Below are 223,702 nucleotides of genomic sequence, written 5' to 3'. Positions count from 1 at the left end.
CCCGGCTGCGGGTCGAGGTCGATGCGCAGTTCGACGGGATCGTCGGGGTCGGTGGCGAGCGATGCCCACGGGTGGAACACGATCGTGTTCATCTGGACCGCCCAGACGATCGCGCTGGCGCGGTTCAGGACGATCTGCGGGTGTCGACGCCCGCTGTTGTAGGTGACCGTCACGGCATCGACGAAATCCGGCGTCCCCTTGGGCGGGTTCTTCGAGAAGAAGCCCTCCGCTCTGGCCCCTCCGGAGGGGCCGATACCGTCACGGAACCGTTCCAGCGACACCGGGCGGTTGCCGTTGGCGGCCAGGAAAGGGCCGGCGACCAGCTGCACGTACTCGGCCAGTTCCGCCTTGGTGATGCCGAGGTCGGGCCACACCACGCGATTCGGGCTGGAGAGCGCGACCTCGCGCTCTCCGTCGAGGTCGGCGACGGTCAGGGTCACGCGTTCTGAGGCCATGTTCCGACCCTAGGGTGCAGCCAGGACGGACGGAACCCCGCTCGCTCCGCAGCGCGCGGGGGCCGGATCAGGTCAGCAGATCTGGGTCAGTCGCCGAGGTCGACGGCGAGGACCAGGACCGGCGTGAGCGCATCCCGTTCGACGACGATGGAGGGACCGGCCGAGTCGACGATCACCCCGGCGATGTCGGCGTGACTGGTGAGCACCTTCGCGAGCTGCTCGGGTGCGAACGGGAGCGGTCGGTCGCCGCGGCCGAGGGCGATGACCTCGAGCGGGTGCGAGAAGAGCTGCAGGAATCGGCGTCCGTCCGTCGTCTGGGCTTCGGCGATGCCGACGGGGCCGCCGCCGGAACCGTCGTTGACGGCGACCCACATCCGCGTGGTCGCGAGTGCCTCCCCGACCTTGACGGCCGAGTCCTGCTCGCGAGGGGCTGCGAGGATGCTCTTCACCGCCATGTCGACGTCGGCCTGCTCGAGAGTCTTCTGCAGGAGCTCGGTCGGGAAGACCACGCGGTGCGGAGCCGAGGCGTTGTCGACGATGAGGCCGGCGAAGTCACCGGACACGACCTGCTGCAGCACCGAGGTGACCGGCTGAGCGACCGCCGAGGTCGACGAGGGATCGGCCTCGAGCTGCACGGAATCACGCACGGCGCCCGCCGAGCTGAACGCGAGCATGTACTGGCGGTCCTCGCTGTCTCGGACGACCGCGACCGAAAGGGCCTTGCCCTCGCTGATCTGTGCACGCGCGTCGCCGTTCACGCGGATGTACAGGTGCCCCTGGAGCGCCTGACGCATGACCCCGAGCAGCTGATCGTTGGTCGCGCCGGCTTCGATCTCGGTGAGCGCTTCACGCAGCAGGACGTTGTCCTTCATGCCGGGGACCGTCTCGGTCTGCTCCGGCGGCAGCGCGGACGCGAGGGGCAGGCGCCGCTCCTCGGGCGCCTCGGGCTGGGTGGCAGGACGCGGCGGCGTCCGCGGCGCGGCCGGAGCTGCGGGCGGCGTCTGCGGGTTCGACGGCGCGTCGGAGGACGGCAGCTCGACCTCAGGACCCGCTGCCGCACCGACGCCTCGGAACGCCTGCACCGAGATCCCGATCGACGGCGCCGCAGCGGGCTGCTCGTCGACGGTGCTGTCCGACGTCACGCTGTTCGACGTCACACTGTCGGACGTCACGCTGTCGGACGTCGCGCTCTCTGACGCCGTGCCTTCGGAGAGCGCAATCTCGGCGGGATGGTCATCCCCCTGCGCTGTGCGGGGCTCGACGGCCTCGGCGGTGGGGGCGACGGCATCGTCACCGGACTTCTTGCGGCGGGAGAAGAGGGCCATATGAGCCAGCCTAACCGGCAATCCGCACGGCGCTCCCTCCCGATGCTCCGCCGACGCGGGCGCACCGGGACGGGGTCAGATCTTCTCGATCGGCGCGACCTTGATGAGGAGCTTCTTCTGTCCCGCCGAGTCGAACCGCACGTGAGCGATGCGCTTCGCGCCCTCGCCGGTCACCGCGTCCACCCGTCCTTCACCGAAGTCGACGTGACGGATGCGGTCGCCCGCGGCGAGTTCGAGGTCGCCGTTGTCGCGCATCTTGGCCGTGACCCTGTTGGGGAACTTGTCCATGGCGGTCGACAGCGGCTTCAAGGAGTCTCGCCCCGGCAACGACTTCACCGCGAAGCGATCTCCGGAGCCCGATCCGCCGAAACCGCCCTGACGACGGGCGTTCAGCGCACGCGACTGCATCCCGCCGCGCGAGTTGACGTCGCCCGGAGACTGCCGCCAGTCGATCAGGTTCGCGGGGATCTCCTGCAGGAAGCGGCTGGGCATCGCGACCGTGACCTCGCCGAACTGCGCGCGGGTCATCGCCAAGGACAGGTGCAGGCGCTTGCGGGCGCGGGTGATCCCCACGTAGAACAGTCGACGCTCCTCCTGCGGCCCTCCGGGCTCTCCCGCCGAGATGCGGTGCGGGATGAGGTCTTCCTCCACGCCGGTGACGAACACCGCGTCGTACTCCAGGCCCTTGGCGGTGTGCATCGTCATGAGCGATACGGAGCCGGATTCGTCGTCGAGATCGTCGGCGTCGGACACCAGGGCGACCTCGGTCAGGAAGTCGGTGATGGTGCCCTCGGGGTTGTTCCGGGCGAAGTCGCGCGTGACGGCGACGAATTCGTCGAGGTTCTCGACGCGTGCCTCGTCCTGCGGGTCGCGGCTGGCTCGCAGCGCGTCGAGGTAGCCGCTCTTCGACAGCAGCAGGCTGAGCCCATCGGCCACCGAGGTGGGTGGCGGCACTTCGCCCGTCGCCGGCAGCATGATCGCCGTCGCTTCGGCGAGCACCGCGTCGAGCTGCGCGATCGCGGCCTGGATCTTCGGGCCGACGCCGAGCTGGCCAGGAAGCGACAGGGCGTCTCGGAACGAGATCCCGTGTTCCTCTGCGAAGCGGGCGATCGCCGTCTCCGTGACATCGCCGATGCCGCGCCGCGGCTTGTTGAGGATGCGGCGGACGGACATCTCGTCGGCGGGGTTGGCGACAGCGACGAGATAGGCGAGCGCGTCCTTGATCTCGGCACGCTCGTAGAACTTCGTGCCGCCCATGATCTTGTACGGCACAGCGGAGCGGATGAAGATCTCCTCCAGCGCGCGGGACTGCGAGTTCGTGCGATAGAAGACGGCCATCTCCGAGTACGGCATCCCCTTGCGGTGGAGTGCCTCGACCTCGTCGGCGACGAACTGCGCCTCGTCGTGCTGGGAGTACCCGGTGAAGCCGATGATGGCGTCACCGTCGCCCTTGTCGCTCCAGAGCTTCTTGTCCTTGCGGTCGAAGTTGTTGCCGATCACGGCGTTCGCGGCGGACAGGATGTTCTGGGTGGAACGGTAGTTCTGCTCGAGCAGCACCACCTTCGCTCCGGGGAAGTCGCGTTCGAACTCGCTGATGTTGCGGATGTCGGCACCACGGAAGGCGTAGATCGACTGGTCCGAGTCACCGACGACCGTGAGCGACGCCCCGGCCTCACCGGCGCCCGGTGCTGGCTCGGGGTCGGGCTCGAAGATCATCATGCCGTTCGAGGCATATGGCTCCGATGCCGCACCCGCGCCCGATACCGGCCGGGTGAGCTCGTGGATGAGCGCGTACTGGGCGTGGTTGGTGTCCTGGTACTCGTCGACCAGGATGTGCCGGAACCGACGGCGATAGGTGTCCGCCACCTGGGGGAAGGCGCGGAACAGGTAGACGGTCTGGCCGATCAGATCATCGAAGTCGAAGGCGTTGGCCTTCTGCAGCTGCCGCTGGTAGTCGGCGAACACCTCGACGAATACGCGCTCGGCGGGATCCGACATGTTGGCCTGACGCGCATAGCCCTCGGCATCGGACAGCTCGTTCTTCAGCTTGGAGATGCGACCCTGCACCGCGGCGGGGGTGAGCCCGTAGGCATCGGCCTCGTGCTCCTTCACGAGTCGCTTGATGAGCGCGCGCGAGTCGCCGGAGTCGTAGATGGTGAAGTTCTTGGTGAATCCGAACTGCTGGGCCTCGCGACGCAGGATGCGCACGCATGCGGAGTGGAAGGTCGAGATCCACATGCCGCGCGCAGCGTCGCCGATGAGCCCTTCGACACGCTCGCGCATCTCGCCGGCGGCCTTGTTCGTGAAGGTGATCGCGAGGATCTGGCTCGGCCACGCCTCCCGGCTGCGCAGCAGCGAGGCGATGCGGCGGGTGAGCACGCTGGTCTTGCCCGATCCGGCGCCGGCGACGATCAGCAGCGCCGGGCCGCGATAGGTGACGGCCTCGAGCTGCTGAGGGTTGAGGCCGGCGAGGAGATCGTCCTGCCCCGGGGTTCCCGACGAGCGAGGACCAGCTGTGGAGGGGACGATGAGAGGAGCTTCGGTCATGGCCCTACGAGTCTAGGCGTCGGCACCGACACCACGGCACGGAACCTCGCCTCCCCGGAGGCGTGCAGCGACTGCGCGTGCAGGGGACGCTACCGGGTCTCCAGCGCAAGGCGTCCGGCCAGGAGCACGTAGGTCGCGGCGAAGGAGCGGCGCAGCCAGGTCACGACCCTCGGCCGCCCCAGCACCTGGGTGCGCATCGTGGCGGCGAAGATGCCGTACAGCGCGAAGACCACGAAGGTGAGAGCCATGAACACGAGGCTGAGTCCTGCCATCTGCCAGGCGGCGTCCGGCGCCTGCGACGGCACGAACTGAGGGAGGAAGGCGAGGAAGAAGATCGTGAGCTTCGGGTTGAGCACGTTGATGAGCACGGCCGTGCCGATCACGCGCCACGACGAGCGCGGAGCAGGATCCTCTTCGGCCTGGATCAGCGACTTGTCGCGCAGCGTCTGCCAGGCGAGGAAGAGCAGATAGGCGATGCCGATCCACTTGATCGTCTCGAATGCCACGGCGGAGGCGTTCAGGATCGCGGCCAGCCCGGTGATCGCCGCGATCATGTGGGGGATGACGCCGAGCGTGCAGCCGAATGCGGCGATGATGCCCGCTCTGCGCCCACGGGAGATGCCCTCGGCGATGGAGTAGACGGCGCCGGTGCCGGGCGTCGCGACGATCACCAGCGTGGTCAGCAGGAATGCGATGCTCATCGACGTCCTCTCATGCGGTTCCCCGCGCTCACACCCTGTCTAGTCGGTCGGGCGTCGTGCGCGCACCCCCTGGAGGAAGATGGCGCGGGTGCGCGGGGGCACGAGCAGATCGCACCCCCGCTCACGACTCAGGCCCCGCGCCGCCGACGTCCCATCGTCGCCGCGCCGGCGGTGAGCAGCAGCAGCGCCAGGACTGCACCCGCGAGGGGAAGCTCGGATCCGGTGGCCGCGAGCCCACCTGCGCCGGCTCCTGCACCGGCCCCTGCTCCCGCTCCTGCGCCCGCTTCCGCAGAGATCCGGATGTCGGCCCAGCCGAGGAGAGCGCCGCTCGCATCGAACACCGCGATCCGATGTGCCCCGAGCGGTGCATCCGCCGGGATCCTCACCGCGATGGTGCCGCCCTCCGCGAGCGCGCCCGTCGCGATACGCGTCGGATCGGAGTACATCCATACCGCGACGTCCGTGCCAGCGCCCTTCGCGTCGACGGTGATCGTGACCGTCTGGCCTCGCGTCGCGACCGCGGGATCGACGGTGAGACCACCGCGGTTGCCGTCGACGAGCTCCGTGCCGGGAAGCGGCGGGATCTCTCCTCCAGGAGTGCCGCCACCACCGGGGAGCGTCCCGGTGCGCAGCGCCTCCGAGGCGAAACCGTCGGCGAACCACCAGACCGGCCGCTGCGCGTCGACCGAAAGCGAGGCCGGCGCCGTGGCGAAGCCCTCGTTGTTGATGTCGGGCATTCCAGCCGGGCGGGCGTAGTGCGCGATGCCCGGCTGTGCGGTGCCGTTCAGCGTGATCTCGGCCGAGCGCCCCTGACACCCGTCGTCGCACACCGCCCAGAGGCTGTCGCGTACGCTGTCGTAGTCGAGCGCCATCACTCCGGCGAGGCCGGGAGCGATCTCCGAGACCAGCGTCGCCGAGCCGTCGGAGCCGAGCGCGAAGGCGTACACATGACCGTTGTCCTCGACCGCGACGAGGAACAGCCCGCCCCCGTGTCCCGCGTAGTCCTTCGGGTCGTATGCTGCGCTCTTCCGGTCGTCGAAGAGCTTTCCGGCGAGCGCGGAGTCCGGAACCCACTGCACGGCCTCCATGCCGAGGTTCGCCCCGACCGCAGGCAGCAGCGAGGTCAGGTCCCACTCCTGCTGGGCGACGAGGTCGCCGGGCGAGGCATCGGGGTCGACCTTCAGCACCACGTTCTGGTTCACGCCCTTGGCGCTGTTGTCTCGCTCGGATGCGACGTAGACGAAGCCGTCTCCGTCGACCGTGATGCCTTCGGTGTCTGGACCTGCGGCTCCCGGGTTCGCTGCATCCTTCTGGAAGCGCACCCGCTTGCCCGCATCCCAGCCGTCGACCTTCTCGATGGAGCCGTCGGCGTGCGCTTCGAGCTTCCAGATGCGCCCCTCGCCGTTGTCGACCGCCCAGAGGAACGCCCCGTCGGCCGTCTCCTGCACGTCGAGACCAGAGCTGTCCTCGAGGAACGTCGGGATGCTGTCCACCACGCGCACCTCAGCGGAGCCTGGCCACGTTCCCACGGCGACCTCGCCGGCACAGACGTTCGCGACGCCCTTCGTGGAAGCAGCGGTGACGGCGAACGCGCCGGTGGTGTCGGGGCAGCGGCCCCAGGTGGTCGCGGCGTGGCCATCGCCCCACGAGGTCGAGTCCACGAGCAGATCGCCGTCGAACACCCGCACCGCATCGCCCGCGCCGAGTCCGAAGCCGAGCTGAGCCCGCTCGATCACGAGGTACTCCCCCGCTCCGATCGTGGTGCCGTCCGGAATCGCGTAGGCGTGCGCGTCATCGTCGTCCTTCACCACGATGCCCGACACATCGAGCGCGGTGTCCGTCGGGTTCACGAGCTCCACCCAATCGTCGGGTGAGCCGCCGTCGGACTCGACCTCGTTGATGCGCACCGGGTTGCCGCACGCGTTGCGCAGCCCCTTGGTCGAGACCGCGATGTCGACGAAGTCCCCGATGCCGTCGGCACAGCGGGCGAGAACGCCGGCCGCGTGCGCGGTGTAGACGTGCTCATCGACCGTGTTGCCGTTCGCGTCGCGGATCGTCACGGTGTCGCCATTGCCGAGACCGAAGACGAAGTTCGACGGCTGGTCGAAGACGAAGTAGCCGCCCGGCTGCAGGATCGTCCCGGACGGGAGCGGCGTGGTCTCGGCGGCGTGCCCCGTCGGGTCGCTGTCCATCACGGTCCAGCCGGAGAGGTCGACCGCTGTGGCCCCGGTGTTGACGACCTCGACCCAGTCGGTGGTGTCGCCGTTCGACTCGATCTCGTTGATCACGACGTCGGGCATGACGCACGAGTTCGTCGCACCGGAAGTCGGGTGGGCGAGCACGAACGCCCCGATGCCGTCGGGGCAGCGAGCCAGGGTCGCCGCGGCGAAGTCGCCGTCGATCGCCGCGTGGCCCTGCCAGGGCAGCGTGTCGTCGACCATCGCGCCCGAGGCGTCGTAGAGCCGGATACGGTCGGCGCTGCCGATGCCGATCGGCTCGCGGAAGGCCACCTCGACGCCTCCGGAGAGGCCGATCGTCCCCTCCTCGACCACGAGGAACTGTCCTGCTCCGATCTGCGTTCCCGGAAGGAACTGCCAGCGGTGATCGTCGGAGTTGTCGCGGATCTCGTAGCCCGAGATATCGAGCGCTGCGGTGCCGGGGTTGAAGAACTCCACCCAGTCGGCCGGCTGCGAGTCGACCTCGTTGACGACGATGGAGCCGGCGACGGGAGCGACCGCGCAGTCGTTCGGCGCGCCCGGCGTGACCGTCGTCGCAGGTGCCCACGGCCCCGTCCCGTCGGGACAGCGTGCCCACACCGACAACGGCGCGGTGTTCTCGTACGCATAGGAGTCCGCTTCGGCGCCGCTCGGATCGAACAGCACGACCTCGTCGCCCTTGCCGAGTCCGAAGGCGAAGTCGACGTCTTTCACGAGCACCAGGAACTCCCCCGGTGCGAGAGATACGCCATCCGGCGCCTTGCCGAAGCTGTCGCGCTTCTCATCGGCGATCGTCCAGCCGGTGAGGTCGATCGTCTCAGCGCCGGCGTTGTAGATCTCGACCTGATCGGCGAGGCCGGTCGCCGCGTCGTCGTAGACGATCTCGTTCAGCACGAGGCTCGGAGCAGCCGAGATCGCTTCGGTCGGACGGATGCCGGGATCGGCGCCGATCGCGACGGCGGGAGTGGCGAGCAGAGCGGCGGCGCTCAACGCGCACACCGCCGTGACCGCCGCAGCACGATGCATGCGGGGCATGGAGGACTCCTGGGTGGCTGGGCCGGCAGCCTCCGCGGGACGCGAGGACGGTCCGGACGGGACTCAGTCGGGTACCAGCCCAGACCAGCGACCCCGGATGGCCGCCGAGGATCCCTCGGGTGCACACCAGGTGAACAGGAGGTGGCGATTCCCGTCAGGCGATTCGCGTGCCAGGGGGCAGACGCCGGGCGGGGGTGCGGGTGCGCGCCCATGCCCCCGCGAACAGCGAGCCGGCGATGACGACCTGCACTCCGAGTCCGACGAACCAGCTCGGCACCGTCGATTCGATGACCTCTTGCGGTGTGCGGTATCCGCCATCGGGGTCACAGGCGTCCCAGCGCTGTTCGAGCGGCGACTGCTGGGCGCTGCGCAGGCCGTACTTGATCTGACCGAACAGGTCGACGGGGTAGCCACCGGTCGCATACTCGGTCGGGGTGGCATCGGCGAGCACGACGAAGGGGTTCGCCGACAGGGTCCACCAGACCAGATCGAATCGCGGCACCTCCTGCATGCTGTTCACCTCCCAGCGATCGCATTCGGGGTTGCCGTTCGCGTCGTACGGGCGGGAGTAGACGGTGGCCTCGCCGCGCACCGCCATGCCGCCGAGTCCGAACGCGATCAGCGTTCCGAACACGAGGGCGGCGACCACGAGATACGTCGTCGCCACCGAGAACAGCGGGCGCGCGATGAGACCGCTCAGGCCCACGCCGATCGCGGCGACGATGATGATCTCGGCCGCGAGCACGAGCAGGGAGACGAGCAGCACGACGGGGTTGGTACCTCCGCCGAGCAGGGAGAGCCCGAGGAACGGAACCGCCACGACCAGGAAGGCACCGCCGGTGGCGACCGCAGCGACGAGCTTGCCCAGCATGATGTCACCGGTCGATGCGGCGGTCACCTGCACCGCGGCGAGGGTGGCGGCATCCCGATCGCCGTTGATCGCGTTGCCGCTGAGCGTCGGCGAGACGAGCACGACCAGCAGCAGGACGATGTTGACCACGATCGAGTACACGCCGGCGCCGATCGCGTCGCCCCACGAGTACACGGCGAAAGACAGAGCCGTGACGCCGAGCAGTACCAGAGCGAAGACGCCGAGCAGCACGTACCACCCGACGCTGCGCAGCCGCTGGGTCAGTTCCAGTCGGGCGATGATGCCGATGTTCGCGAGGCTCATGCGCCCGCCTCCGTTCCGGTGGGTGCTGGGGGCGGTGACGCCTGTTGCAGGTTCAGGAAGGTGTGCTCGAGCTGGCTCTGCGCCGGCGCGAACTCGACGACCGGGAGTCCCGCCTCGACGAGGTGCCGCAGTGCCTGCGCCGCAGCCCCCTCCCCTTCCAGCCGGACGAGCACGGCACCGCGATCCTGTCCGAGCGATTCGGGCGCAATGCCGAGGGTCGATGCCACCTGCCATGCGTCGGCCTTCGTCCGCTCCTCCGTCGCGCCGGCGAGACGCACCCGCCAGGCCCGCATCACGCGCTGTGCCGGCGCAGCGTCGACGACGGAGCCGGCGACGAGGAACACCGCGTCGTCGACGACCTCGTCCAGCTCGGAGAGGATGTGGCTGGAGATCAGCACGGTGCGCCCCTCGGCGGCGAGGCCGCGCAGCAGCACGCGCAACTGCACCCGCGCTTCGGGGTCGAGGCCGGAGGCCGGCTCATCGAGGAGAAGGACCTGCGGATCGTGCACGAGGGCACGCGCGAGTCCGAGCTTCTGCTTCTGGCCACGGGAGAGCACCTTGGCCGGGGAGTCAGCGAGGTCGGCCAGACCGACGAGGGCGAGCAGCTGCTGGGCGCGGACCTCGGCATCGGGCTTCTCGATCCCGTACAGACGGGAGGTCGTGACGATGGTCTCGCGAGCTGTGAGCGACGGCCAGGCGCCGAGCGCGTCCGGCATCCAGCCGAGCAGACGTCGCGCGGCGAGCGGGTCGACTGACGGGTCGACACCGCCGATGCTGATCGTCCCCGCGTCGGGAGCGAGCAGGGAGGCGAGCATCAGGAGCAGCGTCGTCTTGCCCGCACCGTTCGGACCAACGAGGCCGGTCACGCGCCCCGGCTCCGCACGAAGAGTGGCCCCCTTCACCGCCTGCACCGTCCCGAATGCTCTGCTGACGTCTTGCACAACGATTCCGGTCATGCGGTCAGTCTGGCATCCGCACACGGTCTCGGCCGGGACCTCCGGGCGGATGCTCAGTCCCGGCGGGGCGGTGGTGACACAATCGGCTCATGCGCACGATCCTCAACATCATCTGGGTCATCCTGGCCGGATGGGCCCTGTTCCTCGGGTACGTCCTGGCGGGCATCCTGCTGTGCATCCCGATCATCACGATCCCGTGGGCGATCGCCTCGTTCCGCATCGCCGCCTACGCGATCTGGCCCTTCGGACGAGAGGTCATCAGCAAGCCGACCGCCGGGGTCGGATCGTTCCTCGGCAACGTGCTCTGGGTGATCCTCGCCGGCTGGTGGCTCGCGATCGGCCACATCGTCTCGGGCATCCTGCTGTGCATCACGATCATCGGCATCCCGATGGGCATCGCCGACTTCAAGATGGTCCCCGTCTCCCTCATGCCGCTGGGCAAGGAGATCGTCTCCACGCGGCGCGGTGCCTTCGACCGCACACTCTGAACGGGATGCCTCCTGCACTGAACCGATCTACACTGGCGCGATGGATGCCGCCCGCCTGATCGCCTGGGATCAGGAACTCCGGTCGGCGCATTCCCGTCTGCGCGCTGCCCTCGCCGCCACGCGCGACGCGCTCGGCCGGGGTGCGGACGTGCCGGATGCGACGTCGGAGCTCGTGCTCTACTGCATCGGCTTCTGCGCCGCCCTCGACGGTCACCACGGCGCCGAGGACCGGCAGCTCTTCCCCTCCCTGCGCGCCGAGCATCCCGAGCTCGGCGGAGTCATCGACAAGCTCATGCAGGATCACTCGATGCTCGCCCACCTGCTCGCCTCGCTGCGCAGTGCGGCCGAGCGCGGGGATGACTCGGCGACGATCGGCGCGCACCTCGACGGGATCGCGGCGATCATGGAATCGCACTTCCGGTTCGAGGAACGGGAGATCCTCGAACCGCTGCGCACGCTGACGCTCGACGACGACGTGAAGAGCGTGCTCGGCCCGCTCTGACGCGGTCGGGGACGGCTCAGCCGCGGAAGAAGGCGACGCCCAGATCCGGGTGGTCCACGAACACCCCGTCGATGCCCTGACGGGCGAGGACGCCCCACTCCGCCTCATAGTCGCCGAACTCCCCGCGGCCGCCCGGTCCTCGGAACTCCGCGGCGAGGAAGGCGTTCTCCGGTCGGCATGTCCACGTGAAGACCTGAAGTCCGCGCGCGTGCGCATCCGCGACGATCGTGTTGCCGCGGTCGAGCAGCATCTTCTTGCTCACGCTGATGCCGTCGACCCGGCCGACCAGAGCGTCGAGCCCCTTCGGCGCGACCGTCTCCTTGTAGGTGAGAGCACGCTTGCCCTCCGCCACCAGCAGGTCGTAGGGACGCCCCGACGCCTCGATCAGATAGATGTACGAGGCCGAGATCCCGCGCTCTCGCAGCTGCCCGAGCACGGTCGATTCGAAGCACTCGATCACCAGGGGCAGCTCGCCCTCGGCCCATCCGGCGTCGCGCAGCTCGAGGTCGATGAGCGGGGCGAGCTCGAGGCCGATGCTCGCGAAGTACGTGGCGTGCTTGACCTCGAGCACCACGCCGATCTCGCGTCCGTGCTCCACCGAACCCTCACGCACGATGTCGAGCACGTCGCGCAGTCGCAGGATCTGCTGAGCGCCGTCGAAACTCGCACTCGAGGCCCGCACCTCCGGCAGACGCTCCCGGATACGCAGGGTGGACAGCTCCGCCCAGGTGAAGTCCTCGGTGAACCAGCCGGTCAGCGCGTTTCCGTCGACGCGCTTGGTCGTCTTGCGGTCGGCGAACTCCGGATGGTCCGCCACATCGGTCGTGCCCGAGATCTCGTTCTCGTGACGCACGATGAGCACACCGTCCTTCGTCGCCACGACGTCGGGTTCGACCGCATCCACCCCCATGGCGAGGGCGAGCTCGTAGGAGGAGCGGCTGTGCTCCGGACGGTAGCCGGGCGCACCGCGGTGCCCGATGACGAGGGGCGAATTCCTGGGCACGCTCTCAGCGTAGAACACCCCGGCGGCGCCCCCTGCCGAGTATCGTGGAGGAAAGAGACCTACTACCCCCCTTTGGAGTGAGGCCCACCAATGAGCAACTTCGCTTTCAACAACCCTGCTTTCCAGCAGCAGGACCCGCGCAACGTCGCGACGTACCCGGGCGGACCTCAGGCTGCCCAGGGCGCGCAGAGCACCTCGCTCCAGCACGGGGCGATGGACGCTGCGGCCAACGCACAGCTCGAGGGCATGTACGCGGCACCGCCCGCCGGCGCCATCGAGACCGACCGCATGTCGGTCGAGGACACCGTCTGGAAGACCGCCGGCCTGTTCGGAATCCTGCTCGTCACCGCCGCGATCGGCTGGGTGCTGACGCTCGGCGGACTCGACGTCCCCCGCTACAACCCGTACAACCCCGCTGCCGTCAACGTGCTGCCGTGGGCCATCGGAGCCCTCGGCGGCTTCGTGCTCGCCATGGTCATCACGTTCACGTCGCGCAAGAAGGTGCGCCCCGCGCTCATCTTCGCCTACGCGGCCTTCGAGGGTCTCTTCATCGGCGGCATCTCGGCGTTCTTCGAGGTGCAGTGGCCCGGCATCGTGTTCCAGGCGACGCTCGCGACCGTCTCGGTCGTCGGTGTGACCCTCGCGCTCTTCGCGAGCGGCAAGATCCGCGCCTCGAAGAAGGCCACCAAGATCTTCATGATCGCGATGATCGGCTACCTGGTCTTCTCGCTCCTGAACCTCGTCCTCATGTGGACGGGCGTGAACACCAACGCGTTCGGTCTGTTCAGCCAGGAGATCTTCGGCATCCCGCTCGGCCTCATCATCGGCGTCCTCGTCGTGATCATGGCCGCGTACTCGCTGGTGCTCGACTTCGACCAGATCCAGCAGGGCGTCCGCAACGGCGCTCCCCGCAAGTACGGCTGGCTCGGCGCCTTCGGCATCATGGTCACTGTCGTGTGGCTCTACGTCGAGATCCTGCGCATCATCGCGATCGCCCGCGGCAACAACTGACGCGACCGCGTCGCCACAGTCGCAGAGGCCCGTCTCCCACGAGGGAGTCGGGCCTCTTGGCATATCCGGGGGTGCGCGCGCAAGGGGTTGGCACTCGGATCCGGATTTCGGCAGGCTTGTGGACAAGAAGCCCCGGCACCCCGGGGCTCCCGATCACAGGAGCTGACCATGAGTTTTCTCGGCTTTCTTCTTCTCGGCCTCATCGCCGGTGCCATCGCCAAGCTGATCCTTCCCGGCAAGCAGGGCGGCGGCTGGTTCATCACGCTGCTTCTCGGCGTCGTCGGCGCGCTGCTCGGCGGCTGGCTCGGCAGCCTGATCCTCAACCGTCCGCTGACCGAGTTCTGGGACCTGGGCACGTGGCTCCTCGCCATCGGCGGCTCGATCATCGTCCTGCTGATCTACGGCCTGATCGCCGGCCGTGGCCAGAAGGTCAACGACTGACGATCCCCCGGATCCAGACGCCCGCCCCCTTCGGCAGCATCACGCTACCGAAGGGGGCGAGTCATTTCTGTGCGCCCTGCGCCTTGCGCTCCAGCAGTGCGCGCTCCCGATCGTTGCCGGCGAGCGCCGCCGCGGTGGCGAACTCGCTGCGAGCCTCCTCCTCGCGACCGAGTCGACGCAGCAGCTCTCCCCGAGTGGCCGGCAGCAGATGGTAGCCGCGCAGCGCCCCGGAACTCGCCAGCTCGTCGATGATGCGCAGCGCGGAGGCAGGGCCGGTTGCCATCGCGACGGCCGCCGCTCGATTGAGCTCCACCACCGGTGACGGGGAGATGCGGCCCAGCGCCTCGTACAGCAGGACGATCCGATCCCAGTCCGTCTCGTCGACCGACGCCGCCACGGCATGACACTCCGCGATCGCCGCCTGCAGGCAGTACGTCCCCCGGCCGCGGCCGAGCGCATCGGCGGTGGCGAGAGAAGCCCGACCCCGCGCGATACGACCCCGGTCCCAGCGCCTGCGATCCTGATCGGCCAGCAGCACGGGGTCTCCATGTCTGTCCACCCGCGCGGCGAACCGGGCCGCCGTGAGCTCCATCAGGGACAGCAGACCGTGCGCCTCGGGTTCCTGCGGCATGAGAGCGGCGAGCACCCGGCCGAGGCGGATGGCCTCGTCGCTCAGCTCAGGACGCATCCATTCAGGCCCACTGCTCGCGGCGTGCGCCTCGTTGAAGATCAGATACAGCACCCCGAGGATCGCACCGATGCGCTGAGCCCGCTCCTCACGGGGCGGCACTTCGAACGGAGCGTTCGCGGCGGCGAGCGTCTTCTTCGCGCGGACGATGCGCTGCTGCACGGTCGCCGTCGGCACCAGGAACGCACGGGCGATCTCCTCACTCGACAGCCCGCCGACGACACGCAGCGTCAGAGCGACCTGAGCCTCCTTGGCGAGCACCGGGTGGCAGGAGATGAAGATCAGTCGCAGCACGTCGTCATCCACGGCATCCGGATCCCACAGCAGGTCGCCGCCCTCCGCCTGTTCCCGCTCCAGGTCATGCGCGAGCAGGGCCACCCTGTCGTCGAGTCGTTCCTGGCGGCGCCACCGGTCGATGGCCTTGCGCTTCGCGACCGCCGTCAGCCACGCCCCGGCGTTACGCGGAACACCCTCGACCGGCCACTGCTGCAACGCATCGATCAACGCTTCCTGGGCCAGGTCCTCCGCGAGCCCGAAGTCACCCACCATCCGGGTGAGCGCGCCGACGATACGCGCCGACTCGATGCGCCACACCGCGGCGACGGCGCGCTCCGCCGACCCGGGATCGGGTGCCGAGCGCGCCGTCTCGCTGTGCACGGGAGGCGTCATCGCTGCTCGTCCGTCACTGCTGCGCGCGCTGCTCTGCGTCCTCGCGCCAGCCCGCTTCCTTCTGGATCCACTCGTTGTCGGCGGGGAAGTCCTCGACGCCGGTCACGCGACGCACCTCGAGGTACGACCCTCGTCCGAGAGGAGCACGGCTCGCCCACTCCGCTGCCTCTTCGCGCGTGGGGACCTCGATGATCCAGAAGCCGTTGAAGAGCTCTTTGGTCTCGCCGTAGGGGCCGTCGGTGATCAGCGGCTTCTCGGCGCTGAAGTCGACGACGAAGCCCTCGGCTGCGTCGGTCAGTCCCTCACCGGCCACGAGCACACCGGCCTTGATCATGGATTCGTTGTACTTGCCCATGGCCTCGATGACCTGGTCGAAGGGCATCTCCTTGTACGCCTCCACGGCCTCGTCGGTCGCGCGCATGATGAGCATGAACTTCATGGTGTTCTCCTTGTTCGATGGGCCGTCTCTCGACCCTCTCATCTAGGACGTCGAACGGGAACGCCGCGGATCGACATCGTTCCGGAATTCTCTCCGAGAAATTCTGTCCGAGCGACGGAGAAGCTCTGGTCTCGGGAAGTCAGGCGCGACGGGACGGGCGCGTGGCGGCTTCGGCGATCACTGCCGTGAGGGCGTCGAGCGAGCGCTGCGGGCTCCACGCGGCCGCGACCGACGGCGCTTCGGCGCTCAGAGCCGCAAGTCGATCGGGGTCTGTGAGCAGTGCGCGGATCGCCTGTCCCAGCGCCTCGACGTCACCGCTCGGCACCAGAACGCCACCGCCCAGTTCCAGGACATCGCGGATACCGTACCGGGCGTCGTAGGACACCACCGGGGCACCGTGCAGGAGCGCCTCGACGATCGACAGCGGCTGTCCCTCGAAGGCGGTCGCGGTGACGATCATCGCGGCTCGATCGAGAACGGTTCCCGGTGAATCCGTGTAACCGGCGAGGAGCACACGATCTCCCGCATCGAGCTCCGCGATCAACGCGCGCAGCCGCTCCTCCTCCGGGCCGCCGCCCCAGATCTCCATGCGGGTACCAGGCACGTCGGCCGCGAGGAAGGCGCGGATCGCGTGATCGACGCGCTTTCCGGGGGCGAGGCGCCCCAGCACGACCACGAGGCCCTCCTCGCGCAGGTCGTCGCTACGGTCAACCGGAGCGATGGGGTTCGGCACCAGGACGTGTCGAGCCGATGCACCGAAGCGCGACACGACGTCATCTCGCTGCGTGGCGGTCGGCCAGATCACGGCGTCGAACCGGTCGGCCAGCCGGAACCACCGTGTCCAGAGCGTGTTCATCGGGGCATCAGGCGTGTACGGCGCCTCCACGTGCATGGTGTGGATCGTGTGCAGGATGCGCACGCGCGGGTCGGACCAGTCCGCGAAGAGCTCGCCGAGCTGCCTGGACTCGCAGATCACGATGATCCGACGGTCGCCGAAGGCCGCGGTCACGTGGTCGAGCCAGGCCCGATAGAGGCCGCGGAAGCCGTGCAGCGCTCCCGTCACCTGGCCCGCGGCGTCGTAGACGAGCACGGGCTCCTCGCTCAGATGCCAGTCCGGGTTGCCCGGGATCACCGGCAGCGCCGCGAACGATCGCCCCTCGGCATCCGTGAGCACCCGGTACTCCACATCGGGATCGGCGCTCACCGCGGGATCGGCGGCTGTCCGCAGCCAATCGGCCGCTCCCCCGCCGGAAGCCGTGGCCTCGTCGAACAGGTTGCGCATCCGCGAGGAGTCGACGAGCGCACCCTGCTCCACGAACGTCTGCCGGTGCGCGGCATGGTCGGCCGCGGTTCCCGGGTCGAACGTGAGCAGCTGCGGGCCCGATCCGTCGGCCACACCGGCGCTCGCGAGCTGGCGGGCACGGGCCAGCGTCGCGATCGTGTATCCGCCGTCCATACCGGGGATGAGCCGACTGGACAGCACCAGATACTCGGCGTCGGGAAGTGCCGGCGCCGCGTCGGGGAGCATCGTGCTCCCTACTCCCACTCGATCGTCCCCGGCGGCTTCGACGTGACGTCGAGCACGACGCGGTTGACGTCGCGGACGCCGTTCGTGATGCGGTTGGAGATCTTCGACAGCACGTCGTACGGCAGGCGCGTCCAGTCGGCCGTCATGGCGTCTTCACTCGACACCGGGCGCAGCACGATCGGGTGACCGTAGGTGCGACCGTCACCCTGCACGCCCACCGAGCGCACGTCGGCCAGGAGCACGACCGGGCACTGCCAGATCTCCTGGTCGAGGCCGGCCTTGGTCAGCTCCTCGCGGGCGATGGCGTCGGCCTCACGCAGAATCTCGAGACGGTCAGCGGTGACCTCACCGATGATCCGGATGCCGAGACCGGGCCCCGGAAACGGCTGGCGTCCGACGATCGCCTCGGGGATGCCCAGCTCGCGGCCGATCGCACGCACCTCGTCCTTGAACAGGGCGCGCAGCGGCTCGATCAGCTCGAAGTCGAGGTCGTCGGGAAGACCGCCCACGTTGTGGTGCGACTTGATGTTCGCGGTGCCCGCACCGCCGCCGGACTCGACGACGTCGGGGTAGAGCGTGCCCTGCACGAGGAACTTCACCGGAGCACCGCCCGAGGCCTTGGCTTCGGCCACCAGGTCGAGCTGCACCTTCTCGAACGCGCGGATGAACTCGCGGCCGATGATCTTGCGCTTCTCCTCGGGGTCGGTCACACCCTGGAGGTGACCGAGGAACGTGTCGGCTGCATCGACCGTGATGAGGCGCACACCGGTGGATTCGACGTAGTCCTTCTCGACCTGCTCGCGCTCGCCCTTGCGGAGAAGCCCGTGGTCGACGAAGACGGCCGTGAGCTGGTCGCCGATGGCCTTGTGCACAAGAGCGGTCGAGACCGCGGAATCGACGCCACCGGAGAGCGCGGAGATGACGCGGGCGTCACCCACCTGCTCCCGGATGCGCTCGATCTGCTCGGCGATCACGTTGCCGCTGTTCCAGTCCGAGGCGAGTCCGGCACCCTTGTGGAGGAAGTTCTCCAGCACACGCTGGCCATGGTCGGAGTGCTTGACCTCGGGGTGCCACTGCACACCGTAGAAACCGCGCTCGGGGTTCGCGAATGCGGCGACCTTGGTCGCTTCCGTCGTCGCGAGCACCTCGAAGCCGTCGGGGGCCTTGGCCACCTGGTCGCCGTGGCTCATCCAGACGTTCTGCTGCACCGGCTGGCCGCCGAGCAGCGTGCCGCCGTCGCCCGTGATGACGGCGTCCGTCGCGCCGTACTCGCGCAGACCGGTGTTCGCGACCTCGCCGCCCAGTGTCTGGGCCATGTACTGGAAGCCGTAGCAGATGCCGAGAGTCGGGACACCGAGATCGAAGACCGCGGGGTCGAGCTTGGGGGCACCCTCCTCGTACACCGACGACGGTCCGCCGGAGAGGATGATCGCGACCGGGTTCTTCGCTGCGATCTCCTCTGCCGTGGCGGTGTGCGGCACGATCTCGCTGTACACACCCGCCTCACGGACGCGACGGGCGATCAGCTGCGCGTACTGCGCGCCGAAGTCGACGACGAGCGCAGGACGCTGCTGGGTCTCGGACTGTTCGGTCAACGGACACCTTCCGGGGCGGGGGCGGAGGCCTCGGCGGCCTCCCTGGTGGCGAGATAGGTCTTGACTTCACGGGCGACGACCGCCTCCATGAAGAACGACAGCAGCGGCACGACGCCGCCGAGCGCGAGGAGGATGAAGCGCGGGAAGCGCCAGCGCATCAGGCTCCACATGCGGAAGCACGCGAAGAGGTACACGACATAGAACCAGCCGTGCGCCACGAGGATGAACAGCGACAGGTTGAAGCCGTCACCCAGAGACGTCATCTCGCAGGAGTTCGTCATGGGGGCGAACAGCGACCACCACTGGCAGTCGGGACCGGCGAGCACGCCGGCGAACCAGAGCGGACCTCCGGAGCCGCCCATGAAGAGCTCGAGGTGGATCGGCGTGTACTTCAGCACCATCTCGGTCAACAGCAGGAGCAGCATGACACCTGTGATGATCGACGCGATCTGGTAGAACTTCAGCGCACCGCGGATCGCCGGAAAGCTGGCGACTTTCGGTTCGGGCATGCGTCCAGTCTAGCCGCCGGGAAATCGTGACGAATCCGGCAGCGGCGTCCGGGAGAGGGCGATGCATCGGTCAGGAATCGAGAAGCGGCCGGAAGGTCACGGTCGTAGCGTCTTCGACATGAACACGACCATCGATTCCCTCACCCTCGACGTCCCGGATGTGGACGCCGCCCGCTCCTTCTACGCGGAGGCGTTCGACCTGGGCGACCGCCTGCGGTTCCGCGCCGCGGATGCCCCCTCCTCCGGCTTCCGCGGCTACACGCTGTCGCTCGTCGTCTCGCAGCCCGCGAACGTGCACGCGCTCGTCGATGCGGCCGTCGCCGCGGGGGCCACCGTGATCAAGCCCGTATCGAAGTCGCTCTGGGGCGTCGGCGGCACGATTCAGGCACCCGACGGTGCCATCTGGAAGGTCGCCACCTCGGCGAAGAAGGACACCGCTCCCCCGAGCCGCACGGTCGACGAGATCATCCTCCTGCTCGGCGCAGGCGATGTGGTCGCCTCGAAGACCTTCTACGTGGAGCGCGGCATCCCGGTCGACAAGAGCTTCGGTCGCAGCTACGTGCAGTTCGACACCGGATCCGGCTCGATCGGCCTCGGCCTGTACCGGCACGCGTCACTCGCCAAGGATGCGGGCGTTCCGGCAGATGGCTCCGGCTCGCACCGGATCACGGTCAACGGCGTGCTCGGTGCGGCCGTCGATCCCGACGGCTTCGTCTGGGCTCCCGTCGCGGTGAGCGCCTAGGCGACGCGTTCACCACCCGTGATGGCGAGCGCGCTCCTCGACGGCCTCTACGAGCCGATCGGCGTAGTCCAGTCCGTCGTCGTCCGCTAGGAGGTCGGCGCGCGCGGCCACGAAGGCGGCGGAGACCCCGCCGCGGATTCGCTCGACGGCATCCCGTGCCGCCTGCGCCTCGACTCCGAGCATTTTGGCCGCTTTCAACCAGTGCGTCATCCCAATGCGTGCCATCACGCGCTCGCCTCCGATGGACACCGCAGAGGGCATCGGCTGATCCCCTCGGTAGAGCGCGTTGCTTCCGAGGTCGTAGAGAGGCGCCAACCTCATCTGCGTCCCCGAATGGATGACGGAGTAATTCTTGGCATGTGCATCGGTGTTCGCCGCGGCGCAGGTGAAGACGAGCGCTTCGAACAGCTCGTTCGCCGCGCGCCGCTGCTCGGACGGGGCGAACGCCCGCACCACCCGAGCGAACTTCTCCAGCCCGGGGCCACCGTCGGATTGGTACTTGAGCGCGGGGTCGACGCTCAGTGCCTGCGCGAAATCCTCCTGATGGAGCCGGTGGAGCCGATCACCGGCTTGGACACGGTCATAGCGCTTCGCGACGAAGACGAAGTCGCCGCGGTCCGTGACCATGAGCCCGTGGTCGGCGACCCGCAACCCCAGACGACGCCCAGCTCTCATGGTCAGAAACTCGTTGACGTCGTGACGGCCACCACGCGCTGCGGGCTTCAGGATGTGGGTGGTCGGCGTCGAATCCCGCGGAACACCCCATTGGCCGTCGTCTGAACGGTACAGCGCAAGCTTCGGCTGCGCACCGGCGAGGCTCCAACGGAACTCGTCGTACCTCTCGGACCAATTCCCTGCGGAATCGACCACGGAGGCGACGAGTTCGCCGAGGTCGTCGATGTAATGCACGTCACCCGTGCGCGCCGCAGCGTCGTCGGACGCTTCGCCCGGAGGCAACAGCTGGAGCGCACCGGCCGTATCACGTCCGACATGGCGGAGGAGACCCATCGGGTTCCGGGGACTCGTGTGATGCGCAGCAGCGATGGCCTCCAGAGTTGCGGGGTTGTCGCTCAGCAACCCCTGCAGGAACGGTCGTGCCACCCGGTTGCCGTACTCCGCACCGGCCACGAGTGGCATCGAGATCGAGAGTGGCGTCGCCACGGGCGACAGATCGTCGTCATACGCGAAGCTGATCGCGCCATGCGCATTCTGAGTGAACAGGCCGGTGCGCTGACCATCGACGAACGCGACCAGATCGCCCTGCGCAGAGGATGCGGCGTTCATCTCCCGCCCTCCTCCTCGCTCCACAAGGCACTGAGATCGAACGAGGAATCGCCTTTTGCGTGCTCCTGGACGTTCAGCTGCAGTCCGAGAGACTCCACCACATGCAGAACCCGGCGAAGCGTCGGGTTGTCGAGGCGCCCAGTCTCCAGCTTCACCAACCAAGGCCTATCGACGTCCGCCCGCTCAGCAAGCTCCGTCTGACTCCAGCCTCGACGCAGACGCGCGCTTCTCAGAACGGCCCCGAGCTGTCGCGCTGAGTGGAATGGTTGACTCTCCATGACACCTCCATGCTGTGTGTTTAAAAACACTATCGCCTATGTGTCGTAAAAGTAACACTTGGCTTAGTGCGTTTGAACACACTTCTCGGCCTGTGGTCTGGAACACACAATCGGGCGAGGAGACGACGAAGGCCGCCGGGATCACTCCCGACGGCCTTCGCCTGTGTCATCCGGTCAGAACCACCGGGTCAGCAGCTCCCAGAGCCAGTCGAGGATCGCACCGATGATCCCGCCTGCCCGGTTGACGGTGACCGTCGCGGTCGCCGCGTCCCCGTCCGCCTGCGATGCGGCGACGGTGTACTTGCCGGACGGAGCGCTCTTCGGCACGGTGACCGACGTGCTGAAGGTGCCGTCTGCGCCGACCTGGACGGTGCCGACCTGCACCGGCTTGCCCTTCTTCGGACGCAGTTCGATGCTCACGGTCTCGCCGGGCACGTAGCCGGCGCCGGTGACCTTGAGGTTCTTGCCCGCGGTCACCTTGGACGAGCCGAGGGCGATCGTGCCGGCGAACGCCTCTTCGCCCGCGATCGTGAACGGCACCTGCACCGTGGTTCCGGTACCGGCGACGGCCACCGTGAGCACCTGCTCACCGAAGACACCGGACGGGACCGTGAAGGTCAGGCTGGCGCGCCCGCCCTCGTCGGTGGTGTCGACGACCGCGGGGTCGACCGCACCGGCTGCGAGCTGCGTGCCACCGAGCGACAGCGTCACCTCGCCCGGAGCCGGCTCACCGGCGCTGAACGCCAGCGAGGAGAGCGACACGGTCACCTGGTCGCCGGCGCTGTAGCCGTCGGCATCCGCCGGGCTGACCGCCACGCCGACCGCGCGCTGGGCGTAGTCGGGGCTCGCGGTCTTGTTCGCGTCGAACCAGTCGACCATGGACTGCAGGTCGACCTTGCCGGTGTCGCGCTTACCCGTGCCCTCCTTGAAGGTGAAGAAGTTGTCTCCACCAGCCGCGAGGAACGAGTTGGCTGCGACCGTGTAGTTCGCAGCCGGGTCGAGCGCCGCACCGTTGAGCGTGATCGAGGTGATCCGCGAACCCTGCGCCGCGGCGGGGTCGTAGGTGTAGACCAGCCCCTTCGAGACGCCGAGCTTCAGGAACGGACGAGCCGAACCGGCCGGCTGCCACTGCTCCTCGAGAACACCCTTCAGCTGCGCACCCGTGAGCGTAAGCGTCACCAGCGTGTTGGCGAACGGCTGGACCGTCGCCGCCTCGCGGTAGGTGACATTGCCCGCCGGATCGTTCGCGCCCGCCGAGGCGTACGTGAGGTTGGCGCGGATGCCGCCGGGGTTCATGATCGCGACATCGGCACCTGTGGACCACTTCTGCACGTCGGCCACGAAGTTGCCGATGGTGGACTCGCCACCGCGGTTCTCCGACCCGTTCGTCTGACGTGCGCGGTTGAAGTCGGCGGTGATGTCTCCGACCTTGATCGCACCCAGCACATCGGCCTCGGCCTTCGCCTGGTCGACGATCGCCTGCACCTCGGGCACGGCCGGGTACAGCGGCTTGCCCGCAGCGGTGAGGGGCTTGATCTCGTTGGTGATCGAGATCAGGTCCTTCGTCTTCGGGTCGACCTTGATGTTCATCAGGCCCAGGTTCTCGCCGTACTGCCCCGCGGAGACGACCGGGCGGCCGTCGATCACGTGGTTGTAGGCCAGGTGGGTGTGCGCCGACACGATCGCGTCCACATCGTCATCGACCCCGTAGACGATCTCGCCGAGAGGCGAGTCCGGGGTGATGCTGGACACGGCGGTGCTGGATGCGCCCTCGTGCACGAGCAGGATGACGACATCCGCCTCACCGTTGGACTCGTCGCCGTCGCGCAGGTCGTCGGCCACCGCGTTCACGGAGTCGACGATGCTGCGGACCTCGAGGTCCTTGATGCCCTCGGGCGAGACGAGCGAATCGAGGTCTTCGGTGACCGCCCCGACGAAACCGACTCGCACCCCGTCAAGCTCCTTCACCCATGCCGGTGCGAGCGCGGGCTCGCCGGTCTCGGTGACGAACACGTTCGAGGAGATGTACTCCCAGTCCGCGCGGTCCTGCACACGGTCGCGGAGGTCGGCCCAGCCCTGATCGAACTCGTGGTTGCCCGCCGCGCTGACGTCGAGGCCGGCCGCGTTGAGCGCGTCGATCGTGGGGTTGTCGTCGTTGATGAACGAGGTGAACGTCGATGCGCCGATCAGGTCACCGGCACCGGCGAAGATCGTGTTCGGGTTCGCCTCACGGAACTGCTTGACAGCCCCGGCCAGGACCGCTGCGCCGGCAGCGGCGCCGTCGGCCTCGATCCGACCGTGGAAGTCGTTCACGGTGACGACGTCGATGCTCACCGGCGGGATCTCCGAGGAGACGCCGACGATGATCGGGTCGTGGTCGCTGGAGCGGTAGGGCGTGCCCTGCTCGGTCGCGCCAAAGGCGTAGCCGCGGTCGCTCCACTCGGGCGAGTTGATGCCCCACACCCCGGCGCCGGTGATCGACGAGGCGAGTGACGGGGACGCGATCACGTGGTCGAGCGAGCCGAGCTCGCCGTCGAACGAGTACGTGTACTGGCCGGAGGCCTTGTCGGCGACGAGGTCGCTCCACCCGTTCGAGGTGAACACGTCGATCGGGTCTTCCTTGCCGTAGGCGTTGAAGTCGCCGATCAGCAGCATGTCGCCACTGCCGGTGGTCTCCTCGAGCTGAGCGGTGAAGGCGAGGATCGCGTTCGCCTGCTTCACGCGGTCGGCGTTGAAGAAGCCCTGGCCGTCGGCCGGCTCGGCGCCTGCGCCCTCGGGCGGCGACTTCGACTTCAGGTGGTTCGCGACGACCGTGACGACACGGCCGTCGATGTCGAACGCCTGCGCGATCGGCTCACGGGCGTTGCCCCACACGGTCTCATCGGTGACCGTGATGCTGTCGCCGACCCGCTTGACCGCGTCCTTCTTGTAGATGATCGCGTTGGTGATGAAGTCGGTCGTCGCCGCGTTGTTCAGGGCTGCGGGCGTGGGTACGTAGCCCCACACGTCGCTCCCGGCGTCGGCGTTGAGCCCGGCGACCAGGTCTTTGAGGGCCGTGTCGATGGGCTTGCCCAGCTTCACCGAGTTCTCGATCTCCATGAGCGAGACGATCTCGGCGTCGAGCCCGTTGATCGCCGCGACGATCTTGGACTTCTGGATCGCGAACTGCGCCGCGTTCGCCGCGCCTCGGGCGCTGGAGTTCTCGCTCTTCAACGTCGTGAAGTAGTTGTAGACGTTGAAGGACGCGACCTGGACGTCGCCGCCCACGGTCGGTGCACTCTCGGTGCGCGGGTTCGTCGCCTCGAAACCGACCTTGAGGTCGGCGGACGAGGAGTCGTCGATCGGGACGACCGGCTGCAGGCGCCAGTCGTTGAAGCCCCACTGCAGCACGTAGCCGTTGTCGCCGAAGTCGACGGTGTCGCCGTTGCGGACCACCGTGTCCTTCGTGAAGTACGGCTGCTGTCCCGGGTGACCGCTGTTGGTGACCTGGATCGACCAGCCGTCATCCAGCAGGATGCGGTTCGCGCGGTTCGCTGCGGCGATCGCGGCGGCCTGATCACCGGGTCGCGTGGTCTCGGTGCTCTTCACCGCGAGCGCGTCGCCGGCGTTGAGCCAGAGCGCTCCGAAGTTGAACAGCTGGTGGCTCGAAGCCAGGCGATAGGTGCCTTCCGGGGCCACGTACATGTTCTCGTACTGCTCACGGTCGGTGCCCTGCACCGTGGCGGGCAGCGGGGTGACGGCGGGAACTCCGACGCCGGCGGTGACGACCGAGACGTCGGCGGCTGCCGCCGGGTTGATCTGCGTCTGGCCGAAGTACTCGCTCACCGAACCCGTCACCGAGACGAGGTCGCCGATCGCGAGGGTCGGGGTCAGCGCGTTCAAGAAGACGAACACACCGTCGGACGCACCGGGAGTCGCATCGGTCGTGCCGCCGGACCCCTGTGTCTGGATCACGATGCCCTTGTACCCGCCGGTGCGGTAGTCGGCCGTGACGACGCCCTCGACCTGCACGGTCTGGCCGTTCAGCGGCGAGACGTCGGTGGTGCCCTGAACCTCGGCGATCGTCGCCTTCTTCGGATCGGTGCCGGGTCCGGGGCCGGGGTCGACGCCGCCCGAGTTCTGCGGCGTGATGGCGGCGGAGAGCGTGAAGTCGGCACTGTTGACGTCGGTGTCGACACCGCCGGTGCGGTTGAGCGACTTGACGTCGGTGTTGCCGGCGGGTGCGGTCGCCGCCGCACCCTCGAACGTGTTGGACGTGCCGTAGCCGAGCAGGTCGACGACGCCGTCGACGCCCACGACCGAGCCGGGAGTGAGACTCACCGCCGCCGTACCCTCGACGAGCGCGAGCGTGCCGTTGGTGCCGCTCGGGGTCAGAGCGCTGACGGCATCAGGGGTCGGAAGCTCCGCACCGTTCGCGCCGTTGCTGTTGCCCTGCACCAGGTAGTAACCGCCGGCGGGGATCACACCGGTGAGCGGAGCGACGCCGTTGAAGGCGGCCGACCCGGTGGCGGACCGGTACTGCAGCGACATCCCGTCGAGCGTGACCGGAGCCGAGGTGGGGTTGTAGAGCTCGACGAACTTGTGCTTGAAGGCCGCGCCCGCGCTGCCGCCGGAGAGGTAGGCCTCGTTGATCACCACCCCCGTGCCCGTGGTGTCGGCTGTGGCGGGAACCGCAGCCAGCGAGCCGAGGCTCAATGCGGCGACGCAGGTCACGGCGAGAGCGCCGATGCGCCCCCGACTTCTACGGTGCGAGACGGGAGCCACGCGGTTCTCGTCATCTGGAGCGGACATCATCGGTGCTGTCTCCTCGGTCGGGTTCGACACTTCTCAGGGCTGTCACGGCACACAGGGGAAACTCCCAGCGTGCTCACATGGTGCGAGCATACGGAGCGGTCCGGACATCCTCAACGGAGTTTTCCGATTCGTCATCGAGCGCTCACCGGATGGCCGGAAGCACCCCTGACGAAGGTCACTACCGACGCACGCGAGCACGCAATTGCGCACCGCTGGGCGCGCGGATGCGCGTCCGATCAGACGACTGCGCCTTCTCCGGCCCGGTCTTCGAACTCCTCGACCTCGCGCTCCCAGGCATCCTTCGCCAGTCGGTACCAGAGGTAGAACGCGAAACCGGCGAAGATGGCCCACTCGACGGCATAGAACACGTTGAGCCAGTTGACGGGAGAAAGCTCATCGGGCGCGGGGGACGAGATGTCGACCAGCCCGGCCGTCGCGGTCGTCGAGGCGAGGTACGGACGGTAGACGTCGAGCTCCTCGATGTCGTGCCAGCGGCTGAGGAGCGCGGCGGGTGACATGCGGTCCAGTCGCTGCGGGTCGGCGTGCGGAGGCACCCTGGGGCCCTCGTCCGAGATGATGCGCCCGGTGATCTCGACCTCGGAGCCGTCAGCGGCAGCCTCGAGCTCTTCGACAGCCGCCTCGGCCGACTCCGGATCCGGTGCCCAGCCGACCGCGACGGCGATCGAGGTCCGGTCGGCCACCCGCAGCTGGCCGGTGACCCAATACCCCTCGACATCGTCGTTGAAACGGCTCGCCACGACGATGAAGTCGCCGGGAACCCAGGTGCCCGCGGTCTGGACCCGCTGGCCCACGAGCGGTTCCGGCAGATACTCCCCCGGCTGGAGCACATCCTCGAGCTGCTGCACCTGCTCGGTGGCGCCAGGGGCCGGCGGATCGGTCTCGATCGCACGTTCCAGCTGCCACTGACCGAGCCAGGCGAACACCCCGGCCACCAGGAGGCAGAGCAGGAGCATGCCGATCCAGCGTCCCCTGAGCATGACCTCGCGGAGAGTCGGGGGGAAGAGTGCAGGAGTGGTCACGGTGACGCGCAGGACCCTCAGGCCTCGTAGGGCGCCAGCACGACCTCGACCCGCTGGAACTCCTTGAGGTCGGAGTACCCGGTGGTCGCCATCGACTTGCGCAGCGCGCCGATGAGGTTGGCGGTGCCGTCGGCGACGGGCGCCGGTCCGTACAGGATCTCCTCGAGCGTGCCGATGCCACCCACCTCGACGCGGTGCCCGCGCGGGAGCTTCGGGTGATGCGCTTCAGGTCCCCAGTGGAACCCGCGTCCCGGCGCATCGGTCGCACGAGCGAGCGCGACGCCGAGCATGACGGCGTCTGCGCCCATCGCGAGAGCCTTGACGATGTCGCCGGACGTGCCGACGCCACCGTCGGCGATCACGTGCACGTAGCGCCCACCGGACTCGTCGAGGTAGTCGCGGCGCGCAGCGGCGACGTCGGAGACCGCTGTCGCCATCGGGGCGTGGATGCCGAGGGTGGCCCGCGTCGTCGAGGCCGCTCCCCCGCCGAAGCCGACGAGCACGCCCGCAGCCCCCGTGCGCATCAGGTGGAGGGCTGCCGTGTAGGTCGCAGCTCCTCCCACGATGACCGGCACATCGAGGTCGTAGATGAACTTCTTGAGGTTCAGGGGCTCGGCAACGCTCGACACGTGCTCGGCAGAGACCGTGGTCCCCCGGATCACGAACAGGTCGACACCTGCGGCGGCGACGGTGTCGTAGAACTCCTGCGTGCGCTGCGGCGTGAGGGAGCCGGCCACGGTGACGCCGGCCTCGCGGACCTCGGCGAGGCGACGGGTGATGAGCTCGGGCTTGATCGGCTCCGAGTAGAGCTCCTGCATGCGGACCGTCGCCTTGGTGTCGTCGAGACCTGCGATCTCCGCCAGCAGCGGCACGGGGTTCTCGTAGCGTGTCCAGAGCCCCTCGAGGTCGAGCACTCCGAGGCCGCCGAGCTGGCCGAGCATGATCGCCGTCTGAGGGCTCACGACCGAGTCCATCGGCGCGCCCAGCACCGGGATCTCGAACCCGAAGGCGTCGATCGTCCAGGCGGTCGACACGTCCTCCGGGTTGCGCGTGCGCCGCGAGGGCACCACCGCGATGTCATCGAACGTGTACGCGCGACGTGCACGCTTTCCTCGGCCGAGCTCGATCTCCATGGTCACCCCTCCAGCCTACCCGGCAGGCGGAGCCGCCCGTGCTGGGAGACTGGAGGCGAGACCGGGAGGCACCATGAGGATCGAGCATGTCGACGTGGTCGTGGTGGGCGGCGGGGTCATGGGGTTGGCGACGGCCTGGGCCCTCGTACGTCGAGGACTCAGACCGGTCGTGCTGGAGAGATTCGCCCGCGGTCACCGTGAGGGCGCATCGCACGGTGCGACCCGCAACTTCAACAACGCCTACGACGAGGAGCACTACCTCGACCTGCTCATGCGCGCCCGTCAAGGGTGGGACGCCCTCGGGTCGGTCGGCGGCGAGTCTCTCCTTCGTCTGCACGGCCTCGTGACCCACGGCGACATCGACATCGCCGCCGTGCGGTCGGGCCTGGAGGGCCGCGGCATCCCGAGTGCCGTCCTCTCGCCCGCCGAGGCGGGTGCCCGGTGGCCGGGAATGCGCTTCGGCGGCGACGTGCTGTGGTCGTCCGACGCCGGGGTCGTGCGCGCCGCCGAGGCACTGCGGGAGCTGGAGCGTCGCGTCGTCATCGGCGGCGGAGAAGTGCGCTGGAGCACCCCGGTCGAGCGCATCGAGGAGGACTCGGACGGCGTGGGGGTCAGCGTCGCCGAGGACGTCCACCTGCGTGCCGAGACCGTCGTGGTGACGGCGGGAGCCTGGACGCGGACTCTGCTTCCGCACTTCGGCCTGCCGCGCCTCACCGTGACCGAGGAGACGCCGGCACACTTCCGGCCGCTCACGGACGCGCCGTGGCCCTCGTTCAACCACTACGTGCAGCCGGGGACCTACCCCGCGACCGTGTACGGCATGCCGACGCCAGGAGAGGGCGTGAAAGTCGGGTTCCACCGTGTCGGCGACGAGGTCGATCCCGATGCCCGCCCGCACCTGCCGACGCATCAGCGTGCGCTCTCGGACTACGTGCGGGAGTGGATGCCCGGCCTCGACCCGGCGGCGCCGGAACCGATCAGCTGCACGTACACCTCGACCGGCGACGGCGCCTTCGTGCTCGATCGCCTCGGCCGGATCGTGGTGGGCGCCGGGTTCTCCGGCCACGGCTTCAAGTTCGCTCCCGGCGTCGGCGGGGTCCTCGCCGACCTCGCGATCGACCCCGCCGCGCGCGCTGCCGCACCCTTCCGACTGCCCTGAGCGACCCGACTGTCCTGAGCGACACGGGAGCACGGCCCGTGTCCGCGAACGAACGTCAGCGCGAGCGCGCCACGCGCTTCTCGTCCCACACGGGCTCGTCGGACTCGTAGACCTCGCCGTCCGACCCGAACACCAGGAACCGGTCGAACGAACGGGCGAACCAGCGGTCGTGCGTGACCGCCAGTACCGTTCCCTCGAAGCGCGCGAGGGCCTGCTCCAGCGCCTCGGCCGATTCCAGGTCGAGGTTGTCGGTCGGCTCGTCGAGCAGCAGCAGCGTCGCCCCGGAGAGCTCCAGAAGGAGCACCTGGAACCGCGCCTGCTGTCCTCCCGACAGCGAGTCGAAGCTCTGCTGCGCCTGACGCACGAGACCGTAGCGGTCGAGTGCCGAACTCGCGGCGTCGCGTGGCATACCCGCTCGGCGATCGTCCCCCCGATGCAGGATCTCTAGCAGCGTGCGGCCGACGAACTCGGGGTGCGCGTGCGTCTGCGCGAACAGGCCCGGCACCACCCTCGCTCCGAGCACGGCCGAGCCGGTGTGTTCGACAGCACTGAGCTGCTCACCCGTCGACGTCACGTGACCGAGCGTGGCGTCGGGGTCGGATCCACCGCGAGCGAGCAGGCGCAGGAAGTGCGACTTGCCCGACCCGTTCGACCCGAGCACGGCCACCCGGTCGCCGTACCAGACCTCCGCGTCGAAGGGCCGCATGAGACCCGTCAGCTCCAGGCGCTGCGCGACCACCGCCCGTTTGCCCGTGCGCGCGCCGCGCAGGCGCATGTCGAAGTCCTGGGCCGGCGGACGCTCCTCCGGGGGACCCGCTTCCTCGAACTTGCGCAGGCGTGTCTGCGCCGCCTGGTAGCGCGAGGCGAAGCCGTCGTTCGCCGAGGCCTTGACCTTGAGGTTGGCCACCAGGGTCCGCAGCTTCTCGTGCTGCTCGTCCCACCGTCTGCGCAGCTCGTCGAGCCGGTCCATCCGGTCGGTGCGAGCCTGATGGTAGGTGCCGAAGCCGCCGCCGTGCACCCAGGCCGTGGCCCCGGCGCCTCCGGGTTCGAGCGTGATGAGGCGGTCGGCCGCTCGAGCGAGCAGCTCACGGTCGTGCGACACGAGCAGCACGGTCTTGGGCGTCTGGCGCAGCTGATCCTCGAGCCAGCGCTTCGTCGGCACGTCGAGATAGTTGTCCGGCTCGTCGAGCAGCAGCACCTCGTCGGGTCCGCGCAACAGGGCCTCGAGCGCCAGGCGCTTCTGCTCGCCGCCGGAGAGCGTGGTGAGCTCGCGGTATCTTGCGCGCTCGAACGGGACGCCGAGCGCGGCGACCGTGCACTGGTCCCAGATCGTCTCGTGCTCGTATCCGCCGGCGTCCGCGTACTCGGCGATCGCCGATGCATAGGCCATCTGCGTATCGTGCTCGTCGCGTTCGATCAGCGCGTTCTCCGCGGTCTCGAGCGCCTCCGCAGCGACGCGGATACGTGTGGGAGCGACACGCACCAACAGCTGGTGCACGGTCTCGCCCGCTTCGCCGTGGCCGACGAACTGGTCCATGACGCCGAGTCCGCCGTCGATCGTCACGACGCCGTCATCAGCCGTCTGATCGCCGCGGATGATGCGCAGCATCGTCGTCTTGCCGGCGCCGTTCGGGCCGATCAGAGCGCTCGTCGAGCCCGCGCCGACCCGGAAGCTCGCCTCGTCGAGAAGCGGTCTGCCGTCTGGAAGCGTCAGGGAGACGCTGGATACATCGATGAAGCCCACGGTGCGTGGCCGTCCTTCCGCCCCGCACATGCCGAGCCGACCAGGATATCAGCAGGAGCGGTCACGGACCCAACGGGCCAGGTCACGGACGGAACGGGCCAGGTCGCAGACGACACCGGGCCGAAGACGCTGCGGACCGCTCAGACGAGAGCGCTCGACGTCGGTACGGGAGCGGCGAAGAGGTCGAGCACCGGGCAATGCGCATCGACGACGGCGCGCAGGTTCTCATACTCCTCCACGCTGTTCGGACCGGTGATGTCGACAGCCACGCGCACATCGTGGAATCCGGCGCGCCCCGACTCGTCGATGCCGAAGAGCTTGCGCACGTCGAGGTCGCCCTCGACCGTGATCTCGATCGCGTCGATCGTGAGGCCGAGGGCCTGGGCGTAGAGCCGGTACACGACCACCTGGCACGAGACGAGCGCACCCAGCGCGTACTCGACCGGACTGGCCGCGACGTCGTCCCCGGCGAGCGCACCCGGCTCGTCGACGAGGAAGCGGTGCGCGCCGGCCCGGATCTCGGTCGCGACCGAGCCGATTCCGCGTCCGCTGACGCGGTACGTCAATCGCGCGTTCGCTTCGTCCGCGGCGATCCGCTCGTTCCACGCCGATCCCGCGTCGGTGAGTCGCTGCGCGCGCTCGGCCGGGGTGACGTCCGCGACACCGGCGAGCTGGTCCTGGAGAAGAGTCATGGCCCGACGGTAGCGATCGTCCGGTTCCCCGCGCCCGCCGCCCGTCATCGGGCTTCACACCGCGAAACGCAGCGTCACGACGCCGAGACCACGCCGGTGGTGTCAGCGCCGCAGCTGCTCGATGCGCTCGGACTCTCCCCACGCCCGGTCCGCCGTGAGAACAGGAAGATCGAGCCGTCGCGCAAGTGCGAGACACAGGCGGTCCCCCAGCGACAGCCCGCTTCCGCGCCCCCACGATTCCGCGGCGGCTTCCGCGTCGCGCTGGGAAACCGGCTCGACCTTCAGCCGGTAGCTGAGCAACAAGCCGGAGGCGATGCCCCAGTCCGCGCCGGACGCGCGCACCTTCTGCGCGACCTCCGACCAGTTCGCGGCTCCGATCACGGAGTCGTCGAGGATCTCCTCGACGCGATCGGCGCCAGGCTCGCCCTGCAGGAAAGCGAGGAGAGCTGACGCGTCGACCACCATCACGCCGCTGCATCCTCGGAGTCCGCGGACCTCCGGCGCTCCGCGAGCAGCGATTCGAGAGCGCGCTTCCCCTCCAGCTGCGACCTGACGAGGGCCTTGGCCTGCTCCCTGGTGAGCAGGATCACGCCTCCTGACGTCTCGATCATGAGCAGCGGCACGCCCTGGTCCCAATGCTGACGGTCGCGGAGTTCGGCAGGGACCACGAGGCGACCACGATCACCCATCGGTGCAACGAAGGTGGTATCCATCCTTCGACGATACCACCACCCCTCACGGCGGGGGCTTCACTCGGCGCGACTCAGACTCGTCAGCACCTCGGTGCGCGGAGCGGCAGGCAGGAAGAAGCGGAACTCCGTGCCGACACCCTCCTTGCTCGTCACGTCCATCGTCCCTCCGTGCGCGAGGACGATGGCACGGGTGATCGTGAGACCGAGACCCACGCCGGGCACCGCGTTGCGCGTCGCGGTCGACGCACGGAAGAAGCGGGTGAACAGCATCCCCTGTTCGTCCTCCGGTATCCCGACCCCGGTATCGGCGATCGAGAACTCCACGCCGCCGTCGACCGCGCGCACTCGCGCGGTGACCTTCCCGCCGCGAGAGGTGAACTTGATGGCATTGGAGAGCAGGTTGTCGATGGCCTGCCCCACTCTTCCGGCATCGACGAAGACGGGCATCGCCGCAGGACCGACCTCCGCGACGAGTTCGATCCCTTCCCGCTGCGCATGCGGACCGGCCGACACCACCGCGGATCGCACCAGCGCGGCCGCATCGGCCTCATCGCGCTCGAGGGGGAATCGCCCGGACTCGACCTGGGCGGTGAACAACAGGTCGCCGACGAGATTGAGCAGACGCTGCGCGTTGCGCTCGATGATGCCGACGAACTCCTGCTGGTCCTCCGTGAGAGGCTGCCCTGGATCGTTCTGCAGCAGGTCCAGGAAGCCGATGATGGCGCTGAGGGGCGTCCGGAGCTCATGGGAGATCATCCCGACGAACTCGTCCTTCATCCTCGCGACCTCGACGGCCCTGGTCTCGTCTGTCAGCACGAACAGATATCCCTGCTGCGCGCCCGCACCGTCCTTGTGGGGAGTGACCGTCACGCGTGCGGGAACCGTCGTCCCGCCTGCGGTCACGACCTCGATGTCCCCGTCGACAGGGACGCCGGCGTCCGCCTGTCCGAACAGAGCCTTGATCCCCGGGTCGAGTTCGGCGTAGCCGGCGGGCATGTCGCCGGACGGCGCGGAGTGCTCCGCCGTGTCAGCCGCCAGCATCGAGAGCACGGCGGTCGAGAAGAAGCGATCGATGCGCACGGCGTCGAGAGCCTCGTCGACGGGAAGTCCGAGCAGGCGCACCGCTCCCGGGTTCCAGGCCGTCACGATACCGCTGCAGTCCGTGGCCACCACGGCCTGCGCCGTTATCGACGACCACAGGCTCTCGAACGAGTCCAGCAGCTCCCGGTACTGGTGCTCCTTCTCGCGCAGCTGCACGATCATGGCCACGTTCTCGGACAGCGCTCTGGTTCGTTCGGCGACGAGCTCCTCCGCCTGTTCCACGCGCATCCGCTGCTGCCGCGCGAGCTGGTTGATCACGGCCGCCACCGCCGAGAACACGAGCGGGCCCACCACGCCCCGCAGCCACTCGACCGAGGTCGCGGGTGGCGCGGTGACGTACGGCATCAGCAACGCGATCGACGTGAGCCCGCCGACCACGAACACCCAGCGGATGCCCGGGGCGGCGGCCAGCCAGACCACCGGGAGGAGCACGAGTGATGAGAAGAGCGATGTCGCTCCCCCGGTACCCGTGCGGAAGAGTCCGAGGCCGATGATGTCGACGATGGGGATGAGCAGGAGCGCCCATCCCTCGTGCACCCCGCGGGCCGTCAGCACCGCGGCGAAGGCCGTGGCCGCGAGCACCAGGATGATCCCCGCCACGGCCGGTGCGACGTGCGTCATGGGAAGGTCGGGAACCCACCAGGTGAGGAGCGCCGCGATCACCGTCGCGGTGACCGTCGGCGCCTGCTTGAGCAGCGGGCTCGGGTTGTCGAAGACCTGATACCAGCGGTTCTCCGCGCGATCGAGCGGCGTGGCCCTCATCGCCGCACGCCCTCGACGATCGCGTGCAGCTCGGAACCCGTGATCGGCTTGGGGAGCGCGGCGTCCGCCGGCGGATAGTCGGTGGCATCGAGCACCGAGCTGATCACCAGGAAGCAGTCGGGGAAACGGGCCCGGACCAGCCGCGCGCACTCCTGTCCCGAGATACCGGGCAGCAGCAGGTCGAGCACGGCCACCACGGGATCGATCTCGGAGAACGCGGCGATCGCCGACTCGGCGTCACGGGCCACGAACACGTCGAACCCCTCGCGGTCGAGATAGCGGCGCAGTAGCGCGGCCTGATCGGGCGCGTCCTCGACGACGAGGGCCAACGGCCTCCCGCTCATCGGAGCAGCAGCTCTCTCACCACGACGATGACGACCACCACGGCGAGGGCGAGCAGAGCCTGAGGGATCAGACGTCGCTCACGTCGGGCATCCGCGGCGATCTCCTCCACCTCGGCATCGTTCGACGGGGTTGCGGTCATGAGTCGACACGTCCGATCTTCTCGGTCTTGATCCAGGAGGCATCGGCGCGACGCCACTCCTTGATGTAGGAATCCACGGTGATGGCGCACAGCAGTGAGCCGTACCCGCAGACGTAGAGCAGCAGCCCCGCGAAGAAGCGTCCGCCAGGGAGCGGCTCCACCGCCCGGGCGAGCCAGATCCCCAGCATCGAGATCGGTCCCCACAGGTAGAAGATCACCGCCCACATGATGCGGGCCTCGTGCGTCACGGGCAGCCCGAGCGCGAGCAACGCGGACTCGAACAGCTGCGGGAAGATCGCGATGGCCATCAGGATCAGGGCACCGAGCCCTGGGAACATGATCGCCTCGCGCCAGGACTGTCTGCCGATGCGGGGATCCAGCTGCACCGAGTAGAGCATCGAGTAGATGTAGATGCAGGCCGCCGCGATCCACATGAAGCGGAACACGAACTCCGCGATGTCGCTGTGCAGTAGGAGGAGCGCGAGCAGGCCGGCCGCCGCGAGCAGCATGAACGCAGGGAGCAGGAGGATCGTGAACCAGGCGAGCCCGAAGCCGAAACTGCCCAGGTTGTGGTCCCGGCTCGGGCGGAACCACAGCTTTCGGTAGATCGAGGTGAGCTGCACGTTGCCGCGCGCCCAGCGCAGACGCTGCTTCCACAGGCTGTCGATCGTCCGCGGCTCCTCGGCCAGCACCACGGCATGCGGCTCGAACACCATCCGGCGTCCCTTGAGCTGGCCCTCGAACGTCGTCATGGTGTCCTCGGCGAGGGTTCCCGTGGGGATGCGTCCGCCGATGGCTTCGAGGTTCGCGCGCGAGTGCAGCTGGGCGCCGCCCGCGAGGCAGGCGATGGCGCCGCCGACGTTCTGCACCCGACGTGCGGAGAGCTGACCGATCACGTACTCGATGGCGATGAAACGCGTGAGGTAGTTGCGGTCGCGGCTGCCCTCGGCGATGTAGGCCGTCACGGCACCGACCTTCTCGTCGGCCAGGTGACGGGTGAGCTTGCGCAGCGAATCACGGGCGAAGATCACATCCGCATCCATGATGAGCACGGCCTCGGCCCACGTGTCGGCGAGGATCACGTCGAGACCGTGGTTGAGCGTGTGCGCCTTGCCCTCTCCCCCCTTCTCGCGCCGCAGGTGCACGACGCGGCCGGGGTGGGCCGCTGACGTGGCGGCGACGACCTCGGGGGTGTCGTCGGTCGATGCGTCGTCGACGACGAAGACCCGCAGGCGTTCAGCCGGATACTCCAGCTGCAGCAGCCGTTCGATCGCGGGGCCGATCACCGCACCCTCGTTCCAGGCGGGGATGACGACGGCGACGTTCGGGTGGTACGGCGCCGCCTTGCCGTAATGGTTGCGGAACGCATGCAGCGGAAGGATGAGGAACTGCAGGCCGGTGTTGACCACCGGCAGCGTGCCGACGAGGATGCAGAGCAGCAGGAGGATGACCAGCACGGTCTCCAGCCAGGTGAGATCGGCCATCAGGAGACCGCCACCGCGTCGAGCAGCGGGAGGATCCTCGAGTACCGGCCCACCTCGGCGGCGTCGTGGCTGTCGGTCGAGGCGACCACCGTGCCGCCGGCGCGGCGCAGCGCGGCCAGCGCATCGACCCCAGGGCAGCCCCACTTCTCGTTCACTTCGACGAGGGTGTCGGTGTCGGCGGCGGTGCGTGCCCAGGCATCCGCGCGCTGCGCACCCAGGTCGGCCTCGGACAGACCGATCTTCGGCAGGATCGAGAAGCAGTGCGCGAGCTGGTTCCCCGGGTAGCGCCGCATCGTGGCGATGAGCGCCTCGACGAACTGATCGAGAACGTCGTCAGCGGCCCATCCCGCGGCCATCCGCTCCCGCACCGCGGTGGGTCCGAGCGGACCGTCCGCCCCCGGGAACTGGTGGTCGGCGATGAGGATCCGATCGATGCCGTCGGGGAGGGTCGGGATGTCGAGAGTTCCCCCGACGTCGAGGATCTTCGCCTCGACACCGGTGAGCACCGTGAGCCCGTCCGGCACCCGGAGCACCCGCACCGCAGCGAGGTACTCCGGCACCCAGGTCGTGCTCTGACGCACGTGGTCGACGAGGCGCACCGTGGTCAGTCCCGCTGCGGCCGCAGCCTCGACGTTCTGTGCGAGTGTCGAGACCGCATCGTCCGAGAAGGTGGAGTGGACGTGGTGGTCGCCGCGGAGCAGCGCGTGGCTCACAGTTCCTCCTGATGCCCCGCATGGTCGGAGACCAGCACATCGTCGATCTCCACGATCACATCCTCGAGGAAGCGCACGGAGGCGACCTCGCGGAACGGGATCTGCACGGGAAGCTCTCGCCCCAGGAAGAGGTCGGCCACGAGCGACGGGATGTCGACGCCGGCCGCGATCGTCAAAGGCAAGGCGCCGGGGAAGCGAGGATTGACCTCGAGCAGCACCGCACGACCCGTGCGATCGCGCCGCAGCTGCACGTTCGCGACGCCGACCAGTCCGATCGCGCGGGCGATCGATGCCGCCGTCTCCTCGAGTTCCGCATCGCGGACCGTGCGTCCGGCGATGGCGACGCCGGAGTCGACCCTGGCTCGCGTGCGGGGTACCGCGGCCACTACGGCCCCGGTGGCATCCGCGATGACGTCGACGGAGTACTCCTCCCCCGGAAGGAAGTCCTGGACGATGAGTCCCTCGTCCGTCGGCAAGGCCTCGAGAGCAGCACGGTCGGGCACGAGCCGCACGCCACGGCTCCCTGCACCCTGACGCGGCTTGGCGAAGACCGGGAACTCCCACTCGACGGCCTCGGCATCACGCCCGGCGAGGACGGTGCGCGGGACGCGACCGGTCGACGCGCAGCGTTCCGCGAGGGCGAGCTTGTCGAGCGCGGTGTTCAGCGTGTCCTCGGACGGCGCAGCCAGCACGGCGGGTGCCAGCTCATCGCGCCGTCCCGCGAGGGCGATGAGCTCGACGTCGACGGTCGAGATCACCAGATCGAGGCCGTCGTCCGCCACCATGCGCGCGATCGCCGGCACGAAGTCGTCGTCACGTCCCGGTGGCACGAGGCGTCGCTGCTCCGGGGGCACCAGGTAGATGCCGCTCGCCCAGCCGTCCATGTCCGCGGCGAACACGGTCAAGTCCGAGCGGCGGAGCAGCGACCGGATCACGGCCACTCCCGCCGGACCACCGGCACCGGTCACCAGCACGCGCTTCGTCATCAGCTCTCCCGTCGTGTGAGCTCGTGGGCGCCGATGAACTCGGCGGTCTCCCGCACGACCTCGAGCGGTTCGACGGCCGTTCCCCCACCGAACCTCGACCAGTACCGCGCTGTCGCCGTGACGAACTCGGGCGCGAGGTAGTCGCGGCTCGCCGTCTGCGAGCCGAAGCGTTCGAGGAGCCGCAGCTTCTCGTCGAGGTACTGGTCGATGCGCACGAACCTCGTGGGCCGGAAGTCGATCGTCGCCGACGGACTCTGATAGCACGCGACGGTACCGACCCGACGCGTGGCCACGACGGTCGCCTCGCTCACGGCACGGTGATCCTGGTGCCGGTCGTGCGGCGAATGCGTGTAGACGATCGTCGGCTGGATCTCCTGCACGACCTGTTCGATGATGCGCACCGTGGATCCTCCTCCGGAGATCTCGGTGTCGATGAGGTCCTTCAGGAAGAGGCGGGCGCCCAGCATCTCCGCCGCTGCGAGGGATTCGTTCTGCCTGCTGTCGGCGTCCCCACCCCTGGCACCGCGGGAGAGCGTGAGGATCGTGATCTCGTCCTGAGCCCTGGCGTGCGCGGCGAGCAGTCCACCGACACCGATCTCGACATCGTCCGGATGTGCGCCGATCGCGAGCACCCGCTCCGGTGTGCGCGCTTCCGCTCGGCGGCGGCGCCCCTCCTCGACCAGACGGGTGACGGCCTCCACGAGCTTGCCGTTGTCGAGCGGTTTGGTCAGGAACTCGTCCGCCTGCGCTCGCAGGGCCGAGACCGCGTACTCCACGGAGACGTGGGCGGTCATCACCACGACAGGCACCGACGGAACGATGCGTCGCAGCTCGGCGAGCAGCTCGAGGCCGCTCAGTCCCGGCATCTCGATGTCGGTCACCACGACGTCCGGCCGCACCTCCGCGACCCGATCGATCGCGACCTGTCCGTCCTCGGCGACGTCGACGATGCACGCGGCACGTCGCTCGAGCACGGTCTTGACGAGCAGGGCGACGTCCGGATCGTCGTCGACGACGAGAACGCGAGGAGAGTCCTCAGGCATGTGTACGGCTCTCCTTGGGGAGGTTCCCTGACCGATGGGGATCGGCGGCGCGATCTCGGGGCCTTCAACACCGGGACCGCAGGGAAAGTCGAGCGGGGTATGACGATTCTGGCATACGCCGCCGCCATTGCGACGGTATGCGCCTACGCTCCTGCGCGGGCGGCGCGCTTCTCCTCCTGGAACACCCGGATCGCCTCGTACCGCTCGGCCGAGCGCGCCCGTCGCTTCGCCGCCTCGTCCTCACGATTCTTCGGAGGTGCGGTGGTGACGAGCTCACCCAGGAGACGGTCGACGACAGCCGCGATCTCGTCGACCGCGCTCTCGAAGACGGCCTGGTTCGCCCGCGACGGCGCCGTGGTCCCGGCGATCTTGCGCACGAACTGCAACGCCGCATCGTGGCATTCCTGCGCGGTCGCAGCGGGCTCGAGGTTGTTCAGCGGGATGATGTTGCGGCACATACCCGCACGCTACGCCGCACGGCGGGTCGACGGAAGAGTCGCGGCGTCTCCCCGCCCACCGGGGTCGGACCGACGACAGGGGATGGTGCCGCCGAGGGCCGCTCGCTACGCTCGGGGCTATCCGGGCCGCCAGTGCGATCCCCACCCCCGTCGACAGGACAGACCATGACGAACCCGCCGTTCCCCGAACCGCCCGCTGCCGACTCCTCGACCCCGACGACACCGCCCGCTGCCCCTCCCGCTCCGCCGACCGCAGCCCCGGCCTATCCGGCACCCACGGCACCGGCGTACCCGCAGCCGGAGCCCACGCCTCCCGGTCGCGTCCTGTCGATCGTCGGTCTGGTCCTCGCCTTCCTGGCGGCGCCGATCGGACTCATCCTGAGCATCGTCGCCGCGGTGAAACTCGGCAAGACCGGGCAGCCGAAGGGACTGGCCATCGCGGGCATCATCGTCGGCGCGATCCTGACGATCCTCGGCATCATCGGGATCATCCTGTCCGTCACCGTCTTCGCCGCGATCTTCGGCACGTGCGCCGAGCTGGGCGCCGGCGTCTGGGAAGTCAACGGCGTCACCTACACCTGCGGGTGACCGCAGCGGCGTGACACGAAGAGGGGCCGGATGCGATGCGCATCCGGCCCCTCTTCGTGTCACGCCTACTTCTTGTAGTTCGGCGCCTCGACCACGATCTGCACGTCGTGCGGGTGCGACTCCTTGAGCCCTGCCGAGGTGATGCGCACGAACTTGCCGCGCGTCTTGAGCTCCTCGATCGTGCGCGCTCCGACGTAGAACATCGACTGACGCAGCCCGCCCACCAGCTGATAGGCGACCGCAGCGAGCGGTCCGCGGTACGGGACCTGGCCCTCGATGCCCTCGGGGATCAGCTTGTCGTCGCTCGGGACATCGGCCTGGAAGTAGCGGTCCTTCGAGTACGAGGTCTGCTTGCCGCGCGTCTGCATCGCGCCGAGCGAGCCCATGCCGCGGTACTGCTTGAACTGCTTGCCCGACTGGAAGACGATCTCGCCCGGCGACTCGTCGGTTCCGGCGAGGAGCGAGCCGAGCATCACGGCGTCGGCACCGGCGACGAGCGCCTTGGCGATGTCGCCCGAGTACTGCAGACCACCGTCGGCGATGACCGGAACGCCTGCGGGACGAGCGGCGAGCGAAGCCTCGTAGACCGCGGTCACCTGCGGCACACCCACGCCGGCGACGACGCGGGTGGTGCAGATGGACCCGGGGCCGACGCCGACCTTGACCGCGTCGACTCCGGCATCGATGAGAGCCTGAGCGCCTTCACGGGTGGCGACGTTGCCGCCGATGACGTCGATGTGTGCGAAGGACTCGTCGGCCTTGAGCCGGCGGACGAGGTCGATGACACCCTGCGACTGCCCGTTGGCCGTGTCGACCACGAGGACGTCGACCCCGGCATCGCGCAGCGCCTCGGCACGCTCCCACGCGTCGCCGAAGAAGCCGATCGCCGCGCCGACGCGCAGACGCCCCTGGTCGTCCTTGGTGGCGAGCGGGTACTTCTCGCTCTTGTCGAAGTCCTTGATGGTGATGAGACCGGCGAGCTTGCCGTCGTCGTCGATGAGCGGCAGCTTCTCGACACGGTGCTTCGCGAACAGGGCGATGACCTCGCCTGCGGCCACGCCCACCGGAGCGGTGACGAGGTTCTCCCGCGTCATGACGTCCTTGACGAAGGTGGTCTGCCGCTCGAAGCCGGAGACGAAGCGCATGTCGCGGTTGGTGATGATGCCGACGAGCCTGCCCTCGTCGTCGACGACGGGGAGGCCGGAGATGCGGTACTTCGCGCAGAGGTTGTCGACCTCTTCGACCGTCGCATCCTGCGTCGTGGTGATCGGGTCGGTGATCATGCCGGACTCGCTGCGCTTGACGCGGTCGACGTGCGCTGCCTGGTCGGCGATGGAGAGGTTGCGGTGCAGGATGCCGATGCCGCCTTCACGCGCCATCGCGATCGCCATCCGCGACTCGGTGACCGTGTCCATGGCGCTCGAGAGGAGCGGCGTCGCGACCGAGATGCGCCGGGTGATGCGCGACGAGGTGTCGGCCTCGCTGGGGATGACATCGGTGTGCCCGGGGAGCAACAGCACGTCATCGTACGTCAGTCCGACGAAGCCGAAGGGATCGTGCTGTTCCATGGATTCTCCTTCTGCGCGAGTCGCGCATGTCCGAGTGCGAGGGGGTGGTCGACGTCGGCCGGTGCGGGGCCGCGGCCCGTATGAAGATTCTAAGCGAGACACGCCCGAGAACATTCCCAGAGCCGCGTCGTTACCGGACCGTTGGCACCGACCGTAGGTGAATCGGCGATGGCGCATTACGCTCAAGTGCGTCGTCCATCTCTGCGGACAAACCCGAGATCGCAGAGACACAGCACTCAAAGTGGAGGTTGCGTGGGACCCACAACACTCGCCGTGCAGCGAAAGCGACCCTGGGTGGTCGCCTTCCTCAGTATCCTCATGGCGCTCACAGCGTTCCTGTTCCTGCCCCCGTCAGCGGCCTCGGCCGAGACGACGGACGACGGGCAGGAGGTCACCGACTTCTACTTCGCCGGCGTCGTGACCTTCGACGACCAGCCGGTCGAAGGCGTGGTCATGACCATCGAGGGCAAGGGCTTCGACGGCGAGACCGAGACCGATGCCGACGGCAAATGGCGCCTGTACGTGCCCGAGAAGGAGAAGTACACCCTCACGGTCGATGAGTCGACGCTGCCGGACGGCGTGATCGTCGATGCGACCCAGCTCCCGGAGGGCACCCAGCCGATCGCCGGGACCACGGCCTCCTTCGAAGTCGAGTTCGGCCTCACCGGGACGAAGATCATGAACCTCTTCCTCGGCGAGGGGCAACGGGTCACCGTCTCCTTCGTCGACCAGCTGCTCTCACGCCTCGTCGGCGGACTGAACTTCGGACTCCTGCTGGCTCTCGCCTCGATGGGCGCTGCCCTCATCTACGGCACCACGCGCCTCTCCAACTTCGCGCACGCCGAGATGGTCACGTGGGGCGGCCTCGTCGCCCTCGTCACGACCACGTTCTGGCACCTTCCTCTCTGGCTCGGCATCGTCGCAGCCGTCATCGGCGGCGGCCTGTTCGGCTGGGCGCTGGATGCCGGGATCTGGCGTCCGCTCCGCCGGCGCGGTCTCGGTGTCGTCCAGCTGATGATCGTCAGCATCGGGCTCTCGCTCGCGCTGCGATACGCGTTCCAGTTCATCATCGGCGGAGGCACATATCAGCTCCCCGGTGCCAGCCCCACCCCGATTCAGTTCGGGCCGATCTCCCTGTCCTACATCGACATGATCGCGATGGGTGTGAGCATCGTCGTGATCCTGGCCGTGGCCTTCTTCCTGACGCGCACCCGCATCGGCAAGGCCACCCGCGCGATCTCCGACAACCCGCAGCTCGCTGCCGCGTCCGGGATCGACGTCGACCGTGTGATCCGTTACGTCTGGATCCTCGCGGGAACGCTCGCCGCCATCTCCGGCATCCTGTGGGCGTACTTTCGCCCCGGCGTGAAGTGGGACATGGGGATGCAGATGCTCCTGCTGATCTTCGCCGCGATCACCCTCGGCGGCCTCGGCACGGCGTTCGGCGCTCTGGTCGGATCTCTCATCGTCGGCATGGCTGTCGAGGTGTCGACGCTGTGGATCCCGTCCGACCTCAAGTATGCGAGTGCTCTCGTGATCCTCATCCTCATCCTCCTCGTGAGACCTCAAGGGCTGCTCGGACGCAGGGAAAGGTTGGGCTGATCGCCATGGACTTCGGAAGCATCTTCTCGAACACGGCCGTCTACCTGTTCAGCCCGGTCACCATCGCCTACGCGCTCGCGGCGACCGGCCTCGCCGTGCACTTCGGATACGCCGGACTGCTCAACTTCGGCATGGCGGCGTTCATGGCGATCGGCGGCTACGGCTACGCCATCTCGGTGCTCAGCTTCGGCCTGCCGTGGTGGATCGGCATGCTGATCGGCCTGGTCGGCGGCGCCCTCTTCGCCGTGCTCCTGGGCATACCTACGCTGCGGCTCCGCGCCGACTATCTCGCGATCGCCACGATCGCCGCGGGCGAGATCGTCCGTCTCCTCTTCACCACGCAGGTGTTCGACGAATGGACCAACAGCGCCGACGGCCTCGCCCAGTACAACGGCGGATTCCGCGACGCGAACCCCATCCCGCCGGGGACCTACGGGTTCGGACCCTGGACGTACAGCGCGAACGACCTCTGGAACCGCGTGTTCGGCGTGATCGTCCTGGTCATCGCCATCCTGCTGGTGTGGGCGCTGATGCGCAGCCCGTGGGGCCGCGTGCTCAAGGGCATCCGCGAAGACGAGGACGCCGTGCGCTCGCTGGGCAAGAACGTCTTCGCCTACAAGATGCAGGCGCTCGTCGTGGGTGGTGTGATCGGTGCCGCGGGTGGGATCGTCTTCGTCCTCCCCTCCGCGGTCGTCCCCGGCAGCTATTCGACGTCGCTGACGTTCTTCCTGTGGACGATCCTCCTCCTGGGAGGCGCGGCCACGGTGTTCGGACCCACGCTCGGTGCGGTGCTCTTCTGGGTGGTGTTCGCCTTCATGGCCAACCTGCTCCCGTCGATGGCGAAGGCCGGGCTGCTGCCGATGACCGACAGCCAGGCGTCGACCCTCGTCTTCGTCTTCGTCGGCATCGCCCTGATGCTGCTCGTGATCTTCCGCCCGCAGGGCATCCTCGGAGACAAGAGGGAGATGACCTTTGTCAAATGAACTGACCCCGGAACAGGTCCCCGGCTCGGCGGACGCCGCGGTGACCGCGGCTCCCTCCACGGGGAGCATCCGACGCCCGAAGACCACCGGCCTGACCACGGGTGAGGTGAAGCCCGGAGTCGCGAAGGTCGATCCGATCCTCGTCGTCGACGCCGTCCAGCGTCGCTTCGGAGGCCTGACCGCCGTCGACGTCGATCACCTCGAAGTCCCCCGAGGAGCCATCACCGCGCTGATCGGCCCGAACGGAGCAGGCAAGACGACGCTCTTCAACCTGCTCTGCGGATTCGACAAGCCCAACAGCGGCACGTGGTCGTTCGACGGCACGAGCCTCTCCGGGGTGCCGTCGTTCAAGGTGGCCAGGATGGGCCAGGTACGCACGTTCCAGCTCACCAAGTCGCTCTCGCTGCTCACGGTGCTCGAGAACATGAAGCTGGGCGCTCCGCATCAGCGCGGTGAGGGATTCTGGTCCAGCCTGTTCCCTGTCCTCTGGAGGGCACAGGACAACGAGATCGAGGCCAAGGCGCGCGAACTGCTGACGCGCTTCAAGCTCGACGCGAAGGAGAAGGACTTCGCCGCGGCCCTCTCGGGTGGCCAGCGCAAGCTCCTCGAGATGGCCAGGGCGCTGATGAGCGACCCGACGCTGGTGATGCTCGACGAGCCCATGGCCGGCGTCAACCCCGCGCTCACGCAGTCGCTCCTCGACCACATCCTCGACCTGAAGGAGGAGGGCATGACCGTGCTCTTCGTCGAGCACGACATGCACATGGTGCGTCACATCGCCGACTGGGTGATCGTGATGGCCGAGGGGCGGGTCGTCGCGGAGGGCCCTCCCGACGAGGTCATGGAGAACCCGGCTGTCGTTGACGCGTACCTCGGTGCACACCAGGACGTGGACCTCGGCGCCGTCACCGGACGTATCCCGGTGCTCCCCGATGCCGCCGCCAGCAGGCTCCGCGAGGAGATCGAAGCGGAGGCGGAGGCCGAGCTCGAGGCGACCGATCCGGTTCCCGGCACCGCTACCGATACCGATACCGAGGGAAAGGGCACCGCATGAGCGGGGAAACGCCGACCGATGCAGCGACGAGCGCGGCTCAGGACGATGTCGTCGTGAAGCTGACCGACGTCCATGCCGGCTATCTTCCCGGTGTGAACATCCTCAACGGTGCCAACCTCGTGGCGCGGCAGGGAGAGCTGATCGGGATCATCGGTCCGAACGGGGCGGGGAAGTCCACTCTCCTGAAGGCCATCTTCGGGCTCGTGAACGTGCGAAGCGGCGACATCACGGTGAAGGGTGAGAGCATCGTGGGTCTGAAGGCCGACAAGCTCGTCCGGCGCGGAGTGGCCTTCGTGCCGCAGACCAACAACGTCTTCCCCTCGCTGTCGATCGAGGAGAACCTGCAGATGGGGCTGTACCAGAACCCCAAGATCTACGACGAGCGACTCGAGTTCGTCACCGGCATCTTCGCTGAGCTGGGCAAGCGCCTCAAGCAGCGCGCCGGTTCGCTCTCCGGTGGTGAGCGGCAGATGGTCGCCATGTCCCGTGCCCTCATGATGGACCCGTCGGTGCTGCTGCTCGACGAGCCGTCGGCCGGCCTCTCCCCCGTGCGACAGGACGACGCGTTCATCCGGGTCTCCGACATCAACAAGGCCGGTGTCACGACGATCATGGTGGAGCAGAATGCTCGACGCTGCCTGCAGATCTGCGACCGAGGGTACGTCCTCGATCAGGGCAAGGACGCGCACGAGGGAAGTGGCAGGGACCTGCTGAACGACCCCAAGGTCATCGGTCTCTATCTCGGCACGCTCGGCACCGACGCCGCCTGAGCGGCGAGCGAGAAGCCGCGAGCGAGAAAGCCGCCGACACCACGACAAAGGCCCCGGATCGGATCCGGGGCCTTCGTCGTGTGATCGTCTGATCAGTTGGTGCGGGTGATCATGTTGTCGGCACCGTACTTGTAGATGCCGATCGACGCACCCTGCGGGTCGCCGGCCTCATCGAACGTGACGTCACCGGAGTAGCCGTCGTAGTCGGCCGTGCCGCCGTCGTTGATGATCTTGGCGCAGTCGGCGAAGCTGGTGCACTTCTTGCCGTCACCGGAGCCGCCCGACACCTCCTGCATCTTGGCCGCGATGTCCGCGCCGTCCGTCGAGCCAGCGGCCAGGGAGGCCAGCGCCACGAGGATGACGGCGTCGTACGCCTCAGCCGCGTAGGTGAAGTCCTTGACCTCGGCGTTGCCCTCGCCCGTCCAGAAGTCCTGCAGACGCGAGGTGAAGTCGTCGGCGAGTGCGGGGCCGGCCTTGGTTCCCTGCGCGCCCTCGAGCGAGACCGGGATCTCCGAGCCGTAGTCGGACAGGTTGCCGTCGACCATGTAGAACTTGTCGGCCGAGATGCCGGCGTTCACCAGCAGAGGCGCGATGGTCTTGAACTGGTCGAACGACACGATCGCGACCGCGTCGGGGTTCTGCGCCTTGATCGTCTCGACCTGGGCGTCGAACTGCGCGTCGCCGACGTTGAACGACGCCTCGGCGACGACCTCGCCGCCGGTGCCCTCGAAGGTCTCCTTGATCGCCGCGTCGAGGCCCGTGCCGTACGCGTCGTTCTGGTAGATGATGCCGAGCGTCTTCGCGCCGTCCTCGGCGATGAGGTTGCCGAGCACCTCGCCCTGCAGCAGGTCGCTGGGGGCGGTGCGGAAGTACAGACCGTTGTCATCCCACGTGGTGAAGTCGGGCGAGGTGTTCGACGCGGAGATCTGGAGGATCCCGGCGCTGACGTTGCCGTCGAGGATGAGCTTGGAGACACCGGATGCGGCAGCTCCGACGATGGCGGAGACGCCGGCGCCCTGCAGCTTGGTGATCGAGGTCTCGTAGGCCTTGGTGTCGGTGTCGCCCTCGTCTTCGGCCGTCAGGTCGATCGTGATGCCGGCGGCCGCGTCGTTGACCTCCTGGACCGCCAGCCCGACGCCCGACTCCATGGGCGGGCCGAGGAACGCCAGCGAGCCGGTCTGCGGAAGCAGCGAGCCGAGCTTGAGCGTCAGATCGGCTGCGGGCTTGTCACTGCCGCCGCTCTCCCCGCTCGGAGTGCTGCTGCAACCAGCGATGACGATGGCGGATGCACTGACCAGTGCGATCCCGGCGAAGACCTTCGCTGTGCGCGAGCCCTTCAATGCGTTCATGATGCTCCCTTGCGTAACTGAACGTGGAATGTGACCACAATCGGGTGCTCTAACACTAGGGCGTGAGTATCGCGCGCAGGGGGTGCAAGTGTCTCGGTGCGTTAACGATCCGGGACCGGGTTCCCTGACCCGTGGTCCTCGGGATCAGGCGGCTTCGACCCGTGGAATCCTGCGCCCTCGTCGCGCGGCGAGCAGGAGGTCGACCACGAAGACGCCGATCGCGATCCACACGATGATGAAGCCGGCCCAGCGCTCGGCCGGCATCGGCTCGTGCAGCACCAGGACCCCGATGAGGAACTGCATGACGGGGGTGATGAACTGGATCATGCCGATCACCGTGAGGTTGATGCGTCGGGTTCCCGCGGCGAAGAGCAGCAGCGGAACGGCCGTGGCGACACCGGCGAAGGCCAGCAGCAACGCGTGCGCCCACCCGTTCGCGCCCATCGTGATGCCCGACGTGAGCGCGACGATGATCAGCTGCGCCACCGCGATGGGGATCAGCCAGAACGACTCCAGAGTCAGGCCGCTGATCGCATCGACCGCAGGGCCGATCTTCTTCTTGATGAGCCCGTACACGCCGAAGGACGCGGTCAGCGACAGCGCGATCCACGGGAACTGCCGGTAGGCGACGACGATCACGATGACGGCGATCGCCGCGATGGCGATGGCTGCCCACTGCAGTCGGCGGATGCGCTCCTTCAGCACGAAGACACCCAGCAGCACGGTCGTGATCGGGTTGATGAAGTACCCCAGGCTCGTCTCGACGACGTTGCCGCTGAGCGTTCCGATCAGGAACACCTGCCAGTTCACATAGATCAGCAGACCCGCCAGCGCGGTCAACCCCAGCAGCTTCGGCTGGCGGATGATGACGCCGAAGGCCACCCAACCGCGCGTGACGGTGAGCAGCAGGACGCAGAAGACGAAGGAGAGCAGCACCCGCCAGGCCACGACCTCCCACGGACCCGTCGGAACGAGGAGGAGGAAGTAGAGGGGAAGCACGCCCCAGAGGAGGTACGCCCCTCCGGCGTAGGCGACTCCGGCGGTCTGCGTGGCGCGGGTCGTCTCTGGGGTCACCGCACAACCCTATGCCCGCGGCGAGGATGCGGACCGCGACGGCTGAGCCTCCCGGCGGAGTTTGGCAGGAAAGGGATGCCCGCTGGCGGACGCAGAAGGGGGCCCGGATGCGAGACGCATCCGGGCCCCCTTCGAGGACCTCACCCTGCCCCTCATGAGAGGCGGGGAATAGGTTCAGCAGATCAGCGGACGACGACCGCCAGGACGTCGCGAGCCGACAGGACGAGGAACTCGTCTGCGCCGAACTTCACCTCGGTGCCGCCGTACTTGCTGTAGAGCACGCGGTCGCCGACGGCGACGTCGAGCGGAACACGGTTGCCGTTGTCGTCGATGCGGCCGGGGCCGACCGCCACGACCTCGCCCTCCTGGGGCTTCTCCTTGGCGGTGTCGGGGATGACCAGGCCACTCGCGGTGGTCTGCTCGGCCTCGACCTGCTTGATGACGATGCGGTCCTCGAGCGGCTTGATGGAAACCGACACGGTCTACCTCTTCTTTCTTGACGCTGACACGAAAGACTTGTTCGCACTCTCAACCCGAGAGTGCTAATCCAGTCTAGGCGCTCGGCTGGCACTCACGCAATGCGAGTGCCAGTGAGCGACGCGGGTCGGCTCGAGGCGCGGCCGATTAGGCTGAGACCGTGGAGATGTCCGAGCTGCGCGCCCTGCTCACCCCCGAAGGTCTCGAGCTTCTCGACACGACCGGTCCCATCGAGTCGACCACCGAGGTCGCGCGAGCGGTGTCGCGGCTGCGTGCGGCCGGCCACTCCCCCGACCTCGTGTCCGCCGTCGTCGGGCAGGCGCACCTGCGGTCGAGGGCAGCGACGAAGTTCGGCCCCTTCGCCGCCCGCATGCTCTTCACCAGGGCCGGCCTCGAGCAGGCGACGCGGCTCGGTGTCGCGGCACGGCACGCCCAGCGCATCCGTCAGTCGGGCTTCACCCGTGTAGCCGACCTCGGCTGCGGTATCGGCGGCGATGCGCTCGCCTTCGCCGGAGCCGGACTCCAAGTGCACGCCGTCGACGCCGACGAGGTCACCTCCGCCATCGCGGCATACAACCTGGCGCCGTTCGGCGACGACGCCGCGGTGCGGCACGAGACGGCGGAGGAAGCCCTCTCCAGACTGGACGACGGGGACGCGGTCTGGATGGACCCGGCCAGACGCACCTCCGGGCACAGCGAGACCAGGCGTGTCTCCGCCGACGACTACTCCCCCTCCCTGGACTGGGCGTTCGATGTGGCCGCACGTCGCCCGACCGGCATCAAGCTCGGACCGGCTCACGACCGCGACGCACTGCCCGCCGATGCCGAGGCGCAGTGGGTGAGCGCCGACGGCAGCGTGGTCGAACTCGTCGTGTGGAGCGGATCCCTCGCCCGAGAAGGAGTGCGCCGCGCGGCACTGGTGATCCGCGGCGAGCGCTCGCACGAGCTCATGGCTGCGGCCGACACCGCCGATGAGCCCGTGCGCGAGCTCGGCGCCTTCCTGCACGAGCCGGACGGGGCGGTGATCCGCGCGCGGCTGATCGGAGAGGTCGCCCGCAGTCTCGACGCCGGCATGCTCGACGAACACATCGCCTATCTGACATCCGACGCAGCCCTGACCAGTCCGTTCGTGCAGTCCTTCCGCGTCAGGGAGACGCTTCCGGCGAGCCCCAAGGCGATCAACGCCGCGCTCAAGGCGAACGATGTCGGACGCCTGGAGATCAAGAAACGCGGAGTGGATGTCGATCCCGCCGCCTTCCGGAAGAAGCTCACGCTGCGCGGAGACCAGGACGCGACGCTGATCCTCGTCCGTATCGGCGACCAGCGCCGCGCGATCCTCGCCGACCGGGTGCCCGCGGCGAGCTGACGTCCGCTCAGCCGTCCGGATCGCGGCCCGGCGGTTCGACCACGATGGGGTCACCGGGTGGGGCCTCGACCCGGACGATCTCGCCCGGGCCTCCCTTCCCCGGCGATGCCTCGGTGATGACGAGGTAGGGCGTCTGCCACCTCGTGAACCTCGCCGCGAGAGTCGAGGTGCCGATGAGCGCACCGTCTCCGCCGTCGACGCGGTCGATCCGCGTTTCGAGACCGGACTCGACGGCGGCGGTGGAGGCGGCGCAGGTCATCGCATCGACCGCATCGACGATGAGGCACTTCTCGACGGTGCCCAGATCCGACACGCGGTCCCCGGTCCACACCGGCAAGGTGCGGAAGGAACCGACGATCTCGAGGGACGAGACGAACCCCTCGCCGGCCAGCTCCTCCGCGCGTGACCGCTCCGCACCCGCGAACTGCGACGGTGAAGAAGACGTCATCGGCCAGCGTTCCAGGGTGACGATCGGCTCCCCCGTCGTCGAGAGGAGCATCGAGGCGCTCACCGCCTCCACTCCGCGAGGGGTGTCACCGCTGTCCTCCATGGGGACCGGGATCGTCGCGCTCAGGCCGCGCCCGATGCTGTCGACCGGGAGGCAGGTCGACTGCGACTGCGCGCCGACGTCGAGGATCAGGCACCGGATGCCGGCCTCCTCACGGGTCGCGTACCAGGCCAGCGCATCCCCCTCTCGCGCGAGGGGCACGACCGAGCCGGGATCGAAGTCGGCTGCGGCGAGCGCGTAACGGCGGTCCTGCTGCACCGCCGTCAGCGTGACCTCCGGCGATGGCGGCGCGAACACCGCCCAGCCGATGCCCACTCCGGCCGCCAGCAGCAGGACGGAGACCACGGGCACGAGCACGGGGAGCCGACGCAGCGTCCGGGCGAGGATCTCCCGCCGGCGCGGCACGTCGCTATCGGAGGGCGGCTCGGTCCCTTCACCGACGACCGGCGCTGCCGCTGAGGCGACGTCGGCCGCGGGTTCGGGCGGCGCTGGCCGGGAATCGTCATCCGGTGCGGGAGCCGAGGGGGCGGGTGACGCTCGCCGTGCATCCTCGAGCTCACGCAACCGCCGCAGCTCCCCCTCGGTCGCGGCGCCGTCGCGGCCGTACGCGCGGCGCTGGAGCTGTCGCAGCTCATCGGCGTCATTCTCCGGCAGCACCGTCAGCACCTCCTTCGCGCGTGATCATCAGAGAGGAGTGCCCGTTGCTGGCGGTCGGAAGCTCCAGGCGGACGACCTCACCGCTGGGCTCGTCCACCACGTTCAGCACGAGGGTGGCGCTCTGCTCCTGCATCGTGAGCGCATCGGCGCACACCCGGGGGAACGCCGCGTCCGAGCCGTCGTAGATCAAGCAGGTCTGGAAGCCGTCGAGCTCCATTCCGGTCCACACCGGCACATCGCCGTCATAGCCGACCACCCACAGCGAGTTGATCTGGAACCCCTGATCCGCGATGCGCTTGGCCTTCTCCGCCTCGTCGGCATTCGCCCACGTCATCCCATTGGTGGTGCCCGGTCCGAACTCCGCCACGTTCGCGGCGACGGCAGGCTCGCCGGAGGCCGTGAACACCATCTGCACGTTGAGCTCGCGGCGGGTGTCCGCCTTCGACTCGAGCGTGACCGCGCCGAACAGTCCCGTCCTGCCCACCGTCTCGGTGCGCTCGCAGCTGGGCAGTGCAGACGGCGAGGTCGCCACGAGCAGGCAGGTGATCGCGGCGGCATTCTTCGTCGCCACCCAGATGACCGCACCTTCCTCGACGGCGAGGGCGCGCAGCGAGCCCCGGTCGTAGTTCCCGCTGGCGAGCAGGGAGCTCTGCCACTCCTGCTGCTCCGGACTCAGGGCGACGGTGGCGGGCCCGGACCCGCCAGACAGCGCCCATCCGAGCCCGACACCGACCAGCACCAGCGTCGCGACGGCAGCGGCGAGCGGAAGCCAGCGCGTACGCAGCCATGATCTGCCCGGTGGCCGCCCGGAGCCGCCCGAGTCTCCCGGGTCCATGCCGGTCGTCGTCACATCGCCGTCGGTCGAACCCGGCAGGTCCTCTGTCTGAGGCTCCTCGTTCCCTGTCTCCGGCGTCGAGGCTGCGACAGGAGCTCCGACGGGCGGATCCGCGACCTCGGGCGTCGGCTCGGCACGGCGCCGCTCCAGTTCGCGCAGTCTGAGCGCTTCGGCCGCCGTGAGCGATGCATCGCGACCGTACGCCCGCGCCTGCAGTGAGCGCAGCTCGGCGAGCTCGGCCGCGTCCGACATCGGTTCAGCCGAGCCGCTCGAACTGCATGCCGGCCCAGACCAGCCAGCCCAGGCTGTAGACGGTCGCGCAGAGCCCGAGCACGAGCGCCCAGCGCGCGATCGCACGGTTCTCGACCGGGCGACGCAATGACATGATCGCCGCGATGACCGCCACCACTGCGACCGGAATCCCCCACCCCACGAAGAACGACGCTCCGAGCGCCACGATCGCGGCCACCAGCGCCCACGGCGCCAGTCGGGTGTCGTCGATCGACACGGTCCCGGTGGACGGCTCCCACTCCGTCTCCTCGGGGGCGTCGATGTCCGGTCCCGTCACGACGACCGGTTCGATGCCCACCGGGCCCGTGGGCAGGCGGGTGTAGCCGTCGCGCCGCGCGCCGGGAAGGCGGGCGGTTCCCGCGGGGTGCTCCACCTCGTCGCTGGGGCGCTCGATGCGAGCCGCCGGCGTCGAGGGCGGGGCCGGCTCCGCGTCGGGAGCGTCGGGGGCGGCGCTCATGCGGGCACCGCCTCCGCGACCTGGATCTCCGTCACGGGAAGCGTCGAATCCGCCCCGAAGGCGAGCGTCGACGGCGGACGCCCGGAAGAGATGAGCTCGGCGGCGAGTGCGGCGATCATCGCCCCGTTGTCGGTGCAGAGCGAGAGCGGGGGGATGCGCACGGTGACGCCAGCGGCGTCGGCGCGCTCGAGCGCGACATCGCGGAGCCGTCGGTTCGCGACGACCCCTCCCCCGAGCAGCAGGCGGGGGACGCCGAGATCGGAGCACGCGGCGAGGGCCTTCGTGACCAGCACGTCGACGACGGCCTCGCGGAAGCTCGCGGCTACATCGGCGACGGGCACGTCGATCCCCTCGGCCTCGCAGCGCTCGACCCAGCGGGCGACCGCCGTCTTGAGCCCAGAGAACGAGAAGTCGTACCGGTGCTTCGCCAGGTCGGAGGCCCGCGACAGTCCGCGGGGGAACCGGATCGCGTGCGGGTCGCCGGTCGCCGCCGCCCGATCGATCTCCGGCCCTCCGGGGTACGGGAGCGACAGCAGCCGGGCGACCTTGTCGAAGGCCTCGCCCGCGGCGTCGTCCATCGTCTCCCCGAGCAGCTCGACGTCTGTGGTGAGGTCTCGCACGTGCAGCAGTGAGGTGTGCCCGCCCGAGACGAGCAGGGCGATCGTCGGGTATTCGAGCGGCGCGGAGTCGGCCGTGAGGATGTCGGCCGCGATGTGCCCGACCAGGTGGTTCACCGCGTACAGGGGCTTGTCGATCGAGACGGCGAGGCCCTTCGCGGCGCCGACACCGACCATCAGCGCGCCGGCGAGCCCTGGCCCGCTGGTGACCGCGACGGCATCGAGGTCGGCGAGTCCCACCCCCGCTTCGGCGAGCGCGGCGTCGATCGAGGGCTGCAGCGCCTCGAGGTGCGCCCGCGCGGCGACCTCGGGAACGACGCCGCCGTAGCGCGCGTGCTCGTCCATGCTCGAGGCGATGGTGTTCGACAGCAGGGTGCGCCCACGCACGATGCCGATGCCCGTCTCGTCGCAGCTCGTCTCGATGCCCAGAACCAGCGGTTCGCTCATGCCTTCGCCTCCTCGTCCGCCGCGGAGGGCGCCGCATGGTGCCGCAGGTGCATTCGCATCACGATCGCGTCGACGCCATCCGGCTGATAGTAGTGCGGGCGGCGGGCGATCTCCTCGAAGCCCTCGGCACGGTACAGCCCCTCCGCGGAGGGGTTGTCGGCCCTGACCTCCAGGAAGACCTCTCGCGCACCACGCTCCGCCGCCGCAGCGAGCAGAGCGCGCAACAGGGCGCGTCCTCTCCCGTGTCCCCGATGTTCGGCGAGCAGTGCGATGGTCTGGATGTCGGCGTCGGCACTGCCGAGCAGTGCCCGTACCCCGCCGTAGCCGATGACCTCGCCGTCGTGCTCGTCGACCAGATACCGGCCGTGCGGGCTGACGAGTTCGGCGACCATGGTCTCCGAGCTCCAGGCATCGGTCGGGAAGGACCTGTTCTCGATCGCCATGATCGCGTCGAGGTCATCTGCTGAGGCGTCTCGAAGGGTCATGTGCCCACCTTCTTCGGGGCACCGGGGAGCGTCACATCAGGGTGCCGCATGTACAGGGGCTCCTCCCCGGCGAGCGTGCGGCCGGCCGCGAGAGCCCGCGCGCCGACCCGTGCGAGGTCCGTCGCGGACAGCGTCGACACATCGATGCGGCGGATGCCGTCGAGGTGGGCATCCGCGTCTGCCGCTCGGACGAGCACGGTGTCGGCGACCACAGCGGGGATGCCGTCGTCGTCGAGACCATCGAACACGGTGATGGCGACCTCGCGTCGGCGCGCGTCGGTCACGATCGCGAAGGGTGCGGTCTCGGTGTCGAGAGCGGTGAGGGCTGCCGCGAGGTGGCTGGGGACGGGGACGACGGGGAGGTCGCCGCCGAGGGCGAAGGCGCGCGCGGCGGCGATGCCGATGCGCAGGCCGGTGAACGGCCCCGGCCCCATGCCGGTGACCACGTGCGTGATCTCCGTGTCGCCCGCCCCGCCGGAAGCATCGCCCGCCTCGCTGAGAACTTGCACGAGCAGGTCTCCGATGACCTCGGCATGGCCGAGCGGGTCGACGGCAGCCGCTTCGGCACGTCGTTCCCCGTCGGCATCGATGAGGGCGACGGCAGTGCCCAGGGAGGTATCGACGGCAAGGATCACGACTCCAGATTAGCCGCCGTCCCCTGGGGAGGGCTGCCGACCCGAGCCGCGCACCCCGGGTCAGCCGAGCGGCGCGCGCAGGGGGTAGTCCTGGTCTTCCAGGATCACCTGCGCGGCGGCTCCTGTGGTCTGGTTCACGATCACGGGGGCGAGGAGGTTCACGCTCACGCCCTCGGACGAGGGGTGGGCGACCACCAGCACCAGCGCGTCGTCGGGAGAGCCGAGAGCGAGGCCGTCCGCCTGCTCATCGCTGAGGGTCGGCGCGTAGTCGCTCAGCACCGTCCGAGGATCGACCAGGAACAGGCGCAGTTCCGCATCCTCGACCGCCCGCAGGGAGAACAACCCGTCTGACCCGTCGACGGGGGCGAGTGCGAAGTCCACATGGGGAGCCAGTCCCGGAGGCGGGGCGATGAACGTCAGTACGGCGCTCATCGCAGGAAGTCCATGAGCGACGGCTGCAGCACACGCGCGTTGACGGCGAGCGCCGAACGGTACACGAGCTCCTGCGCCTGCAGACGCACGAGCACCTCGATCGAATCGACGTCCTCCACCGCCGTCCTGCGGGACTCGAGGGACACGGAATTCTGCACTGCCGCCTCCTTGGCGCGTTCGATCTGGGACTGCCTGGTTCCCACCGAGCCCTGCACCCCGAGCATGGCGGTGCGTCGACTGTCGATCTCGCCGAGCCGGGGCCCGACGTTCGTGCCGGAGCGGAGGTCCGCCACGATCTTGTCCACGAGCGCGAAGACGGAGTCGTCTCCCGTGCCGAAGACCGCGGCGCCGTCGGTGTCGACGCGCACCGAGGCGGCGTCGGAGACCCGACGCGTGACTTCCGCTCCCGGCACCCCACTGTGACTGTAGTCGGCGGCGAAGGCGGCCGTGTCGGACGTGCCCGCGAACACGGAACGGCCGAGCAGCCGCGTGTTCGCCTGGGACAGCATCTCCTTGCGGATGCCTTCGAGCTCGACCGCCAACGCCTCCTTGGCCGTCGCGTCCAGCGCCCCGTCGTTCGCGCCCTGGGCCGTCAGATCACGCACGCGCGCGAGCAGGGCGGTGCTCGCCGTGATGGCCGTGTCGGCAGCGGTGACCCAGGCGAGGCCGTCGTCGATGTTGCGCGCATACTGCTCGGTGCGACGCTGCTCGGCGTGAAGCGCCAGTGCCGTGGCCGCGGCCGCCGGGTCGTCGGACGGTGCGGCGAAGGCACGCTGGGATGTCGCCTGCTCCTGCAGACGCGCCAGCTCGGAGAGGTTGGACTGCAGCTGGCGCATGGCCGTCTGCGTCATGGCGGATGACGTCACTCGAGAGATCACGGTGCTCCTTCGCTCAGCGTCCGACGAGGCCGGTGCGGTTGATCAGGACGTCGAGCGCCTCATCCACCGCTGTCATCACGCGGGCGGCGGCCTGATAGGCGGTCTGGTAGGTGAGCAGGCTGATGGTCTCCTCGTCGCCGTCGACAGCGGCGACCGACTGCTGGGCTCCGACGGCGGCGACCGCTGCGGAGTCGGAGAGCTTCGCGCGCTGCACGTCGGCCGCGGTCGCGACCCCGAACCGGGTGACCTGATCGGACCAGACGGCGTCAGGGGAGCCAGCGCTCCGACCGATCTGCGAGATCAGGTCGGCGTTGGTCGCGTCCAGGGCACCGGCACCGGGCGCCGCGAGCGCGAGCTCGGAGGCCGAGCCGACGGCGACGGTCAGGCCCAGTGCGGCGGAGCCCGTCGTCGGCACGGTGAAGAAGTCTCCCCCGGCCTGGCCGGTGGAGGTCACCCCTGCCCTGTGCTGGGCGTTCATGGCGTCGGCCAGCGTCGTTGCGACCTTGTCGTACGTCGCCGCGAGCCCGGCGAGCATGCCGCCTTCGGAGGCCGGGGCCAGCACCGACAGCGAGGCACCGAGTTCGCCGCCGTCGATCGACACCGGCAGGTCGGGCGCAGACGCCCACGAGAGGCTGAACCGCTGCCCCGAATCGATCGAGGCAGGCCCGGTCAGCACCAGGTGGCGTGAATCGGAACCCGATACCAGCGCGTTGCCGCCCAGCCGCACGGTCATCGTGCCGTCGCTCTCGATGGTCGCCGCCGCGCCGGACATCCTGGCCACGTTCTGCGCGAGGACGCTGCGCTGATCCATGAGCTCGTTCGCCGAGCGGCCGGAAGCGAGTGCATCGCGGATCTCTCCGTTGAGGACCGCGATCTGGTCGGCGGTGGCGTTCACCTGGGAGACCGTGCGGTCGGCGGAGTCGCGCGCATTGCTCCACTGGGTGGCGACGTTCCGGTACCCGCCGGCGATGTGCGAGGCGAGCTCCTTCGCCGATTCCAGGATGCTCGAGGCCGCTGCCCCCGAGTCCGGCGTGTTCGCGAGGTCCTGCCAGCCGGACCAGAACTTGGACAGCCGGGCGGCGAGCCCGTTCGCCGTGGGCTCGGCCAGCGATGCCTCGACCGTGGTCGCGGCCACCGCCCTGGTCGACCAGTACCCCGAAGCGCCGAGGGCGTCGCGCACCCTGGCGTCGAGAAGGGCGTCACCCAGGCGTGCGACGCCGTCGATCGAGACGCCGTGCCCCGGGAGGGCGCCCACGCTGAACCGTCCGGTCTGCGCGATGGCCGCGACGGCCGAGGTGGTCACGCGCTGCCGCGTGTACCCCTCCGTCTTCTGATTGGCGATGTTCTGCCCGACCACGTCCATGCCGCGTCGGGCAGCCGCCAATCCGCTGGCCGCCGTGTTCAATCCGCTGAAGGTCGACATGATCCCCTCTCGGTCACATCTCGGTGTCGATGATCCGCGCGGCGTCGTCGCGCGCGCGGTCACCCTTGGTCGTGTACTCGCCCGTGTCGTGCCCGAGCGCGGCGATCGTCTCCTGCGTCGCGCGGAGCACTCCGCTGAGCTGCTCGGCGTTGGCGTCGCGCAGCTGCTCGACTTCGGCGGCGAGCTTCGACAGCGCTCGCAGATGGTCGGCGAACACCTCCTGCCATGCCCCTTCCGGCGCGTGCTCGATCAGCTCGCGGATCGTCGACGCCTCGGGAGCTCCCCACTCCTCGGCGACGGTGGCGACCTCGACGGTGCGGGCGAGGCTTGCGCCGCGCAGTCGATCGAGCACCTGATCGATCTCCCGTGCGGCAAACTGGATCCACTGGGATCGCCCGGCGGCGAGAAGCAGCTGCTGCTCATCGAGCTTGAACAGCAGCATCTCGAGCAGCTCGCGCTCTCGCCACAGCTGTATCGATAGTTCGTTGGCTCCCATGATCCCCTTTTCCCCAGTGATCGCCCCGCCTGACAACGCGGCCAAAGGTCACTATCGGCCAGCGTCTGCCTAACGTTACTATGTGGAACGGCGATGGATAGTTCTCCCCATGTACAAATCACAAAACGTGTGATATGTGCATCTGTTCATCTCCTTGGATCTTTCGGAGTGCATCCAGAGAGGTGGATCATCCCCCATGTCGTCGCGCGCTGAGCGCAATCTGCTCATAGAGAGCAACCTCCCCCTGGTCGGATACCTCGCCGCCGAGACCCATGCCCGCGCCACCCACATCCCCCGCGACGAGCTCGCGGCCGTCGGAGCACTCGCGCTCGTGACAGCGGCCGAAGCATTCGATCCGGAGCTCGGCGTCCCCTTCGGGGCCTACGCCCGCCGACGCATCCTCGGCGCTTTCGCCGACGAGATGCGCTCGATGGACTGGGCCTCCCGCGGCATACGCAAACGCATCAAGGAGACCGTCGCCGTCCGCGAGGCGCTGACCGCCGGGCTCGGCCGCACCGCGACCGTCGCCGAGGTCGCCACCGCGATGGGCGTCGCGAAGGACGTCGTGATCGAAGCACTCGGCGACGCCGCCAGGATGCTGACCACTCTCGACGACCCCGCCGCCCGTGACGTCACCGCCGACATCCCCCTCCCCGAGGAATCGGCACTGGTGGGAGAACGGCGCGAGGTGCTCGAGCAGGCGGTCATCGCCCTGCCGGAGCGCATGCGGCGGATCGTGCAGGCGGTCTACTTCGACGAACGCCCCGTCAAGGAGATCGCCGAGGAGCTCGGGGTGACGCACTCCGCGGTGTCGCAGCAGCGCTCGGAAGCGATCCGGCTTCTGCGCGACGCCCTGGACCGCTACTACGCAGAGGGGTCGACGCCGGCAGCGACGACGCGGGTCTCCCCCGCGGCCCGCGATGCCTACTTCACCAGGATCGCGGACGCCGCCGGCTCCCGGATCGCCGGGGTCTTCCGCGAATCGGCGACTGCCTGAGCCGATTCCCCGCCGGCCCGACTAACGCGCCGGGAACCTCCGCCGATAGGTGTGACCGGGAGACCACGGATGGTCTCCCGCACAACACCATTCACGGAGGAGAACCCTTATGGGTATGCAGATCAGCACGAACGTGTCGGCACTCAACGCCTACCGCAACCTGTCCAACACGCAGAACGACCTGTCGAAGTCGCTCGAGAAGCTGTCCAGCGGCTTCCGCATCAACCGCGCGGCCGACGACGCTGCAGGCCTCGCGATCTCCGAGGGCCTGCGTTCGCAGGTCAACGGCCTGAACGTCGCGGCACGCAACGCCCAGGACGGCATCTCGGTCATCCAGACCGCTGAAGGCGCCCTGACCGAGGTCCACTCGATCCTGCAGCGCGTTCGCGACCTGACCGCTCAGGGTGCGAACGACTCGAACAACACGAAGTCGCGCGACGCGATCCAGAAGGAGATCAACACCCTCGGTGATGAGCTCACCCGGATCGCCGGCAGCACGAACTTCAACGGCATCAAGCTGCTCTCGGGCGGCAACACGCTGACGTTCCAGGTCGGTGCGGGCTCCGTCGCCGCCGAGGACCAGATCTCGGTCGCCCTGACCGACTTCGCCACCCTCGGTGCCGACATCAAGACGCTCGCGGGGACCATGACGGACGCCGCGACGTACGGTGCCGCGCTGGCGGGTATCGACACGCAGATCCAGGCGGTCTCGACCGCACGCGCCGGCTACGGTGCGCTGCAGAACCGCTTCGAGTCGACCATCAACAGCCTCAACGTGTCGGCGGAGAACCTCTCCGCCGCCGAGAGCCGGATCCGCGACACCGACATGGCGTCCGAGATGGTCAAGTTCACGTCGAAGAACATCCTGTCCCAGGCAGGTACGGCGATGCTGGCACAGGCCAACCAGGCCAACCAGGGCGTGCTCCAGCTCCTGCGCTGAACCACGTCATAGGGTCCGGACGCCCACCGGCGTCCGGACCCTGTCCGCTCCTCAACAGGAAAGGCGACCATGTCCCTCTCGCTCGACGGCCTCGTCTCCGGCCTGAAGACCACCGAGGTCATCAAGGCGCTGATGGATGTCGCCTCCATCCCCCGTTCACTGCTCAAGGCGAAGATGGATGACAAGAACGGCATCGTCACCCAGCTGCGCACCCTGAACACGGCGGTGCAGAACCTCGCCACGGCAGCCGAGAAGGCCGCGACCCGCGACGGACTCGCCCGCTTCACCACCTCGTCCTCCTCGCCGACGGTCACCGTCGCCACCCGCGATGGTGCCGCGCCGCTCTCGGCCGACATCGTCGTCGACAAGGTCGCCAAGAACCACACGATCGTCTCCGCAGCCTCCGCCGGGTGGCCCGTCGACCCACCGGTGATCACCCTCGAGAACGCCAAGGGCGAACGCGTGCAGGTCACCGCAGACTCCACGTCGATGCAGGATGTCGCCCGCGCGGTGAACGAAGCAGGCTTCGGCATCGTCGCCGCGGCCGTCCCCGCCGGACGTGACGCCGACGGCAACCCGATGCACCGCCTGCAGTTGCGGGCCGCCGACTCGGGAGAGGCCGGCCAGTTCCGCGCCTACCGCGGAGACACCGCTGCGGTAGCGGCCGGCACCGCCTCCGACATCTCCACCGAAGCAGGAGCGGCCGTCATCGACGTCGGTGCCGACGCCCAGGTGCGCCTGTGGGCCGGCACCAGCGCGGAGCAGGTGCTGACCTCGTCGAGCAACACCTTCACCGACCTGTTCGACGGGGTGGACGTGACCGTCTCCGCGGCCTCGGCGGCGCCCGTGACCATCGGCGTCGCCGTCGACACCGCTGCTCGCACCAAGGCCTCCGCAGAGTTCATCGCCGCCGTCAAGGACATCCTGACCCGCATCGACAACGGCTCGAAGGCGACCATCGCCGCCAAGCAGGGAGACAAGACCACTCTGGGCGTCTTCACCGGCGACAGCGCGGTCCGGGGACTGCGCACGGCCCTCGCCGATGCGGTGCAGCACCCCGTGAACGGCGTCTCTCCTTCGTCGATCGGCATCTCGAGCGACATGTACGGCGTGATGAGCTTCGACGAGGAGAAGTTCGCCGAAGCCCTCGCGAAGGACCCGGATGCCGTCGCAGGACTGTTCTCCGACATCGCCTCGCGGGTGCAGGACACCGCGAAGGTGTACTCGGACAAGTACGAGGGGCTCCTCACCACGCGGATCACGGGCCAGGAGAGCGAGGTCAAGGGACTCGGCGAGCAGATGGAGCGCTGGGATGTCCGCCTCGCGCAGCGCAAGACCACTCTCGAGCGCACCTACGCACGCCTCGAGGTGATGCTCTCGCAACTGCAGTCACAGTCCTCGTACCTGACCTCGCAGATCGCCGCCCTTCCGGGCTCGAGCTCCAACTCGGGGAAGTGAGCATGAACGCCGCGCTCCGCGCCCAGCAGCGCTACCGTGACGACGCCGTGCTGTCGGCGCCGCCCGAGCGTCTGGTGACCATGCTCTACGACCGTCTCCTGCTCGACATCGAGCGCGGGGAGATCGCTCAGCGCGCAGAGGACTGGACCGAGGCGAACGCCCAGCTGCAGCACGCCCAGGCGATCGTCTCCGAGCTGTCGTCCTCGCTGACCGACGACTGGAACGGCAGCGCCGGCCTGCGCTCGCTGTACGTCTTCCTGTCGCAGACGCTCATCGGCGCCAACATCGGCCGCGACCCGGAGCGCACGCACGCGTGCCACGAGATCGTCGCGCCGCTGCGTGACGCCTGGCACGAGGCCGCTCGCACCGTCGCCGAGGCGCGGGCGTGAGCGGGGAAGAGTGGACCGCGCTGCTCGACCGGCTCGAACAGGAGGCCGAGCAGATCCTCGATGCCGCCCCCGGTGCCGCTGCCGACGCCGACCTCGCCCCGTGGACGCCGCCGAGCACGCCGCTTCCCGCCGAGCTCGCTGACCGCGCCCGGCGGGTGATCGACCTCCAGCGCTCAGCGATGGACCGTGCCCGCTCCGACCTCGACGGCATGCGCCGGCATCTCGGCGCCGTGAGCCGCATCCCCAGCACCCGTCGGCCGGAGGAGCCTGCCTACCTCGACGTCGATGGGTGAGCTCGCTCCCTAACGTCGCGCTGAACCCTGCCGATAGAGCAGGGAGAGCACGGATGGCTCGCAATTTTCGGCCATGGATCGGCCATACCACCCACACACGGGGAGCCGGTTTCGTGTTCGATTCTGTGACCATGAACGCGCTGACGAGCGCGCTCGACGGCCTCGCGCAGCGCCAGCGCGCGATCTCCGACAACATCGCCAACATCAACACCCCGAACTATCACGCCAAGCGCGTGCAGTTCGAGCAGGCTCTCGCCCGGTCGATCGATGCGGGTGATGGACGGGTCGGGGCGACGGTCGGCACCTCGCTCGAGCCCACGCGCCTCAACGGCAACAACGTCAACCTCGATACCGAGACCCTTTCCAGCATCGACACGATGCTGCGCTACCAGTTCGCCACGCAGGCCGTGAACGGCTCGTTCACATCGATGCGCACCGCGATGAGGACCTCATGACCTTCGACGCGATCGGCATCGCCGGCACCGGCCTGACCGTGCACCGCAAGTGGCTCGACGCCATCAGCGACAACATCGCCAACATCAACACCGCCGCTCCCAGCAACGGTGCGGCATTCCGCGCACGGTACATCCTCGCCCAGACGAGCGACCAGTCCCCCGGCGTGTACGTCGCCGGCACCGCCCAGGGCAGTGCACAGGGACGTCTGGTGCACCAGCCCGACCACCCGCTCGCCGACGCAGACGGCTACGTGCGCTATCCGGACATCGACCTCGGCGACCAGATGAGCCAGCTGATCCTCGCGCAGCGCGGCTACCAGGCGAGCGCCGCCATCGTCGACCGCGCCCGCAACTCCTACGAATCCGCCCTGCAGATCGGACGCAGCTGATGGCCGCACTCCCCGGCATCGAAGCCATCTCCTCGAGTTTCACGCTCGCCCCTCCCGCCGTCGCCCCCGCGAAGGCCACCGACGACACGGCGTTCGCGAACAGTGTCACCGGCGCCATCGACGAGCTGCGCACGCTGCAGTCGGAGTCGGACAAGCTCAAGGTCGCCGCGGTGACCGGAGACCTCGATGACATCCACTCGGCGATGATCGCGTCGTCGAGGGCCGCCGTCACCCTCGAGCTCGTAGCCGCCGTGCGCAACAAGGGCGTCGACGCGTTCAACGAGATCATGCGGATGCAAGCCTGATGCCCCAGGCCGTCACCAACGTGTTCCAGCGGATCGGGCGCGTGATCGCAGGCTTCTCGCTCGCGCAGCGCACGATCGCGATCATCGGCGTCGCCGTGCTCGCCCTCGGGATCGTCGCGCTCTCCAGCTGGCTCACCCGCCCGACCTACACCCCGCTGTTCTCCGGCATGAGCGCCTCCGACGCGAACGCCGTGGTCGAGCAGCTGCGCTCGTCGTCGGTGCCGTACGAACTGGCGGACGGCGGAGCGACGGTGCTCGTGCCCGAGAAGGACGTGTACGACCAGCGCCTGGCCGCAGCGTCCGCCGGTCTTCCCGGCGCGAGCTCCGGCGGGTACTCGCTGTTGGACAAGATGGGCGTCACGACGAGCGAGTTCCAGCAGTCGGTGACCTTCAAGCGCGCGATCGAGGGCGAGCTCGCCGCCACCATCTCCTCGATCAAGGGCGTGACGGCCGCGTCGGTGCAGCTCGCCATCCCCGAGGAGAGCGTGTTCGTCTCCGAGACCGTCGACCCCACGGCTTCCGTGTTCGTGGAGACCTCGGGCAACTCGACGCTCTCCCCGAAGCAGGTCGAGGCGATCGTGCATCTGACCTCGGCCGCGGTCAGCGGCATGAAGCCGGAGAACGTGGCCGTGGTGGATCAGAGCGGCCAGACCCTCTCGGCCGCCGGCGTCGGCACGACCGGCGGCATCGACCAGCAGGCCAGCGACTACGAAGCACGGGTGACCGCGAACGTGCAGCAGATGCTCGACACGGTCGTCGGCCCCGGCAACGCCAAGGTGACCGTGGTCGCCGAGATCGACCACTCCGTCAACGAGCGCGTCGAGGAGACCTACACGCCCGCCGAGGGCGCGCCCCCGTTGACAGAGCAGACCAGGACCGACACGCAGAACGGCTCGAGCTCGAACGCCGGCGTGCTGGGCCCCGACAACATCGCGGTCCCCTCGGCCGGGGGCGACGGCACGTCCGAGTCGACGGAGACCTCGAAGACCAACGCGGTCAACAAGAGCACGCAGAGCACCTCGACACCCGCCGGCTCGCTGCTGCGGCAGTCGGTGTCCGTGGCCGTCGACGCCGGTGCGGGCGGCGACCTGAGCACCGCGCAGCTGAGCGACCTCGTCGAGACCGCCGCAGGGATCGACACCGACCGCGGCGACTCGATCGCCGTCGAGCTCGTCGCCTTCAACCAGACCAGTTCCGAGGCGGCGCAGGCGGCACTCCAGGCGGCGAAGGACGCCGAGGGCGCCGAGCGCCAGGCCGCGCTGCTGAACACCGTCATCATCGCAGCCGCCATCGCCATCCCGCTGCTCGCCGGTCTCGCCGCACTCATCATGCGTGCGCGCCGACGCCGCGGGGCCGACACCGAGTTCGAGGAGCTCTTCGGCGCCCGTCCGCCCGCGCTCTCCGCCCTCGACGCGGGCGCGACCGCCGCGATCGATCAGGCGCCGACCACGCCGCTGGCGTTCCTCGAGACGACGCCGGACCCCGAGCCGGAGCCCGACCCCGAGCCCGCGCAGGTGAGCCTCGAGCGCCGGCGCGCGGAGATCGACTCCCTCACGCGGCAGGACCCGAAGCGCACAGCCGACCTGCTGCGGACCCTCATCGACGACAGGCAGCAGGTATGACCGGACTGACCGATCGGCAGACAGCGGCCGTCGTCCTGATGAACCTCGATCGCGCCCAGGCGATCGAGGTGATGAAGCATCTGTCCGAAGCGGAGGCCGAGGCCGTCGCAGCCGAGATCATCGACCTGCAGAACCTGGACGCGGCGACCACCGCTCAGGCGCTCGGCCAGTTCCACCGCATCGCGTCGGGCCACCTGCCACCCGCCCGCGGAGGGCGCGACATCGCAGCGGGACTCCTGGAGGCGACGTTCGGCGCCGAACGCGCGGCCGCCGTGCTGGGCAGAGTCGGATCGTCGTCGATGAACTCGTCCTTCGAGTTCCTCGGATCTGCAGACCCGGCTCAACTCGCGACGCTGCTCGACGGCGAACTTCCTCAGACCGTCGCCCTGGTGCTCGCCCATCTGCCCACGGACCGTGCTGCCGCCGTGCTCTCCACGCTCCCCGACCCCACACGCACGGACGTCGCCCACGCGATCGCGACGATGGGCACCGCATCTCAGGAGGCGATCGCGATCGTGGCGGACGCCCTCAAGGCGCGGACCGGCACCTTCGCGGCGCGCGACACTCCTGAGGTGCTCGGCGGCGTCGAGCCCCTCGTCGAGATCATCGCCCGTTCCGGCGCCACGGTGGAGAAGGCTCTGCTGGCGAGCATCGAGGACAGGGACAGCGCGTTGGCCGAGGACATCCGCTCGCGCATGTTCACGTTCGCCGACATCGTCAAGCTGGACGACCGCGACACCCAGCGCGTGCTGCGGGGCATGGACATCCGCTCGCTCGCCCTGGCCCTCAAGGGCGCGCACCAGCCCATCGCCGACCTCATCCGTCGCAACGTCTCCGAGCGCAACAGGGAGAACCTCGACGAGGAGGCCCGCACGCTCGGCCCCGTGCGCGTCTCGCAGGTCGAGGAGGCCAGAGCGGAGATCGTGCGCACGATCCGCGCGCTCGAGGCCGCCGGCGACATCACCGTGCAACGCGCCGACGAGGACGAATATGTCTACTGAGGCCTTCGCACCGGTGCTGTTCCCGCGTCTCGACGGCCGCGAGAACGGCGAGCAATACGCGATCGCCCGCACGCGCGGCTACGCCGACGGGCATGCGGAGGGGTTCCGCGCCGGCCGCGCGGAGGCCGAGTCGGAGCAGCGCGCGGCGGACGAGGCGCGGGCAGCGAGCCAGGCGGCCGAGGCGCAGCGGATCGAGACCGCGGTCGCCGCGCTCCACGCCGCAGCGCGATCCCTGGGAGACCGGGAACGGGAGCTCACCGCCGCCGGTGAGGACCAGGTGCTGCGCTGCGCGATCGAGCTCGCGGAACTGATCCTGGTCTCGGAGCTCTCCGAGCCAGGGGTGGCCGCGGCCGCCGCCCTCCGACGCGCGATGACCGGCGCGGGCCCCGAAGCGATCCGCGAGGTGCGCCTGAACCCGGATGACCTCGCGACCCTGCAGACGTCCGCCGCGGAGCCGAGCGACATCGCCCTCGTCGCCGACGACGCGCTCCACCGGGGAGATGCCGTCGCCACCCTGGCTCACGGCCACATCGACGCCAGGATCGGAAGCGCGCTCGAGCGCGCCCGTCGCGCCCTCACGGAGCACGCCCCGTGAGCGTCTGGGGCGCGGTGCGCGAGGCGGTTCGACCCGAGCGCATCGGCGAGGTCTCCCAGGTACGCGGCCTCAGCGTGCAGGTGCGTGGCCTCGACGGGGCCGTCGGCGACGTCGTGACGCTGGACGGTGTCGATGCCGAGGTCGTCGCGATCAGCGAGGGCGGACTGCGCTGCATGCCACTCGCCCCTGTCGCCGGCCTCACGGTGGGAGCCCCTGTGCGCGCTCGCGGAGGAGCACTGCGGGTGCCGACAGGAGCAGCGCTCCTCGGACGCGTCCTCGACGGTCTGGGCCGCCCGATCGACGGGAAGGGTCCGCTGACCGGTGCTGTGCCGGTGAGCCTCGACCATGCTCCGCCCTCCATCATGGGCCGCGACCGGATCGACTCGCCCCTTCCGCTCGGCGTACGGACGCTCGACACACTCGTCAGCGTCGGACGCGGTCAGCGCGTCGGACTCTTCGCGGGTTCCGGTGTGGGGAAGTCGTCGCTGCTGTCGATGATCGCGCGCGGCACCGAAGCAGAGGTCACCGTGATCGCGCTGGTCGGCGAGCGCGGACGCGAGGTGCGCGAGTTCATCGAAGACGACCTCGGGCCGGAAGGACTCGCCCGCTCCGTCGTGGTGGTCTCGACCTCGGACCAACCTGCCATGGCCCGCATCCGCGCCGCGTACACCGCCACCAGGATCGCCGAGGCCTTCCGCGACGACGGCGCACACGCCATCCTCATGATGGACTCGCTCACGCGCGTCGCCATGGCGCAGCGCGAGATCGGGCTCTCGGCCGGGGAGCCTCCGGCCACCCGCGGATACCCGCCCTCCACGTTCTCCCTCCTCGCCGGTCTGCTCGAGCGGGCAGGCACGGACACGCGCGGTTCCATCACCGGCATCTACACGGTGCTCGTCGACGGCGACGACCACAACGAGCCGATCGCCGACACGGTGCGGTCGATCCTCGACGGCCATGTCGTGCTCGACCGGGCGCTCGCACTGTCAGGCCACCACCCCGCGATCGACGTGCTCGGATCGGTGTCGCGTGTCGCCGGCAAGGTCACGACCCCCGAGCGCCGGGCGCACGCCGCGACGCTCCGCGCCGTGCTGGCCGCCCGCCGACGCGCCAACGACCTCATCGACATCGGTGCATATCAAGCCGGAGCGGATGCCCGCATCGACGCCGCGATCGCCCATGAGAAGGAGATCAGCGCGTTCCTCACGCAGCCCCTCGACGAGACCTGTGAGATCGAGGATTCCTGGCGTCGCCTGGACGACCTCGTGGCATCGTTCGGAGGAGTGTCATGAAGCGGTCGTTCTCGCTCGCCGGTCTGCTGCGGGTCAGGGAGATCCAGGAACGCGCAGCGGCCCAGCGCCTCTCGCGCGCCGTGATCGACGCGCAGCACACGGAGGCGCGCGATCGATCCCTCCGCGCGCACCTGTCCGGGGTCGGAAGCGAAGCCGTCGATGTCCGCTCCCTCGCCGCGCTCGCGGCAGCTCGCGTCGCCGGCCGGACCCTGCTGGTCGACCTGACGACCCTGTCCGAACTGCAGAAGCGGACGGTGGACGAGGCGAGGACAGAGCACGCCGAAGCGCGGAGGGCGATGCGCGGACTCGACCGGCTCGCCGAAGCGCACGCCCTCCGGATGCGGACCGCGGAGCTGCACGCCGAGCAGACGGAACTCGACGAGATCGGTTCCCGCACGAGCAGCACGACCACGGAGGACCACGCATGACGTCTCTCGGCATCGTCGACATGCTCACCCCGCGGATGAACCGTGCTGCGGGATCGCCCGCCGACGCCCGTCAGCCCACCCCCGGAGCCGCGGCCTTCGCCGATGTCATCATCGATGCCTCGCGTGCCACCGACGATCGGGCGGCTGACACGTCGGCGAGCGCACCCGCCGACGACTCTTCCCCCGATCTCGCGACAGTTCACCCCGCGCCGTCCGACCCCACGGCCTCACCCGTGCCATCCGGTCCGGTTCCGCCCAGCGTCGCCCTGCCCACCCCCGTGCCGACCAGCCCGGCTCCGCCCGTGGAGGAGACCCTGCTCGGCGTCGGAGCTCCGACGGGGACACCGCCGACGGCTCACGCCCCGGGAGGCGCCGCTTCGACGGGTGCGTCCGGCGGCACTGCCGTGGGCGAAGGGGCAGCGGGCGTGATCGAGATCGGGTCGCCACCGTCCCCCGCGGGATCGGTCGCCGCCGCCTCAGGTCTCGCGACCGGCGGTGCATTGCCATCGCCGCCGCTCAGCGGACCGGCGGCCATGAGGATCTCGGCGGATGCGACGACGGTGGCTGCTCCGGAGACGGATGCGCTCAGCTCGACCTGGACCTCGACCTCGACCTCGGCTTCGACATCGACTTCCAGCGGGGGGAACGCCGGCACTGCCGCGTCAGCGCTATCGACCACCGCGGCCTTCCCCGCCGGCGGGAGCACCGCAGCAGATGCCCGCGGAGCAGCGGGCGCGGAGGATCAGACGATCGTCCCGTCGGATCCGGTGTCGGAGTCCACGGCCCCGGTCGCGCCGACCGGCCCGTCGGCGACCCCGGCGCATTCGGTCCCCCATGCCACCGGCGACGTGTCCACCGCGACTCCGGCGATCGGGGGCACGACCCCCGCGACGCCCGTGTCCACTGCGGCGGCTCCGAGCGTCGTCGCGACGGCCCGTCCCGCGCTGTTCACCCAGATCGCGACCCCCATCGTCTCGCTCGCGCAGGCACCGGACGGCGACCACAGCCTCACGCTCACCGTGTCGCCCGAGAACCTCGGTCCCGTGACGGTGCGCGCCCATATCTCCGGGGGCGCGATCCACATCGAGCTGCACGCGCCGAACGACCTCGGCAGGGAGGCGCTGCGCGCGATCCTCGTCGACCTCCGTCGCGACCTCGCCGCCGCGGCACCCCATGCGTCCCTCCTGCTGTCGACCTCGGACGACAGACCCGCCGCTTCGAACCCGCAGAGCTCCGGCGGCGGCGGTGCAGCCGGTGGGTCTTCGCACACCGCGGGGGCGGACCAGGGTCGGGCGGGACCGGGAACACCGAACGGCCGTGACGGGACGACCGGAACCGCAGTGCCGGGAGGCTCACCTTCCGCGGATCACCCTTTATCCGTCGATCCGACTTCCCCGCTGACTTCGCCGCACGGCGGCATCGACATCTTCGCCTGATCCGAGAGGAACCCACGACCATGGTCGAACCGATCTCCGGCACCATCCCGCCCTCGGGAGTGCAGACCGGCAGCACCACACCCGCGTCCGAGCGCAAGAAGACGCTCGACTCCGAGGTCTTCCTTAAGCTCCTGGTGACGCAGCTGACCAACCAGGACCCCAGCTCGCCCATGAACACCAACGAGATGATCTCGCAGACCACGCAGTTGGCCTCCATGGAGCAGCTGACCGCCCTCACGGCGACCTCGACCGAGAGCTTCGCCCTCAGCATGCGTCAGACCGCTGCGGCATTGATCGGCCACGAGGCGCAGTACGTCGATGAGAAGGGTGTCACCCAGAAGGGCATCGTCACATCGGTGTCCTATGCCGGCGCCGTGCCGCTGGTCACCATCGGCGAGGCCTCCATCCCCCTCGACGCCGTCTCCGGCGTCTCCGTCGCTCCCCGTCCGCAGTCCTGACCAGTCCATCCAGAAAGGCATCACCATGCTCCGCTCTCTGTTCGCCGGAATCTCGGGTCTGCGTTCCCACCAGACCATGCTCGACGTCACGGGCAACAACATCGCCAACGTCAACACGACCGGCTTCAAGGCCTCGGCCGTGCAGTTCCAAGACTCGCTCTCCCAGCTCGTGCGCAACTCGATGATGCCGCAGCAGGCCGCCGGCGGTCAGAACCCCGCCCAGGTCGGCCTCGGCGTGCAGGTGGCCGGCATCAGCACCAACTTCGCCTCCGGGGCACCGCAGCCCACGGGCGTGCCGACCAACCTCATGATCGCCGGAGACGGATTCTTCGTCGTGCGCTCGGGCGGCGAGACCCTCTACACCCGCAACGGTGGATTCTCGTTCGACGCGAGCGGCAAGCTGGTCTCGGCAGACGGTGCCCTTGTCCAGGGCTGGACGGCGCAGAACGGCGTCATCGTCCCCGGTCAGGGCATCGGCGACATCCGACTTCCGGTCGGCGCGCTCAGCCCCGCCGCGGCGACCACCACGGCCCGTGTCACGGGGAACCTGCCCTCGGGTGCCGCCGTGGGCGAGCAGCTGGTGCGCGACATCAAGACCTACGACGCCGAGGGTACGGCGACCTCGCTGCGCCTCACCTTCACCCGCACGGCCACCGGCTGGAACGTCACCGAACCGGGCGGCACGAACACCGCTCTCACGTTCACGGACGGCAAGCAGGGCGCAGCCTCGTCCATCGTCTCCGGTGGTGTCACGGTGGACCTCTCAGCGGTCACCGGTTTCGCGGATGTCAGCGACGTCGCGATCAAGGAGCAGAACGGCAAGCCGGCCGGCACCCTGAGCTCGTACGCGCTGATGAACGACGGCAGCCTGGTCGGCACGTTCAGCAACGGCGACACCGAGGTACTCGCCCGCGTCGCGCTGGCCGGATTCGTCAACCCCGGCGGACTCGAGAAGGCGGGCTCCTCGCAGTACCGGCCGAGCGGGAACTCCGGAGAGCCGACGCTCGGTCAGGCGGGCTCCGACGGTCTCGGCGGCATCATCAGCGGCGCGCTCGAGATGTCCAACGTCGACCTGTCGCAGGAGTTCACCAACCTGATCGTCGCGCAGCGCGGCTTCCAGGCCAACGCCCGCATCATCACCACGAGCGACGAGGTGCTGCAGGAGCTGACGAACCTCAAGCGCTGAGCCGTCGGGGAGCCGCGGCGGCCTGCATGCTCACGAGCGCGCCGCGGCTCCCCCGACGTCAGACGAGCTCGCTCACCAACTGTTCGATGCGCGCGCGGATGTCGTCGCGGATGGGGCGGACAGCGTCGATGCCCTGGCCTGCCGGGTCGTCGAGCTTCCAGTCCTCGTAGCGCTTGCCCGGGAAGAACGGGCAGGCGTCGCCGCATCCCATCGTGATGACGACGTCAGATGCCTGCACGGCTTCGGTCGTGAGCACCTTGGGCTGCTCGGAGGTGATGTCTATGCCGAGCTCGCGCATGGCTTCGACCGCGATCGGGTTGATCTGGTCGGCGGGCATGGAACCGGCAGAGCGGACGTCGATGCGGTCCCCTGCGATGTCGCGGAGGAAACCGGCCGCCATCTGGGAGCGTCCGGCGTTGTGCACGCAGACGAAGAGGACCGAGGGCTTGGTGGTCGTGTCAGTCATGGTTGCTCCAGGTGAGAGGTCTTGTCAGTTGAGGAGTTCGTCGACGAGCGCACGCACGCGTTCGGCGATGTCGTCGCGGATGGCTTCGACGCCTTCGCGCGACGCGAGGGCAGGATCTCCGACCGCCCAGTCGTCATACCGGACGCCGGGGATGATGGGACAGACATCACCGCACCCCATGGTGATGACGACGTCGGCTGCACGCACGGCGTCATCAGTGAGCGGCTTCGGGAAGCGCTCTGCAGCCTGGTCGCCTTCGATCTCTGCGAGAAGCGAGCGGACGTGCGGGTGGACGACGTCGGCGGGAGCGGAACCCGCAGAGCGTGCGACGACCTTTCCGGCAGCCAGCTGGTTCACGAGAGCGGCAGCGAGCTGTGAGCGCCCCGCGTTGGCGACGCAGACGAAGAGCACCTGGGGTGCTGCAGCCTCGCGGTCGCGGGTCAGGTCCGCGAGCCGTTGACGGGCGAAGCGCTCAGTCAGCGGAACGAGTGCTGAGGTGACGCGTGCGGTGCGTGCGAGCGCGGTGTAGGACTCGCGGACGGTGGTGAGGACGACGTCTGCTTCGAGTTCGGGAACTTCCGCTGCGAGCTCCTCGGCGAGACGGGTCACCCGTGCGTCGAAGTCCGGTCGCAGTGGACCGTCGTCGTCTATGCTTCCGGGTGCGACAGAGGCGGGGGCGAAGGAGTCCAGCAATGCGGTGACGGCCCCGCGCCTGGTCGGGTTGATGCGGTACCAGACCCAGGTTCCGCGTCGTTCGGAGGTGAGGACATCGACGTCCTTGAGCACCTTGAGGTGATGGGAGACCGTCGGCTGCGAGACATCGGCGAGCTCGGCGAGGTCGCACACGCACGACTCGCCGCGCGGGTCGGAGGCGATGGCCGACAGCATCCGCAGGCGCAGCGGGTCCGACAGCGCCTTCAGGGTGGCCGCCACTGAGGAGGCTGCTTCCAGACCGATGGCATGGGTGGCGACGGGACTGCAGGTGTCAGTGTCGGTCGCAGCGGTGACGTTCATGACGGCATCCTTTCAGCGGTGTACGGGTCGGTGTGGAACCAGCGGCGGGCCGCCCAGAGGGAGACGTACACGAGCCCGACGAGAACCGGGACCTCGATCAGCGGGCCGACGACGCCGGCGAGGGCCTGCCCGGACGTCGCTCCGAACGTGCCGATGGCGACGGCGATGGCGAGCTCGAAGTTGTTGCCGGCCGCGGTGAATGCCAGGGTCGAAGAGCGGGCGTAACCGAGTCCGAGTGTCTTCCCGGTGAACAGGCCGATGAACCACATGACCGCGAAGTAGGCGAGCAGGGGAAGCGCGATCCGGGCGACGTCCCACGGGCGGCTGGTGACCTGTTCCCCCTGGAGGGCGAACAGCAGCACGATGGTGAACAGCAGCCCGTAGAGGGCCCAGGGACCGATCTTCGGCAGGAAGCGGTCTTCGTACCAGTCGCGCCCCTTCGCACGCTCTCCGATGAGGCGGGAGGCGAAGCCGGCGATGAGGGGGATGCCGAGGAAGATCAGCACGTTCAGTGCGATCTGCCAGACCGAGATCTCCAGCCCCTGCGAGTCCAGCCCCAGCCAGCCGGGGAGCACGGTGAGGTAGAACCAGCCCAGCAGCGAGAACGCGACGACCTGGAAGACCGAGTTGATGGCGACGAGGACTGCGGCCGCTTCGCGGTCACCGCAGGCGAGATCGTTCCAGATGACGACCATGGCGATGCAGCGCGCGAGCCCGACGATGATGAGTCCCGTGCGGTACTCGGGCAGATCGGGCAGGAACGCCCAGGCGAGGACGAACATCAGCGCAGGGCCGACGATCCAGTTGAGCACCAGCGACGAGATGAGCAGCTTCTTGTCACCCGTGACGGCGGCGACCTTGTCGTAGCGGACCTTCGCGAGGACCGGGTACATCATCATGAGCAGGCCGAGCGCGATGGGAACGGAGATCCCACCGAGCTCGAGGCCGGCCAGGAGATCGGAGACGCCCGGGATGAGGCGGCCGACGAGGATACCCCCGACCATGGCCAGGCCGATCCACAGCGGCAACCACCGATCCAAGGTGGACAGACGCCGAGCGGCCGGGGCTGTGGTGGGCACGGTTGCGGTGCACCCCGCAGGGCCGGACCCGATGATTCCAAGCTCAGCTTCTTGTATCGACATGCGTCTATATTGACATTCATAAATATAGAACGCAATCGCTGCTCGGGGAGTTCATCTGCCGGGCACCCTGGCAACCTGACTCGTCGGTTGGACACGGAAGGGCGGGCCTCCTCTGAGGAGTCCCGCCCTGCCGCCACCGGAAATCAGCCGACAGTGACGGGCCGCGCGCCGATCCGGATAGCCGAGGGAGCCGCACAGCAGCTGCCCGCGTCGTCGTCGAAGTCGCCGGATCCCCCGCACACGCCGGTATCGGGGAGGACGAGCTCGCTGCGCCCTGCGGCCTCATGATCTCCCACGAGGTGCGCGGCGACACTTCGCACCTGCTCGAAGCCGGTCAACGCGAGGAACGTCGGCGCCCGGCCGTAGGACTTCGCGCCGACGATGAAGAACCCCTGCTCCGGCTGCGCGAGCTCTCGCGCTCCCGTGGCACCCACGGATCCGCAGGAGTGGATGTTCGGGTCGATCTCGGACGCGATGCCAGCGACCGCCTCGAGCGCGGGATCGAGATCGATCCGGAGCTCTCGCAGCACCTCAGTGTCCGGCCGAAAGCCCGTGAGTGCGAACACGCGACCGACACCTTCCACCTCGCGCCCGTCTTCGGCGACCACGGTCAGCCCGTCAGCGGTCTGCCGGAACGCGGCGACCCGGAATCCGGTCACCAGCTCCACGACACCCGCGTCGACCATCTTGCGCGCGCGAGAGCCGAGCGCGGCCCGTTCGGGAAGCTCATCTCCGGCGCCGCCTCCGAAGACGTTCGTTGCCGCCCCCCTACGGAGAATCCAGGTGACGCGGGTGCCAGGGGCCCGTCGTGCCAGCTCACTCAATCTCAGGACGGCGTGCGCGGCAGAGTGCCCCGCTCCCACGACGACGACGTGCGACCCCGCGAGCTCTGACACATCGGCCGGGATGCGGTACGAGATCAGATCCGATGCTGCGGCCTCCCCGAGGGCGGGATATCCATCCGCTCCCGCCGGATTCGGAAGAGCCCAAGTGCCGCTCGCGTCGATGACAGCGCGAGCGAGAACTCGCGACTCCTGTCCGTCCGCACTGACCGTATGCACGACGAAGGGCTGGCCCCTGCGCCCGCCCTCGACGACCTTGTCACGGCCGTGACGAGCGACTCCGGTGACGGTCGTCGCGTAGTGGATCCGCTCACCCAAGGCATTCGCCAGAGGCGCCAGGTAGCCGTCCACCCAGTCGGCACCGGTCGGATATCCCGACACCGGTGCAGCCCAGCCGGTCGTCTCAAGAAGACGACGTGCTGCAGCGTCAGTGAGCTCCGGCCAGGCCGAGAACAGGCGCACGTGCCCCCACTCGGAAACCGCAGCAGCAGGCCCCTCACCACGCTCGATCACCATCACGTTCTCGTCGCGTTCGACGAGATGCGCCGCGGCGGCGAGGCCCTGCGGACCCGCTCCGACGATGACGACAGGTAGCTCAGACATGACATCTCCTCACATTGACAAAGTTCAATATGAAGACTGTCGCTCACCTATCGAAGATTGTCAATACGTGGCAGACTAGATCCGTGAGCGTGTCAACGACAATCGAAGCGACATCCTGCTGCGTTCCGCCAATAGCACCCTCGATGACCGTCGAGGATGCGGAACGCGTTGCCCGGGTCTTCAAAGCGCTCGGCGACCCCACGCGCGTCCGACTGTTGTCGCTCATCGCCGCCGGAGCTGGCGGAGAAGCGTGCATCTGCGACCTGACCGAGCCTGTGGGACTCTCGCAGGGCACGGTGTCCCACCACATGAAACTGCTCGCGGAAGCGGGACTGGTCACGCGAGAACAGCGCGGCAAGTGGGCGTACTTCGCTCTGAACGTCGACGCGATGGATGCGGCTGCCGCTGCTCTCCACGCGGTCTGAGCACCTCGATCGTCAGAGCTCGCGGAGCTCCGAGGTCATCTCCCCGCCGGCGTCCCCCGTGTTGACGGTCCCCTTCGGCTCCAAGAGGATGGCGTGCACTTCTTCGTCGGCTCGCGGGCAGTGCTCCACACCCTTCGGCACGAGCCGGCGTCACCGAGGCCCCTTCCATAGGTCACGGGCTTCCGCCAGGGCCGAGCTGATCCGAACACCCCGCGCTCCCCCGGTACTGTCGTATCCGGAAGAACGGAGCCGGAGATGAACGCCCTCGACGCATTCGGCACCATCGCCGAGGTCTTGTCCTGGATCGGGCTCGGCATCGGCCTGCCCCTGCTCGTCATCGTGCTCCTGGTGAAGATGCATGACGGCTCCTGGCTGCCTCAGGAGGTCGTCATCGTCGAGGAGCAGGATGGCCGGGCACGCGCCCGCTGGTTCGCGGCCGGCGATTTCCGGGAACGCCCGCTCCACTCCGACGAGTCCGTCCACTGGCGCGGACGTGAGGATGTCGACGCGTTCGTCAGCGCGCGTCACCCCGGCCTGATGCGTTTCGAGCCCCGACGACCGCTGCTCCATGCCTTCCAGGTGCTCGGGATCACTCTGGCCGCGGTCGGAGGCTGTGCGGTCGTCCTCTCCGTCGTCCTGCTGTTCGTCGGCTGAGGCACGGAGTCGGCACACAGTGTTCGCGGGCAGGATGGAAGACATGTCCGCATCACCGCTCGCCGCACGTCCCTGGCTCGATTCCTATGCGGACGGCGTTCCCGCCGAGATCGAGGAACCATCGCAGACGCTGCCCGAGATGCTCGCCGCGAGTGTCAAGGCGTTCTCTCGACGACCGGCGCTGGACTTCTTCGGTGCCGTCACGTCGTACCGTGACCTCGGCGAGCAGGTCGAACGGGCCGCCGAGGGATTGCGTCGGCTCGGGGTCGGCGCCGGCGACAGGGTGGCCCTGGTACTGCCCAACTCCCCGCAGCACGTCGTGGCGTTCTATGCGATCCTCCGGCTCGGGGCGATCGTGGTCGAGCACAACCCGCTGTACACCGCACGCGAGCTTCGCCACCAGTTCGAAGATCATGGGGCGCGGGTCGCCGTCGTGTGGGACAAGTCCGCCGACACGATCGCTGGATTCCCCGCCGACGTCAGGGTCGAGCACATCGTGAGCGTCGACATCACCGAGGCGATGCCGCTGTCGAAGCGCCTCGCTCTCCGTCTGCCTCTGCCCAAAGCCCGCGAGGCCCGCGCAAAGCTCACCGGCACCCCGAAAGCGCGGCACCTGATCGCGTGGAAGCAGCTCGCTGCGCACCGACGCATCTCACGCCGAGTGCCGGGGCCGACCTTGGACGACACCGCACTCCTGCAGTACACCAGCGGCACGACGGGCGTCCCGAAGGGAGCGATCCTCACCCACTCCAACCTCCGAGCCAATGCGATGCAGGGGCGGGCGTGGGTGCCCGGACTCGTCGACGGCGAGGAGACCTTCTACGGTGTGCTGCCGCTGTTCCACGCGTACGGCATGACTCTGTGCCTGACCTTCGCGATGAGCATCGGAGCGCGGCTGGTCCTGTTCCCCGCGTTCGACCTGGGCCTGGTCACGGCTGCGGCACGGACGACGCCACCCACGTTCCTTCCGGCCGTGCCGCCGATCTACGACGCTCTCGCCCGCGCAGCCGCCCGAGGGACCATCGACCTCTCGACCGTGCGCTTCGCCATCTCCGGAGCGATGAGCCTCCCTGTCGCGACGGTGAAACGCTGGGAGGAGGCGACCGGCGGCCTGCTCGTCGAGGGCTACGGCATGACGGAGAGCTCGCCGGTGGCGCTCGGCAACCCGATGGGCCCGACACGTCGCCCCGGCACCGTCGGTGTGCCCTTCCCGAGCACGGAGATCCGGATCGTGGACCCCGCTGACCCCGATGTCGACCTGTCCGCCGGCGATCCAGGGGAACTGCTCGTGCGCGGCCCGCAGGTGTTCCGGGGGTACTGGCGTCGTCCGGGTGAGACGGCCGACGCGCTGCTGCCCGACGGGTGGCTCCGCACAGGCGACATCGCCCAGGTCTCGCCCGACGGCTTCGTGACCATCGTCGACAGGCTCAAGGAACTCATCATCACGGGAGGCTTCAACGTGTCGCCGAGCGAGGTGGAGGATGCGCTCGTCGCCCACCCCGATGTCGAGGCCGCAGCGGTCGTCGGTCTCCCCAAGCCGCACGGTGGAGAAGAGGTCGTCGCGGCAGTGGTGCTCCGCGACGGAGCTGCTCTCGAGGTCGATGCGCTGCGCGACTTCTGCCGCACCCGGCTCACGCCCTACAAGGTGCCGCGACGGATCACGGCCGTCGACGACCTCCCCCGGTCCCTCATCGGCAAGGTGCTGCGGCGCCAAGTGCGCGACCAGCTGCTCGCCGACCGCTGAGTCCGCTGAATCCTGGCATCGATCACCGACGGCGAGCCCGCCTAACGCGCAACGCCGTCCGGCCGACAGTCACCCCCGACAGCCCAGGACGGGCCGTCGGGTCTGTGCTCTTCGGAACGCGGACGGATCTTTCCAGGATGGAGCCCATGATCGTCCTCACGCGCCTGAACCGTTCGCGGTTCGCGGTGAATCCCGACCTGATCGAACGTGTCCAGGCAACGCCGGACACGACGCTCATCATGGTCGACGGTGCGACCTTCGTCGTCACCGAGACGATGGATGACGTGATCGCGCAGATCACCCGGTTCCGCGCCGGGGTGCTGGCAACCGCCGCCGCCCTGATCGCCGCAGCGGGAACCGATTCCGCGGCCCCCGCTTCTGAGGTCGGTCTCTGATGGATCCGTCTCTCATCCTCGGACTGATCCTCGCGTTCGGCGCCCTGATCGCCATGATCAACCTCGAGGGCGCGACCCTCGGATCGCTGCTGATCCCCGCCCCGATGGTGCTGGTCTTCGGAGCCACGATCGCCGTCGGCATCGCGAGCGGCACCATGCGCGATGCGCTGCATGCGGTCAAATCGCTCCCCCGCGCGTTCCGCGGTGAGCGCCGCACCGCGTCGAGCATGATCGACACGGTGGTCGGCTACGCCGAGAAGGCGCGTGCCGAAGGGCTCCTCGCCCTCGAGCAGGGACTCGAGGACGAGAAGGACCCGTTCCTGCGCCAGGCACTGCAGAGCATCGCCGACGGCACGGACGCGGAAGACCTGCGCACGCTGCTGGAGGACGAGCTCACCTCGACCGCCGCCCGCAACCGCACCGCCTCACGCTTCTACATGACGCTCGGAGGCTTCGCGCCAACGGTCGGCATCATCGGCACCGTCGTCTCCCTCACGCACGTGCTCGAGAAGCTCGACAAGCCGGACACCCTCGGTCCGATGATCGCGACAGCATTCGTGGCGACGCTGTGGGGTCTGCTCTCGGCAAACTTCATCTGGCTGCCCATCGGCGGTCGCCTGCAGCGGCTCGGCGAGCTCGAAGTCGAGCGCATGACGGTGCTCATGGAGGGCATGCTCGCGGTCCAGGCCGGCGCTCCGCCCCAGTTCGTGAACGAGCGTCTGCGAGCGCTGGTGTCCGAGCGTCCCTCTGCCCGATCCGGCCGGAAGGCCCGCACCTCAGCAGCCGAGGAGACGGAGCAGGCGTCATGAGCGTCCGTGCCCGTCGCCGCGTGCCGCAGGAGGAGCACAGCGGTCCGGACGAGCGGTGGATGGCGTCCTACATGGACATGGTGACCGTGCTGATGTGCATGTTCATCGTGCTGTTCGCCATGTCGACCGTCGACCAGGAGAAGTTCGAGGCTCTGAGCGCTTCTCTCGCCACGGGCTTCGGGCAGGAGCCGTCCGACGAGATCGACGCCACGACGGGCGTGGTCGTGCCCCCGGAGCTGGTCGACGAGAAGGGCGAGGACTTCGCCGACGTCGACCTGGCCGCCGCGCAGACCGAGTTCAACGAGCTCTCGGCGCTTCGCGAGCGTCTGCGCCAGGTGCTCGCCGACAACGGTCTCGAGGCCGATGTCACCTTCACGATCGACGAGCGCGGCCTCACGATCGGGCTGGTGAGCGCGGAGACGTTCTTCGACACGAACAGCACGACGCTCAGCGACAAGGCGCTCCTGGTCCTCGATGCGCTCGGCTCCGTACTGGTCACCACCACCAACGAGATCTCGGTCGAGGGCCACGCCGACGTGCGTGGGTCGGTCGCCCCGTACCCGACGAACTGGGAGCTCTCCGCCGGCCGCTCGACGCAGGTGCTGCGACACCTCGTGGAGGCCTCGGGTCTTCCCCCCGCCCATCTCAAGTCGGTCGGCTTCGGCGACACGCGTCCTGTCGCCGCCGGAGATGCACCGGACGCACTGGCCCAGAATCGCAGGGTCGACATCGTGGTCCTGTCCGATGCGAACGAGGAGGTGCGAGCCCTCATCCCCCAGGCCCAGGCGGGGAAGCCGGCCTCCTGAGCACCCTTCCCTCCTAACGCACGCCGATCACCGCCCGATAGTCCGGTTCGTGGTGATCGATAACAGCGTGCGCTCCGAAGTGCGCGCGGGGACGACGGCGAAGGCCCCCGAAGTCGAGGTGTACGACTTCGGCCGTTCCGCGACCCTCTCCCGCGAGCACACCCGCGCCCTGGAACTCGCCTTCGAGACGTTCTCGCGGCAGTGGTCGGCGCAGCTGTCGGCGAAGATCCACGTGCGGGCCACGATCGCGGTCGAGCACGTCGGGATGATGACCTACGGCGAGTACGCCCAGTCCCTCCCCACCACGACCACCATGATCGTGTGCGCGCTCCCCGAATCCGAAGAGCGCCTCATCGTGCAGCTACCCACCTCCGCCGCGACGGCGTGGATCGTGCAGATGGTCGGCGGCCGGGCATCGACCGCCTCGGAGGACCGCACCTTCACCCCGATCGAGCAGGCCCTGATCCGCTCGTTGATCGTCGACGCGATCGACCACCTCACCGGGGCGCTCGATGGTCTGCTCCCCGTCGGCGTCTCGTTCAGCGGTATCCAGTACAGCTCGCAGTTCGCGCAGGTCGCGGCTGCCGGTGAGCCCGTCATCGTCGCGCGGTTCTCGATGCGTCTGGCTGGTCGCACGGTGCCGACGAGCGTGATGCTGCCCGCCTCGGTGCTCGCGGGATTCACCGTGCGTCCCTCCGACCTCGAGCGCACTGCCGCACCCGACCGGATCCGCCGCCAGGTCGAGGTGGCACCGGTCGAGGTGGCTTTGCGGCTCGCACCCCGAACGGTGCTGCCGCGCGAGGTGCTCGATCTCGCTGTGGGCGACATCATCGCCTTCCCGCACTCCGCCGACCGTCCGATGGTCCTCACCGTCGGCGATCAGACCATCGCGACCGCTGCCGTTGGCAGCGCGGGCGCGCGGCTGGCCTGTGTCGTCACCACCACCGTCCCCGATCCCGCATCCGCCGAGGAGTCCGCGTGAGCAGCACCACCACCTACGAGTCCGCCGTCGCCGCCGCCTTCGCCGCATCGCTCCCGACGCCCTCCCCGCTCATCGCACGCGCCTCCCAGGTCTCGGGCGACACCGGCGACGCCGTGATCGTGCAGTTCGTCGGCGAGGCCAGCGCCCAGCTCGCCGTGCAGCTCTTCGAGCCGGAGATCCTGGTCGACGGGCTCGGCGGCACACCGCTCACCGATCGGTTGCGCGATGCCCTCGAGACCGCGACCAGCGCACTGGGCTCCGGCGCTCTCGGCGAGGCCGCCGTGGGCGATGCCTCCGCCCTCTTCGCGGACCCGGCTGTGCAGCTGTTCGATCTGCAGGACGACGCCGACCACACGGTCGGACGCCTGGCCGTCGTCGTCACCCGCGCGCCGGCAGGAGCCGCGAACCCGTCCCGCCGGCTGCACCGCATCGCCGGCGTCGAGATGGAGCTCACCGTCGAGATCGGCCGCACCAGGATGGCGGTGCGCGACGTGCTGGACCTGGAACCCGGACGCATCGTCGAGCTCGACCGCTCCGCCGGCGCCCCCGCCGACATCAAGCTCAACGGACGCGTCATCGCCCATGGCGAGGTCGTCGTGGTCGATCAGGACTACGCGGTGCGCATCACCCGCATCCTCGAGAACGTCGAGGCCTGACCCTGGACGACCTCCTGCTCGGCCTGCGGGTCGTGCTCTCGCTCGCCGCAGTACTCGGAGTGCTGTGGTTCCTGCAGCGCCGTGTCGCGCGCACGCAGGCCCGTCGTCGCGACAGTGAGGCGATCACGGTGCTCGGACGCCAGGGGGTCGGCCCGAAGGCGCAGATCGTCGTGATCCAGACCGAGGACGCCCGATACGTGCTCGGCGTCACGGAGCACGGCGTGAACGTCGTCGATCGGCTGCCGGTCAAGCGGACCGACACCTCGGAGGAGACACCCCGCCCGGCATGGTCGCCGGCGACCACGGAAGCGGCGTCCGACGCCGCGGAGTTCGACCGGATCCTGGCCGCGGCGGCCCTGACGGAATCGACGGACATCCCTCCGGAGTCATCGGCGCCGCAGCGCCGTGTGCGGCACCGCAACGATCCGCTGCGCGGCTCCATCCTCTCCCCCGAGACGTGGCGGCAGACCGCCGAGGCCATCCGGCGCACCCGATGAGCGTCACCCGTGGGGTCGTCGACGGGCGCGCGCTGCGACGAATCGCGCTGATCCTCGCCGCGGCACTCGCACTCGTCGTGGTCCTCACCCTCATCACGGGCACGGCCGCCCACGCACAGGTGACCCCGGACGATCAGGGCGAGGGCGTCACGATCGACATCAACGGCGTCGACGGCGGTCCGTCGGGGTCGATCCTGACCCTGCTGGGCATCACGCTGCTCTCGGTCGCCCCCGCGTTGCTGCTGATGATGTCGTCGTTCACGAAGATCTTCGTCGTGCTGGCGATGACCAGGAACGCCCTCTCGTTGCCGACCATCCCCCCGAACCAGGTGCTGGCGGGGCTGTCCTTCTTCCTGTCGCTGTTCATCATGTGGCCGGTGCTCACCGAGATCAACACGGTCGCGGTGCAGCCCTACATCGACGGCTCGCTCTCGTTCGCACAGGCCATCGACGTGGGCCAGCTGCCCCTGCAGGAGTGGATGCTCCGCTTCACCCGCGAAGAGGACCTCGCGCTCATGACGCGGATGGCCGGCCAGCCCAACCCCGAGGACCCCTCGAGCGTCCCGATGTACACGCTCATCCCCGCGTTCATGATCTCCGAGCTGCGCGCGGCGTTCATCATCGGCTTCGTGATCTTCATCCCGTTCCTGGTGATCGACCTCGTCGTGGCAGCGGCGCTGATGTCGATGGGCATGATGATGCTCCCGCCCGTCATGATCTCGCTGCCGTTCAAGATCCTGCTGTTCATCCTCGTCGACGGCTGGGGGCTCATCATCAGAGCCCTCCTGGAGAGTTACGGAGGGGTCGGATGAGCCCCGAGGCGGTCATCGACATCGGCACGCAGGGACTGATCATCGCGGCGAAGCTCGCCGCCCCCGTCCTGGTCACCGCGCTCGTCGTCGGCTTCGCGATCTCGCTGTTGCAGTCCATCACCCAGGTGCAGGAGGTGACGCTGTCGTTCGTCCCGAAGATCGTCGCCGTCGGCATCGCACTGTTGATCGCCGGCAACTGGATGATCGCCGAGATGATCGCCTTCACCAACGAGATGTTCGCCCGCATCCCCTCGCTGTTGAGTGGATGACGGCGTGTACATCCCCATCGATTTCGCGTGGCTGGAGGCCACGATGCTCACCGCGGTGCGCATCACGGCCTTCATCATGATCGCTCCGCCGTTCTCCTACGGGGCGATCCCGGTGCGCGTGAAGGCGATGCTCGCGATCGGGCTCTCCCTCGCCGTCGGCACCGCCGTCGCCCCCGGGTACGAGAACCTCGACACCGGTCCCTTCCTCGGCGCGCTCGTCCTGCAGCTCGTCACGGGTGCCCTGCTGGGGTTCCTGGTGCTGCTGTGCTTCTCCGCGCTCCAGGCCGCGGGGAGCCTGATCGACGTCTTCGGCGGGTTCCAGCTCGCGCAGGCGTTCGATCCCCACTCGATGGTCAACGGCGCGCAGTTCACCCGGCTGTTCCACATCACCGCGCTCACGCTGCTGTTCGCCTCGGGCGGGTACCAGCTGATTTTGGCCGGGCTCGCGCGGAGCTTCGAGGCCGTGCCCGTCAACGGTATCTTCCAGGTGGCCGGTCCTGCCGAACTGCTCGTCGACGGGGTGACGCAGCTCCTGCTGGCGGCCGTGCAGATCGCCGGACCGCTCGTCCTCGTGCTGTTCCTCGCCGATGTCGGGCTCGGGCTCATCACCCGTGTCGCCCCTGCCCTGAACGCGTTCGCGATGGGCTTCCCGGTGAAGATCCTGCTCACGCTGCTGCTCGCCGGAGCCGTTTACGCCGTGCTCCCCGGCATCGTCGACGCCCTCGCCGCCAACGCCCTGCGGATGATGCAGGGGGTGCATCAATGAGCGGGACCGACACCGGCGAACGCAGCGAGAAGGCGACGGACAAGCACCTCAGCGAAGCGAGGAAGAAAGGACGCCTGTCACGCAGTCAGGACCTCACGGCCTGGCTCGGCATCGGCGCGGCGGCCGTCACGATGCCCGCCGCGTTCGCGCTCGGTGCATCGGCGGGGACGGAGCAGCTGCTCACGCTCGACTCCCTGGTCGCGGCGCCGACGCCGGAGGCCGCGCTCGCAGCGCTCGGCCGCGGCCTGGCCTCCGTGCTCCCGACGCTCACCGTGATGCTGACGGCCGTCGCGATCGTCACCCTGATCGGCGCGGTCATCCAGGGGGGTGTGCACCTGCGCCCTCTGACGGGCCGCTTCGAGCAGTTCAACCTCGTCAACGGCGTGCGCCGCGTGTTCGGCATGCAGGCTCTCTGGGAGGGCGCCAAGGCCCTCATGAAGACCGCCGCCATCGGCATCGCCCTCTGGTTCGTGATCGCGAGCCTGATGCCCGTGCTGACCGCGAGCGGGGCGCACTCCGTCACCCGACTGCTCGGCACCGCGAGCGAAGGCACGACCGCCCTGCTGCAGACCGCGATCGGCGTGGGGCTGGCCCTCGCCGCGATCGACATGTTCGTGGTGATGCGACGCAACCGCAAGCACACGCGCATGACCAAGCGCGAGATCCGCGACGAGAGCAAGAACTCCGAAGGCGATCCGCTCATCCGCCAGCAGCGCCGTTCACGGCAGCTCGCTGTCAGCCGCAACCGCATGATCGCGGCCGTCGCCGGCTCCGATGTGGTGGTGGTCAATCCCACCCACATCGCCGTGGCACTGCGGTACGAACCCGGCAGGGCTGCGCCCAAGGTGGTCGCGAAGGGCAGCGGCGTGATCGCGGAGCGCATCCGCGACGAGGCCGTGCGCGCCGGTGTCCCACTGGTGCGCGAGATCACCCTCGCCAGGGCTCTGCACGCCGCCTGCGAGCTCGGGCACGAGATCCCCGAAGACCTGTACAACGCCGTGGCCCGTGTGCTCGTGTTCGTCGACTCGCTGCGACGACGCGGGGCCGCCCGCGGCATCCACTCCCTTCCCTACCGGAGGACCGCATGAGACAGCTGCTTCCCAAGCTCGGAGTGCCGATCGGCGTCGTGGGCATCATCATGCTCCTCGTCGTGCCGGTGCCGCCGTTCCTGCTCGACATCCTCATCATCCTGAACATCATGTTCGCGCTCGTGATCCTGCTGACGTCGATGTTCGTGAAGAAGCCGCTCGACTTCTCGGTCTTCCCCTCGCTGCTGCTCGTGGCGACGCTGTTCCGCCTGGGGCTCAACGTGGCCTCCACCCGTCTGGTGCTCGGCGAGGCGTATGCGGGGCAGGTGATCGAGGCCTTCGGCGCCATCGCGGTCGGCGGCTCGCTCATCATCGGCGCCGTCGTGTTCCTCATCCTCGTCGTCATCCAGTTCGTCGTCGTGACCAAGGGTGCGGAGCGCGTGGCCGAGGTCGGCGCACGATTCACGCTCGACGCGATGCCCGGCAAGCAGATGGCCATCGACGCCGACCTGAACGCCGGACTCATCACCGATGCGGAGGCCCGCGAGCGCCGCGCCGAGGTGGCGGCCGAGGCCGACTTCTACGGAGCCATGGACGGTGCGTCCAAGTTCGTGAAGGGCGACGCGATCGCCGGTCTCGTCATCATCATCATCAACATCGTCGGCGGCATCGCCATCGGGATCGTGCAGCACGGCATGACGATCGACGAATCCGTGAGCACCTACAGCCTGCTGACGATCGGCGACGGTCTGGTCACGCAGATCCCCGCCCTGCTGATGGCCGTCTCCACCGGCATGATCGTGACCCGCTCCACGGCGGAGGCGGAGATGGGGACGGCGGCGTCCGCCCAGCTCGGCCAGTCCCGCAATGCGCTGATCATCGCCGGATGCGCCGCGATCATCATGTCGCTCATCCCGCACATGCCGATGCTGCCGTTCGTCGCGATCGGCGCGACGCTGCTGCTGATCGCGCAGCGGATCAAGGCCACCCAGAAACGCGAAGAGGCGGCTGCGGTGCAGAGCCCGTCGACGGTTCCGACCGACCAGCCGGAGGAGCTCATCGAGAAGATGCGTGTGCATCCGCTCGAGATCCTGCTCGCCCCCGACATCGTGGATCTGGTCACCGGGGGCCCGGACGACCTCCTCGCACGCGTGAAAGCCCTCCGACGCCGTATCGCCCTCGATCTGGGGCTGGTCGCGCCACCGGTGCGCACCCGCGACAGCATCGAGCTGCCGCAGGCGACCTACGTCATCCGGATCGCCGGGGTCGAGACCGGTCGCGGTACGGCACCCGTCGGGTCGGTGCTCGCGCTCGGACAGGGGCTGGACAGCCTTCCCGGCACGGCGACGCTCGACCCGGTCTTCGGTCTCGAGGGCAAGTGGATCCCCATGGAGATGCGCCACAGCGCAGAGTTCGCCGGGGCCACCGTGATCGACCGCGCGAGTGTGATCATCACGCATCTCTCCAGCGTCATCCACGCCCACGCCGCTCGACTGCTCAGCCGCGAAGACGTGCGCCAGCTCACCGACGCCCTCAAGCAGGTCTCGCCCGCTGCGGTCGAGGAGCTCACCCCCGCTCTGCTCTCGCTGGCAGAGGTGCAGCGCGTGCTGCAGGGCCTCCTGGCGGAGCGGGTCCCCATCAACGACCTCAGCCGCATCTACGAGGCTCTCGCGTTGCGGGCCAGGGTGTCCACCGAGCCGGAGGGCCTGATCGAGGCCGCCCGCGCCGCCCTCGGCCCGGCGATCGCCGCCCGTTTCGCCGATGCCGGAACCCTGCGCGTCGTCATGATCAACCCGCTGCTGGAGCAGGCCATGCTCGAGAGCCTGCGCTCGAGCGACGAGGGCAGTCAGATCGTGTTCGATCCGCAGCGTATGGAGACCGTGATCGAGTCCGTGAAGCACGCCGTCTCCTCGGTGCGGGAAGGCGGCGAGCCGGTACTCGTGTGCGCACCCTCGCTGCGACCGGCCGTGCGGCGCCTCGTCTCCGCGCAGACCGACGGCCTCCCCGTGCTGTCGTACAACGAGGCGACTGCCGCGGCTCTCACGATCGAGACGGTGGGCGTCGTGCACGACATCCCCGCACCGGCGGTCGGCGTCGTCCCCGCAGCACTAGGCTGAACGAATGCTGGTGTTGACGAGGCGGATCGGTGAGAGCGTGCGCATCGACGGCGACATCGAGGTCACGCTGCTCGAGATCAAGGGCGACAGCGTGCGCATCGGCGTGAAGGCGCCGCGCGAGACGCGCATCCAGAGGACCGAGATTATCGAGGCCGTGGTCGCCGAGAACGTGTCGGCCGCCGCCGAGACGGGTGACGACGCCGAAGGCGCGATCGTCGCTGCCCTCGCGCGAGGACGAGAGACCCGCACGCGGTAGTCAGCCCGCCGGTCGCACGCCGATCAGGTCGTCCGCGTTGGCGCGCTTCCACTGATCGCCGCCCGCCGCCCTGGCTCTGACCGCGGCCCGGTCCGCCGCAGCCCGCAGCAGGTCGTAGTCGTAGCCGACGACGGACACGGGCGCCCAGCCGATGCTGGCGGAGGAGCGGATACCACTCGCGGAGGCTCCCCTCTCGAGCATGGCGATGCGGGTGAGCATGGCGCGCAGGTGATACCGCACCGCTTCGTCGCTGCCACGGATGATCACGACGGCCCGCCCGTCCTCGATCCGATCGGCGTCCGCCGATGCCGGCAGAGCGTCCTCGATGTCGTCGTGGAAGCGATCGACGATGCGGGCGAACTCCGCTCCGGTCGATGCTTCGCGGAGGTCGACCGGATCGTCGAGTCGGATGTCGAGGACCGACCACGGCTGGTCGTTCTGCGCTTCGGCCTTGCGCAGACGTCTGCGGGCGCGATCCGCCCCGTCGGTGCTGCGACCGGCAGCGGCCTTCTCCCCCACGCGCACCAGCAGCACGAGGGTGAAGGCCGCGCAGGTGCTCACCACGAGGGTCCCGACGGCGTTCATGCCGCGCAGCGCGCTCAGTTGCTCCTGGGTTCCCGCACCGCCCACGACGAGGGCGGAGGCGGCGCTCACGACCGCCACGACCACGAATCCGCACGAGGCGAGAGCCAGCGGCAGCACGATGTCCCTGGCCACGGGTCGTCCGCGCAGGAGCTCGTACGCGACCATGCCGGCGAACACCCCGCTGACGAGGAAGACGACGTGGAACGTGGGCAGATACCAGGGCGTCTCGGTCGTCGCCACGAGAAGCACGGGGGCGGCCACCAGGAAGGGGATCACCGCCCACCAGGATGCGCGGCGACCGAAGTGCAGCCGCAGTCCGATCCACACCAGCGGCTCGAAGCACAGCATCAGCGCAGAGGCCGCGGCGCGCAGCATCTGCTCATCGGTCTGCTGCCCGGCCAGCCACAGGTAGGCCCCGAGCATCCCGAGCCCGAACGCGCCGGCCCAGGTCACCGTCGCGCGGCTCGGGCGGGCGAGTGTGCCGAGCCCCACCACCAGCGCTGTCAGCACGGTGACGACGGCCACCATGCTGGTGGTGATGTCGACGCTCACCGGAACGAGCGGACTCATGTGTGCTTCTCCTTCGCTCGGTGATGCGGGAACCGCAGTGTCACCCTGGTTCCGGTGCCGGCCTCGCTGACCACATCGATGGTGCCCTCGTGGGCGGCGACGATCTCCCTGGCGATCCCCATCCCGAGCCCCGTTCCGCCGATGCCGGCGCGCATCGCGCTGTCCGCACGGAAATAGGGCTCGAACACCCGCGAGAGGTCTTCGGGAGACATCCCCGTACCGTTGTCGGAGACAGCGAGTTCCGCGTACCCATCGGGCCCTGTCGAGAGGTCCACGGTGATGATCCCTCCGGCGGGGGTGTACTTGACGGCGTTGCTGAGCAGGTTGTCCAGCACCTGGCGCAGGCGGAAAGCGTCGCCGGAGACGACGAGTCCGCCCTCCCCCTCCACGGTGAGGGTCTGTCTGCTGCCGGCGATGAGCGGTGAGTACGAAGCGGCGGACGCCTCGACGAGTTCGCGCAGGTCCACAGGGGCGAACGGCTCCGGAGCCGTGTGGCTCGTCTGCTCCAGGATGCTCCCGACGAGCTCCTGCATGCGATCGCCCGCGTGCGCGATGATCTCGAGCTGAGCGGGCACCCTGCCCGGGAGATCCTCGCGTTCGCGCAGCAGCTCCACGTGGCCGATGATCGCGGTGAGCGGGTTGCGCAGCTCGTGCGAGACGACCGCCGTGAACGCCCTGCGCTCCTCCTCGGCCTCGAGCATCGCGGTCACATCATCGATCACGACGAGAGTGATGTCCTCCCCCTCGCCGGCCGTGGCCATCGGCTGTGTGCTCACCTCCAGCGCCCTCCACTGTCCACCGCCGTCGAACAGCCAGACCCGCTCGGACTGCAACGTCTCTCCGCGCGCCGCCCTTGCCAGCGTCGTGCGCGTCTGCGGCACGGCATGGCCGCGACGCGCGTCGTACTCGACCGAGGCGGAGGGCAGAGCGGCGCCGAAGCGGTCGCGCCCGTACAGAGACCTGTACGCGTCGTTCATCTGCAGGATGCGACCGGACGATGTGACGACGACGAGCGCGGCGCCCAGCGCGTCGACGATCTGCGTGACCCTGCGCTGGTTGGCTTCGGCGCGCTCGGCCGCGCGATTGACCTGCTCCGACCGCCGTTGGAGAAGTCGGCGTGCCGCACGAGAGCGCTGAGCGCCGATGCGCACCGTGACGCCCAGGAACCCGAGGGTGATCACGAGCGTCAACAGCCGCAGCAGGATGTCCGCCGGAGTGCCGTTCTGATCCGCGAAGACCACGAGGGTACCGCTGATGAAGGCGATGCCTCCGAGCACCCACGGCAGGGAGAAGTAGGTCGCCAGCCAGACCACGGGGAAGACCCAGAGGAAGCCCAGGCGGATGTCGGGCGCGTTCGTCGTGAAGCCGACGGCGAGGGCGTCCAGGAGCGGGATGGCAGCCACCGCGCTGTGCGGGAGTCGATGCCAGGGCACGGCCAGGGTCACCAGAGTGGTCACGACGACGAGGGCGATCCCCGTGACGATCAGAGGGTTGGCGAAGGTCTGGGGCTTGAAGGCGGTGATCATCACCACGATGGCGACGATGCTGCCCATGAACACCAGTTGCCATCGCCAGATCGAGACGGTGCGGATCATGCTCTTCGCCCGCCCTCCGGTCGATCCTCAGCTTTCCCGCAAGATTACTCAAAGATCGGTGCAGCCCGCTCTTCGGGCGGCCTCGCACCCCTAGCATTCTGAGTGGGGCCGAAACTGCGACTGGGGAACAACGCAGACGCCGGGGCCAGGCGAGTGGGGATTCGCAGGCATCCGGGGCCGCGGCTGGGGAGCCGCGGCTCCGCCCCGGTCAGTTCGTTTCGATCGTTGCGGGGGTCAGGCGGTAGCCGACCCCGCGCACGGTCTCGACGTAGCGAGGGGCGCTCGTGCTGTCACCGAGCTTTCGCCGCAGGTTGGCGATGTGCGTCTCGATCGCGCGCTTGTCCGGCTCGCTCACGTAGTCGCTCGAGCCCGGGGGAAGGCCGCGCAACCCCCGGGCGAGCTCGGCCTTGCTGCATACGCGCTGCTTCGCCTCGAGCAGTGCGGCGAGCAGATCGAACTCGGTCGGGGTGAGGTCGATCCGCCGTTGCCCGATCAGGACCATCCGCGTGTCGAGGTCGAGGCTGAGGTCCCGGTGCACCCGCCCACGCCAGGTGAGCACGGTCGCGCCGTCGGCCACGGGCTCGGGTTCGACCGGAGCACGCAGGCTCGACGCACTGCGGACGTCCGGCAGTCGAGGACGACGCAGGAGCGCCTCGATGCGGGCACGCAGCTCGCGCGGGCGGAACGGCTTCACCAGATACTCGTCGGCACCGGAGGTGAGCCCCAGAACCACGTCGGACTCGTCGGAGAGCGCCGAGAGCATGATGATGAAGGTGTCGCTGACTCGACGGATGCGCCGCGCCACCTCGAAGCCGTCGATGCCGGGCAGGTTGATGTCGAGGGTCGTGATCACCGGCTGGTGCCGCTCGACGGCCCCGAGACCGTCCACACCCGACCCCGTGAGGATCGTCTCGAAGCCCGCCGCGAGGAAGACCTCGTCGAGCAGAGAGCGCACACCGGGATCGTCCTCGATGATCACGGCGACCAGGGCGCGGACGTCCCCCGAGCTCACGAGGCGCTCTCGCGCGTGATCGTGACGAAGCGCGGCGCGTCGGCATCCAGCTCGGACGGGTCGACATCCGCCGCTCCGACGGGCCGTTCCACCTCGATGTCCCACCACGAGTCCGCCAGCTCCTCGGCCATGCCACGCCCCCACTCGATCACCACGACGGACCGCTCGAGGTCGAGGTCGAGGTCGAGGTCGTCGAGCTCAGCAGCCGAGCCGAGCCGGTAGGCGTCGACGTGCACCAGTGATGCTCGGCCGACCAGGGAGGGATGAGTGCGGGCGATCACGAAGGTCGGGCTCTGCACCGGTCCGCGCACCCCCAGCCCCTCGGCGAGACCGCGGGTGAAGGTGGTCTTCCCCGCGCCGAGAGGACCGGTCAGCACGAGCAGGTCGCCCGCCTCGAGCTGCTCGCCGATGCGCAGACCCAGCTGCTCCATCTCCTCGGCGGTGGCGATCTCCCGGCGGCCGAGGAAGGCGGGATCCACGCTCACGACGTCCTCCGAGGCACCCGGGGGCCGATCCGGGTGACGATCTCGTAGTTGATGGTGTCGGCGGCTTCGGCCCAGTCCGCAGCCGAGGGCACCCCGAGGGTGGGGTCGCCGAACAGGACCACCTCATCCCCGATCGATACGGGGGTGTCCCCGACGTCGACGATGAACTGATCCATCGCGATCCGTCCGACGTTGAGGAACCGGCGCCCGCCGATCGAGACCGGAAGCTTCCCCGAGGCGTTGCGGGGCACCCCGTCGGCGTAGCCGAGAGGAACGAGCACCAGGGTCGTGTCGCGGTCGGTGCGATGGTCATAGCCGTAGGAGACTCCGGTTCCCGCCGGCACGCGACGGACGGCGGCGATCGCGCCCCGGAGGGTCATGGCCGGCCGCAGCCCGAGTTCCGCTGAACTGCGGTCGTCGAAGGGCGAGAGGCCGTAGAGTCCCACGCCGATGCGGACGGCGTCGAGGCGCATCTCGGGCAGGTCTATGGCTGCTGCCGTGGCGGCGATGTGTCGGATCTCGGGATGGACGCCGAACGACGCAGCGGTGGCGACCCCCTCTTCGAATTTCGCGAGCGCCGCCCTGTCGTCGTCCACGGAGGTGTTGGAGAGATGGCTGAACAGTCCCACGATGCGCAGGCGCCCGATGCGCTCGAGCCGCGCCGCCTCCGCCAGCACACGTCCCCAGTCCGCCGGGGCGATACCGTTGCGCGACAGCCCGGTCTCGAGCTTCAGGTGCACTCCGACCGGTCGGTCGACAGCGGCTGCCGCGCCGGCTGCCTCGAGCTGATCGAACGAGGAGATCCCGACTTCGATGTCCTGTGCCGCGGCGTGCTCGAACCTCTCCCCCGGCGCATGCAACCACGCCATGATCGGCGCGTGCACGCCCTGTCTGCGCAGCTCGAGCGCCTCGGGGATCTCGGCGACGCCGATCCGCGTGGCACCGGCCGAGAGGGCGGCCACCGCTGCCGAAGCCGCACCATGACCGTAGGCGTTGGCTTTCACGATGGCGATCACCTCGACGCCGGTGAGGCGCCGGAAGTGCCGCACGTTGTCGGCGATGGCATCGAGATCGATGGTCGCTTCTCGGAACGGGACGGTCACAGCGGTGCTCCTTCGGCGACGACGAACGCCGCGGCGAGGCCGGCGTCATGGGTGAGAGTCAGATGCAGTGTGAGGATGCCCCGTTCCTCGACGACGGCGGCCGTCGACCCGGAGAGCACGAAGTGCGGGCGACCGGAGGGTTCCGAGGCGATCTCGATCTCGGTCCAGTGCACACCGTCGGATCCGCCCAGAGCCTTGATCAACGCCTCTTTGGCGGCATAGCGCGCGGCGAGGGAAGGCAGACGTAGCGTGCGCTCCGACGGGGCGAAGAGGCGCTCGCGAAGTCGCGGCGTCCGCTCCATCGTCCGCTCGAACCTCGGGATGTCCACGAGGTCGATGCCGGTTCCGATGATCACCCGTTCAGCCTACCGAGCCTGAATCCCGTTGAAATCGCCCAAATGGCTCCGTTTCCGCTGGAAACGAAGCCATTCGCGCGAATCGGAGGCCGGTCTACTCGACCGTCACCGACTTCGCGAGGTTGCGCGGCTGGTCGACGTCGAGTCCCTTCGCCGTGGCCAGGGCCATCGCGAAGATCTGCAGCGGCACGACGGCGAGCAGCGGCTCGAACATCGGGCCGGCGAGCGGGATGCGGATGACCTCGTCGGCGAACGGCAGCACGGCCGCGTCGCCCTCCTCGGCGATCACGATCACCCTGGCACCGCGCGCGCGGATCTCCTGGATGTTCGAGACGACCTTGGAATGCACGAGCGCCGAGTGACGCGGCGACGGCACGAGCACGAACACCGGCTGCCCCGGCTCGATCAATGCGATCGGACCGTGCTTGAGCTCGCCGGCGGCGAAGCCCTCCGCGTGGATGTAGGAGATCTCCTTGAGCTTGAGCGCACCCTCGAGCGCGATGGGGTACCCCACGTGCCGGCCGAGGAAGAGCACCGAGCGCGTGTCCGCCATCCACCCGGCGAGCTGCGTCACGTGCTCCTGCTCGCTGTCGAGGACCTTGGCGATCTTCTCGGGGAGCGCTGCGAGCTCCGCTGCGTCGAGCGAGGCGTCGGCCACGGCACCGCGGACCCGGCCCATGTGCAGCCCCAGCAGCAGGAGGGCGGTGATCTGTGCCGAGAACGCCTTGGTCGAGGCCACGGCGACCTCGGGCCCGGCGTGCGTGTAGACCACCGCATCCGACTCGCGCGGGATGGTGGCGCCCTGCGTGTTGCAGATCGACAGCGTGCGTGCACCGCGTTCGCGGGCGTACTTCACGGCCATCAAGGTGTCCATCGTCTCCCCCGACTGGCTGATCGACACGACCAGGGTGTCGGCACCGATCACGGGGTCACGGTAGCGGAACTCGTGTGCGAGCTCGACGTCGACGGCCACGCGCGCCCACTGCTCGATCGCGTACTTGCCCACCAGCGCCGCGTAGGACGCCGTGCCGCAAGCGGTGATGATGACCCGGTTGATGCCGACGAAGAGCTCGTCGAGCCCGTCGAGCTCCGGGATCACGACCTGACCGTCCTGGATGCGGCCGCGGATGGTGTTCGCCACCGCCTCGGGCTGCTCAGCGACCTCCTTGGCCATGAAACTCGACCATCCGCCCTTCTCGGCGGCTGCCGCGTCCCATGACACGTCGAAGGGCTCCGGCTCGACGGGCGTGCCGGCGAAGTCGGTGACCGTCACGGAGTCCGGGGTGATCGAGACGATCTGGTCCTGACCGATCGCGAGCGCCTTGCGGGTGTGCTCGATGAAGGCGGCGACGTCGGATCCGAGGTAGTTCTCGCCCTCGCCGAGCCCGATCACGAGCGGAGAGTTGCGACGAGCGCCGACGACGAGGCCCGGGTGGTCCTGGTGCATCGCCAGCAGAGTGAAAGCCCCTTCCAGGCGGTTCACGATGCTGCGGAAGGCCAGCTGCAGGTCGCCGCCGTTGCCGGCGTACTCCCGTCCGAGCAGGGCTGCGGCGACCTCGGTGTCGGTCTCGCTGCGGAACACCACACCGTCGGCGAGGAGCTCGTCACGCAAGGCCGAGAAGTTCTCGATGATGCCGTTGTGGATGACCGCGAGCTTGTCGTCATCGGCCAGGTGCGGGTGCGCGTTGCCATCGGTCGGACCCCCATGCGTCGCCCAACGGGTGTGCCCGATGCCGGTCGAGCCGTCGGGGAGCGGGGCATCGGCGAGCGAGTCGCGCAGGATGGCGAGCTTGCCCGCCTTCTTGCGCATCCCGAGCGTGCCGTCGCCATCGATGACCGCGACACCCGCAGAGTCGTATCCGCGATACTCCAGGCGTGCGAGGCCTGCGAGAAGGATGTCCTGGCTGGGGCGCGGGCCCACGTATCCGACGATTCCACACATGGGATCAAGAGTAAGGCGCGTTTTTTGCGAGTCGTCCGTACAATCGGGTGCCGGCGGCCGCCTCAGAGCTTGCGCAGGAGCACGCTCTCCACGTCGTGATCCGCGCCCTTACGCAGCACGAGCCGCGCACGGTGCCGGGTGGGCATCACGTTCTCGACGAGGTTCGGCATGTTGATCTCGTTCCAATATCCCAGTGCAGTGGTGATCGCCTCCTCGTCGGTGAGGTGCGCGAACACGTTGAAGTACGACGATGGGTTGCTGAACGCGGCCTGACGAAGGGCGAGGAAGCGATCGACGTACCACTTCTCGATATGCGAGGTGTCGGCGTCGACGAAGATCGAGAAGTCGAAGAGGTCGCTCACGGCCACGTCGTTCGGCGCGGGCGGCGGCTGCAGCACGTTCAGGCCCTCGACGATGACGACGTCGGGGCGGCGCACCACCACGTTCGCATCCGGGACGATGTCGTAGCGCATGTGCGAGTAGAAGGGAGCACGCACCTCGGCGGCACCGCTCTTGACCTCGGTCAGGAACTCGATCAGGGCGCGGCGGTCATAGGACTCGGGGAAGCCCTTGCGGTCCATGATGCCGCGGCGCTCGAGCTCCGCGTTCGGGTAGAGGAACCCGTCGGTCGTCACCAGTTCCACCCTCGGGGTCCCCGGCCAACGGCTCATGAGTTCGCGCAGCAGGCGCGCGATGGTCGACTTGCCCACGGCGACAGACCCGGCGACTCCCACGACGAACGGGGTGGTGGTGTCGTCCTCCTGGAGGAACGAAGAGGTGGCGGCACCCAGTCGCTTCGTCGACGTCGCGTACAGGCTGAGCAATCGGCTCAGCGGCAGATACACCTCGCGCACCTCGGTGAGCGAGAGGCGATCTCCGATGCCGCGCAGCTCGACGACCTCGGTCTCCGTGAGTGGCTGGTCGAGTCCGGCGGCGAGGCGCGCCCACTCCGCACGCCCGATCTCCCGATACGGAGACAGCGGCAGCGTGGGGTCGGCGGTGGTCACGGGGTCCATCGTATCGGCGCGCTCACGGCGCGATGTCCGCGGGAGAGTATTCTCATCCCGTGCGCCTGGGAGTCCTCGATATCGGATCCAACATCGTCCACATGCTCGCGGCCGACGTCCGCCCCGGTGGACGTCCGCTCGCGACGACGAGCGACCGGACGGTGCTGCGCCTCATGCGCTACCTCACCCCCGACGGGTCCATCGCGGAGGAGGGCGTCGTCGCGCTCGAGGCCGCGGTCGCGCAGGCCCGAAGGGTCGCGGAGAGCGAGCGCGTGGATGCCCTGCTCGCCACGGCGACGAGCGCGGTGCGCGATGCCCGCAACGGCGCCGACGTCATCGCCCGCATCGAAGCAGCGCTGGGACAGAGTCTCCAGGTGCTCGACGGCGAGACCGAGGCGGAGCTGACCTTCCTCGCGGTCCGTCGCTGGTTCGGCTGGTCGGCAGGTCAGCTCCTGCTGCTCGACATCGGCGGCGGCTCACTGGAGATCGCAGCGGGAGCCGAGGAGCTGCCGGACGCTGCGGTCTCGGTCCCCCTGGGCGCGGGGCGCATGACCGTACAGTTCCTGCCGAACGACCCGCCCGGTGAGACGGACGTGGAACGACTGCGCGAGCACGCGACGGCGACGCTCGCGGAGGTGCTGCCGAGGTTCGTCGCTCTCCCCCGCCCCGATCACGTGGTGGGCTCGTCCAAGGCCATCCGTTCCTTGGCCCGATTGGTCGGATATCCGGCCCAGGGATGGTCGGGGAGCGAACGGATGCTGCTCCCCCGCACCGCTCTCGGATCGTGGATCCCCCGGCTCGCACGTCTGCCCGCGTCCGCCAGACAGGAGCTGCCCGGCATCACCCCGGATCGGACGTTCCAGATCGTGGCCGCGGGCGTGTCTCTGCATGCGGCGATGACCGCCCTCGACGTGGACGAGCTCGAGGTCTCACCATGGGCGCTGCGCGAAGGCGTGCTGCTGCGCTACATCGAACAGCTGAACTGGAGCGACTCCTCCCGTTGAGCGGTGCGTGACATCGGATGAACATCCTCTGTTGCCCGCCCGGTCCGCGCCGGTATCCTCTGATCAAGCGAGCACCGGCCCGCCCGCACGGAGGAGGACGGGAGGTGATCGCTCGGCGTCGGGGGGGTGCTGAGTGGGTCCTGGAGATGAGAGCACGATCGACTCCGCGGAGCTGAGCGCGCATGGCGTGCACGCGGTGGATGAACGTGTCCCCCTCCTGGTGACGCGGCGGACGTCGGGTCCGGTGACCCTGTTGTCCCTGCAGGGCAGCACCACGGAGCTCGCCATCGACACCACCACGACTCACCCCGACCACGCGGTCTTCGCCTTCGTCGACGCCGCAGGGCTCGCGGCGAAGGAGCAGAACGGTCCGTGGATGCCCGTCGAGAGCGGGCTCGTGGTGGCCCCGCCCGGGGTCGCGGAGCGCGTGCGGTGTGTCGGCACGTGGTGCATCACCGCCGCCTATGTTCCCCGCACCGCGCTCGGGACATACGTCGCCGCACTCCCCTCCTCGACATGGATCCTCGAGGAGCGACGTCCGCTCGATCGGGCGATGCAGGCGTTCATCGAGCAGGTGCTGGCCGTCGATGACGAGACGACCGCGATCGAACGATATGCGATGGAGCATCTGATCGTGGAGATGAGCGGAGCGGTGCTGCTCGACCGCGTGGACGCCGTATCCGGACCGCGCTCAGCTCACGCCGCCCTGCGCGACCGAGCGGTCGCCCTGATCGCCCAGCAGTGCGGCGATCCGGGGCTGAACCCCGCGCGGGTAGCCCGCGAGGTGCAGACCTCCCTCCGCCAGCTCCAGCTGGTCTTCGCCGAGGTCGAGAACACGGTCGCGGGCGAGATCAGACACCGACGCACGCTCCTGGCGCGGTCGCTGCTCACCGACAGCCGATACGACGATCTGAGCGTCGAGCAGATCTCGCAGCGCTCAGGTTTCGCCTCTCCGATCAGCCTTCGCCGCGCCATCGAGGAGGACTACGGTGCCACGCCCCGCGCATTGCGCACCCATCGCGACGCCGCTCGGCACGGTGGGGAACGCGAAACGGCCGACCGCTGAGATCAGCGGTCGGCCGTGTTCGGTCGCGAGGTCAGAGCGACAGACGATCCTGCACGACCTCGGCGAGGCGACCGGCGTAGGCGTGGACGGATTCCGCGTCGGAGGCTTCCACCATCACACGCACCAGCGGCTCGGTTCCGGACTTGCGCAGCAGCACCCTTCCGGAATCGCCGAGCTCCGACTCGATGTCGCGCACAGCCTGCTGCACGACCTCGTCCTCGGACACACGGTCCTTGTCGACGTCGCGCACGTTGATGAGCACCTGCGGGTAGACCGTCATCACCGACGCGAGCTCTGCGATCGACTTCTGCTGCCGCGCCATCTCGGCGACCAGGTGCAGGCCGGTGAGGATCCCGTCGCCCGTGGTGGCGAACTCGCTCATGATCACGTGACCGGACTGCTCACCGCCGAGCGCGTAGCCGCCCTCGTTCATGTCTTCGAGCACGTAGCGGTCGCCGACAGCGGTCTGCCGTACCGTGATGCCGTGCTCGCGCATGGCGACGTGCAGACCGAGGTTGCTCATCACCGTCGCGACGAGGGTGTCGTCGGTGAGGTGCCCGCGCTCCTTCATGGACACCGCGAGGATGGCCATGATCTGGTCGCCGTCGATGTGGTTGCCCTCGGCGTCGACGGCAAGGCAGCGATCGGCGTCGCCGTCGTGGGCGATCCCGATGTCGGCGCCGAGGCGCACGACGGCCTCGGCGAGATTGTCGAGATGGGTCGAGCCGACGCCGTCGTTGATGTTCCAGCCGTCAGGGTCGGCGCCGATGACGGTGACCTCGGCGCCCGCATCCCGGAACGTCTCAGGAGAGACTCCTGAGGCGGCGCCGTGGGCGCAGTCGAGCACCACGTGGATACCGTCGAGGCGGTTCGGGAGCGAGCCGAGAAGATGCATGACGTAGCGGTCCTCCGCGTCGGAGAACCGGTCGATGCGTCCCACCCCGGCGCCCGTCGGGCGCAACTTCTCGCCGGACATGGCCTCTTCGATGCGCCGCTCGACCTCGTCGGGGAGCTTGCGGCCCCCGCGGGCGAAGATCTTGATCCCGTTGTCGGGAGCGGCGTTGTGCGATGCGGAGATCATCACACCGAAGTCGGCGTCACGGTCGGCGACGAGGAAGGCGAGCGCGGGTGTCGGAATGACCCCCGCCTCGAGCACGTCCACTCCCGAGGAGGCGAGACCGGCAGCGACGGACGCCGCGATGAAGTGCCCGGAGACCCTGGGGTCGCGGGCCACGACTGCGGTCAGCCGCTTGCCTTCGGCCTTGCGTGCCTCCGCAGTACGGCCCTGGCCCAGGACGACAGCAGTCGCCTGGGCCAGGGTGAGCGCCAGGTCGGCGGTGAGGATGCCATTGGCGAGTCCTCGCACACCGTCCGTGCCAAAGATCGGCATCGGAGCAGTTGACCTTAACGCTTCGAGTACTGAGGCGCCTTACGGGCCTTCTTGAGTCCAGCCTTCTTGCGCTCCTTGACGCGAGCGTCGCGCGAGAGGAAGCCGGCCTTCTTCAGGGTCGGACGGTTGTTCTCCTCGTCGATGCCGTTCAGCGAGCGGGCGATGCCGAGGCGAAGCGCACCGGCCTGGCCCGAGGGGCCTCCGCCGGAGATGCGCGCGATGACGTCGTATGCACCGGCGAGGTTCAGCACGGTGAACGGGTCGTTGATCAGCTGCTGGTGCAGCTTGTTCGGGAAGTAGTCCTCGATCGTGCGGCCGTTGACCGTGATCGTGCCCGAGCCGGGGACGATGCGCACGCGGGCGATGGCCTGCTTGCGACGGCCGACAGCGGCACCCGGGACGCTGAGGACGGGGCGGGGAGCCGCCTCGACCGCGTCGGTCTCGGGAGTCGACGTCGAGAAGTTCTGGGGGGTTTCGGTGGTGTCCTGGATGTCAGCCACGAGTATGTCCTTAAGTCTTACGGCGCTTACTGGGCGACCTGGTCGAGGGTGTACGGCGTCGGCTGCTGCGCGGCGTGCGGGTGCTCGGCACCGACGTACACCTTGAGCTTGGACAGCTGCTGGCGGCCGATGCTGTTCTTGGGGAGCATGCCACGGATGGCCTTCTCGACAGCGCGGACCGGGTTCTTCTCGAGGAGCTCGGCGTAGGTGACGGACTTCAGGCCGCCCGGGTAACCCGAGTGGCGGTAGGCCATCTTCTTCTGGAGCTTCTGACCGGTGAGCGCGACCTTGTCGGCGTTCACGATGATGACGAAGTCACCCGAGTCGATGTGGTTGGCGAAGGTCGGCTTGTGCTTGCCACGCAGGAGCGTAGCGGCGTGCGAAGCCAGACGGCCGAGAACGACGTCGGTGGCGTCGATGACGACCCAATCGCGCTGGACTTCGCCAGCCTTGGGAGTGTAAGTGCGCGTCACGATAGTGCTGCTTTCTTGTGTCGAACGGAGAAGTTCGTGAATCCCACTCCGGGGTGGTTCTTCCCGACAGGGAGGAACACGCCAGTGGAGGGCTCACGTTCGGACGATGCGCTTTCTCCGCGGACGGGAAAGGCACCAAAGGGAAATCATACGCCACCGGTGCCGTATGCCCAAACCGCGGCTCAGTCGGGCTTGACCGTGACGAGGATCGGACGGTGATCGCTCGCCCCCTGCGGCAGGGTCGTGATGCGCTCGATCTCGAAGCCCGTCGACGTGGCGAAGTCGTAATGGCCCCGGAACACCCGGTAGCGCGTGTACGTGTGGTCGTCGCTGAGGGAGAGCGCGTAACCGTGGTCGCGCACGGCCTGACCGAGGTTCTCCTTGAAGATCGGATAGTTGTAGTCACCGACCATCAGCTGGGGCAGGCCCTCTCCGAGCGCGGCGAGCTCGGAGAGCGCGGCGCGGATCTGGTGACGGCGCAGGGAGTTCAACGCGGTCAGCGGAGCGGCGTGGAAGGAGGCGACGATGAAGTCCTGGCCGTCGTCGATGTCGCGCAATCGCGCACCGAGAACGCGTTCGTGTGCGGGTTTCGCGATCCGGTCGTGCAGGGATTTCTTGAGTCCGAGCATGCGGATCGCCTGCAGGTGGAACGTGCTCGCGCGATAGAAGAGTGCGAGTCCGAGACGGTTGCCCTGGGTGGCGTCGGCGAGCACGAGGTCGCCGATCTGCGTCGGCAGCGCGGGGACGTCGCACTCCTGCAGACAGAGGATGTCGGGATCGTGCTCGCGCACCAGAGTCACGAGCTCACCCGCGGCTCGATGCTTCTGGAGGTTGTACGAGATGACCTTCATGACCGTTCCACGCTACTCCGGCCCGCTGTGCATCTGCTCCGGGTTGCACACCGTGACTCGTCTGCGGTATTGCGCCGCATGCCCCCTGCTCGAGGCGCGCGTCAGTCGCGGTCTCGACGCGCGCGCGTCTGGATCGCTCGCGACGACAGCAGCTCGTCGGCGGGGTACCCGACCTCGGTGAGGATCAATCCCCGCGCGGCCAGCACCTTGAACTCGCTGGTGCGGGTGAGCGCATCGCGCAGCACCACGAGGTCGTCGACATCGAGGCGCCCCTCCCCCACGGCGACGCAGGCCCCGACGAGTGCGCGCACCATGCTGTGGCAGAACGCGTCGGCCTTGACCTCCGCGACGAGCACGCCGTCGGCATCGCGCTCCCAGCGGTAGTCGAGCAGTGTGCGGATCGTCGTCGCCTCTTCCCGAGGCTTGCAGTACGCCGCGAAGTCGTGCAGTCCGATCAGCGTCCGCGCCGCGGCATCCATCGCGCGCTCGTCGAGGCGGCCGCGGACGAGGGTCGTGTCGTGGCGCCGCAGCGGGTCGTACCCGGCCTGTCCGTCGGCGAGACGATAGCGATAGCGACGCCAGACCGCAGAGAACCGCGCGTCGAACCCCTCGGGGGCGATCGACGACCGCGTGACGGTCACATCCGAGTACGCACCGAGCACACCCCGCATGCGGCCCGCGATGGTCTCGGCGGGCTCCGACGGCGCCCGCCCCTGCCGGGCTTCGATGCGCGACCACTGCTTCTCGTCGAGGTCGACGTGCGCGACCTGGCCGCTCGCGTGCACGCCGGCATCCGTGCGACCTGCCACCACGAACTGCACGTCCGAGCCCACGATGCGCGCGAGGGCGGCTTCCAGCGTGCCCTGCACCGTGCGCAGAGTCGGCTGCTTCGCCCACCCTCGGAAATGGGTGCCGTCGTAGGCGATGTCGAGCCGGATGCGCACGCAGCAAGCCTAGGACACCGAGACCGCCGGACTTCAGGCGGCGTTCACCGTTCGACCAGGATTCCGTCCCGATCGCTGTAGAGATGCGCCCCCGGCCGGAACACCACACCCTCGATCACGAGCGCGACATCGGTCTCACCGGCTCCGAGCTTCGCGCTCTTGCGCGGATTCGTCCCCAGGGCCTTGACCCCCAGCTCGAGGGCATCGATGGCGACACTGTCGCGGATGGCGCCATTGATCACGACCCCGGCCCAGTCGTTCGCCACGGCGGACGCCGCGATCAGGTCGCCCATCAGTGCCGTCTCCAGCGATCCAGCGCCGTCGACGACCAGGACCGCGCCCGCACCGGGAGTCGCCAGCACCGCCTTCACCAGCGCGTTGTCCTCGAAGCAGCGCACGGTGCGGATCGGCCCGTCGAACGCCGACCGCCGGCCGAAGGAGCGCAGTTGCAGCGAGAGCGACTGGATCTCCTCCCCGAGCTCGTCGTAGAGGTCCGCCGTCGCGACCGCCATCCTCAGATGCCTCCGTCGATCGACCGGATGGTCACGGCAGGCTCGTCCGGGACCATCACCTCGGTGTCGCGGTTCAGGCTCTCGCCACGGAAGAAGCGCTTCGAGCGCGGGAAGAGGTACCAGACGAACATCAGCACCAGACCGAATGCCAACGAGCCGACGCCGATCACGAACGTGCCGCCGATACCGAACAGGACCGTGTATCCGTAGTCGACATCCCACATGTCGATGGCCGACTGGATGAACGCCCACGCGAGCATGAGCCCGCCCAGCAGCGGGAACAGCCCCTTGAAGAAGAACTCGCGCGCGGACGAGGTGAGGTCCTTGCGGAAGTACCACACGCACGCGAAGCCGGTGATGGCGTAGTAGAACGCGATCGCGAGACCGAGGGACAGGATCGAGTCCTGCAGGATGTTGTCGCTGATCAGCGTCATCCCGACGTAGTAGACGGAGGCGACCACACCCATGACGATGGTCGAGAACGACGGCGTCTTGTACGTCGGGTGCACCTCCTTGAACCTGGCGGGCAGGGCGCGGTAGACACCCATGGCGAGCGTTCCCCGGGCGGTCGGCAGGATCGTGGTCTGGGTCGACGAGATGGCCGAGATGATCACGGACACCACCAGCACCCAGCCGAACGGACCGAGCAACCCGTCCTTGATCGCGAGGAAGAAGTCGTCGGCGTTCGCCTCGTTGCCCAGGCCCGTGCCGTCCTCGCCGAGTCCGGCGTACATCATCGCGGCGATGGTCACCGCGACGTACGTGAACAGCAGGATCACGGTGGTCAGCAGCGCGGCGCGTCCGGGGATGCGCTTCGGGTCCTTGGTCTCCTCGTTGAGCGCGAGGCAGGTGTCCCACCCCCAGTAGATGAACAGCGCCAGAAGGATCGCCTCCGTGAAGCCCGACCAGTCGGTGAACGCGAACGGGTTCATCCACTCCCAGTCGAAAGGCGTCGCGTTCGGAGCCGTGCCGTCGAAGAACTGCCACAGCGCCGCGACGATGAAGATCGCCAGTGCCAGGTATTGGACCGCGAGGAGGATGTTCTGGATGCGCTCGCCGATCTCGACGCCGCGCCAGCTGACCCAGGTCATCGCCGCGATGAAGAGCACGGCGACGACGACGACGCGCCAGTCGTTGTTCTCCAGATCCTGTCCGATCAGCGACCAGAAGTAGACCGAGGCGATCTGCGCGAGGTTGGCCAGCACGACCATTCCCGCGACGGCGACTCCCCACCCGCCCATCCAGCCCACCCAGGGACCGAACGCCTTGGTTCCCCAGGTGAACGTCGTGCCGCAGTCGGGGACGGCGTTGTTGAGCTCGCGGTACGCGAAGGCGATCAGGAGCATCGGGACGAAGGCGATGATGAACGCGATCGGAGCCTGCGCCCCCACCGCGAGCACCACGAAGCCGAGCGTCGCCACGAGCGAGTACACCGGTGCTGTCGAGGCGAGACCGATCACGGTCGATCCCCAGAGTCCCAGAGTGCCGGCGGCCAGACCCTTGCCGTCGGGTCGTTCCAGATGAATCGGCGTCGTTGCTGCCATGTCAGAACAGTAGAGCCACAACGGTTCTCGCGTCAACGGCTTTCTCAGACAGCATGAATCCGAAGCAAAGAAGTGGAGCTCACGACGGAATCCGCAGATTCAGCCTCTTTCGAGCATGCCGTCGGCGTGGTCAGCCACCCACTCCATCAGCGGCAGCATGCGCTCCATCAGGTCACGCCCCAGCGGGGTCAGACTGTACTCCACGTGCGGAGGGACGGTCGGAAGGGATTCCCGGTGCACCAGGCCGTCATCGGCGAGCGTCCGCAGCGTCGAGGCCAGCATCTTCTCGCTGATGCCGTCGACCTCCCTGCGGAGGGCGCCCCAGCGGTGGGTGCCGTCGGACAGGCAGGAGAGCACGAGCACTCCCCACTTGCTCATGATGTGATCCAGGACGACACGCGTGCCGCAATTCTGGTCGAACACGAACGGAGTCGATTCCTTTATCTGCGCGAAACTAACCGTCATGTGGGTACCTTACTTCAAAGTGGGTACCGTCAGATCGGAATGCCGAACACCCGATCGCGGGTTGTCGTGGGTGTCACTTACGAAAGGACCCTCATGACCATCCTCGTCACCGGTGCGACCGGCAACCTCGGCCGCCTCATCATCGCCAGCCTGCTCGAGCGCGGCGCCGACCCCCAGTCGATCGTGGCAGGCGCCCGCGACACCGCCAAGGCCGCGGACCTCGGCGTTCGCGTCGCGCACCTCGACTACACCGACCCCGCATCGATCGCGTCCGCACTCGAAGGCGTCGACACGGTCATCCTGGTATCCGGCTCCGAGGTCGGCCAGCGGGTCCCGCAGCACCGGGCGGTCATCGATGCCGCGAAGGCGGCCGGCGTCTCCAAGTTCGTCTACACGAGCGCTCCGAAGGCCACGACGAGCGACCTGATCCTGGCCCCCGAACACAAGGCGACGGAAGAGCTCATCGCCGCGGCCGGGTTGCCCGCCGTGATCCTGCGCAACAACTGGTACACCGAGAACTATGTCGCGGACCTCGCCCGCGCCGCGGAGACGGGTGTGCTCGCCGCCGGCACGGGAGAAGGGCGGGTGGCTTCCGCGAGCCGCAAGGACTTCGCCGAGGCCGCAGCCGTCGTCGCGCTCGAGGACGGACACGTCGGTGAGGTCTACGAGCTCGGCGGCGATGTCGCCTGGAACTACACCGATCTCGCTGCTGCCATCGCCGAGGTCACGGGACGCGAAGTCGCGTTCGTCGCGCTCGACCACGACGACCAGGTCGCCGCGCTCCGCGAGGCCGGGCTCGACGAGGGGACGGCTGGATTCGTCGCCGCCCTCGACGCCGGCATCAAGGACGGCGCGCTCGCCGATACCGACGGCACGCTCGCTCGCCTCATCGGGCGCCCCACGACCCCGCTCGTCGAGGGACTCCGCGCCGCCTCCGCCTGATCGGCCCCGCAAGACCGAGTGCCGCCGTCCCCCCGGACGGCGGCACTCGGTGGTTCCGTGCCTCAGGAGGTCGCAGGCACCTGAGGGCGTTCAGCCGGCTGCACATGCGCGACCGTGAGGGTGATGCTCTCGTGCCGCAGGCCTCGGGCGTCGAGCAGCGCGTCGACGGCCCCGTGCCCGGCGTGGAGGATGTCACCCGATCTCGCCGTGGACTCGACCCCGAGTGTCGCCTCGACCACCACCCCGCCGTCGGCGACGATCACCGAGACCCTGGGCTCATCGTCCTTTCGCGCGCCGATGGCCTCAGCGCCCAGTCGCAACAGCTGAGAGATCACAGATCCCGATCTGTAGACACTTCGCACCCCCGGGGTCGATCGCAGGGTCGCCTCGATCGCCGCAGCGAGTTCCTCGCGCTCCTCCGCCTGCATCACGTCTCCCCCACTCACGTCTCCCCCGCTCACGACGACACCTCTCTGATGTCTCGGATCGCGATGTCGATCGCGACCACGTTCAGTTCGGTGTGCGCGCGAAGGCGACGATCCACTTCGGCTCGAAGTTCGTCCGCGACCTTCGGGATCGGCTGTCCATGCAGCGCGCTCGCATCGATCCCGACGCGGATCGGGGCCCCGGGCCGGGTCACATCGCCCTCCAGCCGGCACCGGCCGATGAGGAGACCGGGAACGGCGTCTTCCGAGGAGCGCACGAGACCGCGAACGGCTCCCTCGGTGATGGCGAGATCCGCCTTCGGATCGGGCGATTCGAAGGGGATGCGGCGTCCGGCCCGCGCATCCATCGCGATGCCGCTCAGGATGCGGTCGACCCAGCTGTCATCGACCTCGGGTTCGGCTGCGGCTTCCGCAGCGAGCAGCTCCGCGCCGAGCCCTCGCAGACGCTCAAGCGCATCCAAGGCCAGCTGACACCCGGGCGACTCGTCGATGGAACGGTCGGCCGGGCGTCTTCCGGCGTCGAGGTAGTCGGTGAGCTCGTCCAGGGTGTGCCCGTCGAGGTCGGTGGGCTCGAGTCCGAGTCTGCGGATTTCAGGCGCGTCCCTGTCGTCGGTCATCGCCACTCCTCCATCCGTACGATCATGTATTTTCTGGCGCGGGCCAGCAGGCCGCGCGCCGTGGAGATCGGGATGTCCAACTGCTCCGAGATCTCCTCATAGGTGTAGCCGCCGATCTCGCGAAGCACCCAGCACTCGCGTTGGGCGTCGGGCAGCTCCCGCAGAGCAGCACCGAGGGCTGCGACACCGGCGCGAGCCTCGACGACCGCGGACGGTGCCGCATGAAGAGGTGCCGGTCGGTCGATCGAGTCGATGTCGACGGCCGGGCGGACCGCACGGATGCGGTCGACCGCCTTCCGGCTGACGATCCGCATCAGCCAGCTCTTGACCTTCGCCGGATCCTCGAGCTCGCCGAACCGCTGCCACGCGACCACGAAGGACTCCTGCACGATGTCATCGACGTCGGCGGAGGCGTTCAGCATCCGCTGCGTATAGGCACGCATCATCGGCGTATACCTGCGTACCAAGACGGCGAACGCCTCGACGTCCCCATCCATCGCCCGTCCGGCGACGATGCCGTCGTCCGCATCCTCGAGCGCTGTCCGAAAGCGTTCCTTCTCCATCTACCCCACCCCTCGATCCGATCCCCGAAGGAATTCGGAACAGATGCCCCATCGGATCGGATCATGTCTCACCCGCCTGTGAGGGATCGGGGAGAGGCGGTGCGGCCTCTCCCCCGGTCCCGCCTACTTCTTGAACGCGTCCTTCACGTCCTCCGCAGCGTCGCGCACGTTGCCCTTGGCCTGCTCGGCCTTGCCCTCGGCGACGAGCTTGTCATCGTTGATGACCTTGCCCACGGTCTCCTTGGCCTTTCCGGCGACCTTCTCGGCTGTGGCCTTGATCTTGTCTTCAGCGCTCATTTCTTCTCCCTTTCTCGTTACGGCCCCGGGTCTCGGAGCCGTGTCTTGGATGTGGCGACTACTCGCTCGCTGCCACAGCGGTCTCGCCCTCGACGTCGTCCGAGGGGACGTGCACATCGTCGATCGTGACGTTGACCTCGACGAGGTCCGCCCCTGCCAGCTCGACGAGGTCTCGATGGATAGCCGCCCTGACCTCGTCGGCGACCTTCTGCAGGGCGACCGGATACTCGGCGACGATCGTGATGTCGACGGTGATCTGCGCCTCGCCGACCGCGACGGACACTCCCTGCGAGAGGTCGGTCGTGTTGAAGGCATCCCGGATGGCTCCCACCATGCGCGCGGCGCCCCCGCCGAGCGCATGAACCCCGTCGACATCCCGCGCGGCGATGCCGGCGATCTTCGCGACCACCGCATCCTCGATCGTCGTCGTGCCCACTGCAGCCCCCTGCAGCGGTGCTTCGACGTGGATCTCGGGCTGCGTGCCCGGAGTCGTGTTCGCCATCATGAGCTCCTTCATCCGTGTTCTGCCCGTAGGGGCGCCGGTCGCGGTCGGCGACGCTATGACTAGGACGGATCGCGAGCAGCGGATGTCACAAATCGATCCGAAGAAAGTCGCCGACAACGGATACGAGCACTTCACAGTGCACTCCAAGCTTCGAAGTGCAATATTGCACTCTATGAGCGACAGTGCAGAATCCTTGCGGGAACAGCGCAAGCGGGAGACCTCCCGAGCCCTCACCGATGCCGCACGCCGGTTGACCACGGAGAAGGGGTTCGCGGGATTCACGGTCGAGGAGCTATGCGCCGAGGTCGGAGTCTCGCGGCGCACGTTCTTCAACTACTTCGAGAGCAAGGAGAACGCGGTCTTCGGCTTCGCGACGATCGATTCCCGCCAGGAAGCTCTCGAGGAGGAGTTCGCCACGCAGCGCGGAGACCTCCTCGACGACTTCATCCAGCTGACGATCCGTCGCTTCGAGCTCTTCAACCCGGTCGATGATGCCCCGGCGATGTTCGCCGTGGTCGAGCAGGAGCCGCGGCTGCTGAAGGCGGCCTTCGAACAGCTCGCCAAGAACGAGCGCCGTGACCAGACCCTGATCCTCCGTCGCACCGAGGGCGGCGATGATGCCGAACTCCGCGCCGAGGTGGTCGTGCACACCGTCGGCGCGCTCGTGCGCATGAGCATGGACCAGCTCCTGCACCACCAGTCCCCCGAGCCGTTCGCCGATCTCATCGCGCGACGCCTCGACCTCGCCCGCTCGCTCTACGCACCGTCACAGAAAGCCCGTTGAATGTCCGCCACCGCCACGAAGGATGCGCCGTTCCTGCTCACGAAGCGCCGCATCTGGATCATCTTCAGCGCTCTCATCGCGGGAATGCTGCTCTCCAGCCTCGACCAGACCATCGTGTCCACCGCCATGCCGACGATCGTCGGACAGCTCGGCGGCGTCGACCACCAGGTGTGGATCACCACCGCCTACCTGCTCGCCACCACGATCGTGATGCCCATCTACGGCAAGTTCGGCGACGTGCTGGGCCGGCGCAACCTGTTCCTCGTCGCGATCGCACTGTTCACGCTGGCATCCGTCGGCTGCGCGTTCGCCACGGACTTCTGGATGTTCGTCGTGTTCCGCGCCCTGCAGGGTCTCGGCGGCGGCGGCCTGATGATCCTGTCCCAGGCGATCATCGCCGACATCGTGCCCGCCAACGAGCGTGGCAAGTACATGGGTCCCCTCGGGGCGGTCTTCGGCCTCTCGGCCGTGGCCGGCCCTCTCCTCGGCGGCTACTTCGTGGATCACCTGACCTGGCAGTGGGCGTTCTACATCAACATCCCGGTGGGGATCGCGGCCTTCATCATCGCCCTCATCGCCCTCAAGCTCCCGAGCAAGAAGGCCGAGAAGCCGATCGACATCTTCGGGGTCATCTTCCTCTCGATCGCCACGACGTGCCTCATCTTCTTCACCGACTTCGGCGGTGACAAGGAGTTCGGATGGGACTCGCTCGCGACCTGGGCATGGGGTGCCGGGCTGATCGTCGCGGCGACGGCGTTCGTGATCACCGAATCGCGCGTGCAGGACCCGATCATCCCGCTGAGCCTGTTCCGCAACCCGATCTTCGTGAACGCCACCGCGATCGGACTGGTGCTCGGAATCGGCATGTTCGCGGCGATCGGATTCGTGCCGACGTTCCTGCAGATGTCCTCCGGCACCTCTGCGGCGGAATCCGGTCTGCTGATGATCCCCATGATGGTCGGCCTCATGGGCACGTCGATCTTCTCCGGGATCGCGATCTCGAAGACCGGCAGGTACAAGATCTATCCGATCCTCGGCACGATCATCACCGGTATCGCCATGGTCGCGATGACCACACTCTCGGCGTCGACTCCCATCTGGCTGATCTGCGTGTTCCTGTTCGTGTTCGGAGCGGGGCTCGGCCTCATCATGCAGGTCGTGGTGCTGGTCGTGCAGAACGCGGTTCCGGCGGGTGAGATCGGCACCGCGACCAGCACGAACAACTACTTCCGGGAGGTCGGCGCGTCTCTCGGCACCGCGGTCTTCGGCACCATCTTCACCACTCGCCTCACCGAGAACCTGCTCGGGGTCTTCGCCGGCGCCGGCGCATCGCCCGATGCCGCCTCAGAGGCCGCATCGACGATCGACCCTTCCACGCTCAACTCCCTGCCGGACGAGGTGCGCGACGGCATCGTCACCGCGTATGCGGATGCCCTCGCCCCGGTCTTCTGGTATCTCGTGCCGTTCATCGCCCTCGCGCTGCTGCTCTCGCTGTTCCTGAAGCAGATCCCGCTGTCGGACACCGCGGGGCTCGTGGCCAGGGGCGAGGCCATCAGCGGAGAGGAAGCGGAGCGTCTGGAGGCCGAGCAACGAGGCGTCGAATGGTCGGGAGCTGCAGTCGCGTCGTCTGGCGCACCGGAGGAGTCTGACTCGACACCGCCAGCTCGATGAACACGCCAGCTCGGTGAACACGGCGGCCCCTGCCCCCTCTGGAGCAGGGGCCGCCGTCTGTCAAGGGGCTCCCGCCCCGGCTCACCTGCGGGCATGCTTCATCGTGGGGACAGTCAGGAGAATGATGGATCGCGTACCAGACCCACGGTTCGCTCTCGAGCAGGTCAGCGCCACGGATTGGGCCATCGTCGATCTGCAATACCCGGACGTAGATCACCGGCGGGTCGTGTGCCGCGTCTATGAGGATGCGCCGACAGAGGTCGAAGTGCTCTGGCTGCGTGACCTCCCCCTCGCCCTGCGCTACTCGTCCGTGAACGACGTGCTCACCGCTGTCCAGCGCTTCCACGACACCTCGCGCGCCACCCGCCCGATCCCGATCCCTCGTCTACCTCCGCCGACGGGGAGAGCAGGGCGCGGGACGCGCCCGCGATGACCAGGCGGATGGACGCGGTGCCTGCGGCTGCGCCACACTGATCGGGAGAACCGTCCCCCCGAGCCCTGGAGCTCTCATGACCGCACCCGCCCCCGCCGCCGCGACCGGCACCCCTTGGAAGAGATTCTGGGAGAAGGGCGGCTGGTGGCGCGCACTCCTTCTCGCGGCCGTCTACTTCGTGCTCTACAACGGACTGTCGCTCGCCTTCACTCCGCTCGCGGCACAGATCGACGACCCGACGGGCCCCACCGGCATCCTGGTCTTATACGCACTTCCCGTTCTCGTCGGTTGTCTGCTCCTGGTCGGCTTCGCCGCGTCGGTCAGCTGGCTCGGCGAACTCTTCAGACGGCAGCCGATCACGGGCCGCGGCTGGATGTGGATCGCGATCGTGGTCGTGCTGCTGTTCAACGTCCTGCACCTGCTCAGCATCGACTACGGCGAGGCCGGGTTCCAGGTGGTCGCGACCTGGCTGCTCGCCGGCGTCTTCATCGGTTTCGCCGAAGAGGTGCTCACTCGCGGTCTCGTCGTGAACATGCTGCGCAAGGCCGGATACCGCGAGATCGTCGTCGCCGTGATCTCGGCCGCGGTGTTCGCCGGACTCCATTCCGGGAACCTGCTCAGCGGTCAATCGCTGTTCGCCACCGCGTTCCAGGTGGTCTACACCTTCGCTTTCGGAATCTGCATGTACCTCGCCATGCGGGTCACCGGCACTCTCATCGCGCCTATCCTGCTGCACGCCAGCACCGATCCGAGTATCTTCCTCCACACGGCCTATCCGGTCGAGGGTCCGGTCTCGACGCTGGCTGGGCTCGGAAACCCCGCCGTGATCGTGGTCGGTCTCGTGCTGCTGTTCTTCATCCGCGGACGTGTCGGCGTCGCAGACGCTACGGCGGGAGACGTGGGTCCGGCCTTCGACGCACCGCAGCGCTAGGGGCGTTCCGCCTCTGGCCAGTCGGTGACGACGACCTTGCCGATCGTCCGGGAGGCCTCCACGATCTCGTGGGCCCGACGCATGGTCGCGGCGTCCAGCGGAGTGAGGTGGGTCGTCAGAGTGGTGCGGAGCGTGCCCGAATCCACCAGCTTCGCGACGCTCTCCAGGAGGTCGTGCTGGTAGTGGTCGGAGGGATCGGTGACGGGCCTCGTGAACATGAGCTCCCAGTGCCAGGTCACGCTCTTCGCCTTGAGCGCGTCGATGCTGCCCCCGGTCTCGTCGATGGAGACGACCCGTCCGCGCGGACGGATCACGTCGGCGATCGCCCTGACGTTGCCGGGAGTGAACGAGGTGAACACGTAGTCGACGCCGGCGGGGGCGAGCGCCGACACCTCGCCGGCGAAGTCACGGCCAACGACGTGGTCGGCCCCCATCTGACGCACCCACTCCGCCGTCTCCGGGCGCGAGGCCACGGCGATGACCTCGAGACGCGTGAGGGCCTTCGCGAGCTGGATGATCAGCGCGCCGACGCCTCCTGCCGCGCCGATCACCAGGAGCACTCCCGTGCTTTCGCGGGTGAGCGCCAGGCGGTCGAACAGGCTCTCCCACGCGGTGATGACCATCAGCGGCAGTGCGGCCGCCTCGGCGACCGACAGCGTGCGAGGAGCATGGCCGACGATGCTCTCGTCCACCAGGTGGAACCGCGCGTTCGTGCCCGAGCGATCGATCTGCCCGGCGTAGAACACGCGATCCCCCACGGCGAAGCGGGTCGACTCCTCGCCGACGGCGACCACGACCTCTGCCGCGTCGTAGCCGAGACGTGCCATCACCGCGCCGACGACACGCGTCGCGCCTGCGGTCCGTCTCGGCACTCCGCCATACCCTCAGGGACATGACCGTCGAGGATCCGGAACCTGCCCATCGCGACCGTGCGCACCGCTCCGCACTCGCCGTCGCCCTCTGGTTGCTCGTTCCGTTGCTCGTCGTCGCGGCGTACGTCGCGCAGATCCTCGAGTCGTTCAGCGCCGTCGGCTGCGAAGGCGATTGCGACCTGGCAGTCGCTTTCGGCGCCCGCGCCGTCTTCCCGTGGGCGGTCGCTGCCTCGGTCATCGCGGCGATCGTGGCCGCGTTCACGCTCCGGCATCGGAGAAAGCCCGCCTACTGGGCTCCCCTGCTCGGCGTGGTCCTCGTGCTGGTGTCGGCCATCACCACCAGCGCCGTCTTCCAAGCCGGGCTCGCCCCCATGTACGCGCGCAACGACAGGATCGCGAACGGTGAGGTTCCCGCCGAGACGACTCCGCCACTCCCCGACCCCGTCGGGGGCTGGGAGGCGAGCGTCGACGGAGCGACGTTCTTGTCGTTCAGTCCCGACGGGACCGTCACGGGCAGCGACGGGTGCAACGATCTGAGCGGCCGCTGGTCGCAGGATTCGGCGGGAAGGATCGAGCTGGAGACGCTCCTCCCCCAGACGGAGAACGCCTGCGACGGCATCGACGCATGGCTCGGCCGAGGGCGATCCGCGGACATCATCGATGGCTACATGTACGTCAACGGCGAGGCTGATTCGCCGATCGGTGGGCTCCAACCGGCGCGCCAGTCCCGCGACTGAGCTTCGACGCGCTGCCCCCCGTGAACGACGAAACCCCCGGGAATCCGGGGGTTTTCATCTGTAGCAGGAGCGGGGCTTGAACCCGCGACCTCACGATTATGAGTCGTGCGCTCTAACCAGCTGAGCTACCCTGCCGCGAGGCATCCGTCCGCGTGAGAAGAATGCTTGCGAGCCCCGAGTCAGGATTGAACTGACGACCCCTTCCTTACCATGGAAGTGCTCTGCCACTGAGCTATCGGGGCGTGCTGCCCCTCGCGGGGCAACCGTACGAGAATACCATTACTGTGGCGTCCTCATGAAATCGAGCCGGTCACTCCTCCGCGGTCAGCGACGATCGACCGGCGTTCGCCTTGAGCCACGGCATCGGGTCGATGGTCGTTCCGTTGACGATGAGCTCGAAGTGCAGGTGAGCGCCGTAGGAACGACCCGTGTTACCCGTCTTGCCGACGATCGTTCCGACCTTGACGGTGTCGCCGGCCTTGACGTTGAGGGAGCCGTACTGCATGTGCGAGTAGTGGCTCGTGATGACCTGGCCGTCGATGACGTGGTCGATGTAGACCGTGACCCCGAAGGCCCCGCCCTGCTCTGTGGCGATGCGGACAGTGCCGTCGGCGATGGCCTGGATCGGCGCACCGTTGCCCGGCACGAAGTCGATGCCCTCGTGGAGGCGGCCGCTGCGCATCCCATAGCCGTAGCTCATGCCGACACCGACGAGGAACGGCCACTGGATGGCGGCGTCGGGGTCGTTCGTGAAGATCTCACCCGAGTAGTTGATGCCCTGCTCGGCAGCGACCTCGGCGAGCGAGACCGTGCTGAAGTCATCGGAGCGGGAGAGCGGGACGCTCTCAACGCCGGACGGTGCGACGAAAGCCTGGATCTCGTCCTCGGCCTCGTCCTTCGAGTCGGCGGCAGCAGCGGAGACCAACGACATGGATGCGGCCGAACCGCCCCGCACACCGGCGACCGCCTCCGCGGGGAGCGTCATGGACACCGCGAGAAGCCCTGCGAGGCTCATCACACCGACGGTTGCTCCGACCGTGACCACCTTGCGGAGGTTGCGGGGGCGACGAGGGGCCACATGCGAGGGGACGACAGACTCAGCGTCCGAACTCGCTGCGGACGGCGAGCGCTCAGCCGTGGAAACCGTCGGAACCGCACCTGTCGCGCGGAAGGCACGGGAAGCGCGCTCGAACGCGTCGGCTTCGACCGCCGGTCCACGCCCGACCTCACCGGTTTCGCGGACCGGAGCCGCAGGAGCCTCGACCGGCTCCGAGGCGACAGGAACCGCGGGAACATCGGCGATCACCGGCTCCGAGTTCGTGGCGACGAAAGGCTCGATCAGCGCTTCCGTGACCACCTCGTCGGGTGCCGGCCGCTGACGGGCGGCGCGTCGGGAAAGGGGGGCGACAGCAGCGAGGGCGACGGCAGTGGAATCAGCGGCAGAAAGGGGTGCCGTCGGTCCCGCCGCGGGGGCCTCGGAGGCCGCAGTGCGGAGTCGGCTGGATCGGCGCGTGGGCGCAGAGGCAGCCTGGGAGTTCTCGAGGGGCAAAGCGTTTCTCTCGGTCGTGCGTCGTGCTCGGGGGCGCAAACTTTGACTTTCACCTTCGGGTGATGAAAGTAACGATCGGGTAAACCCTACCGTGACCAGGCTGAGAATGCCATGAATCGTTCACGGATTCTCCGCGAGGATCGCGAGCAGTCGGGCGTGCACATCGACTCCTCCCGCCACCAGCATCGGGCGCGGAGAGTCGACATCCGTTCGGGACACCACGCCTCCGGCTTCCTCGACGAGGAGCGCACCGGCGGCGAAGTCCCAGGGGCGAAGGCCCCGCTCGAAATAACCGTCCAGTCGCCCCGCAGCGACGAAGGCCAGGTCGAGTGCGGCCGCACCCATACGTCGCACATCGCGAGCCATCGGCATGACCCGCGCCACGGTCGCGATGTCGCCTTCGTGGGTGGCGGGGTCGTAGCCGAAGCCCGTGGCGAGGAGAGCGCCGGCCGGGGTCGTGTCCGTCACCGCGAGACGAATGCCGTTCGACCAGGCGCCATGACCTCGCGCCGCTGAGAAGGTCTCTCCCAACGCCGGGGCGTTGACGGCGCCGGCGAGCGCTTCCCAGGTCTCGGGATCGGGTTCCCCGCGGACCGCGCCGATGCTCACGTTGTACGCCGGGATGCCGTACGCGTAGTTGACGGTGCCGTCGATGGGGTCGACGATCCACGTGATCCCGCTGCTCCCCGCTTCGGCCCCCGTCTCTTCGCCGAGAAAGCCGTCGTCCGCCCGCGCCGCGCGCAGACGCGAACGGATGAGCGCTTCGACCTCTCGGTCTGCGTCCGTGACGATGTCGGCCAACGACGACTTGGTCGCCGCCAGGCGCACCCCTTCCTGTCGTCGAAGTCGCGCGAGCTGCCCTGCTTCCTCGGCGATCTCGGTCGCGAGGTCGCGGAGTTCGAGTTCCAGCGTCACTGTTCGGGCTGCCGGGGCGCGGGCGGCGGCGGCGGGAAAGCCTGCGAAGCCTCCTGCGGGGAGGCCGGGATCTGCGTGGCCGGGGCAGGGGGCATCGGGTGCTCGCCCGGAGTCGAAGGCGCGGGCTCTGCGGGCTGCGAGAACTGCGGCGGCGCGAACTGAGACGCAGCGGGCTGCGGCGGCGCGGGCTGCGGCGGCGCGGGCTGCGGCACGACGGGGAACCCCGAGACGGGCGCTTGCGGGAGTGCCTGCTGGGGCGGGGCGACCGTCGGGTACCCGGTGTAGTAGGCGTTCCAGTCGGGCGATGCATCGGGCAGCGCCGGAAGCGGGGTGATGCCATCGGCGTAGGTCGGCCACGACGGCGCCGACGCGACGGCACGGTTGGCCGGGGTCTTCTTCTTCGGCGCGAAGAGCGCATTGAGCAGCGGGATCAGCGTGGTGCCAACGGCCACGAGGATCGTGAGTGCGACCACGATGCGCCAATACAGCTCGCCGTAGTGGAACGTGTGGGGGAAGGCGAGGAAGAACACGAGCATGCCGACGAGACCGACGAGGAAAGTGACCGTCACGATGTAGATCACTCGGGTGAAGGTCGTGACGTATCGCTGCGCTGCCGGCGTGAACAGGCGCACGTGCAGCAGTGCCAGCTGGAGGATGCCGATCACGAGGAGCAGCTGGAAGAAGCGCTCGGCGCCGAAGTAGAACCCGTCCTCCGGGAGCCAGATCTTCACGGCGCCGACGAGGAGGGCGACGATCCAGCTCACCATGCTCGCCAGCTGCAGCCAGTCGGGGCGGTTCGGCGCCAACCCGGCCTCGAGGATCGCGATTCCCGCGAACGCCGCCAGCAGCAGGATCGTGAGGAACGCACGACCGATCAGACCGTCTTGGTCACCGATGAGCACCCAGATGACGCACACGAGGGCCGCGGCGATGAGAGCGCCGATGGCGATCCACAGGGAGCCCCTGATCAGCAGCGACATGTTCTTCTTCTCACCCTGCGGTCGATGCGTGGTGATGTCCGGCTGGGACATGGCGTTCCTCTCGTCGAGCGGCGATGCCTTCATCCTGCCATGCGCGCCGACGGTTGCCAGGGGTTCGACCCCGTCGCGGGAAGTCGGTTGACCCTTCGGGTCTGGGGAGGAGAGGTCAGCCGGTCTTCTTCGCCGACGCCGCAGCGAACGCCGCGACCCTCGCCTGCGCGTCGGGTGTCTCGAGGGCGGCACCGATCGAGCGCGCCTCTTCGCCCAGCTGCTCGACGAAGGAGCGTTCCGGCTGCTCGCGCACCAGCCTCTTCGCCTGACCGTAGGCGTCGGCGGCACCCGCCAGCCAGAAGCGTGCGATCTCCTCACCGCGCGCTCGCACACGCTCCGCCTCCGCGGCGGCGTCCTCACCCTCGACGGCCTCGGCGACGAGTCCCCACTCGACGGCCTCCGCTGCGGTGAGCAGCCGATCCTGCAGGACGAGCTGCAGGGCACGGCGCTGGCCGACGGCACGAGCGAGCTGAGCGGAGACCGACAGGTCTGGGGTCAGACCGATGTTCGCGTACAGGCTGCCGAGCTTCGACCGCGAGCCCACGACGGCGTAGTCGCTGCACAGCAGGATGCCCAGGCCACCTCCCGCGGTCGTGCCGTGGGCCGCGGCGACGACAGGCACCGCTGATTCCGTCAGCGAGCGGATGCCGGAGTTGATGACCTCGGCGAGCGCGGTGATCTCCGCACCGGACGCGCCCATGGTCGTCGCCATGTCGATCACGTCGCCTCCCGCGCAGAACGCAGGACCCGCGGCATCGATGAGGATCGCCTTCACGTCGGTGCGCGACGTGGCCTCGGCCGTCGCGTCCTTCCAGGCGTGCGCCAGGTCGGCGTTGAACGCGTTGAGCCGAGCGGGCCGGTTCAGTGTGAGCCGAGCCATCCCCTCTTCGACGGCGAACAGGATGGCGTCAGTCATGGCTTCTCCTTCGAGCACAGAACGTGTCGCACCAGCGTAACCGCGATCAGACCCGCTCCCAGACCTGCGAGACGAAGCTCTCCATGCGCCGGCGCGTGCCGTCGAGACGGAAGTCGACCTGACCGGGCGACCTGACCTCGTTCGGTGCGAGCGGGTGCGCGAGGCGCACGTTCTCGTGGCAGGAGAGGTCGGCGCACATGTAGGTGCCGAACGAATCCCCCCGCTTGCCCGCTTCGCCTGCTCGACGGGCGGAGAGGAGGGCGACCTGGTTCCCCGGCTGCATCGTGTGGCAGATGTTGCACATGCCCGACCTCGCGCGACCGGGGTCCGTCGCACGCAGCACCACCCCGATCACCTCGTCGTCGTGCGGGATCAGCACATAGCCGCGACGGCTCGCACCGGGGTCCTGCCAGGCGAAGAAGTCGAGGTAGTCCCAGTCGACGAGCAGGAAGTCATGAGGCATCTCCATCAGACGCAGCTCGTCATCGTCCGCATTGACGAACGATGCCCGGACTTCGGCTTCGGTGAGCGGTCGCATCTCTCCAGTCTAGGAAACCGTTCGCGGGGGCGGGGCGGGGACCCCCGCCCCGCCCCCGTTCTGCGAATCGACTCGAGCCGCGTCAGCCCCCCTGCAGTGTGTCCGCTCTGGCGTTCACCTCTGCCAGCGCGGATGCTCGTTGCGCGCGCCACCCCTCCTCGACCAGCGGCACGACCTCTCGCAGGAGCACGCGGGCGCGATCGATCGTCTCGGCCCTGTCGAGCACGGCCGGATGGATGCCCAGCACCAGCTCGTCGGTCAGCGCGATCGTGGGGTCGGCGAGCAGATCGGCGGCGAGCGCCTCAGGGCTCCCCCAGGCGAAGTTGTCCGACAGCAGCTGGTCCGGGATCGACAGCGACAGATCCACGCGTCCGGCTGCAGCGCTGGCGACGTTCCAGCGGGCGGTGCGCTCTCCGGCCAACGCGAGGGCTTCCTCGGTCGTGCGGCCGGGGAAAGCGGAGCGGGAGGTGACGACCCAGGGAGTGCGCGTCGATCCCCAGGTGTCCGCGAAGACCCGACGGTACTCTCGCACGGAGTCCGCCTGGCGCCGCTGGAATGCCGCCCGCGCATCAGGGTGCCGCTCCGGCCCGTTGCCGAACCGCTCCAGGATGAAGCCGTCGCCGGTGCGCCCCGCGAAACGGATCGTGTCGATGTTCGAGCTGCCGTGGAACAGCCGTCCCTCGAGCGCGGTGTTCTGTGGCCAGATCGCGCCCGTGCCCCCATCGACCACGCCTCCCTGGAGCGCCCAGTGCAGACGGTCGATCTGATTCTCGAAGCTGGTGTCGCGGTCATTCGTCCAGGTGTGGAACACGTGATAAGAGTCGGAAGGGACTCCCTTCCCGAGGCCGAGCAGCAGCCGCCCACCGGCGAGATGGTCGATCGCGGCGACCTCCTCCGCGGCGCGCACAGGATCGTCGAGGATGATCGGCAGCACCGCGGTACCGAGTCCGATCGTGCTCGTCGCGGCGGCGAGCGCCCCCAGAAACCCGTACGGGGAGGGAAGAGCCGCCCACCCGGAGTGGAAGTGCCGTGTGGCGATCCAGGCGCTGTCGTAGCCGAGCTCCTCGAGCTCCTGGATCAGACGGATCGTGTCTCGATAGACGAATCGCGGATCCTCGCTGTGGTCGAGGTGCGTGATGAAGCCGATACGCAGACGGTCACCGATCGTGGTCGAGCCGAGGGGCAGGTCGGTGCCTCCGAACGGGGAGGATGTAGTTGCGGTCATCCGCGGGCCTCCTGCACGCGAGGGCCGGCACTGAGCGCGCGCTCGGGAATGCCGGGATCGACATAGTCGACGGCCGTGCGCACGGCGTCCGCCTGCAGCGCGGGCAGTTCCGCCGCGAACAGCTCGATCGCCGTCAGCGCCTGCAGTTGGCTGATCCCCGGTCCCTGGAACTGGATCGCGGTCTGCTCGGTGCCGTCGAACTGGTCGTTCCACTCATGGACCTTGTCGGCGACCTCGGGTGCGGTGCCGATCGCGAAGCTCAGCTGCTCGGCGATGTCGTCGTAGTCCTCGGAGTCCACCCCTCCTGTCCAGTCCAGACCGAGATAGATCCGCGCGTACGTGCGCAAGAACTCCAGCGCTCCGGCGCGTGCGGCGTCCTTCGTCTCGGCGACGAGACCGGATCGCAGATGGATGATCTCTCCGCCGGGGACGGTGGCGCGATACTCGCGGCTGAACCGCAGTCGTTCCTCCAGCGGGAGCGGACGCGGGATCATCAGCCGGTAGCCGTGCCGAGCCGCCAGGCCGATCGCGTTGCGGCCGGCCGCCGTCCAGATGAGGTCGCGTGCGGGACGCCCCGCCGGCGGCGAGATCTCCACACCGTGGAAGGAGTAGTACTCCCCCTCGAAGTCGACGACCTTCTCATCGATCGCCTGCCGCAGGATCTCGTGGACCTCGGCCGACCGCGCGGAGGACGAGGCCTTGTCGATCCCCCACACGGCGAAGAACTCCTCCGAGCCGACGCCGCTGCCGACACCAAGATCGAGCCGCCCACCGGATACCGCGTCGAGCAGCAGCGCCGACTCCGCGAGTCGGATCGGGTGGTAGAACGGGGCGCACACGATCGAGGTCCCGAGCCGGATGCGGCTGGTCACTCCGCTGAGTCGTGCGAGGAAGAGCAGCGGGTCCGGCACCTCCCCGCGCATCGTGAGGTGGTGCTCGGTGATCCAGACGCCGTTGTATCCGAGCTGGTCACCCAGGATCACCTGTTCCTCGATGTCGCGATAGAGCGAGACCGGACTCTGTCCGGGCGAGACGTCTCCGTAGTAGAAGAGATCGATGCGTGGCATGTGCTGGTCCTTTTCCTCTCAACAGGGGTGGTGCGTCACTCGGAGAGCCAGGTGTCGTAGAACGAGTCGGTGTAGCCGACGGCGTCGAAGGTCCATCCGTGAACGGCCGGAGTGGTGCCGACGATCTTCTTCGGGATGTACAGCGGAACCGCGAAGCCCTCGTCGAGGATGCGGGCCTGCACGATGTGCGCCGCTTCGATGCGCGCCTCGGGGTCGCCGTCGGACTGCACGATCGCGTACTGCGCGTCGATGACCTCGTCGTTCAGCAGGCCGTAGTTGATGCCGTTGCCGCCGTTGCGCGGGTCGGCGCTGGAGGTGAAGGGCGAGACGGAGGTGCCCACATCGGCGTAGCCGCGGGAGGCGTCAGCGAGGTTGTGCTCGTTCTTCGCGATCGCCGCCGTGAAGGAGGCGGTGTCGAACGGGATGCGCTCGACCTCGAATCCGGCGTCCTTGAGCGAGGAGGCGATGGCCTCGCCGAGCTGCTGACGCTGATCGGTCTGCACGTACAGGCTGTCGAAGTACCAGTCGATGTGCAGACGCTCGCCGTCCTTGACCCGGTAGCCCGCGGAGTCGACCTCGTCCCAGCCCGCTTCGTCGAGCAGTTCCTGCGCCTTGTCGAGGTCGTAGCCCCATGAGCCCTCCAGGCTCTCGTCGTAGGCGCCGACCGGCGGGGTGCCGGGCAAGGTCGTCGTCCAGGAGCGGCTGTAGACACCGCCGTAGACGCTCTTCAGGAGGGCATCGATGTCGATCGCCTCTCGGAACGCGAGGCGCACGTTCTTGTCGTCAAAGGGAGCGATGTTCGTGTTCAGCGCGAGATAGTAGGGCGTTCCCGTGTTGTCCTGCGTGATGACGGTGTTGCCGGCCGCCTCGACCTCGCCGATGTTCAGCGGCGGCACCTGATCGATCGCGTCGGCCTGCTTCGAGTTGAGAGCACCGATGCGCGCCTGCGTCTCCGGCACGAACTGGATGACGACCTCGTCGAGGTAGGCGGGCCCCTCGTGGTCCGCGGTCTCGGGTGCCCACGCGTAGTCGGGATTGCGCTCGAGCACGAGCTTGGATCCCTTCGCGTATTCCTTGACGAGGAAGGGGCCGGTCCCGATCGACAGGGCCGGGTCGGTCCCGAGCTCGGCGGGGGTGTGCTCGCTGAGCACCTTGCCGGAGTAGATCGGCCAGTGCGGGGTGGAGAGCGCGTGGATGAACGCGGCGTTCTTGCGACCCAGGGTCACCTGCAGCTCGTCGTCGCTCAGGACAGCCGTGGAGACGATGGCATTGCCCGCAGTCGCCAGACCGACCTCGTTGAGCGGTCGGTCGAGGTTCTGCTTGAGCACAGCCGCGTTGAACGGGGTTCCGTCATGGAAGACGACGTCATCGCGCAACGTGAAGGTGTAGACCAGTCCGTCGTCGCTGATCTCCCACCCTGTGGCCAGATGCGGCTTGTACGTGCCGTCCTCCGCCTGCACCACCAGCGGGTCGAAGATGCTGCTGTTGATCGAGTTCAGGTTGAGGGAAGGGACCTTCTGTCCGTCCCAGGTCCCGGGCTCGGTGTTCGCGAGATAGGTGAGCGTCCCACCGGAGACCGGCGAGGCGTCCGCGGCATCCGACGACGACGGCGCCGATGCGCCGCCGGCGCAGGCGGACAGGGCGAGGGAGGCGGTCAGGACGGCGCCGAACGCGAATGCTGCTCGTGTTCTGTTCATGGTGAGGTTCTTCCTTGGTCGCTGTGTGCGGGTGTGGTCGGGTGGGCGGTCAGGGCAGGAGGCGCGGGACGGCGGCGAGCAGTTCGCGGGTGTAGGGCTGGGCGGGAGCGGCGAAGATGTCGTCGGCCGGGCCCGACTCGACGACACGTCCGTGCCGCATCACGACGATGTCGTGCGCCAGATGGCGGACGACGCCGAGGTCATGACTGATGAAGAGGAGCGAGACGCCGAGCTGCTCCTGCAGCGCCTGCAGCAGGTCGAGAACCTGTGCCTGCACCGAGACGTCGAGCGCTGACACCGGCTCGTCGCACACCAGCACGTCGGGGTTCGTCGCGAGCGCCTTCGCGATCGCGACCCGCTGGCGCTGCCCACCGGAGAGGTCGAGGGGACGGCGTGCGAGCACGGCACCGGTCAGTCCGACCTGGGTCAGCAGCTCCTCGGCGCGCTCCCGACGCCGCTCGCGAGGAACAGCACCCGCGGCGATCGCTTCACCGAGCACCGCGGCCACGTCATAGCGCGGGTCGAACGAGCTGAGCGGATCCTGGGAGATCGACTGGATGCGCGGACGCCGGATTCGTCGCTCCCGCTCGGGGATCCCCGACCAGGGCTTCGCGTCGAACACCACCTCGCCGCGATCGGGGGCGAGGGTGCCGAGGACGATCTGCGCGGCCGTGGACTTGCCGGAGCCCGACTCCCCGACCACGCCCAGAGTGGTGCCGCGGCGGAGGGCGAAGGAGACGTCGTCGAGAGCCGTGAGGACACCACCGGGCGCGCGGTACGTCTTGTGGAGGCCGCGGGCTTCGATCACGGGGGTCGCGCTCTGCAGGGTGGCCTCCGATGACCGCCGCTCCTGCAGCACCGGCAGCGGGGCGGTCGAAAGACGCGTGCCGCGACGATGCTCGGCCGGAATCGCGTCGATGAGCCGACGCGTGTACGGATGCTGCGGGTCGGCGAAGATCGTGCGTGGAGCTCCCCGCTCGACGACCACGCCGTGTTTCATCACCAGGATCTCGTCGGCGATGCGGCTCACGACGGCGAGGTCGTGGCTGACCAGGAGGATGCCGGTGCCGGTGGTCTTGAGTTCGATCAGCAGATCGATGATCTGCGCCTGCACCGTGACATCGAGCGCCGTCGTCGGTTCATCCGCGATGAGCACGCGCGGCCCACCCGCGATGGCCGACGCGATCAGAGCACGCTGTCGCAATCCACCCGAGAGCTCATGCGGACGCTGCTGCGCGCGCATCCGAGGCTCGGGGACACCGACGCGACCGAGCAGCTCCTCGACGTTGGCCGCACGCGCCCGCCGGGAGCCGATGCCATCGAGACCTTCGGCGACCTCGGCTCCGACCCGACGCAGCGGATCGAGCGAGACCAGCGCGTCCTGATGCACGAGGCCGATCCCACTCCCCCGCACGGCACGCCATCCGCGACCACGCAGCCCCCTCAGGTCGATCGCGCCGTAGCGGAGCTCGGTCGATGTGATCTGCGCGCCGCGGCCGGACAGTCCGAGAAGACTGCGCGCGGTGACACTCTTGCCCGACCCCGATTCGCCGACCAGGGCCACGCAGCGTCCGGCAGCGACGGCGAACGACACGCCGTCGACCGCAGGGGCAACGGCCCCGGGGAAGCGCACACGCAGGTCGCGCACCGAGACGATCGCCGTCTCGTGGGCTTCCTCGTCGACGGTCGACACCAGGGGGTGGGAATCGACGACGGTCACAGCGACCTCCTCCGCGAGACGACGCTCTGCTGCCACCAACGGCCGGTCACCGTGACCGAGACCACGGTCAGGGTGATGAAGACTCCGGGCCAGACGCTGACCCACGGAGCGAGCGAGAGGTACTGTCTGGCCTCCGACAGCATCAGCCCCCATTCCGGGGTGGGCGGCACGGCACCGAGTCCGAGGAAGCTCAGCGACGCGCCGAAGATGATGCACACCCCGACGCCGAGCACCGAGTTGACGAGCACGGGGCCGAGACTGTTGGGAACCACGTGCCGCGCGACCACCGTGAGCGACGGCAGCCCGAGCCCCACGGCCGACGAGACGTAGGAGGATCGGCGCACCTGCAGCACTTGAGACCGCACGAGGCGAGCCGCACCGGGGATACGGCCGATACCGACGGCCCAGATGACGCTCGACATCCCCGGGCCGAGCACGGTGATCAGGATCAGCGCGAGCAGCACCTCGGGAAAGGCGAGCAGGATGTCGAGGAACCGGCTGATCAGCCGGTCGGCCAAGCCGCGGGAGTATCCGGCGGCGACCCCGAGCACGATGCCGCCGACGAGGCCGATCGCCGTCGCGAGCAGGCCCAGAGAGAGCGAGTACTGGGCGCCGTGCAGAACGCGTGAGAGCACGTCGCGACCGAGCTGATCGGTACCGAAGGGGTGCGCCGCACTCGGCGCCTGGAGTGAGGAGAGCGGATCACCCTGCAACGGGTCATATGAGGTGAAGGCCCCAGGAGCGAGGCCGATCACGAGCAGGGCGGCGAGCACCGCGATCGCCAGGAGCACGCCGACCGGCGGATGCACCCGTCGGCGCACGAGGCCGTCGGCGGGGGCCGGTTGCAGGACGGCCGAAGCGGTCATGAGCGCGCCTCCTTCAATCTCGGGTCGAACAGCGGGTACACGAGGTCGACCACGATGTTCACGACCACGAACACCAGGGCCGCGAAGACCACGGTGCCCAGCACCACCGGGATGTCGCGGTCGGCGACCGCGGAGACGGCGATGCGGCCGAGGCCCGGCCGGGCGAACAGGGTCTCGAGCACTGCTGCGCCGCTGAGCAGCGAGCCGAAGATCAGCGTGCTCAGCGTGAGTGCCGGAATCGCGGCATGGCGCAGCACGTGGTGCGAGCGCAGCCGACTCTCCGAGACACCACGGGCGAGGACGGTCGTCACGAAGGGCTCGTGCAGCGTGTACTCCATGCGCTCGCGGAGCACCTGGGCGAGCACCCCGATGAGCGGCACCGAGAGGGTGACGGCGGGGAGCACGAGGGAGGCGGGACCATTGGCGCCGAAGGCCGGGAAGATCGGGAACGTGAACGAGAGCAGGTTCATCAGCAGGATGCCGAGCCAGAACGACGGCACCGAGATCGCGACCAGCTCGATCGCCTGCGCAGCCAGACGCGCCGAGCGGCGACGTCCGGACGTGGCGAGCGCGAGTCCCACCGCGACGATGCCGGCGATCGCCATGGCGGTCACCGTGAGCTCGACCGTCGCACCGAGCTCGGAGAAGATGATCTGTGTGACGGGGGCGGAGCGTTGGTAACTGATCCCCAGATCCCCCTGCACCAGGTTCGCGAGGAACGTGAGGTACTGCACGAACACGGGTTGGTCGAGGCCGTAGTACGCGGCGACCTGTTGGCGCAGCTCCGGCGGCGCATCGAGCACCCCGGCGAGCAGGCTGTCGAGCGGATCGCCGGGAATCAGCTTGAGCGCCACGAAAGCGAGGGTCGCCGCTGCCCAGAGCACGATCACCGCGTCGAGCAGCCGGTGCAGGGTGAACGGCAGCCACCCCCCGAAACGGACGCCGCGCACCCGGGTGGCCGGTGCGAGCGCTGCTGTCGCCGTCATCCGTCCCCCCAGCGGTACCGTCCACCGGTCGCGACGAACTCGGCGGAGACCGCCGCCTGCAGCCCCTCGTCGGCGAGGTAGTCGAGTGCTGTCGCGGCGAGACCGATCGCACCGTCGACCAGCGCGTCGAACGCAGGAGGACGCACGGTGGCATCCGCGAAGGCGGCGTTGTGGGGCAGCACGTCGGAGGCCGCGCCCAGACCGAGCGCCGGGTGTATCGCCGGGATGAACTGACTGACGTTGCCCATGTCTGTCGATGGGCCGCCCTGCCGCACGACCGCCGGCCGTACAGGGACGGATCTGCCCTGCCGGGTGAGGGCGGTGGCCCAGCGCTTGTTCAGCTCGACGTTCGGGCGCAGCGGGAGGTAGGGCGGCTCGAAGTCGACGTCCAGCTCCGCCGTGGTGCCGGTGCTGAGCGCCGCCGCTTCGAGGATGTCGACCACTCGCTGCGTCAAGGCGTTCAGCGTCGCCACCTCGGTCGAGCGGATGAGGAACTCCGCAGCGGCGCGCTCCGGCACGACGTTGGCCGCCGCGCCGCCGTCGGTGATGATGCCGTGGATCCGGTCGACGGGCAGGATGTGCTGACGCAGCTGCGCCACGCCCTGGTAGGCGGTGACCACGGCGTCGAGCGCGTTGAGACCGAGGTACGGACTGAGCGCGGCGTGGGCCGCGCGACCGCGGTAGGTCACCCGCACGCGGCGCACGCCGCTCGTGCCGCCTCCATACACCGGGGAGACACTGGTACCTCCGCCCGGGTGCACCATCGCCGCGGCATCCACGTCGTCGAAACCGCCGGCGCGGATGATGAGCTCCTTGCCCGCCCCGCCTTCCTCGGCCGGGGTACCGATGATCGACAGGCGCCCTCCGCCCGGCCCGAGATGATCCCGTGCCGCCAGGAAGGCTCCGACTGCCTGACCGGCGATGATGTTGTGCCCGCACGCATGACCGACCTCCGGCAGCGCGTCGTACTCCGCGATGATCGCGAAGTGCGCGTCGCCCTCGCCCACCGTGGCCCGGAAAGCGGTGTCGAGTCCGAAGGCTCCGCGTTGGACGTCGATGCCGTGTGCGTCGAGGAGGTCGGCGATGCGTCCGGAGGAGTAGACCTCCTGGAAGCCGATCTCGGGGTTTTCGTACAGATCGGTGGCGAGCGCGACGAGCTCGGGGCGCAGAGCCCTCACCGACGCGGCGATGCGGTCGTGCGTGCCGTCCGCGGCACCGTCGAAGGCACTCTCGATCGAGGCGTCGGCGGGGATGCTCCCCCGCTGCGGTGCGGCGGTGTCGAAGGCCAGATACGCGTCGAGCGGGTCTGTGCCGGGTCGGATGTCGAGGCTCATCTCTCGTCCTCCGCCGTGCGACGCGGGTCGAAGGCGACGCCGCCGAGCGCATCGGCGACCTCGGTTGCCAGCCGACTCGTCACATCATCCGGCAGTCGCAACTCCAGGGCACGTCGATTCTCGGCGAGGTGTCGGAGGGAGCGCGACCCGACGAGGGCGAGTCCGTTCGGACGCGTGCTCAGCGCCCAGGCGAGGGCGGTCTGCGCTGCCGACAATCCGAACGGTGCTCCCCCCGCGCCGAGCACCCGGAAGACCCGGTCGTACTCGCTGCGCGCCAGCCCACGACCGATCAGCGCCCAGTAGGCGACGAAGGGCACGCCCAGCTCCGCGGCTCTGTCGGCGACCACCGCGTTCGCCGGCGCCGCGATGTTGTACAGGCTCTGCACGGCCGCCGGCACCTCGATTTCGACCAGTTCGTCGAGCTGGGTGAGGTCCGGCTCGCACACACCGAGGTGACCGATCAGCCCCTCGTCGCGGAGCTCGCGCAGCGTTCCCCACTGATCGGCGAGCGGGACGGCAGGGTCGATGCGGTGCAGGTACAGCAGGGGGATCTGATCCCGGCGCAGTCGGAGCAGCGTGGCGTGCACCTGCTGACGGAGATAGTCCGGTCGGCCGAGCACACCCCACCCGTGCGGACCGGTGCGCAGCATCCCGACTTTAGACGCGACGAGCACGTTCTCAGAGGGACGGACGACGTCTCCGATGATCTCGTCGCTGATGCCGGGACCGAGCGCATCGGCGGAGTCGACGTAGTCGTATCCCTCGTCGATCGCGGCACGCAGGAGCCGGCGTGGCTCGCCCTCGTCGGAGGCGCGCCCCCATCCGTCACCTGCGGTGAGCCGGGCGGCGCCGAAGCCGAGCCGGGAGACTGGTCGCCCGGCCAGGGTGATGCTCGTCTGCGCCGATGGCGCGACGGCTGGGATGCTGACGGTGTGCACGGGACTCCTCGGGTCGACTTCTGCCCGAAATCTATGGGCTCGCCCGCACCTGCAGCCCGTCCGCAGTCACCGTTCGTCGTCGATGGATATCCGGCTTCACGACGCGTAACAGGGAGACTTCGTCGAGCCCGTCGACGTGCGATGCAGGTCCGGTCCCCCATTCACACGGTCCGCTCCGTCGAGGGCCGTGCAGCGGACGTGGTCAGGCGACGACGGCGGTGACGTCGGATACGCACGCCGACCCGTGTGGATGCTCGGAACGCTGTCGCGGGTGCCCGGGATCGGGCTCGCCCTGACCGGCTGTGTCACGTGGTTATCACGCGGCCGGTTCAGGGAACAGCTAAGGCCCCGACTCCCGCGTATTTCCGCGGATCTCGGGGCCTTGATTGTGGTGGCGAGTGAGGGATTCGAACCCCCGAATGCAGTGCAGTCTGATTTACAGTCAGATCCCTTTGGCCGCTTGGGTAACTCGCCAGAGCGCACCCGTCCGACTTGAACAGCCAACCGGGGGCGCGAGAGATAAGCATACCTGTCCGAGGCGGGTGCAAGAAATCGAAACGTCAGCTGCCGTTCACGCCCCGCCCCGAGTCGGCCAGAGACTCCGGAGTCCGCAGCAGGCCGCCCTCTGCGCGGCAGGTCGCAGCGGCGATGTCCATGGCTCGCAGCAGGAGCACGCGCCACTGCGCCAGGTCGGACGGCGACGCCGAGACCAGGCCCTCGGAGACCGCCGCGAGCGTCGCGTCACCCGCCCCGACGGTGTCGATCACGGCTCCGGGAAGCTGGGCGATGGGCACGGAGACGACACCGGCGTCCGCATCGATCGTGGCACCGTCCGCTCCCGCGGTCGCCAGTACGGCAGCGGCTCCGAGGTCTCGCAGGCGCCCCCGCAGTGCGTCCAGGTCGCCGTCGTAGAGGATCGCTGCATCATCCGCGCCGACCTTGACGACGGCCGCCGACGTCGCCAGCCGCTCGAACCCGCGGACGAACTCCTCGCGATCGCTGAGCATCCCGGTGCGCGGGTTCGGGTCGACGGCGACCCTCGCATCGCCCAGGGCATCGACCAGGGCATCGACCTCTGCCGGCACATCGAAGGGGAAGCAGCTGATGGCGACGAGCGCGGCGTCGGAGATCGCCTGACGTGCCTCATCGGAGTATCGGATGCTGCGCTTCTGCGCCGCCTCATTGAACACGTACTGCGGCTCGCCGTTCGACGCGCGCTGTACGACGGCACGAGAGGAGCCGTGCGGGGCCTCGCTCGAGATCAGGCGCACCCCGTGATCCCCGAGGTACTCGCGGATGTGGGCGCCCGCTTCATCGTCACCGACCATCGCGATCAGCGTGGTGTCGACCCCCAGCCGACGAAGGCCGACGGCCACGTTCAGCGCAGCGCCGCCGACGAGCTCGCGCACCCCCGAATCATCACGGATCTCATCGATCAGGGCATCGCCGATCACGACCACGGAACCGGCAGCAGAAGTCACGTTGCTCACCCGCTGACACTATCGCGGTGCCGGGACGCCCTGACAACACCGCGATCCTCTCGCGTCCCGACGCCGGAGGGCAGTACGGTGTGGCCATGAACCCCCGCCTCGCCGGCGCCGCCGTGGCCCTCTCGCTCCTCATCGCCCTCACGGCGTGCACTCCGCAAGCCGGCGCGGGAGCAGGGTCCTCGGCGCCCTCAGCAGCGAGCGACGCGCCCAGCCCGGACTCGACCAGCACGGAGGGGCCCGGAACACCCTCCCCCACGCCCACCGCCAAGGCCGTCACGCTCCCGACCGACTGCCGCGCGATCCTGTCGGAATCCGTGCTCGCCGAGCTCGGAGACATCCCGCTCAACGACGCCGCCTTCGGACCCTCGGGCGTGGGTGCGGACGGCGCCCTCACCTGCAATTGGGCCGACCCGCGCGCAGACACCACGAGGCTCACGACCACCATCTCGCGGATGAACCGCGGTCCCGCGCTCGACATGCTCAATGCACTCGCCGACAACGAGGGCTTCTCCTGCTTCACGCCGGACGGCGGCACCCGATGCGAGAAGACCTGGCCCAACGAGCAGTACCCCGTGACGGACGGCCGCACCCTGTTCTGGCGTGACGACGTCATGATCGACACCCGCTACTCGAACCTGGCGCCGACCGGTTACACCTCGAGCATCATCGAGCACATCTTCGACTGACCCCGCCGCGCCCGGAGCCCCGTCGACGGCATGGCGTGAAACCCGGGCACGGAGAAGGCCCCAGGGCGAACCCTGGGGCCTTCTTCGTCACTCAGCACTCAGTTGTGTCGCGACTTCGTCGCTCGACAACCTCAATCAGTTGTAGGTGCCGGGAGTGATGTCGTCCGTCGAGAACGCGTCGAAGTCGACGTAGCCGAAGTCACCATCGGCGTACGCACCGTCGGATGCGAAGATCCGGTTCGGGTAGCGCTCGCTCTTGGCTTCCTCTGTGGCCTCGACCGTGACGTCGCGGTACTTCGAGAGACCGGTTCCGGCGGGGATGAGCTTACCGATGATGACGTTCTCCTTGAGACCGACCAGCGGGTCGCGCTTGCCCTGCATCGCAGCCTCGGTGAGCACGCGGGTCGTCTCCTGGAAGGAGGCGGCCGACAGCCACGACTCGGTCGCGAGCGACGCCTTCGTGATACCCATCAGCTCCGGACGGCCGGACGCGGGGCGCTTGCCCTCTGCCACAGCCTCGCGGTTGATCGACTGGTAGCGCTTGAGGTCGACCATCTCACCCGGGAGCAGGGTCGTGTCGGCGTGATCGACGACGGTGACCTTGCGGAGCATCTGACGGACGATGACCTCGATGTGCTTGTCGTGGATCGGCACACCCTGCGAGCGGTACACGCCCTGGACGCCGCCGACGAGGTAACGCTGCACCTCGCGAGCACCCATGACGCGCATGATCTCCTTGGGGTCGAGCGTGCCCACCAGGATCGGCTGACCGACCGTGACGTGCTGCCCGTCCTCGACGAGAAGCGTGGCACGCTTCAGCACCGGGTAGATGACGGGCTCGTCGCCGCTGTCGGGCGTGAGGATGACCTTCTTGCCCTTGTCGGTCTCGTCGATCGCGATGCGGCCGTCGGCCTCGGCGATCGGCGACGCGCCCTTGGGGGTACGCGCCTCGAAGAGCTCCTGCACGCGGGGCAGACCCTGCGTGATGTCATCCGCCGATGCCGAACCACCCGTGTGGAAGGTACGCATCGTCAGCTGGGTACCGGGCTCACCGATCGACTGGGCCGCGATGATGCCGACGGCCTCGCCGATGTCGACGGTCTTTCCGGTCGCGAGCGAACGGCCGTAGCACTGTGCACACACACCGACGGCGGAGTCGCAGGTCAGGACCGAGCGCACCTTGATGGTCTCGACACCCAGAGCGACGAGCTTGTCGATCAGCACGTCACCGACGTCCTCACCGGCTTCGGCGAGGACCTCGCCCTTGCTGTCGACCACGGCCGAGGCCAGCGTACGGGCGAACACCGAGTTCTCGACGTTCGCGTCGCGCACCAGCTCACCCTGCGAGTTCGGAGCGGCGATCGGGAGCTCGAGGCCCTTCGACGTGCCGCAGTCCTCTTCGCGGATGATGACGTCCTGCGAGACGTCCACCAGACGACGGGTCAGGTAACCCGAGTCGGCAGTACGCAGAGCGGTGTCGGCGAGACCCTTACGGGTACCGTGCGTCGCGATGAAGTACTCCGCAACCGACAGACCCTCGCGGTACGAGGAGATGATCGGACGCGGGATGATCTCACCCTTGGGGTTGTTCACCAGACCACGCATACCGGCGATGTTCCGGATCTGCAGCCAGTTACCACGAGCACCCGACGACACCATGCGGTTGATGGTGTTGTCCTCGGGGAAGTTCGCCTTCATGGCGGCCTGAACCTCGTCGGTGGCCTCGGTCCAGATCTTGATGAGCTCCTGGCGACGCTCCGAGTCGGTCGTCAGACCCTTCTCGTACTGCGACTGGACCTTCGCGGCCTGCTTCTCGTAGCCCGCGACGATCTCCGCCTTGTTCGGCGGCGTGAGGATGTCGCTCAGGGCGACGGTCACACCGGAGCGCGTTGCCCAGTAGAAGCCGGCGTCCTTGATGCGGTCCAGCGACGCAGCCGTCTCGACCTTGGGGTACTCCTCGGCCAGCTTGTTGACGATCTGCGACAGCTTGTTCTTGTCAGCCTGCTCGCGGACGAACGGGTAGCCCTTCGGCAGCGTGTCGTTGAAGATCGCCTGACCCAGCGAGGCGTCGACGAGACCGTGACGCTCGTAGCCCTCGGGAGCTTCGCCCTCGAGGAACGTCAGGCCGGGGATGCGGATGCGGATCTTCGCCTGCAGGTCGAGGGAGCCCTCGTCCTTGGCCAGGATCGCCTCGCCCACCGAACCGAATGCACGGCCCTCGCCGGTCGCGCCTTCCTTGACCGTGGTCAGGTGGTGCAGACCGATGATCATGTCCTGCGAAGGCAGGGTGACCGGACGGCCGTCCGACGGCTTCAGGATGTTGTTCGACGCGAGCATCAGCACGCGAGCCTCGGCCTGAGCCTCGACCGACAGGGGCAGGTGGACAGCCATCTGGTCACCGTCGAAGTCGGCGTTGAACGCCGCGCAGACGAGCGGGTGCAGCTGGATGGCCTTGCCCTCGACGAGCTGGGGCTCGAACGCCTGGATGCCCAGACGGTGCAGGGTGGGTGCACGGTTGAGCAGCACCGGACGCTCGCGGATGATCTCCTCGAGCACGTCCCAGACCTCGGGACGGGTGCGCTCGACCGCACGCTTGGCGGCCTTGATGTTCTGCGAGTGACCGAGGTCGATCAGACGCTTGATGACGAACGGCTTGAAGAGCTCCAGAGCCATCTGCTTGGGCAGACCGCACTGGTGCAGCTTGAGCTGCGGGCCGACGATGATGACCGAACGGCCGGAGTAGTCGACACGCTTTCCGAGCAGGTTCTGACGGAAACGACCCTGCTTACCCTTCAGCATGTCGCTGAGCGACTTCAGGGCACGGTTGCCGGTACCGGTGACGGGGCGACCACGGCGACCGTTGTCGAACAGTGCGTCCACGGCCTCCTGCAGCATGCGCTTCTCGTTGTTGACGATGATCTCGGGGGCACCGAGGTCGATCAGACGACGAAGACGGTTGTTGCGGTTGATCACGCGGCGGTACAGGTCGTTCAGGTCGGAGGTCGCGAAGCGGCCACCGTCGAGCTGGACCATCGGGCGCAGCTCCGGCGGGATGACCGGGACGACGTCCAGGACCATCGACGCCGGGCTCATGCCGGTCTCGAGGAACGAGCTGACGACCTTCAGGCGCTTGATCGCACGGATCTTGCGCTGGCCCTTGCCCTCGGAGATCTGCAGACGCAGGTTCTCCGCCTCGGCCTCGAGGTCGAACGCCGCGAGACGACGCTGGATCGACTCGGCACCCATGTAGGCCTCGAAGTACTGACCGAAGCGGTCCTGCAGCTCGTGGAAGACGTCGTCCTCCGGACGGAGTGCGCCGACCTCGAGCGTGCGGAAGTCCTCCCACACGCGCTCCAGCTTCAGGATCGCCTCGTCGGCACCCTTGCGGATGAGCGACATCTCCTTCTCGGCGGCGTCCTTGACCTTCTTCTTGGCGTCGGCCTTGGCACCCTCCGCCTCGAGAGCAGCGAGCTCCTCCTCCAGCTTGGCCAGGCGCTCCGCGATCTTGGCGTCGCGGCGGTCGCCGAGCGTCTTCAGCTCGAGACGGATGTTGTTCTCCTGCGTGCCCAGGTCGCGGTGACGAGCTTCCTCATCGACCGAGATGACCATGTAGGCGGCGAAGTAGATGACCTTCTCGAGGTCCTTCGGTGCCATGTCGAGCAGGTAGCCCAGGCGCGAGGGCACGCCCTTGAAGTACCAGATGTGGGTGACGGGAGCGGCGAGCTCGATGTGACCCATGCGCTCACGACGGACGGAGCTCTTGGTGACCTCCACGCCGCAGCGCTCGCAGACGATGCCCTTGAAGCGGACGCGCTTGTACTTGCCGCAGGCGCACTCCCAGTCGCGGGACGGGCCGAAGATCTGCTCTCCGAAGAGACCGTCCTTCTCCGGCTTGAGGGTGCGGTAGTTGATGGTTTCGGGCTTCTTGACCTCGCCGTAGGACCACGCGCGGATGTGGTCTGCGGTCGCCAGGCCGATGCGAAGCTCATCGAAAGTTGTGGACTCGAGCACTAGTTCTCCTGTGTCGGAAATTCTTTTTGAGAAGTCTGCTTCGGGGGGCCCGAGACGTGGGTCCCGGGCCCTCCGAAGGATTAGATCTCGTCGATCGAGGCGGCCTCGAAGCGGCTGGAGATGTTGATACCGAGTTCCTCTGCGGCGCGGAACGCCTCATCGTCGGTGTCGCGGAGGTTGACCAGCGTGCCGTCGGCCGAGAGGACCTCGACGTTCAGGCAGAGCGACTGCATCTCCTTCATGAGCACCTTGAAGGACTCGGGGATGCCCGGCTCCTGGATGTTCTCGCCCTTGACGATCGCCTCGTACACCTTGACGCGGCCGAGGATGTCGTCGGACTTGATCGTGAGGAGCTCCTGGAGCGCGTACGCGGCGCCGTAGGCCTCGAGGGCCCACACCTCCATCTCACCGAAGCGCTGTCCACCGAACTGCGCCTTACCACCGAGCGGCTGCTGGGTGATCATCGAGTAGGGACCCGTGGAACGTGCGTGGATCTTGTCGTCGACCAGGTGGTGCAGCTTCAGGATGTACATGTAGCCGACCGAGATCGGGGCCGGGAACGGCTCGCCGGAGCGGCCGTCGAACATCTGGGCCTTTCCGGTGGAGTCGATCAGACGGACACCGTCGCGGGTCGGGATGGTCGCGTCGAGGAGACCTGCGATCTCCTCCTCGCTCGCACCGTCGAACACCGGGGTCGCGACCTTCGTGCCGGGGGCTGCCTCGAAGGCCTGCTCCGGCAGACGCACTGCCCACTCCGGTGTGCCCTCGACCTTCCAGCCCTGCTTCGCGATCCACCCGAGGTGGGTCTCGAGCACCTGGCCGAAGTTCATTCGACCCGGGATGCCGAGCGGGTTCAGGACGATGTCGACCGGGGTGCCGTCCGCCATGAACGGCATGTCCTCGATCGGGAGGATCTTCGCGATGACACCCTTGTTGCCGTGACGGCCGGCGAGCTTGTCACCCTCGGTGATCTTGCGCTTCTGGGCGATGTAGACCACGACGCGGCGGTTGACGCCGGAGCCGAGCTCGTCGTCGCCGTCCTCGGCGTTGAACTCCTTGACCGCGATGATCGTGCCCTGCTCGCCGTGAGGCACCTTCAGGGACGTGTCGCGGACCTCGCGGCTCTTCTCGTTGAAGATCGCGCGGAGCAGACGCTCCTCGGCCGACAGCTCGGTCTCACCCTTCGGCGTGACCTTGCCGACGAGGATGTCGCCGGGGCGGACCTCGGCACCGATGCGGATGATGCCGCGCTCGTCGAGGTCCTTCAGCAGCTCCGGGCTGACGTTGGGGAGGTCACGGGTGATCTCCTCCTTGCCGAGCTTGGTGTCGCGGGCGTCGACCTCGTACTCCTCGATGTGGATCGAGGAGAGGGTGTCGTCCTTCACCAGGTCCTGGCTCAGGATGATCGCGTCCTCGAAGTTGTAGCCCTCCCATGTCATGAACGCGACGAGGAGGTTCTTCCCGAGGGCCAGCTCGCCGTTCTCGGTGGCGGGGCCATCGGCGATGACCTCTCCGACCTCGACGCGCTCACCGGCGTTGACGACGACCTTCTGGTTGTAGGACGTGCCCTGGTTCGAGCGGTCGAACTTGCGCAGGTGGTACTCCTGCGTTCCGCCCTCGTCGAGCATGACCACGACGCGGTCCGCGGAGACCTCGGAGACGACACCGGCCTTCTCGGCGGTGATCACGTCACCGGCGTCGATGGCCGTGTAGCCCTCCATACCGGTTCCGACGAGCGGCGAGTCGCTGCGCAGCAGCGGCACGGCCTGACGCTGCATGTTGGCACCCATGAGGGCGCGCTGCGCATCGTCGTGCTCGAGGAAGGGGACGAGCGAGGTCGCGACGGACACCATCTGGCGCGGCGAGACGTCGATGTAGCCGATGTCCTCGGGGAGGAACATGTCGACCTCGCCGCTGCCGCCCTTCGGGCGTGCCAGGACGTGGCTCTCGACGAAGCGACCCTTGGCATCGAGCGGGGCGTTGGCCTGCGCGATGTTGAAGTCGACCTCTTCGGAAGCCGTCAGGTAGTCGATCTGCTCGGTGACGACACCGTCGACGACCTTGCGGTACGGGGTCTCGATGAAGCCGAACGAGTTGATGCGCGCGAACGTCGCGAGCGCACCGATCAGACCGATGTTCGGGCCTTCAGGAGTCTCGATCGGGCACATGCGGCCGTAGTGCGACGGGTGGACGTCACGGACCTCGACACCGGCGCGGTCACGCGAGAGACCACCGGGGCCGAGCGCGGAGAGACGACGCTTGTTCGTCAGACCCGCGAGCGGGTTGTTCTGGTCCATGAACTGCGACAGCTGCGAGGTTCCGAAGAACTCCTTGATCGCGGCGACGACGGGGCGCACGTTGATCAGGGTCTGCGGCGTGATGGCCTCGATGTCCTGCGTGGTCATGCGCTCGCGGACGACGCGCTCCATGCGGGACAGACCCGTGCGGACCTGGTTCTGGATGAGCTCGCCGACCGCGCGGATGCGACGGTTACCGAAGTTGTCGATGTCGTCGGTCGCGAGACGGATCTCGGCCTTCTTGCCGCCGCGGATACCGGTGAAGGTCTCCTCGGTGCCGGCGTGCAGACGCACGAGGTACTTGATCGTGGCCACGATGTCCTCGACGGTGAGCACCGACGAGGTCAGCGGCTGGTCGAGGCCCAGCTTGTGGTTGATCTTGTAGCGACCGACCTTGGCGAGGTCGTAGCGCTTCGGGTTGAAGTAGAAGTTGTCGAGAAGCGCACGCGCGGCCTCGGCTGCGACCTGCTCGCCCGGACGGAGCTTGCGGTAGATGTCGCGGAGAGCATCTTCCTTCGTGACGATCGTGTCCTTCGCGAGCGTCTCCTCGATCGAGGTGTAGCCGGCGAACTCGGCCAGGATCTCCTCGCTGGTCATGCCCAGCGCCTTGAGGAAGACCGTGACGGACTGCTTGCGCTTGCGGTCGACGCGCACGCCGACCTGGTCGCGCTTGTCGATCTCGAACTCGAGCCATGCACCACGGCTCGGGATGACGCGCGCCGAGACGATGTCCTTGTCACTCGTCTTGTCGGGGGTCTTGTCGAAGTAGACACCCGGCGAGCGCACGAGCTGCGAGACGACGACGCGCTCGGAGCCGTTGATGATGAACGTGCCCTTGTCGGTCTGGAGCGGGAAGTCGCCCATGAAGACCGTCTGGGTCTTGATCTCACCCGTGAGGTGGTTCATGAACTCGGCCTCGACGTACAGCGGAGCGGCGTAGGTCTTGCCACGCTCCTTGCACTCCTCGATCGAGTACTTCTCCGGCTCGAGGTACGGGTTCGTGAACGACAGCTGCATCGTCTCGCCGAGGTCCTCGATCGGAGAGATCTCCTCGAAGATCTCGCCGAGGCCGCTGTTCTCGTTCACGTCGGTACGACCGGCGGCCTTGGCTTCGGCCACGCGCGCCTTCCAGGCGTCGTTGCCGACCAGCCAACCGAAGGACTCGGTCTGCAGGGCGAGAAGGTCAGGGACCGTCAGCGTGTCGGAGATCTTGGCGAACGAAAGACGGGAAGCTCCGCGTCCGTTCTTGGTGGTGGTGGATGTGGATGCGTTGCGAGCAGCAGCCAAGGGAATAACCTCCGTGAGCCCCGCAGGGCTTCTCGATTCCTTTGTCGTCAGGTGGAGTGTGCGCCCGGGAACTCAACAGATGCCGACCACCATATGAGGGCAGGGAGAAGCGAGCGCAACTACCAACTATACGCACGATTCTGCGACATGGCAAGCGCAATCCTTGACCAATCTTCGAACCTGCGGTATTGGCACCCCGCCGGAGTCGTCCACACCCACCGTCAGCGCCGAGACCCATCGCCGCAGACGTCTGCGGCGATGGGTCTCGGCGGGCGGGATGGGTGTCGGCGAACGGGGCCTCAGGAGGCGATGTTCAGCTCGTTGCCCGGGATCGACGCCAGCAGACGCCTCGTGTAGGGGTCGCGCGGGTTCGTGAAGATCTCCTCCGAGGTCGCGGCCTCCACCAGCTTCCCGTCCTTCATGACGCACACGTAGTCGCTGATCAGGCGCACCACCGCGAGGTCGTGCGAGATGAACAGGTAGCTCAGGCCGTACTCGCTCTGCAGGTCGCCGAGCAGCTTCAGGATCTGATCCTGCACGAGCACGTCGAGCGCCGACACGGGCTCGTCGCACACGATCAGATCGGGCGAGAGCGCGAGCGCACGGGCGATCGCGACGCGCTGCCGCTGACCGCCCGAGAGCTCGGACGGGTAGCGACGCAGCATGGACTGCGGCAGCGCCACGTCGTCGAGCAGTTGCCGCACGCGCTTGCGACGATCCGCAGTGCTCCCCCGCTTGTAGAACTCCAACGGTTCGGCGATCAGCCGCTCGATCGTGAACATCGGGTTCAGGCTCGAGTACGGGTCCTGGAAGATGGGCTGCACCCGCTGACGGAAGTCCTTCGTCTCCGCCCGGCTCAGCGACGCGATGTCCTTGCCCTCGTAGCGGATCAGCCCGCTCGTGGGCTCGATCACCTTGAGCAGCATCCGCGCGGTCGTGGTCTTGCCCGAACCGGACTCCCCCACGATCGCGACCGTCTCCCCGCGCGGGATCACCAGCGACACGTCGTCGACCGCGACGAAGTCCTCCCCGCGGCCGCGTACCGGGTAGACCTTGGTGAGGTTCTCGATCTCGACGATGTTGCCCTTCGACGAGCCCTGGGAGCCGGGAACCCCGGGGGTCGCTGATCCTGTCGAAGCGTCCGTCGCCGAGTCCACCGGCTCCTGCACCCGGAACGCCTCCGGCCGCAGACGGGCCGCCGCCACCGAGGGTGCCGCCTTCACGAGCGACTGCGTGTACGGATGCTGCGGATCCTCCAGGATCTGCCGGGCGTCGCCCTGCTCCACGACCTTGCCGCGGTGCATCACGATCACCCGTTCCGCGCGCTCGGCAGCGAGTCCCAGGTCGTGGGTGATGAGCAGCACCGCCGTTCCCAGCTCGCGCGTCATCTGCCCGATCTGATCGAGGATGGTCTGCTGCACGGTGACGTCGAGGGCGCTGGTGGGCTCGTCGGCGATCAGCAGGCGCGGCTTGCAGGCCAGACCGATCGCGATGAGCGCCCGCTGGCGCATGCCTCCGGAGAACTCGTGCGGGTATTGCTTCGCGCGCCGCGCCGGATCAGGGAGCCCTGCGGCAGTCAGGGCCTCGACCACCTTCGCCTGCACGTTCTGCCGCGTGGCGAGGCCGTGCGCGAGCAGCGTCTCCGCCACCTGTGTGCCGATCTTCGCCACCGGGTTCAGGTTCGACATCGGGTCCTGCGGCACGAGGCCGATGTCGCGGCCGCGGATCGTGCGCAGTTCGTTCTCCGGCGCTCGGGAGATCTCCTTCCCGTCGAGGCGGATGCTGCCGGAGGCGATCCGGCCTCCCCCGGCGAGCAACCCGATGATGGCCATCGCGGTGGTGGATTTGCCCGAACCGGACTCTCCCACGATCGCGACCGTCTCACCGGGACGGATCTCGAGGTCGACGCCCTCGACCGCGTGCACGACGCCGTCCATGGTGGCGAAGTCCACGGCGAGGCCCTGGACCGACAGCAACGGCTCGGTCGACATCTGCTTCTCCTTCGCGGCGCTCATCGCGCCCTCGTCCGTGGGTCCATCGCCTCGCGCAGCGCCTCACCCAGCAGGGTGAAGCCGAGCGCCGTGACGGCGATGCAGATGCCGGGCAGGAAGGCGAGCCAGGGTGCGATGGCGAGCTCGGCCTGTGCGTAGGTGAGCATGCGCCCCCACTCGGCCGTCTCCGGGCGGCCTCCGCCGAGGCCGAGGAACGACAGCGCCGCCGCATCGATCACGGCGGTGGCGAGCGTCAGGGTCCCCTGCACGATCACGGGGCCGATGGCGTTGGGCAGCACGTGCGACATGGTGATCTTGCCGCGGCCGAGACCGAGCGTCTGCGCCGAGAGCACGTAGTCGCTGGAGCGCTGCTGCAGCATGGATGCGCGCAGCAGCCGGGCGAAGATCGGCACCTGCGACGCCCCGATCGCGATCATGATCGCGAAGGGCGTCTGCCCGAGGATCGCAGCGATCGAGACGGCCAACAGCAGGTTCGGCACCGACAGGATGATGTCGACGATGCGCATGATGAGCGTGTCCACCCATCCGCCGAACGTGCCGGCGAGCAACCCGAGGATCATGCCGCCGACCAGGCCCATCGCGGTGGAGATGACACCGATCATGAGCGATGCCTGCGCACCCCAGATGAGCTTGGACAGCACGTCGCCGCCGAAGCGGTCGAGGCCCAGCGGGAACTGCGGCAGCTCTCCCGGCCCCGGGATGTAGGTCGGCGTGATGTACTTCGCGCCGGGCAGCGCCGTCTCCGGGTAGGGAGCGATCAGAGGTGCGAGAGCGGCGATGAGCAGGAACGCCACCACGATGGCCGCGCCGATCCATGCCGTCGGATTGCGGCGGAGGCGGCGGAACACATCCTGCCAGAAGCCGCCGGAGCCGTTCTTCAGGTCGGCCTGGGCGATGGCGACGGTGTCGATGCTGCCGCCGCTCTCCGCCGAGGGACCTTGGGCGGGCGGGAGTGCGATGGTCATGCGACCGCCTCCTTTCGGACGATGGAGCGGGACATCATTGGACCCTCACTCTCGGGTCGATGAAGCTGTAGGAGACGTCGACCGCCAGGTTGATCAGCGCGTACGCGATCGCGATGAAGATGATGAACCCCTGGAGGACGGGGAAGTCCCTGGTGAAGATCGCCCTCGCCAGGAACGAGCCGATACCCGGGAAGGCGAACACCGTCTCGGTGAGCACCGCCCCGGATATCAGCAGCCCGGTCTGCAGGCCGATCGTGGTGATCACCGGGAGCATGGCGTTGCGCAGGATGAAGCGGTTGCGCAGCGTCGGCGCACCGACACCCTTGGCCCGACCGGTGCGCACGTAGTCCGCGTTCTGCACCTCCAGGACACTGGCCCTGGTGATGCGGACGATGATCGCGAGCGGGATCGTACCCAGCGCGAGCGCCGGGAGGATCAGGTGCAGGATCGCATCCCATGCGGCATCGAACTCTCCGGTGATGATGCCGTCCCACACATAGAACCCGGTGGGATGGGTCGCGTCTATTCGTGGATTCTGTCGTCCGTCCGACGGCAGCCAGCCCAGCTGCACCGCGAAGACGTACTTCAGGATGAAGGCGAGGAAGAACACCGGGATGGTGATGCCGATCAGGCTCAGCACCACGGATGCGTGGTCGGTGAACTTGCCGTGGCGGCGGGCGGCCCAGTATCCGAGCGGGATGCCGATGCCGACCGCGAAGATGAGCGCCATCACGCTGAGCTCGAGCGTCGCGGGGAAGCGCCGCATGAACTCCTCGGTCACCGGACGGTTGGTCTGGATGGAGGTTCCGAAGTCTCCTTGGAGGAGCCGCCCGATCCAGATGAAGTACTGCTCGATGAGCGGCTTGTCGAAGCCGTAGAGCTCGTTGACTCTGGCGACGGCCTCGGGTGTGGCCTTCTCGCCGAGCAGGGCGACCGCGGGGCCGCCGGGAAGGGCCCTGACCCAGGCGAACAGCAGGATGCTGAGCCCGAACAGGGTGGGGATGAGGAACAGCAGTCGCCTGCCGATGGTGCGCAGCACGAAGATCTCCGTCGATCAGAAGGTACGTCGTTCCCCGGTCCCGCCGAAGGGGTGGGACCGGGGAACGACGTATCAAGTGGTCAGGCCTACTTGGTGAGGACGATGTCCGTGAAGACCTCGTCGTTCACCGGGCTGGCGGGGTAGCTCTTCACGCGCGGGTCGAACGCCAGGGTCGGCGCCGGGTGCGCGAGCGGAACACCGGGGATGAACTGGGCGACCATCTCGTTGATCTCCTCGTACAGCGCCGTCTGGTCCTCGAGGTTCGAGACGCCGCGCGCCTCGTTCAGCTTCTGGAACAGCTCGGGGTTGTCGAAGCCCCACTCGGAACTCTGCTGACCGAAGAAGACGCCGACGAAGTTGTCGGTGTCGTTGTAGTCACCGGTCCAGCCGAGCAGGTGGATGCCATGGTCCGAGGTGCCGGTGGTGCGGTCGAGGTATTCGACCCACTCCTCCGAGACCGGGGTGGTCTCGACGCCGACCTCTGACAGCTGCGACGACAGCACGGTGAAGATCTGCTCGGGGTCCGGCATGTACGGACGCGAGACGTTGACCGGGTAGTTGAAGGTGAGCTTCAGCGGGTTCGCCTCGGTGTAGCCGGCCTCGGCCAGCAGCGACTTCGCCTTCTCGGGGTCGTAGTCGTAGGTCGTGACATCGGGGTTGTAGCCGTTGACGACCTCGGGGACGAACTCGATGGCCTTCTGCGTGCCCTCCGGCAGCACCTGGCTGATCAGCGCGTCCTTGTCGACCGCGTACGAGAGCGCCTCACGCACCTTCGGGTCCTGCAGCTCCGGCACCGCCTGGTTGAAGGCGAGGTACAGGATCGTGAACGGCGGGCGCGACACCATGGTGAAGCCGTCGTCCTCGAGAGCCTTGGTGTCGGCCGGTCCGACGAGGTCGTAGCCGTCGATCGAGCCGGATTCGAGCGCCTGGCGGCGTGCGGTCGGGTCGTCGATCGTGCGGAAGATGATCTCGTCGATCTGCCCCTTCTCGCCCCAGTACCCGTCGTAGGACTTGAGCGTGACCTGCTCGCCCGGCGCCCACTCGTCGAAGGCGTAGGGGCCGGTGCCGACCGGGTGGCCCATGGCGTACTCGGACAGCTGCGGGGCCTCGGCGGAACCGCTGACCTCATCCGCACCGAACTCCTGCATCGCCGAGGGGCTCTGCATGGCGAAGGCCGGGAGCGAGAGCGAGGCGACGAAGCCGGCGAACGGCTTGTTGAGCTCGATCGTCACCGAGTTCTCGCCGTCGGGGGTGCAGGACTTGTAGACGGCGTCGGCCGCGTTGGAGGCGTACCCCTTGAAGAGCTTGTTGTAGTAGTACCCGAAGGCTTCGGAAGCCGCGAGACCGGTCCAGTTGAACCAGCGGTCGAAGTTCACACAGACGGCCTCGGCGTTGAACGGCGTGCCGTCCTGGAACGTGACGTCCTTCTTCAGCTCGAAGGTGTGCGACATGCCGTCTTCGGACGATTCCCACGACTCGGCGAGCAGCGGTGCCGGGTCGGCGGTGCCGGGCTCGGTGCCGACGAGACCCTCGAAGATCTGGCGCGAGACGCGGAAGCTCTCGCCGTCCTGCGCGAAGGCGGGGTCGAGGCTCGCCGGGTCCGAGGACGCAGCGAACACGAACGTCCCGTCGACGTCGCCCGATCCTTCCGAGCCCTCGTCGCCACGCTCACTGGCGACGCAGCCGGCGAGCGCGAGCGCCGCGATCGTGGCTCCGGTTACGGCGATGAGTCCTCGCCGACGCTTGACTGATTGGTGCATTGTGTGACCTTCCCTGTCGGGCGCTTCTTTGCGCGTCCCGAGGCTTCCTCGCCTCGGTGACGGTGATGACTCGACGGTACCCAGCAGATCCTCAGATACCAAACGCATCCAGGTTGCAATCCGATATCGGCGGGACCGGCATCGATCCGGTAGTGTCCAGATCGTGCCAGACACCACTCCGCTCGCCGTCTGCTTCGGAGAGGGCATGGTCGCCCTCGTCGCCGCCACCGCGGGTCCGCTCGAGGACTGCCGGACCTTCCACCGCTCCCTCGCCGGGGCGGAGTGGAACACCGCGATCGCTCTGGCGTCGGCAGGTGTGCACGCGTCGGTCCTCTCCCGCGTCGGTGACGACGGCTTCGGGCGCTTCCTCACCGCTGAGCTGCGTGCCCACGGCGTCGACGACTCCGCGGTCGAGGTCGACGGCGACGCACCCACCGGGCTTTACGTGAAGGAGCTGTCGGCACGGGAGGACGGTGCCGTCGACGGCACCATGCACTACTACCGCGCCGGGTCGGCCGCCGCGTCCCTGTCGCCCCGGACGCTCACGACGCCGGTGGCATCCGCACTCCTCGGCGATGCGGCGCTCGTGCACACCTCGGGGATCACACCCGCGTTGTCGGCCTCAGCCCTCGCCGCCCAGGAAGCGCTGTTCACGGAGCGACGCCCCGGCCGCCTGCTCAGCTTCGATGTGAACTGGCGACCCGCGCTCTGGCTCGGACGCGAGGCCGAGGGCCGCAGGATCGTCGCGGACTTCGCATCCCGCGCCGACATCGTGTTCTGCACCCGACCCGACGCGGAGGCCGTGTTCGGCACGAGCGAGCCGCAGCGGATCCGCGCCCTGTTCCCCCACCCGCGCCATCTGCTCATCACCGACGCGAGCGGTGCCGTGGCGTTCGACGGCACCGAGACCGCCGAGAGCGACGCGCTCGACGCGCCCGTGGTGGAGACCATCGGCGCAGGCGATGCCTTCGCGGCCGGCTTCCTCGCCGGGGTGCTCACCGGCCTCTCGCTGACGGGGAGCCTCGCGCGCGGACATCGCATCGCGACCCGCGCCCTGGTCAGCACCCGCGACCACGTCGACTGAGCCTTCTCGAGCCTGCCTTCTCGCACCGGTGCTTCTCGCGCCGGCCTCAGCTGCGACGGCGCGCCGGGACCGCGTCGTGAGTGCGCTGCAGCGAGACGGCGACCGGCTCCCCGCGGTGCTGCACGACCCGCACGAAGAGCACATCGACGAGCGCGAGCTGTGCGATGCGGCTCGACATCGCGGCCATCCGGAAGGGGGATTCGTGCGCGTGCGTGAGCAGCACGACATCGGCCGCCAGTGCCACAGGCGAGTCCGCAGCGCTGGTGACCGCGACCGCGAGCGCACCGGCGTCGCGCGCGACCTCGAGGGCACGCAGTGTCTCGGTGGTCTCGCCGCCATGGGAGAAGGCGATCGCCACGTCGGCGGCACTGCGCAGCGAAGCCGTCGTGACCGCGAGGTGCGGGTCGGCCGAGTGCGAGACGGAGCAGCCGATGCGCGACAGCTTCAGCTGCAGGTCCTGCGCCGTCAGCGATGACGCGGCCTGGCCGAAGAGATCGATGTGCCGGGCATCGACGACCGCACGGGCGACCCTGTCGAGCGCGGCCGCGTCGAGGGCGAGCGCGGTCTTCTCGATCGCGTCGATCTCCTGGGCGGCGAGCTTGGCGGCGATCGCGCTCGGACCGTCGTCGGGGTCGATCGCGGTGGTGTCCAGACCGAACCGTGCCTGCTGCGCCTGCTCCAGGGTGATCGCGCGGGCGACCGCGACCCTGAGTTCGCGGTAGCCGCTGTATCCGAGGGACTGGGCGTAGCGGGCGACCGTCGAGAGCGAGGTCTGACAGAGCTGGGCGAGGTCGTTGATCGCCAGGTCGACGACCAGGGTCGGGTCGCCCAGGATCTTCTCCGCGACGCGCGCCTCTGCGGCGCTCACCTTGGGAAGGGAGCGCCGCACCAGAGCGAGAACGTCATCGTCCATGGAGGGTCCTGTCTCAGCCGGCGCTGGTCATCCTCTGCTGCGCCGTGAAGCGTCCGAGGAGTGCTTCACGCGCCGTCTGGGCACCGAGCCTACTGGCTGCGGCGACCTCCACGGTCGGCAGGGGCAACGGCTGCGCCGTCGGAAGCCCCACGTTGACGACCACAGCGTGCGGATCGCGCACGGCAGCACGTTCGACGAGTGCCCGCTGCGCGGCGTCGGTGTCCGGCCGGTCGATCAGGAGCACGGTCGTCGCGGAGGCTGTGGCCGCCGCGGCCGCCATCTCGTCGAGCACCCGGTCCTGCTCGGACAGCGGCGCGGACGCCACGTCGAGACGCACGCGCAGGCCCTCCTCCGCGAGCGCACTCGCGACGTACGAACCCGCGCTGTCGACCGCCAGTGTCGATCGGCGTCGCGCATCGATGACGGCGAGCTCCGTCGACACCTCGGGAGTACCTCCGGAGATCGTCACCATTCGGCGCAGGATCCCGGCGGCGTCGAAGTCGCCTGTGGGCTCCTGCGTGGCTTCTACCGCGGCCGCAGCGGAGCGGAGCTTGGTCGCGAGCGCAGCGACCCTGGCTGCTGCCTCCTCGACGCGCTCACGCGGGAGCGAGCCGTCGCGGAGAGCCGCGACGATCCCGTCTCTCGCCGCGCGGAAGTCCTGCTCGTCCTGGTCGGGCAGAGCCGCATCGCCCGGGTTGGTCGGGTTTCCGATGCACAGGAGGTCGGCTCCGGCGGCGAGGGCCATGGCCGCTCCCCCGCCGAGTCCGACCGTCTCGCGGATGGCCGCCATGTCGAGAGCATCGGTGATGATGACGCCGTCGTAGCCCCAGTCGCGCAGCATGCCGAGCACACGCGGATTGAGGGTGGCCGGCTGCTCGCCCCAAGCCGGGACCACGATGTGAGCGGTCATGACGGCATCGACGCCCGCATCGATCGCTGCGCGGAACGGCTCCAGATGCACACGCTCGAACTCCTCGAGGTCGAGCGTGATCTCGGGAAGCGAGTGGTGCGAGTCCATGTGGGTGTCGCCGTGACCCGGGAAGTGCTTCACGCACGCCGCGACCGCGCCGTCCTGGATGCCGTCGATCGTCGCGACCACGTGCCGGGAGACGAGCGCCTCGTCGTCACCGAACGCGCGAACGCCGATGACCGGGTTGCGGGGGTCGGTGTTCACGTCGGCGACCGGACCGAGCACGACGTTGGCGCCGACCGCACGCACACGACGTGCCAACTCCGCTCCGGTCTCCTCCGAGGCGACGAGATCGTCGAGCAGGCCGAGCTGCGCGGCACCGGGAACCGTCGACCCGGTGGCGGACTCGAGCCGGGTGACGCTGCCGCCCTCCTCGTCGATGCCGATCAGGGCATTCGGGTTCGCGTCGAGGATCTGGGCGCTCAGCGCAGGCAGGCCCTCTCCGACGTTCTGCCCGAAGTACACGACTCCGGCCAGCCCTTCACGCAGTTCGTCGCGCAGCCACGCGGGCGCCTCGGTGCCGAAGAAGCCCGGCCACAGCACGCCGTTCGCGAGACGTTCGAGCTCGTCGGTCATCCCTTCACCGCTCCTGCCACCATGCCGGAGGCGAGCTTGCGCTGCACCAGCACGAAGAAGATCATGACGGGCACCGTGATGATGGTCGACGCGGCCATGATGCTGCCCCAGTCGTTGGAGTGCAGGCCGAAGAACGACTTCAGACCGATCGAGACCGTGTACTGGTCGGTCTGCGCACCCAGGATGGTCATCGCGAAGATGAACTCGTTCCATGCGGTGATGAAGCTGAAGATGCTCGTGGCGACGAGGCCCGGCATGACCAGCGGCAGCAGCACCGAGCGGAACATCCGCCACCAGCTCGCACCGTCGATGTAGGCGGCCTCTTCGAGCTCGACGGGAACGGCGGCGACGAAGCCGCGGAGCATCCAGATGCCGAAGGCGAGGGAGAGCGCGACGTAGACGACCATCAGGCCGAGGATGCTGTTGAGCAGACCGAGGCTCTTGACCTGCAGGAACAGCGGGATGACGAGCGCTTCGAGCGGCACCATCTGCACGATCAGGATCATCATCAGGATCGTGGTGCGGAACTTGAACTTGAAGCGCGCGACCGCGACCGCGGCGAGCAGGCACACCAGAGCGCTCACGAGCACCGTGACGAGCGCCACGATCGCCGAGTTGCGCAGGTACGTGCCGAATCCGCCGTCGGTGAGCACGAAGGCGAAGTTGTCCCACGTGAACTCCTGCGGGAGGAGCGACTGTCCACCGCTGGACGCCTTGCCGTCGAAGGCGCTGGAGACCATCCAGTAGACGGGGAAGAGGGTGAAGATCAGGACGGCGGCGACCGCGATCCCGATTCCGATGCGGGAGCGGAGCCTCGGACGCGGGTTCACAGCTCGTCCTCCTTCATGAGGGAGCGGATGTAGACGATCGTGATGCCGATCAGCACCAGCGTGAGCAGCACGGCGAGAGCCGCACCGAAGCCGTACCGGTTCTGGCCGAAGGACTCCACGTACGACCAGACGCCGAGGTTCAGCACCTGACGGTTGCCACCGCCACCACCGGGCATCAGGTACACCTGCGCGAAGACCTTGAAGTCCCAGATGGTGGAGAGGATGATCACGACCGAGAACACGGGCTTGAGCGTGGGGAAGATGATCTTCCAGAACCGGCGCCAGGCGCCCGCGCCGTCGAGCGCTGCGGCTTCGAGCATCTCCTTCGAGACGCCCAGCAGGCCGGCGAGCACCGTGATGGCGACGAACGGGAAGCCGTGGTGTACGACGTTGAGGAGCACGATGGCGTAGAACGACCACTGGTTCGTGAACCAGTTCACGGGATCGTCCATCAGGCCGAGGTCGCGCAGGACGGTGTTGAAGATGCCGCGGTCGGCATCGAAGATGAAGGTCCAGACATACGTGCCGGTCACCGCGGGCATCGCCCACGCGACCATGATGCAGCTGGAGACGATGACGCGCCAGGTGGTGCCCAGCCGCGCGAGCAGCAGCGCCACGAGCGTGCCGACGGCGACCGTGACGAATACGGCCACGGCGGCGAACCCGACGGTGTTCGGCAGCACCACCGTCCAGAGAGTCGGGTTGGTGAGCGCCTCGACGTAGTTGTCGAGACCGATCCAGTTGTTCTCCCCGGTGTTGATCTCGCGCAGACCGTAGTCCTGCAGCGAGTAGATGAACACCTGGATGAGCGGCCAGAGCATGAGCACCGCGAGGATGGCCAGCCCGGGCGCGAGAAGGAGCCAGGGGCGGGCCGCGACGATCGAGAGACCGCGTCGCTTCCGGCCGCCGGCCACGGGAGCGGAGGGGGACTCCGCTTCCGTGGCCGGCAGTGGCGCTTGCACCATCGACATGGAAGGAATGCTTCCTTACTTCTGGTTGAGGAGTTCGGTCATCTCGGCGGCGGCGTCCTTCGTCGCGGTCGCGACGTCCTTCTGCCCGCTGAGGATGGCCTGGATCATGGAGTTGGTCGTCTTCTTCGCCTGCACGGCGCCGAAGTTCGGGGTGACCGGGACGGATGCGCCACCGTCGACCATCTGCTCGGCGAACGGTGCGACCAGCGGGTCGGTCGAGGCCAGCGCCTCTTCCATCGCGGACTGGACGCCCGGGAAGTAGCCGGTCTCGTTCGACCACTGCTCGGCGAACTCGCCGGTGGTCATGAGCTTGACGAACTCCCACGCGAGGTCGGCGTTCTTGGTCGTGTTGAACACGGAGAGGTGTGATCCGCCGAGCACGGACGGAGCGATACCGCCGTCCTCACCCGGGATGACGGCTGCGCCGATCTTGCCCTCGAGGTCGGGGTTCGCCTCGATGAGCGACTTCGGCGTCCAGGAGCCCGAGAGCATCATGGCGACGTTGCCCTGCGTGAACGCGTCACGGAGGTCGGTCTCCTTCCAGGTGGTGGCACCTGCGGAGGAGAAGCCGTGCTCGGTGGCGAGGCCCGTGTAGAACTCGATGCCCGCCTGCGACTGCGTGCTGTCCAGCTCGCTGGTCCAGGTCTTGCCGTCCTTCGTGGCGATCTCGCCGCCGGCGCCCCAGACCCAGGGGTAGACCTGGAACTCGGCGTCACCGGGAACCGGGAAGGGGAGCATGTCGGGCTTGGCCGCCTTGATGGCGTCACCCGCGGCGACGATGTCGTCCCACGTCTTCGGAGCCTCGAGACCGAGCTCCTCGAACACGTCGGCGCGGTAGACCAGCGAGCGGACGCCCGCGTACCACGGCATGCCGTACAGCTCGCCGTCGTAGGTGCCGGCGACTTCGAGGCCCTCGACGAGGTCGTCGCGGAGGCCCTTCTCGGCGTCGACGTACTCATCGAGCGGCTCGAGCGCGCCGGCGTCGGCGAACTCCGCGGTCCAGGTGGTGCCGGTCTCGGCGATGTCGGGGGTCGTGCCACCGGCGATGGAGGTCACGAAGCGGTCGTGGGCGTCGGCCCACTGGATCTCCTCGATCTTGACCGTCGCGCCGGTCTCCTTCTCGAAGGCGTCGGACACCTTGTCGTAGAAGGCGGAGGCGTCGGGGTTGGTGCCCTTCATGATCCAGACGGTGAGCTCCTGGCCCTTGCCGTCGGTGGAGCCGGTGTCGCTGCCGCCGGCGCAACCGGCGAGGGCGAGCGTGGCCACGGCGCCGAGCGCCACAGCCGAGAGAATGCGCTTGTGCATTGCGGGGATCTCCTCTTTGAAAAGTCCTGGCAAGCATCGGGTACTCACCGGGGGTTAGGAAAAAGTATCCACGACTAACTAATTACCTGCAAGTTCCTCTCACAATCGTCATGTGGCCGTAACATCAGGTTCCCCCGGTAGGCTCCCCGGATGGTTCGCCGCACTCCTGACAACGACCGCTCGACGGTCGCTCGCCACGCGACACGCCCCGCTCTGAAGCCCGCCAGAGGATTCCTGAAGATCGCCGGGATCTCCGTCGGTGTCATCCTCGTCGCCGCGATCGCGGTCGCCGCGTTCGTCGTCACCGACTACTTCAACCGCTTCAACGAGGGCGCCGTCGCGTTGGAGGATGCCCCCGAGGTGGAGCCGCCGTCCATCAGCGCCTACCCCGGGGAGTTCAGCATCCTCGTCCTCGGCACCGACGAATGCGGTGCCGTGTCGACGGGTCTGCTGGGCGAGCGCTGCTCGAAGGCCGACGGTGGGATCCTCAACGACGTGAACCTCCTGGTCCACGTCTCGGCAGAGCCGCGCAACGTCACCGTCGTCTCGCTTCCCCGCGACCTCATGATCCCGACGCCGGAGTGCACCAGAGAAGACGGATCGATCGCCTCGGAGACCCGCAAGACGCAGATCAACTCGATCTATCAGAACGCCGGGATGTCTTGCGTCGCGAAGACCGTCACCGAGCTCACCGGGATCGAGATCCCCTTCGCCGCCAAGATCGACTTCGACGGCGTGATGGAGGTGACCGACGCGATCGGCGGCGTCGAGGTGTGCATCGGCGGCGACGGCATCCGCGACCGGCACACCGCGCTCGACTGGGAGCCGGGTCTGCGCACCGTGTCGGGCTACGAGGCCCTGCAATTCATCCGCACGCGGCACGGCGTCGGCGATGAGAGCGACATGGCGCGCGTGTCGAACCAGCAGCAGTACATGTCCCGCCTCGTGAAGAAGATCATGAGCGACGAGGTGCTGTCCGACCCCGGCAAGGTGCTGGGGCTCGCCGACACCATCGTGGACAACATCGATCCGAGCGTCGAGCTGGGAAACCCCATCCGGCTCGCCCAGCTGGCCCTGTCGATCAAGGACGTGCCGTTCTCCGAGTTCGTGTTCCTCCAGTACCCGGTCTTCGCCGACCCCGACGACTCCGACCGCGTGATCCCGAACGAGCAGGCCGCCGCGACCATCTGGGACGCTCTGAAAGCGGGTCAGCCCGTGCAGCTCACCGGCGACGTCAGCAACAACGGGGGCGTCGAACTCGTCGAACCTGCGCCGGGCACGGAAGGCGAGGCTCCGGTGACGGATCCGCCGGCGACGGATGCTCCTGCCACGGACGCGCCGTCTCCCCGTGCGACGCTCGACTCGGCGATCTCCGGTCAGACGGTCGATCAGGAGACGTGTGCGAACGGCAAGCAGCGCTGAGCCGCTGAGACGCTGAGCAGCGCGTAGGCTCGTGCCCATGGGCCGGACGAGATCGCGCGACACCGAGCATCCCCAGGTCCGGCTGGACCACGGCGGCATCGCCGGCATCGTGCCCTCGGAGTTCACGAGCGGCTTCGAGCTCATCGTCGACGGCACCCCGCAGTCCCATGTCGACCCCGACGACCCGACGCACCTGCACTTCGAGTACATCGTCCGCATGGGCGCGGTCATCGATCAGCTCGCCCCCGGCCCCCTGACCGCCGTGCACCTCGGGGCCGGCGCGCTGACCGTACCGCGCTACATCGACGCGACGCGGCCCGGCTCACGTCAACAGGTGATCGAGCTCGAGGCTCCGCTCGCGCAGCTGGTGCGCGAACACCTCCCGTTGCCGAAGGGAGCGCCGATCCGGATCAGGATCGGCGATGCCCGCGAAGGAGTCGCCAAGCTGCCGAGCGCGCTCCGCGCGAGCTGCGACCTCGTCGTCTCCGATGTCTACTCGGGTGCGCAGACACCCGCGCATCTCACCAGCGTCGAGTTCTACCGGGAACTCGCAGAGCTGTTGGCCCCGGGCGGGGTGCTCCTCGTCAACGTCGCCGACGGGCCGGGACTCGCTTTCGCCCGCCGCCAGGCCGCGACGATCGCGGACGTGCTTCCGGAGGTCGGCATCCTGGCCGACACCCAGGTGCTCAAGGGCCGGCGCTTCGGGAATCTCGTCATCGCCGCCTCCGCCGCTCCCCTGCCGACGGAGTGGCTGCCGCGCATCCTGGCCGCGGGCCCCCATCCCGCCAAGATCGCTCAGGGCGCCGAGGTCGACGCCTTCATCCAGGGGGCGCGGATCGTGACAGATGCCGACGCCGTCGCCTCACCGCGGCCGGACGCCTCGCTGTTCCTGCGCTGACGCACCGCCCGCTCCCCGCGCGCGAGCGGCTCGGACGGCGCCCCCGGAAAGCGATGGCGGCGTGTCGAAATCAGGATGCGGCAGACCAGGGCGCGCCGTCGAGTGGACCCCGCGCACGGAAGGCAGACTGGGTGGGGACGCTGCGGAAGGAGAGCAATGAGTTTCATCCGGGGATACGACCAGGAGACCCTCCGCGAAAAGGTCGATCTCGATGAGTGCGAGGCCCGTCTCGCGGAGATCGATTCGCAGCGCAGCCTGCCCGCTCTGCTGGAGCGCGTGTGGCTGCTGAAGGTGCTCGACCGCCTCGATGAGGCGCTCGCGCTGGCGGACGAGACGGTGCGCCAAGCGCGCATGGCGGGGACTCGCAAGGACGTGCTTCGCGCACGCGTGCTGCATGCGACGATCCTGCAGTATCGGGGTGCGCACGCCGCAGCGGAACAGGAGCTCGCGACCTGCGCCGCCGAGGCCGAGGGCCAGCGGTGGCTGTCGATCGCGGCCTTCGCGTACCAGCACCATGGCAAGAACGCCTACGACGCCGGCGACTACGAGACCGCGCGCGAGAGCTTCAAGCAGTCGCTGTTCCTGCGTCGCGAGTCCGGGGCCGAAGACAGCGAGCTCGAGACCGCGCTCCTGGCGATCGAAGCGGTCGAGCGTCGGCGCCCGCCGCAGCTCATCCCCGGCTGAGGCCCGGCGCGGCCGCGATGTCACCGGCATGGCTTAGCCTGATCGCATGGCGGAACTTGACCGTGTGCGCGTCTGGGGCGAGGCACTGATCACGCTGCATCTCGACGACAGCTGGTCGTTCGGCTTCGACAATGCCAAGCGTCGGGCCGGTCAGTGCGACTACACGAAGAAGCGGATCACCGTGTCGCGCTACCTCGCCGCTCGCTTCGACGATGACGACATCCACCAGGTGCTGCTGCATGAGGTCGCGCACGCCCTCGCCGGCCACGAAGCCGCCCACGGACCGATCTGGAAGCGCGTCGCCCGCGACCTCGGCTACGTCGGCGGCACCACCCATCACGGCGAGACGGCGGTGGAGCTCGCGCCCTGGGTGGGCAGCTGCCCCGCCGGGCACGTCACGTACCGGCACCGCCGGCCCACGAGGCCGACGTCGTGTGCACGCTGCTCGCGCACATTCGACTCCCGGCACCTGTTCGCCTGGACCCGACGTGAGATCACGAGCGACGTGCGGCTCGCCGCGCAGCTCCCGCGCTGACCGCGACTCACCTGTCGGAGTCGTCGACGCCCTCCGTCTCGACCGGTGCGGATCCGTCGATGCTCTCCGCCGAGCTGCGCCGACGACGCACCAGCGCCGCGATCGCGCGCCAGCCGACCAGGAACACCCCCAGCACGAGCGTCGCGACGATGATGAAGGGCACCTCCGCCGTATCACCGCTCAGCACGCGGATGAGCATGCCACCGGCGACCGTCACGATCCAGACCACCGCGCCCCACAGCAATGACCAGGGGCGGCGGGGTCGACCAGGCAACAGGGCAGCGAGGGCATGCCCCACCAGGAGGGCGATCAGGAACGGCCATGCCGTGAGGAGGAACCCTGCGGGGTTCTCGTCATGGGAGGCGCGACCGATCGCCGCGAAGATCAGCACGAGCACGACGTCGACGACGACAGCGGGAAGGTACCTCATGACACGACCCTACGTGTCCTCGCCCACACCGGCGCCTGCCCCGCGGCATCCGGCACACATCTGCGTGCCGGCAGGATCGCGCCGGACGGGCCGAGGCGACATCACTCGAAGCGGGTGAACACCCCATCACGCAGCACGGGGACGACGTCGACCGCGTCGAGCACCGCCGCATCGGCGACCGTGGTGGGTGTCAGTCCTGCTGCTTCGATGCGGGCCGTCGCCGCGACGCCGCCGGCGATCTCCCGCCCGGAACCGCTCGCCCCGACCATATGCCGCACGGCGGCGCGGAGTGCGTGGAACCCCTCGGCGGCGACCGCGGCGTCCGGGGCCGTGTGATCGATGCCCCGAGCCGAGAGAGCGGCGATGACCGCGCCCGCACCGAGCTGGTCTTCCACGGCGAACCGGAGAAGCTCGTTCTCGTCGAGCTCGCCGGCCGCGATGACGGCGACGGAGGTGCGTGCCTGCCGGCGCTCCTGGATGGTCTGCACCGCGCGAGCGACGGCGCCGGCGTTGCGGATGCTTCCCACGAGCACCGTCGATCCGCGGGAGGCCGCGACCGCGACCGCCGCGCCGTTGCGCGACCAGGTCTCCGCCTCGGCCACACCGACCTCGGCGCCGGACGCGACGGCGTCGACGACGATCGAGGAGAACCTCAGCACATCGACGACCACGACGACGTCGGCGGCGGCGAGCCGGTCGAGACCGGCTGTCCCCCAGTCGAGGCGGACCTGATACGTGGACTGATCGAACGGCGACGGCACCCGACCAGCCTAGAGGCGTCAGTCGGCTGCGAGAGCCTCGACCGGGGCCACCCTGGTCGCCAGTCGCGTCGGCGTCGCGGCCGCCACCAGCGTGAGCACCGCCGTCGCGACGACGATGATGGCCACGGGAACCCACGGGATCTGGGGCGCGACGAGCCCCGCCGGCGTGAAGTCCGGCAATGTCGGCACCGAACCGAGCAGCGACTGCGCGGCGATCCAGCCGTACACGACCCCGAGCACGAGGCCCGTCAGAGTCGCCGCGACCGTGATGTGCGTGGCTTCGAGCAGCACCATCCGTCGCACCTGGCGATTCGACAGACCGATCGAGCGCAGCAGTCCGAGCTCCCTGCGTCGCTGCACCACTCCGATCGTGAGGAGGTTCACGAGGCCGACTGCGGCGATCACCGCGGAGACGGCGACCAGCACCATCATCACCGCCGCGAAAGCGTCCATCGGGGCGAAGAACTCCGGAGGGACCTCTCCCGTCGACTGGCTCATCATCAACGCCTTGGCCGATTCCAGGGCCACGGCGAACATCGTCACCAGGGTCACACCCATCACCACGCCGATCGCCATCCGCGACGAACGCTCGGGGTATCGCAGCGCGTTCTCGGCGGCGAGGCGAGCGGTGGCGCTCGACCCGAACATCCGGCCGACCAGACGCAGCACGGGCGGCATGAACAGCACGGATCCGAGCGCGAGGCCGGTGAACGAGAGCACACCGCCGACGAACGCCACGACGACGCCGAGCGGCGTCATGAGCCCCACCAGAACCCCGCCGACCAGGAGCAGCGCACCGGCGATGAGCAGCACCCAGGCGCCGATGTGCCGGCCCGGCTTGCCGGAGACCTCGTCGAGGGTGCGCTCGACCGAACCGCCCAGCGACTGCAGCGGGGTCACCGCGAGCACGCGTCGGGAACCGGCCCAGGCCGCCGCCCATGTCGTGAGGGCCACGCCGATCGCCGGAAGCGCCACGAAGGGCTGAGCGAGGGAGAAATCGGACGGGGCATTGGTGATCAGCTGCCCGCCGATCTGCACTCCGACGGCCGCGAGCCCGATCCCGACCAGCAGACCGATCGCTGCTCCGAGGAGTCCGACGACGAGTCCCTGCCTGCCGACCTCGGCGCGCTGGGAGCGCGCGGTCGCACCGATCAGGCGCATGAGCGCGATCTGCCGCGTACGACCGGCGATGATCGTCGAGAAGGTGTTGGCGGTGACGATGGCCGCGACGTACATCGCGACGACGGTCAACAGGACGGAGAGCAGGGCGACGACGAAGGCGAGAGTCTCGCTGTCGCCGATGAACGGATCGTTCTGCAGCACGGCGCCGATGTAGGCGGTGATCTCCACGAGGAGCACGCCGAACGCCGCGGACAGTGCCGCGACCAGGATGCTGGCCCCCATCCCGCGGTCGCGCAACCACGCGAGTCGGGGTCCGGTCGCCCGAGTCTCGGGGACGACCGTGGCGACGGCGCTCATGCGGCCACCTCCGCGGCGAGCATGTAGGCCGAGATCTCCTCAGCGGTCTGACGGGGGTGGTCGGCGACGATGCGTCCGTCGCCGAGGTAGAGCACGCGGTCGGCGTGGCTGGCGGCGATCGCGTCGTGCGTGACCATCGCGATCGACTGCCCGTGCTCGCGGCTCGCGGTGGCGAGCAGACGCAGCACCTCACGGCCGGTCTTCGAGTCGAGGTTGCCGGTGGGCTCATCGGCGAACACGAGGTCGGGTGCCGTGGCGAGGGCGCGGGCGATGGCGACACGCTGCTGCTGACCGCCGGACAACTGGTGCGGACGGTGGGAGAGCCGCGAGCCCAGGCCGAGCGTCTCGACGAGCCCGTCGATGCGCGCGCGCTCGATCGCACTCGGACGGCGACCGTCGAGCTCGAACGGGAGCATGATGTTGCCGAGGGTGTCGAGCGTCGGGACGAGGTTGAAGGCCTGGAAGATGAAGCCGACCCGGCGACGCCGCAGGATGGTGAGGTCGATGTCGCCCAGGCCGGTGATCTCGGTGTCGCCGATCCACGCGCGTCCCTCGGTCGGGCTGTCGAGTCCCGCCATGATGTGCATCAGGGTCGACTTGCCGGAACCCGAAGGCCCCATGATGGCGGTGAACTGCCCGCGGCGGATGCCCACGCTGACGTCGTCCAGTGCGTGGACGGTGCCCTCGCCGGAGCCGTAGGTCTTCTTCAGGTGCTGGACGCGGGCGGCGAGCCCCAGGTCGGTGGTCGTGATCTCCATGTCCCCGACGCTATTTCCGCCGCCCATGGCGGGTCATCGCCCGCGGGGCGCATCGGCATACATCGCAAGGATGATCCCGTCACACCCAGGCGTGCGTCAGGCCAGACGTGCGTCGGGCCAGACGTGCGTCAGGCGAGACGTGCGTCAGGGGATGTCTGCGTCAGGCGAGGCCGTGCTCGAAGGCGAACACCACGAGCTGCACCCGGTCGCGCAGCGCCAGTTTGCTGAGGATCCTGCTGATGTGCGTCTTCACCGTCGCCTCGCTCAGGTACTCCCGGCTCGCGATCTCGGCATTCGACAGCCCTCGGGCCGCGAGCGCGAAGATCTCCCTCTCCCGGTCCGTCAGGTCGGCATACTGCGGCGGAACGGGTTTGGGAGCCTCGGCGAAGTGCTCGAAGAGATCGCGGGTCGCCGAAGCAGCGATCACGCTCGACCCGGAGTGCACCGTGCGGATCGCCGCGAGCAGGAACTCGGGGTCGGCGTCCTTGAGGAGGAATCCGCTCGCGCCCTGCCGGATCGCCCTCGCCGCCGCCTCATCCAGATCGAACGTGGTGAGCATGACGACGCGCGGGGCATCAGGGCGGGTCAGGATCTCCGCAGTCGCCGTGAGCCCGTCCATCACCGGCATCCGGATGTCCATCATCACCACGTCGGGGCGGGTCGTGCGGACGACGTCGATCGCCTCCTGGCCGTTGCCGGCTTCGCCGACCACCTCGAGGTCGGGCTGTGACGCGATGAGCATCCGGATTCCGGCACGGAAGAGCGCCTGGTCGTCGACGAGCACGACTCTGATCATTCGGAGACTCCGATCGGGAGCGTGGCGTGGACGACGAACTGTGCCCCTCTGCGCTCGGCTTGCAGACTACCGCCGACGAGCTGCGCACGCTCACGCATGCCGATGAGCCCGTGTCCGCCGGGGACGGAGGTCGCCTCGCTCGCGACCGTGTTCCGCACATCGACGTCGACGCGGTCGGGAAGCCAGGCGATGTGCACGTCGACCGCGCCGTCTCCGTGGCGGATCGCGTTCGTGAGCGCCTCCTGGAGGATGCGGTACACGGCGAGCTGGATCGCGGCGGGCGGCTCCCCCGGCGGCATCGGATCCACGGTGACGCGCGGCTCGATCCCGGCCTGCCGCACCTGCGCGAACAGCGCCTCGAGGTCGGCGAGCGTCGGCTGCGGACCGTCGCCCTGTCGATGCCGCAACTGCGTGAGCAGCATCCGCACGTCGCTCAGAGCTCCGCGCGCGGTCTGGGCGATGGTGCCGAGAGCCTCGGTCGCCACTTCGGGCTGCACCGCGGCCGCGTACCTGGCACCGTCCGCCTGGGCGATCACCACGGCCAGCGAATGCGCGACCACGTCATGCATGTCGCGCGCGATGCGCACCCGTTCCTGCTCCTCGGCGGCGAGGGACTCGGCCTGCAGCTGGGCCGACCTCGTTCGGCGCGCGCGCAGCACGACACGCCACAGCAGGCCGCACACCCAGGCGAAGCCGAGCGCCATGACCGAGAGCACGAGGAGCAGCGTCCCCGTGGTGATCTTCTGCCATCCGTCGCCGGTTCCGAACGCCACACCGTTGACGATCACCATGAACACGGCGGCCACGAGACCGCCGAAGAGCGCTGAACCGAATCCCCACCAGAGCACCCGGCGCGTCCCCCAGGCGGAGGTCGCGTACAGCACCAGCAGGATCGCGACGTCGATCGGCAGCGGCCCGAAACCGGCGATCATCTGCAGCACGGCGCCGGCCCAGGCAGCGGCCAACGCCCATCCGGGCGCGAGCCGTCCGATGGCGACGGCGCCGGACATGAGCACGCTCGCGAAGACGAGGATCACGATCGCCGCGCCGCCGACGGCCGGGTTGTCCGTGACGGGCCCGTAGAACACCAGCGACATCGGTGCGAGCACGAGGAAGAGCAACGCCGCCCCGACGATGTCGAGGATCAGCGCGGTGCGGGAGAGCGGGCGGATCACTCCCCCACGCTACGCGAGCGTCTGCGCGTGGGCATCCGTCGAGGGATGTATCCGTGCCGGGTCAGGCGCGTGCGACGATCTCGCCGTGCGGCACCAGGTACCAGCCGTCGCCGTCATCGGCCCAGCGCTTCCAGGCGTCGCTGATCTCCTGTAGATCAGCGGGCGTCGCCATGTCGCTGTCGACGAGCTGCCGTGCGAGCGCGGATTCGAGGATGCGGTCGGCCCACATGCCGCCCCACCACGCCCGCTCTTCCGGAGACGCGTAGCACCAGGTCGACGCCGTCGCCGAGATGTCGGTGAAGCCCGCAGCGCGTGCCCAGGCCAACAGCCGTCGTCCCGCATCCGGCTCTCCGCCGTTGGCCCTGGCCGCGGCGCGATACAGCGCGAGCCACCGGTCGAGCTCCGGCAGCACGGGGAACCACACGAAGCCCGCGTAGTCGGCATCGCGTGCGGCGACGACGCCGCCCGGAACCGTGACGCGGCGCATCTCGCGCAGAGCCTGCACGGGGTCGCCGACGTGCTGGAGCACCTGGTGCGCGTGCACGACGTCGAAGGATTCGTCGGGAAAGCTCAGCGCGTGCACGTCTTCGACGGAGAACGACAGGGTCGTGAGGCCGCGATCGGCGGCGAGCCGCTCCGAGAGGGACAGGGCGTTCTCGTCGATCTCCGTCGCTGTCACGTGCGCCACGATGCCGGCGAAGTCGACCGTGATGCTCCCAGGACCTGCGCCCACGTCGAGAAGTCGTGTGCTGGCCCCGAGGTACGGACGGAGGTACTCGGCGGAGTTCGCGATGTCGCGGACGTTGTGCGAGCGGAGGACGGTTTCGTGGTGTCCATGCGTGTACGAGGCCATGGGGTCAGTCTGGCAGAGCCCTTCGAGACCGGTCGTGGCACGCCTCAGCGCAGCTCGGCGACCATCCGTCGGAGGGACTCGCGGTCGGGCTTGCCCGAGGACAGCACGTCGATCTCGTCGACCACGATCAACCGTGCAGGCCTGGCATGCTTGCCGAGCTCTTCCTCGACCGCGTCCCGGGCGTGCGCGAGCTGCTCGGACTCGCTGCGCCGGAGCACCTCCCCCCGCGCCGCCACGATCACGGATGCCTCGCCCCACCGCTCATCCTCCACGCCGACCACCACGGCCTCGTGGAGACCGGGGACGCGACGGACGACCCGTTCCACACGGTCGAGGGAGATGTTGATGCCGCCGGAGACGATCACGTTGTCGGCCCGGCCGTGCACGCGCACAGTGCCGTCTTCGACGAGGCCGAGGTCGCCGGTGCGGTACCAGCGGATGCCGTGCTCATCACGCACGAAGGTGCGCGCGGTCAGTGCCGCATCTCCCAGGTATCCTTCGGCGAGCATGGGCCCGGCGATGCGCAGCTCTCCGTCCACCGTGCGGACGCCGACCGTGTCGAGCGGTACGCCGTCGTAGACGCATCCCCCGCTGGTCTCGGTCGAACCGTAGGTGCGCACCAGTCGCACCCCGAGGTCGGCTGCTCGCTCGCGCAGCGGCTCGGGAAGAGACTGGCCGCCCACGAGGATCGCCCGATACGCCGTCAAGGCCGCACGGACCGACGTCTCGTCCGCGGCGTCGAGCAGCGTCGAGACCTGGGCGGGCACGAGCGAGGTGTACAGGTCGGGCATCCCCGTGCTCGACGACGGCCGCATCATCTCGTACGTCGCCTCGGCGAAGACCTGCGGCGAGAATCGCCCCTCGATCCGTGTGGGCTGCGTATCCGCGAGGATCGACCGCACGAGCACCTGGAGCCCGGCGACGTAGCCGGCGGGCAGTGCGAGCAGCCAGCGGCCGCTGCCGATCCGTGCCGCCGTCGCCTCTGCGCTCGCCCTCAGCGCCTCCCCGCTCAGCGCGACGCGCTTCGGGATGCCGCTCGATCCCGACGTCGCGATCACCGCCGCGAGTCCGTCCGCCACGTTCTCCGGGGCATCGGCCACCATCCCCAGCCCCAGAGCGGGGCCGCCGTCGAGCGCCCGCTGCAGGGCCTCCCGCAGCAGAACCGGGTCTTCGGCATCTGTGGGGATCAGGGCGGTCATGCGTGTCTCCGACTCTGTGGGACCGGCGGACTCAGTAGTGCCAGGGGAAGGACGACCAGTCGGGGTCGCGCTTCTCGAGGAAGGAGTCGCGCCCCTCGACGGCCTCGTCGGTGCCGTAGGCGAGGCGAGTGGCCTCGCCGGCGAAGACCTGCTGGCCGACGAGACCGTCATCGACCGCGTTGAAGGCGAACTTCAGCATCCGGATGGCGGTCGGGGACTTGGTCAACACGGTGCGCGCCATCTTCAGCGCCTCGCGTTCGAGGTCGACGTGCGGCACGACACGGTTGACCGCACCGGCCTCGTACGCGCGCTGTGCGGAGTACTCCTCCGCCAGGAAGAACACCTCTCTGGCGAACTTCTGTCCGGTCTGACGCGCCATGTATGCAGAGCCGTATCCGGCGTCGAAGCTGCCGACGTCCGCATCCGTCTGCTTGAAACGCGCCTCTTCCGCCGAGGCGATCGTGAGGTCGCACACCACATGCAGGGAGTGGCCGCCGCCGGCCGCCCACCCCGGCACCACCGCGATGACGACCTTCGGCATGAAGCGGATGAGCCGCTGCACCTCGAGGATGTGGAGTCGACCGACCGCCGCGCGGCTCGCCCCGTCGACGATCGCCGTCTCGGCGTCGGAGTACTTGTATCCATCGCGACCGCGGATGCGCTGGTCGCCACCGGAGCAGAACGCCCAGCCGCCGTCCTTCGGGCTCGGTCCGTTTCCCGTGAGCAGCACCGCACCGATGCGCGCATCCTGTCGGGCGATGTCGAGGGCACGGTAGAGCTCGTCGACCGTGTGCGGACGGAAGGCGTTGCGCACCTCCGGCCGGTTGAAGGCGATGCGCGCGACTCCGCCGTCCCGCGAGACATGCGCGGTGATGTCGGTGTAGTCCTCGGCGCCGGGCGCGAGCACCCATTCGGCCGGGTCGAACAGGTCGGAGACGAAGGCATCGGTCACGGCATCCACCCTATTCCTGTTGCTCCGGTCGTCTGTTCGCGCGGGCGGTCTTGAGCCAGCCGTCGACGATGTCCCACCCGACCCCGATCGCGACGCCGAATCCGAGCAGCACGGCGAGGATCCTGAACACCCCGCCTTCGTCGGCCGATTCCGCCTGACCGGCGGCGAAACCCTCGCCACCGGCCGTCGCGATCTGTGCGAGGAACTCGGGGTTCACGAGCTGATCCGTCAGCAGCAGGCTCACGACCCAGGCGAGGAAGGCCAGGGCCAGCACCGTGTTCGCCACGGCGAGACCGATGCTCCATCGCCGCCGCCGGTGGAGCACCAAGGCGAACACGACCTCCGCCGCGATCAGCACGAACAGAACGCCGATCCCCCACGGCCACAGCTGGGGGTTCAGGATCGGCAGCGCCTCACCGTCCACCTGGACGAAACCGCGGAAGCGGTCCCAGAACAGCGCTCCGACACTGATGCCGAGGAACACCAGCGAGGCGATCAGCTCGCTGCGGCCCACCCCGTCGTCGGTCGGCTCGGGAAGCTGATCGACATCCCATCTCACCCCGGTGTCGGTACCGGCTCGCTCCAGGATCACGAAGACCAGGGTGGTCCAGAAGCACAGGTGGAGAATCGTGCCGCCGGTCGCGAGGAGCGACGTGGACATGATCTCCCCGACCGGGGCCGCGGAGATCGTCAGGCCCAGCGCGACGGCGGCGAAAACGCTGACAGGGACGAACTTGAGCAGCAGGATGAGCAGACGCCACCAGGTGAGGTAGTAACGGGGCCCGATCAGGTACAGGGGGCGGTCGGCATAGCCTGCCGCGAGAGCGCCGGGATCGCCGAGCTCGGTGAGTACCGCGCGTTCGGCATCCTCGGGCGCTTCTCCCTGCTCCACGCGCGCCTCGACCGCGTCGGCGATGGAGGCTTCGAGCTCGGCACGGACATCCGCCTGCGCTTCCGGCGGCAGACTGCGGATCGTGGCGCTGACGTAGCGTTCGGTGAGGGTGGTGATCATGTCAGTTCTCCTCTGAGGTGAGGGACGCGATCGCCGCCGTGAGCGACCGCCATTCGTCGGTGAGGGCGTCGGCGAGGCGGACGCCGGCTTCCGAGGTGCGGTAGAACTTGCGGGGACGCGCCTCGTCGGTGTTCCACTCGCTCGTGAGGTACTCCTGCTTCTCCAGACGGCGCAGCAGCGGGTACAGGGTGTTCGCATCGGTGGCGAAACCGCGCTGCTCGAGCATCTCCAACAGCGCGTAGCCGTATCCCGGCGAGCGCAGCAGCTGCAGGCAGGCGAGCACCACGGTGCCGCGCCGCAGTTCCTGCAGGTGGATGTCGAGGGTTTCGTTCATGCCCGTCACATTAGTGTGTGTCGCACACTATCGTCAACCGCACACCGAACTGAGACTCACCCCTCCACGGGCCACGCCCGCAGGGCGACTCGGAGCAGAATGGGCACATGATCCCGCCGCTCGCAGACCTGCTCGACTCGGCCAGGGTCGTCGCCCTCCCCATGCACAGCCGCTTCCGTGGCGTCGACACACGGGAGGCACTGCTCTTCGAGGGGCCGGAAGGCTGGGCGGAGTTCTCCCCGTTCGTGGAGTACGACGACGTGGAGGCGGCGACCTGGCTGGCTGCCGCGATCGACTTCGCCTGGAATCGTCAGCCGACCGCGCTGCGGGATCGCATCGGCGTCAACGCCACGGTTCCGGCCATCGAGGCGTCACTGGTGCCCGAGCTGCTGGCGCGCTTCGCCGGCTGCCGCACGGCCAAGGTGAAGGTCGCCGAACCAGGGCAGACGCTCGGCGACGATGTCGCGCGCGTCCGGGCGGTGCGGGAGACGATGGGTCCGGAGGGCCGCATCCGCATCGACGCGAACGGCGCCTGGAACGTCGACGAGGCCGAGCACGCGGTGCACGCCCTCGGCGAGTGCGACCTCGAGTACGTGGAGCAGCCGTGCGCGACGGTTCCCGAACTGGCGGAGCTCCGAAGACGCGTGAAGTACATGGGCATCCCCGTCGCCGCCGACGAGAGCGTCCGCAAGTCGTCCGACCCCCTCGCGGTCGCCCGCGCCGGAGCCGCCGACCTGCTCGTGATCAAGGCGCAGCCCCTCGGCGGGATCACGCACGCCCTGCAGATCGTCACCGCCGCCGGCCTTCCCGTCGTGGTCTCGAGCGCGCTGGACACGGCCATCGGCCTGTCCCAGGGTGCCGCCCTCGCCGCCGCGCTCCCGATGCTCGACTACGACTGCGGGCTCGGAACGGCTTCCCTGTTCCTGGACGACGTGGCAGATCTTCGCCCGGTCGACGGCTCGATCCCCGTCGGCCGCGTGACGCCGGACGCGGAGTCGCTCAGCCGGCTCGCGGCGCCCGACGAGCGTCGCGAATGGTGGCTCGCCCGGCTCGCCCGCTGCTACGGCGAGCTGTCCACGACCACGCGCTGAATCTGCGGAACCAAAGCCCGGCCTACGACTCGATGAGCAGCTGCACCAGGCGCCCGAGTTCTTCGCCACCGGAGTGCCGGAGCTGGGCATCGTCCTGTCCGGCCATCGCCCCGCGCACGGTCATGCCCTCCCAGATGATCATGAGCATGCGGGCGGCGACCACCGCGGGCAGTCGCAGACGCAGCAGACCGGCCGCGACGATGTCGTCGACGATCTGGGCGATGCTGGCGACCATCTCCCGCTCCTGCGCGAGGTACGCCTCGCCGAACTTCGCGTCGCGCAGCGCACGGATACGGATCTCGCTGAGCAGCATGACGCCGAGCCTGTCGTCGCCGCCGAGCTCCATGATCTGCTGCACGAGCTCGATCGGATCGCAGCCTTCCACCAGGGCACCGGCGGCCGTCAACTCCTCCACACGGGTGCGCACGGCGTTCACGCGCACCTCGGAGACGCTGGCGGCGAGCATGAGGAACAGCTCATCCTTGGACTCGAAGTTCGAGTAGAACGCGCCGCGCGTGAATCCGGCGCGTTCGCACACCGCCTCGACCGACGCTCCATCGAGCCCGACCTCGGCGAAGACCTGCGCCGCGGCTTCCAGCAGGCGAGCGCGCGTGTTCTCGCGGCTGCGGGTTGCGGGTGTCGACATCGAAACCTCCTAGCCCTTCACTCTCGCATGATTCACACCCCGCACACAGGCTTGGCCGGGCGGGTCACCTTACGATACATCTATGTATTGGATACACCTGTGTATCCACCCCGCACCCCTCGGAGGAACGCGTGTCCACTCTCCTGTCCTCGCTCGGGCGCTGGTCCTTCCGGCACCCGTGGCGGGTCCTCGTGTCCTGGTTGCTCGCGCTCGGCATCGCCGGCGCCGGAGCGCTCATCCTGGGCGCGGGAACCGACAACACGTTCTCCATCCCCGGTACCGAGTCGCAGGCCGGGCTCGAGCAGCTCTCGCGCTCGTTCCCGCAGGTGAGCGGCACCAATGCGCAGTTCATCGTGGTCGCCGCCGACGGCGACAAGATCACGGACGCCGAGTACCAGGACGACATCGAGGGCGCGGTCGATGAGCTCGGCGACCTCGACGGCGTGCTCGCTGCCACCTCGCCGTACGACGAGATGGTCAAGGGCATGATCAACGACGACGACACCGCCGCCATCGTGCGCGTGCAGTTCGACGGCGAATCCACTGACGTCTCCGAGGAGACGAAGGATGCGCTGCGCACGGTCGTGAGCGACCTGGGAGCCGAACTCCCGACAGGGTCCCAGACCTCGCTCGGCGGAGATCTGTTCGCGATCTCGATCCCCGGCGTCACGCTCACCGAAGCCGTCGGACTGCTCATCGCCCTGCTGGTGCTGATCGTCACGTTCCGCTCATTCGTCGTGGCCGGCCTCCCCCTGCTCACCGCGATCCTCGGTGTCGGCATCTCGATGGCCGGCATCTTCACCGCGACCGCGTTCGCCACCGTATCGTCCACCACCCCGCTGCTGGCTCTCATGCTCGGGCTCGCGGTGGGTATCGACTACGCGCTGTTCATCATGGCGAGACATCAGGACCAGGTGCGCGACGGCGTCGACCCGGAGGAGTCGGCCTCCCGTGCCGTCGGCACCGCCGGATCCGCCGTCGTGTTCGCCGGTGTCACCGTGCTCATCGCCCTGATCGGCCTCGGCTTCGCCGGCATCCCGTTCCTGACGACCATGGGTATCGCCGCCTCCGCCGCCGTGGCCGTCGCCGTCGCTATCGCCGTCACCCTCACTCCCGCCCTGCTCGGCTTCATGAAGGGCAGGGTCGTCGGGCGCCCGAAGAAGGTGAGGACCCCGAAGACGAACAAGACCGCCGCCGGTCAGGCGGACGATTCCGTGCCCTCGAAGCCGGTCGTCCCGGTGAAGGGCAGCGCCCGGTGGGTCGGCGGCGTCATGAAGCACCCCGTGCTGGTGTCGATCGCAGTGGTGCTCGGACTCGGGATCGTCGCCGTCCCCGCGCTCAGCCTCGACCTCGCTCTGCCGAACGCCGGCGTGCTGCCCAAGGACAACGAGGCGCGGCAGACCTACGACCTCGTCGGCGAGGAGTTCGGCCCCGGCTTCAACGGTCCGATGATCCTGACGGGCACGATCGTCACCTCCACCGATCCGCTGACGCTGATGGAGGACCTCGGCGACGCGGTCGCGAAGGTCCCCGGCGTCAAGGAGGTCGCCCTCGCGACCCCGAACGAGACCGCAGACACCGGGATCGTGCAGATCGTGCCGGAGACCGCGCCCGACGACCCCGCGACCGCCGACCTCGTGCGCGAGCTGCGCAGCCACCACGATGAATGGCTCGACGAGTTCGGCATCGACCTCAAAGTCACCGGCTTCACGGCCGTCGGCATCGACATCTCCGACCAGCTCGGCAACGCGCTGCTGCCCTTCGGCATCTTCGTGATCGGCCTCTCGCTCATCCTGCTGACCATCGTGTTCCGATCCCTCTGGGTGCCGATCACCGCCGCCATCGGCTATCTGTTGTCGATCGTGGCCGCTTTCGGTGTGGTCGGCGCCGTGTTCGAGTGGGGCTGGTTCGCCGATCTGCTGCATGTCGCCAAGGTGGGACCGATCATCAGCTTCATGCCGATCATCCTGATGGGCGTGCTGTTCGGCCTCGCCATGGACTACCAGGTGTTCCTCGTCTCCCGCATGCGCGAGGACTTCGTGCACGACAAGGACGCGAAGAGTCCCGACCGCGCCACCCGCAGGGCCGCTGCCCTCCGCGCCGTGCGCAGCGGCTTCACCGGCTCGGCGAAGGTCGTCACGGCGGCAGGACTCATCATGTTCGCGGTGTTCGTGGCCTTCGTCCCTGAGGGCGACTCGTCGCTCAAGCCCATCGCGCTCGGCCTCGCCGCCGGCATCGCGTTCGATGCGTTCCTGGTGCGGATGACGCTGATCCCCGCCCTCATGGCCATCCTGGGCGAGCGCGCCTGGGAGCTCCCGCGCTGGCTGGAGAAGATCCTCCCCCGCATCGACGTCGAGGGCGAGGCCGTCGAACGGGAACGCCACTTGGCCGCGTGGCCGGGCGACGGATCGGTCGTCGCCGCCGACGACCTCGAGATCAGCGCGGATGCGCCGCTGATCGAGAACCTGTCGATGCGGATCCCGGAGGGCGGTGCCCTCATCGCGACCGGTGGCGACCACCGCAGCCGCCGCGCACTGGCTCTGACGATCGCGGGACGTCTGACCCCGACGGAGGGACGACTCAGGGTTGCGGGGCACCTCCTCCCCGGCCGCGCCGCCTGGGTGCGCGCACATGTCGGTTGCGTGCTGATCGACGATGCCGACACAGGGCTCGACGATCTCGCAGAAGCCCTGCGCGGAAAGTCATCCATCGTCGTGATCGACGGGATCGACCGGCTGAGCGGCGGGCAGCGCGACCAGGCGACGGCGATGCTCCGCGATGCTGCAGCGACCCGGACGATCGCGGTCTTCACCACCGCATCCGATGCCGACTCGGCACGGACGACCCTCGCCGAGGCCGGATGGCCAGACGCCCAGACACTCGACACGCGCGCCCCTCGCCGGAGCGCCGCAGAATCCACCGAGGTGACCGCATGACCCTCCCCATCGAGCGCGCGCGCTCCCGCAAGCCCATCACGTGGCTGACCATCCTCGGCGTGCTGCTGCTGCCGGCGGCGGTCGGCGGCATCCTGGTCGCGGCACTGCAGAACCCGACCGAGCGGCTGGACTCGATGACCGCGGCGATCGTCAATCTCGACGAGCCCGTGACCATCGACGGCCAGATGACCCCGCTCGGACGTCAGCTCGCCTCGGGCCTCGTCGAGGGATCGGACGACCTCGATTCGAACCTCACGTGGGTGATCTCGAACAAGGACGACGCCGCTGACGGACTCGCCGACGGCTCTTATCAGGCCGTCATCACGATTCCCGAGGACTTCTCGTCCGCCGCCACCTCGGCCGGGACCGCGATCTCCGACGGCGGAGGGAAGGCGGAGAAGGCCACCATCGAGGTGACGACCCCGAAGGACGGACTCGTCGCCGACGACCTCATCACGGGCCAGATCGCCGACGTCGCCGCTTCGACCATGGGCACGATGCTCTCCGAGGCGACGACCGAGAACATCCTGGTCGGCTTCACCACGATCGGCGACCAGATCGGCGAGGCCGCAGATGGTGCCGTCAAGCTCGCGAACGGAGCACGCGACGCCGCCACCGGAGCCGCGGCGATCCCGGACGGTGCGGCGAAACTCGCCTCCGGCGCGGGTGAGCTCAGCACGGGTGCATCCTCACTCGCCTCGGGGCTCGACACGATCGCGGGCAAGACCCGTGAAGCTGCGGCGGGTGCGGGACAGATCGGGTCCGGGCTGGCGGCTGGTGGTGCGGAGCTGCAGCAGAACGTCGGCGGGGTTCAGAAGCTGGTCGGGGCCGTGCAAGGCGCTTCCGCATCGGCGCAATCGGCAGCGACCAGCTCGGTAGCGCTCGCGCAGCGTCTGGGCGGCCTGGCTCAGCAGGCATGCACACCTCCGGTCACCGACCAAGCGCAGTGCGATCTGTACTCGTCGCTTGCAACCGACGCCGGAGCTGTCGCGAAAGACGCCGGCACGGCATCGGGCATCCTCACAAACGACGAAGTCGCCGGTGGTGTCGCAGCCCTCCCTGGCACCTTCAGCACTCTGGCGTCCAGCATGTCCCAGGCCGGCGCTGGCGCCACGCAGCTGTCCTCCGGCCTCACCCAGCTCGCCGACCAGGGTATCGGGGCATCCGCCTCTGGCGCGCGCAGCCTCGCATCCGGTGCGACCCAGCTCTCCGGCGGCGCGACCGCTCTCGCCGACGGCGCGACCGAGCTCACGACCGGACTCGACACGCTGGCGACCGGCACGGGCGACCTCGCGGGCGGGCTGCGCACGGCATCCGACTCGCTCCCCTCGTTCAGCGACACCGAGTCGAAGTCGCTCGCCTCGGTGATCGCCGACCCGGTGTCGTCGAACTCGTCGGTGGACACGATCTTCGGCCCCACCGCGATCCCGCTGCTCGCCGCGGTCGTGCTCTGGTTCGGTGGACTCGCGACGTTCGTCGTGATGCGCGCCCACACCGCTCGCACGCTCACCTCTCGACGGTCTTCGGCGGGTCTGACTCTGCGCGCGTTCGCTCCGGCGGCGCTGATCGGTGCCGGTCAGGGTCTGCTCGTGTCGTTGATCGTGCAGATCGTGGCGAGCTACGACGCGGGCACCTGGTGGGCCTTCGCGGGCACAGCGGTCCTCGCCGGAGTGGTGTTCGCCGCCGTCAACCAGGCTCTCGTCGCGGTGTTCGGCGGCGTCGGTCGCTGGATCTCGGCCCTGGTGGGAGTGCTCGCCGTAGCGACGGGCCTGATCTCGACCGTGCCGGACTGGCTCGCCGGCATCGGTGCGGCACTTCCGACGGCCCCGGCCTTCGCAGGGCTCATCACGGCCAGTGGTTCGGCCGTCGCCGCGCTGGTCGTCTGGGGCGTGCTGTCACTCGTGGCCACCACGCTCGCCGTGACGCTGCGACGCACCACCTCGGCCAAGGCGGTCCTCGCCACCACCTGACTCCCTCCTGCTCTGCCCCCTCCCTGCCCTGCCCTGCCCTGCCCTGCCAAAACGGAGACCATCTCCCCTCAGCTCAGCGCGTCGACATGTGACGCGCCGAGCCGTGCGCGTGACGGTCTCCGTTTTCGCATGCGGTGACCAGGACCTAGGCTCCTGACATGCGTCGACCGTTCATGGACACCCCCGACCAGCTCGAGAGCTTGGAGGGGCAGCAGTACCTCGTGCTCCGGCCCACTGTCGAGGTCGCCGATACCTACCGGGAAGTGCAGGACACTGCACTCGCACGGCTCGGCGCTCCGGTACGACGACCGCACACCGGGCACGTCACGCTCCGAGGCTTCTACGAGCCCGAGCGGCGCGACGAACTCGCCACGCTGATCCGCTCCTGGGCGGCGCAGCAGACGCCGATCGAGATCACCGCCGAGGCCGTGGACGAGTTCCCCACGCCGTGGCAGATCCTGATCGTGCGCCTCGCCCGCACCGCATCACTCGTCTCGGCGTACTCGTCCCTGACCACCGCACTGGATGCCACGGACTTCCGCCGCCTGGGCGAGCTGCCGTTGGAGGAGTGGACCTTCCACCTCTCGGTGCTCTACGGCAAGACTCTCGACCCGGAGGTCTGGTCGCACTTCGCGCAGCCCGAGTCGCGTGCTCTCGAGCCTGCGCCCGCCGAGACCATCACCGAAGCCGAGCTGGTCTGGTACGAGGACGGCATCGAGCACGCCGAGGTCCTGCCGTTGGGAGGCTGACCCCCACTCCCCACTCCCACTCCGGCCGAAACAGAGACCTCCCGCACTCTGCCCCGCGTGTCCTGTGTGGACGCGCCGGGCCTGATGCAGGAGGTCTCTGTTTTCGCAGCTGAGTGTTCGCAGCCGAGTCGTCGCAGCCGAGCGCGGCTCAGCTCAGGCCGGAGTAGGCGTGCAGACCCTTGAAGAAGACGTTCACGATCGTGAAGTTGAAGATCACGGCCGAGAATCCGACGATCGCGAGCCACGCCGAGGGGTTGCCCCGCCAACCGCGGGTAGCTCGTGCGTGGATGTAGCCGGCATAGATGACCCAGATCACGAAGGTCCAGGTCTCCTTCACGTCGAAGCCCCAGAAGCGGCTCCAGGCGTAGTACGCCCAGATGGAGCCCGCGATGAGAGTGAAGGTCCAGAGGATGAACCCGATGATCGTGAACATGTACGCCAGGCTCTCCAGGCGCACCGCGTTCGGGAAGGTGCGGAGGAAGCCTGGGCCCGTCTTGGTCGCCCCCTCGCCCAGCAGGCGCTCACGTCGCGACTGCATGAGCTGGATCACCGAGAGGGCGAAAGCCAGCGCGAAGAATGCCGTCGCGAGCGAGGCGACGAACACGTGGATGACGAGCCACACGCTCTTCAGCGGGTCCATCAGCGGCGAGACGTCGACGTAGAAGTTGGTCGCTCCGAGGCCGAGCAGCACGACGACGAGGCCCGTGATGAACGTGCCGAGGAACCGCAGGTCGATACGCGTGAGCACGACGAGGTACACGGCGATGATGAGCAGCGTGCCCATCATCGCGAACTCGTAGAGGTTCGCCCACGGCACACGACCGGCGGCGATGCCACGCGTGACAGCGGACGCGAGGTGGAACAGGAAGCCGAGTACCGTGAGCGAGGTGCCGATCCTGGCCATCACGAATCGCTGCGGGGCGGAACCCGCATCAGACCCGCCCGACGCTGCGGGGATGCTTGCTCCACCGGCCCCTACGAGCACCGACTCCCGCACGTTCTGTGCATCGGCCGTCGCCTGCGAACGCCGCGCGAGATCGAAGGCGTAGGCCACGAAGGCTGCCGCGTAGATCGCGATCGCCGTCCACAGCAGGACCGGCGAGATCACGTTGAGCTCGAGCATGGTGTCAGTCTACTTTCCGGGTGTCGGTTGCCGGGGCTTCCACCTCGGCGGACTTGGTCGCGATGTCATCAGCCACGGTGTGATCGTCCGCGGTGTCGTCGGCAGGGTTCTCGCCGTCCTCGGCCCGCACCGTGGTGCCGCCTGCCGTGTCGAGCAGTCGGGCGTGGCCGGCGACGAGGTCGTCCACCGCTGCCGCGAGCGTCGGGTCTTCCCCACGGGCGAGCGCCGCGTATTCGAGGGCGACCTCGCCGTCCTGCGCCGTGGCCTTGACCCACACACGTCGCCGCGGAACGAACAGCGCGATCATGAGACCGCCGAGGGCCAGCAGCGCGAAGCCGAGCACCCACACACCTGACTCATCACGGTGGATCTGCAGCGAGGCGAAGCGCTTCACCGACTGGGAGGCATCCGTGGCGCCGGCCGGAGACTCGTCCTCGAAGGCCACCGAGCCGAGGCCGTTCGGCAGCTGCGCGGTCTGCCCGGGGGCGAGCTCGATCGACTTGACGTCGGTGGTGCGGCCCGTGAGCTTCGTCATGCCGGTGGTGTCGAGCACGTAGACGGAGCGCGGCACACCCTCGTTGATGCCGAGGTCACCCGTGTACACGTCGAGCGTGAGCGTCGGGTTCGTGAGGTCGCCGTACGCGGAGAAGAACGCACCGCTCTCGAGCACACCCGTGGTCGGGTAGAAGAACCCGACCAGGCCGACCTGCTCGGCCAACCCGTCCGGCACCTTGAGCACGCCGAGCGAGGTCATGTTGTTGTCCTGCGGCAGGAACGGCGTGCTGTTGGTGAACACGACATTGCCCTCGGGATCGCGCACCGTCACCGTCGGCGCGTAGCCGTTGCCGAGCAGGAACACGTCGTCGTCGGCGACACCGAGGGGCTCGTTGACCTTGACGGAGCCGGTACGTTCCTCGCCGTTCTCCTGCACGGTGACGTTGGCGGAGAAGTCGCCGGCCTGACCGGACCCCGGCTCACCGAACGGCTGGTAGGTCACGTCGAAGGAGTCGAGGCGCATCGAGTACGGGGAGAACGCGTCGTCGCCCACGAACCGTCCGCGGTTCATCGAGTCGTAGTCGAGGAGCGTGTTGGCGAAGGTCTCGCCCTCGACCAGCACCCGCTGCCCGGTGTAGGAGAACCCTCCGCCGATGCCGACCGTGACCAGCACGCCGACGAGCGCGAGGTGGAAGAGCAGGTTGCCGGTCTCGCGCCAATAGCCGCGCTCGGCGGAGACCGAGAACGTGCGTCCGCGGTCGTAGCGCTCCACCCGGTAGCCGAGGGCCTTCAGCTGCTTGGTCGCGACGTCGATGGACGCGGCCGCCTCCGCTTCCGCATCGCCGGTCTTGGTTCCGGAGTCCGCCGCGGGATCGCGCGTGACGGCGCGGTAGTCCTCGAGGCGCTGCAGCCGGGCGGGGGTACGCGGCGGGCGGGCACGCAGCGCCTTGGCGTGGTGCTTGATGCGCGGGATCACGCAGCCGACGAGCGAGGCGAACAGGAGCAGGTAGATCGCCGAGAACCACGGCGACAGGTAGACGTCGAAGAGCTTGAGGTCGTCGAGGATCGGGAACAGGTCGGGGTTGTCGCGTTCCCACTGCGTCACACCGTTGGGGTCCGCCATCCGCTGCGGGAAGATCGAGCCGGGGATCGCCGCGATCGCCAGGACCAGCAGCAGGATCAGTGCCGTGCGCATCGAGGTCAGCTGACGCCAGCCCCAGCGCAGCCAGCCGACCAACCCGAGGCGCGGCTGGGTGATCGAGTCGTCTCCGTCGACGTGGTCGGACGGGCGGAGCGGATCGCTGGAGTCGCTGTTCGCGGCACCCTTGTTCTTGGTCATGACCTTCTCAGTGCGGGGAGTTTTCTCGGGACGGATGGGCTTGTCGGGACGGCTACCATCTCGCTCGCTCGTCTCGGGATCGTCAGAGCGGGAGGATGACACTGCCGATCACCGCCGTCAGTCTCGACATGATGTCGGTCCAGAGTCCGGTGACCATCAGGACGCCGAGGAGGAGGAGCATCACGCCGCCGATGATGTTCACCACCCGGATGTGCCGACGCAGGAACCCGATCGCCTTCGTGGCCCAGCCGAAGCCGAGCGCGACGAGCAGGAACGGGATACCTAGGCCGAGCGAGTAGGCAAGGCCGAGGAAGCCCGCCCGCACCGGGTCTCCGGCATTGAACGACAGCGCGAGGATCGCCGCGAGCGTCGGTCCCATGCAGGGAGCCCATCCGATGCCGAGCGCGATGCCGAGGAGCGGCGCCCCGACGATTCCGGCTCTGGAATCCACGTGGAAGCGGAACTCCTTCTGCGCGAACCCGAACAGCCCGAGGAAGACCAGGCCCATCCCGATGATGACGACGCCCAGGATGCGGGTGATGAGGTCGCCCCACTGCAGCAGGAAGACCCCGGCCGTTCCGCCGAGCACGGTGTAGAGGATGAAGACGATCGTGAAGCCGAGGATGAACAGCAGCACTCCCCCGACGAGTCGTCCCCGCGTCGCGGTTTCTGCCGTCTGCGTCGTCGTCCCGCCTTCCCCGCCGGCAGCAGCGGTCGACCGAGGTGCGACGGCACCGCCGAGGAAGCCGAGATAGCCGGGAACGAGTGGGAGCACGCAGGGAGACAGGAATGAGACGAGTCCCGCGAGCATCGCGACGGGAATCGCGATCCAGAGGGCCCCGGAGCCGATGATCGCTTCGGGACTCATGAGCCGTCCTGCGTGCTCACGAGTCCTCCGCGAGGGCGTCCTTGACGAGCGTGGAGAGGATCGACTTGCCGTCGATCGGCCCGATGATGCGCGCCGCGACGCGCCCCTGCTTGTCGAGCACGAGCGTGGTCGGTGTCGCGGCGATCGGCGTCTCCTTCGCGAAGGCGAGCTTGGCCTGAGCGGTGTCGACGTCGATAAGGCTCGGGTACGTGACGCCGTACTCGTTCGCGAAGGCCACGGCGGTGTCGGCCTGGTCACGGGTGTTGATGCCGATGAACGCGACGTCCTGATCGCTGAAGTCCTGCCAAACGCCTTCCAGATCTGCCGCTTCGAGGCGGCACGGTGCGCAGCCGGCGTACCAGAAGTTGACGACCGTGACCTTGCCGGCGATGTCGGCGCTGTCGAACTCCTCGCCCTTCTCCGTCACGCCGCTGAACACGACGGGCTCGCCGCGCTCGGCGACGGGGATCTCGACGATCGCGCCGTCGGCTGCGACGTAGCCGGTGTTCTCGCCGTTCAGGAACGATTCGCTGACCGGATCGGGAGCGCACGCGCTCAGACCGATGGCGAGCACCGCAGCGAGCGCGGCACCGACCGCACGACGCGAACGCCGGGTGCGGGAGGAGCGGCCGCTGCGGATCTGACGGACCGTCGAATCGCTTGGCACGACTCCGAGTTTACGCAGAGGATCCTATGCGCGAGCCGGAAACGGGACCTCCTCCGACGCCCCTCAGAAGCGCGCCAGGATGTCGTCCACACCCGCCCGGAAGCGTGGACATGTGGCGATGTCGTGGGCGCGGCAGCCCATCGCGTGCTCGGTCATCTCGCGCGATCGACGCATCTCCTCCATGCGCCGATCGAGATCGTCCAGGTGCTGTTGCAGCACCTGATGCCGACCGAAACTCCCGTCATCGAGCAGCACCGCGATCTGCTCGAGCGTCATCCCTGCAGCCTTGCTGCGCTGGATCACGGCTATGCGCACGACCTCGTCCTCGCCGTAGCGCCTCCGCCCGGCGGCGTCGCGCGGAGGGGTGAGCAGCCCCACCGACTCCCAATGCCGCAGAACGTTCGTCGGCAGGTCGAAACGGGTCGCGACATCACCGACGGACCACGGATGCTCGGAACTTGACTTCATGTTGACATGAAGTCACAGACTGGCGTGGAACGCAACATCCAGAGGAAGGACCACCATGTACGACGCCATCGTGATCGGCGCAGGACCGGCAGGGCTGCAGGCCGCTCTGACCCTCGGACGGATGCACCGCTCCACGCTCCTCCTCGACTCGGGCGAGTACCGCAACGGCACCGTCCTGCACATGCACAACATGATCGGCGCGGACGGCACTCCCCCCGCCGAGTTCCGGGCGACGGCGCGAACCGAGCTCGCTGACTACGACGACGTCGAGGTCCGTGAGACCGCGGCGTCGAGTATCACGGGTGGCGAGGATGCGTTCGTGGTGGCACTCGCCGACGGCTCGGTGGTGGAAGGGCGCCGCGTCGTGCTGGCCACCGGGGTCGCCGATGATCTTCCGATCGTGCCTGGACTGCAGGAGCTGTGGGGCACGCTCGCCTTCAGCTGTCCGTTCTGCGACGGGCACGAGCACGCCGGCAAGGACATAGCGATCGTCGGCGCCGCGCCCCGCGCCGAGCACCTCATCGGGTTGCTGGGGAGGATCGTCGCGAGCATCACGGTCGTGCCGGTCGAGGAGGCGTTCACGGACGAGGACATCCGCACGCTCGAGGCGAAGGGCGCGCGGGTGAGTCGCACCCCCGTCGCCTCCGTCGAGAAGGTCGACGGCGGCGTGCTCGTCCGCACGGACGACGACGAGCGTGTGGTCGCCGGAGTCTTCATCGCCGCAGGGGCGATGCGTCAGCGGTCGCCGTTCGCCGCGCAGCTCGGACTCGGCATGCTCGAGTCCGGGTGCATCGAGATCGACGAGTTCGGACGTACCTCGCACCCCGGGGTGTTCGCCGCGGGCGACCTCGCCCACCGTGCGACCCTCCCCGGCCCGATGGCATCCGTGCTGCTGGCGGCCGCCGCGGGCCAGCTGGCCGCTGTCGGCATCATCCAGTCACTCCTGGCCGCCGAGCACTGACCCCGTTTCGAATCGCGCACGTTCGGAAGTGGGGGTCAGACCGCGCCGACGTCGACGGCACCGCCGGTCGCGGCAGGCTCGACATAGGCGACCTCTCGCCAGACGTCACCGACGCGCTCGAACGAGGTGACGCTGGACAGCGCGCAGCGTCGGGTGCGTGGGTCGTGTTGCAGCGGAAGCCCCGCGACGCGGAGGTGCGTGATCCAGATGGGCGCCTGGTGCGACACCATCACGACGTCTCCATCGGGTGTCGCATCCCACGCCTCGTCCATGACACCGAGCATCCGCTCAGCGATGGAGGAGTAGGGCTCGCCCCAGCTGGGAACCGAGGGCTGGCGCAGATGCCACCAGTTCAGGGGGTTCATCAGGGAACGGCGCATCTGCGTCCCCTCGAACACGTTCGTCGGCTCGATCAGCCGGATGTCGATCTCCGGCACGAGGTCGAACGTCGCGGCGAACGGCTCGGCCGACTCCTGGGCGCGTTCGAGAGGTGACGCGTACAGCGCGGAGACGGGACGGTCGAGCGCGGCCACATGGTCGGCCGCTGCTGCGGCCATCCCCCGGCCCGCGTCGCTCAGGTGGTAGTCGGGAAGACGTCCGTAGAGCACGCGGGCCGGATTGTGCACCTCACCGTGTCGCACGAGGTGCAGCCGGGACGCCGTCATGTCACGCCTTGCTGTAGCGCGAGTCCCCGAAGCCGAGGATCAGGTACCCGATGTACGGGAAGAGGAACAGCAGGAAGAACGAGAAGACCCCGCCCTTGCCGAAGCGTCCACCGAGCTTGAACGCGACGATGATCGCCAGGATCAGGTTCGCGACAGGGATGAGGTACAGCAGCGCGAACCAGCCGGAGAGGCCGGCGATCTTCACCAGGAAGACGAGGTTCACGAACGGGATGATGGCGAGGATTCCCGGGTACCCGGCCTTGGTGAAGACCTTCCACAGGCCGACCGCGACGAGGATGTAGAAGACGAGCGCGATCAGGCCGGTGGTACCCGAGAAGATCGACGCATAGAGATCGGAGATGCCGTTGTTGTCCACGGTGCACTCTTTCTGTGTATGAGCTGTGTCGTGGCGATCCTACTGATACGCCGTCCCGGCCGTCGGTGACCGGGCCGATGACCGGCCGACCGCCCCCGTAGAATGGGCGGGTTCCCCATTTCCCAGATCAGAAGGAATACTCCGTGCTTCGCACCCACTCGGCAGGCTCTCTGCGAGCCGAGCACATCGGTCAGACCGTCACCCTCTCGGGTTGGGTCGATCGCCGTCGTGACCACGGAGGAGTCGCTTTCATCGATCTGCGGGACGCCTCCGGCATCGCCCAGGTCGTCATCCGCGACGAGGAGATCGCGCACCCGCTTCGCAACGAGTTCGTCCTGAAGGTGACCGGCGAGGTCTCGCAGCGCCCCGAGGGCAACGCGAACCCGAACCTGCCGACCGGCGAGATCGAGCTCATCGCGACCGACGTCGAGGTGCTGAACGAGTCCGCTCCGCTCCCCTTCCAGGTCTCCACGGCTCTCGCCGACACCGAGACCGTTGGCGAGGAAGCACGCCTGAAGTACCGCTACCTCGACCTGCGCCGCCCGGCCCCGGCCGCCGCCCTGCGCCTGCGCTCGAACGTCTACAAGGCGATCCGCGACGTGCTGCACGCCGACGACTTCACCGAGGTCGAGACGCCCACCCTCACCCGCTCCACGCCGGAGGGCGCCCGTGACTTCCTGGTTCCCGCGCGCCTGAGCCCCGGCAGCTGGTACGCACTGCCCCAGTCCCCTCAGCTGTTCAAGCAGCTGCTCATGGTGGGCGGCGTCGAGAAGTACTTCCAGATCGCCCGCTGCTACCGCGACGAGGACTTCCGCGCCGACCGTCAACCGGAGTTCACGCAGCTCGACATCGAGATGAGCTTCGTCGACCAGGAGGACGTGATCGCCCTCATGGAGTCGCTCATCGTGGCGATGTGGGCGACCATCGACGTCGAGGTGCAGACCCCGCTGCCGCGCATGACCTATGCCGAGGCGATGGCCAAGTACGGCTCCGACAAGCCCGACCTGCGCTTCGGCCTCGAGCTCGTCGAGGCGACGGAGTACTTCAAGGACACCCCGTTCCGCGTCTTCCAGGCCGAGTACATCGGCGCTGTGCGCATGCCCGGCGGCGCGAGCCAGCCGCGCAAGCAGCTCGACGCCTGGCAGGACTGGGCCAAGCAGCGCGGTGCACGTGGCCTCGCCTACGTCCTGTTCAACGAGGACGGCACGCTGGGCGGCCCCGCAGCCAAGAACCTGTCGGAGGCCGAGCAGGCCGGACTCGCAGAGCTCGTCGGTGCAGAGCCGGGCGACTGCGTGTTCTTCGCCGCCGGTGACACCAAGCAGAGCCGGGCACTGCTCGGTGCAGCGCGCGTCGAGATCGGTCGCCGCCTGGGCTATCTGAACCCCGACGAGTTCGCCTTCACGTGGGTCGTCGACGCTCCCATGTTCGAGCCGGCCGCCGACGCGGTGGCCTCCGGTGACGTGGCAGTGGGCGCCGGTGCCTGGACGGCCGTGCACCACGCATTCACGGGTCCCAAGCCCGAGTTCGAGGACACGTTCGACACCGACCCCGGATCGGCCCTCGCGTACGCGTACGACATCGTGTGCAACGGCTCCGAGCTCGGCGGCGGGTCGATCCGCATCCACCGCGAAGACATCCAGAAGCGCGTGTTCGAGGTCATGGGCATCAGCGACGAGCAGGCCGACGAGCAGTTCGGCTTCCTGCTCGACGCGTTCAAGTTCGGCGCTCCGCCCCACGGTGGGATCGCACTCGGGATGGACCGCGTGCTGCAGCACCTGACCAAGACCGAGTCGATCCGCGAGGTCATCGCGTTCCCGAAGTCGGGCAACGGCTTCGACCCGCTGACCTCCGCTCCCGCTCCGATCACCGATGCGCAGCGCGCCGAGGCCGGCGTCGACTTCGAGCCCGAGGACGAAGACTGAGTCCAGCCGCCTCGCGCGAGCACAGGCACACACGCCGGATCAGGCGGTTCTGCGAAGAGCCTGCCTGATCCGGCGTTTTCTGCCTGCGGCGGCGTCGCTTCGTTCAGCCTGCGATCGATGCGAAGGCCGGGACGATGTTCTCGTTCCACACATCGACGCCGAGCTTGCCGATCAGCGCGATCACGACCACGAGGAACACGACGCGGATGAACGTGGTCCCGCGCGAGATCGCCATGCGTGATCCGAGGTAGCTTCCCGCGACGTTCGCGACCGCGAGGATGCCCCCGAGCAGCCACAGCACGGCGCCGTGCGGGATGAACAGCATCAACGCACCCGCATTCGTCGCGAGGTTGACGATCTTGGCTTTGGCGCTCGCCTGCAGGAAGTCGTAGCCGAGCAGCGCGACCAGCGTGATCACGAGGAAGGTACCGGTGCCAGGACCGATCATCCCGTCGTAGAAGCCGATCCCGAGTCCCGCTGCGCCCGCCATGACGTGGTGCTTGTGCCCATGGAAGCGCAGCTGGGTCGCCGCGCCCATCTGCGGCCGGAACGCCGTGAACAGGGCCACCGCGAGCAGAGCGATCACGATGATGGGTTTGAACGCGGCAGGGGGCAGCACGGTGGCGACAGCCGCCCCTCCGAAGGAGCCGATCAACGCGATGATCGCCATCGGCAGGGCGGTGCGCAGGTCCGGTTTGGCTCGTCGGTAATAGGTCGCACTGCTGGTGGCCGTGCCGAAGACCGAGGCGAGCTTGTTCGTCGCGAGCGCCTGCACCGGGGAGATGCCGGGGATCAGGAGCAGCGCCGGCAGCTGCAGCAGCCCTCCCCCGCCCACGACCGCATCGATCCAGCCGGCGCAGAACGCGGCGATCACCACGAGCAGCAGCATCCCCCAGGTGAGCTGCTCGAGTCCGAGCACGGCGCCGATATCCACCTCGCCATGATTCCAGAGAGTCGACGCCGCCCCCGCATCCGCCGACAGACTCATCCGCTGACAGACTGGAGCCATGCTCGAAGCCCTCCCGCTGCCCCACTCCTTCGAATCGCGCATCGGCACCGCGCTCCTGCGCCGCGCGACGGTCGACGACACGGATGCCGTGATCGCCCTCCTCGCCGACGACCCGATCAGTGCGGCACGCGGCGATGTGGCATCCGCCGAGGACCGCCCGGCCTATGAGCGCGGTCTCCGCGAGATCCTGGCCGACCCGTCGAACGACCTGCTCGTGGTCGAGCTCGACGGTGCGGTGGTCGGCACGTTGCAGCTCACCTCGATCCCGGGGATGGCGCGTCGCGGTGCACGGCGGCTGCTGGTCGAGGCAGTACGGGTGCAGAGCAGTCTGCGCTCGTCGGGCATCGGTTCCGCCGTGATGCGCTGGGTCGGAGAGGTCGCCGCCCCAGCCGTCGACGCATCGATGGTGCAGCTCACCTCCGACGCCGCCCGCGTCGATGCCCACCGCTTCTACGAGCGGCTCGGCTACGTCGGCTCGCATCGAGGCTTCAAGTACACGGTTTCCCGGAGCTGAAGCCCCGGCGGCCCCGACCGGACAGCACCCAGCCACCATCCGTTCACCTGACCCGCGACGGGCGGCAACCTCCGCCTCATAGTGTCCTCTCGCAACCCGACACCGGCTCACAGCGCCGGACACCGAGAGGACACTCATGGCTCGCTTCACCCGCCGCGCGCGCATCGGCGCCGGCATCGCCCTGGCCACCACGGCCGCACTCGCGCTCACCGCCTGCTCCGGAGCAGCGGACGCCACCGGTGGCGGCAGCTCCGACGTCGACGCCTCTGCTGCGACCTCGGTCGCCGACTTCGGCACGTTCGCCGACCTCGAGGCCGCGGCCAAGGCCGAGGGTTCACTCAACGTCATCGCGCTGCCCCGCGACTGGGCGAACTACGGCGAGATCCTCGACCTCTTCGCCGAGAAGTACCCCGAGATCACGATCAACGAAGCCTCCCCCGATGTCTCCAGCGCCGAGGAGATCCAGGCCGCCAAGACGAACGAGGGTCTCGACACCGCACCCGACGTCTTCGACATCGGCCTCACGGTCGCCCTGCAGAACACCGATGTGTTCGCTCCCTACAAGGTGCAGACGTGGGACGACATCCCGGACGAGCTGAAGGAGCCCACCGGCCTCTTCGTGGGCGACTACGGCGGGTACATGTCGATCGGCTACGACTCGTCGAAGTTCGACGCTCCCGCCGAGCTTTCCGACCTGCTCTCCGCCGACTACAAGGGCGCCGTCGCCATCAACGGCGACCCGACGCAGGCGGGGGCCGCATTCGCCGCCGTCGGTCTCGCGACCGTGCAGTCCGACGGCACGCTGGACGACTTCCAGCCGGGCATCGACTTCTTCTCCGAGCTGCAGAAGGCCGGAAACCTGCTCAAGGTCGACGTGACCACCGCGACCATCGCGAGCGGCGAGACCCCGGTCGTCTTCGACTGGGACTACCTGAACGCCTCGCACACGGCCGACAACAAGGACTGGAAGGTCGTCGTGTTCGACGGCACCGGTTACGCCGGGTACTACAACCAGGCCATCAACGCCGACGCCCCGCACCCGGCGGCTGCCCGCCTGTGGCAGGAGTTCCTCTACAGCGACGAGGTGCAGAACCTGTGGCTGAAGGGCGGCGCCCGTCCGGTGCGGATGGAGGCCATGACCGACGCCGGCACGATCGACGCAGACCTCGCCGCCGCGCTCCCCGAGGCTCCGGAGGAGACCGTCGTCCCGACCGAGGAGCAGTCGACGAACGCCGGCACGCTGCTCGGCGAGAAGTGGGCCGCGGCGGTCCAGTGACCACCCTCACCGCAACGGGGGCGGATGCTGCGGCGTCCGCCCCCGCAACCACCGCCGGGCCCTCGCAGCACGCGAGGGCCCGGCGGTCCGCTCCGTCCCTCGCCTGGCTCGGGCTCGTCCCCTTCGCCGCCTATGTCGTGCTCTTCCTCGCGGTGCCGACGATCCTGGCCATCGGCTCCGGCTTCTTCACCAAAGACGGCTCCTTCACCTGGACGAACATGTCGGCCCTCGTCGACCCGGTCGTGCTCGACACCTTCGCCAACTCGGCCGGCCTCTCGTTGCTCACCGCCGTGGTCGGGGCGCTCGTCGGCGCCCTCGTCTGCTATGCGCTCCTCGGCATGGACCCCGAAGGCCGCACCCGCTCGGCCGTGGATGCCGCCGCGGGTGTGCTCGCGCAGTTCGGCGGCGTCATGCTCGCCTTCGCCTTCATCGCGACCATCGGCATCCAGGGCGTCGTCACCGTGTTCCTGAAGGACACCTTCGGCGTGAACATCTTCGAGAACGGCACCTGGCTCTACGAGCTGCCCGGCCTCGTACTCCCCTACTTCTACTTCCAGATCCCCCTCATGGTCATCACCTTCATGCCGGCCCTCGCGGCACTCAAGCCGCAGTGGGCCGAAGCCAACCTCACTCTCGGCGGTACCCGCGCGAGCTCCTGGCTGCGCATCGGCATCCCCGTGCTCGCGCCCTCGTTCCTCGCCAGCCTGCTGCTGCTGTTCGCGAACGCGTTCTCGTCGTACGCCACCGCCGCCGCTCTCGCCAGCCAGGGTGCCCAGATCGTGCCGCTGCAGATCCGCACGGCGCTCACGAGCGAGACGGTGCTCGGTCGGGAGAACCTCGCCGGCGCGCTTGCGCTCGGCATGATCGTGATCGTCGGAGTCGTGATGGCCCTGTACTCCCTCGTGCAGCGACGCGCGGCGAGGTGGCAGTCGTGAACCGGCTCGGCCCCTCCCGCACGACCCGGTGGGTGATCGGCGTCCTCGTGGGTGCGTTCTTCGCGGTGCCCCTGGTGTCGACGTTCCTCTTCACACTGCGCGACCCCGCCGACGGACTCTCCTTCGCCCGCTGGATCGCGTTGTTCGACCCGGCGGCCGCAGCCACCCTCAAGCCGATCTGGACCGGTCTCGGCAACTCGCTGGTACTCGCCGTGGTGACTGTCGCCATCGTGCTGCTGCTGCTCGCCCCGACCATGATCCTGGTGAACCTGCGCTTCCCGAAGCTCAAGCCCGCCTTCGAGTTCGCGGTGCTGCTGCCCATCTCGATCCCCGCCATCGTGCTCGTGGTCGGCCTCGCACCGATCTACCTCCAGATCGGGCGAGCCCTCGGCACGGGCACCTGGACTCTCGCCTTCGCCTACGGGATCACCGTGCTGCCGTTCGCGTTCCGCTCCATCCAGGCGTCGATCGATGCGGCCGATCTCCGGACGCTCTCGGAAGCCGCGCGGTCCCTCGGCGCGAGCTGGCCGACCGTGGTGCTGAAGGTGCTCGCCCCGAACCTCCGACAGGGGCTGCTTGCCGCGTCCCTCATCTCCATCGCCGTGGTGCTCGGAGAGTTCACGATCGCCTCGCTCCTGAACCGCCAGGTGTTCCAGACGGCCATGGTCGTGGTGAACAAACAGGACCCCTACGCGCCGGCCATCTTCACGCTGCTCGCGCTGGTGTTCGTCTTCCTCCTGCTCCTCGTCATCGGCCGCGTCGCCCGCGGCACCGGAAAGGCCCGCTCATGACCGTCGACCACGCGCTGCCGCGCACCAAGGACAATCTGCTGCTCGCCGAGGCGGGCGAAGGCACCCGTGTCGAGCTGCGGGGCATCGTCAAGAGCTACGCGGGCAACCGGGTGCTCCACGGGGTCGACCTCGACATCGCCCCCGGCGAGTTCGTCTCACTCCTCGGGCCCTCCGGGTGCGGCAAGACCACGTTGCTGCGTGTGCTCGCCGGTCTCGAAGGCGCAGACGAAGGCGCCGTGCTGCTGGGTGGCGGCGATGTGTCGCGAGTGCCCACGAACAAGCGCGACATCGGCATGGTCTTCCAGTCGTACTCGCTCTTCCCGCACCTACGGGTGGCCGAGAACACCGCATTCGGCTTGCGGCGACGCGGCGTCGGCAAGGCGGAGGCCTCACGGCGCGCGGTCGACGCCCTCGCCCTGGTCGGCCTCGCCGACTTCGCGGATCGGTTCCCCCACCAGCTCTCCGGCGGCCAGCAGCAGCGCGTGGCACTCGCACGAGCGCTGGTGACCGAACCCAAGGTGCTGCTGCTCGACGAACCGCTCTCGGCGCTCGATGCGAAGGTGCGCGTGCAGCTGCGCGACGAGATCCGCCGCATCCAGCTGCGACTCGGCATCACCACCGTCTTCGTGACCCATGACCAGGAAGAGGCTCTGGCCGTCTCGGATCGGATCGCGGTGATGAACGCCGGCCGTATCGAGCAGATCGGGTCTCCCGAGCAGCTCTACACGATGCCCTCGACCGCCGGAGTGGCCGCGTTCGTGGGGCTGTCGAGCGTCGTGTCGGGCGTCGCCGAGGGCGATCACGTCATGGTGTGGGGGCAGCGACTCCCCCTGCAGTCGCGGGCAGACGGTCCGGTCGACGTGTACCTGCGGCCGGAGAACGTCTACTTCGCGTCGGAGGCCGACGCCGCAGCCGAGGCCCTGGTCGAGGAGAGCACCTTCCTCGGCAGCATGCGTCGCACGCTCGTGCGCACCGAGTCCGGCGAACTCGTCCGGGTGCAGCATGCGCCAGGAACTCATCCGGCCTTCGGCGACCGGGTGCGCATCGCGATCGCCGCGGAGCCCGTGGCCGTGCATCCGCGCGGCTGACTCACCGCTCTTCCCCTGACATACCCCGGGCGCTAGCGTGAGGGCCGAGGGGCGGGGTTCCCTCCATCCGAGAGAGAAAGGACGCCTCATGGCAGGCAAGTTCGAGCTGTACACCGACAAGTCCGGCGAGTACCGGTTCCGCCTGAAGGCCGGCAACGGCGAGGTCATCGCCATCAGCGAGGGCTACTCGTCGAAGTCCGCCGCTCTGAACGGCATCGACTCCGTGCGCCGCAACGCCGCGGACGCCGAGGTCGTCGAAGCCGACTGAGCTCGAGACCCACGTTTCACGCCGAGACCCCCTGTTGCAGACGTCTGCAACAGGGGGTCTCGGCGATTGCGATGGGTCTCGGCGAACCGGATCTCGTGTCAGAGCACGCGGGAGAGGAAGTCCTTCGTGCGCTGATGCTGCGGGTTGCCGAGCACCTCACGCGGGTCGCCCTCTTCGACGATGTAGCCGCCGTCCATGAAGATGAGCCGGGATCCGACTTCGCGGGCGAAGCCCATCTCGTGCGTGACGACGAGCATCGTCATCCCCTCGTCGGCCAGCGAGCGCATGACCTGCAGCACCTCGCCGACCAGTTCGGGGTCGAGTGCCGATGTGGGCTCGTCGAACAGCATCATGTCGGGGTTCATGCACAGCGCCCTGGCGATCGCCACGCGCTGCTGCTGCCCTCCCGAGAGGTGCCCCGGGTAGGCGTCGGCCTTCTCCGCCAGACCGACCCGCGTGAGCATGGCATGGGCGATCAGCTCGGCTTCCTTCTTCGACCGCTTCTTCACGCGCTGCTGAGCGATCGTGAGATTGCCGAGCACGCTGAGGTGCGGGAAGAGGTTGAAGCTCTGGAAGACCATTCCGATGCGGGTGCGCACGCGGTCGATGTCGACGTCGGGGTCGGTGATGTCGATCCCCTCGATGAGCACCTTGCCGCCGGTCGGCTCCTCGAGCAGGTTCACCGAGCGCAGCAGCGTCGACTTCCCCGATCCCGAAGGTCCGATCACGCACACGACCTCTCCCTTGGTGACGGTGAGGTCGATGCCCTTGAGCACCTCGTTGTCGCCGAACGACTTCACGAGCCCCTGCACATCGATCGCGGGGGCGTGGACATCAATCAGGTCGGTGATCATCGCTGCCTCGACATCCGTCGCTCCAGCCACGCGCTGAAGCGCGTGAGCGGGATCGTCACGATCAGGTACAGGATCGCCGCCATGATCAACGGCGTTCCGTTCGCGTTCTGCGTGCTCGCATCGCGGGCGAACGTGGTGAGCTCCTTCGACCAGATGAAGGAACCCGCCACGAACAGCAGCGACGTATCCTTCAGCAGCAGCACGAACTCGTTGGTCAGGGGCGGGATGATGATCCGGAACCCCTGCGGCACGATGATCCAGAACGTCGTCTTCATGGGCGACATGCCGAGCGAGCGGGCCGCCTCGGTCTGCCCCTTCGGAACGGCCTGGATACCCGCGCGGATCGTCTCGGCCATGTAGGCCGAGGCGACCAGGACGAGACCGATGAGCCCGAGCACGACCGGCCCACCGAGCTTCGTCCCAGGCACGCCCAGGGCGATCGGCAGGATGAAGGCGATGCCGAAGATCGTGAGGATCGCCGGCAGACCACGGAACAGCTCGATCCAGACCGTCGCGATCCAGCGGAACGGCGCGATGGTCGACAGTTTCATCAGCGCCAGCACGACGCCGAGGACCAGGCCGCCGGCGAAAGCGACGGCCGTGAACCATAGCGTGTTGACCAGGGCCGTGGTGATGATCCCGGGGAACATCTTCGCCGCGACTTCAGGATTGAAGAACAGCGGTCCGATCTTCGCCCAGTCGGTGCTCACGATCGCCCAGACGGCGATCGCGATCAGCACGACGTAGACCGTGTAGCGATACAGCTTGCTCTTGGTGGTACGCCTCAACGCCATCGTCGAGGTCCTCCCGCTCTACCGATCCCGCCGGTCACTTGGCCGCGAGGTACTCGTCGTAGATCTTCTGGTAGCCGCCGTCGTCCTGGAGCTCCTTGAGCGCCTTGTTGACCGCATCGCGCAGCTCGTCCTTCTCACCCTTGGCGAAGGCGAACCCGTACGACTCGTCGGTCGGGTACGTCTCGACGATCTTGTAGTCGGGGTCGTCCTGCTCGTGCACGTAGTTGACGGGCTGGTCCTGCAGGATCGCGTCGATCTGCCCCGCCTGCATGGCGGGCCACAGCTCGCCATCCGAGGGGTACTGCACGAGCTGCGCGCCCGGTGCGTTCTCGCCCGCGTAGGTCTCGCCGGTGGTGCCCTGCTGCACGCCGACGTTCTTCCCGTCGAGGTCATCGATGGACTTGATGTCGGAGTCGGCGCGCACCAGCAGCGACTGCAACGAGTCGACGTACGGGTCGGAGAAGTCGATGTTCGCCTTGCGCTCATCCGTGATCGTCATCGCCGAAGCGCCGATGTCGCACGTGCCCGCCGCGAGAGTCGTGCCCGACTGCAGGGCGTCGAAGCCCACGTCCTGCACGGAGAGCTTCAGGTCGATCTTCTCGGCGATCGCACTGAGCAGGTCGATGTCGAAGCCCGAGTAGCCGGTCTCGCTGGAGGGGTCCTCGACCTCGAACGGCGGGTAGGGGACGTCGGAGCACACGGTGAGGGTTCCGGCCTCGACGAGGCCGTACTTGTCGTCGGCGGCGGGAGCGTCACTGCTGCCCGCGTCGGACGATCCGGTGGCGCAGCCGGCGAGCGCGAGGGTGGCCGTCGCCACGAGGGCGAGACCGGCGATGAGGTTGCGACGAGGCATGTCGGCTCCTGTGAGTCGAGGGCACGGAGGCCCGCTGACGGGTAGGAGTTCATCTAAACATGCGGCTCGTCGCGTGACCAATGACATCCACGTCCGCGCACATTACGTTTGTGTTGCGAGTAGGCCCCGATCACACGTGGAAACCGAGTTCCCGAGCCGGCGCGACGCGGTCTCAGACCTCGAAGTCGACGGCGACTCGGGAGGCGACCACCGAGCGGATGTACGTGGCGACCTCGGCGTGCGCGGGATGCACCTGATACTCGTCGATCGCTTCGACCGACGCGAAGTCCGCGACGAGCGTGACGTCCCAGTTCGCCTCCGGGTAGGCGACGTTGGCCCCTGCCGAGATGGTGAGCAGCTGCGGCACGACGCCGTCGAGCGCGTTGAGGCGGCGGGCGACTTCCGCAGCCTGCGCCGCGCGCTCGGCAGCATCTTCGGAAGCGAGCTTCCAGGTCACGACGTGGCGGATCGTCATAGCGCTTCCTTCACTCCGGTCTTCGCCGCCCCGTCACGGAGAGCGCCCTCGAGCGCCTCACGCAGTCGATCGGGTGCCACGCGCCAGTGCGCATGCAGCTCGCCGTCGATCAGGACCACGGGGATCTTCTCCCACCACAGCTCGTACAGTGCGGGGTCGTCCTGGATCGACGCCTCGACGATCTCGATCTGCTCGGCTGCGGCGTCTGGCAGTTCGGCGACCACGGCGTCGATGACGTCGGAGGCGACGTCGCACAGGTGGCAGTCGGGCTTGCCGATCAGAGTCAGCGTGGTCACGCCGACGGCACCTCGACCGCGCGGCCCTGGGCGATCCACTCGCCGGTCCCGCCCTCGACGTTCGTGGCGTCGTAGCCGCGCGACTCGAGCGCCTCGACCACACGCGCCGATCGACCGCCGGCCTGGCAGATGACGTCGAACGCCTCGCTCGGCAGCTCCTCGAGACGGTTGCCGATCTCCGACATGGGGATGTTGACGGCGCCGGGGACGTGTCCCGCGGCGAACTCGTCCACTTCCCGTACATCGATGAGCGGGGTACCGGTGCGCTCGGCGAGCTCGGTGACGGTGATCGACTTCATGACAACCTCTCGGCAGGACGGAGATGGGGCCGGAGACACAAAGCGCCCGTCCGAAGACAGGCGCTCGTGTCTGGTCGCTTACTTCTTGTTGCGACGCTGGTGGCGAGTCTTGCGAAGCAGCTTGCGGTGCTTCTTCTTCGCCATGCGCTTGCGGCGCTTCTTGATGACAGAACCCACGGAAACCTCACTAAGTCAGTGGCTGGGTGTCTCCGAAATCGGACACCCGGGTACGGGCACGGAAAATGCCTCGGGTCAGTCTAGCAAACCCGAAGGCGTGGGCTGTCACACGCGCCTTCCGCCCGAGGGCGGCCGAGCATGGGACAGCCTGCGACGTCAACCGACGTCGGCGATGGGTCGCTGCAGCGCATCGGCCACAGCGGACTCCGGAACACGATAGCTGCGGCCGAAACGGACGGCGGGCAGCTCCCCAGCATGAACCAGCCGGTACACGGTCATCTTGGACACGCGCATCAGCTCGGCGACCTCAGCAACCGTGAGGAATCGGACGTCAGGAACCTCGGGCATCCCACGTACCCCTTTCTCGATGTGCACACTCTATGTGGTAGCTGGGACACGTGTAAACCTCTGTGACCCGTGTGATCAGTGAGGCATCGCGGGACTCTGTGAGGCGCCCAGCCGGCGCATAGGCATTCTGCGGGCTTCGCTCAATCGCGACTGGCAGAGTCATCGCAGGTCTCGTGCGGCACCGCCGAGTCCGCCCCCCGGGTGTGGGGACCCGCACCTCTCCCCTGACGGCAAGCCCCCCCGTGTCGTCAGGGGAGAGTCGTTGCGGGGATCGCCCGAACGTCAGGCGCCGAGGCGCTTGAGGGCCGACGCGACCACGTGCTTCGCGGATGCCGCCGCGCGTCCGACGACCTCGGCCGCGTGGGCGGCGCTGTCGGGAAGCGAGGCACCCGGGTATGCGATGTCGGGCGCACCATCTCCGAAGGCATCCACCAGGAACGGCACCAGCCAGTCGTCGACGACCTCGAGCGGCTCGACCGCGAGGCTGTAGAAGCGACGCTGTCCGTCCTCGCGCACGGTGACGAGTTCGGCATCGCGGAGCACCTTGAGGTGCTTCGACACGGTGGGCTGGCTGATACCCAGATCGGCGACGATCTGGCTGACGCTGGTGCCGGTCTCTCCTTCGGTCGTGCGCCGCAGCAGGAGCTGGAGGATGTCTCGCCTCGTACCGTCTGCGATCACGTCGAAGATGTCCGTCATGAGTTCAGGGTAGTCGTCCCCGGCACGGAGTACCATGACGAAGGCTCGGCGACAGGCGCCGTGCCGCCGCCCGAGGCAGGGCGTGCGACGACACACAGGGGGCAGCGATGTCGGGCATCGTTTCGGCGTCGTCCCCGCGCGAGAGCCTGAAGAGCGCAGCCGGCTGGGTCAAGCACCTCGTGACGTCATCGCCGTCGCGCTTCGCGATCGTGATCTTCGCTCTGCTGATCCTCGTCTTCACGGTGCTGCTCTCCCTGCCCATCGCCTCCGCGTCCGGCAGGGTCACCCCCCTCAGCGATGCGCTGTTCACCGCCGTCTCCACCATCTGCGTGACGGGACTCGCCACCGTCGACATGGCCAACTACTGGTCGCCCTTCGGACACGTGCTGATCTTCCTCGGCGTGAACATCGGCGCGCTTGGGGTGCTGACCCTCGCATCGCTCATGGGAATGCTGATCTCGAAGCGTCTCGGTCTGCGAGCCAAGCTGATGGCGGCAGGCGACACGAACCCGATGCGCGCGCACGGCGGTGTCGTCAACGAGAGCCAGACCGTGCGACTCGGCGAGGTCGGCCAGCTGCTCACCACGGTCGCCGTCTCGGCGCTGATCATCGAGGCGTCGCTCGCGATCCTCCTCTACCCCGCCCTCGTGATGGCCAAGGTCGACCCGATCGCGGCGCTCTGGGAGGCGCCCTACTTCGCGGCGATGGCGTTCACGAACACCGGATTCGCGCCGAACGACGGCGGCGTCGCCGTCTTCGCCGACGACTACCTGGTGCTCTCGCTCCTGATGGTCGGCGTCTTCCTCGGCAGCATCGGCTTCCCGGTCATCTACACCCTCGCCAAGCATGTCTGGCATGTGAAGCGCTGGTCCCTGCACTCCAAGCTCACCATCGTCACCACCGTCCTGCTCTTCATCCTGGGTGCGGCCGTCTTCGTGATCCTCGAGTTCAACAACCCGAAGACCTTCGGCTCGATGGATGCCACCGACACCACGTTCCAAGCCTTCTTCCTGTCGGCGATGACACGCTCCGGCGGCTTCAACGTGATCGAGATGGACGACCTGAACGGCTCGTCCCTGCTCGCGGCGAGCATGCTCATGTTCGTCGGCGGCGGCTCCGCCTCGACCGCGGGCGGGATCAAGGTGACCACCCTCGCCGTCCTCGCCATCGCCGTCTGGTCCGAGGCCAAGGGACGCCAGTCCGTCGAAGCCTTCGGTCGCCGCATCCCCAGCGACGTGCAGCGCGTCGCCCTCAGCGTCGTCGCGTGGGGAGCGACGATCGTCGCGCTGTCGACCATCGTGATCGCGCAGATCACCAAGGCCGACATCAGTCACGTGCTCTTCGATGTGATCTCCGCGTTCGGTACCGTCGGTCTCTCGACAGGCCTCACCGGCGAGCTGCCGGATTCCGCCTCCTACGTCATGGCCGCGACGATCTTCATGGGCCGCGTTGGTACAGTGACTCTCGCCGCGGCGGTCGCCGCGACATCGCGAACGCAGTACTACTCACTGCCCGTGGAAAGGCCGATCGTTGGTTGAAGTCCTCCGGGGCGACGCTCCCGTCCTCGTCATCGGCCTCGGCCGGTTCGGTGCCGCCTGCGCCGGTGAGCTCGACCGCCTCGACCGCGAGGTGCTCGCGATCGACGACAACCTCGAGCTCGTGCAGAAGTGGTCCGACCGCGTCACGCACACCGTCCAGGCCGACGCCAAGAACATCGACGCCCTGCGGCAGATCGGTGCGCAGGACTTCCAGGTGGCCGTCGTGGCCGTCGGCTCCTCCATCGAGGCTTCGGTGCTCATCACGGCGAACCTCGTCGACCTCAAGGTCCCGCAGATCTGGGCCAAGGCGGTCTCGCAGTCGCACGGCAAGATCCTGGCGCGCGTCGGCGCCAACCACGTCATCTACCCCGAGCGCGAGGCCGGCGAGCGCGTCGCGCACCTCGTCTCCGGGCGCATGCTCGATTTCATCCGCTTCGACGACGACTTCGTGCTCGCCAAGATGTACCCGCCGAAGTTCATCCGCGGCGTCGGCCTGAACGAGTCCGGCGTGCGCTCGAAGTACAAGGTGACCGTCGTGGGCGTGAAGAGCCCGGGCAAGCCGTTCCGCTACGCCGAGGCGAACACCATCGTGACCAACCACGACCTGATCATCGTGTCCGGTACGAACAGCGACATCGAGCGGTTCGCCGGCCTCGACCGCTGACGTCTCCCTCCCGCCTTCCGAGCGACTCCCCCTCGCGGCGGATGCGCGACGCCCGGCGGCCGTGGTGGGATGGGGCCATGACCGACCCCACAGCGGCCCCGCCCGTCCTCGCCCTTCGCGGGCTTCGCAAGCAGTTCGGGCAGAAGGTCGCCGTCGACGGTCTGTCCCTCGACGTGCCGCCCGGATCCATGCTGGGCCTGCTCGGGCCGAACGGCGCAGGCAAGACCACGACGCTCGCGATGGCCACCGGACTGCTCCGCCCCGATGCCGGCACGGCGTGGGTGCTGGGCGCCGACGTGTGGCAGAACCCCGCCGAGGCGAAAGCCCGCATGGGTGTGCTCCCCGACGGCATCCGCATGCTCGATCGTCTCAGTGGAGCAGAGCTGCTGCGATACACCGGACTGCTGCGCGGCATGGCAGAGGCCGACGTCGTCTCGCGGACGGGTGACCTGCTCGAGGCGCTGGGGCTCGCAGAGGCGCGAGACACCCTCGTCGTGGACTACTCCGCCGGCATGCGCAAGAAGATCGGGCTCGCCTGCGCGCTGATCCACGCTCCCCGCCTGCTCATCCTGGATGAGCCGCTGGAGGCCGTCGATCCCGTCTCGGGCGAGACGATCCGCCAGATCCTGCGCTCGTTCGTCGACGGCGGCGGCACCGTGGTGCTGTCGAGCCACGTGATGGAGCTCGTCGAGTCGATGTGCGACCGGGTGGCCATCGTCGCCGAGGGGCGCCTGCTCGCGCACGGTCCGCTCGACGAGGTGCGAGCCGGACTCTCGCTTCAGCAGCGGTTCCTCACGCTCGTCGGGGCGCACGATCTCGGGACGGAGACGCTCGCATGGTTGCGCTCCTCGTAAGCCTGCGCTGGCGGCAGCTGCGGCATCAACTGTCGCGGAACCCGTGGATGATCGTCACCCTGATCATCACGGGGATGATCGCCCTCGGGCTCCTCGCCGGACTCGCTGCGGGTCTGGTCGCTCTGCGCTTCGCCGCACCGGAGGGCGCTGTCACCGCCATCGTGCTCACCGGGTCCGTGCTCGTCCTCGGATGGTGGATCGGCTCCATCCTGGTCAGCGCCGACGACTCCCTCGCCCCCGAGCGCTTCGCCCTGCTGCCGGTGACCGCCCCCTCCCTGTTGCCGGGCTTCGTCGTCGCCGGAGCCACGACCATCGGCGGCATCGGGACCACGGTCGCCCTGCTGCTGATGCTCCTCGGCTGGTCGGTGAGCCTTCCCGCACTGCTCACCGCGGTGATCATGATGCCGGTGGCGGTCGTGACCTGCGTGCTCGGTGCCCGCGTGGTAAGCGGACTGCTCGCCGGATGGCTGGCCCGACGCAGCACCCGCGACCTGGTGCTGACCCTCGGGGTGCTGCTCGCCGCCTCGTCCGGCCTCATCCTCAACCTCGGGATCGGGGCGCTCACCACCGTGACGGACGTCGGGGGTGCCTTCGCCTCGGCTGCCGACATCGCCGCCTGGACGCCGTTCGGCGCCGTGTTCGGGGTGTCGGCATCGGCAGCGCAGGGCGACGTGCTCACCGCGACGCTGCGATTGCTGATCGCCCTCGCGACGGTCGTGGTCCTGTGGTGGGCGTCTCAGCGGCTGCTCGCCGCCCGGCTCGTCTCCCCCATCCAGAGCAGCGGCGGTGGACGAGTGCGCTCCGGCGGTCTGCTCGATCGACTGCTGCCGGCGAACCCGATGGGTGCGATCGCCGCACGATCTCTGCACTACTACCGCCGCGACCCGCGGCAGCTCGTCAACATCGTGATGCTCCTGCTGCTGCCCGCGATCTTCATCGGCATCGCGCTCATGAACGGCCTGCAGGAGGAGTCCCTCGGTTTCGCCCCCGCGATCACACTGATCCCGGCGATCAACGCCCTCCTCGCCGGGACGATCGTGCAGATGTCGATCGCCTATGACAACGATGCCGTCGCGGCGCACATCCTCACGGGTGTGTCCGGGGCGGCGGACCGTGCCGGGCGCCTGCTCGGCTTCGGGATGATCGCAGTGCCGGTGACGCTCGCCCTGTGCGTGGCGACCTGCCTCCTCGCCGGGCGGCCGGATCTGCTCCCCGGCAGCATCGGCGCATCCCTCGGTCTCACGGCGATCGCTGCAGGGGCCGGCGCCTGGGTGGGGAGCTTCCTTCCGGGCCGTGCGCCCGCTCCGGAAGCCAATCCCTTCGGGCGCGGATCATCCGGCGGGGTGCAGTCGCTGCTCGCGATGATCATCATCGGACCCATCACGCTCGCCCTCGGAGCACCCGCATTCGGGTTCGCCATCGCGGCGATCTGGAGTCCCACGCTCGGCTGGATCAGCCTCGCGTGCGGACTCGCGTTCGGCGGCCTCGCGCTCTGGGGAGGGACCGCGCTGGGCGGGAAGATCCTGGATCGCCGCTGGCCCGAGGTGCTCGCCGACGTGTCCAGCGAGAGTTGAGCGCGGACGGATCCCACGCGACACGCAGGCCCCGGGCACCAGGCCTCCCGCGAGATCAGGCCCGACGGGTCAGGCGTCGATGTCGAGGACGACTTCGATCACGTCGTCCACCCCGAGGCCCTCGCCGTCCTGCAGCGTCTTCTTGATCGGCACGATGTAGCCGCCGTCTTTCGGCCACAGGGCCGTGGCCACGGTGGTGGTGCATACGGAAACCCTGGCCGGGATCATGCCCCAGCCATAGGTCACGACAGAGGCGATCTCGTGGATCATCTCGCTCTCGGCAGGCGGCACGGTGACGAAGTGGAAAGGCGCGGGCCCGCGCCAGTACCAGATGGGTCCCTCGATCCTCAGCCGCATGGTTCAGGCTCCGGCGGCGAGCTCCTTGGCACGCGCGAGTGCGGCATCCGCAGCCTCCGCGAAGGTGCGATCGAGGCGTGCTTCCTGCAGCACGGCGACCGCCCGTTCCGTCGTCCCCTTCGGGCTCGTGACCCGACGACGCAGCTCTGCAGGAGCCTCGCCGGAGGCGTCGAGCAGGGCCGTCGCCCCGATGAACGTCTGCTCGACCATGAGCCGCGCATCCGCATCGGTGAAGCCCATGCCGACGGCGGCCTTGGTGAGCTCCTCGATCAGCAGGTACACGTAGGCCGGTCCCGATCCCGAGATCGTGGACAGCGCGTCGATCTGCGACTCGGGAACCTCGACGACGGCGCCGACGGTCTCGAACAGACGACGGACGAGGGCGATGTCTTCGGCGGGAACCGCGGCACCGGCGGCGAGCCCCGTCACTCCCTTGCGCACCGTCGACGGCGTGTTCGGCATCGAGCGGATCACCCTCGCCTCCGAACCCAGCACATCGGCGAAGGTCTGCAGCGTGACCCCGGCGGCGACGCTCACCACGATCGCATCAGCGGCGAGGTGCGGGGCGATCTCGCGGAGCAGGTCCGGCACCATCGCCGGCTTCACGCCGACGAGCACGATCCGCGCACCGGCAGCCGCCTCGACGTTGCCCTCCGGCCGATCGGCGAGCGCGATGCTGGTGACCTCGTCGAGGCCGGCGAACGCCTCTGCCTTCTCCCCCGTGCGGTTCGTCGCGGTGATCCCGCCATCGATGCGGACACCCGAGGCGACCACTCCGCGGAGGATCGCACCGCCCATCGAGCCGGCACCGAGGAAAGCGAGCGAAGGAAGCGAGTCAGACATGTCGTCATCCTACGGCGGGCACTCCGACATCCCCGGGCGGGCGGTTCTAGACTCGTCCCATGAGTGCATCCGGAGGCAACAAGGCCATCGTCGCGGCGTTCCTGGCGAACATGGGAATCGCCCTCGCGAAGTTCATCGCCTGGGCACTCTCCGGCTCCGCCTCGATGCTCGCCGAGGCCATCCACTCCGTCGCGGACTCCGGCAACCAGCTGCTCCTGATGCTGGGCGGACGCAAGGCTCGGCGCGAGGCCGACCGCGCGCACCCGTTCGGCTACGGTCGCGAGCGCTACGTCTACGCGTTCGTCGTGTCGATCATCCTGTTCTCGGTCGGCGGTCTCTTCGCGATCTACGAGGGCGTCGAGAAGCTCACGAATCCGCATGAGCTCGACAAGACGTGGTGGTGGCTTCCGCTCGTGGTGCTCGTCATCGCGATCGGGCTCGAGTCGTTCTCGTTGCGCACAGCCGTGCGGGAGAGCAACCTCGTGCGGGAGAAGGGGCAGTCGTGGGTGTCGTTCGTGCGCCGCTCCAAGGCACCCGAGCTCCCCGTCGTGCTGCTGGAGGACGTGGGCGCCCTGACCGGCCTCACGTTCGCCCTGCTCGGCGTCGGCCTCACGCTGCTCACCGGCAATCCGATGTTCGACGCACTCGGCACCGTGATGATCGGTGTGCTGCTGGTGCTGATCGCGATCGTGCTGGGTGTCGAGACGAAGAGCCTCCTGGTCGGCGAGGGCGCGACCCAGGCCGACCACGACCGCATCGTGGATGCGATCAACGCCGGCGACGAGATCGAGAAGATCATCCACATGAAGACCCTCTACCTCGGCCCGGACGAGCTGATGGTGGCGGCGAAGATCGCCCTCAACGCGGACAAGCCGCTGCGGGAGGCCGCCGACGACATCGACGCGATCGAGGCTCGGATCAGGGAGGCCGTGCCTGTCGCGCGGGTCGTCTACATCGAGCCCGACGTCTACCGCCCCGCGATCGACCCGGAGCCCTCCACCGACGTCTTCGTGCTGAAGTCGTCGGACTGAACGGGGACCGCGTTCAGCGCCGCTGCTCGAAGAACGAACGCAGCAGCGCGGTCGCAGCCTCAGCCTCGACGCCGCCGACCACCTCGGCACGATAGGGCAACCGTCGATCGCGCAGCACGTCGTACATCGATCCGGCAGCACCGGCCTTGTCGTCCCATGCTCCGAACACCACGCGACTGATGCGTGCCTGCAGGACGGCGCCGGCGCACATGATGCAGGGTTCAAGGGTCACCACGAGTGTGTGCTGCTCGAGATTCCAGGACCCGACCGCTGCCGCCGCCCGACGGAGCGCCTCGACCTCGGCGTGCCCCGTCGGGTCGTGGGTCTCCTCGCGAGTGTTGCGTCCCTCCGCGATGATCCGGCCTTCGGGATCGAGGACCACCGCTCCGACCGGGATCTCGGATGCCATGGCCGCTTCGCTGGCGAGCTCGAGGGCACGCGTCATCGCGCGTCGGTCGGCTGCGGTCATGCGTCGAGCCTACGACAGCCGTCGAGCCCGGCCGGAGTCCCGATGTCGTGCCTGACCGCGTGGCGCATTACCCTGTATTCATGCGTGTTCACGTGGCCGACCACCCTCTCATCACTCACAAGCTCTCGGTGCTGCGCGATGCGCGCACGCCCTCACCGGTGTTCCGGCAGCTCACGGAGGAGCTCGTGACACTGCTCGCGTACGAGGCGACCCGCAACGTGAAGGTCAGCCCGATCGAGATCACGACTCCGGTGACCACCACGACGGGTGTGAAGATCTCGGAGCCCCGCCCCATCGTGGTGCCGATCTTGCGCGCCGGTCTCGGCATGCTCGAAGGCCTCGTGAAGCTGCTTCCGACGGCTGAAGTCGGCTTCCTCGGCATGGTGCGCGATGAGACCACCTTCGAGCCGACCACCTACGCCGAGCGGTTGCCCGACGACCTGAGCGACCGCCAGTGCTTCGCGATCGACCCCATGCTGGCGACCGGTGGTTCGCTCGCCGCCGCGATCCAGTTCCTGTTCGACCGCGGCGCCAAGGATGTCACGGCCATCTGCCTGCTCGGCACTCCCGAAGGCGTCGCCGCGATCGAGGCGATGGCCGGCGACCGCGACGTGACCCTCGTGCTCGGCGCGCTCGACGAGCGTCTCGACGAGAAGGGCTACATCGTGCCCGGCCTCGGCGACGCGGGCGACCGGCTCTACGGCACGGTCTGATCCTCGGCAGCGTACGACCTCTTCGGCGCGTCTTCCGCCTCAGATGGTGAGGCGGTAGGCGCGCTCATCTCCGTGGTGAGTGAAGCCCGCACGGGCGAGGATGGGCGCTGACGTCGAGACGCGACCCTTCACCAGGGCCGTCTTCGCTCCCCATGCCGCACCCTGCCGCAGTCTCTCGGCCAGCACTGCGCGGTAGGCGCCGCGACCGCGGTGGCTCACCAATGTGGATGCGCCCCAGAGCCGCACGAACCCGTCCTCGATCGTGCATCCTCCGGTGCTGACGGCGCGTCCATCGATGCGCGCGAGCACACGGAACCCGGTCTGCGCCTCGAGCGCCGCGGACACCTCGTCGAGTTCGGCCCGGAGACCCTCCTCATCGAGGGGCTGCTGGTGCCACACGGGCACATTGACGCCGTCGAGGTCGCGTACCTGATCGAGGGTACGCACGATCTCGGTGGACACGTCGGACGGCACCTCGACCTCCACTTCGTCGACGGGTCGTGCGAACACCGCCACCGTATCGATGTGCTCTGCCCCGCGTCGCCGAAGCTCGTCCTCGACGTCGGGCCGGTCGGAAGGATTCGTCCAGAACGTGAACTGCGAGGCGCCCCATGCTCTCGTCCGCGCCAGTGCGCCATCCACCACGTCGACGGCCGACAGCGCGGAGTCGACCTGCGAACCTCGCACTCCCCCGCCGAACCGTGCAGGATCCCGCACGAGGAGCAGATGCTCGCGCTCGTGCTCACTGTCGCGGGGGAACCACACCCACGCTGCCGCGGCGCGCATGATCTGGTCGGTGGTGTGGGCGCTCACTCGGCCGCTCCGACGAGCCGGGCGAACGCGCTGAGCCTGGCGACGCCCTCAGGCGTATACGGCAGGTCGTCGAGCAGCGCGGGCGAGTGGATCAGGTAGGCGACGACCTGTGCTCGGGAGATCGCGACGTTGAGGCGGTTCTGGAGCAGCAGGAACTCCGGACCGCGCGGCGCATCCCGACCGCTCGACGCCGCGAGCGAGGTGATGGAGACCACTGCCTCCTTGCCCTGGAAGTTGTCGACCGTGCCGACAGGGACGTCGGGGAAGCCGGCGTCGGCGAGCGCGTCGAGCACCAGCTGACGCTGCGCGTTGTAGGGCGTGACCACGATGACGTCGGACTGCGCGAGTGGTCGCGTCGACGCCTCGGGGTCGTTGTCGGTGAAGACCCGGCCGACCAGATCGGCGACCAGGCGGACGACCTCTGCCGCTTCCTCGGGCGATTGCGTCGCGTTTCCGCGGTGGCGCAGCGGGATGACATGGAGACCCGCGTCGACACCCTCGAGCGACCGGAGTTCGGTTCCGGGTGCCGAGGCGAGCTGTCCCGCGTAGGCGAGCTTCGACACCGGAGCGGCCACGAAGGGGTGCATCCGCCACGACCGAGCGAGGAAGTAGCCGTACTCGGGCCGCACGACCGGATCGCCGTCCATCACCCAGCCGAGAGCGGACGTGTCCACCGGTTCGGGGTGGGCGCCCTGGCTCACCTGCGGGAGCTGCTGCGGGTCGCCGAGGAGCAGCAACCGTTTCGCTCCGGCCGCGACCGCGATCGTCGAGGCGAGCGAGAACTGCCCCGCCTCGTCGATCACGAGGAGATCGAGCCCGGCCCGTTCGACGCGCTGGGTGTTGCTGAAGTCCCAGGCCGTACCGCCCACGACCGCGCCCTCACCGGCGTGCTCGGCGAGGAAGGAGGCCATGCCGTTCTTCGGGATCACGGTGTATGACGGGTCCGCATCGGGATCCTTCGGCGCCTTCGCCACCTGGGCGGGCGAGACGCCGTCGGCGACGATCCGCTCGAGAAGCGTGTCGATGATGGCGTGCGACTGCGCCACGACGCCGACCTTGAAGCCGTGCTCGTTGACCAGACGCGCGATCACGCGCGAACCCGTGTAGGTCTTCCCCGTCCCCGGAGGGCCCTGCACGGCGAGGTAGCTGTGATCGAGGTCGAGCACTCCGCGCACGATCGCATCGATCGTGTCATCACCTGCTTCCGGGAGCGCGCCGCCCGAGAAGGTGCGCGGGGGCAGTCGGCGCAGGATGTCGGTGGCCGCATCCTGGGGGAAGCCCGGCGCGGCCAGGTGCACCGCGTCGGCCCACTCGTCGATCGCGCCCTGCAGCGACACCACCCGAGGCGGAGCCGCCGGAGTGAGCGCAAGCGGCAGCTCATCCCAGGTCTGTCCCTGCACAGCCGCTTCTGTGACGAGGTAGCCGTCGTCGAGCACCTCGGCGATCGTGACCGTGTGCGGTACGTGGACGGCGCGTGAGGGCACCTCGGTGTCGAACGGGGCTGGCACCTCGTACAGCGCGAACGGCTGGGCACCGGGACCGAGCGTGGTGCCGGGTGACACCTCGCCGCGGATCTCGATGTCCCTGGACATCACTCTCCGCCCCTCGATGATGCTCCACTCCCGGACGACCGATGACGACGGACGGTCTACCCGCACCACATCACGCGTGCCGTCCCACATCGTGACCGGTTCGCGCAGCCTCTGGAAGTGCGACACCCAGAAGCTCTTCGCTTCACGGGGGAAGTAGTCGATGGCCGCGGCCGCGATGCGGTGCACCTGTCCGTCGCCGCCTGCCTCCACGGCGCGCTCCGCATCGGCGAGGAGCGCGACCGATCGGGGAGACGGCTCATAGATGACCTCGTCCGCGTCGTCGGGGGGCGCCGGCGTGACGCCCTTCTCCCTCGCGATGTCGATCAGCCAGTTGCGCAGGCGCCGTGTCGAGACGCAGTCGTAGCGGTTGTAGTCGGCGAGGTCGGCGAGGACCGCGTCTGCTTCGGACCGCTGCCCGGCCGCGGCGAGCTCGCGGGCCGCGACGTACTGCACGATCGAGTCGTCACCCTTCTGCACGTCGCTCGTCCGGACGTCGTCGCCCATGTAGAGCGGCTCGAGCTTCTTGATCGAGTACGACCGGGAGCCCACCCTGACCGTCCGCAGCACGAGCGGATACAGATCGACGAACACCCCTTCACGGAGCAGCCGATCGACCTCGCCTTCGCGCACTCCGTGCCGCGCTGCCATGGCCACGAGATGCGAGGTCTCGTACGGGGCATAGTGATAGATGTGCATTCCCGGATGCGCCGCTCTGCGGGCATTGACGAAGTCGAGGAACGTCTCTAGCGCCCGCTTCTCTTCGGCGAACGTATGCGCCCACAGTGCCGAGTACTGGTCGGCGTTGTCCACCCAGCCGAAGAGGTAGTCGATCCCCCAGTGCGCCTCGCCGTCGGGAGCAGGCTCGGTGTACAGCGGGTCGCCCTCGAAATCGAAGAAGATGTCGCCGTGGCTGGGGAGCGGGAGCGTGTGGATGGCCTGCGCGTAGTGCACGTCGAAGGTCGGCACACCCTCGGTGTCAGCCCGCAGCTGCAGGCGGGCCTGGGCACGGAGCGTCTCGAACGTATCGGCGTTCATCCCCGTCGGCGCCTCGATCGCGCCGGCCAGGGCGTCGATCGTCTCGATGCCTGCAGCCCGGAGCCGAGCTCGCTGCACCGGACGCATCCGCGCCACCATCAGCAGGTCCCGGTGTGCGAGCACCTGCTCCTCGCAGGTCGCGCAGCGCCCGCAGGCGACCACCTGGAGGTCACCGCGATCGTCGCCCCAGGCCAGAGGAGCGCCCGCGGCGCCGTCGGCGATGCGGCGATCCGCGATGAGGGCGCGCAGCCTTGCCCTGCGCACCTGGAACAACGGGAGCAGATCGTCGACGGCGTGCGTGCTGAGCGTGCCGTCTCCGAGGATCAGGTCCACCTCGTCGGAACGGGAGATCCGCAGGCGGTCGAGCTGGTCGACATATGCCGCGAGCTGCATGAGAGCTGTCACACGGGCTTTGCGGGCGAGCTTCGAGTCCTGCACACGCCAGCGCCCCTCATCGTCTTTGCGCAGGAAGTCCGCGAACCCGACGAACTCGTCCGTCGCGAAAGCCGCCTGGAACACGACGAGCGCATCCGAGCGCAGTGCAGCCACCGTCTCGTCGACTGCCGCAGCGAGCGCTTCCGCGTCGACCGAGGACACCTTCTCGATGCGGTGCACGTTCTCGTCACCGAGATCGTGGATGTACCGGTCGAGCACGTTCTGCTCGTGCACGTCGCCGAGCTCGGCCGCGCGCTTCAGAGTCGCATCCTCCGGCTCTTCGACGGCGGGGACGCGCCCCAGCTTCGCGTCGATCGCCCGGGCCCACGCGAACTCGCACTCGGCGGCCGCCTTGAGGTCGCTCGCGCTCCAGATGACGCGTTGCGCCTGAGTGTCGATCCGCACGATGCTCCCGTTCTGTCGGATGCTTCGACACTATCCGCGGCATCGGACACAGGCGAAAGCGGACGGCTCCTCGACGCGCGGGTTCAGCGCCACCAGGTGTCGTCGGGCGTCACCGGGAGGTGTCGCTTGTGCTGCGTCGCGAGATACCTGGCCTCGATGCGACCGGCGACCTCAGGATCGACCTCGCGCCCCTCGAGGAAGTCGTCGATCTGCTCGTACGTGAGGCCGAGTTCGTCCTCGTCGGCGCGTCCGGGCTGGCCGTCCAAGAGATCGGCCGTCGGCACCTTGAAGGCGAGTCGGTCCGGAGCGTCGAGGAACTGCAGCAGCGAGCGTCCCTGCCGCTTGCTGAGCCCGGACAACGGGAGGATGTCGGCAGCGCCGTCACCGAACTTCGTGTAGAAGCCGGTCACCGCCTCCGCCGCATGGTCGGTGCCGATCACCAGCAGTCCGTCGTGACCGGCGAGCGCATACTGCGTGACCATGCGGACGCGAGCCTTGATGTTGCCGCGGTTGAAGTCGCTGATGTCGCTCGTGACCGCGAACTCGATGTCCTCCTCCACCCCGTCGACACCGTTCTGGATGTTGACCTCGACGGAGGAGTCGGGCGCGATGAACGCCAGCGCGGCTTCCGCGTCTTCGGCATCGTGCTGAACCCGATAGGGCAGACGCACCGCGAGGAACTTCGCCTCGCCGCCCTCGGCGCGCACACGCTCCACCGCGAGCTGTGCCAGACGGCCGGCCAACGTGGAGTCCTGCCCGCCCGAGATCCCGAGCACGAACCCCTTCGCTCCGGTGGCACGCAGGTAGTCGGCGAGGAAGCCGATCCGACGATCGGTCTCGGCCTCAGGATCGATCTCGGGCCTGACGCCGAGGTCTTCAGAGATCTGCTTCTGCAACGACATGTCATCCTCCGTCTTGTCCTCGACCAGTATCGCCCCTGCGTGTTACGTCCGGGTGACACCGCGGCGTTCGCATGCTCCTGCCAGCGAAGGCCTGAGAGAATGGACCGGTGAAGCTCCTCGTCGCTGCCCTCGATTCCGAACTGTCCGCATTCCCGGAGGAGCTCGACGGCTTCGACCGACTCGTGACCGGCGCCGGAAAGCTGCCGGCCACGTACGGCCTGACCCGCGCACTCGATGCCAAGGTCTACGACGAGATCGTGGTGGTCGGAACAGCCGGAGCCATCGAGCCCGGCCTCGAGGCGACCGTCCACGAGGTCGGCAGCGCGTTCCAGCACGACGTCACCGACCTCGACGGCGTTCGCGGGCAGCACGTCTCACTGCCTGCACGCGTCTCCACCGGACGCGACGGCGTGTTGATCGCGACCGGTGACCACTTCGTCGAGGACGCCGAGGTCACCGCCGTGATCCGCCCCTCCGGTGCTGCACTGGTCGACATGGAGACCTACGCCTTCATCTGGGTCGCCGAGCAGTTCGGTGTTCCGATCCGCGTGTTGCGTGCGGTGTCCGACCAGGCGGAAGACGGCGCGCTGACAGACTGGCGCGAGGCCGTCGCCCGCTGCAGCGTGCAGCTGCGCGACGTCATCCGCAGCGAATACGGCGTCTGACGCGCGACAGGCGGATCGCACTGGCCCGTGTCAGCGGGCGTCGATGATGCTGGGGCCGTTGGGCAGCGCTCGCACCGTGAGCTGCGCGGGGATCTGCTCCTGCATGGCCTCGACATGGCTGATCACACCGACGGTCCTGCCGCCCTGACGCAACTCATCGAGTGTGCGCATGGCCACGTCGAGAGTGTCACCGTCGAGGGAACCGAACCCCTCGTCGATGAAGAGGGTGTCCAAGCGGATGCCGCCCGCGCGTGCCGTCACGACCTCGGCCAATCCCAGCGCCAACGCGAGTGACGTGAGGAAGGTCTCACCTCCCGACAACGACTGCGGTGGTCGGGTCTGGCCGGTGAACGCGTCGAACACCACGATGCCGAGTCCGGAAGCCGCACCGCGGGCCGCGAGCGCGTCGGAGTGCCGCAGCTGATACCGCCCGGTGGACATCTCGTGCAGCCGACGGTTGGCCGCCTCGACGATCTCCTCGAGCTCTGCTGCGAGGACGAACGTCTCCAAGGTCATCTTGCGGGTGTTGACGCCCCTGCCCGCGATCGTGTCCGCGAGGTTCTGCAGCACCTCGAACTCCGCGGCCTCGTCGGCGCTGCGAGCCTGCTCGATCGCGGCAGAATCGATCAGCCCGCCGAGCCGTTCCGCGGTGCCGGCGGCCTTGGCTGCCTCGTCGACCGCCGTGGTCCAGAGGCTACGAGCTTCCGCTGATGCTCGTTCGGCCGGTGCCAGGTCGATGGGCTCTTCCGGCAGGGTGCGGAGTTCGAGGTCGAACAGCACGGCCCGCTCCTTCTCCCGTTGCACCGCGTGCTGCGTGATCCGCGCGTCCAGCGCTTCCTGGACTGAGAGCGGGCGCAGCGCCTCTTCCGCTGCTGCCTCGTCAGCGAACACGGAGTCCGCGAGACCGGCGTCGCGCTGTGCCTGGGCGCCGACGAGGGCCTCGGCCCTGCGCACGCGCTCGGAGATCGCCTGGCTCAGCGCACGCGCAGCCGCGACCTTGGCCTCGTTGTCCGCCAGCCGTTCGGCGACCGTGGGGAATGCAGCCCGCGCCGCGGCGATCAGCTCCTGTGCCTCCGTGCGACGTTGACGCAGGACGGCATGCTGTTCGCGTGCCTCCGCCAAAGCCCTCGCGTCGTCTTCTCGTTCGGTGTCGAGATGCTCGAGCCGCGTCACGAGGTCCGCGAGCTGCGTGTCGAGCGCGGTCAGCGTCTCGACAGCCGCGCGGCTGTCCGCGAGAGCCGCAGCGGCCTCCTCGTACTCGGTCTCGGCACGTTCGACGTCGCGCCCGTCGGCGCGAGCGGTGGCGGCCGCGAGTTCGGCGCGGAGCGCAGAGGATCTGGATGCCAGCTCGCCTTCCCGCCGGGCCGCGGAGTCGCGCGCTTCTTCCGCGACGGCGATGTCCTCCGGCGAGACGGGATCGGCGTGCGTGGCCGGCGCAGGGTGCTCGAACGAGCCGCAGACCGGACAGGGCTGTTCGTGTCGGAGCGTCGACGCGAGTTCTCCCGCCATGCCGTCCGTGCGGCGCCGGCGCAGCTCGGCCAGCGTGGACTGAGCCGCCGCATGCAACGCCGTCGCCTGCGTGAGCTCGACGTCTACCGAGAGCTCCGCTGTCCGCAGCCTCTCCGCCTCCCGCGCCGCCACGCGACGTGCGTCTGCGGTCTCCTGTGCCGCCCGTCTGTCCTCCACCCGATCTGCCAGGCTCCGCGCCGCGTCGCGCGATGCGTTGAGTGCGGTGACCTCTTCCGGGAGCGCGGCCCGCTTCGCATCGGCGGCCTGGATGCGTGCGGTGGCGACCGCGACCGCCTCCTCGGCGGCGCGCACCTCGGCGTCCAGAGCCGGTGCGCTCTCTTCGAGTTCCCGCGCCCGCTGCCAGGCGCCGATCTCCCTGGTGCGCTCCTGCGCCCACGCCTCGAGGTCGTCGTCGTCGGGAAGCCCCATCGCCTGCCCGGTCACGCGGGCGTTCTGCTCCTCCAGGCCGGCAGCCTCGAGCGCTCCAGCCGCTCGCGCAGCGGCGGCGATCATCGGACGAAGCGACTCGGCGACGCGCGACGCGGCGAGCTCGGCACGGGCGTGCTCGATCGACGGCGCCTCGGCATCGAGGCGTTCGAGGGCGGATCTGGCTCGATCGCGTTCCTGCTGCGCGCGTCGTTCCTCTCGGGCGATGGCGAGTTCGGCGTCGGCAGCGGTCGACTGCTGCTCGGCATCGGCGCGATCGGAGGCACGACGCTCCGCACGGTAGTCGGCGCGAGCCTTCGCCCGCCGGAGGGCCTCCAGCCGCTCGTCGATCGACGCGGGAGCCTGCGACGTCTCCGCCACGGTGTCATCGCCGTCTCCCGACAGCCCGCCGGCGACCACGAGGTTCTCGGCCTCGTCGATACGCGCCTCGACGGCGGCGAGACGACTGCCGAGCACTTGTTCGGCCGCACGGCGACGATCGTCGAACCGCGCCTGCACGTCTTCGAATCGTTGCGTTCCGAACAGCCGCCGCAGCAGTGCCTGGCGATCGCGGCTGCCCGCGAGCAGAAACTCCGAGAACCGGTTCTGTGCGAGCAGGATCACCTGCAGGAACTGCTCCCGACTGAGCTGAAGGATCTCATCGAGCTCGCCGGCGACGTCGACCGCCCGCGCGGCACGGCCGATCCATCCACTGTCCGTCCATTCGTCGAGCGACACGGCGGCCGCCTGCTTGGTCATGCCACCACCGCGCTTGGCCGGGCGCAGGTACTCGGGCGAGCGCGTGACGCGGTATCGACCGGCCGGCGTGCTGAACTCGACGACCACCTCTGAGGGATCGTCAGGCTCGCAGTGATCGCTTCGGAGGCGTTTCTCGCCGCCCTCGTATCGAGGCACCCCGCCGTACAGGCCGAAGCACACCGCATCGAGGATGCTCGACTTGCCCGCCCCGGTCCGTCCGGCGATCAGGAAGATGCCGTCGTCGGCGAAGGCGTCGAAGTCAACGGTCTGTCGCGACCGGAACGGGCCGAAGCCTTCGACCACCAGACGATGAAGACGCATCTAGACGAGCGCCTCGGCACGCACCCGCTCGTCGAGCACCGCGCGGATCAGCTCGCTCTCGGCCTCTGTGGGTCCGTGCCCGGCCCGCACGTGCTCGAGGAAGGCATCGATGCGGTCGGCATCGGTGACAGCGGTGCGCAGCCGCTGCACATAGGAGCGCTCGTCGACCTCGGCGGTCACCTCCGGCTGGTGCTGCACCATGGCGCAGTACGGGAAGCTCTCGCGAAGACGCCGCATGGGCTCGCGCTGCGGCACCGCATCGGTGTAGACGGCGCAGACCCAGTCATCCGCGTGCTGCGCGACCAACTCGGTGGACAGGATCTCGTCGAGCGGGCCGGTGAGGGTGACGAGCCGCCGAGGCACCGGCAGTTCCATCCACTCCACGCCGGCGAGTCCTTCGGCGTCGATGTCGACGAGCCAGCAACCACGGGGCTTGTGCTGCTCTCCGAAGCTGTAGTGCAGAGGCGCGCCCGCGTAGCGCACGCGGGCGCTGAGCTGCTGGCGTCCGTGGATATGGCCGAGCGCCACGTAGTCGGGTCCGTCGAACACGCTCAGCGGCACGACGTCGAGACCGCCCTGTCGCACCTCGCGCTCGAGCCCGGCGGTCGCGTCGACACCCGCGGCGAAGCAGTGCGCGATCGCCACCGCTCGGCCTCCGTGCTGGTCCATGCCGGCGCGGACCAGGTCCATCGCATGCGCCATGGTCTGCGCCTGCGTGCGCAGCTGACGCCCGGATGCATCGCCCTCGGGCCAGTGCTGACGCACGATGGCCGGCTCGAGGTAGGGGATGCCGTAGAAATGCACCGGTCCGTGGTCATCGGCGATGGTCACCGGCACACCCACCGCGAGGGGGTCTGTGAGCACGTGGATGCCCTCGCGGAGAAGGCGCGCCTGGAACCCGAGTCGTGCGGCGGAGTCGTGGTTGCCGCTCGTGACGATGACGCGGGCGCCCGTCTCGTGCAGCGCCACCAGCGCATCGCCCAGCAGCGTGTATGCCGCGCCGGACGGGGTGGCGGAATCGAAGACGTCTCCCGCGACGACGACCACGTCGACCGCATTGTCGCGAACCTGCGCGGTGAGCGCCTCGAGCACCTCGGCGAGAGCGTCCATGGTCGAATTGCCATGGAACGTCCGGCCGATGTGCCAGTCCGAGGTGTGCAGGATCCGCATACTCACACGGTACGAACCCCCTCCGACATTCCGTCCGAGGCGTGCCGTGCGCGGCCCGCACCCGGCGCGGAGGAGGGAGCGGAAGGTCCCCTGACCCACCCTCGCCACGACGATCGGCACGCGGTGATGCGAGATGCGTTGTGCACCTTCACCTGTGCGGAGTGCAGGGCTGCGCGATGCGAGATCAGGGCTGCCCTCCGCCCGACAGGTGCCGGCTTGCCCCGCCGGCTGAGGGTTGTGCCCGCTTCGTCGTGACTACCGACTCCCGCTCTCCTCCTCGAGATCGTTCGACCAGTTCGCCTGCTGGATCCTGTTGTCGAGCTCACGCAACTCCTGCGCGACGGCGTCGGCGCGCGAGCGCAGCTGTGAGACGGGGAGTGCGGAGACCTGACGCAGCTCCGAACGCATCTGGCGGAGGAACTGGTCGTTGGCCCCCGAAGCGGCGGCTGCCGCATCCGTCAGCACGGAGTGCCGAAGACGGAGCACGTCGCGGGAGGCCAGCGCGTCGGTCATGGTGCCGTCCGCACCCAGATGCAGTCGCGCGTTGGTGGCGTTGATGCGGCGGATGAGGTCGCGCAGTTGCGTCAACGCCGCGTCGACCTCGACGATCAGGGCGGCGGCATCCTCCGCCGGTTCCTCGCCCTCCTGGTAGCGGGCGTTCGCGACGATGCGCGCCCGCAGCTGCTCGATCCGGCGCTGCAGGTCGGCGCGTGCGGTGAGGGCCTCGGCGAGTTTCATGACGTCATCCTCGCAGGGGCGCGGCGTAACAGTTCGTCATACGGTCGGAGAGTCAGCGAGTACGCAGCAGGCCGGCGCGCTCCGGGTGGGCGGCGAACCAGTCGGCCACGTACCAGCACACGGCATCGACCTTGCGATCGCCGCGCTCCTCGATGTCGGCCACCGCACCCTCGACGACCTTCCCCGCATAGCCGTTCCCGCGGAAAGTCGGGATCGTGAAGGCTCGGGTGAGGGCGATCGTGTGGCCGTCGTCACGGTAGTCGAGCACGCTCACGAGCTTGCCGTCACGCATGAGCGTGTAACGCGAGGCGTCCTTCTCGTCGGTCAGGATGAAGCCGCCGACGGTGTGCGAGATCGTCATTGCAACCACGTTACGCCCGTCAGGGACGCCCGGGCGTTTTGACATGAGACGTCACGATCGGACATAATCCCCCCATGACTACCAACGCAAGCCCCTCGTCCGCCCAGGAGGCGAACAGGACTGCCGGGATGATGATGCCCGGTCGCGTTGGCATGTGTTGCCGAATGTGTCGCTGAACGAACAGCCACCCCGCCTGACCTGAACCCCTCGCCATCTGCGAGGTCAGTGTCACCGAGCATCCACCCTTTGCTCGATTCCCGGCTCCGCCGGTCATTCATGCAACGCATCAGAGCCCCTTTCGGTCCGGGCTCACGTCCTGAGGACTTCATCATCATGTCGAACACCGCACTTCTCGAGCGTCCCGCCACCACCGCCGCCGTCCGCACGCAGCCCGAGACCGCCGCGCCGCTCTCTCCTGCCGGAGCCGACCTCCCCGCCGTGCGCTCACCCCGTGGCTTCGCCCTCTACGTGGGCCTGGACGAGATCAAGGCCGCAGAGGCCGGAGTCAGCCTCCCCCTGCTCGTCGATGCCCTGCGTCGCACGCTCGCCGAGCTCGCGCCGGGAGCCGAGACCCACGCCACCGTCGCCCTCGCGCCCCACGGTTCGGGAGGGCGCGACCTCGACGTCGTGCGCCTCGCACTGCAGGAGCCGGGCGCGATCGCCCGCACCAAGGCCGCCGCCGAGGAGGAGACCACCGACGAGGAGAGCGGCGTCACGGTCGACATCTCCCGCAAGCGTGTGCTGATCGACGGCGAGTCCGCAGCCTTCACTTACAAGGAGTTCGAGCTGCTGCAGTACCTGGTGCTGCGCGAGGGACGCACGATCGAGCGCAGCGAACTGGTGTCAGCGCTCTGGCAGGCACAGGACGACGAGACGCCGGGCGAGCGCACGATCGACGTGCACGTGCGCCGCCTCCGGGCGAAGCTGGGTCGCTACGAGGACATCGTGCGCACCGTGCGCGGAATCGGCTACCGCTTCGATCGGCACGCCGACGTCGTGATCCGCTACGGTCACGGCACGCCCTCGCCCGACCGGTTCTGAGCACCCAGGACTCCGGTGTCAGGAGCGGAGCGTAGGGTGGGCGCATGACTCTGACGGCCGACCCCGCTGAGGCAGGAGCCGCTCGCTCGGAGGCCCCTCGAGAGACGGTCTACCGACCGCCGCACGAGCTCGATCTGCGCAGCACCGTGGGTATGCTCCGACGCGGTGGCAACGACCCGACGATGGTCATCGACGGGCCGGTCATCTGGCGGGCGATGCGCACGCCGCTCGGACCGGCCACCCTGGCGCTGCGAATGATCGGCGGCGAGGTGCGCGCGACGGCGTGGGGCCCCGGATCGGGTTCGGCCCTCGAGCTCGTCCCCGCCCTGTGCGGGGCGCACGACGACGCCGGGGACTTCGATCCGTCGCATCACCCCCTCATCGCCGATTCCGCGCGGCGGCATCCGGGACTGCGCCTGACCCGCACCGACGAGGTGTTCGACGCGCTCGCGTGCGCGATCATCGAGCAGAAGGTGACCGGCATGCAGGCCTTCGGCGCGTGGCGCTGGCTGGTCAGCCGCTTCGGAACGCGCGCGCCGGGACCGACGCCGCGCCCGATGTTCACCGCGCCAGCACCTGAGCAGTGGCACCGGATCCCTTCCTGGGCCTGGCACAGAGCCGGAGTCGAGCCACCGCAGTCTCGCACCATCGTGCGTGCGGCTGAACGCGGAGACCGCATCGCCCGCGCCGTACGCACGGCCTCCACAGGGGCTGATCGCGATCGGGTGCTCACGAGCCTTCCCGGCGTGGGGGTGTGGACATCGGCGGAGACCCGCATCCGCTCGCTCGGCGACCCCGACGCGGTGAGCGTCGGCGACTACCACCTCGCCCACCAGGTCGGCTACGCCCTGACCGGCACTCGCACCGATGACGACGGGATGATCGAACTCCTCTCCCCCTGGTCCGGGCAGCGGCAACGCGTCGTGCGCCTCATCCACGCCAGCGGTGTGCAGGAACCGCGACGGGGTCCTCGCCTCGCACCGGAGGACCATCGCCGCCGCTGACACCGGCACCTATGCTGGTGCCATGTCCCGTTCCATGCTGCGCATCCTCGTCACCGTCGGCCTTCTGTTCGTCGGTGTCGTGATCGGGCTGATCTTCCAGAACGTCTGGCTCGGTGTGCTGCTCGCCGCGATCGTGTGGCTGGGCTGGTTCCTCGGGTACGAATCGCGGCGCGGCAACAACGCCGGCGTCAACGACGAGGACCACGGCATCGAGCTCTGACCTCAATCCCCTCGCCCGTGGGAACGCGGCACAGTTCAGTAGCGGCACAGTTCAGTAGTAGACGGCGAGCGGCCCTGACGGACCGTCGACAACGCGCACGGGAGTGTCGAAGACCCGTGTGAGGACGTCGTCCGTCATGATCGCGGCCGGCGCCCCGAACTCCACGACGGCTCCATCCTTCATGGCGCAGATGTGGTCGGCGTAGTGGCTCGCGAAGTTGATGTCGTGCAGCACGATGACGATCGTGCGTCCGAGCTCCTCCGACGCGCGTCGCAGGTGCTTCATCATCTGCACCGCATGCCGCATGTCGAGGTTGTTGAGCGGCTCGTCCAGCAGCACGAACTCGGTGTCCTGCGCGAGGACCATCGCGACGTAGGCGCGCTGGCGCTGCCCACCGGAGAGCTCGTCGAGATACCTGCCCTCCAGCGCGCCGAGGTCGAGGAAGTCGATGGCTCGACTGATGATCTCCTCATCCGCGCGGTTCAGCCGACCCTTCGAATGCGGGAAGCGCCCGAAGCCGACCAGTTGACGCACGGTGAGGCGCGTGACGAAGTGGTTCTCCTGGCGCAGGATCGACACGACCTTCGCCAGGTCCTTCGACTTCGTGGAGGCCACATCGAGTCCGGCGATCTCGATGGCTCCGGCGTCCATCCCGCTGAGACGCCCGATCATCGTGAGCAGAGTCGACTTGCCTGCACCGTTCGGACCGATGAGAGCGGTGATGCCGCCGGCGGGGATCTCGAGGTCGACGGGGCCGATCGCGACCTCGCTGCTGTAGTCCCGGCGGACGCCGTCGAGTGCGATCACAGCCTGCCCTTTCTGAGGATGACGATGAGGAACACGATGCCGCCCACGAGCTCGATCAGGATCGACACCATGCCCTGCGCGTAGAAGATGTTCTTCATCACGAAATACGCCCCGGCCAGGATGGTGAAGGCCGTGAGGACGGCGACCGGGAAGATCAACCGGTGATCATGGGTATCGGCGAACTGGTACGCGAGCGTCGCGACCAGGAAGCCGAGGAAGGTCATCGGCCCCACCAACGCGGTCGAGGTCGCCATGAGCACGGCGACGAGGAACAGCACGATGAACAGCTCGCGCCGATGATCGACGCCGAGTGAGCGCGCGGCATCCGGACCGAGTGCCATCAGGTTGAGCCGGCGCGAGCGCAGCCACAGCAGCCCCGAGGCCGCGACCACCAGCGGGATCGCCAGCGGCAGGTAAGAGGGATCGGCGTTGGACACGTTGCCGAACAGACGCGCGGCGAGCACGTCGAACTCGCTGGGGGTGAGCAGACGCTGCATGAAGGTGGCGATCGCGCCGAGACCGCCTCCGATCACGATGCCGACGAGGAGCATGATCTGCAGGTTGCCGTAACGACCCGAGAGCAGCCAGCCGTAGAGCGCCACCGCGAGGCCGACCATGATCGCCACCTGGATCGCGAACTGCCCCACGCCCTGGATGGCAACGATGCCCGCCACGCCGAACAGATACACGGTCGAGGTCTGCACCACCCGGTACAGCGACTCGAAGCCCATGATCGACGGCGTGATGATGCGGTTGTTCGTCACGGTCTGGAAGCTCACCGTGGCGACGGCCTGAGCGACGGCGACGAGCGCCATCACGGTCACGTCGGTCGCTCGGTGCTGAGCGATGCGCCAGAAGCCCGCGGAGCCGACGGGCATGGGATTCGCCCACGCGAGCAGACCGAAACCGGAACCTGCGGCGAGGACGATGAGGATGCCGAGCACGAGGAAGTACCGACGCCGCGCCTGCGGGGTCGTGAAGGAGCCCGCCGAACGGAGCCCTCCGGCAGTCGCCGCGTCGCTCATCGCGGCGCGCATCACGCCGCTAGCCACGTCGACGCTGCCTGAGCAGGAGGAGCACGAAGACCACGGCGCCGACGACCCCGAGGATCAGCGAGACCGGGACCTCGAAGGGCATGATGATCGTGCGCCCGATGATGTCGCAGACCGTGACGATCCCGATCCCCAGCAGACACACCCAGGGCAGGTTGCTGCGCAGATCGTCGCCGCGCACCATCGAGACGATGTTCGGCACGATCAATCCGAGGAAGGGGAGATTTCCCACGACGACGGTGACCACGCCGGTGGTGACAGCGATCAGGACGGTGCCGAGCAGGATGATCCGGTTGTAGTTCACCCCGACGTTGGTCGCGATCTCTTCGCCGAGTCCGGCGATGGTGAGTCGATCGGCGACGATGAAGACGATCACGCCGATGATGGCCACGATCCAGAGCATCTCGTACTGGCCGCGCATCACCGAGGTGAAGCTGCCGGCGAACCAGACGCCGATGATCTGCAGCGAGTTCGTGGCCAGAGCGAGGTAGGTCGAGAGAGCACCCACCACGGCACCGAGCATGATGCCGACGATCGGGACGATCAGGGATGATCTGAGCGCCACCCGCCGCAGGAACGCGAAGAACACCATGGTGCCCACGAAGGCTGCCAGTACCGCACCGGCCATCCGCAGCGGGAGGGACGGCTGCGGCACGAGGATCATGACGGCGAGGAGGCCGAGCCCTGCCCACTCCGTGGTACCCGTCGTGGTCGGCTCGACGAAGCGGTTCTGGGTGAGCAGCTGCATCACCAGTCCCGCCATGGCCATCGAGGCGCCGGCCAGGACGAGGGCGACCGTGCGCGGGATACGTGTGATCTGGAACATCTGCGCGCCGTCGTCCGCGCCGGCGATGTCGTACACACCCGTGAAGAGCGAGATCACGAGCAGGGCGGCGACGACGAGCACGCCGATGAGCAGCTTCACGTCGAAGAGCCGCCCGGCGTTGCGGGGCGGCGAAGCGATGTCTGTGGAGACCATGGTGGTGCGGCGGCGGCATCCGGATCACCCGGATGCCGCCGCGTCAGCTCAGTTCTTCGCGCTCTTCTCGAGGGCGTCGGCGAGGTCGTTCAAGAACGTGGTGTAGGTCTGGATGCCCTCGTTCAGGTAGGTGTCTGTCGGCATGTAGACGAGCTGCTTCTCCTTCACGGCGGTGACCGAGGCGAGGGCTTCGGAGCTCTCGAGGATCTCGGCCGCCTGCACGTAGTCGGGGGTCTCAGCGGCGAACACCGCATCGCGGTCGAGCACGAGGATCCAGTCCGGGTTCGAGGAGGCGATGGCTTCGACGGAGATCTCGTCGCCCTGGTGGTCGTCACTCGCATCGTCCACCTCGAGAGCGGGCGTGAGTCCGAGGATGTCGTAGATCGGTCCCAGCGATCGGCCGACGGTCGGCGCGAGGTAGCCGATCTGGCCTCCCGACGTGTTGACGGCCATCACGGTGTCGGCGTCGTCGTATGCGGCCTTCGCGCGCTCGACGGCGGCATCGAAGTCGTCCACGAGCTTCTTCGCCTCGTCCTGCTTGCCGAAGATCTCGCCGAGCACCGTGACCTGGCGCTTGAGCTCCTCGTCGAAGGGCTCGCCGTCACGCGGCTCGAGGTCGACGATGGTGGCGTCGGGGACGAGGTCCGCGATCGCCGCGTTGTGCTGCGTGAAACGCTGGCCGCTGATGATCAGGTCGGGCTCGACGGCGACGACGGCTTCGAGGTTCGGCTCGCTGTGCAGGCCGATGTCGACGATCCCGTCGTCCTTCACATACGACACGGTCTCCGGCATGAGTGCCACGGCCCCGGCGGAGAGCTCGACGCCCCAGTCGGAGAGCGTCTGGAAGGTGCGGTTGTCGAGGGCGACCACCGATGCGGGTGGGGTGGCGATCTCCTTCGTGCCCGTGTTGTCCTCGATCGTGACGGTGGCTGCTGCCGGTTCGGTCTTCTCCGTTTCCTCCGAGCCTCCGGAGGTGCACCCGGCGAGGGCGAGGAGGCCGACGAGAGCGGCACTCGTAGCGGTGAGGGTTCTGGGCACGGACATGGAGAGACTCCTGTTCTGCGGGATCGGTGCGCACACGATGGGCGCCGGGGCGACGCACGGGGATCACCCGCGCCGTCTCATTTAGGTTAGCCTTACTTTATGAGCGATACGAAATCCGGTTTCTCGATCGAGCGTCGCGGCCTCGAGCTGCGCTTCCGCAACGTCACACTGAGCGCGCGTGAATGGCTGGCGCCGGACTTCGTGCGGGTGCGACTGACCGGCTCGGATCTCGCCGGCTTCGATTCGCCCGGTTCCGACGACCACATGCGCCTGTTCTTCCCCGCGGGCCCGACGGATTCCGTCGAGGAGCTGCGCGCCTCCCCCAGCCGCGAGTACACGCCGCTCGCCTGGGGCGACGACTGGCTCGACGTCGAGTTCGCGGTGCACGGCGACCGGGGAGTCGCCGCCCCCTGGGCGGCGAACGCGCCCCTCGGATCCACGATCGGCGTCGGCGGCCCCCGCGGGGCGGCCGTGCTGGTCGGCGAGCCCGGATCGTGGCTGCTGGTCGGCGACGAGACGGCGATCCCCGCGATCCGACGGTTCGCCGCGCTCATCCCCGACGGCACTCCTGCACGCATCGTGATCGAGACGGTGAACCCCGGCCGAGAGGTCGAGGTCGAGGCCCCGGTCGAGGTCGAGTGGCTGCACCGGGGAGAGAAGCCCTCCGGCTCCGCCCTCATCGCCTTCCTCGAGGGGCTGACGGCCGATGACACGGTCGGCCTCGACCCGTTCGTCTTCGTCGCCGCCGAGCAGTCGATCGTCAAGCCGGGCAGGGCACTGCTCGAACGGTGGGGCGTCGACAGTGCGAAAGCAGTCGTGAAGGGGTACTGGAAGCGCGGCGAGGCGGAGTACCACGCGCCGCACTAGTGCGACGTCGGCCGTTGCTGGGAGACTCGGCACATGGCACTTCTGGATCACCTCGGCATCACCGTGACCGACCTCGAACGCGGCAGGGCGCAGTTCCATCCCGTGCTCTCCGCCCTCGGGTATGTCAGCGGCGGAGCGAACGATCATTCGATCTCGTGGAACAACGGCGACGAGACCGAGATCATCCTCTACACCTGGGATGACGACACCACTCCGCACCGGCACGGCCGCGTGGGCTGGCAGCACATCGCGTTCGCGGTGCCCTCGCGCGACGACGTCGAACGCCTGCACGCGATCGCGGTGGATTCCGGCTGGACGGCCGTGCGCGAGCCCAAGGAGTACCCCCGCTACTCGGAGCGCTACTTCGCCTCCTTCGTCGAAGACCTCGACGGCATCCGGATCGAGTTCATGTATAACCCTCCTCGCGAGGCGAGTTGACTCCCGGGCGTGTCGCGCCCTAGGGTGGCAAAGCTGTGCCGATCGGTGCAGCACACCAGCCGAGGAGTCGACGGATGACCGCGCAGCGGAACCTCCCCATCGCCGCGGTCTTGCAGCTTCAGCACAAGCGCAATGACCGCTACGAGTCGTACCCTCCGGCACGCGTCGTGTGACAGCATCCGCTCTCGCAACGCCCCGTACCGTCAGGTCCGGGGCGTTCTTCCGTTGGAGACTCCCCTGACCTGTGGCTGAACACCACCGCAAGGAAAGGAATCATGGAGAGGCTCTCCGCACGGCTGCTGTCGTGGGCGTCACTGATCGACGAGAAGACACTCGCTCAGGCGCACACCACGGCCCGCATGCCGTTCATCCACCCGCACCTGGCGCTGATGCCGGATGCGCACCTCGGCAAGGGGGCGACGGTCGGCTCGGTCATCCCGACGCTCGGCGCGATCATCCCCGCCGCCGTCGGCGTCGACATCGGCTGCGGCATGATCGCCGTCCGCACGCAGTTCACGAGGAGCGACCTCGACGGCCGCGAACTCGCCGAGCTCCGGGAGCAGATCGAGCGTGCCATCCCGCTGTCGGCCGGCCGGTACAACCGCAAGGTCGTGGCCACAGCCGAGCCTCGCATCGCCGAGCTCGAGCAGCTGGCAGAGAAGAGCGGTTTCGACCCCGCACAGTACGCCGGGAACTGGCGCCTGCAGCTGGGCACATTGGGATCCGGGAACCACTTCATCGAGGTGTCGGTGGATGAGCTCGACCGGGTGTGGCTGTTCCTGCACTCGGGGTCGCGAGGCGTCGGCAACAAGATCGCCGGCCACCACATCGGTGTCGCGCAGCGGCTCGCGAAGCAGTGGTGGATCGACCTCCCCGACCCCGACCTGGCCTATCTCGTCGAAGGCACACCGGAGTTCACCCGATACATCCGGGAGCTGCGGTGGGCACAGCACTTCGCCCTGCTGAACCGGGAGGAGATGATGGATCGGGTCATCCGCCAGGTGTCGGAGTTCCTCGGCACTCCGGTCGAGGAGCAGGAGCGGATCAACTGCCACCACAACTTCACAGAGTCGGAGAAGCACTACGGAAAGCAGGTATGGGTGTCCCGGAAGGGCGCCATCCAGGCGGACGCCGGTCGTCCGGGTCTGATCCCCGGATCGATGGGCACCGCCTCGTACGTGGTGGAAGGGCTCGGTGACCCGCAGTCGCTGAGCTCCTCGCCGCACGGCGCCGGCCGGGAGTACTCGCGGTCCGCGGCGCGACGGACTTTCACTCACGAGCAGCTACGTGTGGCGATGGCCGGCATCGAGTTCCGTGACACCGACGCGTTCATCGACGAGATCCCCCAGGCGTACAAGCCGATCGACCGGGTGATGGCGGATGCCGCGAGCCTCGTGTCGATCCGGCACACGCTGCGGCAGGTCGTCAACGTGAAGGGCGATTGACCGGGACTGGGCGGGGCCTCCCCCGCCCAGTCCTTCCTGCACCGACGCGACGGAGAGCGTGTCATCCACGGATCGTGGGCAACCGATATCTTCGGCTCCTGCGCTCTGGCAGGCTTGCCGGATCGATGCGACGATGAGGGAGTGGGAGTCATGAACGACGCGCAGATCTGGACGATGATCGGGTCGTTCACCGTGCTGATGTTCAGCACGCTCACCGTCGTCTCGACATTGTTCGTCCGCATCCTCCGCAGCGAGATCGGGGGCCTGCGTACGGAGATGAACGGCCAGATCGATGGGCTGCGCACCGAGATGAATGCCCGCTTCGATTCCGTGAACACCCGCATCGACGGTCTCGACCGCGACGTGCAGGCGCTCGTCAAACGCACGTTCGGCCTCGACCGCGAGTGACGATGACGCCTCGACACAGCATCGGGGTGCACCCGGCCGACCGCCACGATGCCTTCCCGGAGAACCCGTGCGGCACGGCTGTCCTGCTCCTCGCCGGATCCAGCGGGCGTGTGGAGGTCGAGCGGGCGGAGATGCTGGCACGGCACGGCGCCCGTGTGAGGGCCATCCGCTGGTTCGGCGGCATCAGCCAGCGCCCTGCCCCGCACGAAGTGCCGATCGAGACCTTTGTCGAAGGGGTGGAGTTGCTGCGTCGTGACGCCGATCGCGTGGCGATCTTCGGAACATCGTTCGGAGCGGAGGCGGCGCTGGTGACCGCGTCCCTGCACCCGATCGATGCGACGGTCGCCGTCGCCCCGTCCTCTGTCGTCTGGGCTGGCAACTCAGAGGGGACCTGGTCGTCGCACTGGACCCGTCGGGGTACCCCGATACCGTTCGTCCCGTTCGCTCCGTCGTGGACGCCGTCGACCGACCCGCCCGAGTATCGTGCTCTGTACGAGTCGAGCGTCGATCGTGACCCTTCGGCCGCCGCCGCCGCCGCGATCCGGGCGGAGGACATCGACGGTGTCGTCGTGGTCGTCGCCGGCGGCGACGACCGGGTCTGGCCCAGCACCCGATTCGCCCGCGAGCTCGTCGAACGCCGCACGGCGAAGGGTCTGGACACGACGGTGATCACTCACCCGGACGCGGGGCACCGACTGCTGCTCCCCGGCGAATCGGCCGTGACCGCAGGAGTGACGATGGCGCGGGGAGGCTCTCCCGCCGCCGACGCGGAGCTCGGCGCACTCGCATGGCCGCGGATCGTGAACGCGCTCTACCTGCGGGCCTGACGCTCAGAGCGCCGGCGCGACCTCGACCTCCGGGGCACGATCGGTGAATGCGGTCTTCGGGACGAACACGAGGATCACGGCGGCGACGAGCGCCGTCACCCCGCAGACGATCCACACCGTGAAGTACCCGGCGAGCGAACCGGCGGTGGCATCCGTCGCGCCGGCGGTGCTCGCGACGCCGTGCAGGAGCGCGATGCCGAAGACGCACGACGCGATCGCTCCGCCCACGGTCTTCACCGAATTCGTCAGGCCCGTCGCGACGCCGGTCTGCGTGGCCGGAGCCGCGGAGGCCGCCGCCGCGGGGAGCGCCGCGACCAGTGCCCCGGACCCGAGCCCCACGACCACCATGTTCGTGATGACCTGCGCATAGGAGCCGTGGAACGGCAGGAAGAGGAGGAAGCCGATGCCGACCAGCATCGACGCTCCCATCAGCGTCACCCGCGGTGTGGCACGCCGCGCCACCGCCGGGAACAGCAGCGCCCCCGTGATCATGGCGATGAGGTAGACGCCGATGATCAACGAGGTGGCGAAGCCGGTCGTGCCCAGACCGTAGCCGTACACCGATGGGTCGGTGCGCGCGAACGTCGACAGCGGGGCCTGCGCGCCGAGCACGCTGACGCCGAAGAGCCCGGCCGTGAGGAACACCGGTCCGAGCGCGGGCGAGCGGAACATGCGCACGTCGATCAGCGGGTCTGCGCAGCGCAGCTCCCAGAGCACGAACGGGACCACGAGCAGCACGCCGAGGATCACCACCGCCCAGGACCACGGGTTGGTCAGACCGCCCTCCAGGCGGAGCAGGCTGAGCCCGCCGGTGAAGCAGACGAGGGCGAGAGAGATGAGCACGAGGCCGACCGTGTCGAAGACACCGCCGGTGGGCTCCGGCGATTCCTTGACCCCAAGGAGGATCACGAAGAAGCACACCACGATGAGCACGGCCGGGACCAGCAGCACGACGGTGAGGGGAAGCACGTCGATGAGCGCACCGCCGACCAGGGCGCCGATGATCGCGCCGCCCTCGAGAGCGGCGACGAGCAGCCCCGCAGCCTTGGCGGTGATCGACGACCGACCCTCCATGCGGCGCGAACGCGACCAGATCAGGGCGATCTCGAGTGGAAGCCAGACGACGTAGAAGCCCATCAGCGCCCACGCGGCGAGGAACACCGGGAATGAATCGGTGAAGGGCAGCACCAGCGCCGCGGCCGCCGTGACCGCGGTGGAGATGAGCAGCATGCGCTTGTGCCCGACCATGTCGCCCAGCTTGGCGAAGGCCGGGACGACGAGTGCCGACAGCATCAGCTGCGTGCCCTCGAGCCAGTTCACGTCGGCGTCGTGGATGCCCAGATGGCGGGCGATGTCCGTGAGCATCGGGGTGTAGTACCCCTGCAGCACACCGCTCGTGAACTCCACGAAGGCAAGGAAGCCGACCACGACGGCGAGGGTGCCCAGGGTGCGGGTGCGCGTCATCGCGTCTCCTGCTTCTGCTTCGGGTCCCCCGGCAGGCTCCGAGGGGAGGGTGAGATCACCCTAGCCGTTCGAGCAGCGCCCTGTGGAACCGCTCTCCCCGTTCCAGCGCGGCGATCTCCACGCTCTCGTCGACGCCGTGGATCGACGCGCGCTGCGCATTCGACATGTCCAGCGGCGCGAACCGATAGACCGCGGGTGAGAAGCGATGGAAGTGTCGCGAGTCGGTGGCCGCCATCATCACATACGGGACGGCAGGCACGCCGGGGAACGCGACCTCGAGCGCGTCGGCCAGCAGAGCGAATTGCGCGTTATCGGTCGATGATTCCGGCGACGGTTCGCTCGCTTCGACGACCTCGACCGCGACGAGCGGATCGCGGACCCGCCGGCGCACCCGGAACACCGTCTGCTGCGTGGTCTCCCCGAGCGCGATGCGCAGGTTGACGGTGGCCGAAGCCTGCGACGGCAGCACGTTCGCCGCGGTTCCTCCGGACTGCATCGTCGGCGCGACGGTCGTGCGCACGAGAGCGGCCGGTTCACCACCCAGCGCGGCGAAGATCTGCGCGGTCAGCAGCGGCGCAGAGCCGAGGAACCGCAGCAGGTGGCGAGCCGTGCCCGGCGTCTGCGCGGCCAACTGCGACAGCATCCGGAGGATCGCCTTCGAGGCACGGGGGCGGAAGGTCGTCGGGCCGAGTCGGTCGACAGCCCTGGCGATGCGGCGGACCGCCGTGAGGGTCGGCGGGGCCGAGGCGTGGCCGCCTTCGCCCCGTGCAGAGAGCCGCAGGGTCATCACACCCTTCTCGCCGACACCGATCATCGCGGCCCGTCCGGGAACGAACGGCAAGGGCGCATCGACGACGGCACCGCCCTCGTCGACGACGAGCCAGGGGACGATTCCCCGGTCGCGCAGCACCCGCGCGATCTCCTCGGCGGCGCGTCCGTACGTCTCCTCGTTCCCGCCGAAGGAGAGGTACACGTCGCGGGGCGGGACGAACTCGTCGGCGAGCAGATTCTCGACCGCCTCCAGGATCACGATCAGCGGCCCCTTGTCGTCGAGAGCACCTCGACCGTAGACCGATCCGCCGGCGATCACGCCCGCGAAGGGCGGGTGCGTCCAGGCGTCGC

The 223,702-nt window shown here is 68.5% G+C and carries 224 protein-coding genes and 3 tRNA genes (2 of these 227 running past the window's edge); 84 read left to right on the top strand and 143 right to left on the bottom strand.

Annotated features, from left to right (window positions below):
* The 7 genes from ligD to ABRP18_RS05060 form a co-directional block, all read right to left on the bottom strand.
* A protein-coding gene (gene ligD / locus ABRP18_RS05090) for a non-homologous end-joining DNA ligase (protein ID WP_046748808.1) crosses the window boundary here: on the bottom strand, positions 1-455 show its start. 619 nt of this gene lie to the left of the window's left edge; 455 of the gene's 1,074 nt are visible here — the first part of the coding sequence; the start codon lies at positions 453-455; its stop codon lies beyond the left edge, outside the window.
* A gap of 86 nt (positions 456-541) precedes the next feature.
* Complete coding sequence (locus tag ABRP18_RS05085) at positions 542-1,780, bottom strand: SseB family protein (protein WP_349885649.1); 1,239 nt, start codon at positions 1,778-1,780, stop codon at positions 542-544.
* Between the two features lie 75 nt (positions 1,781-1,855).
* Positions 1,856-4,327: an ATP-dependent helicase gene (locus ABRP18_RS05080; protein ID WP_058632660.1), complete on the bottom strand. Its 2,472-nt coding sequence runs from the start codon at positions 4,325-4,327 to the stop codon at positions 1,856-1,858.
* An 89-nt stretch (positions 4,328-4,416) separates the two neighbouring features.
* Entirely contained in the window at positions 4,417-5,028 is a 612-nt protein-coding gene (locus ABRP18_RS05075) for a LysE family translocator (protein WP_349885648.1), read from the bottom strand.
* 128 nt (positions 5,029-5,156) lie between these two features.
* Positions 5,157-8,279, bottom strand: a complete 3,123-nt coding sequence (locus tag ABRP18_RS05070; protein WP_349885647.1) for a lamin tail domain-containing protein — start codon at positions 8,277-8,279, stop codon at positions 5,157-5,159.
* 154 nt (positions 8,280-8,433) lie between these two features.
* Positions 8,434-9,453, bottom strand: a complete 1,020-nt coding sequence (locus tag ABRP18_RS05065) for an ABC transporter permease (protein WP_349885646.1) — start codon at positions 9,451-9,453, stop codon at positions 8,434-8,436.
* The gene (locus ABRP18_RS05060; protein WP_046748803.1) at positions 9,450-10,409 is read right to left on the bottom strand and encodes an ABC transporter ATP-binding protein; all 960 of its coding nucleotides are present in this window, start codon (positions 10,407-10,409) and stop codon (positions 9,450-9,452) included. Before ABRP18_RS05060 ends, ABRP18_RS05065 begins: the two co-directional genes overlap by 4 nt.
* An 89-nt stretch (positions 10,410-10,498) precedes the next feature.
* Here ABRP18_RS05060 and ABRP18_RS05055 point away from each other — a divergent pair, with 89 nt between their 5' ends.
* Both ABRP18_RS05055 and ABRP18_RS05050 read left to right on the top strand, forming a co-directional pair.
* Positions 10,499-10,897 (top strand): YccF domain-containing protein, encoded by a 399-nt coding sequence (locus tag ABRP18_RS05055; protein ID WP_046748802.1) that lies wholly within the window; start codon positions 10,499-10,501, stop codon positions 10,895-10,897.
* A 40-nt stretch (positions 10,898-10,937) separates the two neighbouring features.
* A complete protein-coding gene (locus ABRP18_RS05050; protein WP_061018575.1) occupies positions 10,938-11,399 on the top strand; it encodes a hemerythrin domain-containing protein in 462 nt (153 codons plus the stop codon).
* 16 nt (positions 11,400-11,415) lie between these two features.
* Here ABRP18_RS05050 and ABRP18_RS05045 read toward each other — a convergent pair whose 3' ends face one another.
* Complete coding sequence (locus tag ABRP18_RS05045) at positions 11,416-12,402, bottom strand: glycerophosphodiester phosphodiesterase family protein (protein ID WP_061018613.1); 987 nt, start codon at positions 12,400-12,402, stop codon at positions 11,416-11,418.
* A 90-nt stretch (positions 12,403-12,492) separates the two neighbouring features.
* Here ABRP18_RS05045 and ABRP18_RS05040 point away from each other — a divergent pair, with 90 nt between their 5' ends.
* Both ABRP18_RS05040 and ABRP18_RS05035 read left to right on the top strand, forming a co-directional pair.
* The gene (locus ABRP18_RS05040; RefSeq protein WP_349885645.1) at positions 12,493-13,413 is read left to right on the top strand and encodes a Bax inhibitor-1/YccA family protein; all 921 of its coding nucleotides are present in this window, start codon (positions 12,493-12,495) and stop codon (positions 13,411-13,413) included.
* Between the two features lie 168 nt (positions 13,414-13,581).
* Positions 13,582-13,854, top strand: coding sequence for a GlsB/YeaQ/YmgE family stress response membrane protein (locus ABRP18_RS05035; RefSeq protein ID WP_045263759.1), 273 nt, complete (start codon positions 13,582-13,584; stop codon positions 13,852-13,854).
* Positions 13,855-13,915: 61 nt separating this feature from the next.
* On the opposite strand, the gene ABRP18_RS05030 is transcribed toward ABRP18_RS05035, so the two are convergent.
* From ABRP18_RS05030 to ABRP18_RS05010, 5 genes are all read right to left on the bottom strand, one after another.
* Positions 13,916-15,211 (bottom strand): RNA polymerase sigma factor, encoded by a 1,296-nt coding sequence (locus ABRP18_RS05030; protein ID WP_061018580.1) that lies wholly within the window; start codon positions 15,209-15,211, stop codon positions 13,916-13,918.
* A 13-nt stretch (positions 15,212-15,224) separates the two neighbouring features.
* On the bottom strand, positions 15,225-15,650 hold the full coding sequence (locus ABRP18_RS05025) for a YciI family protein (RefSeq protein ID WP_058632653.1): 426 nt from the start codon (positions 15,648-15,650) through the stop codon (positions 15,225-15,227).
* A 139-nt stretch (positions 15,651-15,789) separates the two neighbouring features.
* The gene (locus ABRP18_RS05020) at positions 15,790-17,178 is read right to left on the bottom strand and encodes a glycosyltransferase (protein WP_193762340.1); all 1,389 of its coding nucleotides are present in this window, start codon (positions 17,176-17,178) and stop codon (positions 15,790-15,792) included.
* A gap of 8 nt (positions 17,179-17,186) precedes the next feature.
* Positions 17,187-18,773 (bottom strand): glutamine-hydrolyzing GMP synthase, encoded by a 1,587-nt coding sequence (gene guaA, locus ABRP18_RS05015; RefSeq protein WP_058632651.1) that lies wholly within the window; start codon positions 18,771-18,773, stop codon positions 17,187-17,189.
* On the bottom strand, positions 18,770-19,282 hold the full coding sequence (locus ABRP18_RS05010) for a DUF3817 domain-containing protein (protein ID WP_021198891.1): 513 nt from the start codon (positions 19,280-19,282) through the stop codon (positions 18,770-18,772). The genes guaA and ABRP18_RS05010 overlap by 4 nt, the downstream gene beginning before the upstream one ends.
* A gap of 118 nt (positions 19,283-19,400) precedes the next feature.
* Here ABRP18_RS05010 and ABRP18_RS05005 point away from each other — a divergent pair, with 118 nt between their 5' ends.
* Positions 19,401-20,024 carry a glyoxalase gene (locus ABRP18_RS05005; RefSeq protein WP_349885644.1) on the top strand — a complete coding sequence of 208 codons (624 nt, stop codon included), beginning with the start codon at positions 19,401-19,403 and terminating at the stop codon, positions 20,022-20,024.
* A 9-nt stretch (positions 20,025-20,033) separates the two neighbouring features.
* On the opposite strand, the gene ABRP18_RS05000 is transcribed toward ABRP18_RS05005, so the two are convergent.
* The 5 genes from ABRP18_RS05000 to ABRP18_RS04980 all read right to left on the bottom strand — a co-directional run bounded on the left by ABRP18_RS05000 (position 20,034) and on the right by ABRP18_RS04980 (position 28,553).
* Positions 20,034-21,308, bottom strand: coding sequence for a HipA domain-containing protein (locus ABRP18_RS05000; protein ID WP_349885643.1), 1,275 nt, complete (start codon positions 21,306-21,308; stop codon positions 20,034-20,036).
* Positions 21,305-21,586: a helix-turn-helix domain-containing protein gene (locus tag ABRP18_RS04995; protein ID WP_058632649.1), complete on the bottom strand. Its 282-nt coding sequence runs from the start codon at positions 21,584-21,586 to the stop codon at positions 21,305-21,307. The genes ABRP18_RS05000 and ABRP18_RS04995 overlap by 4 nt, the downstream gene beginning before the upstream one ends.
* 174 nt (positions 21,587-21,760) lie before the next feature.
* On the bottom strand, positions 21,761-26,380 hold the full coding sequence (locus ABRP18_RS04990; RefSeq protein WP_349885642.1) for an ExeM/NucH family extracellular endonuclease: 4,620 nt from the start codon (positions 26,378-26,380) through the stop codon (positions 21,761-21,763).
* 236 nt (positions 26,381-26,616) lie between these two features.
* Complete coding sequence (locus ABRP18_RS04985; RefSeq protein WP_046749044.1) at positions 26,617-27,378, bottom strand: SURF1 family protein; 762 nt, start codon at positions 27,376-27,378, stop codon at positions 26,617-26,619.
* A 59-nt stretch (positions 27,379-27,437) separates the two neighbouring features.
* Positions 27,438-28,553: a GuaB3 family IMP dehydrogenase-related protein gene (locus tag ABRP18_RS04980; protein WP_349885753.1), complete on the bottom strand. Its 1,116-nt coding sequence runs from the start codon at positions 28,551-28,553 to the stop codon at positions 27,438-27,440.
* Between the two features lie 73 nt (positions 28,554-28,626).
* Here ABRP18_RS04980 and ABRP18_RS04975 point away from each other — a divergent pair, with 73 nt between their 5' ends.
* Entirely contained in the window at positions 28,627-29,712 is a 1,086-nt protein-coding gene (locus ABRP18_RS04975) for an FAD-dependent oxidoreductase (protein ID WP_349885641.1), read from the top strand.
* 55 nt (positions 29,713-29,767) lie between these two features.
* Here the strand turns inward: ABRP18_RS04975 and ABRP18_RS04970 are convergent, their stop codons facing one another.
* The 12 genes from ABRP18_RS04970 to ABRP18_RS04915 form a co-directional block, all read right to left on the bottom strand.
* A complete protein-coding gene (locus ABRP18_RS04970) occupies positions 29,768-31,456 on the bottom strand; it encodes an ABC-F family ATP-binding cassette domain-containing protein (protein ID WP_082738594.1) in 1,689 nt (562 codons plus the stop codon).
* A 140-nt stretch (positions 31,457-31,596) separates the two neighbouring features.
* Positions 31,597-32,148, bottom strand: coding sequence for an OsmC family protein (locus ABRP18_RS04965; protein WP_349885640.1), 552 nt, complete (start codon positions 32,146-32,148; stop codon positions 31,597-31,599).
* Positions 32,149-32,250: 102 nt separating this feature from the next.
* A complete protein-coding gene (locus tag ABRP18_RS04960) occupies positions 32,251-32,613 on the bottom strand; it encodes a type II toxin-antitoxin system VapC family toxin (protein ID WP_349885752.1) in 363 nt (120 codons plus the stop codon).
* On the bottom strand, positions 32,613-32,861 hold the full coding sequence (locus tag ABRP18_RS04955; protein ID WP_058633239.1) for an AbrB/MazE/SpoVT family DNA-binding domain-containing protein: 249 nt from the start codon (positions 32,859-32,861) through the stop codon (positions 32,613-32,615). The genes ABRP18_RS04960 and ABRP18_RS04955 overlap by 1 nt, the downstream gene beginning before the upstream one ends.
* Positions 32,862-32,897: 36 nt before the next feature.
* Positions 32,898-34,703, bottom strand: a complete 1,806-nt coding sequence (locus ABRP18_RS04950) for a PAS domain-containing sensor histidine kinase (protein WP_349885639.1) — start codon at positions 34,701-34,703, stop codon at positions 32,898-32,900.
* Positions 34,700-35,047 (bottom strand): response regulator transcription factor, encoded by a 348-nt coding sequence (locus ABRP18_RS04945; protein ID WP_046748786.1) that lies wholly within the window; start codon positions 35,045-35,047, stop codon positions 34,700-34,702. Before ABRP18_RS04945 ends, ABRP18_RS04950 begins: the two co-directional genes overlap by 4 nt.
* Positions 35,044-35,187 (bottom strand): hypothetical protein, encoded by a 144-nt coding sequence (locus tag ABRP18_RS04940; RefSeq protein ID WP_170224283.1) that lies wholly within the window; start codon positions 35,185-35,187, stop codon positions 35,044-35,046. The genes ABRP18_RS04945 and ABRP18_RS04940 overlap by 4 nt, the downstream gene beginning before the upstream one ends.
* Positions 35,184-36,671, bottom strand: coding sequence for a glycosyltransferase (locus ABRP18_RS04935; RefSeq protein ID WP_061018595.1), 1,488 nt, complete (start codon positions 36,669-36,671; stop codon positions 35,184-35,186). Before ABRP18_RS04935 ends, ABRP18_RS04940 begins: the two co-directional genes overlap by 4 nt.
* A complete protein-coding gene (locus ABRP18_RS04930) occupies positions 36,671-37,384 on the bottom strand; it encodes a PHP domain-containing protein (RefSeq protein ID WP_113681650.1) in 714 nt (237 codons plus the stop codon). The genes ABRP18_RS04935 and ABRP18_RS04930 overlap by 1 nt, the downstream gene beginning before the upstream one ends.
* Positions 37,381-38,370, bottom strand: coding sequence for an ATP-grasp domain-containing protein (locus tag ABRP18_RS04925; RefSeq protein ID WP_061018599.1), 990 nt, complete (start codon positions 38,368-38,370; stop codon positions 37,381-37,383). Before ABRP18_RS04925 ends, ABRP18_RS04930 begins: the two co-directional genes overlap by 4 nt.
* On the bottom strand, positions 38,370-39,413 hold the full coding sequence (locus ABRP18_RS04920; protein ID WP_349885638.1) for a response regulator: 1,044 nt from the start codon (positions 39,411-39,413) through the stop codon (positions 38,370-38,372). Before ABRP18_RS04920 ends, ABRP18_RS04925 begins: the two co-directional genes overlap by 1 nt.
* A gap of 143 nt (positions 39,414-39,556) precedes the next feature.
* Positions 39,557-39,871 carry a DUF2277 domain-containing protein gene (locus ABRP18_RS04915; protein ID WP_061018604.1) on the bottom strand — a complete coding sequence of 105 codons (315 nt, stop codon included), beginning with the start codon at positions 39,869-39,871 and terminating at the stop codon, positions 39,557-39,559.
* 165 nt (positions 39,872-40,036) lie between these two features.
* Here ABRP18_RS04915 and ABRP18_RS04910 point away from each other — a divergent pair, with 165 nt between their 5' ends.
* On the top strand, positions 40,037-40,459 hold the full coding sequence (locus ABRP18_RS04910) for a DUF4190 domain-containing protein (RefSeq protein WP_349885637.1): 423 nt from the start codon (positions 40,037-40,039) through the stop codon (positions 40,457-40,459).
* Positions 40,460-40,524: 65 nt separating this feature from the next.
* Here the strand turns inward: ABRP18_RS04910 and guaB are convergent, their stop codons facing one another.
* Positions 40,525-42,027: an IMP dehydrogenase gene (gene guaB / locus ABRP18_RS04905; protein WP_193762333.1), complete on the bottom strand. Its 1,503-nt coding sequence runs from the start codon at positions 42,025-42,027 to the stop codon at positions 40,525-40,527.
* A 252-nt stretch (positions 42,028-42,279) separates the two neighbouring features.
* On the opposite strand from guaB, the gene ABRP18_RS04900 reads away from it, so the two are divergent.
* The 4 genes from ABRP18_RS04900 to ABRP18_RS04885 are packed head-to-tail and all read left to right on the top strand — an operon-like array spanning position 42,280 to position 46,436.
* Positions 42,280-43,629, top strand: a complete 1,350-nt coding sequence (locus ABRP18_RS04900; RefSeq protein ID WP_371861869.1) for a branched-chain amino acid ABC transporter permease — start codon at positions 42,280-42,282, stop codon at positions 43,627-43,629.
* Between the two features lie 5 nt (positions 43,630-43,634).
* A complete protein-coding gene (locus ABRP18_RS04895) occupies positions 43,635-44,612 on the top strand; it encodes a branched-chain amino acid ABC transporter permease (protein ID WP_058631857.1) in 978 nt (325 codons plus the stop codon).
* Between the two features lie 40 nt (positions 44,613-44,652).
* Positions 44,653-45,666, top strand: a complete 1,014-nt coding sequence (locus tag ABRP18_RS04890) for an ABC transporter ATP-binding protein (RefSeq protein ID WP_374168979.1) — start codon at positions 44,653-44,655, stop codon at positions 45,664-45,666.
* Positions 45,663-46,436 carry an ABC transporter ATP-binding protein gene (locus ABRP18_RS04885; protein ID WP_046747417.1) on the top strand — a complete coding sequence of 258 codons (774 nt, stop codon included), beginning with the start codon at positions 45,663-45,665 and terminating at the stop codon, positions 46,434-46,436. The genes ABRP18_RS04890 and ABRP18_RS04885 overlap by 4 nt, the downstream gene beginning before the upstream one ends.
* A gap of 92 nt (positions 46,437-46,528) precedes the next feature.
* Here ABRP18_RS04885 and ABRP18_RS04880 read toward each other — a convergent pair whose 3' ends face one another.
* The 3 genes from ABRP18_RS04880 to groES all read right to left on the bottom strand — a co-directional run bounded on the left by ABRP18_RS04880 (position 46,529) and on the right by groES (position 49,338).
* Positions 46,529-47,785, bottom strand: coding sequence for an ABC transporter substrate-binding protein (locus ABRP18_RS04880; protein ID WP_046747416.1), 1,257 nt, complete (start codon positions 47,783-47,785; stop codon positions 46,529-46,531).
* Between the two features lie 144 nt (positions 47,786-47,929).
* Positions 47,930-48,859: an EamA family transporter RarD gene (rarD, locus tag ABRP18_RS04875; RefSeq protein ID WP_058631858.1), complete on the bottom strand. Its 930-nt coding sequence runs from the start codon at positions 48,857-48,859 to the stop codon at positions 47,930-47,932.
* A gap of 182 nt (positions 48,860-49,041) precedes the next feature.
* Complete coding sequence (groES, locus tag ABRP18_RS04870; RefSeq protein ID WP_017203655.1) at positions 49,042-49,338, bottom strand: co-chaperone GroES; 297 nt, start codon at positions 49,336-49,338, stop codon at positions 49,042-49,044.
* A 164-nt stretch (positions 49,339-49,502) separates the two neighbouring features.
* Between groES and ABRP18_RS04865 the strand changes: the two genes are divergently transcribed.
* Positions 49,503-50,702 (top strand): class I SAM-dependent methyltransferase, encoded by a 1,200-nt coding sequence (locus tag ABRP18_RS04865; protein WP_218867818.1) that lies wholly within the window; start codon positions 49,503-49,505, stop codon positions 50,700-50,702.
* Between the two features lie 7 nt (positions 50,703-50,709).
* On the opposite strand, the gene ABRP18_RS04860 is transcribed toward ABRP18_RS04865, so the two are convergent.
* From ABRP18_RS04860 to flgN, 10 genes are read right to left on the bottom strand one after another with little or no spacing between them, the layout of a single operon-like run.
* A complete protein-coding gene (locus ABRP18_RS04860; RefSeq protein ID WP_349885636.1) occupies positions 50,710-51,867 on the bottom strand; it encodes a hypothetical protein in 1,158 nt (385 codons plus the stop codon).
* Positions 51,851-52,954 (bottom strand): hypothetical protein, encoded by a 1,104-nt coding sequence (locus tag ABRP18_RS04855; protein WP_058632724.1) that lies wholly within the window; start codon positions 52,952-52,954, stop codon positions 51,851-51,853. The genes ABRP18_RS04860 and ABRP18_RS04855 overlap by 17 nt, the downstream gene beginning before the upstream one ends.
* Before the next feature lie 4 nt (positions 52,955-52,958).
* Positions 52,959-53,450: a hypothetical protein gene (locus ABRP18_RS04850; protein WP_349885635.1), complete on the bottom strand. Its 492-nt coding sequence runs from the start codon at positions 53,448-53,450 to the stop codon at positions 52,959-52,961.
* The gene (gene tsaD, locus ABRP18_RS04845) at positions 53,447-54,514 is read right to left on the bottom strand and encodes a tRNA (adenosine(37)-N6)-threonylcarbamoyltransferase complex transferase subunit TsaD (RefSeq protein ID WP_046747410.1); all 1,068 of its coding nucleotides are present in this window, start codon (positions 54,512-54,514) and stop codon (positions 53,447-53,449) included. The genes ABRP18_RS04850 and tsaD overlap by 4 nt, the downstream gene beginning before the upstream one ends.
* Entirely contained in the window at positions 54,511-54,999 is a 489-nt protein-coding gene (rimI, locus tag ABRP18_RS04840) for a ribosomal protein S18-alanine N-acetyltransferase (protein ID WP_058632722.1), read from the bottom strand. The genes tsaD and rimI overlap by 4 nt, the downstream gene beginning before the upstream one ends.
* The gene (gene tsaB / locus ABRP18_RS04835; RefSeq protein ID WP_349885634.1) at positions 54,996-55,634 is read right to left on the bottom strand and encodes a tRNA (adenosine(37)-N6)-threonylcarbamoyltransferase complex dimerization subunit type 1 TsaB; all 639 of its coding nucleotides are present in this window, start codon (positions 55,632-55,634) and stop codon (positions 54,996-54,998) included. Before tsaB ends, rimI begins: the two co-directional genes overlap by 4 nt.
* A gap of 60 nt (positions 55,635-55,694) precedes the next feature.
* Positions 55,695-56,066: a flagellar assembly protein FliW gene (locus ABRP18_RS04830; protein ID WP_113680842.1), complete on the bottom strand. Its 372-nt coding sequence runs from the start codon at positions 56,064-56,066 to the stop codon at positions 55,695-55,697.
* Complete coding sequence (gene flgL, locus ABRP18_RS04825; protein ID WP_058632719.1) at positions 56,063-56,944, bottom strand: flagellar hook-associated protein FlgL; 882 nt, start codon at positions 56,942-56,944, stop codon at positions 56,063-56,065. Before flgL ends, ABRP18_RS04830 begins: the two co-directional genes overlap by 4 nt.
* Positions 56,945-56,957: 13 nt before the next feature.
* Positions 56,958-58,367 (bottom strand): flagellar hook-associated protein FlgK, encoded by a 1,410-nt coding sequence (gene flgK, locus ABRP18_RS04820; protein ID WP_046747405.1) that lies wholly within the window; start codon positions 58,365-58,367, stop codon positions 56,958-56,960.
* Positions 58,368-58,380: 13 nt separating this feature from the next.
* Positions 58,381-58,863, bottom strand: coding sequence for a flagellar export chaperone FlgN (flgN, locus tag ABRP18_RS04815; RefSeq protein ID WP_045263725.1), 483 nt, complete (start codon positions 58,861-58,863; stop codon positions 58,381-58,383).
* A gap of 196 nt (positions 58,864-59,059) precedes the next feature.
* Between flgN and ABRP18_RS04810 the strand changes: the two genes are divergently transcribed.
* From ABRP18_RS04810 to ABRP18_RS04735, 16 genes are all read left to right on the top strand, one after another.
* On the top strand, positions 59,060-59,860 hold the full coding sequence (locus ABRP18_RS04810) for a sigma-70 family RNA polymerase sigma factor (protein ID WP_046747403.1): 801 nt from the start codon (positions 59,060-59,062) through the stop codon (positions 59,858-59,860).
* Between the two features lie 109 nt (positions 59,861-59,969).
* Entirely contained in the window at positions 59,970-60,800 is an 831-nt protein-coding gene (locus ABRP18_RS04805) for a flagellin (protein ID WP_045263723.1), read from the top strand.
* Positions 60,801-60,869: 69 nt separating this feature from the next.
* Positions 60,870-62,258 carry a flagellar filament capping protein FliD gene (gene fliD / locus ABRP18_RS04800; RefSeq protein WP_046747401.1) on the top strand — a complete coding sequence of 463 codons (1,389 nt, stop codon included), beginning with the start codon at positions 60,870-60,872 and terminating at the stop codon, positions 62,256-62,258.
* A gap of 2 nt (positions 62,259-62,260) precedes the next feature.
* Positions 62,261-62,647 (top strand): flagellar export chaperone FliS, encoded by a 387-nt coding sequence (gene fliS / locus ABRP18_RS04795; RefSeq protein ID WP_046747400.1) that lies wholly within the window; start codon positions 62,261-62,263, stop codon positions 62,645-62,647.
* On the top strand, positions 62,644-62,940 hold the full coding sequence (locus ABRP18_RS04790) for a hypothetical protein (RefSeq protein WP_061015743.1): 297 nt from the start codon (positions 62,644-62,646) through the stop codon (positions 62,938-62,940). The genes fliS and ABRP18_RS04790 overlap by 4 nt, the downstream gene beginning before the upstream one ends.
* 113 nt (positions 62,941-63,053) lie before the next feature.
* A complete protein-coding gene (locus tag ABRP18_RS04785; RefSeq protein WP_046747398.1) occupies positions 63,054-63,395 on the top strand; it encodes a flagellar basal body protein in 342 nt (113 codons plus the stop codon).
* Complete coding sequence (locus ABRP18_RS04780; RefSeq protein ID WP_021198933.1) at positions 63,392-63,784, top strand: flagellar basal body rod protein FlgC; 393 nt, start codon at positions 63,392-63,394, stop codon at positions 63,782-63,784. Before ABRP18_RS04785 ends, ABRP18_RS04780 begins: the two co-directional genes overlap by 4 nt.
* Positions 63,784-64,089, top strand: coding sequence for a flagellar hook-basal body complex protein FliE (gene fliE, locus ABRP18_RS04775; protein WP_046747397.1), 306 nt, complete (start codon positions 63,784-63,786; stop codon positions 64,087-64,089). Before ABRP18_RS04780 ends, fliE begins: the two co-directional genes overlap by 1 nt.
* The gene (gene fliF, locus ABRP18_RS04770; protein WP_058632716.1) at positions 64,089-65,711 is read left to right on the top strand and encodes a flagellar basal-body MS-ring/collar protein FliF; all 1,623 of its coding nucleotides are present in this window, start codon (positions 64,089-64,091) and stop codon (positions 65,709-65,711) included. Before fliE ends, fliF begins: the two co-directional genes overlap by 1 nt.
* Positions 65,708-66,712, top strand: coding sequence for a flagellar motor switch protein FliG (gene fliG, locus ABRP18_RS04765; protein WP_046747395.1), 1,005 nt, complete (start codon positions 65,708-65,710; stop codon positions 66,710-66,712). Before fliF ends, fliG begins: the two co-directional genes overlap by 4 nt.
* Positions 66,702-67,307: a FliH/SctL family protein gene (locus ABRP18_RS04760; protein ID WP_082738418.1), complete on the top strand. Its 606-nt coding sequence runs from the start codon at positions 66,702-66,704 to the stop codon at positions 67,305-67,307. Before fliG ends, ABRP18_RS04760 begins: the two co-directional genes overlap by 11 nt.
* On the top strand, positions 67,304-68,599 hold the full coding sequence (locus ABRP18_RS04755) for a FliI/YscN family ATPase (RefSeq protein WP_046747393.1): 1,296 nt from the start codon (positions 67,304-67,306) through the stop codon (positions 68,597-68,599). The genes ABRP18_RS04760 and ABRP18_RS04755 overlap by 4 nt, the downstream gene beginning before the upstream one ends.
* Positions 68,596-69,027 (top strand): hypothetical protein, encoded by a 432-nt coding sequence (locus ABRP18_RS04750; protein ID WP_061015735.1) that lies wholly within the window; start codon positions 68,596-68,598, stop codon positions 69,025-69,027. Before ABRP18_RS04755 ends, ABRP18_RS04750 begins: the two co-directional genes overlap by 4 nt.
* Positions 69,024-70,463, top strand: coding sequence for a flagellar hook-length control protein FliK (locus tag ABRP18_RS04745; RefSeq protein WP_349885632.1), 1,440 nt, complete (start codon positions 69,024-69,026; stop codon positions 70,461-70,463). Before ABRP18_RS04750 ends, ABRP18_RS04745 begins: the two co-directional genes overlap by 4 nt.
* A 20-nt stretch (positions 70,464-70,483) precedes the next feature.
* A complete protein-coding gene (locus ABRP18_RS04740) occupies positions 70,484-70,921 on the top strand; it encodes a flagellar hook assembly protein FlgD (protein ID WP_046747390.1) in 438 nt (145 codons plus the stop codon).
* Positions 70,922-70,946: 25 nt separating this feature from the next.
* The gene (locus ABRP18_RS04735) at positions 70,947-72,107 is read left to right on the top strand and encodes a flagellar hook protein FlgE (RefSeq protein ID WP_046747389.1); all 1,161 of its coding nucleotides are present in this window, start codon (positions 70,947-70,949) and stop codon (positions 72,105-72,107) included.
* Between the two features lie 58 nt (positions 72,108-72,165).
* On the opposite strand, the gene ABRP18_RS04730 is transcribed toward ABRP18_RS04735, so the two are convergent.
* From ABRP18_RS04730 to ABRP18_RS04715, 4 genes are all read right to left on the bottom strand, one after another.
* Positions 72,166-72,573, bottom strand: a complete 408-nt coding sequence (locus ABRP18_RS04730) for an arsenate reductase ArsC (protein WP_061017798.1) — start codon at positions 72,571-72,573, stop codon at positions 72,166-72,168.
* Positions 72,574-72,597: 24 nt separating this feature from the next.
* Positions 72,598-73,587, bottom strand: a complete 990-nt coding sequence (locus ABRP18_RS04725; protein WP_113680335.1) for a metalloregulator ArsR/SmtB family transcription factor — start codon at positions 73,585-73,587, stop codon at positions 72,598-72,600.
* Complete coding sequence (gene arsB / locus ABRP18_RS04720; protein ID WP_374168967.1) at positions 73,584-74,729, bottom strand: ACR3 family arsenite efflux transporter; 1,146 nt, start codon at positions 74,727-74,729, stop codon at positions 73,584-73,586. Before arsB ends, ABRP18_RS04725 begins: the two co-directional genes overlap by 4 nt.
* A 143-nt stretch (positions 74,730-74,872) precedes the next feature.
* The gene (locus tag ABRP18_RS04715; protein ID WP_349885630.1) at positions 74,873-76,174 is read right to left on the bottom strand and encodes an NAD(P)-binding domain-containing protein; all 1,302 of its coding nucleotides are present in this window, start codon (positions 76,172-76,174) and stop codon (positions 74,873-74,875) included.
* A gap of 143 nt (positions 76,175-76,317) precedes the next feature.
* On the opposite strand from ABRP18_RS04715, the gene ABRP18_RS04710 reads away from it, so the two are divergent.
* The 15 genes from ABRP18_RS04710 (at position 76,318) to csrA (ending at position 88,390) form a co-directional block, all read left to right on the top strand.
* Positions 76,318-76,599 (top strand): helix-turn-helix transcriptional regulator, encoded by a 282-nt coding sequence (locus ABRP18_RS04710; protein ID WP_046747384.1) that lies wholly within the window; start codon positions 76,318-76,320, stop codon positions 76,597-76,599.
* A gap of 255 nt (positions 76,600-76,854) precedes the next feature.
* Complete coding sequence (locus ABRP18_RS04705) at positions 76,855-77,253, top strand: hypothetical protein (protein ID WP_349885629.1); 399 nt, start codon at positions 76,855-76,857, stop codon at positions 77,251-77,253.
* A gap of 43 nt (positions 77,254-77,296) precedes the next feature.
* Entirely contained in the window at positions 77,297-78,997 is a 1,701-nt protein-coding gene (locus ABRP18_RS04700; protein ID WP_349885628.1) for a long-chain-fatty-acid--CoA ligase, read from the top strand.
* A 146-nt stretch (positions 78,998-79,143) separates the two neighbouring features.
* A complete protein-coding gene (locus ABRP18_RS04695) occupies positions 79,144-79,392 on the top strand; it encodes a flagellar FlbD family protein (protein ID WP_113680340.1) in 249 nt (82 codons plus the stop codon).
* On the top strand, positions 79,392-80,201 hold the full coding sequence (locus ABRP18_RS04690) for a motility protein A (RefSeq protein WP_058632702.1): 810 nt from the start codon (positions 79,392-79,394) through the stop codon (positions 80,199-80,201). Before ABRP18_RS04695 ends, ABRP18_RS04690 begins: the two co-directional genes overlap by 1 nt.
* The gene (locus ABRP18_RS04685) at positions 80,198-81,007 is read left to right on the top strand and encodes a flagellar motor protein MotB (RefSeq protein WP_046747379.1); all 810 of its coding nucleotides are present in this window, start codon (positions 80,198-80,200) and stop codon (positions 81,005-81,007) included. The genes ABRP18_RS04690 and ABRP18_RS04685 overlap by 4 nt, the downstream gene beginning before the upstream one ends.
* A 49-nt stretch (positions 81,008-81,056) precedes the next feature.
* Positions 81,057-81,989 (top strand): flagellar motor switch protein FliM, encoded by a 933-nt coding sequence (locus ABRP18_RS04680; protein WP_058632701.1) that lies wholly within the window; start codon positions 81,057-81,059, stop codon positions 81,987-81,989.
* Positions 81,986-82,645 (top strand): flagellar motor switch protein FliN, encoded by a 660-nt coding sequence (fliN, locus tag ABRP18_RS04675; RefSeq protein ID WP_046747378.1) that lies wholly within the window; start codon positions 81,986-81,988, stop codon positions 82,643-82,645. The genes ABRP18_RS04680 and fliN overlap by 4 nt, the downstream gene beginning before the upstream one ends.
* A 32-nt stretch (positions 82,646-82,677) precedes the next feature.
* Positions 82,678-83,142: a flagellar biosynthetic protein FliO gene (locus ABRP18_RS04670; RefSeq protein WP_230977946.1), complete on the top strand. Its 465-nt coding sequence runs from the start codon at positions 82,678-82,680 to the stop codon at positions 83,140-83,142.
* Positions 83,139-83,954: a flagellar type III secretion system pore protein FliP gene (gene fliP / locus ABRP18_RS04665; protein ID WP_349885627.1), complete on the top strand. Its 816-nt coding sequence runs from the start codon at positions 83,139-83,141 to the stop codon at positions 83,952-83,954. Before ABRP18_RS04670 ends, fliP begins: the two co-directional genes overlap by 4 nt.
* Positions 83,951-84,223: a flagellar biosynthesis protein FliQ gene (gene fliQ, locus ABRP18_RS04660; RefSeq protein WP_017828226.1), complete on the top strand. Its 273-nt coding sequence runs from the start codon at positions 83,951-83,953 to the stop codon at positions 84,221-84,223. The genes fliP and fliQ overlap by 4 nt, the downstream gene beginning before the upstream one ends.
* A gap of 4 nt (positions 84,224-84,227) precedes the next feature.
* On the top strand, positions 84,228-84,989 hold the full coding sequence (locus ABRP18_RS04655) for a flagellar biosynthetic protein FliR (protein WP_349885626.1): 762 nt from the start codon (positions 84,228-84,230) through the stop codon (positions 84,987-84,989).
* Complete coding sequence (locus ABRP18_RS04650) at positions 84,986-86,077, top strand: EscU/YscU/HrcU family type III secretion system export apparatus switch protein (RefSeq protein WP_349885625.1); 1,092 nt, start codon at positions 84,986-84,988, stop codon at positions 86,075-86,077. The genes ABRP18_RS04655 and ABRP18_RS04650 overlap by 4 nt, the downstream gene beginning before the upstream one ends.
* A complete protein-coding gene (locus tag ABRP18_RS04645) occupies positions 86,074-88,134 on the top strand; it encodes a flagellar biosynthesis protein FlhA (protein WP_349885624.1) in 2,061 nt (686 codons plus the stop codon). Before ABRP18_RS04650 ends, ABRP18_RS04645 begins: the two co-directional genes overlap by 4 nt.
* A 4-nt stretch (positions 88,135-88,138) precedes the next feature.
* Complete coding sequence (csrA, locus tag ABRP18_RS04640) at positions 88,139-88,390, top strand: carbon storage regulator CsrA (RefSeq protein ID WP_046747374.1); 252 nt, start codon at positions 88,139-88,141, stop codon at positions 88,388-88,390.
* Here csrA and ABRP18_RS04635 read toward each other — a convergent pair whose 3' ends face one another.
* From ABRP18_RS04635 to coaA, 8 genes are all read right to left on the bottom strand, one after another.
* Complete coding sequence (locus ABRP18_RS04635; RefSeq protein WP_058632697.1) at positions 88,391-89,545, bottom strand: hypothetical protein; 1,155 nt, start codon at positions 89,543-89,545, stop codon at positions 88,391-88,393.
* Positions 89,542-91,140 carry a cell wall metabolism sensor histidine kinase WalK gene (locus ABRP18_RS04630; protein WP_113681839.1) on the bottom strand — a complete coding sequence of 533 codons (1,599 nt, stop codon included), beginning with the start codon at positions 91,138-91,140 and terminating at the stop codon, positions 89,542-89,544. Before ABRP18_RS04630 ends, ABRP18_RS04635 begins: the two co-directional genes overlap by 4 nt.
* 208 nt (positions 91,141-91,348) lie before the next feature.
* On the bottom strand, positions 91,349-92,152 hold the full coding sequence (locus tag ABRP18_RS04625) for a response regulator transcription factor (protein WP_061018510.1): 804 nt from the start codon (positions 92,150-92,152) through the stop codon (positions 91,349-91,351).
* On the bottom strand, positions 92,149-92,637 hold the full coding sequence (gene tsaE / locus ABRP18_RS04620; protein WP_058632694.1) for a tRNA (adenosine(37)-N6)-threonylcarbamoyltransferase complex ATPase subunit type 1 TsaE: 489 nt from the start codon (positions 92,635-92,637) through the stop codon (positions 92,149-92,151). Before tsaE ends, ABRP18_RS04625 begins: the two co-directional genes overlap by 4 nt.
* On the bottom strand, positions 92,634-93,740 hold the full coding sequence (gene alr / locus ABRP18_RS04615) for an alanine racemase (RefSeq protein ID WP_061018508.1): 1,107 nt from the start codon (positions 93,738-93,740) through the stop codon (positions 92,634-92,636). Before alr ends, tsaE begins: the two co-directional genes overlap by 4 nt.
* Positions 93,737-94,096: a holo-ACP synthase gene (locus tag ABRP18_RS04610; protein WP_017828216.1), complete on the bottom strand. Its 360-nt coding sequence runs from the start codon at positions 94,094-94,096 to the stop codon at positions 93,737-93,739. The genes alr and ABRP18_RS04610 overlap by 4 nt, the downstream gene beginning before the upstream one ends.
* A gap of 94 nt (positions 94,097-94,190) precedes the next feature.
* A complete protein-coding gene (gene glmS, locus ABRP18_RS04605) occupies positions 94,191-96,038 on the bottom strand; it encodes a glutamine--fructose-6-phosphate transaminase (isomerizing) (RefSeq protein WP_113681837.1) in 1,848 nt (615 codons plus the stop codon).
* A gap of 62 nt (positions 96,039-96,100) precedes the next feature.
* Positions 96,101-97,054 carry a type I pantothenate kinase gene (gene coaA, locus ABRP18_RS04600; RefSeq protein ID WP_046747367.1) on the bottom strand — a complete coding sequence of 318 codons (954 nt, stop codon included), beginning with the start codon at positions 97,052-97,054 and terminating at the stop codon, positions 96,101-96,103.
* Between the two features lie 50 nt (positions 97,055-97,104).
* Here coaA and ABRP18_RS04595 point away from each other — a divergent pair, with 50 nt between their 5' ends.
* Both ABRP18_RS04595 and ABRP18_RS04590 read left to right on the top strand, forming a co-directional pair.
* Positions 97,105-98,049: a Ppx/GppA family phosphatase gene (locus tag ABRP18_RS04595; protein WP_349885623.1), complete on the top strand. Its 945-nt coding sequence runs from the start codon at positions 97,105-97,107 to the stop codon at positions 98,047-98,049.
* Between the two features lie 196 nt (positions 98,050-98,245).
* Entirely contained in the window at positions 98,246-99,115 is an 870-nt protein-coding gene (locus ABRP18_RS04590; RefSeq protein ID WP_153002363.1) for a helix-turn-helix domain-containing protein, read from the top strand.
* Between the two features lie 31 nt (positions 99,116-99,146).
* Here ABRP18_RS04590 and glmM read toward each other — a convergent pair whose 3' ends face one another.
* The 8 genes from glmM to ABRP18_RS04550 form a co-directional block, all read right to left on the bottom strand.
* Positions 99,147-100,505, bottom strand: a complete 1,359-nt coding sequence (gene glmM / locus ABRP18_RS04585) for a phosphoglucosamine mutase (protein ID WP_058632689.1) — start codon at positions 100,503-100,505, stop codon at positions 99,147-99,149.
* A gap of 14 nt (positions 100,506-100,519) precedes the next feature.
* On the bottom strand, positions 100,520-101,005 hold the full coding sequence (rpsI, locus tag ABRP18_RS04580) for a 30S ribosomal protein S9 (protein WP_045263679.1): 486 nt from the start codon (positions 101,003-101,005) through the stop codon (positions 100,520-100,522).
* A gap of 26 nt (positions 101,006-101,031) precedes the next feature.
* Positions 101,032-101,478 carry a 50S ribosomal protein L13 gene (gene rplM, locus ABRP18_RS04575; protein ID WP_046747364.1) on the bottom strand — a complete coding sequence of 149 codons (447 nt, stop codon included), beginning with the start codon at positions 101,476-101,478 and terminating at the stop codon, positions 101,032-101,034.
* 182 nt (positions 101,479-101,660) lie between these two features.
* Positions 101,661-102,329 carry an endonuclease/exonuclease/phosphatase family protein gene (locus ABRP18_RS04570; protein ID WP_058632688.1) on the bottom strand — a complete coding sequence of 223 codons (669 nt, stop codon included), beginning with the start codon at positions 102,327-102,329 and terminating at the stop codon, positions 101,661-101,663.
* A gap of 101 nt (positions 102,330-102,430) precedes the next feature.
* Positions 102,431-103,273 (bottom strand): tRNA pseudouridine(38-40) synthase TruA, encoded by an 843-nt coding sequence (gene truA / locus ABRP18_RS04565; RefSeq protein WP_046747362.1) that lies wholly within the window; start codon positions 103,271-103,273, stop codon positions 102,431-102,433.
* A gap of 44 nt (positions 103,274-103,317) precedes the next feature.
* A complete protein-coding gene (rraA, locus tag ABRP18_RS04560; protein ID WP_046747361.1) occupies positions 103,318-103,785 on the bottom strand; it encodes a ribonuclease E activity regulator RraA in 468 nt (155 codons plus the stop codon).
* A 2-nt stretch (positions 103,786-103,787) separates the two neighbouring features.
* Positions 103,788-105,329, bottom strand: coding sequence for an APC family permease (locus tag ABRP18_RS04555; protein ID WP_349885622.1), 1,542 nt, complete (start codon positions 105,327-105,329; stop codon positions 103,788-103,790).
* A 99-nt stretch (positions 105,330-105,428) separates the two neighbouring features.
* On the bottom strand, positions 105,429-105,794 hold the full coding sequence (locus ABRP18_RS04550; protein WP_045263673.1) for a helix-turn-helix domain-containing protein: 366 nt from the start codon (positions 105,792-105,794) through the stop codon (positions 105,429-105,431).
* Between the two features lie 93 nt (positions 105,795-105,887).
* Here ABRP18_RS04550 and ABRP18_RS04545 point away from each other — a divergent pair, with 93 nt between their 5' ends.
* Positions 105,888-106,736, top strand: coding sequence for an SDR family oxidoreductase (locus tag ABRP18_RS04545; RefSeq protein WP_349885621.1), 849 nt, complete (start codon positions 105,888-105,890; stop codon positions 106,734-106,736).
* A 62-nt stretch (positions 106,737-106,798) separates the two neighbouring features.
* On the opposite strand, the gene ABRP18_RS04540 is transcribed toward ABRP18_RS04545, so the two are convergent.
* The 5 genes from ABRP18_RS04540 to ABRP18_RS04520 all read right to left on the bottom strand — a co-directional run bounded on the left by ABRP18_RS04540 (position 106,799) and on the right by ABRP18_RS04520 (position 109,161).
* Positions 106,799-107,197, bottom strand: a complete 399-nt coding sequence (locus ABRP18_RS04540) for a hypothetical protein (protein ID WP_349885620.1) — start codon at positions 107,195-107,197, stop codon at positions 106,799-106,801.
* Positions 107,194-107,799, bottom strand: coding sequence for an Asp23/Gls24 family envelope stress response protein (locus tag ABRP18_RS04535; RefSeq protein ID WP_046747443.1), 606 nt, complete (start codon positions 107,797-107,799; stop codon positions 107,194-107,196). Before ABRP18_RS04535 ends, ABRP18_RS04540 begins: the two co-directional genes overlap by 4 nt.
* Positions 107,796-108,362, bottom strand: a complete 567-nt coding sequence (locus ABRP18_RS04530) for an RNA polymerase sigma factor (protein ID WP_349885619.1) — start codon at positions 108,360-108,362, stop codon at positions 107,796-107,798. Before ABRP18_RS04530 ends, ABRP18_RS04535 begins: the two co-directional genes overlap by 4 nt.
* A gap of 123 nt (positions 108,363-108,485) precedes the next feature.
* Complete coding sequence (locus tag ABRP18_RS04525) at positions 108,486-108,659, bottom strand: CsbD family protein (protein ID WP_045263668.1); 174 nt, start codon at positions 108,657-108,659, stop codon at positions 108,486-108,488.
* Between the two features lie 58 nt (positions 108,660-108,717).
* Complete coding sequence (locus ABRP18_RS04520) at positions 108,718-109,161, bottom strand: Asp23/Gls24 family envelope stress response protein (RefSeq protein ID WP_082682755.1); 444 nt, start codon at positions 109,159-109,161, stop codon at positions 108,718-108,720.
* Positions 109,162-109,336: 175 nt separating this feature from the next.
* Between ABRP18_RS04520 and ABRP18_RS04515 the strand changes: the two genes are divergently transcribed.
* From ABRP18_RS04515 to ABRP18_RS04500, 4 genes are all read left to right on the top strand, one after another.
* Positions 109,337-109,948: a TetR/AcrR family transcriptional regulator gene (locus ABRP18_RS04515; protein ID WP_193762306.1), complete on the top strand. Its 612-nt coding sequence runs from the start codon at positions 109,337-109,339 to the stop codon at positions 109,946-109,948.
* The gene (locus tag ABRP18_RS04510; protein WP_349885618.1) at positions 109,949-111,619 is read left to right on the top strand and encodes an MDR family MFS transporter; all 1,671 of its coding nucleotides are present in this window, start codon (positions 109,949-109,951) and stop codon (positions 111,617-111,619) included. It abuts the gene before it with no gap.
* Between the two features lie 124 nt (positions 111,620-111,743).
* A complete protein-coding gene (locus ABRP18_RS04505) occupies positions 111,744-112,052 on the top strand; it encodes a hypothetical protein (RefSeq protein WP_113680868.1) in 309 nt (102 codons plus the stop codon).
* 76 nt (positions 112,053-112,128) lie between these two features.
* Positions 112,129-112,983: a CPBP family intramembrane glutamic endopeptidase gene (locus tag ABRP18_RS04500; protein ID WP_193762304.1), complete on the top strand. Its 855-nt coding sequence runs from the start codon at positions 112,129-112,131 to the stop codon at positions 112,981-112,983.
* On the opposite strand, the gene ABRP18_RS04495 is transcribed toward ABRP18_RS04500, so the two are convergent.
* The gene (locus ABRP18_RS04495) at positions 112,980-113,855 is read right to left on the bottom strand and encodes a zinc-binding alcohol dehydrogenase family protein (RefSeq protein WP_349885617.1); all 876 of its coding nucleotides are present in this window, start codon (positions 113,853-113,855) and stop codon (positions 112,980-112,982) included. The genes ABRP18_RS04500 and ABRP18_RS04495 overlap by 4 nt on opposite strands.
* 20 nt (positions 113,856-113,875) lie before the next feature.
* Here ABRP18_RS04495 and ABRP18_RS04490 point away from each other — a divergent pair, with 20 nt between their 5' ends.
* Positions 113,876-114,592 carry an META domain-containing protein gene (locus ABRP18_RS04490; protein WP_141370376.1) on the top strand — a complete coding sequence of 239 codons (717 nt, stop codon included), beginning with the start codon at positions 113,876-113,878 and terminating at the stop codon, positions 114,590-114,592.
* A 61-nt stretch (positions 114,593-114,653) separates the two neighbouring features.
* Here the strand turns inward: ABRP18_RS04490 and ABRP18_RS04485 are convergent.
* The 17 genes from ABRP18_RS04485 to ABRP18_RS04405 form a co-directional block, all read right to left on the bottom strand.
* Positions 114,654-114,727 (bottom strand) — tRNA-Met (locus tag ABRP18_RS04485).
* 35 nt (positions 114,728-114,762) lie between these two features.
* Positions 114,763-114,834 (bottom strand) — tRNA-Thr (locus tag ABRP18_RS04480).
* Positions 114,835-114,902: 68 nt separating this feature from the next.
* The gene (locus ABRP18_RS04475; protein ID WP_061017767.1) at positions 114,903-116,141 is read right to left on the bottom strand and encodes a M23 family metallopeptidase; all 1,239 of its coding nucleotides are present in this window, start codon (positions 116,139-116,141) and stop codon (positions 114,903-114,905) included.
* 120 nt (positions 116,142-116,261) lie between these two features.
* Positions 116,262-117,056 (bottom strand): inositol monophosphatase family protein, encoded by a 795-nt coding sequence (locus tag ABRP18_RS04470; protein ID WP_058633247.1) that lies wholly within the window; start codon positions 117,054-117,056, stop codon positions 116,262-116,264.
* Positions 117,053-118,087: a hypothetical protein gene (locus tag ABRP18_RS04465; protein ID WP_349885616.1), complete on the bottom strand. Its 1,035-nt coding sequence runs from the start codon at positions 118,085-118,087 to the stop codon at positions 117,053-117,055. The genes ABRP18_RS04470 and ABRP18_RS04465 overlap by 4 nt, the downstream gene beginning before the upstream one ends.
* A 115-nt stretch (positions 118,088-118,202) precedes the next feature.
* Positions 118,203-119,003: an enoyl-CoA hydratase/isomerase family protein gene (locus ABRP18_RS04460; RefSeq protein WP_061017769.1), complete on the bottom strand. Its 801-nt coding sequence runs from the start codon at positions 119,001-119,003 to the stop codon at positions 118,203-118,205.
* Between the two features lie 46 nt (positions 119,004-119,049).
* Positions 119,050-119,541 (bottom strand): FBP domain-containing protein, encoded by a 492-nt coding sequence (locus tag ABRP18_RS04455; protein WP_058633240.1) that lies wholly within the window; start codon positions 119,539-119,541, stop codon positions 119,050-119,052.
* 82 nt (positions 119,542-119,623) lie between these two features.
* A complete protein-coding gene (locus tag ABRP18_RS04450) occupies positions 119,624-120,766 on the bottom strand; it encodes an LLM class flavin-dependent oxidoreductase (RefSeq protein WP_193762302.1) in 1,143 nt (380 codons plus the stop codon).
* Complete coding sequence (locus ABRP18_RS04445) at positions 120,763-121,833, bottom strand: LLM class flavin-dependent oxidoreductase (protein WP_193762301.1); 1,071 nt, start codon at positions 121,831-121,833, stop codon at positions 120,763-120,765. Before ABRP18_RS04445 ends, ABRP18_RS04450 begins: the two co-directional genes overlap by 4 nt.
* A 35-nt stretch (positions 121,834-121,868) precedes the next feature.
* Entirely contained in the window at positions 121,869-123,530 is a 1,662-nt protein-coding gene (locus ABRP18_RS04440; protein WP_349885615.1) for an ABC transporter substrate-binding protein, read from the bottom strand.
* 49 nt (positions 123,531-123,579) lie between these two features.
* The gene (locus ABRP18_RS04435) at positions 123,580-125,250 is read right to left on the bottom strand and encodes an ABC transporter ATP-binding protein (RefSeq protein WP_349885614.1); all 1,671 of its coding nucleotides are present in this window, start codon (positions 125,248-125,250) and stop codon (positions 123,580-123,582) included.
* Positions 125,247-126,116 carry an ABC transporter permease gene (locus ABRP18_RS04430; protein ID WP_193762298.1) on the bottom strand — a complete coding sequence of 290 codons (870 nt, stop codon included), beginning with the start codon at positions 126,114-126,116 and terminating at the stop codon, positions 125,247-125,249. The genes ABRP18_RS04435 and ABRP18_RS04430 overlap by 4 nt, the downstream gene beginning before the upstream one ends.
* On the bottom strand, positions 126,113-127,102 hold the full coding sequence (locus ABRP18_RS04425; RefSeq protein WP_082738513.1) for an ABC transporter permease: 990 nt from the start codon (positions 127,100-127,102) through the stop codon (positions 126,113-126,115). The genes ABRP18_RS04430 and ABRP18_RS04425 overlap by 4 nt, the downstream gene beginning before the upstream one ends.
* Entirely contained in the window at positions 127,099-128,436 is a 1,338-nt protein-coding gene (locus ABRP18_RS04420) for a M20 family metallopeptidase (protein ID WP_349885613.1), read from the bottom strand. The genes ABRP18_RS04425 and ABRP18_RS04420 overlap by 4 nt, the downstream gene beginning before the upstream one ends.
* Positions 128,433-129,374: an aldo/keto reductase gene (locus ABRP18_RS04415; protein WP_349885612.1), complete on the bottom strand. Its 942-nt coding sequence runs from the start codon at positions 129,372-129,374 to the stop codon at positions 128,433-128,435. Before ABRP18_RS04415 ends, ABRP18_RS04420 begins: the two co-directional genes overlap by 4 nt.
* Before the next feature lie 389 nt (positions 129,375-129,763).
* Positions 129,764-129,848, bottom strand: a tRNA-Tyr gene (locus ABRP18_RS04410).
* Between the two features lie 86 nt (positions 129,849-129,934).
* Positions 129,935-130,864, bottom strand: a complete 930-nt coding sequence (locus ABRP18_RS04405; protein ID WP_193762295.1) for a PfkB family carbohydrate kinase — start codon at positions 130,862-130,864, stop codon at positions 129,935-129,937.
* 17 nt (positions 130,865-130,881) lie between these two features.
* On the opposite strand from ABRP18_RS04405, the gene ABRP18_RS04400 reads away from it, so the two are divergent.
* Positions 130,882-131,550 carry a hypothetical protein gene (locus ABRP18_RS04400; protein ID WP_308472278.1) on the top strand — a complete coding sequence of 223 codons (669 nt, stop codon included), beginning with the start codon at positions 130,882-130,884 and terminating at the stop codon, positions 131,548-131,550.
* Between the two features lie 135 nt (positions 131,551-131,685).
* On the opposite strand, the gene rpoC is transcribed toward ABRP18_RS04400, so the two are convergent.
* The 6 genes from rpoC to ABRP18_RS04370 all read right to left on the bottom strand — a co-directional run bounded on the left by rpoC (position 131,686) and on the right by ABRP18_RS04370 (position 144,921).
* Entirely contained in the window at positions 131,686-135,561 is a 3,876-nt protein-coding gene (gene rpoC / locus ABRP18_RS04395; protein ID WP_061017157.1) for a DNA-directed RNA polymerase subunit beta', read from the bottom strand.
* An 80-nt stretch (positions 135,562-135,641) separates the two neighbouring features.
* A complete protein-coding gene (locus ABRP18_RS04390) occupies positions 135,642-139,145 on the bottom strand; it encodes a DNA-directed RNA polymerase subunit beta (protein ID WP_061017158.1) in 3,504 nt (1,167 codons plus the stop codon).
* A gap of 299 nt (positions 139,146-139,444) precedes the next feature.
* The gene (locus tag ABRP18_RS04385) at positions 139,445-141,160 is read right to left on the bottom strand and encodes an ABC transporter ATP-binding protein (RefSeq protein WP_231728803.1); all 1,716 of its coding nucleotides are present in this window, start codon (positions 141,158-141,160) and stop codon (positions 139,445-139,447) included.
* Positions 141,157-142,122 (bottom strand): ABC transporter permease, encoded by a 966-nt coding sequence (locus tag ABRP18_RS04380; RefSeq protein ID WP_349885611.1) that lies wholly within the window; start codon positions 142,120-142,122, stop codon positions 141,157-141,159. Before ABRP18_RS04380 ends, ABRP18_RS04385 begins: the two co-directional genes overlap by 4 nt.
* Positions 142,123-142,156: 34 nt before the next feature.
* Complete coding sequence (locus ABRP18_RS04375; RefSeq protein WP_058630491.1) at positions 142,157-143,161, bottom strand: ABC transporter permease; 1,005 nt, start codon at positions 143,159-143,161, stop codon at positions 142,157-142,159.
* 86 nt (positions 143,162-143,247) lie between these two features.
* Complete coding sequence (locus ABRP18_RS04370) at positions 143,248-144,921, bottom strand: ABC transporter substrate-binding protein (RefSeq protein WP_058630490.1); 1,674 nt, start codon at positions 144,919-144,921, stop codon at positions 143,248-143,250.
* A 163-nt stretch (positions 144,922-145,084) separates the two neighbouring features.
* On the opposite strand from ABRP18_RS04370, the gene ABRP18_RS04365 reads away from it, so the two are divergent.
* Entirely contained in the window at positions 145,085-146,005 is a 921-nt protein-coding gene (locus ABRP18_RS04365) for a sugar kinase (protein ID WP_349885610.1), read from the top strand.
* Between the two features lie 46 nt (positions 146,006-146,051).
* Here ABRP18_RS04365 and ABRP18_RS04360 read toward each other — a convergent pair whose 3' ends face one another.
* Genes ABRP18_RS04360 through ABRP18_RS04340 form a run of 5 tightly spaced genes read right to left on the bottom strand, consistent with a single transcriptional unit; the run spans position 146,052 to position 151,570 of the window.
* The gene (locus ABRP18_RS04360; RefSeq protein ID WP_046747341.1) at positions 146,052-146,918 is read right to left on the bottom strand and encodes a MurR/RpiR family transcriptional regulator; all 867 of its coding nucleotides are present in this window, start codon (positions 146,916-146,918) and stop codon (positions 146,052-146,054) included.
* A 13-nt stretch (positions 146,919-146,931) separates the two neighbouring features.
* Positions 146,932-148,464: a glycoside hydrolase family 3 N-terminal domain-containing protein gene (locus ABRP18_RS04355; RefSeq protein WP_046747340.1), complete on the bottom strand. Its 1,533-nt coding sequence runs from the start codon at positions 148,462-148,464 to the stop codon at positions 146,932-146,934.
* A complete protein-coding gene (locus ABRP18_RS04350) occupies positions 148,461-149,294 on the bottom strand; it encodes a carbohydrate ABC transporter permease (RefSeq protein ID WP_017828171.1) in 834 nt (277 codons plus the stop codon). The genes ABRP18_RS04355 and ABRP18_RS04350 overlap by 4 nt, the downstream gene beginning before the upstream one ends.
* Complete coding sequence (locus ABRP18_RS04345; protein ID WP_058630487.1) at positions 149,291-150,265, bottom strand: carbohydrate ABC transporter permease; 975 nt, start codon at positions 150,263-150,265, stop codon at positions 149,291-149,293. Before ABRP18_RS04345 ends, ABRP18_RS04350 begins: the two co-directional genes overlap by 4 nt.
* A gap of 15 nt (positions 150,266-150,280) precedes the next feature.
* Positions 150,281-151,570, bottom strand: coding sequence for a sugar ABC transporter substrate-binding protein (locus ABRP18_RS04340; RefSeq protein ID WP_113680587.1), 1,290 nt, complete (start codon positions 151,568-151,570; stop codon positions 150,281-150,283).
* A gap of 150 nt (positions 151,571-151,720) precedes the next feature.
* Here ABRP18_RS04340 and ABRP18_RS04335 point away from each other — a divergent pair, with 150 nt between their 5' ends.
* The 4 genes from ABRP18_RS04335 (at position 151,721) to ABRP18_RS04320 (ending at position 155,109) form a co-directional block, all read left to right on the top strand.
* Positions 151,721-152,992, top strand: a complete 1,272-nt coding sequence (locus ABRP18_RS04335) for an LCP family protein (protein ID WP_349885609.1) — start codon at positions 151,721-151,723, stop codon at positions 152,990-152,992.
* Positions 152,993-153,029: 37 nt separating this feature from the next.
* A complete protein-coding gene (locus ABRP18_RS04330) occupies positions 153,030-153,890 on the top strand; it encodes a fused MFS/spermidine synthase (RefSeq protein ID WP_349885608.1) in 861 nt (286 codons plus the stop codon).
* Positions 153,891-154,046: 156 nt separating this feature from the next.
* Positions 154,047-154,574: a hypothetical protein gene (locus tag ABRP18_RS04325; protein ID WP_046747335.1), complete on the top strand. Its 528-nt coding sequence runs from the start codon at positions 154,047-154,049 to the stop codon at positions 154,572-154,574.
* 46 nt (positions 154,575-154,620) lie between these two features.
* Entirely contained in the window at positions 154,621-155,109 is a 489-nt protein-coding gene (locus ABRP18_RS04320) for a SprT-like domain-containing protein (RefSeq protein WP_061017169.1), read from the top strand.
* A 7-nt stretch (positions 155,110-155,116) separates the two neighbouring features.
* On the opposite strand, the gene ABRP18_RS04315 is transcribed toward ABRP18_RS04320, so the two are convergent.
* The 11 genes from ABRP18_RS04315 to ABRP18_RS04265 all read right to left on the bottom strand — a co-directional run bounded on the left by ABRP18_RS04315 (position 155,117) and on the right by ABRP18_RS04265 (position 164,858).
* Positions 155,117-155,539, bottom strand: coding sequence for a DUF3054 domain-containing protein (locus ABRP18_RS04315; protein WP_046747333.1), 423 nt, complete (start codon positions 155,537-155,539; stop codon positions 155,117-155,119).
* Positions 155,540-155,640: 101 nt separating this feature from the next.
* Positions 155,641-156,300: a 2-phosphosulfolactate phosphatase gene (locus ABRP18_RS04310; RefSeq protein WP_193762289.1), complete on the bottom strand. Its 660-nt coding sequence runs from the start codon at positions 156,298-156,300 to the stop codon at positions 155,641-155,643.
* A gap of 18 nt (positions 156,301-156,318) precedes the next feature.
* A complete protein-coding gene (locus ABRP18_RS04305) occupies positions 156,319-157,779 on the bottom strand; it encodes an ABC transporter permease (RefSeq protein WP_349885607.1) in 1,461 nt (486 codons plus the stop codon).
* On the bottom strand, positions 157,776-158,537 hold the full coding sequence (locus tag ABRP18_RS04300; RefSeq protein WP_046747330.1) for an ABC transporter ATP-binding protein: 762 nt from the start codon (positions 158,535-158,537) through the stop codon (positions 157,776-157,778). Before ABRP18_RS04300 ends, ABRP18_RS04305 begins: the two co-directional genes overlap by 4 nt.
* A gap of 160 nt (positions 158,538-158,697) precedes the next feature.
* Positions 158,698-159,333, bottom strand: coding sequence for a response regulator transcription factor (locus tag ABRP18_RS04295; RefSeq protein WP_046747329.1), 636 nt, complete (start codon positions 159,331-159,333; stop codon positions 158,698-158,700).
* Positions 159,330-160,508 carry a sensor histidine kinase gene (locus ABRP18_RS04290; protein ID WP_058630478.1) on the bottom strand — a complete coding sequence of 393 codons (1,179 nt, stop codon included), beginning with the start codon at positions 160,506-160,508 and terminating at the stop codon, positions 159,330-159,332. Before ABRP18_RS04290 ends, ABRP18_RS04295 begins: the two co-directional genes overlap by 4 nt.
* A gap of 61 nt (positions 160,509-160,569) precedes the next feature.
* Positions 160,570-161,361, bottom strand: a complete 792-nt coding sequence (locus ABRP18_RS04285) for a class I SAM-dependent methyltransferase (RefSeq protein ID WP_349885606.1) — start codon at positions 161,359-161,361, stop codon at positions 160,570-160,572.
* Positions 161,362-161,405: 44 nt separating this feature from the next.
* Positions 161,406-162,560: an AMP-binding protein gene (locus tag ABRP18_RS04280; protein ID WP_349885605.1), complete on the bottom strand. Its 1,155-nt coding sequence runs from the start codon at positions 162,558-162,560 to the stop codon at positions 161,406-161,408.
* Between the two features lie 31 nt (positions 162,561-162,591).
* Positions 162,592-163,512, bottom strand: coding sequence for a 1,4-dihydroxy-2-naphthoyl-CoA synthase (locus ABRP18_RS04275; protein ID WP_046747434.1), 921 nt, complete (start codon positions 163,510-163,512; stop codon positions 162,592-162,594).
* A gap of 10 nt (positions 163,513-163,522) precedes the next feature.
* The gene (locus ABRP18_RS04270) at positions 163,523-164,524 is read right to left on the bottom strand and encodes a permease prefix domain 1-containing protein (RefSeq protein WP_349885604.1); all 1,002 of its coding nucleotides are present in this window, start codon (positions 164,522-164,524) and stop codon (positions 163,523-163,525) included.
* Between the two features lies 1 nt (position 164,525).
* Positions 164,526-164,858: a PadR family transcriptional regulator gene (locus ABRP18_RS04265; protein WP_046747325.1), complete on the bottom strand. Its 333-nt coding sequence runs from the start codon at positions 164,856-164,858 to the stop codon at positions 164,526-164,528.
* 107 nt (positions 164,859-164,965) lie between these two features.
* Here ABRP18_RS04265 and ABRP18_RS04260 point away from each other — a divergent pair, with 107 nt between their 5' ends.
* Entirely contained in the window at positions 164,966-165,949 is a 984-nt protein-coding gene (locus tag ABRP18_RS04260; protein ID WP_349885603.1) for an o-succinylbenzoate synthase, read from the top strand.
* 22 nt (positions 165,950-165,971) lie between these two features.
* Here ABRP18_RS04260 and ABRP18_RS04255 read toward each other — a convergent pair whose 3' ends face one another.
* Positions 165,972-166,595 carry a TetR/AcrR family transcriptional regulator gene (locus ABRP18_RS04255; RefSeq protein ID WP_046747323.1) on the bottom strand — a complete coding sequence of 208 codons (624 nt, stop codon included), beginning with the start codon at positions 166,593-166,595 and terminating at the stop codon, positions 165,972-165,974.
* A gap of 131 nt (positions 166,596-166,726) precedes the next feature.
* On the opposite strand from ABRP18_RS04255, the gene ABRP18_RS04250 reads away from it, so the two are divergent.
* From ABRP18_RS04250 to ABRP18_RS04240, 3 genes are all read left to right on the top strand, one after another.
* Positions 166,727-169,531 (top strand): MMPL family transporter, encoded by a 2,805-nt coding sequence (locus ABRP18_RS04250; protein WP_349885602.1) that lies wholly within the window; start codon positions 166,727-166,729, stop codon positions 169,529-169,531.
* Positions 169,528-171,501, top strand: a complete 1,974-nt coding sequence (locus tag ABRP18_RS04245; RefSeq protein WP_349885601.1) for a YhgE/Pip family protein — start codon at positions 169,528-169,530, stop codon at positions 171,499-171,501. The genes ABRP18_RS04250 and ABRP18_RS04245 overlap by 4 nt, the downstream gene beginning before the upstream one ends.
* 158 nt (positions 171,502-171,659) lie before the next feature.
* A complete protein-coding gene (locus tag ABRP18_RS04240; RefSeq protein ID WP_227751275.1) occupies positions 171,660-172,250 on the top strand; it encodes a 2'-5' RNA ligase family protein in 591 nt (196 codons plus the stop codon).
* Between the two features lie 148 nt (positions 172,251-172,398).
* On the opposite strand, the gene ccsB is transcribed toward ABRP18_RS04240, so the two are convergent.
* The 5 genes from ccsB to ABRP18_RS04215 form a co-directional block, all read right to left on the bottom strand.
* Positions 172,399-173,373: a c-type cytochrome biogenesis protein CcsB gene (ccsB, locus tag ABRP18_RS04235; RefSeq protein ID WP_058630472.1), complete on the bottom strand. Its 975-nt coding sequence runs from the start codon at positions 173,371-173,373 to the stop codon at positions 172,399-172,401.
* Positions 173,374-173,377: 4 nt separating this feature from the next.
* On the bottom strand, positions 173,378-175,207 hold the full coding sequence (locus tag ABRP18_RS04230) for a cytochrome c biogenesis protein ResB (RefSeq protein WP_349885600.1): 1,830 nt from the start codon (positions 175,205-175,207) through the stop codon (positions 173,378-173,380).
* An 82-nt stretch (positions 175,208-175,289) separates the two neighbouring features.
* A complete protein-coding gene (locus ABRP18_RS04225) occupies positions 175,290-176,075 on the bottom strand; it encodes a cytochrome c biogenesis CcdA family protein (RefSeq protein WP_061017254.1) in 786 nt (261 codons plus the stop codon).
* A gap of 16 nt (positions 176,076-176,091) precedes the next feature.
* Entirely contained in the window at positions 176,092-176,742 is a 651-nt protein-coding gene (locus ABRP18_RS04220; protein ID WP_349885599.1) for a TlpA disulfide reductase family protein, read from the bottom strand.
* 63 nt (positions 176,743-176,805) lie between these two features.
* Positions 176,806-177,210 carry a MerR family transcriptional regulator gene (locus ABRP18_RS04215; RefSeq protein WP_058630469.1) on the bottom strand — a complete coding sequence of 135 codons (405 nt, stop codon included), beginning with the start codon at positions 177,208-177,210 and terminating at the stop codon, positions 176,806-176,808.
* Between the two features lie 55 nt (positions 177,211-177,265).
* Between ABRP18_RS04215 and ABRP18_RS04210 the strand changes: the two genes are divergently transcribed.
* Positions 177,266-178,171 (top strand): NAD(P)/FAD-dependent oxidoreductase, encoded by a 906-nt coding sequence (locus tag ABRP18_RS04210; protein ID WP_349885598.1) that lies wholly within the window; start codon positions 177,266-177,268, stop codon positions 178,169-178,171.
* Between the two features lie 35 nt (positions 178,172-178,206).
* Here the strand turns inward: ABRP18_RS04210 and ABRP18_RS04205 are convergent, their stop codons facing one another.
* A complete protein-coding gene (locus ABRP18_RS04205; RefSeq protein WP_113680628.1) occupies positions 178,207-178,836 on the bottom strand; it encodes a histidine phosphatase family protein in 630 nt (209 codons plus the stop codon).
* 1 nt (position 178,837) lies between these two features.
* Positions 178,838-179,212: a DUF5684 domain-containing protein gene (locus tag ABRP18_RS04200; protein ID WP_046747313.1), complete on the bottom strand. Its 375-nt coding sequence runs from the start codon at positions 179,210-179,212 to the stop codon at positions 178,838-178,840.
* Positions 179,213-179,355: 143 nt separating this feature from the next.
* Here ABRP18_RS04200 and aspS point away from each other — a divergent pair, with 143 nt between their 5' ends.
* Positions 179,356-181,134, top strand: a complete 1,779-nt coding sequence (aspS, locus tag ABRP18_RS04195) for an aspartate--tRNA ligase (RefSeq protein WP_349885596.1) — start codon at positions 179,356-179,358, stop codon at positions 181,132-181,134.
* 103 nt (positions 181,135-181,237) lie between these two features.
* Here the strand turns inward: aspS and ABRP18_RS04190 are convergent, their stop codons facing one another.
* A complete protein-coding gene (locus ABRP18_RS04190; RefSeq protein WP_349885751.1) occupies positions 181,238-182,023 on the bottom strand; it encodes a TSUP family transporter in 786 nt (261 codons plus the stop codon).
* Between the two features lie 118 nt (positions 182,024-182,141).
* Here ABRP18_RS04190 and ABRP18_RS04185 point away from each other — a divergent pair, with 118 nt between their 5' ends.
* From ABRP18_RS04185 to ABRP18_RS04160, 6 genes are all read left to right on the top strand, one after another.
* Positions 182,142-182,657: a GNAT family N-acetyltransferase gene (locus ABRP18_RS04185; RefSeq protein ID WP_193762278.1), complete on the top strand. Its 516-nt coding sequence runs from the start codon at positions 182,142-182,144 to the stop codon at positions 182,655-182,657.
* 136 nt (positions 182,658-182,793) lie between these two features.
* Positions 182,794-183,933, top strand: coding sequence for an ABC transporter substrate-binding protein (locus ABRP18_RS04180; protein ID WP_061017263.1), 1,140 nt, complete (start codon positions 182,794-182,796; stop codon positions 183,931-183,933).
* Entirely contained in the window at positions 183,930-184,868 is a 939-nt protein-coding gene (locus ABRP18_RS04175; RefSeq protein ID WP_349885595.1) for an ABC transporter permease, read from the top strand. The genes ABRP18_RS04180 and ABRP18_RS04175 overlap by 4 nt, the downstream gene beginning before the upstream one ends.
* A complete protein-coding gene (locus tag ABRP18_RS04170) occupies positions 184,865-185,659 on the top strand; it encodes an ABC transporter permease subunit (protein ID WP_349885594.1) in 795 nt (264 codons plus the stop codon). Before ABRP18_RS04175 ends, ABRP18_RS04170 begins: the two co-directional genes overlap by 4 nt.
* Positions 185,656-186,747: an ABC transporter ATP-binding protein gene (locus ABRP18_RS04165; RefSeq protein ID WP_113680954.1), complete on the top strand. Its 1,092-nt coding sequence runs from the start codon at positions 185,656-185,658 to the stop codon at positions 186,745-186,747. The genes ABRP18_RS04170 and ABRP18_RS04165 overlap by 4 nt, the downstream gene beginning before the upstream one ends.
* Before the next feature lie 88 nt (positions 186,748-186,835).
* Positions 186,836-187,015, top strand: a complete 180-nt coding sequence (locus ABRP18_RS04160) for a YegP family protein (RefSeq protein WP_021198051.1) — start codon at positions 186,836-186,838, stop codon at positions 187,013-187,015.
* A 98-nt stretch (positions 187,016-187,113) separates the two neighbouring features.
* On the opposite strand, the gene ABRP18_RS04155 is transcribed toward ABRP18_RS04160, so the two are convergent.
* The 9 genes from ABRP18_RS04155 to ABRP18_RS04115 all read right to left on the bottom strand — a co-directional run bounded on the left by ABRP18_RS04155 (position 187,114) and on the right by ABRP18_RS04115 (position 191,810).
* A complete protein-coding gene (locus ABRP18_RS04155; RefSeq protein ID WP_046747307.1) occupies positions 187,114-187,869 on the bottom strand; it encodes an amino acid ABC transporter ATP-binding protein in 756 nt (251 codons plus the stop codon).
* Positions 187,866-188,663, bottom strand: a complete 798-nt coding sequence (locus ABRP18_RS04150; protein WP_046747306.1) for an amino acid ABC transporter permease — start codon at positions 188,661-188,663, stop codon at positions 187,866-187,868. The genes ABRP18_RS04155 and ABRP18_RS04150 overlap by 4 nt, the downstream gene beginning before the upstream one ends.
* Before the next feature lie 34 nt (positions 188,664-188,697).
* Positions 188,698-189,516 (bottom strand): basic amino acid ABC transporter substrate-binding protein, encoded by an 819-nt coding sequence (locus tag ABRP18_RS04145; protein WP_046747305.1) that lies wholly within the window; start codon positions 189,514-189,516, stop codon positions 188,698-188,700.
* A gap of 172 nt (positions 189,517-189,688) precedes the next feature.
* Positions 189,689-189,991, bottom strand: coding sequence for a Dabb family protein (locus tag ABRP18_RS04140; RefSeq protein WP_046747304.1), 303 nt, complete (start codon positions 189,989-189,991; stop codon positions 189,689-189,691).
* A complete protein-coding gene (locus ABRP18_RS04135) occupies positions 189,988-190,287 on the bottom strand; it encodes a glutaredoxin family protein (protein ID WP_046747303.1) in 300 nt (99 codons plus the stop codon). Before ABRP18_RS04135 ends, ABRP18_RS04140 begins: the two co-directional genes overlap by 4 nt.
* A complete protein-coding gene (locus ABRP18_RS04130) occupies positions 190,284-190,586 on the bottom strand; it encodes a rhodanese-like domain-containing protein (RefSeq protein WP_058630462.1) in 303 nt (100 codons plus the stop codon). The genes ABRP18_RS04135 and ABRP18_RS04130 overlap by 4 nt, the downstream gene beginning before the upstream one ends.
* Before the next feature lie 78 nt (positions 190,587-190,664).
* Complete coding sequence (locus ABRP18_RS04125) at positions 190,665-190,763, bottom strand: 30S ribosomal protein bS22 (RefSeq protein WP_003792170.1); 99 nt, start codon at positions 190,761-190,763, stop codon at positions 190,665-190,667.
* Positions 190,764-190,919: 156 nt separating this feature from the next.
* On the bottom strand, positions 190,920-191,111 hold the full coding sequence (locus ABRP18_RS04120; protein ID WP_017204627.1) for a helix-turn-helix domain-containing protein: 192 nt from the start codon (positions 191,109-191,111) through the stop codon (positions 190,920-190,922).
* Between the two features lie 282 nt (positions 191,112-191,393).
* Positions 191,394-191,810 (bottom strand): helix-turn-helix transcriptional regulator, encoded by a 417-nt coding sequence (locus ABRP18_RS04115; protein WP_046747430.1) that lies wholly within the window; start codon positions 191,808-191,810, stop codon positions 191,394-191,396.
* Between the two features lie 107 nt (positions 191,811-191,917).
* Between ABRP18_RS04115 and ABRP18_RS04110 the strand changes: the two genes are divergently transcribed.
* From ABRP18_RS04110 to ABRP18_RS04095, 4 genes are all read left to right on the top strand, one after another.
* The gene (locus tag ABRP18_RS04110) at positions 191,918-193,348 is read left to right on the top strand and encodes a TrkH family potassium uptake protein (protein WP_046747301.1); all 1,431 of its coding nucleotides are present in this window, start codon (positions 191,918-191,920) and stop codon (positions 193,346-193,348) included.
* Complete coding sequence (locus ABRP18_RS04105; protein ID WP_021198064.1) at positions 193,341-194,012, top strand: TrkA family potassium uptake protein; 672 nt, start codon at positions 193,341-193,343, stop codon at positions 194,010-194,012. The genes ABRP18_RS04110 and ABRP18_RS04105 overlap by 8 nt, the downstream gene beginning before the upstream one ends.
* 77 nt (positions 194,013-194,089) lie before the next feature.
* Positions 194,090-194,866 carry an ABC transporter ATP-binding protein gene (locus ABRP18_RS04100; RefSeq protein ID WP_046747300.1) on the top strand — a complete coding sequence of 259 codons (777 nt, stop codon included), beginning with the start codon at positions 194,090-194,092 and terminating at the stop codon, positions 194,864-194,866.
* Positions 194,848-196,440 (top strand): hypothetical protein, encoded by a 1,593-nt coding sequence (locus tag ABRP18_RS04095; protein ID WP_349885593.1) that lies wholly within the window; start codon positions 194,848-194,850, stop codon positions 196,438-196,440. Before ABRP18_RS04100 ends, ABRP18_RS04095 begins: the two co-directional genes overlap by 19 nt.
* A gap of 69 nt (positions 196,441-196,509) precedes the next feature.
* On the opposite strand, the gene ABRP18_RS04090 is transcribed toward ABRP18_RS04095, so the two are convergent.
* Positions 196,510-196,797: a DUF1905 domain-containing protein gene (locus ABRP18_RS04090; protein WP_193762271.1), complete on the bottom strand. Its 288-nt coding sequence runs from the start codon at positions 196,795-196,797 to the stop codon at positions 196,510-196,512.
* A gap of 3 nt (positions 196,798-196,800) precedes the next feature.
* Positions 196,801-197,640 carry a pyrroline-5-carboxylate reductase gene (gene proC, locus ABRP18_RS04085; RefSeq protein ID WP_349885592.1) on the bottom strand — a complete coding sequence of 280 codons (840 nt, stop codon included), beginning with the start codon at positions 197,638-197,640 and terminating at the stop codon, positions 196,801-196,803.
* 59 nt (positions 197,641-197,699) lie between these two features.
* On the opposite strand from proC, the gene ABRP18_RS04080 reads away from it, so the two are divergent.
* Entirely contained in the window at positions 197,700-198,671 is a 972-nt protein-coding gene (locus ABRP18_RS04080) for a cation diffusion facilitator family transporter (protein WP_058630457.1), read from the top strand.
* A gap of 13 nt (positions 198,672-198,684) precedes the next feature.
* Here the strand turns inward: ABRP18_RS04080 and tadA are convergent, their stop codons facing one another.
* On the bottom strand, positions 198,685-199,140 hold the full coding sequence (tadA, locus tag ABRP18_RS04075; RefSeq protein ID WP_058630456.1) for a tRNA adenosine(34) deaminase TadA: 456 nt from the start codon (positions 199,138-199,140) through the stop codon (positions 198,685-198,687).
* A gap of 80 nt (positions 199,141-199,220) precedes the next feature.
* Between tadA and upp the strand changes: the two genes are divergently transcribed.
* Positions 199,221-199,853, top strand: a complete 633-nt coding sequence (upp, locus tag ABRP18_RS04070; protein ID WP_021198071.1) for a uracil phosphoribosyltransferase — start codon at positions 199,221-199,223, stop codon at positions 199,851-199,853.
* A gap of 39 nt (positions 199,854-199,892) precedes the next feature.
* On the opposite strand, the gene ABRP18_RS04065 is transcribed toward upp, so the two are convergent.
* The 3 genes from ABRP18_RS04065 to nadE form a co-directional block, all read right to left on the bottom strand.
* Positions 199,893-200,666 carry a hypothetical protein gene (locus ABRP18_RS04065; protein ID WP_349885591.1) on the bottom strand — a complete coding sequence of 258 codons (774 nt, stop codon included), beginning with the start codon at positions 200,664-200,666 and terminating at the stop codon, positions 199,893-199,895.
* Positions 200,663-204,133 (bottom strand): TM0106 family RecB-like putative nuclease, encoded by a 3,471-nt coding sequence (locus ABRP18_RS04060; protein WP_349885590.1) that lies wholly within the window; start codon positions 204,131-204,133, stop codon positions 200,663-200,665. The genes ABRP18_RS04065 and ABRP18_RS04060 overlap by 4 nt, the downstream gene beginning before the upstream one ends.
* 83 nt (positions 204,134-204,216) lie before the next feature.
* Entirely contained in the window at positions 204,217-205,035 is an 819-nt protein-coding gene (gene nadE, locus ABRP18_RS04055; RefSeq protein ID WP_061015528.1) for an ammonia-dependent NAD(+) synthetase, read from the bottom strand.
* 107 nt (positions 205,036-205,142) lie between these two features.
* Here nadE and ABRP18_RS04050 point away from each other — a divergent pair, with 107 nt between their 5' ends.
* Positions 205,143-205,700 carry a nucleoside phosphorylase gene (locus ABRP18_RS04050; RefSeq protein WP_046747291.1) on the top strand — a complete coding sequence of 186 codons (558 nt, stop codon included), beginning with the start codon at positions 205,143-205,145 and terminating at the stop codon, positions 205,698-205,700.
* A gap of 30 nt (positions 205,701-205,730) precedes the next feature.
* On the opposite strand, the gene ABRP18_RS04045 is transcribed toward ABRP18_RS04050, so the two are convergent.
* The 4 genes from ABRP18_RS04045 to ABRP18_RS04030 form a co-directional block, all read right to left on the bottom strand.
* Complete coding sequence (locus tag ABRP18_RS04045) at positions 205,731-208,715, bottom strand: SMC family ATPase (protein ID WP_349885589.1); 2,985 nt, start codon at positions 208,713-208,715, stop codon at positions 205,731-205,733.
* A complete protein-coding gene (locus ABRP18_RS04040; RefSeq protein ID WP_349885588.1) occupies positions 208,716-209,885 on the bottom strand; it encodes an exonuclease SbcCD subunit D in 1,170 nt (389 codons plus the stop codon).
* Positions 209,886-210,140: 255 nt separating this feature from the next.
* The gene (locus ABRP18_RS04035) at positions 210,141-210,623 is read right to left on the bottom strand and encodes a DIP1984 family protein (protein ID WP_046747288.1); all 483 of its coding nucleotides are present in this window, start codon (positions 210,621-210,623) and stop codon (positions 210,141-210,143) included.
* A 52-nt stretch (positions 210,624-210,675) separates the two neighbouring features.
* A complete protein-coding gene (locus ABRP18_RS04030) occupies positions 210,676-210,984 on the bottom strand; it encodes a GNAT family N-acetyltransferase (protein ID WP_058630449.1) in 309 nt (102 codons plus the stop codon).
* 333 nt (positions 210,985-211,317) lie between these two features.
* On the opposite strand from ABRP18_RS04030, the gene ABRP18_RS04025 reads away from it, so the two are divergent.
* From ABRP18_RS04025 to ABRP18_RS04015, 3 genes are read left to right on the top strand one after another with little or no spacing between them, the layout of a single operon-like run.
* The gene (locus tag ABRP18_RS04025) at positions 211,318-212,025 is read left to right on the top strand and encodes a winged helix-turn-helix domain-containing protein (RefSeq protein WP_058630499.1); all 708 of its coding nucleotides are present in this window, start codon (positions 211,318-211,320) and stop codon (positions 212,023-212,025) included.
* A gap of 44 nt (positions 212,026-212,069) precedes the next feature.
* Positions 212,070-213,029 (top strand): DNA-3-methyladenine glycosylase, encoded by a 960-nt coding sequence (locus ABRP18_RS04020; protein WP_113680085.1) that lies wholly within the window; start codon positions 212,070-212,072, stop codon positions 213,027-213,029.
* A 22-nt stretch (positions 213,030-213,051) separates the two neighbouring features.
* Entirely contained in the window at positions 213,052-213,249 is a 198-nt protein-coding gene (locus ABRP18_RS04015; protein WP_193762264.1) for a hypothetical protein, read from the top strand.
* A 51-nt stretch (positions 213,250-213,300) separates the two neighbouring features.
* Here ABRP18_RS04015 and ABRP18_RS04010 read toward each other — a convergent pair whose 3' ends face one another.
* Genes ABRP18_RS04010 through ABRP18_RS03995 form a run of 4 tightly spaced genes read right to left on the bottom strand, consistent with a single transcriptional unit; the run spans position 213,301 to position 217,131 of the window.
* The gene (locus tag ABRP18_RS04010) at positions 213,301-214,056 is read right to left on the bottom strand and encodes an ABC transporter ATP-binding protein (protein WP_046747285.1); all 756 of its coding nucleotides are present in this window, start codon (positions 214,054-214,056) and stop codon (positions 213,301-213,303) included.
* Positions 214,053-215,081 (bottom strand): iron chelate uptake ABC transporter family permease subunit, encoded by a 1,029-nt coding sequence (locus tag ABRP18_RS04005; protein ID WP_046747428.1) that lies wholly within the window; start codon positions 215,079-215,081, stop codon positions 214,053-214,055. Before ABRP18_RS04005 ends, ABRP18_RS04010 begins: the two co-directional genes overlap by 4 nt.
* A 19-nt stretch (positions 215,082-215,100) precedes the next feature.
* A complete protein-coding gene (locus ABRP18_RS04000) occupies positions 215,101-216,087 on the bottom strand; it encodes an ABC transporter permease (protein WP_046747284.1) in 987 nt (328 codons plus the stop codon).
* A 48-nt stretch (positions 216,088-216,135) separates the two neighbouring features.
* The gene (locus tag ABRP18_RS03995; protein WP_058630446.1) at positions 216,136-217,131 is read right to left on the bottom strand and encodes a siderophore ABC transporter substrate-binding protein; all 996 of its coding nucleotides are present in this window, start codon (positions 217,129-217,131) and stop codon (positions 216,136-216,138) included.
* A 99-nt stretch (positions 217,132-217,230) separates the two neighbouring features.
* Between ABRP18_RS03995 and ABRP18_RS03990 the strand changes: the two genes are divergently transcribed.
* The 5 genes from ABRP18_RS03990 (at position 217,231) to ABRP18_RS03970 (ending at position 221,116) form a co-directional block, all read left to right on the top strand.
* A complete protein-coding gene (locus ABRP18_RS03990) occupies positions 217,231-217,998 on the top strand; it encodes a siderophore-interacting protein (RefSeq protein WP_349885587.1) in 768 nt (255 codons plus the stop codon).
* Between the two features lie 33 nt (positions 217,999-218,031).
* Positions 218,032-218,436, top strand: coding sequence for a VOC family protein (locus tag ABRP18_RS03985; protein WP_058630444.1), 405 nt, complete (start codon positions 218,032-218,034; stop codon positions 218,434-218,436).
* Between the two features lie 275 nt (positions 218,437-218,711).
* Positions 218,712-219,881, top strand: coding sequence for an RtcB family protein (locus tag ABRP18_RS03980; RefSeq protein WP_349885586.1), 1,170 nt, complete (start codon positions 218,712-218,714; stop codon positions 219,879-219,881).
* A gap of 150 nt (positions 219,882-220,031) precedes the next feature.
* Positions 220,032-220,289 carry a hypothetical protein gene (locus ABRP18_RS03975; protein WP_349885585.1) on the top strand — a complete coding sequence of 86 codons (258 nt, stop codon included), beginning with the start codon at positions 220,032-220,034 and terminating at the stop codon, positions 220,287-220,289.
* 2 nt (positions 220,290-220,291) lie between these two features.
* A complete protein-coding gene (locus ABRP18_RS03970) occupies positions 220,292-221,116 on the top strand; it encodes an acyl-CoA thioester hydrolase/BAAT C-terminal domain-containing protein (RefSeq protein ID WP_349885584.1) in 825 nt (274 codons plus the stop codon).
* A gap of 3 nt (positions 221,117-221,119) precedes the next feature.
* Here ABRP18_RS03970 and ABRP18_RS03965 read toward each other — a convergent pair whose 3' ends face one another.
* Entirely contained in the window at positions 221,120-222,580 is a 1,461-nt protein-coding gene (locus ABRP18_RS03965; protein ID WP_349885583.1) for an MFS transporter, read from the bottom strand.
* Positions 222,581-222,635: 55 nt separating this feature from the next.
* On the bottom strand, positions 222,636-223,702 hold the 3' portion of the coding sequence (locus ABRP18_RS03960; protein WP_082738403.1) for a M20/M25/M40 family metallo-hydrolase. Its footprint extends 280 nt past the window's final position; 1,067 of the gene's 1,347 nt are visible here — the last part of the coding sequence; its start codon lies off the right edge, out of view; its stop codon occupies positions 222,636-222,638.

It is taken from the genome of Microbacterium sp. WHRI 7836 (assembly GCF_040223885.2).
Lineage (GTDB): Bacteria > Actinomycetota > Actinomycetes > Actinomycetales > Microbacteriaceae > Microbacterium > Microbacterium oxydans.
The sequence above is the reverse complement of the archived record's forward strand: the minus strand, read 5'-3'. Positions and strand labels throughout refer to the sequence as shown.

What these genes read in the sequence shown, in the direction of transcription:
- ABRP18_RS05085 (WP_349885649.1), bottom strand. Translation starts at nt 1,780, where the DNA reads ATGGCCCTCTTCTCCCGCCGCAAGAAGTCCGGTGACGATGCCGTCGCC.
- ABRP18_RS05080 (WP_058632660.1), bottom strand. Translation starts at nt 4,327, where the DNA reads ATGACCGAAGCTCCTCTCATCGTCCCCTCCACAGCTGGTCCTCGCTCG.
- ABRP18_RS05075 (WP_349885648.1), bottom strand. Translation starts at nt 5,028, where the DNA reads ATGAGCATCGCATTCCTGCTGACCACGCTGGTGATCGTCGCGACGCCC.
- ABRP18_RS05070 (WP_349885647.1), bottom strand. Translation starts at nt 8,279, where the DNA reads ATGCCCCGCATGCATCGTGCTGCGGCGGTCACGGCGGTGTGCGCGTTG.
- ABRP18_RS05065 (WP_349885646.1), bottom strand. Translation starts at nt 9,453, where the DNA reads ATGAGCCTCGCGAACATCGGCATCATCGCCCGACTGGAACTGACCCAG.
- ABRP18_RS05060 (WP_046748803.1), bottom strand. Translation starts at nt 10,409, where the DNA reads ATGACCGGAATCGTTGTGCAAGACGTCAGCAGAGCATTCGGGACGGTG.
- ABRP18_RS05055 (WP_046748802.1), top strand. Translation starts at nt 10,499, where the DNA reads ATGCGCACGATCCTCAACATCATCTGGGTCATCCTGGCCGGATGGGCC.
- ABRP18_RS05050 (WP_061018575.1), top strand. Translation starts at nt 10,938, where the DNA reads ATGGATGCCGCCCGCCTGATCGCCTGGGATCAGGAACTCCGGTCGGCG.
- ABRP18_RS05040 (WP_349885645.1), top strand. Translation starts at nt 12,493, where the DNA reads ATGAGCAACTTCGCTTTCAACAACCCTGCTTTCCAGCAGCAGGACCCG.
- ABRP18_RS05035 (WP_045263759.1), top strand. Translation starts at nt 13,582, where the DNA reads ATGAGTTTTCTCGGCTTTCTTCTTCTCGGCCTCATCGCCGGTGCCATC.
- ABRP18_RS05030 (WP_061018580.1), bottom strand. Translation starts at nt 15,211, where the DNA reads ATGACGCCTCCCGTGCACAGCGAGACGGCGCGCTCGGCACCCGATCCC.
- ABRP18_RS05025 (WP_058632653.1), bottom strand. Translation starts at nt 15,650, where the DNA reads ATGAAGTTCATGCTCATCATGCGCGCGACCGACGAGGCCGTGGAGGCG.
- ABRP18_RS05020 (WP_193762340.1), bottom strand. Translation starts at nt 17,178, where the DNA reads ATGCTCCCCGACGCGGCGCCGGCACTTCCCGACGCCGAGTATCTGGTG.
- ABRP18_RS05010 (WP_021198891.1), bottom strand. Translation starts at nt 19,282, where the DNA reads ATGCCCGAACCGAAAGTCGCCAGCTTTCCGGCGATCCGCGGTGCGCTG.
- ABRP18_RS05005 (WP_349885644.1), top strand. Translation starts at nt 19,401, where the DNA reads ATGAACACGACCATCGATTCCCTCACCCTCGACGTCCCGGATGTGGAC.
- ABRP18_RS05000 (WP_349885643.1), bottom strand. Translation starts at nt 21,308, where the DNA reads ATGAACGCCGCATCCTCTGCGCAGGGCGATCTGGTCGCGTTCGTCGAT.
- ABRP18_RS04995 (WP_058632649.1), bottom strand. Translation starts at nt 21,586, where the DNA reads ATGGAGAGTCAACCATTCCACTCAGCGCGACAGCTCGGGGCCGTTCTG.
- ABRP18_RS04990 (WP_349885642.1), bottom strand. Translation starts at nt 26,380, where the DNA reads ATGATGTCCGCTCCAGATGACGAGAACCGCGTGGCTCCCGTCTCGCAC.
- ABRP18_RS04985 (WP_046749044.1), bottom strand. Translation starts at nt 27,378, where the DNA reads ATGCTCAGGGGACGCTGGATCGGCATGCTCCTGCTCTGCCTCCTGGTG.
- ABRP18_RS04980 (WP_349885753.1), bottom strand. Translation starts at nt 28,553, where the DNA reads ATGGAGATCGAGCTCGGCCGAGGAAAGCGTGCACGTCGCGCGTACACG.
- ABRP18_RS04975 (WP_349885641.1), top strand. Translation starts at nt 28,627, where the DNA reads ATGAGGATCGAGCATGTCGACGTGGTCGTGGTGGGCGGCGGGGTCATG.
- ABRP18_RS04965 (WP_349885640.1), bottom strand. Translation starts at nt 32,148, where the DNA reads ATGACTCTTCTCCAGGACCAGCTCGCCGGTGTCGCGGACGTCACCCCG.
- ABRP18_RS04960 (WP_349885752.1), bottom strand. Translation starts at nt 32,613, where the DNA reads ATGGTGGTCGACGCGTCAGCTCTCCTCGCTTTCCTGCAGGGCGAGCCT.
- ABRP18_RS04955 (WP_058633239.1), bottom strand. Translation starts at nt 32,861, where the DNA reads ATGGATACCACCTTCGTTGCACCGATGGGTGATCGTGGTCGCCTCGTG.
- ABRP18_RS04950 (WP_349885639.1), bottom strand. Translation starts at nt 34,703, where the DNA reads ATGAGGGCCACGCCGCTCGATCGCGCGGAGAACCGCTGGTATCAGGTC.
- ABRP18_RS04945 (WP_046748786.1), bottom strand. Translation starts at nt 35,047, where the DNA reads ATGAGCGGGAGGCCGTTGGCCCTCGTCGTCGAGGACGCGCCCGATCAG.
- ABRP18_RS04940 (WP_170224283.1), bottom strand. Translation starts at nt 35,187, where the DNA reads ATGACCGCAACCCCGTCGAACGATGCCGAGGTGGAGGAGATCGCCGCG.
- ABRP18_RS04935 (WP_061018595.1), bottom strand. Translation starts at nt 36,671, where the DNA reads ATGGCCGATCTCACCTGGCTGGAGACCGTGCTGGTCATCCTCCTGCTG.
- ABRP18_RS04925 (WP_061018599.1), bottom strand. Translation starts at nt 38,370, where the DNA reads ATGACGAAGCGCGTGCTGGTGACCGGTGCCGGTGGTCCGGCGGGAGTG.
- ABRP18_RS04920 (WP_349885638.1), bottom strand. Translation starts at nt 39,413, where the DNA reads ATGCCTGAGGACTCTCCTCGCGTTCTCGTCGTCGACGACGATCCGGAC.
- ABRP18_RS04915 (WP_061018604.1), bottom strand. Translation starts at nt 39,871, where the DNA reads ATGTGCCGCAACATCATCCCGCTGAACAACCTCGAGCCCGCTGCGACC.
- ABRP18_RS04910 (WP_349885637.1), top strand. Translation starts at nt 40,037, where the DNA reads ATGACGAACCCGCCGTTCCCCGAACCGCCCGCTGCCGACTCCTCGACC.
- guaB (WP_193762333.1), bottom strand. Translation starts at nt 42,027, where the DNA reads ATGGAACAGCACGATCCCTTCGGCTTCGTCGGACTGACGTACGATGAC.
- ABRP18_RS04895 (WP_058631857.1), top strand. Translation starts at nt 43,635, where the DNA reads ATGGACTTCGGAAGCATCTTCTCGAACACGGCCGTCTACCTGTTCAGC.
- ABRP18_RS04885 (WP_046747417.1), top strand. Translation starts at nt 45,663, where the DNA reads ATGAGCGGGGAAACGCCGACCGATGCAGCGACGAGCGCGGCTCAGGAC.
- ABRP18_RS04880 (WP_046747416.1), bottom strand. Translation starts at nt 47,785, where the DNA reads ATGAACGCATTGAAGGGCTCGCGCACAGCGAAGGTCTTCGCCGGGATC.
- ABRP18_RS04865 (WP_218867818.1), top strand. Translation starts at nt 49,503, where the DNA reads ATGTCCGAGCTGCGCGCCCTGCTCACCCCCGAAGGTCTCGAGCTTCTC.
- ABRP18_RS04855 (WP_058632724.1), bottom strand. Translation starts at nt 52,954, where the DNA reads ATGTCGGACGCGGCCGAGCTCGCCGAGCTGCGCTCACTGCAGGCGCGG.
- ABRP18_RS04850 (WP_349885635.1), bottom strand. Translation starts at nt 53,450, where the DNA reads ATGAGCGCCGCCCCCGACGCTCCCGACGCGGAGCCGGCCCCGCCCTCG.
- tsaD (WP_046747410.1), bottom strand. Translation starts at nt 54,514, where the DNA reads ATGAGCGAACCGCTGGTTCTGGGCATCGAGACGAGCTGCGACGAGACG.
- rimI (WP_058632722.1), bottom strand. Translation starts at nt 54,999, where the DNA reads ATGACCCTTCGAGACGCCTCAGCAGATGACCTCGACGCGATCATGGCG.
- ABRP18_RS04830 (WP_113680842.1), bottom strand. Translation starts at nt 56,066, where the DNA reads ATGAGCGCCGTACTGACGTTCATCGCCCCGCCTCCGGGACTGGCTCCC.
- flgK (WP_046747405.1), bottom strand. Translation starts at nt 58,367, where the DNA reads ATGTCGACCTTCAGCGGATTGAACACGGCGGCCAGCGGATTGGCGGCT.
- flgN (WP_045263725.1), bottom strand. Translation starts at nt 58,863, where the DNA reads ATGGGAGCCAACGAACTATCGATACAGCTGTGGCGAGAGCGCGAGCTG.
- ABRP18_RS04810 (WP_046747403.1), top strand. Translation starts at nt 59,060, where the DNA reads ATGTCGTCGCGCGCTGAGCGCAATCTGCTCATAGAGAGCAACCTCCCC.
- ABRP18_RS04805 (WP_045263723.1), top strand. Translation starts at nt 59,970, where the DNA reads ATGGGTATGCAGATCAGCACGAACGTGTCGGCACTCAACGCCTACCGC.
- fliD (WP_046747401.1), top strand. Translation starts at nt 60,870, where the DNA reads ATGTCCCTCTCGCTCGACGGCCTCGTCTCCGGCCTGAAGACCACCGAG.
- fliS (WP_046747400.1), top strand. Translation starts at nt 62,261, where the DNA reads ATGAACGCCGCGCTCCGCGCCCAGCAGCGCTACCGTGACGACGCCGTG.
- ABRP18_RS04780 (WP_021198933.1), top strand. Translation starts at nt 63,392, where the DNA reads ATGACCTTCGACGCGATCGGCATCGCCGGCACCGGCCTGACCGTGCAC.
- fliE (WP_046747397.1), top strand. Translation starts at nt 63,784, where the DNA reads ATGGCCGCACTCCCCGGCATCGAAGCCATCTCCTCGAGTTTCACGCTC.
- fliF (WP_058632716.1), top strand. Translation starts at nt 64,089, where the DNA reads ATGCCCCAGGCCGTCACCAACGTGTTCCAGCGGATCGGGCGCGTGATC.
- fliG (WP_046747395.1), top strand. Translation starts at nt 65,708, where the DNA reads ATGACCGGACTGACCGATCGGCAGACAGCGGCCGTCGTCCTGATGAAC.
- ABRP18_RS04760 (WP_082738418.1), top strand. Translation starts at nt 66,702, where the DNA reads ATGTCTACTGAGGCCTTCGCACCGGTGCTGTTCCCGCGTCTCGACGGC.
- ABRP18_RS04750 (WP_061015735.1), top strand. Translation starts at nt 68,596, where the DNA reads ATGAAGCGGTCGTTCTCGCTCGCCGGTCTGCTGCGGGTCAGGGAGATC.
- ABRP18_RS04745 (WP_349885632.1), top strand. Translation starts at nt 69,024, where the DNA reads ATGACGTCTCTCGGCATCGTCGACATGCTCACCCCGCGGATGAACCGT.
- ABRP18_RS04740 (WP_046747390.1), top strand. Translation starts at nt 70,484, where the DNA reads ATGGTCGAACCGATCTCCGGCACCATCCCGCCCTCGGGAGTGCAGACC.
- ABRP18_RS04735 (WP_046747389.1), top strand. Translation starts at nt 70,947, where the DNA reads ATGCTCCGCTCTCTGTTCGCCGGAATCTCGGGTCTGCGTTCCCACCAG.
- ABRP18_RS04730 (WP_061017798.1), bottom strand. Translation starts at nt 72,573, where the DNA reads ATGACTGACACGACCACCAAGCCCTCGGTCCTCTTCGTCTGCGTGCAC.
- ABRP18_RS04725 (WP_113680335.1), bottom strand. Translation starts at nt 73,587, where the DNA reads ATGAACGTCACCGCTGCGACCGACACTGACACCTGCAGTCCCGTCGCC.
- arsB (WP_374168967.1), bottom strand. Translation starts at nt 74,729, where the DNA reads ATGTCGATACAAGAAGCTGAGCTTGGAATCATCGGGTCCGGCCCTGCG.
- ABRP18_RS04715 (WP_349885630.1), bottom strand. Translation starts at nt 76,174, where the DNA reads ATGTCTGAGCTACCTGTCGTCATCGTCGGAGCGGGTCCGCAGGGCCTC.
- ABRP18_RS04710 (WP_046747384.1), top strand. Translation starts at nt 76,318, where the DNA reads ATGACCGTCGAGGATGCGGAACGCGTTGCCCGGGTCTTCAAAGCGCTC.
- ABRP18_RS04705 (WP_349885629.1), top strand. Translation starts at nt 76,855, where the DNA reads ATGAACGCCCTCGACGCATTCGGCACCATCGCCGAGGTCTTGTCCTGG.
- ABRP18_RS04700 (WP_349885628.1), top strand. Translation starts at nt 77,297, where the DNA reads ATGTCCGCATCACCGCTCGCCGCACGTCCCTGGCTCGATTCCTATGCG.
- ABRP18_RS04695 (WP_113680340.1), top strand. Translation starts at nt 79,144, where the DNA reads ATGATCGTCCTCACGCGCCTGAACCGTTCGCGGTTCGCGGTGAATCCC.
- ABRP18_RS04690 (WP_058632702.1), top strand. Translation starts at nt 79,392, where the DNA reads ATGGATCCGTCTCTCATCCTCGGACTGATCCTCGCGTTCGGCGCCCTG.
- ABRP18_RS04685 (WP_046747379.1), top strand. Translation starts at nt 80,198, where the DNA reads ATGAGCGTCCGTGCCCGTCGCCGCGTGCCGCAGGAGGAGCACAGCGGT.
- fliP (WP_349885627.1), top strand. Translation starts at nt 83,139, where the DNA reads ATGAGCGTCACCCGTGGGGTCGTCGACGGGCGCGCGCTGCGACGAATC.
- fliQ (WP_017828226.1), top strand. Translation starts at nt 83,951, where the DNA reads ATGAGCCCCGAGGCGGTCATCGACATCGGCACGCAGGGACTGATCATC.
- ABRP18_RS04650 (WP_349885625.1), top strand. Translation starts at nt 84,986, where the DNA reads ATGAGCGGGACCGACACCGGCGAACGCAGCGAGAAGGCGACGGACAAG.
- ABRP18_RS04645 (WP_349885624.1), top strand. Translation starts at nt 86,074, where the DNA reads ATGAGACAGCTGCTTCCCAAGCTCGGAGTGCCGATCGGCGTCGTGGGC.
- csrA (WP_046747374.1), top strand. Translation starts at nt 88,139, where the DNA reads ATGCTGGTGTTGACGAGGCGGATCGGTGAGAGCGTGCGCATCGACGGC.
- ABRP18_RS04635 (WP_058632697.1), bottom strand. Translation starts at nt 89,545, where the DNA reads ATGAGTCCGCTCGTTCCGGTGAGCGTCGACATCACCACCAGCATGGTG.
- ABRP18_RS04630 (WP_113681839.1), bottom strand. Translation starts at nt 91,140, where the DNA reads ATGATCCGCACCGTCTCGATCTGGCGATGGCAACTGGTGTTCATGGGC.
- glmS (WP_113681837.1), bottom strand. Translation starts at nt 96,038, where the DNA reads ATGTGTGGAATCGTCGGATACGTGGGCCCGCGCCCCAGCCAGGACATC.
- coaA (WP_046747367.1), bottom strand. Translation starts at nt 97,054, where the DNA reads ATGGACCCCGTGACCACCGCCGACCCCACGCTGCCGCTGTCTCCGTAT.
- glmM (WP_058632689.1), bottom strand. Translation starts at nt 100,505, where the DNA reads ATGCCGATCTTTGGCACGGACGGTGTGCGAGGACTCGCCAATGGCATC.
- ABRP18_RS04570 (WP_058632688.1), bottom strand. Translation starts at nt 102,329, where the DNA reads ATGAAGGTCATCTCGTACAACCTCCAGAAGCATCGAGCCGCGGGTGAG.
- rraA (WP_046747361.1), bottom strand. Translation starts at nt 103,785, where the DNA reads ATGGCGGTCGCGACGGCGGACCTCTACGACGAGCTCGGGGAGGAGATC.
- ABRP18_RS04555 (WP_349885622.1), bottom strand. Translation starts at nt 105,329, where the DNA reads ATGGCAGCAACGACGCCGATTCATCTGGAACGACCCGACGGCAAGGGT.
- ABRP18_RS04550 (WP_045263673.1), bottom strand. Translation starts at nt 105,794, where the DNA reads ATGACGGTTAGTTTCGCGCAGATAAAGGAATCGACTCCGTTCGTGTTC.
- ABRP18_RS04545 (WP_349885621.1), top strand. Translation starts at nt 105,888, where the DNA reads ATGACCATCCTCGTCACCGGTGCGACCGGCAACCTCGGCCGCCTCATC.
- ABRP18_RS04535 (WP_046747443.1), bottom strand. Translation starts at nt 107,799, where the DNA reads ATGACCGACGACAGGGACGCGCCTGAAATCCGCAGACTCGGACTCGAG.
- ABRP18_RS04530 (WP_349885619.1), bottom strand. Translation starts at nt 108,362, where the DNA reads ATGGAGAAGGAACGCTTTCGGACAGCGCTCGAGGATGCGGACGACGGC.
- ABRP18_RS04525 (WP_045263668.1), bottom strand. Translation starts at nt 108,659, where the DNA reads ATGAGCGCTGAAGACAAGATCAAGGCCACAGCCGAGAAGGTCGCCGGA.
- ABRP18_RS04520 (WP_082682755.1), bottom strand. Translation starts at nt 109,161, where the DNA reads ATGGCGAACACGACTCCGGGCACGCAGCCCGAGATCCACGTCGAAGCA.
- ABRP18_RS04515 (WP_193762306.1), top strand. Translation starts at nt 109,337, where the DNA reads ATGAGCGACAGTGCAGAATCCTTGCGGGAACAGCGCAAGCGGGAGACC.
- ABRP18_RS04510 (WP_349885618.1), top strand. Translation starts at nt 109,949, where the DNA reads ATGTCCGCCACCGCCACGAAGGATGCGCCGTTCCTGCTCACGAAGCGC.
- ABRP18_RS04505 (WP_113680868.1), top strand. Translation starts at nt 111,744, where the DNA reads ATGGATCGCGTACCAGACCCACGGTTCGCTCTCGAGCAGGTCAGCGCC.
- ABRP18_RS04500 (WP_193762304.1), top strand. Translation starts at nt 112,129, where the DNA reads ATGACCGCACCCGCCCCCGCCGCCGCGACCGGCACCCCTTGGAAGAGA.
- ABRP18_RS04490 (WP_141370376.1), top strand. Translation starts at nt 113,876, where the DNA reads ATGACCGTCGAGGATCCGGAACCTGCCCATCGCGACCGTGCGCACCGC.
- ABRP18_RS04465 (WP_349885616.1), bottom strand. Translation starts at nt 118,087, where the DNA reads ATGTCCCAGCCGGACATCACCACGCATCGACCGCAGGGTGAGAAGAAG.
- ABRP18_RS04460 (WP_061017769.1), bottom strand. Translation starts at nt 119,003, where the DNA reads ATGACTGACGCCATCCTGTTCGCCGTCGAAGAGGGGATGGCTCGGCTC.
- ABRP18_RS04455 (WP_058633240.1), bottom strand. Translation starts at nt 119,541, where the DNA reads ATGCGACCGCTCACCGAAGCCGAAGTCCGGGCATCGTTCGTCAATGCG.
- ABRP18_RS04450 (WP_193762302.1), bottom strand. Translation starts at nt 120,766, where the DNA reads ATGACCGCAACTACATCCTCCCCGTTCGGAGGCACCGACCTGCCCCTC.
- ABRP18_RS04445 (WP_193762301.1), bottom strand. Translation starts at nt 121,833, where the DNA reads ATGCCACGCATCGATCTCTTCTACTACGGAGACGTCTCGCCCGGACAG.
- ABRP18_RS04440 (WP_349885615.1), bottom strand. Translation starts at nt 123,530, where the DNA reads ATGAACAGAACACGAGCAGCATTCGCGTTCGGCGCCGTCCTGACCGCC.
- ABRP18_RS04430 (WP_193762298.1), bottom strand. Translation starts at nt 126,116, where the DNA reads ATGACCGCTTCGGCCGTCCTGCAACCGGCCCCCGCCGACGGCCTCGTG.
- ABRP18_RS04425 (WP_082738513.1), bottom strand. Translation starts at nt 127,102, where the DNA reads ATGACGGCGACAGCAGCGCTCGCACCGGCCACCCGGGTGCGCGGCGTC.
- ABRP18_RS04420 (WP_349885613.1), bottom strand. Translation starts at nt 128,436, where the DNA reads ATGAGCCTCGACATCCGACCCGGCACAGACCCGCTCGACGCGTATCTG.
- ABRP18_RS04385 (WP_231728803.1), bottom strand. Translation starts at nt 141,160, where the DNA reads ATGAGCGCCGCGAAGGAGAAGCAGATGTCGACCGAGCCGTTGCTGTCG.
- ABRP18_RS04380 (WP_349885611.1), bottom strand. Translation starts at nt 142,122, where the DNA reads ATGACCATCGCACTCCCGCCCGCCCAAGGTCCCTCGGCGGAGAGCGGC.
- ABRP18_RS04370 (WP_058630490.1), bottom strand. Translation starts at nt 144,921, where the DNA reads ATGCACCAATCAGTCAAGCGTCGGCGAGGACTCATCGCCGTAACCGGA.
- ABRP18_RS04360 (WP_046747341.1), bottom strand. Translation starts at nt 146,918, where the DNA reads ATGGACGATGACGTTCTCGCTCTGGTGCGGCGCTCCCTTCCCAAGGTG.
- ABRP18_RS04355 (WP_046747340.1), bottom strand. Translation starts at nt 148,464, where the DNA reads ATGACCGACGAGCTCGAACGTCTCGCGAACGGCGTGCTGTGGCCGGGC.
- ABRP18_RS04345 (WP_058630487.1), bottom strand. Translation starts at nt 150,265, where the DNA reads ATGTCGATGGTGCAAGCGCCACTGCCGGCCACGGAAGCGGAGTCCCCC.
- ABRP18_RS04340 (WP_113680587.1), bottom strand. Translation starts at nt 151,570, where the DNA reads ATGCACAAGCGCATTCTCTCGGCTGTGGCGCTCGGCGCCGTGGCCACG.
- ABRP18_RS04335 (WP_349885609.1), top strand. Translation starts at nt 151,721, where the DNA reads ATGGTTCGCCGCACTCCTGACAACGACCGCTCGACGGTCGCTCGCCAC.
- ABRP18_RS04330 (WP_349885608.1), top strand. Translation starts at nt 153,030, where the DNA reads ATGGGCCGGACGAGATCGCGCGACACCGAGCATCCCCAGGTCCGGCTG.
- ABRP18_RS04325 (WP_046747335.1), top strand. Translation starts at nt 154,047, where the DNA reads ATGAGTTTCATCCGGGGATACGACCAGGAGACCCTCCGCGAAAAGGTC.
- ABRP18_RS04320 (WP_061017169.1), top strand. Translation starts at nt 154,621, where the DNA reads ATGGCGGAACTTGACCGTGTGCGCGTCTGGGGCGAGGCACTGATCACG.
- ABRP18_RS04315 (WP_046747333.1), bottom strand. Translation starts at nt 155,539, where the DNA reads ATGAGGTACCTTCCCGCTGTCGTCGTCGACGTCGTGCTCGTGCTGATC.
- ABRP18_RS04305 (WP_349885607.1), bottom strand. Translation starts at nt 157,779, where the DNA reads ATGAGCGCCGTCGCCACGGTCGTCCCCGAGACTCGGGCGACCGGACCC.
- ABRP18_RS04300 (WP_046747330.1), bottom strand. Translation starts at nt 158,537, where the DNA reads ATGGAGATCACGACCACCGACCTGGGGCTCGCCGCCCGCGTCCAGCAC.
- ABRP18_RS04295 (WP_046747329.1), bottom strand. Translation starts at nt 159,333, where the DNA reads ATGATCAGAGTCGTGCTCGTCGACGACCAGGCGCTCTTCCGTGCCGGA.
- ABRP18_RS04285 (WP_349885606.1), bottom strand. Translation starts at nt 161,361, where the DNA reads ATGGCCTCGTACACGCATGGACACCACGAAACCGTCCTCCGCTCGCAC.
- ABRP18_RS04280 (WP_349885605.1), bottom strand. Translation starts at nt 162,560, where the DNA reads ATGACCGCCCTGATCCCCACAGATGCCGAAGACCCGGTTCTGCTGCGG.
- ABRP18_RS04270 (WP_349885604.1), bottom strand. Translation starts at nt 164,524, where the DNA reads ATGATCACCACCCTCACCGAACGCTACGTCAGCGCCACGATCCGCAGT.
- ABRP18_RS04265 (WP_046747325.1), bottom strand. Translation starts at nt 164,858, where the DNA reads ATGAACGAAACCCTCGACATCCACCTGCAGGAACTGCGGCGCGGCACC.
- ABRP18_RS04260 (WP_349885603.1), top strand. Translation starts at nt 164,966, where the DNA reads ATGATCCCGCCGCTCGCAGACCTGCTCGACTCGGCCAGGGTCGTCGCC.
- ABRP18_RS04255 (WP_046747323.1), bottom strand. Translation starts at nt 166,595, where the DNA reads ATGTCGACACCCGCAACCCGCAGCCGCGAGAACACGCGCGCTCGCCTG.
- ABRP18_RS04245 (WP_349885601.1), top strand. Translation starts at nt 169,528, where the DNA reads ATGACCCTCCCCATCGAGCGCGCGCGCTCCCGCAAGCCCATCACGTGG.
- ABRP18_RS04240 (WP_227751275.1), top strand. Translation starts at nt 171,660, where the DNA reads ATGCGTCGACCGTTCATGGACACCCCCGACCAGCTCGAGAGCTTGGAG.
- ccsB (WP_058630472.1), bottom strand. Translation starts at nt 173,373, where the DNA reads ATGCTCGAGCTCAACGTGATCTCGCCGGTCCTGCTGTGGACGGCGATC.
- ABRP18_RS04230 (WP_349885600.1), bottom strand. Translation starts at nt 175,207, where the DNA reads ATGACCAAGAACAAGGGTGCCGCGAACAGCGACTCCAGCGATCCGCTC.
- ABRP18_RS04225 (WP_061017254.1), bottom strand. Translation starts at nt 176,075, where the DNA reads ATGAGTCCCGAAGCGATCATCGGCTCCGGGGCCCTCTGGATCGCGATT.
- ABRP18_RS04215 (WP_058630469.1), bottom strand. Translation starts at nt 177,210, where the DNA reads ATGAAGTCAAGTTCCGAGCATCCGTGGTCCGTCGGTGATGTCGCGACC.
- ABRP18_RS04210 (WP_349885598.1), top strand. Translation starts at nt 177,266, where the DNA reads ATGTACGACGCCATCGTGATCGGCGCAGGACCGGCAGGGCTGCAGGCC.
- ABRP18_RS04205 (WP_113680628.1), bottom strand. Translation starts at nt 178,836, where the DNA reads ATGACGGCGTCCCGGCTGCACCTCGTGCGACACGGTGAGGTGCACAAT.
- ABRP18_RS04190 (WP_349885751.1), bottom strand. Translation starts at nt 182,023, where the DNA reads ATGCTGCTGCTCGTGGTGATCGCCGCGTTCTGCGCCGGCTGGATCGAT.
- ABRP18_RS04185 (WP_193762278.1), top strand. Translation starts at nt 182,142, where the DNA reads ATGCTCGAAGCCCTCCCGCTGCCCCACTCCTTCGAATCGCGCATCGGC.
- ABRP18_RS04180 (WP_061017263.1), top strand. Translation starts at nt 182,794, where the DNA reads ATGGCTCGCTTCACCCGCCGCGCGCGCATCGGCGCCGGCATCGCCCTG.
- ABRP18_RS04165 (WP_113680954.1), top strand. Translation starts at nt 185,656, where the DNA reads ATGACCGTCGACCACGCGCTGCCGCGCACCAAGGACAATCTGCTGCTC.
- ABRP18_RS04160 (WP_021198051.1), top strand. Translation starts at nt 186,836, where the DNA reads ATGGCAGGCAAGTTCGAGCTGTACACCGACAAGTCCGGCGAGTACCGG.
- ABRP18_RS04155 (WP_046747307.1), bottom strand. Translation starts at nt 187,869, where the DNA reads ATGATCACCGACCTGATTGATGTCCACGCCCCCGCGATCGATGTGCAG.
- ABRP18_RS04150 (WP_046747306.1), bottom strand. Translation starts at nt 188,663, where the DNA reads ATGGCGTTGAGGCGTACCACCAAGAGCAAGCTGTATCGCTACACGGTC.
- ABRP18_RS04145 (WP_046747305.1), bottom strand. Translation starts at nt 189,516, where the DNA reads ATGCCTCGTCGCAACCTCATCGCCGGTCTCGCCCTCGTGGCGACGGCC.
- ABRP18_RS04140 (WP_046747304.1), bottom strand. Translation starts at nt 189,991, where the DNA reads ATGACGATCCGCCACGTCGTGACCTGGAAGCTCGCTTCCGAAGATGCT.
- ABRP18_RS04130 (WP_058630462.1), bottom strand. Translation starts at nt 190,586, where the DNA reads ATGAAGTCGATCACCGTCACCGAGCTCGCCGAGCGCACCGGTACCCCG.
- ABRP18_RS04120 (WP_017204627.1), bottom strand. Translation starts at nt 191,111, where the DNA reads ATGCCCGAGGTTCCTGACGTCCGATTCCTCACGGTTGCTGAGGTCGCC.
- ABRP18_RS04115 (WP_046747430.1), bottom strand. Translation starts at nt 191,810, where the DNA reads ATGACGGACATCTTCGACGTGATCGCAGACGGTACGAGGCGAGACATC.
- ABRP18_RS04110 (WP_046747301.1), top strand. Translation starts at nt 191,918, where the DNA reads ATGTCGGGCATCGTTTCGGCGTCGTCCCCGCGCGAGAGCCTGAAGAGC.
- ABRP18_RS04100 (WP_046747300.1), top strand. Translation starts at nt 194,090, where the DNA reads ATGACCGACCCCACAGCGGCCCCGCCCGTCCTCGCCCTTCGCGGGCTT.
- ABRP18_RS04095 (WP_349885593.1), top strand. Translation starts at nt 194,848, where the DNA reads ATGGTTGCGCTCCTCGTAAGCCTGCGCTGGCGGCAGCTGCGGCATCAA.
- ABRP18_RS04090 (WP_193762271.1), bottom strand. Translation starts at nt 196,797, where the DNA reads ATGCGGCTGAGGATCGAGGGACCCATCTGGTACTGGCGCGGGCCCGCG.
- proC (WP_349885592.1), bottom strand. Translation starts at nt 197,640, where the DNA reads ATGTCTGACTCGCTTCCTTCGCTCGCTTTCCTCGGTGCCGGCTCGATG.
- ABRP18_RS04080 (WP_058630457.1), top strand. Translation starts at nt 197,700, where the DNA reads ATGAGTGCATCCGGAGGCAACAAGGCCATCGTCGCGGCGTTCCTGGCG.
- tadA (WP_058630456.1), bottom strand. Translation starts at nt 199,140, where the DNA reads ATGACCGCAGCCGACCGACGCGCGATGACGCGTGCCCTCGAGCTCGCC.
- upp (WP_021198071.1), top strand. Translation starts at nt 199,221, where the DNA reads ATGCGTGTTCACGTGGCCGACCACCCTCTCATCACTCACAAGCTCTCG.
- nadE (WP_061015528.1), bottom strand. Translation starts at nt 205,035, where the DNA reads ATGTCGTTGCAGAAGCAGATCTCTGAAGACCTCGGCGTCAGGCCCGAG.
- ABRP18_RS04045 (WP_349885589.1), bottom strand. Translation starts at nt 208,715, where the DNA reads ATGCGTCTTCATCGTCTGGTGGTCGAAGGCTTCGGCCCGTTCCGGTCG.
- ABRP18_RS04040 (WP_349885588.1), bottom strand. Translation starts at nt 209,885, where the DNA reads ATGCGGATCCTGCACACCTCGGACTGGCACATCGGCCGGACGTTCCAT.
- ABRP18_RS04035 (WP_046747288.1), bottom strand. Translation starts at nt 210,623, where the DNA reads ATGAAACTCGCCGAGGCCCTCACCGCACGCGCCGACCTGCAGCGCCGG.
- ABRP18_RS04030 (WP_058630449.1), bottom strand. Translation starts at nt 210,984, where the DNA reads ATGACGATCTCGCACACCGTCGGCGGCTTCATCCTGACCGACGAGAAG.
- ABRP18_RS04025 (WP_058630499.1), top strand. Translation starts at nt 211,318, where the DNA reads ATGTCGAACACCGCACTTCTCGAGCGTCCCGCCACCACCGCCGCCGTC.
- ABRP18_RS04020 (WP_113680085.1), top strand. Translation starts at nt 212,070, where the DNA reads ATGACTCTGACGGCCGACCCCGCTGAGGCAGGAGCCGCTCGCTCGGAG.
- ABRP18_RS04015 (WP_193762264.1), top strand. Translation starts at nt 213,052, where the DNA reads ATGTCCCGTTCCATGCTGCGCATCCTCGTCACCGTCGGCCTTCTGTTC.
- ABRP18_RS04005 (WP_046747428.1), bottom strand. Translation starts at nt 215,081, where the DNA reads ATGAGCGACGCGGCGACTGCCGGAGGGCTCCGTTCGGCGGGCTCCTTC.
- ABRP18_RS04000 (WP_046747284.1), bottom strand. Translation starts at nt 216,087, where the DNA reads ATGGTCTCCACAGACATCGCTTCGCCGCCCCGCAACGCCGGGCGGCTC.
- ABRP18_RS03995 (WP_058630446.1), bottom strand. Translation starts at nt 217,131, where the DNA reads ATGTCCGTGCCCAGAACCCTCACCGCTACGAGTGCCGCTCTCGTCGGC.
- ABRP18_RS03990 (WP_349885587.1), top strand. Translation starts at nt 217,231, where the DNA reads ATGAGCGATACGAAATCCGGTTTCTCGATCGAGCGTCGCGGCCTCGAG.
- ABRP18_RS03985 (WP_058630444.1), top strand. Translation starts at nt 218,032, where the DNA reads ATGGCACTTCTGGATCACCTCGGCATCACCGTGACCGACCTCGAACGC.
- ABRP18_RS03980 (WP_349885586.1), top strand. Translation starts at nt 218,712, where the DNA reads ATGGAGAGGCTCTCCGCACGGCTGCTGTCGTGGGCGTCACTGATCGAC.
- ABRP18_RS03975 (WP_349885585.1), top strand. Translation starts at nt 220,032, where the DNA reads ATGAACGACGCGCAGATCTGGACGATGATCGGGTCGTTCACCGTGCTG.
- ABRP18_RS03970 (WP_349885584.1), top strand. Translation starts at nt 220,292, where the DNA reads ATGACGCCTCGACACAGCATCGGGGTGCACCCGGCCGACCGCCACGAT.
- ABRP18_RS03965 (WP_349885583.1), bottom strand. Translation starts at nt 222,580, where the DNA reads ATGACGCGCACCCGCACCCTGGGCACCCTCGCCGTCGTGGTCGGCTTC.